The sequence below is a fragment of the Streptomyces sp. NPDC031265 genome (genome assembly GCF_055570295.1).
Genome location: NZ_JBVIHM010000010.1, coordinates 57,672 through 244,464 on the forward strand (window position 1 = coordinate 57,672; position 186,793 = coordinate 244,464).

The following is a 186,793-nucleotide window of genomic DNA, read 5'->3' on the forward strand; positions in this document are numbered from 1 at the left end:
AAGTTGGTGCCCGCCACCCCGTCCGGCCCCACCCGGAACCGGGCCCCCAGCGGGGTCGGCGCACCCGGCCAGACCGGTGGCCGCAGCCCGCCGGGGCCGCCCCGCCGGCCGTGGCCGTTCAGTTCCCGGTGCCCTTCCCCGTGCGGAGCCGGTCGCCCCACCCCCCGCTCTGCCTCCTGCTCTGCTGCGCTCGACACCCCTCGGCCTCCCGCGGCTCGGCGCCTGGACGGAGCGCGGCGTCCCGGCCGCGGCTCCCCACGCGTGTTCTCGCAGGCTTTCTTCCCGTTACCCGGCTCGTACTCACGTTTCCCCCGGCGGGGCGCGGTCGTTGAGCCGTCGTGAGATTCGTACTGAAGCGGGCAGGGGCGAGCACCGCGGCCGCCCTGACATGGGCGGGACTGACAGCGGCGCTGGTGGCCGGGCTGGCCGGATGCAGCGGGGGCCATCTGGACATCGGCGGGGTCGACGGGGTCAAGGACGTCGTCGCGGGCAAGGCGCGGTCGCCCCGGGACGTGATCCTGGTGACCCCCGACGACGGGGCCAAGGGAGTCAAGGCGGACGGGAGGATCGGAGTGCGGGTGCCCGGCGGGCGCCTGGAGCGGGTCAGGGTGATGAAGGCCGAGGACGCCCAGCCCGAGGAGGTGCCGGGCCGGATCAGCGAGGACGGACTCTCCTGGGAGCCGACCCAGGGCGCGGCGGGGCGGCTCGAACTGGCCGCCAAGTACACGGTGGACGCGGTGGCGCTCGACGGCCACGGCCACCGCCAGGCCCGGCACACCAGCTTCACCACGCTGGTGCCCGAGCACCGGTTCATCGGCTACTTCAAGCCGGAGAACCGCTCGACGGTCGGCGTCGGCATGATCGTCTCGTTCAACTTCAACCAGGCGATCCAGAACCGGGCGGCCGTGGAGCGCGCCATCAGGGTCACCTCGAAGCCGGCGGTCGAGGTGGTGGGCCACTGGTTCGGCAAGGAGCGCCTGGACTTCCGGCCCAGGAAGTACTGGAAGCCGGGCACCAAGGTCACCGTGGACATGCGGCTGCGCGACGTCCCCGGCGCCCCGGGGGTGTACGGCATCCAGGAGAAGCGGATCGGCTTCACCATCGGGCGCGACCAGGAGTCCCTGGTGGACGCCGACGCGCACACGATGGAGGTGCGCCGGGGCGGCGGGCTGGTCAGTACGGTCCCGATCTCGGCGGGGGCGCCGAAGAACACCACGTACAACGGCAAGATGGTCGTCACCGAGATGTTCGACGTGACAAGGATGAACAGCCGTACGGTCGGCTTCGGCGGGGAGTACGACATCCCCGACGTGCCGCACGCCATCCGGCTGACCGCCTCCGGGACCTTCCTGCACGGCAACTACTGGGCGACGTCGGGCACCTTCGGCTCCAGCAACACCAGCCACGGCTGTGTGGGCCTGCGCGATGTGAAGGGCGGCAGCCCGGACACCCCGGCGGGCTGGTTCTTCGACCGCACGCTCGTCGGGGACGTGGTGGAAGTCATCAACTCCCGCGACAAAACGGTCGCGCCCGACAACGGTCTCGGCGGCTGGAACCTCGGCTGGGCGAAGTGGAGGGCGGGCTCGGCCCTCTGACCCTCCCTCGCCGGCCGGCCCGGCCCGTACACACCCCCGGTGACGTCGTGATGTCGCCACAGCGAACGCACGGGACCATTGGCACCGAACGGTGACATTCGCGTGGCGGTGCGTGTGCGTCCGGTGTGATTACCTAGGCAATCGTGTGCGCGCGAGGATGCGCGCGGGGGTGTTTTCACAGTGCGGGCCGTGGCTTGATCCAGGCCGTGCGAGGGGAGAGAACTGTCGTGAACGGGCAGCACATATCGGGGGCTCCGAAGAGAGCGGCGGGGCGGCGGCGCGGCACGCCGGGTCTGCTGGCTCTGCTGCTGGGGGCGCTGCTTCTGCTGGTCTCCGCGTGCGGGGGCGGCGACGACTCCGCCGGCGGCGGTGACGGCAAGGGCAAGGGCGGCGCCGGCAAGGCGGCCGAGGACACCAAGGCCTCGGCCGCGGTCGTGACCGTCGCGCCCAAGGACGGCGCCGGCGACGTGGCGACGAGCGGCGCGCTGAAGATATCCGCGGCCCAGGGCAAGCTCACCGCCGTCGCGGTCGCGGACACCAAGGGCAACGCGGTGGCCGGGAAGATCTCCGCCGACGGAGCCGCCTGGGCCCCGGACCAGCACCTCGCCTCCGCCACCAAGTACAAGGTCCACGCGGTCGCCAAGGACGACCAGGGCCGCGAGTCCGCCAAGGACACGACCTTCACCACGCTCGTCCCCAAGAACACCTTCATCGGCACCTACGCCCCCGAGGACGGCGACACCGTCGGCGTCGGCATGCCGGTGTCGATCAACTTCAGCCGCGGCATCACCAACCCGCAGGCCGTCGAGAAGGCCATCAAGGTGACGGCCGAGCCGTCGGTGCCGGTCGAGGGCCACTGGTTCGGCAACGACCGCCTGGACTTCCGCCCGGAGAAGTACTGGGCGGCGGGCACCAAGGTGACCGTCAAGTTCAACCTCGACGGCGTCGAGGGCCGGCCCGGCGTCTACGGCAAGCAGACCCGTACGGTGAAGTTCACCGTCGGCCGCTCGCAGGTCGCCACGGTGGACGCGGCCGCCCACACCATGACCGTCGTGCGTGACGGCAAGACCCTCAAGACCATCCCGATCAGCGCGGGTTCCCCGGCGAACACCACGTACAACGGCCAGATGGTGATCAGCGAGAAGTACCAGGTGACCCGGATGAACGGCGCCACCGTGGGCTTCGGCGGCGAGTACGACATCAAGGACGTGCCGCACGCGATGCGGCTGTCCAGCTCGGGCACCTTCATCCACGGCAACTACTGGGGCGACCCGTCGGTGTTCGGCAACACCAACACCAGCCACGGCTGTGTGGGCCTGCGGGACGCGCGCGGCGCGGGCGACTCCTCGACCCCGGCGGCCTGGTTCTACGACCGCTCGCTCATCGGTGACGTGGTCATCGTGAAGAACTCCAAGGACAAGCAGATCCAGCCGGACAACGGCCTCAACGGCTGGAACATGTCCTGGGCGGAGTGGACGAAGTAGGACGCGCCTGAAGAGATCTCAAGAGATCCGAAGGGAACGGACCCGGTCGCTGTGACGCACAGCACCGGGTCCGTCGCCGTTGACGGCAACCAGGGCCTGTCCGGCGGATCTTGTCCGGGACGCGGGGTCCTGGCACGCCCTCCCCCAAGGCCTCAAGGGCCAGGGGGGACCTGGGACCCCCAGCGGCGTTGTCGTCGGTTGCCGACTTTTCCAAGGGAAGCACCAGGACCCCGCTCACCGGGACCGAAAGGCGCAGGCACCTCGCGGGCGACCAGATCCGCCGGACAGGCCCTAACCTGCTGCCATGACTGTGACCCTCGAAGTCTCCGAAGGCGTCGGTACCCTCCGCCTGGACCGCCCCCCGATGAACGCCCTGGACATCGCGATCCAGGACCGGCTGCGCGAGCTCGCCGAGGAGGCGACCCGCCGCGACGACGTACGGGCCGTGGTGATCTACGGCGGCGAGAAGGTGTTCGCGGCGGGCGCGGACATCAAGGAGATGCAGGCGATGGACCACACCGCGATGGTGGTGCGGTCCCGGGCGCTCCAGGAGTCGTTCACCGCCGTCGCGCGCATCCCCAAGCCCGTCGTCGCCGCCGTCACCGGATACGCGCTCGGCGGCGGCTGCGAGCTCGCGCTCTGTGCCGACATCCGGATCGCCGCCGACAACGCCAAGCTGGGCCAGCCCGAGATCCTGCTCGGCCTGATCCCGGGCGCGGGCGGCACCCAGCGGTTGTCCCGGCTGATCGGCCCGGCCAAGGCCAAGGACCTCATCTTCACCGGCCGGATGGTCAGGGCCGACGAGGCGCTGACGCTCGGTCTGGTGGACCGGGTGGTCGCGGCGGAGAAGGTGTACGAGGAGGCGCACGCCTGGGCGGCGAAGCTCGCCCAGGGCCCGGCGCTCGCGCTGCGCGCCGCCAAGGAGTCCATCGACGCGGGTCTGGAGACGGACATCGAGACCGGGCTCGCCATCGAACGGAACTGGTTCGCGGGCCTGTTCGCGACCGAGGACCGCGAGCGCGGGATGCGCAGCTTCGTCGAGGAGGGCCCGGGCAAGGCCAAGTTCCTCTGAGTCGCGCGCGGTTGAAGGCCGGTCGTACACCCTGAGGGTGGATTAGCCTGGCCTTAACGGAGCCTTAAGTACGACGGGATCCGAACGCTTGGTGATCGGCTGGTCGCGGTCCGTCATCGCAGCTCGTGGGCGGTACGGGAGTGATCCGCCGCCCTCGGTACATGTTGAACGAGCTCCCCGGAACCTCTGGTTCCGGGGGCCGTTTTCCCCGGGAACGGCCCCGGAGTCCGTCCCGGGCGGCCATGATGGGGGCATGGCGGGGCTGGAGGGTGTGGAGCAACCGCGGCAGCGCGGTAGCGCGACCGCGGCTCGGTGGACGCCGGCCGTCGAGGACGAACGGGCGCTCAAGGCGCTGGAGTTGTTCGGCAACCCGACGGAGGAAGAGGTACGGCTGCCGTCCCGGCCCGAGTCCGCGGCGACCGCGCGCCGGCTCGCCCAGTGCGTGATACTGCGCCAGTGGGCGCTCTCCCCGGCCCTCGCCGAGCACGCGATCCTGCTCGTCTCCGAACTGGTCGGCAACGCGGTGCGGCATACCGGTGCCCGCGCCTTCGGGCTGCGGATGATGCGGCGCCGGGGCTGGATCAGGATCGAGGTGCGCGACCCTTCGCGCGGGCTGCCCTGTCTGATGCCGGTCCACGAGATGGACACCAGCGGGCGCGGGCTCTTCCTCGTCGACAAGCTCTCCGACCGCTGGGGCGTGGACCTGTTGCCGCGCGGCAAGACCACCTGGTTCGAGATGCGGGTCGCCGACCGCTGACCCCAGCCCGTGCCGAGCTCCCCGGGGCGGCCCCCGGATGCGCCGAAGCCCCCGTGCGTGCCGGATGCGGCCTGCCTGCGGGGGCTTCTGCGGAGCGCCGCCGTGGACCGGAGGGGGTGTGATCCACGGCGACTGAAGACGACCGAGCTCGGGTCAATGAGGGGTCGTGTCCCCGACTATGGCAGACGGGGGGCCTTCACGCCAAAAGTCCTTACTCGGACAAATATCCTCATATCCCCATAGTTTAGCTATGAATCGTAGGTGAGTTAGAGCACCCACCTTGTAAATGGTGAATAAGTATGGGTATCGCTGAGTGATTCAGCGAACCGGCCCGTCCGGCGAATGGCGCGTCCCGGCGACCCGCAAAGGTCCTGAAATGGGTCAATCATTACCTTCCGCCCGTCGGCGCACTTAAATGTCCATGTGCTCAATCCATCTCCCCGTGGGGTCGACCGCCGCAGCGCACTGCGTGCCGGGGCGGGGGCGGCCGTCGCGGGGGCCTTCGCGGCCGGCTGCACGGACGACGAGGGTGGCGCCGGACCGCCGCCCGCCGCAGCCACGCCCACCGCCTCCGCCGCCTCCGCCCGCCCCGGGACCACGCGCGCCGCCCCGGCCCCCCGCGCCTTCCCGGCGCAGCCGGCCCAGATCGTGAACGGACCCCGCGACCGGCCGAAGGTCGCGCTCACCTTCCACGGCCAGGGCGACCCCAAGGTGGCCACCGCCGTCCTCGCCGAGGCCGAGCGGGCCGGTGCCAAGGTCACCGTCCTGGCCGTCGGAACCTGGCTCGACGAACACCCGCAGATGGCCCGCCGCATCCTCGACGGCGGCCACGACCTCGGCAACCACACCCAGCGCCACATCGACATCTCCGCGCTCGCGGAGAGGGACGCGTACGCCGAGATCACCGGCTGCGCGGACCGGCTGCGCCGGATCACCGGCTCCGTCGGGACCTGGTTCCGGCCCTCCCGTACCCAGTACGCGACGCCGCTCGTTCAAAGACTGGCGCGGCGGGCGGGGTACCCGCACGTCCTCTCGTACGACGTCGACTCGCTCGACTTCACCTCGCCCGGCGCCTCGGCCGTGACGCGCAATGTCACCGGGCGGATCCGCAACGGATCCGTGGTGAGTCTGCACTTCGGCTACGCGGACACGGTCGCCGCGCTGCCGGTCCTCCTCGCCGACCTCGACCGCCGCGGACTGCGCGCGGTGACCACCACGGAGTTGCTGACCTGATGCCGACCCCCACCAAGAGGACCGCCGCGCTGCTGTGCGGCCTCCTGCTCGCCGCGCTCGCCGGATGCGGCTCGTCCGCGGACAAGGGAGGGAGCGAGGCCCTGGGCACCAAAGGCGCCGCGCAGCCCGTGCCGAAGAAGGCCGCGCCGCAGGGCCTGCCCGGGATGCCGCCGGTCCTGGACCCCAAGGACGCCTACGCCGCGGACCGCCCGGGCGCGCTCCAGCCGGCCGTGAAGAACTTCCTCGAACGCGTCTATGTGCCCAACACCAACTCCAACACCGTGTCGGTGATCGACCCCAAGACGTACAAGGTCATCGAGACCATCCCGGTCGGGCACCAGCCCCAGCACGTCGTCCCCTCCTGGGACATGAAGACCCTGTGGGTCAACAACGACCTGGGGGACAGCCTCACCGCCATCGACCCGGCGACCGGCAAGACGGGCCGCACGGTCAAGGTCTCCGACCCGTACAACCTCTACTTCACGCCCGACGGCAAGTACGCGGTCGTGATGGCGTCGATGGACCGCGAGCTGGTGTTCCGTGAGCCCGTCAACATGAACCGGGTCAAGACCGTCCCGGTCCACTGTGCGGGCGTCAACCACGCCGACTTCTCGATGGACGGCCGCTATTTCATCGTCACCTGCGAGTTCTCCGGCGAGCTGCTCAAGGTCGACACGGAGAAGATGCAGGTCATCGCCCATCAGAAGCTGCCGTTCGAGGGGGCGATGCCGCAGGACGTGAAGATGTCCCCGGACGGCAAGACCTTCTACATCGCCGACATGATGGCCCACGGCATGTGGATCCTGGACGGCGACCGGTTCAGCACGCCGACGCTGCTGCCCACCGGCAAGGGCTGCCACGGCCTGTACGTCAGCCGCGACTCCAAGGAGATGTACATCTCCAACCGGGGCGAGGGCACGATCTCCATCTTCGACTTCGCCCAGAACAAGCTGACCAAGAAGTGGCAGCTGCCGGACGGCGGCAGCCCCGACATGGGCGGGGTCTCGGCGGACGGCAAGGTCCTGTGGCTGTCCGGCCGTTACGACGCCGAGGTGTACGCGATCGACACCACCACCGGCCGTGAGCTCGCCCGCATCCCGGTCGGCTCGGGCCCGCACGGCCTCGCGGTCTACCCGCAGCCGGGCCGCTACTCGCTGGGCCACACCGGCATCTTCCGCTGAGCCCGTAGGCGCCGCTGCCCCCGGGGAGGACATCCCCGGGGGCAGCCGCGTCTCACCAGAGGACCGGCAGCCGTTCCGGCAGGCGCTTGATGAAACCGGTGCGCCACACCAGCTGTTGCGGCGGGACCGCCAGACGCAGCCCCGGGAGCCGCTCCACCAGCGCGCTGAGGGCGATCTCCGCGTGCGCCCGGCCCAGGCCCGTGGCCGGGCAGAAGTGACGGCCCGCGCCGAACGAGAGGTGCGGGTTGACCTCGCGGTCCAGGTCGAGCCGCTCGGGGTCGGTGAAGACCTCCGGGTCGAAGTTGGCGCCCTCGACCAGGACGAGCACCAACTCGCCCTTCCTGACCAGGACGTCACCGACCCGGGCGTCCTCGGTGGCCAGCCTCGGCAGGCCGTCCCCGATGGAGAGGTTCCAGCGCAGCAGCTCGTCCACCGCCCGGCCCATCCGGTCCGGGTGCGCCCGCAAGTACTCGATCAGCTCCGGGTGCTGGAGCAGCGCGAGCACCGCGAGGACCAGGAACGCGGACGTGGAGACGGCGCCCGCGCCGAAGAGCGAGACCGCGACCGTCGCCAGCATCTCGTCGGTGAGGTGCGCGGACTCCTCCTCCGTACGCAGCTCCGCGAGGCGGCCGAGCAGACCCGCGCGCCGGTCCTCCGGCGCGTTGAGCCGGTCGACCATGTACCCGAGGTCCTTGTACCAGTTCAGGCGGGAGCCGTCGAAGGCGTTCGGGCTGGTCATGAACGCGATGTCCAGACCGCTCATCAGCCGCCGCCAGTCCGCGAACGGCACCCCGACCACCTTGCAGTGCAGAGCCGCCGAGAAGGGGTCGGCGAACCCCGCCCGGAAGTCCGCCGGCGGTCCCTCGGCGAGCAGCCCGTCGATGAACTCGTCCGCCCGCTCCCGCAGCCACTCCCGCAGGCCGTCGGTGCGCGGGTTGAGCGCCTTCATCACGGCGCCGCGCAGCCCGGCGCTGTTGATGTTCCCCATGTTGTTGACGACCTCGGGCGGGATCGTCAGCGCGTACTGGCGCGGGGCGTCCGGGGCCGCGGTGTCCTTGAGACTGAACCGGTCGTCCTCCAGGACGCGTTTGGCCAGCGCGTAACTGCTCACCAGCCAGGCGGTGTCGCCGGTCATGGTGCGCACCCGGGCCACCGGCTCCTTGGCGCGCAGGACGGCGCACTCCTCGGGGAGCACGTCACCGCGCCGGCCGAGCGGGAAGTGGAGCAGCCGGTCGGTGCTGCTGGTGGTCGTGCTGGTGGTGTTGGTGGTCGTACTGGTGGTGGTCGTGCGGCTCATGCGGCGACTCCTTCCGGGCGGACGGCCTGCGGGCGTACGACCGCGTACGCCTGGTTGCGGGAGGCGCGCAGACCGCCGCCCTTGGCGTAGAGGAGTTCGGTGAGCGGGATCAGCACGTGATAGCTGGACACCGAGGACGGGACCTGGAGGATTCCCGGGGTGTCGAGGAAGAACGGGAGCTCCGCGGCGATGTAGTCGAGGCAGGCGGCGGTCTGCGCCGGGCTCACCGGGGCGCCGTCGGCCTTCCCGGCCAGGAACGCGGCGGCCATCTCCTCGCAGCCGGTGCGGAATTCGCGGTCGGTCGCGAGGAAGTGCCGCACCCGGCGGTGCAACAGGTCGTACACCGGGTTCCCCTCGAACTCCGAGAGCGCGTGCACGCCGACCGGGAGCCCGGGGCGGCCGGCCTCCTCGACGCCCCGCACGATCCTTCTGCGGACCGCCTTCAGCTCCTTGGCGGCCCGCCTGCGCGCGTGCTCGTCGTCATGGCCGAGCGTCGCGAACATCCGGTCCACATGGCGGTCGGCGTAGACGAGGTCGACCCGGTCGAAGCGGGTGGAGGCCCAGCGGACGAGACCGGCGATGCGGTCGGCGCTGAAATAGCTGTTTCCCGGACTCACCCCGATGAGGACGTGGTCCCCCTCGTCCCAGATGAACCGACAGGTCCGGGTGAACGGCTGGAAGGTAAAGGTGGTGGTTGCTTCAGTGGTGGCAGTCACTCCTGAATCGCCCCAGCGCCGCGAGTCCCTGGGAGCCCTGTGCTCCCGGTGTGGCGGCGACGACAAGAAGTTATCGTCCGGTGGCGGAGTGTAGGGAAGAGGGTCCCGGACTTCTGGCGGGAATTCGCCCCCGCGAAATGCCGTGGCCGATGTTTGCGCCCGCCCCCCGGCGGTCGGGCGGCTCAGTGCGCGACGAGCAGCGCTTCCGAGCCGACGGGGCGGTACCCCGCCGCCTGGAACGTCCGTACGCTGCGGGCGTTGCCCGGCGACTGCTGCGCCCAGATCACCGGCTCCGGCGCCAGATGCCGCGCCGCCAGCGCGAGCTGTACGCCCAGACCGCGCCCCCGCGCGCCCTCGTCCACCTCGATCGCCGCCTCCCAGCGGCCCGCCACGCCCCGCCCGAGGACCAGCACCCCGCCGTACGTCGCCCACACCCGGACCTCGTCGCGGAACTTCAGTGCCCGCGCCACCCGGGGGTGGTCGGGGTCCGCCAGCTCGGTCAGCGCGAGCGGCGGCTCACCGGGCAGGGCGGGCGCGCAGGTGAGGAGGTCGACGCAGTTCATCCGACGGCCGGTACGGGCCATCAGCGCGGCCAGGAATCCCGGATTCATCGAGGCGCCCAGCGGATCGGCGTCGGTGGCGGCCAGGGTGGCGCGGATCCACTCCGGGTCCTCGTCCAGGAAGACCACCGAGTGCGCGGTGAAGGCGAGCACGCCCGCGTCACGCGGGTTCGGCTGGGGAACGACGGTCGTCGCCCCGTCCGCCGGCGGGAAGTGCCCGCGCGCGGCGGCGGCCAGTATGTCGCCCAGTTCCTGCCCCATGCCCCTGCCACCTCTCCTGACCATCTGTGCTGCCCCCCATGATCGCCCACGGGCGGGGCCGGGCGCCGTACGGGGAGGGCGCCGGGCCGGTTAGTCTGACCCCCGTCAAAAACGCACCAAGATAGGGGTGGACCCAGTGGCGGACATCGAAGAGGCCCGCAAGGCGTTCGCGCGACTCGACGTCGACGGCAACGGCGAGGTGACGGCGACCGAGTACAAGCAGGTCATGGCCCAGCTGGGCGACTTCCACGTCACCGAGACCGTGGCCCAGGCCATCATCAGGGCCAAGGACGCCAACAGCGACGGCAAGCTCTCCTTCGAGGAGTTCTGGGCGTCCCTCAACAAGTGACCCCGAGCCCGTCCGCCGGCCCGCGGTGACGCGGCCCGGCGGACGGAGCCGTCAGCACTCGATGATGTTGACGGCCAGACCGCCGCGCGCGGTCTCCTTGTACTTCACGGACATGTCGGCGCCGGTCTCCTTCATGGTCTTGATGACCTTGTCCAGGGACACCTTGTGGCTGCCGTCGCCGCGCATCGCCATCTTCGCGGCGGTCACGGCCTTCACGGCCGCCATGCCGTTGCGCTCGATGCACGGGATCTGGACCAGACCGCCGACCGGGTCGCAGGTCAGTCCCAGGTTGTGCTCCATGCCGATCTCCGCGGCGTTCTCGACCTGCTCGGGGGTGCCGCCGAGGACCTCGGCAAGCGCGCCCGCGGCCATCGAGCAGGCGGAGCCGACCTCGCCCTGGCAGCCGACCTCGGCGCCGGAGATCGAGGCGTTCTCCTTGAACAGCATGCCGATGGCGCCGGCGGCCAGCAGGAAGCGGACCACGCCCTCGTCGTCCGCGCCGGGCACGAAGTTCATGTAGTAGTGCAGCACGGCCGGGATGATGCCCGCGGCGCCGTTGGTGGGCGCGGTGACCACGCGGCCGCCCGCCGCGTTCTCCTCGTTCACCGCCATCGCGTACAGCGTCGCCCACTCCATCGCGTGCGCGTCCGGGTTGCCCTCGGCGCGCAGCTGGCGGGCGGTGGTCGCGGCCCGTCGGCGGACCTTGAGGCCGCCCGGCAGGATGCCCTCGCGGGACATGCCGCGCGAGACGCACGCCTGCATCACGCGCCAGATCTCCAGGAGACCGGTACGGATCTCGTCCTCGGTGCGCCAGGCCTTCTCGTTCTCCAGCATCATCGCGGAGATCGACAGGCCCGTCTCCTTGGCGAGCCGCAGCAGCTCGTCACCGGTGCGGAAGGGGTACTTCAGGACCGTGTCGTCGGGCACGATCGGGTTCTCGCCCGCCACCGCGTCCTCGTCGACGACGAACCCGCCGCCCACCGAGTAGTACGTCTTCTCCAGGACCAGGGCGCCCTCGCGGTCGTACGCGAAGATCGTCATGCCGTTGGCGTGGTACGGCAGCGCCTTGCGGCGGTGCAGGATCAGATCCTCGTCGAAGTCGAAGGGGATCTCGTGGGCGCCGAGCAGGTTGATCCGGCCCGCCGACTTGATCAGCTCCACCTGCTCGTCGGCGCTCTCCACGTCGACCGTGCGCGGCGAGTTGCCCTCCAGGCCGAGCAGCACGGCCTTGGGGGTGCCGTGGCCGTGGCCGGTGGCGCCGAGCGAGCCGTACAGCTCGGCGCGTATCGAGGCCGTGTGGGCCAGCAGACCCTCGTTCTTCAGCCGCCGCGCGAACATCCGGGCAGCGCGCATCGGGCCGACCGTGTGGGAGCTGGACGGGCCGATGCCGATCGAGAACAGGTCGAAGACCGAGATGGCCACGGGAGGACTCCTTGTGGGTTGGTAGACGCCGTTGTCTGCCGGGGTGGTGCGGAACGAGCAGGAAAACGGGCGGTGCAAGGGTTCGGGGCACCGCACTCACTGTCCAGTGTGCGCGGTGCCCCGAAGGTTCGTACGAATAAAAGGGTACGAAATTACTTCAGGCCGGGGTACAGGGGGTGCTTCGCGGCCAGGGCGGAGACCCGGGCGGCGAGAGCGTCCTTGTCGAAGTCCGGCTTCAGGGTCTCGGCGATGATGTCGGCGACCTCGCGGAAGTCGTCGGCGCCGAAACCGCGGGTGGCCAGTGCCGGCGTGCCGATCCGCAGGCCCGAGGTGACCATCGGGGGGCGCGGGTCGTTCGGGATGGCGTTCCGGTTGACCGTGATGCCGACCTCGTGGAGGCGGTCCTCGGCCTGCTGGCCGTCGAGCTCGGAGTTCCGCAGGTCCACGAGGACCAGGTGGACGTCCGTGCCGCCGGACAGGACCGAGACGCCGACCTCGGTCACGTCGTCCTGGATCAGGCGCTCGGCGATGATCCTGGCGCCCTCCAGGGTGCGCTCCTGGCGCTCCTTGAACTCGGGCGAGGCCGCCACCTTGAAGGAGACCGCCTTGGCCGCGATCACGTGCTCAAGCGGGCCGCCCTGCTGACCGGGGAAGACCGCCGAGTTGATCTTCTTGGCGAGCTCCTGCGTCGACAGGATGACACCGCCGCGCGGACCGCCGAGGGTCTTGTGCGTGGTGGTGGTCACGACGTGGGCGTGCGGCACCGGGTTGGGGTGCAGGCCCGCGGCGACCAGGCCCGCGAAGTGGGCCATGTCGACCATCAGGTACGCGCCGACCTCGTCCGCGATGCGGCGGAACGCGGCGAAGTCCAGCTGGCGCGGGTACGCGGACCAGCCGGCCACGATCAGCTGCGGCTTGGACTCCTTGGCCAGGCGCTCGACCTCGGCCATGTCGACCTGTCCGGTCTCGTCGACGTGGTACGGGACCACGTTGTAGAGCTTGCCGGAGAAGTTGATCTTCATGCCGTGGGTCAGGTGACCGCCGTGGGCCAGGTTCAGGCCCATGATCGTGTCGCCCGGCTTGAGCAGCGCGAACATCGCGGCCGCGTTCGCCTGCGCGCCCGAGTGCGGCTGCACGTTGGCGTGCTCGGCGCCGAAGAGCGCCTTGATGCGGTCGATCGCGATCTGCTCGACCACGTCGACGTGCTCGCAGCCGCCGTAGTAGCGGCGCCCCGGGTAGCCCTCGGCGTACTTGTTGGTGAGGACCGAGCCCTGGGCCTCCATGACCGCGACCGGAGCGAAGTTCTCCGAGGCGATCATTTCGAGGGTGGACTGCTGACGGTGGAGCTCGGCGTCGACGGCGGCGGCGACGTCCGGGTCCAGCTCATGGAGGGACTGGTTCAGAAGCGACATCAGAAGATCCCTGGAGTGGTAGGTCAGCTGGCGAAGTCGGTGTACTCGTCGGCGGAGAGCAGGTCGCCCGGCTCGTCCGTGACGCGCACCTTGAACAGCCAGCCGCCCTCGAACGGGGCGGAGTTCACCAGCGACGGGTCGTCGACGACGTCCTGGTTGGCGGCGACGACCTCGCCCGTGACCGGGGAGTAGAGGTCGCTGACCGACTTGGTCGACTCCAGCTCGCCGCAGGTCTCGCCCGCGGTCACCGTGTCACCGACCTCCGGGAGCTGGACGAACACCACGTCACCGAGCGCGTTGGCCGCGTGCTCCGTGATGCCGACCGTCGAGACGCCGTCCTCGGCGCCCGACAGCCACTCGTGCTCCTTGCTGTAGCGCAGCTGCTGGGGGTTGCTCATGGCCTGAATTCTCCTGTACGAGGGGGAGTGGTGGTGAACAGATGAGTCGTGCGGTGCGTGTGCGAGGGGTCACTTCTGGCGCTTGTAGAACGGCAGCGCCACGACCTCGTACGGCTCATGCGTACCGCGAATGTCGACGCCGACGCCGGAGGTGCCCGGTGCGGCGTGCGCGGCGTCCACGTACGCCATGGCGATCGGCTTGCCCAGCGTCGGCGACGGGGCGCCCGAGGTGACCTCGCCGACCACCTCGCCGCCCGCCACCACGGAGAATCCGGCGCGCGGCACCCGGCGGCCCTCGGCGATCAGCCCGACCAGCTTGCGCGGGGCCTTGGCGGCGGCGCGCTCGGCGGCGGCCTCCAGGGCCTCGCGGCCCACGAAGTCGCCCTCCTTCTCGAACTTCACGACCCGGCCGAGCCCCGCGTCGAACGGGGTGAGCGCGGTGGTCAGCTCGTGCCCGTACAGCGGCATGCCCGCCTCCAGGCGCAGCGTGTCGCGGCAGGACAGACCGCACGGCACCAGGCCCGCGTCCTTGCCCGCGTCGGTGAGCGCGCGCCACAGCTGCTCGGCGTCGGCCGGGGCCACGAAGAGCTCGAAACCGTCCTCGCCGGTGTAGCCCGTACGGGCGATCAGCGCCGGGACACCGGCCACGGTGCCGGGCAGGCCCGCGTAGTACTTCAGGCCGTCCAGGTCGGCGTCGGTAAGCGACTTCAGGATGCCGGGGGACTCGGGGCCCTGGATGGCCAGCAGCGCGTACGCGTCGCGGTCGTCGCGGACCTCGGCGTCGAAGGCGGCCGCGCGCTCGGTGATCGCGTCCAGCACGACCTGGGCGTTGCCGGCGTTGGCGACGACCATGTACTCGTCCTCGCCGAGGCGGTAGACGATCAGGTCGTCGACGATGCCGCCGTCCTCCTGGCAGATCATCGTGTAGCGGGCGCGGCCCACGCCGATGGTGCTCATGTTGCCGACCAGCGCGTAGTCCAGCGCCTTGACGGCGTCCGGGCCGGTGACGGTGATCTCGCCCATGTGGGAGAGGTCGAAGAGACCGGCCCGGGTACGGACGGCGTTGTGCTCGTCGCGCTCGCTGCCGTACCGCAGCGGCATGTCCCAGCCGGCGAAGTCGGTCATGGTCGCGCCCAGCGAACGGTGAGTTGCGTCAAGGGCGGTGAGACGGGGATTGCTCATGAGGGTGTGGCTCCCAGGGCATGACGGCGAGGACGATCCTCCCCATCTGTCATCGGAACCTGAGAGGTTCGCCGGGAGACCCGGCTTGCACCTTGGGTGGAGCCGCTCCGTCTGAGAACGTGCGGCCCGCTTTTCAGATCTGCCTCATCCACGCGGTACGGGGCCTGAGAGATTCAAGGGAGGGACTTGCTCCTTCGGCGCCCCGCGATCCTCCCGGCCTTCTGGGGCCTTGGGGGAACTGCCGGGGACTCTCCCGCGTGGATTCAAGCGGCCGGTATGCAGTTTGGCGCGCACATCATTGCACGCCTCCCACGGGCATCACATCACCTGAGTCTCATTACCATCCTTTTACGCGCATGGGGAAAGGGTCGTCCGACCCGGCAGGGGGGAGCACCGATGACGGTTCACACGGCGGCGGCGCAGGCGGAGGCCCCGGTTCCGGCGGTACGGGACCTGCGCGGCCGGGACGGTCGCTCACCGCACACGCTCCGGTTCGCCGAGGGGGACGTGGTGGTGGTCTCCGGCCTGCCCGGCAGCGGCAAGACGACCCTGCTGCGCCGGGCCGTCACCGGCGTCGGCATCGACTCGCAGGACACCCGCCGCGCCTGGGAGGCCAGGATGGGCGGCGTGCCGTACGCGCTGTACCGCCCGGTGGTGCGGGTCGCCCACTTCCTGCGGATGCACCGGGCGCTGCGGTCGGGCGGGGGCCTGGCCGTCCACGACTGCGGCACCCACGCCTGGGTGCGCTGGTCGCTGGCGAAGGGTGCGGCGCGGGAAGGCCGCTCGCTGCACCTCGTGCTCCTCGACGTCACCCCGGAGACCGCCCTGGCGGGCCAGGTGGCCCGCGGCCGCAAGGTCTCCTCGTACGCCTTCGCCCGCCACGCGAGGGCGGTGCCCCGCCTGATAGCGGCGGTGGCGGAGGGCCGCCTGCCCCGGGGGGTCGCATCGGCGGTCCTGCTGGACAGGCCGGCGGCGGAAACGGTGATCCGGATCGCTTTCGGGGAGAGGGCCGCCCGCCGCTAAGGTTCAGATGGCGGGGACCCGCACCCCCTGATCTTCAGGGGCGAGGGGAACTGCGCGACCAGCCACGCACGGCCCGCAGTCGAACCGGGGGAGAAGGACGGCACATGGACTACCCGCAGCATGCGGTTCCGCACCCCCAGGGCGGCGGAGGCTGGCCGGGCAACGAGCTGGAGGAGGCACTGTCCGCCTCGCTCGGCGTCCCGGGCGCGGGCCCCCGCCTGATAGAGGTCCTGGGACGCAACCCCGTCTGGATCCCCCTCCCCAACGGCGGCAGCCGGGACAGCGCCGACCTCGACCTCCCCACCATGGAGATCGCCGGCTCCCCCTACGTCCCCGTCTACAGCTCCGAGCAGCAGTTCCTCCAGTGCGTCGGCCCGCACATGTCGTTCGCCGTCGCGCCCGCCGTGGAGTTCGCCCGCGGGCTGCCGCCGCAGCTGGGCATCGCGCTGAACCCGGAGGGCGCGGTCGGCGTACCGCTGCCGCCGCCCGCCGTGGCCGAGCTGTGCCGCACCGGGCGCACCGCCCTGGACGGGCCCGCCTCCGGCGCCCGGGTACGGCTCTTCGAGCCGGACTGGCAGGAGGACCCGGTCGACTTCCTGACCGCCGCGGCCGAGGAGTTCGACGCCACCGGCGTGGTGCGCACCGCCCGCCGCGCGCTCGCCTCCATCGAGGGCGACGACCCGACGCTCTTCATCGGCGTGGAGTTCTCCACCTGGGACGGGGCCGGGCGCAACGCCCCCATGGAGGCGCTGGGCCGCGCGCTGGGCCGGGCCCCGGTCGGCTGGCCGGTGAACCTGGTGCTGCTCGACGTGGCCCAGGACCCGGTGGGCGAGTGGATGCGGGAGCGCGTGCGCCCCTTCTACACGCGGGCCACCCCCTAGTCCTCCCGCATAAGCTGGTTTCATAATCCGTAGATCCCCACGGCCGCACGCCTGTGCACCGGCGGCGCGGGGGAACGAAGAGGGGCGGGACCCAGGGTGAGTGCGTCAGGCACCGCGGCGGCCGGGCAGGTCGAGCACATGCTGCGCCAGGTGACCCCCGGACGCTACGACGCGTACGAGGCGCTGCTGCACGCCCTCGCCGACCCCTCGTCCGGCCGGTTGTGGATGCTGCTCTGGCACGGCCGGCCCGGCGCCTCCGACGCGCAGTACGGGAACATGGAGGTCGACGGGGTGGCGTACGCACCCTGTGTGACCTCCGCGCAGGAGCTCTCCGCCAGTGGCTGGAACCGGGACCACGAGATGGTCACCGGCCGTGACGTCGCCCGCGCCCTCTACCCCGACCGGTACGGGATCTGGCTCAACCCGCACGCCCCCGGCGGCGGGGTCGGCATCCCCTGGCCGGATCTGCGCCGGATCGCCACCGGCCTCGACCGGATGCCCGCAGGCCCGCTGCGGATCACCGAACCGGCCGTGGAGATCCCGCAGTTCTACGCCCTGCTCACCCAGCACGCGCACCGCACCCCGGCCGTCCGGGCGCTGCGCCGCGCCTGGGTGCAGCCCGCGCTCGGCACGCCGTATCTGGCCATCGGCCTCGACCTCTACGACACCGGGCCGCAGTCCGTCGACGCGGTGCGCGCGATGATGCAGCAGGCCGTCTCCGCCGTGCCCGAGGGGCTGCCGGTCTCCACGGTCGCCCTGTCCGACGAGTACGACCCGGTCGGGATGTGGCTGCGCGCCAACGGGCGCCCCTTCTACGACCGCGAGGCGCACGCCGCCCCGGCAGCCCCCGCGGGCGGGTACGGATACCCCCCGGCGGCCCCGCGCGCATATTGACGTCACACGCGTCACCTACGCAACACGGATCAAATCCCTCCTCATCGGTCACGCCATGTCCCGGTTGCCCGGACTTCTTCACCCAATTCGGCAGCTCATAAAGGCAGTTGGGTGACATGACCGATCTGGTCGGTTAGTGCACGACTGATCCGCTCAGACGATCACGACGTCCGGATAACGGAAGACACCTGACCGCATCACGTTTAGGCAACCATTCACCGTCAGGTCTGGCGGGTGATCGCGAACGCGTTGAAGACTCCCGGCTAACAAGGGCCGGTTGGCCCGTCGCAGATCACCGCACCACCTGATGGAACAAGCCGCCACAGCGGCTGGTACGGGCCGGCCATCCGCCGGCCGGGAGGGGTCAGAGGCACTGTGACCGCACCGCTCGAGACCACCGGATCGGCTGCCGAGGTGCCGCCGGAGGCAGTACTCACGGGGGCCAAGCAGAGCCAGATCGAGGGCCGTTCGCTCGGACAGATCGCCTGGACGCGCTTCAAGCGCGACAAACTCGCGGTCGCCGGTGGCGTCGTCGTCGTCCTGCTCGTCCTGCTCGCCGTTCTTTCCAAGCCCATCCAGTGGGCGTTCGGGATGGACCCGAACGAGTTCCACCAGGACCTGATCGACCCGGCCCTGCTGGCACCCAAGGGAGCTTGGGGCGGCATGAGTTGGGAGCACCCACTGGGTGTCGACCCGCAGTACGGGCGCGACATCCTGTCCCGGATCATCGAGGGCTCCTGGGTGTCGCTGCTCGTCGCGGGCGGCGCCACCATGCTCTCCGTGGTCATCGGCGTGATCATGGGCGTTACGGCAGGCTTCTACGGAGGCTGGGCGGACACCTTGATCAGCCGGGCGATGGACGTCTTCCTGGCGTTCCCGCTGCTGCTCTTCGCCATCTCGATCTCCGCGTCCCTCCAGGACGGGGCGTTCGGACTGACCGGGCTGCCACTGAGGATCAGCGTGCTGATCTTCGTGATCGGCTTCTTCAGCTGGCCGTACATGGGGCGTATCGTCCGGGCCCAGACGCTCAGCCTGCGCGAACGCGAGTTCGTCGAGGCCGCCAAGAGCCTCGGCGCCCGCGGTCCGTTCATCCTGATCCGGGAGCTGCTGCCGAACCTGGTCGCACCGATCCTGGTCTACGCGACGCTCCTGATCCCCACGAACATCCTGTTCGAGGCAGGACTCAGCTTCCTCGGCGTCGGCATCTCGCCGCCGCAGGCATCGTGGGGCGGAATGCTCTCCACTGCGACCGACCTCTACGAGGCGGACCCGCAGTACATGATCGTGCCGGGCCTGGCGATCTTCGTCACCGTCCTGGCGTTCAACCTGCTGGGCGACGGGCTGCGAGACGCCCTCGACCCGCGAGGAAAGTAAGCACGCGGCACCTGCCACACAACGACACATCTGCCGCAACCATCCATAGAGGGGGCATTCCTCAGGTGAAGACGAGAAAAGCGACCATTCTGATCGCTACCGCCGTGGCGCTGACACTGGGGGCCACCGCGTGCAACGACTCCAAGGACGACAAGGGTGGCAGCAGCGGCGGCAAGTCCGTCACTGACGCCGGGCTCAGCCAGATCGTGAACAAGTCCGACAAGAAGGGTGGCACCGCCACCTACGCCATGTCGGACGTGCCGGACTCGCTGGACCCGGGCAACACGTACTACGGCTGGGTGCAGAACTTCTCCCGCCTGTACGGCCGTACGCTCACCACGTTCAAGCCGGCCGCCGGCAAGGACGGCCTGACCGTGGTCCCGGACCTCGCGGAGTCGCTCGGCAAGCCCAGCGCCGACGCGAAGACCTGGACGTACACCCTGCGCAAGGGCCTGAAGTTCGAGGACGGCACGCCGATCACCTCGAAGGACGTCAAGTACGCCGTCGAGCGGTCGAACTTCGCCCCCGAGGCCCTGTCCAACGGCCCGACGTACTTCAAGTCGCACCTGGTCGACGGTGACAAGTACGAGGGTCCGTACAAGAACAAGGACCCCAAGGGCATCGCGTCGATCGAGACGCCGGACGACAACACCATCGTCTTCAAGCTGAAGGACGCCTTCGCGGACTTCGACTACCTGGCGACGTTCTCGCAGACGGCCCCCGTGCCGGCGGCGAAGGACAAGGGTGCGACCTACGTCCAGCACATCGTCTCCTCCGGCCCGTACAAGTTCGAGTCGTACGAGGAGGGCAAGGGCGCGACCCTCGTCCGCAACCCGCAGTGGGACCAGAAGACCGACCCGGTCCGCCCGGCCCTGCCGGACAAGATCAGCATCCGCTTCAAGGTCAACGCGGTCACGGTCGACAACGACCTGCTCGCCGACAACCTGACCGTCGACGCGGCCGGCACCGGTGTCTCCCCGCAGACCCAGCCGAAGGTCCTCACCAGCCCGAAGTACAAGTCGCAGACGGACGGTTCGTACGCCGGCGCCACCTCGTACATCGGTCTGAGCACGAAGGTCGCCCCCTTCGACAACGTCCACTGCCGCAAGGCCGTCCAGTGGGGCATCGACAAGGCGTCGATCCAGGCCGCCGCGGGTGGCGCGCCCAAGGGTGACGTCGCCTCGACGCTGCTGCCGCCGTCGGTCAACGGCTACGCCAAGTTCAACCTGTACGAGACCCCGGGCGACAAGGGCGACGAGGCCAAGGCCAAGGACGAGCTCAAGCAGTGCGGTCAGCCGAACGGCTTCTCGACCAACCTGACGGCCCGCTCCGACCGCCCGTCCGAGATGGCGATGGCCACCGCGGTCCAGGCGTCGCTGAAGAAGCTCAACATCAACGCCGAGATCAAGTCCTTCCCCGCGGGCAAGTACTTCCAGAACTTCGCCGGCAACCCGCAGTACGTGCACGACCACAAGCTCGGCATGATCATGACCGCGTGGGGTGCCGACTGGCCGACCGGCTTCGGCTTCCTGGACCAGATCATCAACGGCTCGGCCATCAAGCCGTCCGGTGGCAACAACGTCCAGGAGCTGAACGACCCGGCGATCAACAAGGCGCTCAACGACGCCATCGCCAACACGGACAAGGCCGCCCGTGAGAAGGCCTGGGGTGACATCGACAAGATGGTCGCCGACAACGCCTCCGCCGTGCCGCTGATCTACCGCAAGAACCTGCTGTTCCGCCCGGCGTCGGCCACCAACGTCACGGTCACCCAGGCGTACCTCGGTATGTACGACTACCTGCTGATGGGTTCCTCCAAGTAAGCGGCTGAGCCCCCGAGTTCTTTGAAAGGCAGGTGAAGGCTCCGGTGCCCGCCGGGTCGGGAAACCCCCGGCCTGGCGGGCACCGGCTGCCGGACAGCTGTGGCTGCGTACATCATCCGACGCGCTTTCGGCGCGGTGGTCCTGCTGCTGATCGTCAGCGCGGTCACCTTCGCGATTTACTTCCTGGTGCCCCGGCTGGCCGGCCAGACGATGGATCAGCTGGCCGCCCAGTACGTGGGCAAGGACGCCAATGCCGGTGCGATTGCCGCGGTGAAGAAGAACCTCGGGTTCGATCAACCGCTCTACACCCAGTACTGGCACTTCATCAAGCAGATCTTCGTCGGCGCGACCTACAAGTTCGGTCCCGACGCCTCGGTCTGCAACGCCCCCTGCTTCGGCTACTCGTTCAAGAACCACGTCGAGGTCTGGCCGCAGCTGACCCAGCGCATCCCGGTCACCTTCTCGCTCGCCATCGGTGCGGCCGTCATCTGGCTGATCTCCGGTGTCGCGGTCGGTGTCGTCTCCGCCCTGAAGCGGGGATCCTTCCTGGACCGCTTCTTCATGGGTGTCGCCCTCGCCGGCGTCTCCCTCCCGATCTTCTTCACGGGCATGCTCTTCCTGGGGCTCTTCACCGTCCAATGGCCCATCTGGTCGGGCGTGAACTATGTGGCGTTCACGGACAACCCGGCCGACTGGGCGTGGAACCTGCTGATCCCCTGGTGCAGCCTCGCCTTCCTCTACTCCGCGCTCTACGCCCGGCTCACCCGGGCCGGAATGCTGGAGACCATGGGTGAGGACTACATCCGCACCGCCCGCGCCAAGGGCCTGCGGGAGCGGACCGTCGTCGGCAAGCACGGCCTGCGCGCCGCGCTCACCCCGATCGTCACCATCTTCGGCATGGACTTCGGTCTGCTGATCGGCGGCGCGGTCATCACCGAACAGGTCTTCTCCTTCCCGGGCCTCGGCTTCTACGCGGTGGACGGCGTCCGTAACAACGACCTCCCGGTCGTCATGGGCGTGACCCTGGTCGCCGCCTTCTTCATCGTTCTCTGCAATCTGCTGGTGGACCTGGTGTACGCCGCGATCGACCCCAGGGTGAGGCTCTCGTGAGCGACCTGAACAAGACCGGCGCGGCCGTCGGCGAGCCGGTGGCCGACCGCCCCGACGCCGGGGAGGCGTTCCTCTCCGTACGGGACCTGCGCATCCACTTCGACACCGACGACGGCCTGGTCAAGTCCGTCGACGGGGTCAGCTTCGACATCAAGCCCGGCCAGACCCTCGGCATCGTGGGCGAGTCCGGCTCGGGCAAGTCCGTCACCTCGCTCGGTCTGATGGGGCTGCACCGCAGCACCAACGCCAAGATCTCCGGCGAGGTGTGGCTGGACGGCGAGGAGCTGATCGGCGCCGACCCCGAGCACGTACGGCGGCTGCGCGGCCGGAAGATGGCGATGATCTTCCAGGACCCGCTCTCCGCGATGCACCCGTACTACTCGGTCGGCGCGCAGATCGTGGAGGCCTACCGGGTCCACAACCCGGTCAGCAAGAAGGTCGCCCGCACGCGTGCGATCGAGATGCTCGACCGGGTCGGCATCCCCGAGCCGGGCAAGCGCGTGGACTCCTATCCGCACGAGTTCTCCGGCGGTATGCGCCAGCGCGCGATGATCGCGATGGCGCTGGTCAACAACCCCGAACTGCTGATCGCGGACGAGCCGACCACCGCCCTGGACGTCACCGTCCAGGCGCAGATCCTGGACCTGATCCGCGATCTGCAGAAGGAGTTCGGCTCCGCCGTCATCATGATCACGCACGATCTTGGCGTGGTCGCCGAGATGGCGGACGACCTCCTGGTGATGTACGGCGGCCGGTGCATCGAGCGCGGCCCGGCCGAGAAGGTCTTCTACGAGCCCCAGCACCCGTACACCTGGGGTCTGCTGGGGTCCATGCCGCGCATCGACCGCGAGGAGACGGACCGGCTGATCCCGGTCAAGGGCCAGCCGCCGTCGCTGATCAACGTGCCGTCCGGCTGCGCCTTCAACCCGCGCTGCCCGTACGCGGACCTCCCCAAGGACAACGTCACGCGCACCGTGCGTCCCGAGCTCAAGCAGTGGGACGACGCCGAAGGGCACTTCTCGGCCTGCCACATGTCGCAGGAGGAGCGGGCCCGTATCTGGACCGAAGAGATTGCGCCGAAGCTGTGAGCGACAACAAGCCCACGCAGGGCACCGAGAAGGCGATCCCGGAGCAGTCGGCCGCTTCGCCCGAGCCGCTTCTCAAGGTGGAGGGGCTCGTCAAGCACTTCCCCATCAAGAAGGGCCTGTTCGGGCGGCAGAGCGGCGCGGTCAAGGCGGTCGACGGCATCTCCTTCGACGTCCGGGCGGGTGAGACCCTCGGCGTGGTGGGCGAGTCGGGCTGCGGCAAGTCGACGATGGGCCGGCTGATCACCCGGCTGCTCGAACCGACGGGCGGCAAGGTCGAGTTCGAGGGCCACGACATCACGCACATGTCGGCCGGGCGGATGCGTCCGCTCCGCCGCGACATGCAGATGATCTTCCAGGACCCGTACGGCTCGCTGAACCCGCGCCACACCATCGGCGGGATCGTCTCCACCCCCTTCCGGCTCCAGGGCGTCACGCCCGAGGGCGGGGTGAAGAAGGAGGTCCAGCGGCTGATGGAGCTGGTGGGCCTCAACCCCGAGCACTACAACCGCTATCCGCACGAGTTCTCCGGCGGCCAGCGCCAGCGCATCGGCATCGCCCGCGCGCTCGCGCTCAACCCGAAGCTGGTCGTGGCGGACGAGCCGGTCTCGGCGCTCGACGTGTCGATCCAGGCGCAGGTGGTCAACCTTCTCGACGACCTCCAGAGCGAGCTGGGCCTCACGTACGTGATCATCGCCCACGACCTGTCGGTCATCCGGCACGTCTCGGACCGGATCGCGGTGATGTACCTCGGCAAGATCGTGGAGCTCGCCGACCGCAAGTCGCTGTACTCGGCGCCCATGCACCCGTACACCAAGGCGCTCCTTTCGGCCGTGCCGGTGCCGGACCCCAAGCGCAAGGGCGCCAAGAGCGAGCGGATCCTGCTCAAGGGCGATGTGCCGTCGCCCATCTCGCCGCCGAGCGGCTGCCGCTTCCACACCCGGTGCTGGAAGGCGACGGAGATCTGCAAGACGCAGGAGCCGCCGCTGATCGCCCTGAAGACCGGCCACCAGGTGGCTTGCCACCACCCGGAGAACGCGCCGGACCAGGCCCCGGGCGAGGCGGTGCTGCCCGAGGCGCGGGAGTCGGTGGAGGTGGTCTCGATCGCGAAGGGTGAGCCCGCGGCGGAGGAGACGGCCCCCGAGGCCGCCGAGGTCGCCGAGACGCCCGCCGACGCGGAAACGCCGGACGCCGCCGAGGCCGAGCCGGAGTCCGCGACCGGACCGGACTCCACCGTTCAGGAGTCAACCGACAAGTAACGCATGACGGTTCGGCAAAGTCATGTTCACGTCGAAACGGGAGAGTGCAGAGTCTGCCTGTCCGTACGCACGGAAACGCGTTCGAAGGGCAGACCCATGGCACTCTCCCGTTCGGCACGCCGTACCTCACGGCTGCTCGCCCTCGCCACCGCGGCGGCATCGGCTTTCACCATCGCCGCCGCACCCGGCGGCGGCTCGCCAGGCGCCGCCGGCATCGGCGACCCCTACTTCCCCGACCTCGGCAACGGCGGCTTCGACGCCCTCCACTACGACCTCGGCGTCAGCTACCACCCGGACTCCGGGCGGCTCGACGGGCGTACCACGATCACCGCCCGCGCCACCCAGACCCTCGCCAGCTTCGACCTCGACCTCCAGAAGCTCACGGTCGACGCGATACGGGTGAACGGCAGAACTGCCGACTTCACCCGCAACGGCGACGAGATAGTGGTGACGCCCCGCCACAAGCTGCGAAAGGGGCAGGAGTTCGAGGTCACCGTCGCCTACGGCGGAGTGCCCGTCGCGCTCAACGGGCCCATCGTCTTCGGCTCCGACTACGGCTGGATGAAGACCAAGGACGGCGTCTTCGTGGCCTGCGAGCCGAACGCCGCCTCCACCTGGTTCCCCTCCAGTGACCACCCCGCCGACAAGGCCACCTACGACATCCGCATCGACGCCCCCAAGGGCCTGACCGGCGTCTCCAACGGCCGGCTGGTCGCCTCGTACGACCGGGGCGACCGCTCGTACGCCCACTGGCGCGAGAACAGGCCGATGGCGACCTACCTGGCCACGGCGACCATCGGAAAGTTCGACGTGACGACCGGGAAGACCCCGGCCGGGACGCCGATCTACGTGGCGATCGACCCGGTGCTCAAGGGGCAGAACCAGGTCGACGTGTACGCGGTCACCGCCGAGGCCACCGACTACTGGTCCAAGGTCTTCGGCCCGTACCCGTTCGAGGAGACGGGCGCGATCGTCGACGACATGCCCCAGGCGGGCTTCTCGCTCGAAGTGCAGTCCAAGCCCGCGTACTCGGCGGTCCGCAACGAGACCACGATCGTCCACGAACTCGCCCACCAGTGGTTCGGCGACTCGGTCTCGGTGGCGCAGTGGAAGGACATCTGGCTCAACGAGGGCTTCGCGAGCTACTCGCAGTGGCTGTGGGAGGAGCACAAGGGGCGGGGGACCGCGCACGACCTGGCCCGCGCCTTCTACAACCGGGTCCCGGCCGGGGACGCGTTCTGGCAGACGAAGGTCGCGGACCCGCAGCGTGACACCATGTTCGCCAATGCCGTCTACCGGCGCGGTGCGCTGACGCTCCAGGCGCTGCGCGAGCGCATCGGCGACGGGGCGTTCTTCAAGCTGCTGCCCGCATGGACGAAGCTGCACCGGTACCAGAACGCGAACACGTCCGACTTCATCAAGCTGGCCGAGAAGGTCTCCGGGCAGCAGCTGGACGACCTCTTCCAGACGTGGATCTACTCGACCGGCAAGCCGACCTGGTAGGAGAGCCCGAATACCCGACACGTTCGAGCGGGAAACCGTATCGGGGTAAGAATATCGGGTGCTCCACGAACTGTTCACCCCCTCCGTCCAGCATGCGCTCGACCTCGTCGGAATCTTCGTCTTCGCGATCTCCGGCGCGCTGCTCGCCGTACGCAAGAACTTCGACGTGTTCGGCATCGCGGTCCTGGCCGAGGTCACCGCGCTGGGCGGAGGGCTGTTCCGGGATCTGATCATCGGCGCGGTGCCGCCCGCCGCGTTCAGCGATCTCGGGTACTTCATCACTCCGCTGCTCGCCGCCGTCCTGGTCTTCTTCCTCCACCCGGAGGTCGAACGCACCCAGAACGCGGTCAACGTGTTCGACGCGGCGGGCCTCGGCCTGTTCTGCGTCACGGGCACGACGAAGGCGTACGACTACGGGCTCGGCCTCACGTCGTCCGCGGCCCTCGGCCTCGCCACGGCGGTCGGCGGCGGCGTCCTGCGCGACGTCCTGGCCAACGAGGTACCGTCCCTGCTCCGCTGGGACCGCGACCTGTACGCGGTCCCGGCGATCGTGGGCGCCGCGATCGTGGCCCTCTGCATCCGCTTCGACACCCTGAACGCGGTCACGAGCGGTTTCGCCATCGTCACCGCGTTCCTGCTGCGGCTGGCGGCGATGCGCTACCACTGGCGCGCGCCGAGGGCGTGGAACCGGAGGAGCGCGACGGCGGAGGAGGGGTAGGGGGCGAAGCCCCATGGCGGGGTGCAGGGGAGGCAGCCACGCCGGGGTTCTGGGGCGGAGCCTCCGGGTAATCCCTTCCTCCACCACCACCCCCGGAGGGTCCAGGGAAGGGGGCGGGAGTCTCAGAAGAAAAGCTACCGCTCAGTAACGTGTCGGTGTACCTTTGCCGCATGGCACAGGCAACGATCGGGGACAGCGAGTTCGACCGGGACACCGCCGTCACCCCTCGCGAAAACGAAGACGGCGTCTACGACGCCCACCTCTCGGCGGGGTGGACGATCATCCACGCCGTCAACGGCGGATATCTCCTCGCCCTCCTCGGCCGCACGCTCGGCCGCGCCCTCCCGCACGCCGACCCGTTCAGCGTGACGGCCCACTACCTCACGCCCTCGGCCCCCGGCCCGGCCGTCGTCCGCACCCAGCGCGTCCGCACCGGCCGTACGCTCTCCACCGGCCAGGCCTCGCTCTTCCAGTACGACGAGAACGGCGCCGAGGTCGAGCGCATCCGCGTCCTCGCCTCGTACGGCGACCTGGACGCGCTCCCGGACGACGTGCGCACCACCGCCAAGCCGCCCGTGATCCCGCCGATCGAGCACTGCCTCGGCCCGGCCGACGGCCCGGCCCCGATCCCGGGCAGCTCGGCCATCACCGAGCGGCTGATGCTGAAGCTCGACCCGACCACCCTCGGCTGGGCGGTCGGCGCCCCCTCCGGCAAGGGCGAGATGCGCGGCTGGTTCGGCCTGGCCGACGGCCGCGACGCCGACCCGTACTCGCTGCTGCTGGCCGTCGACGCGCTCCCGCCGACCGCGTTCGAGATGGGCCTGACGGGCTGGACCCCCACGGTCGAGCTGACCGCGCACATCCGCTGCCGCCCGGCGCCCGGCCCGCTGCGGGTCTCCATCACCACCCGCAACCTGGCCGGCGGCTTCCTGGAGGAGGACGCCGAGGTCTGGGACAGCGCCGACCGCCTCGTGGCCCAGTCCCGCCAGCTCGCCCGCGCCCTGCGCACGCCGTAGCCCGTAGCCCGTACCTTTCGCCGGGCCGCCGCCGGGCCGTCGCCGCCTCAGTCCAGCCAGTGGCGGCGGCCCAGCGTGACCAGCCTCAACTGACGCCGCGCGGTGGCCAGTACGGTCTCCTCGGCGCGCCGTGCGGCCTTTTCGTCGCCCTCCGCGCCCGCGCCCGCCTCCAGGATCGCCGAGGCCGTCATCACCATGTGGTCGACGTAGACCCCGGCCAGCATCCGCAGATCCGCCGCGCTCCACCCCTGCGACTCGGGGTCCGCGCCCAGCGCCTCGGCCACCTCGTCGGCGAACCGCCGCAGCTGGACGCCTATGGCCTCGCGCACCGGCGCCACCCCGCCATGCCGCTCCCGCGCGATGAAGCGGACGTGCGCCGGGTGCGCCCGTACATGGGAGGCGATCAGATCAACGGCCCGGTCGATGCGCTCGTCGCTCCCGCCGGTCGTCACGATCGCCGCCCGGATCGTCTCGTGCAGACTCCCCAGCGCCCCCTCGACCAGGGCCACCCCCAGGTCGGCGGTGTCCTTGAAGTGCCGGTAGAACGCGGCGGGGGCGACCCCCACGGCCCGGGTGACCTCACGGAGCCCCAGGCTGCTGAGGCTCTGGTGCTCCAACAGCCCGAGCGCCGCGTCCAGGAGGGCCTGACGCGTCTTCTGCTTCTGGGCCTGCCGGATCCCGAGAGTGTGGCTCATACCACTCAGTAAACAGCTGTTCGCTGAATTTGGGAAGGCTAGACTGGGTAGTCAGTGAACAGTCGTACTCCGAATACGACTCGATCTGAAACCTGATCCGAAGCCTGATCCGAAAACGAGTCAGAGAGGCACCTCATGCTTTTCCTCGTCGCAGCCCTCCTCCTGCTGGGGGTCGTGCTGGGCTCAGCGGCGCACCTTCCGCTCCCGGTCACCCTGGCCGTCGCCGGCGCCATCGGGCTCTGGCTGATCGTCTTCGCCGTACGTGAACGCATCTCCTCGCACCGGAGGGCCTGACCATGGAACTCGTCCTGAACCGCCGCCGTGTCCGCGACAAGGACGCCGACGGCATGGCCGTCGCCGCCTTCGTCCTCGGCCTGCTCGGCCTGCTGGTCATGAACGTCGTACTCGGCCCGATGGCCATCGTGCTCGCCGGACTCGCCCTGCGGTACCGCACCACCCGGCCCGCCCGCGCCTGGCTCGGACTCGCCCTCGGCATCGCCGACCTCGCGGTGCTCGCGGGCCTGGTCATGGCCGACGGAACCGTCTCCTGGGGGCTCGGCGCCTGAGGCCGGTCCCGGTGGCTCGTAGAATCGGGCCCACCATGGCTTACCTCGACCACGCCGCGACCACCCCGATGCTCCCGGAGGCGGTCCAGGCGATGACCGCCCAGCTCACCGCCACCGGCAACGCGTCCTCTCTGCACGCCGCCGGACGCCGGGCCCGCCGTACCGCCGAGGAGGCCCGCGAGGAGCTCGCCGAGGCACTCGGCGCGCGGCCCAGCGAGGTCGTCTTCACGGCCGGCGGCACCGAGGCCGACAACCTCGCCGTCAAGGGCCTGTACTGGGCCCGCCGCGACGCCGACCCGCGCCGGGTCCGGGTCCTGGCCAGCCCCGTCGAGCACCACGCCGTGCTCGACGCGGTCCACTGGCTCGCCGAGCACGAGGGCGCGACGGTCGAGTACCTGCCCGTCGACCGGTATGGGCGGGTGCACCCGGAAGCCCTGCGCGAGGCGATCGCGCGCGACCCCTCCGACGTGGCCCTGGCCACCGTCATGTGGGCCAACAACGAGATCGGCACGGTCCTGCCGGTGACGGAACTCGCCGCCGTGGCCCGGGAGTTCGACGTCCCGATGCACGCCGACGCGGTCCAGGCCGTGGGCCAGCTCGACGTCGGCTTCGCCGCGTCGGGCCTGGCCGCGATGACGGTGTCGGGCCACAAGATCGGCGGCCCGTACGGCATCGGGGCGCTGCTGCTCGGCCGTGAGTACACCCCCGTGCCCGTGCTGCACGGCGGCGGCCAGGAGCGCCACGTCCGCTCCGGCACGCTGGACGTCCCGGCGATCGCCGCCTTCGCGGTGGCGGGCCGGCTGGCCGCCGAGCGCCGCGCCGACTTCGCCCGCGAGGTCGGAGGCCTGCGCGACCAGCTGGTCGACGCAGTCCGCAAGGCGGTCCCGGAGGCGATCCTCGGCGGCGACCCGGCCCCGGGCGGACGCCTCCCGGCGAACGCGCACTTCACCTTCCCCGGCTGCGAGGGCGACTCGCTGCTGCTGCTCCTGGACGCCCAGGGCATCGAGTGCTCCACCGGCTCCGCCTGCACGGCGGGCGTGGCCCAGCCCAGCCATGTCCTGCTCGCCACCGGCACCCCGCCCGACCTGGCTCGCGGCACCCTCCGCTTCTCCCTCGGCCACACCTCCACGGCAGCCGACGTCCAGGCGGTGGCGGCGGCGATCGGCCCGGCGGTGGAGCGGGCGAGGACGGCGGGGCTGAGCTGACCCCGGCGGGGTGCGGCGCGGCCCGCACCCCGCGCCGGGGATACTCGCGAGCTGTCCGCCCCTCACGCCACGTACCCTTATGGGTGCTATGACGAAGACACCCCCGCGCCCCCTCCGTGTGCTCGCCGCCATGTCCGGCGGCGTCGACTCGGCCGTCGCCGCCGCCCGCGCCGCCGAGGCGGGCCACGACGTCACCGGCGTCCACCTCGCCCTGTCCGCGAACCCGCAGTCCTTCCGCACCGGCGCCCGTGGCTGCTGCACCATCGAGGACTCCCGCGACGCCCGCCGCGCAGCCGATGTCATCGGCATTCCCTTCTACGTCTGGGACCTCGCGGAACGCTTCCGCGAGGACGTCGTCGAGGACTTCGTCGCCGAGTACGAGGCGGGCCGCACTCCCAACCCGTGCCTGCGCTGCAACGAGAAGATCAAGTTCGCCGCGCTGCTCGACAAGGCCCTCGCCCTCGGCTTCGACGCCGTCTGCACCGGCCACTACGCCACCGTCGTCCTCAACGAGGACGGCAGCCGCGAGCTGCACCGCGCCAGCGACATGGCCAAGGACCAGTCCTACGTCCTCGGCGTCCTCGACGAGAAGCAGCTCGCCCACGCGATGTTCCCGCTCGGCGACACCCTCACCACCAAGGACGAGATCCGGGCCGAGGCCGAGCGCCGGGGCCTGGCCGTCGCCAAGAAGCCTGACAGCCACGACATCTGCTTCATCGCCGACGGCGACACCCAGGGCTTCCTGGCCAACCGGCTCGGCAAGGCCGAGGGCGACATCGTCGACGAGTCCGGCACGAAGGTCGGCTCCCACGAGGGCGCGTACGGCTTCACCATCGGCCAGCGCAAGGGTCTGCGCATCGGCCACCCGGCCGCCGACGGCAAGCCCCGCTACGTCCTGGACATCTCCCCGGTGAACAACACGGTCACCGTCGGCCCCGTCGAGGCCCTGGACGTCACCGGCCTGACCGCGATCAAGCCCCGCTGGTGCGGCGAGGCCCCGGCCGGTCCCGGCACGTACACCGCCCAGCTGCGCGCCCACGGCGGCGAGACGGCGGTGACGGCGGAGCTGGTGGCCGACGAGCTGGTGGTGACCTTCGCCGAACCGGTGCGCGGCGTCGCGCCCGGCCAGGCGATCGTGCTCTACGACGGCACGCGCGTGGTGGGATCGGCGACGATCGCGACCACCACGCGGCGTACCGAGGCGCTGGCCTAGTTCACCGCGAGGGCCTCGCCGGATTCGGTGCCGGGTTCGGTGTCGGACTCCGTGCCTATGAAGCACAGGTGGTCCTTTATCAACGTCACGGCCGCCAGCGGCTCGTGGTAGGACCACGCTATGTCCGGCGCGTCCGGCAGTGACCAGTACGAGGCGACTCCCTTGTACGGGCACATCGTTCGCGTGCCGGACGGCGTCAGCAGGTCGAGGCGCACGTCCTGCGCGGGCAGGTAGTAGCGGACCGGGAGGCCCGTCTCGCGGACCAGCAGCGGGCGGGTGCTGTCGGCGAGCAACTGCCCGTCCCACAGGACCCGCACGCGCACCGAGCCCTCCTCGGCGGTCACGGCATGGTCGGGATCCATCGGCGGCGGCGGGCCCGGCGGGGGTGTGGAGGCGCCGGTGGGCTCGGCGAGAACGGTGTGAATCGTCGTAGTCATGCCCGCTCAACGGCCCATCGCCCGCCGGTTGTTCCCCCGATTCGCCGTTCGGGACACTGTTCACCCGTTCGAGTGGCGGAGGTGTCCGGGCGTACGGTTGAGCCATGAACATCTGTGTCTTCCTCTCCGCCGCCGACCTCGACGACCGCTACACGGGCCCCGCCCGCGAGTTCGCCGAACTGCTCGGCAAGGGCGGCCACACCCTCGTGTGGGGCGGCTCGGAGAGCGGGCTGATGAAGGTCGTCGCGGACGGGGTGCAGGAGGCGGGTGGACGGCTGGTCGGTGTCTCCGTCGAGTTCCTGGCGGTCAGCGCCCGCGCGAACGCCGACGAGATGGTCATCGCCAAGGACCTCGCGGAGCGCAAGGCGCTGCTCCTGGACCGGGCCGACGCCGTGGTCATCATGGTCGGCGGCACCGGCACCCTCGACGAGGCCACCGAGATCCTGGAGCTGAAGAAGCACGGCAAGCACACCAAGCCGGTGGTGCTGCTGAACACCGAGGGGTTCTACGACGGCCTCAAGGAGCAGTTCCGCCGCATGGACGACGAGGGCTTCCTGCCGGTGCCCCTCACTGACCTGGTCTTCTTCGCTGAGGACGCGGTCGCCGCCCTCGCCTACCTGGAGGAGTCCGCCGGCATCCAGTAGTGCGAGCATGTCGGGTATGGCTACACACTTGATCACTGGGGCAGGCTCCGGCATCGGCGCGGCGGTGGCGCGGCGGCTGCACGAGCGCGGCGACGAGCTCCTGCTGCTCGCGCGCGACGCCGGGCGCGCCAAGGAACTCGCGGGGCGCTTCCCCGGCGCCCGTACCCTCGTCGCGGACCTCGCCGACCCGGACCGCATCTCCAAGTCGCTCGGCATGCAGCCGATGCCGGACCACCTCGACTCCCTCCTGCACATCGCGGGCGTCGTCGACCTCGGCCCCATCGGTGACCTTCGCCCCAAGACCTGGCACCAGCAGCTCAACGCGAACCTGATCTCGCCCGCCGAGCTCACCCGGCTCTTCCTGCCCCAGCTGCGCGCGGCCCGCGGACACGTCCTCTTCGTGAACTCCGGCGCCGGGCTCAACGCGCACGCCGAGTGGGGCGCGTACGCCGCCTCCAAGCACGGCCTGAAGGCGCTCGCGGACTCGCTGCGCCAGGAGGAGCACGCCAACGGGGTGCGCGTCACCTCCGTCTACCCGGGGCGCACCGCCAGCCCCATGCAGGCCAAGGTGCACTCGCAGGAGGGCAAGGAGTACGACCCCGCGAAGTTCATCGACCCCGAGTCGGTGGCGACCACGATCGTCATGGCGATCGATCTGCCGCGCGACGCCGAGGTCAACGACCTGACGGTGCGGCCGGGCCGATGAGCGACGCCGTCAGCGACTTCCCCTGGGGCTCGGCCACCGGCGTCGGCTCCATGCCCGGCGGCGACGCGCGCGAGGCCGCCAGGACCGCCACCGGTTCCCTCATCGGGGCCGACGGATCGGCCGGCGACTTCCCGTTCCTGCCCGAACTGCCCGCGCGCGGCCCCGGCGCCGACATGATCGGGCGCACCGCCGGGATGCTCGTCGAGATGTACGCGCGCGTGGAGCCCAGCGGCTGGCGGCTCGGCGACCGGCCGGGCCGCGACACCCGGCGGGCCCACTCCTGGCTGGGCGAGGACCTGGACGCCCTGGAGGAGTTCACCCAGGGGTACGAGGGTCCGCTCAAGGTCCAGGCGGTCGGGCCGTGGACGCTCGCCGCCGCCCTTGAACTGCGCGGCGGCGAGGCCGCGCTCGGCGACCCGGGCGCCTCCCGCGACCTGGCCGGGTCGCTCGCCGAGGGCCTGCGCGCCCACCTCGCGGACGTGCGCCGCCGGGTGCCGGGCGCGCGGATCCTGCTCCAGCTCGACGAGCCGTCCCTCACCGCCGTGCTGCGCGGGCAGATCAGGACCGCCAGCGGCTACCGCACCCACCGGGCGGTCGACCGGCAGGTCGTCGAGTCGGCGCTGCGGGACGTCGTCGCGGTGCACGACGGCCCCGTCGTCGTCCATTCCTGCGCGCCCGACGTGCCGTTCGCCCTGCTGCGCCGCTCCGGCGCCGCCGCCGTCTCGTTCGACTTCTCCCTGCTCACCGAGCGTGACGACGAGGTGATCGGTGAGGCGGTGGAGAGCGGCACCCGGCTGTTCGCCGGAGTGGTCGGCGGCACCGACGGCCCGTTGTCAGACCCTGCCGGTAGCGTCATGGGTGTCAGGACGTTGTGGCGCAGGTTGGGGCTGCATCCGGGGACTCTCGCCGAGTCCGTGGTGGTCACCCCGTCGTGCGGACTCGCGGGCGCCTCGCCGGCGTATGCCCGTGCGGCCCTCGCCCACTGCGTCCGGGCGGCGAGATCGCTCGCGGACAACCCTGAGTGACGGGGAAGACGGGAAACGGGAGGACATGACAGTGGCTGGCGAACAGAACGACGTGGTGCCCGCGGACGCACGGGAGAAGCACGCGCTCCTCGCCGAGCAGGTCGAGGAGCACCGCTTCCGGTACTACGTGAAGGACCAGCCGGTCGTCAGCGACAGCGAGTTCGACAAGCTGCTGCGCGGCCTGGAGGCTCTGGAGGAGGAGTATCCGGAGCTGCGCACCCCGGACTCCCCGACCCAGAAGGTCGCGGGGGCGTACGAGACGGACTTCGCCTCGGTGGAGCACCGCGAGCGGATGCTGTCCCTGGACAACGCGTTCGACGACGAGGAACTGGGCGCCTGGGCCGAGCGCGTCGCCAGGGACGTCGGCACCGCCGCGTACCACTACCTCTGCGAGCTGAAGGTCGACGGCCTCGCGGTCAACCTGACGTACGAGCACGGGCGGCTGACCCGAGCCGCCACCCGCGGCGACGGCCGCACCGGCGAGGACATCACGCCCAACGTCCGTACGATCGCGGACATCCCCGACCGCCTCAAGGGCGACCGCGTCCCCGACCTGGTCGAGATCCGGGGCGAGGTCTACTTCCCGATGGAGGCGTTCGAGGGGCTGAACGCGCGTCTGGTGGAGGCGGGCGACAAGCCGTTCGCCAATCCCCGCAACGCGGCGGCCGGTTCCCTGCGCCAGAAGGACCCCAAGGTCACCGCCACCCGCCCGCTCCACATGGTGGTGCACGGCATCGGCGCGCGCGACGGCTTCACCATCGACTGCCTCTCGCACGCGTACGAGCTGCTGCACGAGTGGGGCCTGCCCACCGCCCAGCACAACAAGGTGGTCGGCTCCCTGGACGAGGTGCGGGAGTTCATCACGTACTTCGGAGAGAACCGCCACTCGGTCGAGCACGAGATCGACGGCGTCGTCGTCAAGCTCGACGAGATCCCCCTCCAGGGCCGCCTGGGTTCCACCGCGCGCGCCCCGCGCTGGGCGATCGCCTGGAAGTACGCGCCGGAGGAGGTCAACACCAAGCTGGTCAACATCCGCGTCGGCGTCGGCCGCACCGGCCGCGTCACGCCGTACGCGCAGGTGGAGCCGGTGACCGTGGCGGGCTCCGAGGTCGAGTTCGCCACCCTGCACAACCAGGACGTGGTCAAGGCCAAGGGTGTCCTCATCGGGGACACGGTGGTGCTGCGCAAGGCCGGTGACGTCATCCCGGAGATCCTGGGCCCCGTCGCGGACCTGCGGGACGGCACCGAGCGGGAGTTCGTGATGCCCGCCGAGTGCCCCGAGTGCGGCACCGGGCTGCGGCCCATGAAGGAGGGCGATATCGATCTGCGCTGCCCCAACGCGCAGTCGTGCCCCGCCCAGTTGCGTGAGCGGCTGTTCTATCTGGCGGGCCGCAAGTGCCTGGACATCGAGAACTTCGGCTATGTCGCCGCCGCGGCCCTCACCAAGCCGCTGGAGCCGTCCGAGCCGCCGCTGCTCGACGAGGGCGACCTGTTCGACCTGACCATGGACCGGCTGCTGCCCATCAAGGCGTACGTCCTGGACCAGGACAGCGGGCTGCCCAAGCGCGACCCCAAGACCGGCGAGGAGAAGGTCGCCCTGGTCTTCGCCAACATGAACGGCGAGCCGCGCAAGAACGCGGTCTCGATGCTGGAGAACATCGCGGCCGCCAAGGAGCGCCCGCTGGCCCGGATCCTCACCGGTCTGTCGATCCGTCATGTCGGCCCGGTCGCCGCCGAGGCGCTGGCCCGCGAGTTCCGCTCGGTCGAGCGCATCGAACAGGCCACCGAGGAGGAGCTGGCCGCGGTCGAGGGCGTCGGCCCGACCATCGCGGCCTCGCTCAAGCAGTGGTTCGAGGAGGAGTGGCACCGCGAGATCCTGCGCAAGTGGAAGGCCGCGGGCGTCCGCATGGAGGAGGAGGGCTCCGGCGAGGACGTGGGGCCGCGTCCGCTGGAGGGGCTGACCGTCGTGGTGACCGGGACCCTGGTCAACCACACCAGAGATGGCGCGAAAGAGGCGCTCCAGAGCCGTGGAGCCAAGGTCACCGGTTCCGTTTCCAAGAAGACGTCGTTCGTCGTCGTCGGAGACAGCCCTGGTTCGAAGTACGACAAGGCGATGCAGCTGAAGGTTCCGGTTCTCGACGAGGACGGGTTCGCTGTCCTGCTGGAACACGGTCCCGAAGCGGCTCGCGAAGCAGCTGTGCCGAGCGCGGAAGAGGGGGAATAACAGGAGTGGAGGGCTCCTCTCGGACGGCGTTCGGTCACCCGTTCAGCGCATAGCAGACGGATCACGGTGGCCAGGTGGCATTCGGGCAAGAGCTGTAGACCGCTGCCCGTCAGAGCCCTCCGCGGCCTACTGTTGTGATGAGCGCCAGTCGTGCACGGCTGAAACGGGGAGCTTGGGGGAGTTCCCGGTCGTGGTGGCATGACTAAGGGGCCATCGCGTGGCATCGGCACCGCCGGCTGTGAGAGGGACGGGAATGAAACCGACCGAGAGCGCCGCCCCGGCCGCACGGCTGCGCGGGTTCGCGGGATTCTCCTCCAGGCTGACCGCAGGAGTCCTCGGGACCGCCGCCCTCGCCCTGGCCGTGGGGTTCTACCGGGCCCTCGACACGGGCGACGCCCTCTTCCCCGGCTCCACCACGGGCTGGGCGCTGGCCGTCCTCACCGGGATCATCGTGGGCCATCTGGTCGCGCTCGGGCGCGACCGCTGGTGGGGCGGCACCGGTTCCGGCGCCGCCCTCACCCTGGCGGTACTGCTCCTGTACGGCTGGGTGCCGGCCGGGCTCGTCTCCATGGCGGTGGTGGTGCTCGTCGGCGCCGCCCGCCGCCACCGCTGGCGCCAGGGCGTGCTGCACGGCGCGGTCGACGTCCTCGGCATCGGCGCGGCCGCGCTGGTGCTCGCCGTGTTCGGCCACCATCCCAGCGTCCGCTCACCCTGGTGGCCCACCGACTGGACGGTCTCCTCGGCTCCGGTGGTGGTCCTGGCCGCCGGAACGTATCTGGTGGTCACCCGGATACTGCTCTGGTACGCGCTGGCGCCGCGCGGCGGCGGGCTGCCCACGGTCGCCCGGACGGCCCTGCTGCGGCAGGGCCTCGTCGCGGTCGCCCTGCTCGGCATCGCCCCGCTGATCTGCGTGGTCGCGATGGCCCTGCCGGTCCTGCTGCCGCTCTTCGCGGTCCCGCTGATCGCCCTCGACTCCACCCTGTGGATCGCCCGCGCCCGCGCCGAGGAGCAGCTGCGCGACCCGCTCACCGGACTGCCCAACCGCCAGTGGCTCCTGGAGCGCACCTGGGCGGCCCTGGAGGAGGCCGAGGGCCCCGGCAACCGGGCCGCCCTCGTCCTGATCGACATGGACCGGTTCCGCTCGGTCAACGACACCCTCGGACACCTCGCCGGAGACCGGCTGCTCCTCCAGATAGCCGAACGGCTGCGGCTCGCCCTGCCGCGCGGCGCCGAGGCGGCCCGGCTCGGCGGCGACGAGTTCGCCGTGCTGCTGCCCGTGGCGGACTCCGCGACCAGCACCATGCGGATAGCCCGCGGCCTGGTCGCCGAGCTCTCCTCGCCGCTCGACCTCGACGGACTCACTCTCGTCCTGGAGGCCAGCGCGGGCGTCTCGGTCTACCCCGACCACGCGCTGGACGCGGAGGGGCTGCTGCGCCGGGCGGACGTGGCGATGTACCAGGCCAAGCGGGACCGCACGGGCGTGGAGGTGTACGAGTCGAAGCGCGACTCCAACACCCCCGACCGGCTGGGCCTGTTGGGTGATCTGCGGCGCGCGCTCGACGCGGGCGACGTGGAGCTCCACTACCAGCCGAAGGTCCGCTTCGACGGCCAGGTGGCCGGGCTTGAGGCGCTGGTGCGCTGGGTGCACCCGGAGCGCGGCCGGGTACCTCCCGACGAGTTCATCGCCATCGCGGAGTCCTCGGGGCTGATGCCGCACCTGACCGAGTACGTCCTGGAGACGGCGCTCGCCCAGGTCGCCCGGTGGCGGGCGCAGGGGCTCGACGTCCCGGTCGCGGTGAACGTGTCACCGCGCGACGTCCACACCCCGGGCTTCGCGGGCGCGGTGGCGGCCCGGCTGGCCCGGCACGGGGTCCCGGCGGGCTCCCTCCAGCTGGAGATAACCGAGCACGTCCTCCTGGAGGACCCGCAGCGGGCCGCCGACACCCTGGCGGGCCTGACCAGCCACGGCGTGAAGATGTCCCTGGACGACTTCGGCACGGGGTACTCGTCGCTGGTGCATCTGCGCCGGCTGCCCGTCAGCGAACTCAAGATCGACCGCTCCTTCGTGGCCCGGCTCGCCATCGACAACGAGGACGCCGAGATCGTCCGCTGCACCCTCGACCTCGCCCACTCCCTGGGCCTGCTCGTCGTCGCCGAGGGCGTCGAGGACGACGAGACCTGGGAGCGGCTGCGCGACCTTGGGTGCGACGCCGTCCAGGGCTGGCTGGTCGCCGCCGCGATGCCGCCCGCCGAGGCCACCGCCTGGCTGCTCGCCCGCGGCTCGCGCGGCTGGCAGCGCCCCGCCGACCTGGAGGCGGCGGCCAACTTGGCCGCGGCCGAGGAGCCGTCGGGCACGCCGGTCCAGTGACCCGGCGTGCCCGTCCTCGCGGTGCTCAGCCCGCGTGGACCGTGCCCGCGTACCGCTGGACGAACCGGGTGCCCGCGTCCGACGTCACCGTAACGTCGTAGCGGCCTTCCAGGACACGCCAGTTGAGCGAGCCGTGGCCGTGCGGGCCCACCCAGACCGTGCGCCCGCCGCGCACGTCGTCGTCGGCCGTGACCGTGAACGCGGTCGCCGTGTCACCGGAGTTGGCGAACCGCAGTTCCACCGTGGCGCGCTCCGGCCGGGCGCCGCGCAGCATCGCCGTCGCCGACGGCGTGGCCGCTCCCGCCTCGCGGCCCGCCCGTACGACCGTGCCCGAGAAGCGCCGCAGGAAGCCGTCGGCGCCGTGCACGGCGAAGTCGTAGCGGCCGTCCGTCTCGGCGGTGTCCCAGACGTACGTGGCGCGGGCCCCCGGGGCCACCGTGAACGGCGTACCGGTGAACGGCTTGAGGAGGTTCGGCAGGACCAGGAAGTGGAAGGTCTCGCTCCCATGGTTGGCGAGCGTGCAGGTGACCTTGCCGGAGACCCGGTCCACCGAGACGTCCGCCCATGGGCGGTACGGCAGCGGGCGGTGCGGGCGGGAGCCAGGCTCCTGGGTGGCCATGGACTGGGCGCCGTTGCCGGGGAGCTTCACCGCGGGCAGCGCGTTGCCCGCGTCCGCCTTCGCCATCAGCGCCGTGGTGTCGGGCAGCCGCGGAATCGAGTAGTCCGGCTTGCTGAAGTCGAAGCAGCTGGTCAGATCGCCGCAGACGGCTCGGCGCCAGTCCGAGATGTTGGGCTCCCGCACCCCGGTGACCACCTCAAGGAAGCGCAGGACCGAGGTGTGGTCGAACACCTGGGAGTTGACCCAGCCGCCGCGCGACCAGGGCGATATCGCCCACAGCGGCACCCGGTTGCCGAGCCCGATCGGCCGCCCGCCGGCGAACTCGTCGGGCGTGCCGGGCTCGGGGAACGGCGGCGGCACATGGTCGAAGTAGCCGTCGTTCTCGTCGTACATCAGCAGGAAGACCGTGTGCTTCCACACCTCGGGGTTGGCGAACAGCGACTGAAGGGCGGTGTTCACCCAGTGCGCCCCGTAGTCGGGGCTCGCGGCCGGGTGTTCGCAGAACAGGTACGGCGCCACCAGCCACGACACGGTCGGCAGCGTGCCGTCCTTGCAGTGCCGGTCGAACGCGGTGAGGTCGAACTTGGTCATCGCGTTGACGTACCGGGGGTCGTCCTTGGGGAAGGCGTGGAACTGCTTGAAGTACGACAGCCCGTTGTCGTCGTAGTCGCCGGTCCGGTCGTCCTTGCCGGGGTTGTGGTAGACGCGCCAGCTGACCCCGGCCGTCTCCAGGCGTTCGGCGTACGTCGTCCAGTCCGCGACGGGGTTGTCGGTGACCGGGGTGTTGTCCGTCCACGGGCCGGTCGTGCCGTCCTTGCCGGGGCCGCAGGTGCCCGACCACAGATACAGCCGGTTGGGGTCGGTGGGCCCGGCCTGCGAGCAGAAGTAGCCGTCGCAGAGCGTGAACGCGTCGGCGAGGGCGTACTGGTAGGGGATGTCCTCGCGGGTGAAGTAGCCCATGGTGCGCTCGCCCTTGGCGGCGACCCACTTGTTCATCGCGCCGCCGTTGATCGCGGTGTGCCCGGTGCCCCAGTCGTGCGGCAGCCCGCCCGCGTTCTGCGCGTTGTACTTGGTGGTGTCCATCCGGAACGGCAGGACGAAGCCGTCGGCGCGGCCCGGGCTCGGCTGGCGGAAGACGGAGTCGCCGCCGGGGAGGGTCAGCGCCTGGCGGTCGTCGAAGCCGCGGGCGCCGGAGAGGGTGCCGAAGTAGTGGTCGAAGCTGCGGTTCTCCTGCATCAGGATCACTACGTGCTTCACGTCCTCGACGCTGCCCTCGGCGCGCGCCCCGGTGACGGCGGCGGCGGTCTCGGGCAGGCCGACGGCTGCGGCGGCGGCGGTCGCGGCGGACGCGCCCACGAAGGCGCGGCGGCTCAGCGGAGTCATGTCAGCGATGTCCTTCGAAAGCTCAGGCTCAGGGGAATGCTCGGTCGGAAGCTCAGTGGAGGGTGAAGGTGACGGCGGGGGCGGCGTGGTCGGACGGCCAGCCGTTGGCGGCGGTGTCCGGTACCGGCCGGGGCCAGCCGGTGCAGAGCGTGTGCGCGGCCTCGACCCGGAGCGGCCCGGCGTACTGGACCTGGTCGATCCGGTCCTGCGGCTCGTCCGGGCGCGCCGGCGACCAGGTGGCCCCCGGTTCGCGCGCCGGACGCGGGTGCGCCTCGCGGTGGGCGTCGCGCAGCCCGGCGGCGGCCAGCGTCACGGTGACCGGCCAGCGCACCCGGGCGCCCCGGTCGAGGTGTGAGGGTGAGGCGAGCCCGGCGGCCAGCACGAGCGGGGTCCGCCGGGACGCCAGGTCGCCCTTCATCGCGGCCAGCAGCGCCTTGGCCTGCCGGTAGCGCGCGCTCTTGAGCTCGGCCGCCTCGACCTCGGCGGGGGAGCGCCCGTCGCGCAGCGCGTACGGGCCGTACCCGGCCTCGTCGAGCTGCGCGGCCCACAGCCGTACCGCCCGGCCGCCGGGCAGTCGCAGGGTCGCGGCCACCGCGGGGACGTCCGCGACCGGCGCCGAGACGTCGTCGAGCGGGAAGCGGCTGAGCAGCCCGACCCCGGCCGCCGTGTCATGGGCGTGCCACCCGAGGGCACGCGCGAGCGCCTCGGCCGAGGACGCGGCGGACTCCTGAAGCGCCACCACGTCGAGCCGCTGCCCGAGGACGAGCCGCAGCAGCTTCTCGTGCGCGTCGGCGGTGTGCGCCCCCGCGTCCCACAGGTTCAGCGACGCCACCGTGAGCGTCGGCCGGGCCCCGGGGCGGCGCACCGGCACCTGGACCGTGACCGTGTCGGAGCCGCCCGCGCTGTCCCTCACCGCGACCGTCATCCGGCCGGGGTGCGGGCCGGGCCGGGCGGGTGCGGTGCCGGTGACCGTCCCGTCGGGTCCCATGTTCAGCCAGGCGTCGCCGGACAGCCGGCGGAAGGACGGGGTGCCGGACGGGTTGCCCGCCGGGCGGATCCACAGCGGGGCCAGCGCCACCGAGACGCGCTCGCCCGGCCCGTACGCGCCGGTCGTGAAGGCGTCGGTGACCGCGTGCGGCCGGACGACGGGCGGCCGGGCGGCGACGGTGACGGGCGGTGTCCGGGCGAGGATCCCGTACCCGTCCTTGGCCAGCAGGTACGCGGTGTAGACGCCCTCGCCGAGGCCGGAGGTGTCGAGCGTGACGTCACCGGACGCGGCCGTGACGTACGACCAGACCAGGGCGGAGCCGGTGCCGGGGCGGCGGTCGCCGTCGTAGATCCCGATCCAGTTCTTCGGGTCGGGCGCGTCGGTGGCCCAGTGGAAGGCGAGCCGGTCGCCCTCGCGGGGAGCGGTGGGCGCGGTGAGGGTCAGGGTGGCGGCGGGGGCCGCTGCCGTTCTGAGGGGGGACACGGAGGGTCTGGTCCTCTCGGGCTGAGTTGGCTGGACAACTTCGCCCAGTCAGCCAGGACTTCCCTCCCGTGACGTGAACGGGACATGACCGGCGGCCGCAGATCCGGGGACGCGTCGGCGGGGCACGCGCGCGTGGCCGGGGGTGCGGTGGGGGGTGCGGCGGGTGGCGGCGGGTGGGGCCGCGCGGGCCGTGATCGGGGGGTGCCGCACAAACCGTTTAGTCGAGTGGTGGCCCCGCCCCATAGGATTGGGGCCAAACCACACTCACTCACCCCTGAGGATCGCTGCATGCCTGGCATTACGCGCGAGGAGGTCGCCCACCTCGCCCGGCTGGCGCGTCTGGAGCTGAAGAGCGAAGAGCTGGACCACTTCGCCGGACAGCTCGACGACATCATCGGCGCGGTCGCCCGCGTCTCCGAGGTCGCCGACCAAGACGTGCCCCCGACCTCCCACCCGCTGCCGCTGACCAATGTCATGCGCGCGGACGAGGTCCGTCCGTCGCTCACCCCCGCGCAGGCGCTCTCCGGCGCCCCGGCCCAGGAGCAGCAGCGTTTCAAGGTGCCGCAGATCCTGGGGGAGGACTAATCACATGACGGACATCATCAAGCTCACCGCCGCCGAGATCGCCTCGAAGATCGCGTCCGGCGAGCTCACGGCCGTCGAGGTCACCGAGGCCCACCTGGCCCGGATCGACGCCGTCGACGAGAAGGTGCACGCCTTCCTGCACGTCGACCGCGAGGGCGCGCTCGCCCAGGCCCGCGCCGTCGACGCCAAGCGCGCGGCGGGCGAGAAGCTGGGCCCGCTCGCCGGTGTCCCGCTGGCGCTGAAGGACATCTTCACCACCGAGGGCATCCCGACCACGGTCGGCTCGAAGATCCTCGAAGGCTGGATCCCGCCGTACGACGCCACGCTCACCAAGCGTCTGAAGGCCGCCGACGTCGTCATCCTCGGCAAGACCAACATGGACGAGTTCGCCATGGGGTCCTCGACGGAGAACAGCGCGTACGGCCCGACCGGCAACCCGTGGGACCTCACCCGGATCCCCGGCGGCTCCGGCGGCGGCTCCTCCGCGGCGCTCGCCTCGTACGAGGCCCCGCTCGCCATCGGCACGGACACCGGCGGCTCCATCCGCCAGCCCGCCGCCGTCACCGGCACCGTCGGCGTCAAGCCGACCTACGGCGCGGTCTCCCGCTACGGCATGGTCGCCTTCTCGTCCTCCCTCGACCAGGGCGGGCCCTGCGCCCGTACGGTCCTGGACGCGGCGCTGCTGCACGAGGTCATCGCCGGGCACGACCCGCTCGACTCGACCTCCATCGACGCGCCGGTCCCGCCGGTCGTCGAGGCCGCGCGCAACGGCTCGGTGGCCGGGATGCGCGTCGGCGTCGTCAAGCAGTTCGGCGGCGAGGGCTACCAGGCCGGCGTCGTCCAGCGCTTCAACGAGTCGGTCGAGCTGCTCAAGTCGCTCGGCGCCGAGATCGTCGAGCTGGACTGCCCGTCCTTCGACCTGGCGCTCTCCGCTTACTACCTGATCGCGCCGAGCGAGTGCTCGTCCAACCTGGCCCGCTTCGACGCCATGCGCTACGGCCTGCGGGTCGGCGACGACGGCACGAGGTCGGCCGAGGACGTCACCGCGCTCACCCGTGAGGCGGGCTTCGGCGACGAGGTCAAGCGCCGCATCATCCTCGGTACGTACGCGCTGAGCTCCGGCTACTACGACGCGTACTACGGCAGCGCCCAGAAGGTCCGCACGCTCATCACGCGGGACTTCGAGAAGGCCTTCGAGCAGGTCGACGTGATCGTCTCGCCGACGACCCCGACCACCGCCTTCCCGATCGGCGAGCGCGCCGACGACCCGATGGCGATGTACCTCGCGGACCTGTGCACCATCCCGACCAACATGGCGGGCAACGCCGCCATGTCGCTGCCCTGCGGCCTGGCGCCGGAGGACGGCCTGCCGGTCGGCCTGCAGATCATCGCCCCCGCCCTGAAGGACGACCGTCTTTACAAGGTCGGCGCCGCCGTCGAGGCCGCCTTCGTGGAAAAGTGGGGCCACCCGCTGCTTGAGGAGGCACCGTCGCTGTGAGTGCACTGACCAAGGCCAAGGGCTTCAAGAAGTCCAAGACCGGTACGTACCTGTCCATCGGCACCACCGCGTTCGGCGTCATCAGCGTGGTCAAGCAGGCCAAGAAGGCCCGCACCGAGCACGACACGCTGAAGCTGCTCGACGCCGTCGTCTCCGCCGCCGCCATCGCCACCGGCGTCGCCATCCTGCTGCGCGAGCTCAAGCGCATCGGTGACGACGACGTCCTGCTGGGCTGAGAGGGAAGTTTTTCACCGTGACCGTCATTGACCTGGTCTCGTACGAGGACGCCCTCGCGTCGTACGACCCCGTCATGGGCCTTGAGGTCCATGTCGAACTCGGCACCAAGACCAAGATGTTCTGCGGCTGTTCTACCGAGCTGGGCGCCGAGCCCAACTCGCAGACCTGCCCCACCTGCCTCGGCCTGCCCGGCTCGCTCCCGGTCGTCAACGCGATCGGCGTCGAGTCGGCCGTCAAGATCGGCCTCGCGCTCAACTGCGAGATCGCCGAGTGGTGCCGCTTCGCCCGGAAGAACTACTTCTATCCGGACATGCCGAAGAACTTCCAGACCTCCCAGTACGACGAGCCGATCGCCTTCAACGGCTATCTGGACGTCCAGCTGGAGGACGGCGAGATCTTCCGCGTGGAGATCGAGCGCGCCCACATGGAGGAGGACACCGGCAAGTCGACGCACGTCGGCGGCGCCACCGGCCGCATCCACGGCGCCTCGCACTCGCTGCTCGACTACAACCGGGCCGGCATCCCGCTCATCGAGATCGTCACCAAGCCGATCGAGGGCGCGGGCGAGCGGGCCCCCGAGGTCGCCAAGGCGTACGTCGCCGAGCTGCGCGAGCTCATCAAGGCGCTCGACGTCTCCGAGGCCCGGATGGACAAGGGCCAGATGCGCTGCGACGTGAACCTGTCGCTGCGCCCCAACGGGACCGAGAAGTTCGGCACCCGCAGCGAGACGAAGAACGTCAACTCGCTGCGGTCGGTCGAGCGCGCGGCCCGCTTCGAGATCCAGCGCCACGCGGCGGTCCTCTCGTCCGGCGGCACGATCGTGCAGGAGACCCGTCACTTCCACGAGGAGGACGGCTCCACCACCTCCGGCCGCATCAAGGACAACGCCGAGGACTACCGGTACTTCCCGGAGCCCGACCTCGTCCCGGTCGCCCCGGCCCGCGAGTGGGTCGAGGAGCTCCGCAAGGGGCTGCCCGAGCTGCCCCGGGTGCGCCGCAACCGGCTCCGCGAGGAGTGGGGCGTCTCCGAGCACGACATGCAGTCGATTCTGAACGCGGGCGCGGTCGACCCGATCGTCGCCACCATCGAGGCGGGCGCGGACGCCGCGGCCGCCCGCAAGTGGTGGATGGGCGAGCTGGCGCGCAACGCCAACGAGCAGGGCAAGGCCCTGGACGAGCTGTCCATCACCCCGGCCCAGGTGGCCCGCCTGGCGGCCCTCGTGGCCTCCGGCGACCTCAACGACAAGCTGGCACGCCAGGTCATCGAGGGTGTCCTCGCGGGCGAGGGCGACCCGGACGCGGTCGTCGAGAAGCGCGGCCTCAAGGTCGTCTCGGACGAGGGCGCGCTCGGCGCGGCCGTGGACGAGGCCATCGCGGGCAACGCGGCGATCGCGGACAAGATCCGCGGCGGCAAGGTGCAGGCCGTCGGCGCGCTGGTCGGCGCGGTCATGAAGACCACTCGCGGCCAGGCGGACGCGGCCCGCGTCAAGGAGCTCATCCTGGAGAAGCTGGGCGTCGAGGGCTGAGCCCCTGATCCCGGAGCACGTTCTCCCGCGTACGCAGTACGTGTACGAGCCGGCCCCCGCATCCATGGGATGCGGGGGCCGGGTCTTATGACACGGCTGGGCGGAATCAAACCCTCCTGTCGGGTGACCTCGTTACAGAACGTCTATAGGGTTCCGAGCGTGGACGGGCGAGAAGCGGTGAGAGTGCTCGGGCGGCGTACGGCGCTGCGGTATCTGGCGCTGGGGACGGCGGCCAGTGCCGTGTCGGCCTGCACCGGCGCGGGGGCGGCGGAGGGGCCCCGCATGCAGGCGCTGAAGGCGTTCGTGAAGGGCGAGTGGGCCTACCGCTCGAACCAGAACCATCAGGGCGTTCTGAAGGTCAATGCCGACGGACACTGGTCTGTCACTCAATGGGGTGGAATGTCCGGTCAGTGGATGCTCGACGGCGCCGTCCTCTCGGTGAGCACCGACGCCCCCGCCGGTGACGCGGAGTCCGAGGAGCAGGAAGCCTTCACGTTGACGAGCATGCCCGAGAAGGTCACCCGGTCGTTCTCCGAGCTCTTCATGCTCTCCGGCGGCTGGTCGAGCATCGGCACCGCCGTCGAGGCCCGCTACAGCAAGGGCGTCCTCGCACTCGCCTTCCGGGGCGACGGCGCCGAGGACCTGCTCGTCACCTGCACCCGCCGCAAGTGACGCAGGGGCCGCTGGGGCCCCTGTCCGCAGTGTCCGGTGAGTAATCCCGCACTGCCCTGTGAGTAAACCCACAAAACGGGCAAACGATCACTATTCGCTGTCAGAGTTGCAGCGCGTAGAGGTCATGCGTTCTTTGCGGGCTGTTCAAGTCGTACCGGCTGTTCCCGGGCAAAGATCCACGAACCATCCCAGGGAGCACATTCGTTGGCAGCCATCGCACGGTGGTGCATCAGGCACCGCCTCGTCGCCGTCCTGCTCTGGCTCCTCGCGTTCGGCGGCGCCACGGCCGCCACCGCCGTCGCAGGCTCCGCGTACTCCAACGACTACGAAGTCCCGGGCACCGAGTCCGGCCGCACCACCGCCCTGCTCGACGCCGGATTCCACGGCGGCCTCGGCGGCGACACCGACACGGTCGTCTGGCGCACCGACACCGGATCCGTACGCGCCCCCGACGTACAGCAGCGCATGTCCAAGGCCCTCGGCGCGGTCGCGAAACTCCCCGGCGTCGCCTCCGTGACCGGCCCGTACGTCCGCGACGGCGGCGCGCAGATCAGCGCCGACGGGCGCACCGCCTACGCCTCCGTCACCTTCGACCATGCCGCCGACGAGATACCCGAGGCCCAGGCGCGGGCCGTCGTCGACACCGCGAAGGCCGCCTCCGCCGACGGCCTCCACGTCGCGGTCGGCGGCAGCGCCGCCGCGCTCACCGAGACCAGCTCCGCGCACCTCAGCGAGATCGTCGGCGTGGTCGTCGCGGCCGTCGTCCTCTTCCTCGCCTTCGGTTCGCTCGCCGCCAGCATCCTGCCGATCGTCACCGCGGTGATCTCCGTCGGCACCGCGTACGCGGGCATCGGGCTGCTCGGCCACGCCATGACCGTCGCGGACTTCGCGCCCATGCTCGGCCTGCTCATCGGGCTCGGCGTCGGCATCGACTACGCCCTGTTCATCGTCACCCGGCACCGCCGGGGCCTGCGCCAGGGGCTCTCCGTCGACGAGGCGGCGACCCGGGCCGTGGCGACCACCGGGCGGGCCGTGGTCTTCGCGGGTGCGACCGTCTGCATCGCGCTGCTCGGCATGTTCATCCTGCGGCTCGGCTTCCTCAACGGGGTCGCCGTCGCGGCGTCGCTGACCGTCGTGCTCACCGTCGCCGCGTCCGTGACGCTGCTGCCCGCGCTGCTCTCCCTCATCGGGACGCGGGCGCTCAGCCGCCGCGAGCGGCGCCGGCTCGCCGAGCGCGGGCCGCAGCCGGAGCTGCCCACCGGCTTCGCGGCCCGCTGGTCCGCCTTCGTCGAGCGCCGCCCCAAGCTGCTCGGCGCGGTCGCCGCCGTGGTGATGCTGGTGCTCGCCCTGCCCACGCTCTCGCTCCGTCTGGGCACCTCCGACCAGGGCAACAACCCGGCGAAGTCGACCACCCGGACCGCCTACGACCTGCTCGCCGACGGGTTCGGGCCCGGCGTCAACGGGCCGCTCACCCTCGCCGGCAAGCTCGACGGCGCCGACGACCGGCTCGCCATGGAGCGGCTGCCCGGGCTGCTGCGGTCCAGCGAGGGCGTCGCCTCGGTGAGTCCGGTGACGTACAACGCCAGCGGCGACACGGCCGTCCTCACCGTGGTGCCGGACTCGGCGCCGCAGTCCCAGGACACCAGCGCCCTCGTCGACCGGCTGCGCCACGAGGTGCTGCCGGGCGCCGAGAAGGGCACCTCGCTCGACGTCCACGTGGGCGGCGTGACCGCGAGCTACGACGACTTCGCGGGCGTGATCATCGGGAAGCTGCCGCTCTTCGTCGGCGTGGTGATCACCCTCGGCTGCGTCCTGCTGCTCCTCGCCTTCCGCTCGCTCGGCATCCCGCTCAAGGCCGCCGCGATGAACGTGGCGGCGGTGGCCTCCGCTTTCGGCATCGTCGTCGCCGTCTTCCAGTGGGGGTGGGGGAGCGAGCTGCTGGGCCTGGGCCGGTCCGGCCCGATCGAGCCGTTCCTTCCTGTGATCATGGTCTCGGTGCTCTTCGGGCTCTCCATGGACTACCAGGTGTTCCTGGTCAGCCGGATGTACGAGGAGTGGCTGGAGACCGGCGACAACCGGCGCGCGGTCCGGGTCGGCCTCGCCGAGACAAGCCGGGTGATCAACTCGGCCGCCGTGATCATGATTTCGGTCTTCCTGGCGTTCGTGCTCAGCGGCGAGCGGGTGATCGCGATGTTCGGCATCGCCCTCGCGGCGGCCGTCGCCCTCGACGCGTTCGTGCTGCGCACCCTGCTCGTACCGGCCCTGATGCACCTGCTCGGCGGCGCCAACTGGTGGCTGCCCGGCTGGCTGGACCGGCGGCTCCCCAGGATCAGCATCGAACCGCCCGAGTGCCGCCGTGCGACGATTCCGGTGCAGCGCGCGAGCGAGCCGGTGGACGAGCTCGTGGGCTAGCAGTACGGGAACGACGCACGACATGTGAGGGAGCAGCGGGATGTTCGCGATATCGCTGGGGGACGACGGCGCCGAGCTGCGGCCGCTGGAGCCGCACCACGCCGAGGAGTACCTCGCGCACATCGACCGGGGGCGTGACTTCATCGGGCAGTTCATCCTGCTCGCCGAGGTGAGCCGGGACCTCGAATCGTCGCGGGCGTTCCTCCAGGGGTACGCGGACAAGGCGGCCGCCGACACCGGGCGCCTCTACGGCATCTGGTCCGACGGCACGCTCGTCGGCGGTGTCCTCTTCCGTACGTTCGACGCCCGGCTCGGCACCGCCGAGGCCGGCTGCTGGCTGGAGGAGTCGGCGGTCGGGCGCGGGCTCGTCACGCGCGCGGTGCGGGTGCTGATCGACTGGGCCGTCGAGGAGCGCGGAATCCACCGCGTGGAGTGGCTCGCCGCCTCCGGCAACACCGCCAGCATCAACGTCGCCAAGCGTCTCGGGATGTCGCGGGACGGGGTGCTGCGGGAGAACTACCCGTACCGGGGCGTACGCCAGGACACCGAGGTGTGGGCGGTGCTGGCCCCGGAGTGGCGGGCGGCCCGGGAGGCACAGCCCGTCCGTTAAGGCGCCTCTCAGAAAGGCCGCCTACCGTCCCCGGCATGACTGCCACCCCCGCCACCACCAAGACCGACAACGAAGCCGACGCCGAGGCGACGGCTGCCGAGGAGTCCGGGGCCACCGCCGGTGACACCGCCGCGCAGGCCCCGGACGGCTCGAAGGACCACGCCGAGAAGGCGCCGCTTTCGAAGGAACCGCTCACCGACGAGGCCGAGGACGGCGACGGCGACGAGCTCGATGACGACGTTCCGCCCGTCGCGCCCGTCCGCACCGGGATCGGCGCCGGCGCCGCCGCCGTCGTCTCCGGGGCGCTCGGCCTCGCCTCGCTCACCGGCACCTGGACGGGCAAGGTCCTCTCCGAGCGCGAGACCCTGCTCGGCCAGATCAAGACCGCCCAGGGCGGCTCGGCCTCCGCGCAGATCCACGAGATCTACGGCGACTCCTGGCACACCACCGCCGCCGTGAACGGCGGCTTCGCGCTGCTCGCCCTGCTCGTCGGCGCGTTCGTCCTGGCCCGCCCGGCGTTCGGCGCCCCCGACGCCCCGCCGCAGCCCGTCTGGGTGCGGGCGGTCGCGCTCGGTGGCCTCGTCCTCGGCGCGATCGGCCTGCTGCTCTCCGTCGGGATGTACTTCGACCTGTTCGCGACCCTGCCCTCGACCGGCTCCTGACGCCTCAGAGCGCCGGGGGCGCCATCGTGAAGCGGGCCAGGACGGCGGCGCGCACGGTCTGGCGCTGAGGCTCCAGATCGAGCTCCGGGACGGCTTCCGGCGCGCCGCCGCCGTATCCCGCCGCCCGCATCGTCCCGGGCGCCGCCACCGGATACGGCCGCGCGTCCTCGGCGCCCTCGTCGGCCAGTTCGAGCAGCGCCACCAGCTCGCTGCCGAGCGCCGTCGCGTACTCGCGGGCGCGCTCCACCGCCTGCTCGACGGCCCGGCGGCGGGCCTTCCCGTACGCGGGCGAGGCCGGGCGCAGGCCCCACCAGGGGCCGTCCACCCGGGTCAGTTCGAGGGAGGCCAGGCGCGAGACGAGTTCGCCGAGCGCCGTGAAGTCGCCGAGCTCCACCGTCACCCGCACCTGCCCGTGGTACGCGCGCACCCGCTCGCCCCGGCCGTGCCTGCCCAGTTCGGGGCTGACCGAGAACGAGCCCGTCTCCAGCTGCTCCACCGACTCCCCGTACGACTTGGCGAGGTCGAGGACGGCCGCGTTGCGGCGGGTGAGGTCCTCCAGCGCGGTACGGCGGTCGGTGCCGCGCGCGGTGACCGTCACACCGAGCCGGGCGATCTCCGGGTCGACGTCGAGCACGGCCTCGCCCCGGACCGCGATCCGGGGGGCGTCGGGGGTGCCGTACGGCAGGTGCGGGGACGGCTGGGTCATCTCGGCTCCCTGGGGTGGCTGGGTGCGGCCCACTCTTCCACCGGCCCTGCCCCCAAGGCATCCACCGGACGTCTGAGTCCCCCTGCCCGACGTCTAAGTCGCTCGCCGGGCGCCTAAGCCCCCAGCCCGGCCGCCCGCCGCGCGTCTAAGGCCCCGCCGCCGTGCGGATGCGGCACTCTCCCGATGTGCCAGGACCCCCTGGGAGACGAGAGTTGAGGCATCGCAGGAAGCGATGAACCACCCACTCAAGCCCCTCACCCGGGGCACCAGGGAGCCGAAGATGTTCGCGTACGAGATGCACAAGGTGAACCAGGCCGAGCTGCTCCGCGAGGCCGCCGCCCAGCGGCTGCTCCACCAGGCCCGCGCGGCCCGCCGGGCCCGCCGGAACGCCGATCACGAAGCCGAAGGGCGGGTGAGCCACCTCCGGGACCTGCGCGACCGTTTCGCGCACGCCGCCTGAGCGCCCGCGAGAACCGCGATGACCTTGATCGTCACAACGGGTGCCGCAGGACCGGACGGCTGTGCGATGCTCGGCGACGTGGAGACCAGGTCTTTCAGCCCCGTGTTCGTCGGCCGCGCCGGTGAACTGACCGCCTTGAACGAAGCGCTCGCCCGCGCCACCGCGGGCGAGCCGCAGGCGTTGCTGGTGGGCGGTGAGGCCGGAGTGGGCAAGACCCGGCTCATCGAGGAGTTCACCAACGCCGCCTGCGACGCGGGAGCCGTGGTCGCGGTCGGCGGCTGCGTCGAAATCGGCGCCGACGGCCTGCCGTTCGCCCCGTTCTCCACCGCCCTGCGCACCCTGCGCCGCCGGCTGCCCGACGAGCTCGCCGCGGCCGCCGAAGGCCAGGAGGAGGAGCTGGCCCGGCTGCTGCCGGAGCTCGGCGAGGCCAGCCGGGAGAGCGGCGAGGACGGCACCGCCCGCCTCTTCGAACTCACCGTACGGCTCCTGGAGCGGACCGCCGCCGACCGCACGGTCGTCCTGGTGCTCGAAGACCTGCACTGGGCGGACGCCTCCACCCGCCATCTGCTCGCCTATCTGCTGCGCACCCTGCGGCGCGGCCGGCTCGTCGTCGTCGCCACCTATCGCGCCGACGACATCCACCGCCGCCACCCGCTGCGCCCCCTGCTCGCCGAACTCGACCGGCTGCGCACGGTCCGGCGCATCGAGCTGTCCCGCTTCAACCGGGGCGAGGTCCACCACCAGCTCACCGGGATCCTTGCCGCCGAGCCCGAACAGGCGCTGGTGGACGAGATCTTCGCGCGCTCCGACGGCAACGCCTTCTTCGTGGAGGAGCTGAGCGTGTGCCACGAGTCGGGGTGCGTCCCCGGCGGCGGCCTCAGCGAGACCCTGCGCGACCTGCTGCTCGTACGGGTCGAGACGCTGTCCGAGGACGCCCAGGTCGTCGTGCGCATCCTCGCCGAAGGCGGCTCCACCGTGGAGCACCCGCTGCTCGCCGCGGTGTGCCGGCTCGCCGAGGACGACCTCAACGCGGCGCTGCGGGCGGCCGTCGGCGCCAACATCCTGCTGCCGACGGAGGACGGCGACGGCTACCGGTTCCGGCACTCGCTGGTCCGCGAGGCCGTCAGCGACGACCTGCTGCCGGGCGAGCGCTCCCGCCTCAACCGCCGTTACGCCCAGGCCCTGGAGGCCGAGCCCTCGCTGGTCCGCGCCGACGAGCGCGCCACCCGCCTGGCCAGCTACTGGTACTCCGCGCACGACGCCGCCAAGGCGCTGCCCGTGGTGCTGCGCGCCGCCGTCGAGGCCCGCAAGCGGCACGCCTACTCCGAGCAGCTGCGCCTGCTCGAACGCGGCATGGAGCTGTGGGACTCGGTGCCCGCCGAAGTCCGCGCCGACCTGCGCCCGCTGGACTACGCGGGCGCCTACCCCTCGTGCGGCGGCTGCGACCCCGCCACCACCCCGCTCGGCTATCTCGACCTGCTCGCCGAGGCGGCCGTCGCGGCCCGCTTCTGCGGTGAGCGCGAGCGCGCCGTGAAGATAGCCAAGCGCGCGCTGCGGCTCATCGAGGCCGATGAGGCGGACGCCCCGCCCGGCACCCCCCACGGCGACCCGCTGCGGGCCGCCTGGTTCTGGACCGAGCTCTCCAAGCTGGTGCAGAACCTCGGGCGCGGTGACGGCTGGGACGAGATCGCCACCGCCCAGGAGCTGGTGCGCGGACTGCCGCCGTCCGCCGTGCACGCGGCGGTCCTGGCCACCGCCGCGGGCTGGGGCATGCTGCACCGCCCCGGGCCCGAGTCGCTCGCCGCCGCCGAACGGGCCGTGGAGTACGCCAAGCTGGTCGACGCCGAGGAGACCGAGCTCAACGCCCGGCTCACCCTCGGCGGCCTGATGGTCGACGCGGGCGACATCGAGGGCGGTCTCGCCATGATGCGCGGGGTCGTCGATCGCTCGCTGGAGCTCGGTCTCGTCGGTGAGGCGGGCCGCGGCCATGTGAACCTCTCCTCCAGTCTCGAATCGGTCGGCCGCTCCCAGGAGGCCGCGCGGACCGCGGCCCAGGGCGTACGGGTGTCGCGCAAGTACGGCCTCCTCGACAACGAGGCCTGGGCCGCGACCAACGAGTCCGACGCCCTGCTCAGCCTCGGCCGCTGGGACGAGGCCACCGAGCGCGTCGAGTGGGTCCAGCGCTCCGGGGTGAGCGGCAAACCCAGGGGCTACGCCGCACTCCGCCTCGCCCAACTGTCCTTGGTGCGCGGCGATTTGGAGCTCGCCGCCGCCCGTCTCGCCGACGCCGTCGGCTACTTCGGCGCCCGCGACCCGCTCCCGCAGAACGCGTTGCAGGTGGCCAGGGCCGAACTGGCCGTCGCGGCCGGGCAGGGCCGGTTCGCCGACGCGCGCGCCGGGCTCGCCCGTGCGGTCGAGGCCGGCTTCCCGCCCGGCACCCAGCGGTACGGCTGGCCGCTGCTGATCGACGCCGCCGCCGTGGAGGCCGATCTGCGCGGGCTCCCCGCCGCCGGGCCCGGCCGGACGGAGGCCCTCGTCCTGATCCGCTCGGCGGCCCGGACGATGCCCACCCCCAGCCCGCTCGCCAAGGCGTACGCCCAGTGCGTCGAGGCGGAACTGGCCCGCGCCGAGGGCCGGGACGACGCCGCCCGCTGGGAGGCGGCCGCCGCCGCGCTCCAGCCGCTTGAGCGCCCGTACGAACTCGCCCGGGTCTGCCATCGGTGGGCCGCCGCGCTGCTCGCCGAGGGCAACCAGCGCGACACCGTCGGCACGCTGCTGCGGCAGTCGTACTCCGCCGCCGTACGCCTCGGGGCCCGGCCGCTCGTGGAGGAGCTGGAGCTGCTGGCCCGCCGGGCCCGGCTGCCGCTCACCGCGCCGGAGCCCGCCGTCCCGGACGAGGCCGCCGACCCGGCCGGGGCGCTCGGGCTGACCAGCCGCGAGCAGGACGTACTGCGTCTGGTCGCCGTGGGGCACAGCAACCGCCAGATCGCCGAGGAGCTGTACATCTCCCCGAAGACGGCCAGCGTGCACGTCTCCAACATCCTGGCCAAGCTGGGCGTCTCGGGCCGGGGCGAGGCCGCCGCGCTGGCCCACCGGCTCAACCTCTTCACGGAGCGGGCGGCCTGAGCGGGGGCGCGGTTCGGCGCGCCCCGTCCCGTACGCCTACGTCACCTCCAGTTCGAGGATCTTGTCGTCGCCCGGCTTGGGGGTGCCCCGGCCGTCGGTCGCGCTGGTGACCAGGAGCAGGGTGTGCGGCCCCGTCGCTGTCACCGTGCGCAGCCGTCCGTACGTGGACGTCAGGAACGCCTCGGGCCGCGCGAGCGGCTTGGTGCCGTCGAGCGGGACGCGCCACAGCCGCTCGCCGCGCAGGGACGCCATCCAGATGCTGCCCGCCGCGTACGCGATACCGCTCGGTGAGGCGTCCGCGGTCTTCCACTGCTCCACCGGGTCCACGAACCCCGGCTTGCTCCCCTTGCCCTCGACCACCGGCCAGCCGTCGTTCTCACCCGGCCCGATCACGTTCAGCTCGTCCCAGGTGTCCTGGCCGAACTCCGAGGCCCACAGCCGGTTCGCGCCGTCCCAGGCGAGGCCCTGCACATTGCGGTGGCCGTACGAGTACACCACCGAGTCCGCGTCCGGGTTGCCGTGCACCGGCTGCCCGTCCGGCGTCATCCGCAGGATCTTGCCGCCCAGCGACTTCTTGTCCTGCGCCAGACCCCGGTCGCCCGTCTCGCCCGTGCCCGCGTACAGCATCTTGTCCGGGCCGAAGGCGATCCGGCCGCCGTTGTGGATGGTGCCCTTGGGGATGCCCCGCAGAATGGTGTCGGGTGCGCCCAGCTGCTCGCCCGCCGGGCGCTTCTCGTCGTAGATCATGCGGGCGATGCGGTTGTCGGACTCGGTGGTGAAGTACGCGTACACCTGGTGGTCCGAGGCGTACGCGGGGGAGAGCGCGAGGCCGAGGAGGCCGCCCTCGCCGCCCGGCTCGACCCCCGGCACGCTGCCGATCACGGTCTGTTTGCCGGCCGGGTCGATCCGGCTGACCGTGCCCTCGTCGCGCGAGGCGACCAGCAGGCCGCCGTCGGGCAGCGGGGCCACGCCCCAGGGCGACTTCAGGCCCTGGGCCACGATTCTGGTGACCTTGACCGAGCCCTTCGGCGGTGGGAGGTCGGCGGCGGGCGTGGAGGCCGAGGCCGCAGGGGAGCTGGGCGGGGGCGTCGAGCGGGCGCCGCCGTCGGGCCGCGGGGCGGTCCCGGACGAGCACCCGGCCGCGAGCACCAGCACGGCAGCGGCCAACAGGGCCGTCACAGCAGGACGTTGCACGGTTCGCTTCCTTTCGAGCGGCTGCGGTCTCTACCGTACTTACACCGCCCGAGCCGCTCAGGTTCCCGATCGCGTTTCCGGCGCTCCGGGAGATCGCTGGCTTCCGTGGAAATCCGGCCGCCGCCCGGCCGCGCCCCGGCCGCACCCGGGTCACCTCCAGCCCCACCCGCCCCTCAGTCCCAGGACCCCCGCGGACCCGGCAGCCGTTCGATCTCCGCCTCGTCCCGGGCCGTCAGCGCGAGCCCGGCCGCCGCGGCGTTCTCGCGGGCCCACTCCTCGCGCTTGGTGCCCGGGACCGGGACCACGTGCGGGCCCCGGCCGAGCAGCCAGGCCAGGGCGACCTGGGCCGGGGTCACCTCGTCCCCGTGGCGTGCCGCGACCCGGCGCAGCCCCACCACCACGGGCTGGTTGGCCGCCATCATCTCGGCGGTGAAGCGGGGGTGCCGGGCCCGTACGTCGTCCGGCTCGAAGCCCTGGCCCGGGGTGAGCGTGCCGGTGAGGAAGCCGTTGCCGAGCGGCATCGCGGCCAGGAAGCCCACGCCCCGCGCCGCACACCACGGCAGCAGCGCGTCCAGCGCCTCGCGCGACCACACCGACAGCTCCGCCTGGACGGCGCTGACCGGGAAGACCTGCTGTACGCGCTCCAGTTGACGAATCGTCACTTCATAAGGGGCGCCGGACCGGCGGGCCCTCGGCGCGCCGCCCGTCGCGCACACCCCGAGCGCCCGCACCTTGCCCGCCTTCACCAGCTCCGCCATCGCGCCCCAGGTCTCCTCGACCGGCACCTCGGGGTCCGCCCGGTGCAGCTGGTAGAGGTCGATCACATCCGTCTGGAGCCGCCGCAGCGAGGCGTCGCAGGCGCGCTTCACATAGCCGGGCCGCCCATTGGCCACGACGTGCGCATCGCCGCCAACGAGCAGCCCGCACTTGGTGGCGACGAAAGCCTCGGCCCGCCGCTCCTTCAGGGCCCGGCCCACCAGCAGCTCATTCTTGAACGGGCCGTACATGTCCGCCGTGTCGAGCAGGGTGGACCCGGCGTCGAGCGCGGCGTGCACGGCGCGCAGCGAGCGGTCCCCGCGCTGCTGCGACGTGGTGTACCCCCAGCTCATCGGCATACAGCCGAGGCCGATCGCGCCCACCTCCAGGGCCGCCGCACCGATAGTCCTGCGCTCCAACTCCCCGTACCCCTCCGTACCGCCCTGGGTGTGCCCCCCAAACTAACCTCTGGCCGCCACCGGTCCTGACATAGCCTCCCGGCATGACTGCAGACGTATGGCTCCCCCTCCCGGCCGACGAGATCCCGGGCCTCCCCGACGGCTTCTCCTACCGCTTCTGGGACGGCGGTCCGGACTACCCCGCCGATCCCGCCGCCTGTGCCTTCTACGTGGTCCCGTACATGAAGGGCACCGCCACCGCGGTGCGGCCGCTCGCCGCGATGACCGGTGTACGGGTCGTGCAGACCCTGTCGGCGGGCATCGACCACGTACAGCCGGGCCTGGGCGCGCTGCCGGCGGGCGTACGGCTCTGCAACGCGCGCGGTGTGCACGAGGCGTCCACCGCCGAGCTCACCCTCGCGCTGATCCTCGCCTCGCTGCGGGGCATTCCCTCGTTCGTCGCGGGGCAGGAGAAGGAGGAGTGGCGGTCCGGGTTCTATCCGGCCCTCGCCGACAAGTCGGTGCTGATCGTCGGGTACGGATCGATCGGCGCGGCCATCGAGGACCGGCTCGCGCCATTTGAATGCGCCCGGGTGGCGCGCGTGGCGCGCTCCTGGCGCACGACTGCGCGCGGCCCAGTGCATCCCCTCACCGAATTGCCCGCACTCCTCCCGGAAGCCGACGTGGTGGTCCTCTCCACGCCGCTCACCGAGCAGACGAAAGGCCTGGCGGGCGCAGAGTTCCTGGGCCGCATGAAGGACGGGGCGCTCCTGGTGAACGTGGCCCGGGGCCCGGTGGTGGACACCAAGGCGCTCCTCGCCGAGCTGGAGAGCGGCCGCATCCGCGCCGCCCTCGACGTCACCGACCCCGAGCCGCTGCCCGCCGGACACCCGCTGTGGCATGCGCCGAACGTTCTGATCAGCCCTCATGTCGGTGGCTCCACTTCGGCGTTCCTGCCGCGCGCGAAGGCGTTGATCACCCGTCAGCTGACCAAGTACGCGGCCGGGCGGCCGCTGGACAACATCGTCCTGACCACCGAGTAGGGCCCCGCCGCCTTCGATTGGAAACCCTGCGCACCGGCCTGAATGCGATCCGTGTCCACAACTCCCTTGGCCGTCACGGAGCGTAGAGGAACTATGTCCCTGAGTGACGAGACTGGTGTATCGTCCCGACCGGGGGGTGCGCCGCGTGTCTGGCGGCGCGGGGGAGCGGAAGTCACAGCGAGGGGGGCGACGGGCGATGCACTGCCAATGGACCAGCGATCCGACGCGGCGGAGCCGTCGACGGCTACCCCGAGGTGCACGGGCGGGGCTCCCGAGGGGTCGCAGCCGGCCCAGGATCCGCAGCCGGGCCCGCACCCGGATGCCGGCCCGGACCCGGCCGCCGGCCCGGGCGGCCCGTCCGCCCTCCCCGACCGCCCGCCCGGCGGCCGCGAGGGTCCACCCGCCGGGCCGGGGGAGCGGCCCCGGGTCGCCCCGCACCCGTACCGCGTCCGGCCCCGGAGGGGCCCGGTGAGCGCCCCGGGAGTGGCGCTGCCCCACCGGCCCGCCCCCGGTGGCGGGACGGGCCTGGTGCTCCAGCTCGTCCTCGCGGTGATCTGCGCGGGGTACGCGACGGGAGCGGCGCTCGGCTGGGGATCCCCGGAAGTCGCCGATGTGATGGGGGACTTCGGGCTCAGCGCCGCGGCGACGGCGGCCTCGGTCTCCTGCTTCCTCTACGCGCGCGGAAGCGCCGGGGAGGTGGAGAGCCGCTTTCGGCCCGCGTGGCTGCTCTTCTCTTTCTCTTCCGCCATGTTGGCAAGCGGCAACGGAGTCTGGGGGTGGTACCAAGTGGTCCTCGGGCAACCGGTCCCTTCGCCCTCGCTGGCCGACCTGTTCTTCCTCCTCTTCGCGCCGCCCGCGATCGTCGGGCTGCTGGTGCTGGCCAAGCGTCCGGTCACCCGGGCGGGCTGGGTCTGCCTGGCCCTCGACTCCTGGCTGATCGGCGGCTCGCTGCTGACCCTCTCCTGGAGCCTGGCCCTCGCGCACACCGCGCACTTCGAGGGCGAGAGCGTCGCCCGGGCCGCGCAGGCGCTCGCGTACCCGCTGCTCGACATCGCGCTCGTGAGCATGGTGCTCGCACTGCACTTCCGGCGCTCCTGCACCAACCGGTCGGCGATCAACACGGCCATCGCGGCGCTCGCCCTGACCGTGCTGTGCGACGCGCTGTACACCTCACCGCTGCTGCGCGAGCACTACCACTCCGGCCAGTTCCTCGACGCGGGCTGGTTCGCCGCGTCGCTGCTGCTCGCCTACGCGCCGTGGGGCGCCCGCAAGCTCGACCCGGGCCGCGGGTTCGCACCGCCACCGCCGCCCCGGCGGCCCGGCGCGCTGCCGGCCAGCAGGCCGATCGCGGGCTCGCTGGGGGCGCTCACGCCGTACCTCGCGGCCGCCGTGTGCACCCTGGGGATCCTCTACAACGTCATCGAGGGCCGCCGGGTCGACCGCGTGGTGGTCTTCACCGGGTGCACGGTGGTGCTCGCGCTGGTCGTACGCCAGGGGATCATGCTCGTCGACAACATCGCGCTGACCCATGAACTGGCCCAGAAGGAGAACCACTTCCGCTCCCTGGTGCAGGGCTCCAGCGACGTCATCATGATCGCCGCGCCCACCGGGATACTGCGCTACGTCAGCCCCGCCGCCGCGGGCGTCTACGGACGGGACGCGGAGGACCTGGTCGGTTCCGAGCTGGCCTCCCTCATCCACCCCGAGGACCTGGGCCGGGTCGTGCACGAGGTGCGGCGCTTCCTTGCCGCGCCCTCGCAGGACGAGCCGGCGGGCCGGATCGAGTGCCGCTTCAGGTCGGGCACCGGCGAGTGGCTGAACGTGGAGTCGACCATCAACCGCCACCAGGGCGGCCTCATCCTCAACAGCCGGGATGTCACCGAACGGGTGCGCCTGCAGGCCCAGTTGCAGCACAACGCCGAGCACGACCCGCTCACCGACCTGCCCAACCGCGCCCTGTTCACCGAGCGCGTCCGCCAAGCGCTGAGCGGGCGCCGCGCCTCCGACCCCGGCACGGCGGTGCTCTTCATCGACCTCGACGGCTTCAAGCAGGTCAACGACACGATCGGCCACCAAGCCGGCGACGAGCTGCTGATCCAGGCGGCCCGCCGCCTCCAGGACTCGGTGCGCGCCGGGGACACCGCGGCCCGCCTCGGCGGCGACGAGTTCGCCGCCCTGATCCTCGGCGACGGCGGCCGCGACCGGGCGGCCCGCCAGCGCCAGGTGTACGAGATCGCCGACCGCCTGCGCCTGAAGCTCTCGCAGCCGTACCAGATCGACGGCAACGAGGTACGGGTCGCCGCCTCCATCGGCGTCGCCTTCGCCGAGAGCGACGTCAGCGCCCGCGAACTGATGCGCAACGCCGACCTCGCGATGTACCGGGCCAAGTCCGGCGGCAAGAACCGCGTCGAGATGTACGCGCCGCAGATGCAGGCCGAGGTCGTCCGCAAGACCGAGCTGGCCGCCCGGCTGCGCACCGCGCTGCACGAGGGCGAGTTCGCGCTGCTGCACCAGCCGGTGGTCAACCTCACCACCGGGCGGGTGGCCGCCGTGGCCGCGCAGGCGCGCTGGAGATCCGCCCAGGGGATCCTGTTCACCCCGGCCGAATTCCTACGGGTCGCCGACGACAGCGAGCGCACCGCGGAGCTGGGCCGCTGGCTCCTCGAAGAGGCCGTCGAGCAGGCCGCCGAGCGCGGCCGGGCCGGGCACCACACCCCGGTCGCGGTCCGCCTCCCGGCCCGCCGGCTGCTCGACAAGTCGATGCCGCTTGGCTCCGTGGAAGCCCTGCTGACCAGGCACGGGCTGCCATCGGGCGCCCTGGTGATCGAGCTGGCCGACAGCGATCCCAGGATCTCCTTCGACGAGCTGGAGCGACGTCTGGTGGCCCTGCGCCGGCTCGGCGTAAGGATCGCCCTTGACGGCTTCGGCAGTGGGTACGCGGCGATCAACGCCCTGCGCCGGCTCCCTATAGACGTACTGAAACTGGACAGGGGACTGGTCGAGGGCGTGGTCGAGTCCGCCAGGCTGCACAAGATCACCAGCGGGCTGCTGCGGATCGCCTGCGACCTCGGGATGCAGTCCGTGGCCGACGGCGTGGACGTGCCGGAGCAGGTCCTGGCGCTGCGGGGCATGGGATGCACCCACGGGCAGGGCATGGCCTTCTCCGGGCCGCTGGACGAGTACCGGCTGCGCCGGGCCCTGGTGCGGGGCACCTTCCCGGTGCCGGGCGGGGCCGCGCTGCCCGTGCTCAGCGGCCGGGCGCTGCCCTCCGTCCGGGTCAACCACTCAAATAGTGAGACACCCGTCCCACCCACTTGACACTACCGGGGCGCCGGGGGGAGGGTCATTGCCATGCGCACCCGAATTCTCGTACTTGGAAAGCGCGTCGGCTGAAGCCGGGCCCCCACGCGGGCCCAGTGGACCACACCCCGACGCGCTCCCCTCGCTTGCCTCACGGCACGAGGGGTTTTTTGTTGCACTGGCACCCCTGAAGCACGACAGCGATCTCGACCAAACCCCTGCAAAAACCCTCAGCTTCGAGAAGAGAATGCCGATGACCGAGCAGGCCACCGGGGCCCACCACCCGCAGCCGCGGGCCCGTAACGGCGGACACCACGCCGCCACCGTTGAGCACGTCACGGGCGCGCAGTCCCTCATCCGCTCTCTTGAGGAAGTCGGGGCCGAGACCGTTTTCGGTATTCCGGGCGGCGCCATCCTCCCGGCGTACGACCCGATGATGGACTCCACCCGGGTCCGCCACGTCCTGGTCCGCCACGAGCAGGGCGCCGGTCACGCCGCCACCGGCTACGCGCAGGCCACCGGCAAGGTCGGCGTCTGCATGGCGACCTCCGGCCCCGGCGCCACCAACCTGGTCACGCCGATCGCGGACGCCCACATGGACTCCGTCCCGCTGGTCGCGATCACCGGCCAGGTCTCCTCCAAGGCCATCGGTACCGACGCCTTCCAGGAGGCGGACATCGTCGGCATCACCATGCCGATCACCAAGCACAACTTCCTGGTCACCAAGGCCGAGGACATCCCGCGCACCATCGCGGAGGCCTTCCACATCGCCTCCACCGGCCGCCCGGGTCCCGTCCTGGTCGACATCGCCAAGGACGCCCTCCAGGCGCGCACCACCTTCTCCTGGCCGCCGCACATGGACCTGCCGGGCTACCGCCCGGTCACCAAGCCGCACGCCAAGCAGATCCGCGAGGCGGCCAAGCTGATCGTCCAGGCCAAGCGCCCGGTCCTGTACGTCGGCGGCGGCGTCCTGAAGGCCGGCGCGACCGCCGAGCTGAAGGTCCTCGCGGAGCTCACCGGAGCGCCCGTCACCACCACCCTGATGGCGCTCGGCGCCTTCCCCGACAGCCACCCGCTGCACGTGGGAATGCCCGGCATGCACGGTGCGGTCACCGCCGTCACCGCGCTGCAGAAGGCGGACCTGCTGGTCGCGCTCGGCACCCGCTTCGACGACCGGGTCACCGGCAAGCTGGACAGCTTCGCCCCGTACGCGAAGATCATCCACGCGGACGTCGACCCGGCCGAGATCGGCAAGAACCGCGAGGTCGACGTGCCGATCGTGGGCGACGCCCGCGAGGTCATCGCCGATCTGGTGCAGGCCGTCCAGGCCGAGCACACCGAGGGCCACACCGGTGACTACACCGCCTGGTGGAACGACCTCAACCGGTGGCGCGAGACCTATCCGCTCGGCTACGACCAGCCGGACGACGGCACCCTCTCGCCGCAGCAGGTCATCCAGCGCATCGGCGAGCTCTCCCCCGCCGACACCATCTACGCGGCCGGCGTCGGCCAGCACCAGATGTGGGCCGCCCACTTCATCAACTACGAGCGCCCCGCCACCTGGCTGAACTCCGGCGGCGCCGGAACGATGGGGTACGCGGTCCCGGCGGCCATGGGCGCCAAGGCCGGAATGCCCGACCGCCCGGTCTGGGCGATCGACGGTGACGGCTGCTTCCAGATGACCAACCAGGAGCTCACCACCTGTGCGCTCAACAACATCCCGATCAAGGTCGCCATCATCAACAACGGCGCCCTCGGGATGGTCCGCCAGTGGCAGACCCTCTTCTACAACCAGCGCTACTCCAACACCGTGCTGCACAGCGGCCCGGAGGACGGCATCGCCGAACAGGGCAAGCCCAGCGGCGGCACCCGCGTCCCGGACTTCGTGAAGCTGTCGGAGGCCATGGGCTGCTACGCGATCCGCTGCGAGCGCCCGGAGGACCTGGACAAGGCCATCGAAGAGGCCAACTCCATCAACGACCGCCCGGTCGTCATCGACTTCATCGTCCACGAGGACGCCCAGGTGTGGCCGATGGTCGCCGCCGGCACCTCCAACGACGAGGTCATGGCCGCCCGGGGCGTCCGTCCCGACTTCGGCGACAACGAAGACGACTGAGAGAGCAGAGAGAGACCGTCACCATGTCTACCAAGCACACGCTCTCCGTCCTGGTGGAGAACACCCCCGGCATCCTCGCCCGGATCGCCGCGCTCTTCTCCCGTCGCGGCTTCAACATCGACTCGCTCGCGGTCGGTGTCACCGAACACCCCGACATCTCCCGCATCACCATTGTGGTCAATGTCGAGGACCTGCCCCTGGAGCAGGTGACGAAGCAGCTCAACAAGCTGGTCAACGTCCTGAAGATCGTCGAACTCGAGCCCAGCGCTGCGATCCAGCGTGAACTCGTTCTGGTGAAGGTGCGTGCCGACAACGAAACGCGCTCCCAGATCGTCGAGATCGTCCAGTTGTTCCGTGCCAAGACCGTCGACGTCTCGCCCGAGGCCGTGACCATCGAGGCCACCGGCGGCGCCGACAAGCTGGAGGCGATGCTCAAGATGCTGGAGCAGTTCGGCATCAAGGAGCTCGTCCAGTCCGGGACGATCGCCATAGGGCGCGGCTCGCGGTCCATCACCGACCGCAGCCTGCGGGCCCTGGACCGCACGGCCTGAACCCGCCCCCTCGCGGTGTTCGTATCGCGAGACTCAAAACTTCCCGACGCATCCCCGCCGTACGGTGGGACGCAACACCAGCACACCAAGGAGATATCCCAGTGGCCGAGCTGTTCTACGAGGACGACGCCGACCTGTCCATCATCCAGGGCCGCAAGGTCGCGGTGATCGGTTACGGCAGCCAGGGCCACGCCCACGCGCTGTCGCTCCGTGACTCGGGTGTCGACGTCCGCGTCGGTCTGCACGAGGGCTCCAAGTCCAAGGCCAAGGCCGAGGAGCAGGGCCTGCGCGTGGTCACGCCCGCCGAGGCCGCCGCCGAGGCCGACGTCATCATGATCCTGGTCCCGGACCCGATCCAGGCCCAGGTCTACGAGGAGTCCATCAAGGACAACCTGAAGGACGGCGACGCGCTGTTCTTCGGCCACGGCCTCAACATCCGCTTCGGCTTCATCAAGGCCCCCGAGGGCGTCGACGTCTGCATGGTCGCCCCCAAGGGCCCGGGCCACCTGGTCCGCCGCCAGTACGAGGAGGGCCGCGGCGTCCCGTGTATCGCGGCCGTCGAGCAGGACGCGACCGGCAACGGCTTCGCGCTCGCGCTCTCGTACGCCAAGGGCATCGGCGGCACCCGGGCCGGCGTCATCAAGACGACCTTCACCGAGGAGACCGAGACCGACCTCTTCGGCGAGCAGGCCGTGCTCTGCGGCGGTACGTCCGCGCTGGTCAAGGCGGGCTTCGAGACCCTCGTCGAGGCGGGCTACCAGCCGGAGATCGCCTACTTCGAGTGCCTCCACGAGCTGAAGCTCATCGTCGACCTGATGTACGAGGGCGGCCTGGAGAAGATGCGCTGGTCGGTCTCCGAGACCGCCGAGTGGGGCGACTACGTCACCGGCCCCCGCATCATCACCGCCGACACCAAGGCCGAGATGAAGAAGGTCCTCACGGAGATCCAGGACGGCACGTTCGCCAAGAACTGGATGGACGAGTACCACGGCGGTCTGAAGAAGTACAACGAGTACAAGACCCAGGATGAGAACCACCTCCTGGAGACCACCGGCAAGGAGCTGCGCAAGCTCATGAGCTGGGTGGACAACGAGGAGGCGTAGGCCTCCGCGCCGACGGGGCCGGACATCGCGTCCGGCCCCGTCGCCGCCATGGACAACCAGTCCAACCCCATCGGGTGATCCTTCCTCCACGGCGGAGAACCCCGACTTGAGCACCACTACACTGCTGCTCAATACATCGCGTCAGGCCCACAGCGTCGTGCGTCTTCCACGCGGCCAGTACCCTCCACCGCCTGCGGCCGTCGGGACGGCCGTCCGCACTGGACTTGTGAGGACTCACGTGAGCTCGAAACCTGTCGTACTCATCGCTGAAGAGCTGTCGCCCGCCACCGTCGACGCCCTCGGTCCGGACTTCGAGATCCGGCACTGCAACGGAGCGGACCGCGCCGAACTGCTGCCCGCCATCGCCGACGTGGACGCGATCCTGATCCGCTCCGCGACGAAGGTCGACGCGGAGGCCGTCGCCGTCGCGAAGAAGCTGAGGGTCGTCGCCCGCGCGGGCGTCGGCCTCGACAACGTCGACGTCTCCGCCGCCACCAAGGCCGGCGTGATGGTCGTCAACGCCCCGACCTCCAACATCGTCACCGCCGCCGAGCTCGCCTGCGGTCTGCTGGTGGCCACCGCGCGCAACATCCCGCAGGCCAACACCGCGCTGAAGAACGGCGAGTGGAAGCGGAACAAGTACACCGGCGTCGAGCTGAGCGAGAAGACCCTCGGCGTCGTCGGCCTCGGCCGCATCGGCGTCCTGGTCGCCCAGCGCATGTCGGCCTTCGGCATGAAGATCGTCGCGTACGACCCCTATGTGCAGCCCGCGCGCGCCGCGCAGATGGGCGTCAAGCTCCTCACCCTCGACGAGCTGCTCCAGGTCGCGGACTTCATCACCGTGCACCTGCCGAAGACCCCGGAGACCCTCGGCCTCATCGGCGACGAGGCGCTCCACAAGGTCCAGCCGCACGTCCGGATCGTGAACGCGGCGCGCGGCGGCATCGTCGACGAGGCCGCGCTGTACTCGGCGCTCAAGGAGGGCCGCGTCGCGGGCGCGGGCCTCGACGTGTACGCGAAGGAGCCCTGCACGGACTCCCCGCTCTTCGAGCTCGACCAGGTCGTCTGCACCCCGCACCTGGGCGCCTCCACCGACGAGGCCCAGGAGAAGGCGGGCGTCGCGGTCGCCCGCTCGGTGCGCCTGGCCCTCGCCGGCGAGCTGGTGCCGGACGCGGTCAACGTCCAGGGCGGCGTCATCGCCGAGGACGTCAAGCCGGGTCTGCCGCTCGCGGAGCGCCTGGGCCGGATCTTCACCGCGCTCGCGGGCGAGGTGGCGGTCCGCCTTGACGTCGAGGTGTACGGCGAGATCACCCAGCACGATGTGAAGGTGCTCGAACTCAGCGCGCTCAAGGGCGTGTTCGAGGACGTGGTGGACGAGACCGTCAGCTACGTCAACGCCCCCCTGTTCGCGCAGGAGCGCGGCGTCGAGGTCCGCCTCACCACCAGCAGCGAGTCGCCGGACCATCGCAACGTGGTCACCGTGCGCGGCACGCTCTCGGGCGGTGAGGAGGTGGCGGTCTCCGGCACGCTGGCGGGCCCCAAGCACCTCCAGAAGATCGTGGCGATCGGTGAGTACGACGTGGACCTGGCGCTCGCCGACCACATGGTCGTCCTGCGCTACGAGGACCGCCCGGGCGTCGTCGGCACGGTCGGCCAGATCCTCGGCGAGGCCGGGCTGAACATCGCGGGTATGCAGGTCGCGCGCGCGGAGGAGGGCGGCGAGGCGCTCGCGGTCCTGACCGTGGACGACACCGTGCCGCAGCCGGTGCTCACCGAGCTCGCGGAGGCGATCGGCGCGACGTCGGCCCGCTCCGTGAATCTGGTCTGAGACGGTCGCCCGCGCCCCTGGGTGGCCAGGGGCGCGGGCAACCGCGTGGGCAACCCAGCACGGTCCGCGGCCGAGAGACCGTCCTCGGTGCAGCGCACCCGTCCCGCCATACGCGCGTATTACACATACGTATAAAACCAGGTAGGCTCCCTGCATGGGACACCGTGAGGATCTGCTCGAAGGCGCCAAGCGCTGCCTGCTGGAGAAGGGCTTCGCGCGCACGACCGCGCGGGACATCGTCAAGGAGTCGGGGACGAATCTGGCGTCCATCGGCTACCACTACGGATCCAAGGACGCGCTGCTCGCGCAGGCCTACATCGCCCTGGTGGAAGGGGTTTCGGTCGCCTTCGAGGGCCCCTCGCAGGTGACGGCCACCGAGCCCGGCTCCCTGGAGCGCTTCCAGGAGGTCTGGTCGAACATCATCGCCACCATGGAGCAGCCCGGCTCGATGTGGCACCTCAGCATGGAGATCATCGTCATGGGCGACCAGCTGCCGGGGGTGCGCGACCATCTGGCGCAGGCCCAGCGCGAGGGCGCGCGCGGCATCATCCCCATGTTCATGGGGGGCGAGGAGTCCGAGGTCGGCGAGGAAGACGTCGACACGCTCGGCAAGCTCTATATGACGATGATGATGGGGCTCATCGCCCAGTGGACCTTCGACCCGGGCACCGCGTCGAGCGCGGCCGAGCTGACCGAGGGAATGCGGCGGCTCATCGCGTCGGCCGGACCCCAGAAGCCGTCACAGGCCTGAGCTGCCCCGGGGGCGACCGTCACAGACGTGACGCCTTCAGTGCCATGTGCAGCAGCAGCCGGTCCTCGCCCTCGTCGAGGTCGAGGCCGGTGAGCTGCTCGACCCGGGAGAGCCGGTAGTAGAGGGTCTGGCGGTGGATACCGAGCGCCGCCGCCGTACGGCCCGCCTGGCCCGCGCAGTCGAGGAACACCTCGGCGGTGCGGGCCAGTTCGGTGTGGGCCGGGGTGAGCAGGGAGCGGACCGCCACGTCGTGGGGCGCGGTGTCGGGGAGCGCGGTCAGCAGCCGGTACGGGCCGATCTCCGCCCACTGGGCGACCGGGCCGAATCCCGGTTCGGCCCGGGCCGCCCGGGCCGCCGAGGCCGCCTCGTGCCAGGAGGCGGGCAGCTCGCCGAGGCCCCGGCGGGGCAGCGCGACCCCGGCGGCGGCGTCCGGCCCCACCGTGGCGCGCAGCCGCTCGGCGGCGGTCAGCGCGGGCGCGAGCGCGTCGGGCGAGCGGAGCCGGACGAGCGCGCCGAGCACCTGGGCGCGCGGGGCGTCCGAGGGCTCGTCGGCCCCCTCCTCGCCGTGCGCCCCCCACGGCACCGCGCACAGCGCCGCCGTCCCCGGAACGGTCCGTACGGACGGCGTCTCCTGGGGCCAGGGACTGACGCAGACCACCGCGTGCAACCCGTCCGCGTCCGGGCCGAGGGCCGCGCGCAGGGCCGCCGTCGCCATGTCGCGCTGCCAGCCCCGCCCGGCGGTCAGGGCCGCCCGGAACTCCCGGGAGAGATCGGTGCCCGCCTGGGCCTCGTCCGCCAGCAGGCCGCCGATGCGGGCGGCCACCTCCATCGCGGCGGCGAGGCGGTCCTCGGCCGGGCCCGGGTCGGCGTCCAGGAGCCACACGTAACCGAGCACCACGCCACGGTGGCGGACCGGCAGGCAGATCCGGGCGCGCAAGACGCCCGCCTCGGGGGCGGCCGGGATGCGGACCGGGCCGGTCGCGCGGGTGATGCCGAACCCCTCGAACCAGGCGCGGACCGCCGGGGTGGAGCGGCGGGTGAGGATCGAGCGGGTGCGCACGGGGTCCATGGCCGAGTCGTCCTCGGAGTCGTGCGCGCCGAAGGCGATCAGCCCGAAGTCCCGGTCTTCCAGGGTCGCGGGGGCGCCGAGCAGCGCCGAGATCTCATCGACCAGGTCCTGGTAGTCGCCCTTCACACAAGCCATTCTCGCGCATACCGGCGCCGCCTTCAGACATATGTCTGAGATGCGGGGCACGGATGCGTGACAGGTGTCGATGGCAGAGGATCGGAAGGATCCTTAGGTTTCACGGTGGTTCTCCGTGCCGTACCCGGATCGTCGGGTTTCGGCCTCCTGCTACCCCTTTCCATGGAGGTGCCCCGTGCTGGGTCCCGTGATCCTCGCCGCGTCGCGCAGCGACAAGATGCGCCGTTTCATCTCGGCCGCACCCGGTACCAAGCAGGTCGTCGACCGGTTCATCGCCGGGGAGACGGTCGAGCAGGTCGTGCCGATCGTCAAGGACGCCGCGGGCCGGGGCCTGGAGGTCACCCTGGACGTGGTGGGCGAGGACATCACCACCGCGGAGCAGTCGTACGCCGCGCGCGACGCCTACCTGCAGCTGATCGAGCGCCTCAAGGACCTGGACCTCGGCACCCGCGCCGAGATGTCCGTGAAGCTCTCCATGTTCGGACAGTCCCTCCCGTCGCCCACCACCGCCCTCAACGGAGAGCCCTCCGGGCTCGCTGCCGAATTCCCGGGCGGCCACGAGCTCGCCCTCGCCAACGTCCGCCCGGTCGTCGAGGCCGCCGCGGCCATCGGCACCACGGTCACCCTGGACGCCGAGGACCACACCACCCTCGACTCGATGTTCGCCATCCACGAGGAGCTGCGGAAGGACTTCCCGCAGACCGGCTGCGTCATCCAGGCGTACCTCTTCCGCACCGAGGACGACGCCCGCCGCCTGGCCGCCGCCGGCAGCCGCGTCCGGATCGTGAAGGGCGCCTACAAGGAGCCCGCCTCGGTCGCGTACCAGGACAAGGGCGAGATCGACAAGGCGTACGTCCGCATCCTGAAGATCCTGATGGACGGCGAGGGCTACCCGATGATCGGGTCGCACGACCCGCGCCTGATAGCCATCACCCAGGAGCTCGCGCGGCGCGCCGGGCGCAAACTGGACGAGTACGAGTTCCAGATGCTGTACGGCATCCGCAGCGATGAGCACGTGCGGCTCGCGGCCGAGGGCCACCGGATGCGCGTCTACACGGCGTACGGCACCGACTGGTACGGCTACTTCATGCGCCGCCTGGCGGAGAAGCCCGCCAACCTGCTCTTCTTCGCCCGCTCCATCCTCACCAAGGGCTGAGCCCACCACCCCTCATCAAGGAGTTCAGAGACTCATGGACGCTGTAACCCAGGTCCCCGCTCCCGTCAACGAGCCGGTGCACGGCTACGCCCCGGGTTCGCCCGAGCGCGCGCGCCTGGAGGCCAAGCTCAAGGAGCTGGCCGAGAACCCGATCGAGCTGCCGATGACCATCGGCGGCGAGAAGCGGATGGGCGGCGGCGAGCGCTTCGACGTCGTGCAGCCGCACAACCACAAGGCCGTCATCGGCACGTTCGCCAACGCCACGACGCAGGACGCACAGGACGCGGTGGACGCCGCGCTCGCCGCCGCCCCGGCGTGGCGTGCGATGTCGTTCGACGACCGCGCCGCGATCATCCTGCGTGCGGCGGAGCTGCTGGCCGGCCCGTGGCGCGAGACGCTGGCCGCGTCCACGATGCTCGGCCAGTCGAAGACCGCCCAGCAGGCCGAGATCGACACCCCGTGCGAGCTCGTCGACTTCTGGCGCTTCAACGTCCACTACGCCCGCAACCTGCTCGCCGAGCAGCCCCCGGCGAACTCCCCGGGCGTGTGGAACCGTATGGACCACCGTCCGCTGGAAGGTTTCGTCTACGCGATCACGCCGTTCAACTTCACGGCCATCGCGGGCAACCTGCCGACCGCCCCGGCCCTGATGGGCAACGTGGTCGTGTGGAAGCCGTCCCCGACGCAGACCCACGCCGCCGTGCTGCTGATGCAGCTCCTGGAGGAGGCCGGTCTGCCCAAGGGCGTCATCAACCTGGTCACCGGTGACGGCCTGGCCGTCTCCGAGATCGCGCTGAACCACCGCGACCTGGCGGGCATCCACTTCACGGGTTCCACCCGGACCTTCCAGCACCTGTGGAAGACGGTCGGCACCAACATCGAGAAGTACCGCACCTACCCGCGCCTGGTCGGCGAGACCGGCGGCAAGGACTTCGTCGTCGCGCACCCCAGCGCCGACCGCGCCGTCCTGAAGACGGCCCTGACCCGTGGCTCCTTCGAGTACCAGGGCCAGAAGTGCTCCGCGTCCTCGCGTGCGTACGTCCCGGCGTCGATCTGGAACGACGGCTTCAAGGAGGAGTTCGCGGCCGAGGTCGACGGCATCACCATGGGTGACGTCACCGACCTGTCGAACTTCATCGGCGCCGTCATCGACGAGCGCTCCTTCGCCAAGAACAAGGCCGCGATCGACCGCGCGAAGGCCGACGCCTCCTGCACGATCGTCGCCGGCGGCACCTACGACGACTCGGTCGGCTACTTCGTCCGCCCGACCGTCATCGAGTGCAGCGACCCCGGGAACGAGGTCTTCACGACCGAGTACTTCGGCCCGATCCTGGCGATCCACGTCTACGAGGACGCCGAGTACGACGCGATGCTGGAGCAGATGGAGTCGGTCTCCGACTACGCCCTGACCGGCGCCGTCATCTCCAACGACCGCGCGGCGGCCGCGTACACGATGGACAAGCTCCGCTACGCGGCGGGCAACTTCTACATCAACGACAAGTCGACCGGCGCCGTCGTCGGCCAGCAGCCCTTCGGCGGCGGCCGCGCCTCGGGCACCAACGACAAGGCGGGCGCCCCCCAGAACCTGATGCGCTGGACGCTGACCCGCGCCATCAAGGAGACCCTGGTCCCGCCGACCGACTACACGTACCCCCACATGGGCTGACGCGCGGTCACCTTTGAACCCCGCCCCCGTCCTTGGTCCCCCAACCGAGGACGGGGGCGGTTTCCATTTCCCGCTCTCGGGCCCCTCACAGCTTCCGTACGAGGAAGTCGTCGATCAGTGACGCGATCTGGGCCGCGTGCGTCTCCAGGGCGAAGTGGCCGGTGGGCAGGAGGTGGATCTCCGCCTCGGGCAGGTCGCGCAGGAAGGCGAGCGCTCCGGCCGGGACGAAGATCTCGTCGTGGGCGCCCCAGGCCGCCAGGAGCGGCACCCCGCTGGTGCGGAAGTACTCCTGGAAGGCCGGGTAGAGGTCGAAGTTGGAGCCGTAGTCGGCCATCAGGTCGAGCTGGATGGCGTCCTGGCCCTCGCGCGCCATCAGGGCCGCGTCGTAGTGGTACGCGTCCGGGCTGACCAGCGACGGGTCCGGGAGGCCGTGCAGATACTGCCACTTGATGCCCTCCAGGGAGCGGATCTCCCGTACGGGCGCCTCGGTCTCGGGTGTGCGCCCGGCGATCAGGGCGAGCGGCGCGTCCCAGGCCTCGCCCAGGCCCTCGGTGTACGCGTTGCCGCTCTGCGTGACGATCGCCGTGATGCGCTCGGGGTGCGCGAGGGCGAGCCGCAGCCCGATGGGGGCGCCGTAGTCCTGGATGTAGAGCGCGAACCGGGTGAGGCCGAGCTGCTCGGTGAACTCCTGTGTCAGGGCGGCCAGGTTGGCGAAGGTGTACGCGAACTCGTCGGCCGGCGGCGCCGAGGAGTAGCCGAATCCGAGGTGGTCCGGGGCGATCACGTGGTAGCGCGCGGCCAGCCGGGGGATCAGGCCGCGGAACATGTGGGAGCTGGCGGGGAAGCCGTGCAGGAGCAGCAGGGTCGGGGCGTCGGGCGACCCCGCCTCCCGGTAGAAGATCTCCTGGCCGCCGACGGCCGCCGTCCGGTAGTGGATCTGCTCCGCACTCATGCCTAACCCCTCATGCCTACTTGACTGGTTGTGTTGCCGCGTGAGCAGCCAACCATGGGTCGCGCTAACCAGTCAAGTGCATTAGAGGGGTTAGGGATTGGGGGTGAGGGGTCAGAACTCCACCAGCACCTGCTCCAGTGACTTCCGTACGAGATCGGGAACTTCGCAGCCCTCGGCCGGATAGCCGACCGGGATCACCGCGAACGCCTTCTCGTTCACGGGGCGGCCGAGCGCCTCGCGCAGGAACCGCATCGGGCTCGGTGTGTGGACGAGGGCGGCCAGACCGCTCTGGTGGAGGGCGCTCAGGAGCATCCCGACCGCGATCCCCACCGACTCGTCCACGTAGTAGTGCTTGTGCTTGGTGCCGTCCTCGGCCAGCCAGTACCGCTGCTGGAAGACCACGATCAGGGCCGGGGCGTCGGTCAGGTGGCTCTTCACGGCGTCCGTGCCCAGCGGGCGCAGCGCCGCCAGCCACTCCTCGCCGAGGCGCCCGTCGTAGGAGACGCGCTCCTCGTGCTCGGCAGCCTCCCGTATCCGCCGCCGCACTTCCGGGTCGCGTACGAGCACGAAGGTCCAGGGCTGCTGGTGCGCGCCCGAGGGGGCGGTCGCCGCACAGGCGACGGCGTCCCGGACCGCCTGCTCAGGGACCGGGTCGGGGGAGAACTGCCGTACCGTACGGCGCCGGCGCATCGTGTCGCGCAGCGCCGCCGCGCGCTCCAGGGACTCGGCGGCGGGCAGCCGGGCGGGGTTGTAGGGGACCGGGCGGTAGGGCTCCCCGTGGGTCGGGGTCCACTGCTGCGGTGTCGACGGTGACATGAGAGCGAGTCTGGAGCAGTCGCGCCCGGCGCGGAAGGACGCGAAGCGGCCTGCCACAGTGGGCGCATGACTGAGTCTCAGCACACCGCGCACACCTCGCAGCTCGGCCCGGACGGCCTGCCGAGAATCCGCGAACTGCTCGACACCGCCTTCGGCGGGGACTTCAGCGACGAGGACTGGGACCACGGGCTCGGCGGGGTCCACTCGTTCCTGGACGACGAGAAGGGGATCGCCGCGCACGGCAGCGTGATCATGCGCCGGGTGCTGCACGGCGGCCGGTCCTACCGCGTCGGCTACGTGGAGGCCGTCGCCGTGCGCGAGGACCGGCGCCGCCAGGGGCTCGGCGGGCGGGTGATGGCCGCACTGGAGCATGTGATCGACCAGGCGTACGAGTTCGGCGCGCTCTCCGCCTCCGACGAGGGCGCCGCGCTCTACCGGGCGCGCGGCTGGCAGGTCTGGCCCGGGCGGATCGAGGTGCTGAGCCCGGACGGGGTGGTGCGCCTCGCCGAGGAGGAGGGCACCACCTACCTCCGCCCGGCCGCGGGCGGTCCGCTGCCCGACCCCGCGCAGCCGCTGGTCTTCGACTGGCGCGACGGCGACGTCCTGTGACGCGGTCCTGTAACGCCGTTACAGACCAGCCGTCACAGGACTACAGGACGCCCGCGTCCCGTGCCGTCCACACCGACGGGTACAGCGGGCGGAAGCCCAGCTCGTCCCGGATCCGCAGGGTCGACACGATCGTGTAGAACGGGTCCGGGTCGGTGCGCTGCGCCAGCTCCGGCGGCACCTCGACCCCGTTGAGCTGGTGCAGCTCGACCGCCGTCACCGGGCTGTCGTCCGCGATGTTGTACTTGCGGCCCGCCACCCCCGGCGCGTACAGCAGCCGCATCAGGCCCTGCGCCACGTCCGCGTGGTGCACCATCGGCAGCCGCTGGTGCGCGGCCCACTGGCCCGCCCAGTACACCGACTGCTCCAGGTGCGGGTCGCCCTCGCCGTAGACGAAGGCGAGCGCGCCCACGCGCACGTCCAGACCGTGCTCGCGGTGGAGGGTGAACAGGCCCTCCTCGGCGGCCGCCTTGGACTCCGCGTACGTCCCCCACAGCGGGCCGCCGGGCAGCGGCTCGTCGTCCTCGGTCAGCGGCCGCCCGCGCCCCAGGCCGTACGCCAGGTTCGACGACACCTGCACGAACCGGCTCACCCCGGCCTCCAGCGCCGCCCGGCCCAGCGCGAGCGCCGCGTCGAGGTTGACCGCGCGGTTCTCCTCGTCCGTCACATCGCGGTACGCCACCGCGAGGTTCACCACCGCGTCCACCCCGGCCAGCGCCTTGGCCACGGACTCCCCGTTCCGTACGTCGCCGACCATCACCTCATGGGCGCCGAGGGCGGCACCGCGCGCCTCGTCGCGCACCAGGACCCGCACCACGTCGGCCCGCTGGACCAGCCTCGGCACGAACCTACGGCCGACCTGGCCCGTCGCCCCCGTCACCAGAATCCGCATCATCCGCTCCTCTCGGTTGCCTGGCCCAAGCCTGGCGCCAAGTGGCCGACGGCGGGAGGGACGTCTCCATCCAGGGAGCGGGACTCCCTGGATACCCGCCGTGGTCACCGTCATGCTGAGGGCGTGGACAGAGAAGAACTCGCGGACTTCCTGCGGCACTGCCGGGCCCGTCTCGAACCGTCGGACGTCGGCCTCGCGGCCGGGCCCCGGCGGCGGACGGCCGGGCTGCGCAGGGAAGAGGTCGCCCAGCTCACCGGGATGTCGGCGGACTACTACACCCGACTGGAGCAGGCCCGCGGCTCGCGCCCGTCCCGGCAGATGCTGACCGCGCTGGCGCGGGCGCTGAGGCTCAGCCGGGACGGGCGCGATCACCTCTTCCACCTCGCCGGCGAGGAGCCCCCGCGCGAGCGGCACGGCTCGGTCCATGTGCGCCCCGGCCTGATGCTGATCCTCGACCGGCTGCACGACGCGCCCGCACAGGTGATGAGCGACTGGGGCGAGGTGCTCGCCCAGAACGCGATGGCGGCCGCCCTGGTCGGCGAGTCCGCACCCGGCCGGAACATCATCCGCGGCTACTTCACCGAGGCGTCGCTGCGCCGCCTCTTCCCGCCCGAGGACCAGGCCGAGCACGCGCGCAGCCACGTCGCCCAGCTGCGGGCGGTGCTCGCGGCCCGCCCGGACGACCCGGAGCCGGCGGCGCTGGTGGCCGAACTGCGCGCGGTGAGCGAGGAGTTCTCGGCGCTCTGGGACGAGCACGAGGTGGAGACGCGGCACGCCAAGGTGAAGCGGTTCGTCCACCCGGTGGTCGGCCTCCTGGAGCTGGACTGCGAGGTGCTGCTGAGCTCCGGCGAGGGCCAGTTCCTGGTGGTGCACTCGGCCCGCCCGGGCACGGAGGCCCACCAGCGCCTGGAACTGCTGCGGGTGGTGGGCCTCCAGGACCTGACGGTCGGCCGCTGACGGACGACACCTGTCAGGTATCGGATATCAGCCGCTGACCGACGCCGAGCCGGTCTCGATGTGGCCGGTGCAGCGCCACGACCACGTCGGGTCGACGACCGTGATCGTGTAGCCGTACCGGCCGTTCTGGTACGCCACCGCGTTGAAGTGGCCCCGGGTCGAGCCGCCCGCCGGGCTCGACGCGCACATTGCGCTCCCCTGCCGCTCACGCGTCCTCGAACGCGCACACTGCGCTCGCCCTGCCGCTCACGCGTCCTCGACGCCCTGCGCGACCTCCCGCTTGACCCGCTGCCAGCCGAGGGCCAGGCCCACCGGGGCGGCGACCGCCGCGCCGATCAGCGCCGGGTAGATCACGGGTTCGCCCCCGTAGTGGACCGCGGCGGCGGTCACCGTCCCCGAGACGAGCCCCGCGGCCACCATCTGCTTGAGCTTTCCCCGGTACCTGTTGCTGAGGAAGAGCTGCTTGGCGGGCGGCGCCACCAGCTCGTCGAGCCTGGCCGCGGGCCCGGCGCTCGCGGCCTTGGGGCGCTTGAAGTACATGAAGAACATCCAGTGCCCGCACGGCTCCCAGCCGTCCGGGGCGAGCCCGGCCGTGACCGACTCGCGCTCGGCCGCGTTGTTCGCGCTCTCGCGCCGGTACTCCCACCGCATCGCCGCCGCCGGGTCGCGGCGGCAGACGAACCGGCCGAGCCGGTCCAGGCCCTCGACCTCCCAGCCCTGGTCGCCGTAGTGGTTGAGGTGCTTGCGGTCGGTGTAGATGTCGGCGGTCCACTTCCAGGTCTCCGCCTCCGCGCCCGGCTCCTCGGCCGCCCGGCCCCCCGTGAGCCGGGCCGCGAAGTCCTCCGGCGCGCCGAACTCCTCGTAGGGGTCGGCGGATCCGGACTCCGCCAGATAGCCGGTGAGCTCGGCGACGGTCGCCGACACCTCGCTCCGCGGCATCCCTGAGGCGCGCAGCTTCCCGGCGAGATCCCCGAAGTAGTCGTTCTGCTCGCTCATGACGCTCGTCCCCCTGGTGTCGCGTTGGTCAGCATGGTCTGTACGGCGGTGTGGAACTCCAGCCAGGACGCGCCCTGTTCGGCGAGCGCCCGGTGTCCCTCGTCGGTGAGCCGGTAGTACCGGCGGCCCGGCCCGCGCTCGGCGGCGCGGAACTCCCCGACGGCGAGCCCGGCCTCTTCGAGCCGGTTCAGGACGGGGTAGAGCGTCCCGCCCTTGATCTCTCCGAGCCCGGCCGCGGCCAGGGTCTTGGAGATCTCGTACCCGTAGCTCTCGCCCCCGGTGAGACAGGTGAGGACGAGGAGGTCGAGGACGCCTTTGAGCCAACTGGATCTGCGGTCTGCGGCCATACGTGTATTCCAGCACTAGCTAGGTAGGAATGCAAACTAGGTGGCAATGTTTGGATAGGTTGCAGTGCCGACAAGGTGGGCCGGAGAGGTGCTGGGGGGCGCGCGGGCTCGGCCGCGAGCCGGCCCGCGCCGAGCAGCCGCGCGATCCGGCCCGCCGCCGTGCCGACGCCGCCCGCGGCCGCCGAGACGAACAGGTCCTGGCCGGGCAGCAGTTCGAGGGTGCGGGTGAGTGCCACGTACGCGGTCGGGGCGCGCGGACCTCGGCATCGCGACGATCGGCACGAGCTCGCCGGTGCCGCCGGGGCTGGTCGGTGACGTCCTCCTGGAGGAGGGGTATTCGCTGGTCCCCTCCTCGGGGCAGCCGGCGCCGCGCTCGCTGCCGCTGGTCGACTGGATGGAGAACTGCTCCTCGTACACCCGGGAGTGGTGGGCCGAGCAGGACTGGATCCCGGCGGCCACGGTGCAGGCCGAGGATGACTGAGCGGTGCTCTCGATGGTGAGCAGTGGTTTCGGTATGGCGATCATGCCGGAGCTGTCGCCGATCGGAGCACCGCACACGGTCGAGATCACTGATCTCGGTTCGGAGCGCCCGACGCGGTCCGTGGGCTATGTGACCACGCCCGAGCTGGCCGGGACGGCCGCGGTCCGTGCCCTCATCCGGGAGCCGCGCGCTGCGCCGCTGAAGCCGCCGTCTCAGATAGTAGGAAGTCCGAGTAATCGTGGAGACAGAAGCGGAGTCCTCCCTTAGCTTTGTAGAAGCCGAACGTCTCGCTAGATCCAGCGAATGGCGGTCGCGAGCGCGGTGCCCCTTGGCAGGCAACCCCTGCGGCAGCGCTCCCCGCCCCTTCCGGCGCCTCGATATCTCCGTGATCTCAAGGAGTCGATCCCTCATGTCCGAGACGACGACCGTCCGCCGTGTCCGCCACGCTTCCCGTACGAGTGATGCCGACCGCAAGAACGCCGCCGCCGCGCTTCAGCGCGCGCTTGACCGCCGTGACAATGGTGGGGCCACCGGCCACGTGACCGGGTAGATCGGCGCGCTTGCGGGTGCGGGCCCGCTGTGGCTGGTCGCGCCCGCGCGGCGGAGCCGCACCATGTCACAGCCCCGCGCCCCTTGGTGGTCCGGGGTGCGGGGGTTGCCCGGCTTCGCCGCTCACTTGCCGCGCTTGATCTCGAAGTAGTCGACTCTCGCGCCCGACTCGGCCAGGGCCGTCACCGTCATGCGGGCGTGGCGGCCCGCCTCCACCCGCACCGCGAGGAACGAGTAGCCGGTGAAGCGCACCCGGGACCACTCCACGGTCTCGGTCGCCTTCTCGCGGCCCTTCACCCAGTGGTAGCTCGCGACGCTCTCCTGGTCCTTGACGTGGCCCTCGTAACTGTCGGGGGCCGGGAAGTCGTAGAGCCCGCGGCCCGCGCCGCCGGCCGTGACGTACACGATGCCGTCCCGCGTCGGGTCGGTGCGCTCGCCGATCGGGACCCTGCGGCCCACCGCGTTGCGCAGGATCGCGTCGGTGCGCTCGTACACGTGGTTGTGGCCGTTGATGACCAGGTCCACCTGGTGCTTCTCGAAGAGCGGTACCCAGGCCTCGCGCACCCCGCCCTCGGAGGCGTGCGCGTTGGTGGTCGAGAAGGCGCAGTGGTGGAAGAAGACCACGATGAAGTCGATGTGGCGGTCGGCGCGCAGCTCGGCAAGACGCTTGTCGAGCCACTGCGTCTGCTTGCCGCCGCTGATCCCGTAGTTGGCGGGGATCTCGTACGAGACGTCGTTGGCGTCCAGTGCGACCACGCCCACGTTGCCGTGCACGAACGAGTACACGCCGGGCTGGTTGACCGGGTCCGGGCCGTTGTCCGGCAGCGACCAGCGGGCGTTCTGGCCGCCGTAGCCGTCCGGCGAGTACCAGGCCTCCATGTCGTGGTTGCCGGTGGTCACCATCCACGGCACGGTCTTGGCGACCGACTCCGTCTGGGCCAGGAACTGGTCCCAGGTGCGCGCGTCGTAGCTGTCGCCCGACGTGCCCGAGCCGGACGGGTCGGCGTAGCAGATGTCGCCCGCGTGCAGATGGAACGCCGGGTTCTGACCGAGGATCAGCTGGTCGTTGCCGAGCGCGTGGTAGCTGACGCCCTGGTCGCCGAAGGCGGTGAAGGTGAACGGCTCGGCGCGCTCGGGCGCGGTGGTGAAGGTGCCGAGCGTGCCCAGGTTGCGCGGGTCGGCCGGGTCGAAGCCGTCGTGGCCGACGCCGTAGTAGTACGTGGTGCCCGGCCGCAGCCGCTCCAGGCCCGCGTGCACGTAGTACTGCTCGGCCGCGGCGATCTTGCCGCCGTTCAGGACGGGCGTGGTGAGGTGGCGCACCTCGGCACCGATCCGGTGGCTGAGCGCCCACGGCTTGAGCCCGATCCGGATGTACGGCCGCCGCACCGCGAAGGGGACCTGCCAGGAGACCGTCATCCGGGTCCTGGCGTCCGCGCCGTACGCGAGGTGCCGCCCGAACGGGGCCACCAGAGAACCGTCGACCTCGGTGCCCGGGCCCCGCGAGATGAACACGGTCGGTGCGGCGTGGGCGGGCGACGACGTGGCGAGTCCGGTGCCCGCCCCGGCACCGGCGATCGCGGCGGTCGCCACGGAAGTACGCAGCACACCGCGCCGCGTCAGCCGCGTACGCAGGTACTCGTGCTGCTCGGCCATGCTCATGCGGCCGGCGAGCTTCTCGGGAATGCCGAAACGAGGGATGTCCATGGCCGGAAACGTCCTCTCCTGAGACGACGCGAATCCCACCGCTGGGTGAACGGGGCGCGCACAGCTCCCCATGCAACTCCCCGGAATCTCCCCGCACATCACCCCTGCCAGCCATTCGGCGGCAGCCCGGAGGGACTAGGAGCATGGCCCGCCCGTGCGCCCCGCCCGGCCGGGCGGGAAACCGCGCTGTCCGTATGGTGGACTCGACATGTCAACGCATGGGACGCGGAGTACGGTGCATTCATGTCTCGCAGCATCGATCTCGCAGTGATCCCCGGTGACGGCATCGGCCAGGAAGTGGTGGCCCAGGGCCTCAAGGTCCTCAATGCCGTCCTTCCAGCGGACGTGAAGCTGGAGACCAAGGAGTACGACCTCGGCGCCCGGCGCTGGCACCGCACCGGCGAAACCCTGCCGGACGCGGAGCTCGAAGCGCTCAGGACCCACGACGCGATCCTGCTCGGCGCCATCGGCGACCCGAGCGTCCCGTCCGGCGTCCTGGAGCGCGGTCTGCTGCTGAAGCTGCGCTTCGCCTTCGACCACTTCATCAACCTGCGCCCGTCGAAGCTGTTCCCCAACACCGCGACCCCGCTGGCCGGCCGCCCCGACATCGACTTCGTGGTGGTCCGCGAGGGCACCGAGGGCCCCTACACGGGCAACGGCGGCTCGCTGCGCACCGGCACCCCGGCCGAGGTCGCCACCGAGGTCAGCGTGAACACGGCGTACGGCGTGGAGCGCGTGGTGCGCGACGCGTTCGCCCGCGCCCAGGCGCGGCCGCGCAAGAAGCTGACCCTTGTCCACAAGAACAACGTGCTGGTCTTCGCCGGACACCTGTGGAAGAACATCTTCGACACGGTGGCGAAGGAGTACCCGGACGTCACCACCGACTATCTGCACGTCGACGCCGCGACGATCTTCTTCGTCACCCAGCCCGAGCGGTTCGACGTGATCGTCACCGACAACCTCTTCGGCGACATCCTCACCGACCTCGCCGCGGCCGTCACCGGCGGCATCGGCCTGGCCGCGTCCGGCAACATCAACCCGACCGGCGCGTTCCCCTCGATGTTCGAGCCGGTCCACGGCTCCGCGCCGGACATCGCGGGCCAGGGCAAGGCCGACCCGACAGCCACGGTCCTCTCCGTCGCCCTGCTCCTGCGCCACCTCGGTTACGAGGCCGAGGCGGCCCGGATCGAGGACGCCGTCCAGGCCGACCTGGCCGCACGGGACGGCTCCGCCCGTACCACCGACGAGATCGGCGACGCGCTCGCCGTACGCGTATCGGGCTGACCCGAGCGCTCTTCCTAGAAAGCCGCCGGGTCGCACCAGCACCCGGCGGCTTTTCCTGTACGGCCCCGGGGTGCCACCATCAGTCCCTGGGCCGCAATCACACCGTTTCTGTCATGGTCCCGCACGAGCGATAATCGAACGTGGGACCGCGGCATGCGGAAAAGCTCGGACGTCCTGGCTGAAGCTCCTGGCGGAAGCGAAGACGGCGTGAGCGCGGTCCGACCCACACAACCGGTGAAGGACACGCAACCATGACGACGCCCACGATCGAGCTCAAGCCCTCCGCGAACCCGCTGTCCGACGCGGAGCGTGACGCGATCCTGGAAAGCCCCGGATTCGGCCGCCACTTCACCGACCACATGGTGACGGTCAAGTGGACCGAGGGCCGCGGGTGGCACGACGCGGAGCTCACTCCGTACGCGCCGCTGTCGATGGACCCGGCGAACATGACGCTGCACTACGCGCAGACGATCTTCGAGGGTCTGAAGGCCTACCGTCAGCCCGACGGCACGGTGGCGACCTTCCGCCCCGAGGCCAACGCGGAGCGCTTCCGCTCCTCGGCCCGCCGTATGGCGATGCCCGAGGTGCCGACCGACCTGTTCATCGCCGCCTGCGACGCGCTGATCCAGCAGGACAAGGGCTGGGTCCCCTCCTCCGGCGAGGCCTCCCTCTACCTGCGCCCGTTCATGATCGCGAGCGAGGTCGGCCTTGGTGTTCGCCCCGCCAACGAATACCTCTTCATCGTCATCGCGTCCCCCGCCGGGGCCTACTTCCCCGGTGGCGTGAAGCCGGTCTCGGTGTGGCTCTCCGAGGAGTACGTGCGCGCGGTCAAGGGCGGTACGGGCGCGGCCAAGACCGGCGGCAACTACGCCGCGTCCCTGGTCGCCCAGGCCGAGGCGGCCGAGCACGGCTGCGACCAGGTGGTCTGGCTGGACGCGGTGGAGCACCGGTGGATCGAGGAGATGGGCGGGATGAACCTGTACTTCGTGTACGGGGACCGCATCGTGACCCCCGAGCTGACGGGCTCGCTGCTGCCGGGCATCACCCGCGACTCCCTTCTGAAGATCGCCCGGGACCTCGGCTACACGGCGGAGGAGGGGCGGATCTCCACGGAGGACTGGAAGCGGGACAACGAGGCGGGGACGCTGACCGAGGTGTTCGCGTGCGGCACGGCTGCGGTGATCACGCCGGTGGGGTCGGTGAAGTCCGCTCGGGCGAACTGGACGCAGGGGGATGGGGAGCCGGGGTCTGTGACGATGCGCCTGCGCAAGGCGCTCCTCGACCTCCAGACGGGCCGGACGCCGGATACGCATGGCTGGATGCACCCCCTGGGCTGACCCCGGTTTTGCCCCACCCCGCCCCTTCACCTAGACCCTCCGGGGGTGGGGGAGGGGTCGGGGTGGGTGGGCTTACCCGGGGGCGCCCCCGGACCCCGGGCGGGGCCTGCGGCCCCTGCACCCCGCTCACGGGGGGCTGCGCCCCTGATATCCCCGCTGGGGCTGCGTCCCCGATACCCCCGCTGGGGCTGCGCCCCCGCCCCCGCTGCGTCCCCGATACCCCCGCTGGGGCTGCGCCCCCGCCCCCGCTGCGTCCCCGATACCCCCGCCGGGGCTGCGTCCCCGCCCCCGCTTCGGGGCTCCGCCCCGGACCCCGCTCCTCAAACTCCCCCAAGGACTTCGTCCAGGGGACCCCCAGGGGCTGAATTCGCGCCGCCGGGGCTGGATTTGGCCGGACCCCCTTCTGCCTTGAGGGGCGCGGGGAACTGCGCGAGCAACCACAACCGAACCCGCAGACGAACACCGGGCCGAAAAGGGGCGCGGGGAACTGCGCGACCAGCCCCCACCGCTCCGCCTCCGGGATGGTGTCGACTCCGCGCTGTTCTATCGGCATGGGCTGCCCCTGACCTTCGGGTGGATGGGATGCGCCTCGATGGCTCAACGGACCGGCTCAGCGACTGACTCAATGGCTGGAATTCGGCGTTCTGCTGTTTGAGTGACGTTCAATGTGTGGCATCGTGGCGCAGCCGTCAATCCCCTGGACCCATGACAGACCTCAATATGTGTGGTTAGAGTGGTGTTCAAACAGGAGGTGTGGTGGCGTGCGACTGACCCCCACGGAACGCGACCGGCTGCTGCTCTTCGGCGCCGCCGAGCTCGCGCGGGCCCGCCGGGCCCGAGGGCTGAGACTGAATGTCCCCGAGGCGACCGCGCTGATCGCGGACACCGTCTGCGAGGCGGCCAGGGACGGGCGCAGGCTCGCCGAGGCGATCGAGGCGGCCCGCGCGGTGCTCGGCCCCGACGACGTCCTGCCGGGCGTCGCGGACGTGGTCGCCGAGGTGCACGTCGAGGCCGTCTTCGACGACGGTTCGCGGCTCGCCGTGGTCCCGGCGCCCATCCGGGGCGCCGCCGGGCTCGGCGAGGACGCGCCCGGCGCCGTGCTGCCCGGGCCCGACGGCCCCGGGCCGGAGCCCGCCGTCCGGCTCACCGTGCGCAACACGGCGGCCGTCCCGGTCAGCGTGACCTCGCACTTCCACTTCTTCGAGGCCAACCCGCGCCTCGACTTCGACCGGGCCGCCGCGTACGGGATGCGGCTGTGCGTCCCCGCCGGGTCCTCGGTCCGGTTCGACCCGGGCGGCGAGGGCGAGGTCGGGCTCGTGCCGATCGGCGGCGCCCGGATCGCCATCGGCTTCGCCGGGCTCGTCGACGGGCCCCTCGACGCGCCCGGCGCCAAGGAGGAGGCCCTGCGCAGGGCCGCCGCCTGCGGCTATCTGGGCACGGGCGCCGCCCCCGGACCCGCTCACCCGGAAGGGGCCACCGCATGAGCAAGCAGACCCGGCACAGCGGCCACTGCGCGCCCGGCAGCCGGCACATCGACCCGCAGGAGTACGCGGCCGTCTTCGGGCCCCGTGCGGGCGACCGGATCCGGCTCGGCGACTCGGGCCTGACCGTCCGCGTCGAGTCGGACGCCCAGCGGCCCGGCGACGAGTTCCTCGCCGGGTTCGGCAAGACCGCCCGGGACGGGCTGCACCTGAAGGCCGCCGCCGTCCGCGACACCTGTGACCTCGTGATCAGCAACGTCGTGGTGATCGACGCCGTGCAGGGCATCCGCAAGGTGTCCATCGGTATCCGCGAGGGCCGTATCCACGCCGTCGGGCGGGCCGGGAACCCGGACACCCTCGACGCCGTGGACGTCGTCGTCGGCACTGGGACCAGCATCGTCTCCGGCGAGGGGCTCATCGCCACCGCCGGCGCCGTGGACACCCACGTCCATCTGCTGTCGCCGCGCATCATGGAGGCCTCGCTCTCCTCCGGCGTCACCACGATCATCGGCCAGGAGTTCGGCCCGGTGTGGGGCGTCGGCGTCAACTCGCCCTGGGCGCTGCGCAACGCCTTCGCCGCCTTCGACGCCTGGCCCGTCAACATCGGCTTCCTGGGCCGGGGTTCGTCCTCCGACGGCGCCCCGCTGGTGGAGGCGCTCGCCGAGGGCGGCGCCTGCGGCTTCAAGGTGCACGAGGACATGGGCGCGCACACCCGCGCCCTGGACACGGCGCTGCGCGTCGCCGAGGAGCACGACGTACAGGTGGCGCTGCACAGCGACGGCCTGAACGAGTGCCTGTCCGTCGAGGACACCCTGCGCGTCCTCGACGGCCGTACGATCCACGCCTTCCACATCGAGGGCTGCGGCGGCGGCCACGTCCCCAACGTGCTGAAGATGGCGGGCGTGCCCAACGTCATCGGCTCGTCCACCAACCCGACCCTGCCGTTCGGCCGGGACGCGGTCGCCGAGCACTACGGGATGATCGTCTCCGTACACGGCCTCAAGCCGGACCTGCCCGGCGACGCCGCCATGGCGCGCGACCGCATCCGGGCCGGGACGATGGGCGCCGAGGACGTACTGCACGACCTGGGCGCGATCGGCATCACCTCGTCCGACGCCCAGGGCATGGGCCGCGCGGGCGAGACCGTACGGCGCACCTTCGCCATGGCCGGGAAGATGAAGGCCGAGCTCGGGCCCCTGGAGGGCGACGGGGACGGCGACGACAACGCGCGCGTGCTGCGCTACATCGCCAAGCTGACCATCAACCCGGCCCTCGCCCACGGCCTGGCGCACGAGATCGGCTCCATCGAGGTCGGCAAGATGGCCGACATCGTGCTGTGGCGGCCCGCCTACTTCGACGCCAAGCCGCAGTTGGTGCTCAAGTCCGGCTTCCCCGCCTGGGGCGTCACGGGCGATCCGAACGCGGCCACCGAGACCTGCGAACCGCTGCTCCTCGGCCCGCTCTTCGGCGCCCACGGCGCGACCCCCGCAGAGCTCTCCGTCGCCTTCGTGGCCCGCGCCGCCCTCGACCAGGGAAGCGATCTGATGCCCACCCGCCGGCGCCGGGTCGCCGTGCGCGGCACCCGGGGCATCGGCCCCGCCGACCTGGTGTTCAACTCCCGCACCGGAGCCGTGGACGTGGACGGCCGCACCGGTCTGGTCACCCTGGACGGCGACCCGCTGCGCTCCGGGCCCGCCGACTCCGTCTCCCTGAACCGCCTCTACTTCCTGTAAGGACCCGCCTGATGTCCGCTTCCGCCGACGGCTTCCGCATGCCCCCCGAATGGGCCCCGCACGAGCGCACCTGGATGGCGTGGCCCGGCCCCAACGTCACCTTCCCCAACGAGGCCGAGCTCGCCGGATCCCGGGCCGCCTGGGCGTCCGTCGCCCGCGCCGTGCGCCGCTTCGAGCCGGTCACCGTCGTCTGCGGCCCCGGCCAGAGCGCGGCGGCGGCCGCCCTGCTCGGCCCGGACATCGACCTCGTGGAGCGCGAGCTCGACGACGCCTGGATGCGCGACATCGGCCCCACCTTCCTGACCGACGGCACCGAACTCGCCGCGGTGGACTGGACGTTCAACGGCTGGGGTGCCCAGGACTGGGCCCGCTGGGAGCACGACGCCAAGATCGGCGCGTACGTCTCGGACCTGGCCGGGGCGCGTACGTACACCTCGCGCCTGGTCAACGAGGGCGGGGCGGTCCACGTCGACGGCGAGGGCACGGTCCTGCTCACCGAGTCCGTGCAGCTCGGGCCCGAGCGCAACCCCGGCTGGACCCGTGAGCAGGTCGAGGCGGAGGTCCACGGGATGCTCGGCACCCGCAAGGCGATATGGCTGCCGCGCGGCCTGACCGCCGACTATCCCCCGCACGGCTACGGCACGCTGGGCCACGTCGACATCGTCGCCGCGTTCGCCCGTCCCGGAGTGGTCGTCGCCCACACGCAGCCGGACCCGGCCCACCCCGACCACGAGGTGTGCAGGGAGAACGTGGCGCTGCTGCGGAGCCAGACCGACGCCAGGGGCCGCGGCATCGAGGTCGTGGAGATCCCCGCCCCGACCGTCCTCACCGACGACCACGGCTGGGTCGACTACTCCTACATCAACCACTACCTCTGCAACGGCGGCGTCGTCCTGTGCGGCTTCGACGACCCGAGGGACGAGAACGCGGCGGGCATCTTCCGCCGTCTCTTCCCCGAGCGGACCGTGACCCTCGTCGACGCACGTACGATCTTCGCGGGGGGCGGTGGCATCCACTGCATCACCCAGCAGCAGCCCAGGGTGCGATCCGCCGGGGTGTGATCCGGGGGGAACCAGGAGGAGTGACATGGCCGGTCCGGCCCGCGCGCGGAAGAACGCGCCGCCGCGCGAGGAGGTGCTGGCCGCCGCCATGGCCACGATCGCGGACCGCGGTCTGGACGGTCTGACCATGGCCGGGCTGGGCCGCGAGGTCGGCATGTCCAGCGGCCACCTCCTCTACTACTTCCGCAGCAAGGACGAACTGCTCCTTGAGACCCTGGAGTGGAGCGAGGGCCGGCTCGGCGGCGAGCGCCGGGCCCTCCTCTCCCGGCCGGGCACGGTCCGCGAACGCCTCGACGCCTACGTCGACCTGTACGTGCCGGACGGCCCCCGCGATCCGCACTGGATCCTGTGGCTGGAGGTCTGGAACCGCTCGCAGAACGCCGACGGCGACGCCCGTGCCCGCCAGGCCGCCATCGAGGGCGCCTGGCACCGCGACCTGGTCGCGATCATCGCCGAGGGCGTCTCGCGCGGCGAGTTCCGCCCGGTCGACGCCGACCGCTTCGCGGCCCGCCTGCGGGCGCTGCTCGACGGCTTCAGTGTGCATGTGGCGGTCGGCATGCCCGGCACGGGACGGCCCCAAGTCCTCGACCACGTACGGGAGTTCGTGGGCGAGTCGCTCGCCCGACCGCTGACGGACGGTTGACCGGGCGCTGACCGGGGTCTGAACACAACGTACGCAAGTACGCCTTATCGTTGCGTCCGCAACCCTTGTCGGCCGCATCGGCCTGGGCCACCGTGATCGTCCATGGGACGAGAGCAGTGGAAGAAGATCTGGGTCGGCTCGGCAGGGAACATGGTCGAGTGGTTCGACTGGTTCGTGTACGCCACCTTCGCGGTGTACTTCGCGGACGCGTTCTTCCCGAAGGGGAACGAGACCGCCAACCTCATGAACACGATGGGGATCTTCGCCGTCGGCTTCTTCATGCGGCCGGTGGGCGGCTGGCTGCTGGGCCGCATCGGCGACCGGCGCGGCCGCAAGGCGGCGCTGACCCTGACCGTCACCCTGATGTCCGCCTCGGCGATCCTGATCGCGGTGGCGCCGACGTACGGGGTGGCCGGTTACGGGGGAGTGGCGGTCCTGCTGGTCGCCCGGCTCCTGCAAGGCCTTTCGGTGGGCGGCGAGTACGCGGCGAGCGCCACCTATCTGACCGAGGCGTCCGACCCCCGCCGCCGGGGCTTCGCCTCCAGCTTCCAGTACGTGTCGATGACCGCGGGCCAGCTCGTCGGGCTCGGCCTCCTGATCATCCTGCAGCGCACGATGTCCGAGGACGCGCTGCACAGCTGGGGCTGGCGGATCCCCTTCATCGTGGGCGCGCTCGGCGCGGCGGTCGTCTTCTACCTCCGGCGCAACATGCTGGAGACCGAGGTGTACGAGGAGTCCGGCGCGGCGCGGGACGAGGACCGGGGCACGCTGAAGGCCCTGTGGCGCCACCGCAGGGAGGCGTTCCTGGTCATGGCTCTGACGATGGGCGGCACGGTCGCGTACTACACGTACACCACGTATCTGACGAAGTTCCTCTCCAAGAGCGCGGGCATGCCGAAGCCGACGGCGTCGCTGGTGTCGTTCTGCGCCCTGTTCGTGTTCATGTGCCTTCAGCCGCTGGCGGGCATGCTCTCCGACCGGATCGGCCGCCGTCCGCTGCTGATCACGTTCGCGGTCGGCTCGACGTTCCTGACCGTGCCGATCATGACGATGCTCAAGCACGCGGGCACGTTCTGGCCGGCCTTCGGCCTGTCGCTGCTCGCCCTGGTGGTGGTGACCGGCTACACCTCCATCAACGCGTGCGTGAAGGCGGAGCTGTTCCCGACCGGCATCCGCGCCCTGGGAGTGGCCCTCCCGTACGCCATCGCCAACGCCCTGTTCGGCGGTACGGCGGAATACGTGGCGCTCTGGTTCAAGAAGGCGGACATGGAGTCCGGCTTCTACTGGTACGTGGCGGGCTGCGCGGCGGTGTCGCTGGTGGTGTATCTGACGATGAGGGAGACGCGCACGATCGACCTGAACCGCGTCGGCCCGGTTCCTCCGGGTGGCGGGCAGCCGTCGCGGACGGCGGGACTGGCGGACGGCGTGCCCGCATCCTGAGACCACGCCACGCCCGCCGCGCGGTATATGGCAGACTGCGGACCGTGCTCGCTTTCATGATGATTATGGACAGCAGCGCGCCGGTCCGCAGTGACCGCTGAACCCGCGGCAAACCCCGCGGCAGCGGACATCGTGCCCCAGACCCGCGCGCAGACCCTTCGCACCCGCGAGGGGTTTTTTCGTTTCCCGGCCCACCACGGCCGGACGCGAGCCGCACGCGATGACGGGGGCAAGTGGAGCCAGAGAATCCGGAGCCACTCATCCGACAGGAGTCACCCCAGCATGACGGCCAACGAGGCACCTGAAGAGAGCCATCGCGTCGACGACACGTTCCACGTCTTCGACACCACGCTGCGCGACGGCGCCCAGCGCGAGGGCATCAACCTCACCGTCGCGGACAAGCTGACGATCGCCCGGCACCTGGACGACTTCGGGGTGGGGTTCATCGAGGGCGGCTGGCCCGGCGCCAACCCCCGCGACACGGAGTTCTTCGCCCGCGCCAAGCAGGAGATCGACTTCAAGAACGCCCAGCTGGTGGCGTTCGGGGCCACCCGCCGTCCGGGTGGCAGCGCGGCCACGGACCCGCAGGTCAAGGCGCTGCTCGCGTCCGGTGCGCCGGTGATCACGCTGGTCGCCAAGTCCCACGACCGCCATGTCGAGCTCGCCCTGCGCACCACGCTGGACGAGAACCTGGAGATGGTCCGGGACACGGTCTCCTACCTGCGGGAACAGGGCCGCCGGGTCTTCGTCGACTGCGAGCACTTCTTCGACGGGTACCGGGCCAACCCCGAGTACGCCAAGTCGGTCGTCCGGGCCGCGAGCGACTCCGGCGCCGACGTCGTGATCCTCTGCGACACCAACGGCGGCATGCTGCCCGCCCAGATCCAGGCCGTGGTCGCCACCGTCCTCGCCGACACCGGCACCCGGCTCGGCATCCACGCCCAGGACGACACGGGCTGCGCGGTCGCCAACACGCTCGCGGCCGTGGACGCGGGCGCGACGCACGTGCAGTGCACGGCCAACGGGTACGGCGAGCGGGTCGGCAACGCGAACCTGTTCCCGGTAGTCGCGGCCCTGGAGCTCAAGTACGGCATGAAGGTGCTGCCGGAGGGCGCGCTGCCCGAGATGACGCGCATCTCGCACGCGATCGCGGAGGTCGTGAACCTCACGCCCTCGACGCACCAGCCGTACGTAGGGGTCTCCGCCTTCGCCCACAAGGCGGGCCTGCACGCCTCGGCGATCAAGGTCGACCCGGACCTCTACCAGCACATCGACCCGGGCCTCGTCGGCAACCGCATCCGGATGCTGGTCTCCGACATGGCGGGCCGCGCCTCCATCGAGCTCAAGGGCAAGGAACTCGGCGTCGAACTCGGCGGCGACCGCGAGCTGGTCGGCCGGGTCGTCGCCCGGGTCAAGGAGCGCGAGCTCAAGGGCTACACGTACGAGGCGGCGGACGCCTCCTTCGAGCTCCTCCTGCGCGCCGAGGCCGAGGGCCGGGCCCGCAAGTACTTCCGCGTCGAGTCCTGGCGCGCCATCGTCGAGGACCGCCCCGACGGCACCCACGCCAACGAGGCGACGGTGAAGCTGTGGGCCAAGGGCGAGCGGATCGTGGCGACGGCGGAGGGCAACGGCCCCGTCAACGCGCTCGACCGGGCCCTGCGGGTCGGCCTGGAACGCATCTACCCCCAGCTGGCCAAGCTGGAACTGGTCGACTACAAGGTCCGCATCCTGGAGGGCCGCCACGGCTCGGACTCCACGACGCGGGTCCTGATCACGACGACGGACGGGGCGGGGGAGTGGGCCACGGTCGGAGTCGCGACGAACATCATCGGGGCGTCCTGGGGGGCGCTGGAGGATGCGTATACGTATGGGCTGCTCAGGGCTGGGGTGGAGCCGACGGAGTAACCCGGCCGGGCATTTCCCCCACCCCGCCCGTTCCCTGCTGTGACATCGTGCGGCTCCGCCGCGTGGCCCTCCGGCGGGCGGCCGGGTGGGGGTGAGGCGTGCTTGCTGGGGGCTGCGCCCCCAGACCCCGTTGCGGGGCTGCGCCCCGGGACCCCTTGCTCGTCTGCGAGCCGGTGGGGGCTGGTCGCGCAGTTCCCCGCGCCCCTTAGAAGCGGGGAACCGGAAGGTCCGCCCCTGACCCCGTCCCCCTAAGGGCGCGGGCAACTGCGCGGCCAGTCAGGGGCGGCCTGCAGAAGAACGTGTCCGGGGCGCGGCGCCGAAGCGGGGGCGGGGGCGCAGCCCAGGTAACCCGCCCGTCCTCGTGCCGGGGGCCGGGGTGGAGCGCGGAAGCGGGGGCGGGGGCGTAGCCCCAGCGGGGTACCGGGGGCGGAGCCCCCGCAAGCGGGGTGCAGGGGGCCGCAGGCCCCGCAATGGGGGTCCGGGGGCGTGGCCCCGGGAGAGCCGCCTCAGCCCCCACCCACCCCCGGAGGGTTCAGGGAACGGGCGGGGTGGGGGCCAAGGGAGGTTTGTCCGGTTCGTGGGGGACTCCGGTAGCGTCGGAGTCATGAGGTCCCGGGTTTTGTTCGCGCTCTCCGCCGCCGCACTCACCGCGCTGGCCACCGCCACCCCCATGGCGACGGCCGCCGCCCCCACCGCGTCCGGCGTCGCAGAAGTCGCCACCGCACTCAAGAAGGCGCCGGTGTACGTCGACCCCGGCGCCGCCGGGCAGCTGTCGGCCGCCCAGGCCGACGCGCTGGCCAAGAAGATCAAGGACGCCGACAAGCCGCTCTTCGTCGCCGTGCTGCCCGCGATCGCCGCGTTCCCGAAGGACACCCTCCTGCGGAACCTGCGCACGGACACCGGCGTCACCGGCCTGTACGCCGTCCGCCTCGGCGACGCCTTCAACGCCGGAGCCGACCGCAAGGTCATGTCGGCGCAGGCCGTCGACAACCTGAAGACCGCCGTACGCGCTCCCGGCACCGCCGCGGACGCGTCGACCCAGCTCAACGCGTTCGTCGACCAGGCCCTGCCCACGATGCGCGGCCACGCCCCTGCCTCCTGGGGCGGTGGCTCCGGCGACAGCAGCGGTGTCTCCGGCACCGCGCTCATCGTCACCGGCGCGGTCGTCGTCGCGGGCGGCGCCGGTGCGTACGCCCTGGTCCGGCGCAGCCGCAAGAAGAAGACCGAGGAGGAGCGGGCCGCGCTCCAGCGGCTCCAGGTGGTGGTCGACGAGGACATCACCGCGTTCGGCGAGGAGCTCGACCGGCTCGACTTCCACCCCGCCGAGGCGGGCGCCGACGATGCCATGCGCGCCGACTACGAGCGCGCCCTCGACTCGTACGAGACCGCGAAGACCCTGATGGCGGCGGCCCGGCACCCCGGTGACGTACGCGGGGTGACCCAGGCCCTGGAGGACGGGCGGTTCTCGCTCGCCACCCTTGCCGCCCGCCGCGAGCACCGGCCGCTGCCCGAGCGCCGCGCCCCCTGCTTCTTCGACCCGCGCCACGGCCCTTCGGTCGAGGACGCCGCCTGGTCCCCGGCCGGCGGCGCCCCGCGCCAGGTCCCGGTCTGCCCGGCGGACGCGACGCGCCTGCGGGACGGGCAGGACCCGCTGGTGCGCGAGGTCGACACGGACGGGGGCCGCCGTCCGTACTACGACGCGGGCCCGGCGTACGGCCCCTGGGCCGGCGGCTACTTCGGCGGCGGCATCCTCCCCGGCCTGCTCATGGGCACGATGCTCGGCTCGATGCTCTCCACACCGGCCTACGCGGCCGACTACGGCGGCGCCGACTTCGCGGGCCAGAGCTACGACGGCGGCGACGTCTCGGGCTCCGACTTCAACCCGTCCGACTTCGGCGGCGGCTGGGGCGGCGGTGGCGGTGACGGCGGCGGGTTCGACGGGGGTGGCGGCTGGTAGGGGCGGCGGGGGGCCGCGGTTACGCGGCCTTGATCGCCGAGATGTCGAAGGTCAGCTTGACCTTGTCGCTGACGACGACGCCACCGGTCTCCAGTGCGGCGTTCCAGGTCAGGCCCCACTCGGAGCGCAGGATGTCGGCGCTGCCCTCGAAGCCGACGCGCTGGTTGCCGTAGGGGTCGGTGGCCGAGCCGTTGAACTCCAGGTCGATGGCGAGCGGCTTGGTGACGTCCTTGATGGTGAGGTCGCCGACGATCCGGTACTTGTCGCCGCCGAGCTGCTGGGCCTCGGTGGAGCGGAAGGTCATCAGCGGGAACTGCTCGGCGTCGAAGAAGTCGCCGCTGCGCAGGTGGTTGTCGCGGTCGCCGATGCCGGTGTCGACGGAGGCGATCTTCACGTCGATGACGGCGGCGGAGGCGGCGGGGTCGGTGCCGTCGAGGGTGAGGGTGCCCTCGTGCTCGGCGAACGAGCCGCGGACGTTGGTGACCATGGCGTGGCGCACGGTGAAGCCGATGCTGCTGTGGGCAGGGTCGATGCTGTACGTGCCGGTCAGGGCTGCGAGGGCGGGGTCGACGGGGGTGGTGGTGGTCGTGCTGTCGCTCTTGCGGGCGAAGATTCCCATGGCTGCTGCTCCTTCGAGGCGATCGGTTGAATGTTCAACAAGGGCAACCCTAGACCTATTCCGTTCAAGTTTCAACAACTAGTTTCGGGCGTGCCGGGGGGCGGCCCACGGCCCGAGGTCTGCGGCGAAGCTCCCGGGAAAACCCCTCCCTCCCGCCTCAGCCCACTCCCACCCCGGAGGGTTCAAGGAAAGGGGCAGGCCTGATGCCCGTCTTTCCTGCGCCTGCCCCTGACCGGAGTCAGGGTGCGGCTGCAGCCGCTCGGGACGTCCTGAGGGAACTGGAGCAGGAACCGCGCCGCCGGGCGAAGGTCCTCAAGTCGCTTCCGCGCACCGTCTGCCCTGAGTCGGGGGCGACGACCCGCGCATCGCCTCCTCCGCGTTCGCCGGCTCGGCCGGCGCCGAACGGGTTGCCGCAGGCGCCCGGGTGATGCGAGAGGAGTACGTGAACATCACCGGCCCCGCCGTCGGCGAAGGCCCGAACCAGGCTGTCGGAGTGGACATCTTCGGCGAGATCCTCAAAGTGGTCGGCGCGGACGAGGGCCAGGCGTGGAACGAGCGGATCGCCACCCGCTTCGCCGAGCTGCGGCCCGACATCTACGGCGAATGGAAGGTCGAGAACACCACGTCCGTGTTCAAGCCGCAGGGCGTCGAGACGACCAGGTGCGGGCACCCCCGACGAGGGCGAGGGCAGGAGCCCGGCGTGGCGTCGAGCGGGCCGACGTCGTCGCAGCCGTCACCTGCCGTGACGCCAAGACGGCCGCGACCTGAGCCAGCACGCCTGCTAGGCCCAGCGCCTGCCCCGGATGCGAACACGTGCTTCAGGCGCCCGCTAGCACCGGACGCGCCTCATGAGGCATCTGTGGAATCCGGATCTCCGCTGTGTGCGGGGCGCTCGCTGAGCGGCACGCTTCGAACGCTACGCGCCAGAAGCGTCACAACCCCCGTTAAGCACCACGCACTGAGCTCCAATGCATCCACATGCGCAAGCCTCTTGGGAGAAGCCATGAGTAATCCGTACCAGCCCACCGGCCAAAGCCCGTTCATCAACTCTCCACTGCCTGGACATCGACCCAGGATGTTCAGCTCCACCCTCGCCAAGGTCATCTGGACTCTGGTGCCTGTCGTGACCGTCGGCCTCGGGGCGGCGATTCCGTTCGTCGTTGCGGCCGTCAAAGGGTTGGTCAGGCCTTGGATTGCGATCGCCTACGTCGCGGTCGAGGTGGTCCTCTTCGGTATCAGCACAGTCGTCGTGGGACCCGACCAGGAGAGCCCGTTCGTGGGGTTCCTCCTTGTGCTTCTGATGGCCACGTCAGCGACTCACACTTCCCTGCTCGACAACGACAGGGTCACCCTGGGCAAGTAGCCGCGCCAGACAGCCGAGACGGGCTCCGGCGCTCGCGCCTCCACGACGCGTAGCGCTTCGCCCGCGTTGACGGTGCTCGATGGCAACGAGGCGCCCTATGTCCATCAGGTTGGGGCGCTGCCGTCCCATGGCTACGGCAGGTTCTTGGCGGCGGTCTCGTACTCCCCGGCTTGTGCGGGTGTCAGGTAGTGGCTGACGCGGATGATGGCGGTGTCGTAGTCGTATTCGGCGAGGGCCGCCATGCCTTCGGTGACGGCCAGGGTGGTTCGCGAGCCAGGATGGTCCGTAACCCCGTCGCTGTAGCGAGGTCTCTCGTGCCTACGGGATGCCGTAGCCAATTCAAGCTGAGTTCAAGACCCAACCCGACTCCTAGGAGGTCGTTTACTCGGCGTCCGGTCTGTCGGCTGCACTGGGCAGCCGTAGGCTCGTACTTGGCATGCGACGGGGCGTCGGTCCGTAACCAGTCTGGCCGCAGATTTCGCAATCAGAGGCGATCACGCCTTACAACTGCTCTACGGAAATCTGGCGGCTGGTGATCGACCGGAGATCACGGAGGCGTCTCTGCCCACCCCAGGCGGGGAGAGACGCTATCCCATGTCAGAGTCAGCTGTTCATCTCCCCGAGCGCCGTGCGTAGCCAGTCGAGGGAGTTCTGGTTCAGTAGCTCGTCCGCCAGGCGGATCGCCGTGTCGGTGACGAGGCGGCCGCGGCTGTTGTCGATCCAGCGCTGGGCGTGCTCGTAGCCCTGCGCCCGGTATTCGATGCCCTGGAGCATGCACTCCAGCTTGTCGGCGTCGCGGGCGCAGACCGCTTCGGGGGACTCCTTCGCCTCGTACTCGTTGACGAGCTCGCGTACCGCTGTGGCCAGCACCTCGGGCATGCCTGCTGTCTGGTCAACCGTCACCGCCCGAGGATCTGCGGCGCCTGCCGAGTACTTCTTGCCGAGATAGTTGACGTCCCCGGTGCGCGTCTCCTGCGTGTCATGCCACACCGCCAGGAATGCCGCGCGCGCCGGGTCGGCGCCTTCCAGCTTCGCAATGATCGTGGCGATGAGGGAGGTGCGCCAGGAGTGCTCGGCGACGCTCTCCGGGTCACGGACGCCGGCCATCCACCATCCCGTGCGCCGCGCCTGCTTGAGCGTGCCCGCCTCGTACAGGAAGTGCGCCACCGCGGACAGGTCATCAGCCACGTCCGTCTCCTCTCACGCCTCTGCCAGGCGGATCGCGTACCGGATGCTCTCCAGCTCTCGGCGTGTACGGACCGAAAGCCCGGAACTATCCAACATCACTGGCAGGCGGTCGCGTAGAGCCCGTAGGGCCGCGCTGTCCCGCAACAGGGCGGGGCGGGCAGCGATCAGCGCCCAGAGGGTGTGGACGTTGAGGGCGAAGAAGCCGTGGAGCGGGGTGAGTCCACGCACGAGATGGCCCATGAGCCGGTCGCCCTGCCATGGGCCGACGTGGTCGGCAATGAAGTCGTCGGAGAGCTGGACGTGGGGTGCCTCACCCAGCCAGTACGCCCAGTAGTTGAGGTTCGCGGCCTCGCCCGCGTCGTCAGCCAGGGTGCGGCTGACGAAGTGCTCCATGCGGTCCCCGTCTCCTTGGCGCGCGGCAACAGCGGCGACGGAGCGGCTGTTGAGCCAGCAGCGGAGCCAGTCGTCTGGGCGTTCGGTCTGCTGCTGTCGGGTCAGCCACTCGGCGGTGTCGGACTGGTCGTCGTAGCCGGCGAGATAGAGGGCCTGGCGGCGGAGGAGGAAGTTGCGGGGTCCTCGGGCCCGTTCGGCCGCCTCACGCATCCGGTCGAAGAACAGCGTGCGTTCGATCGTACTGAGGACGGGACCGCTGGGTACCGGCCCGCGCCTCGGGCGTTTGGGCTCTGGCATGTTACGGAGCGGTTCGGGGGCCACGCCGTTGAGCGGCCAGGCCAGGACTTCGACGAGGTCACGTTGCATCACCCAGGCGCCGAGCGGATTGACTTCCACCGGGGTGGCGCGGTCGTCCAGGGCGCTGGCCAGGAGGACGTCGGCTTCCATGGCCCGCTCAAGCGCCAGCATCAGGGCCGGGGTTGCTCCCCGCCTCATGAGGCGATGCCGGTGGCCGAGCATCTGCCCGACCGGCAGGGCAGTCAGCGGACGGCGCGCGGATTCCCATCCGGCGATGGTGTCGAGGGAGACCCCGAATTCCTCGGCGAGGGCTTCCTGGGTACAGCTGAGGGACTCGCGGATCGTGCGAAATACATAGCCGGAGATGATGCCGCCCCGCGCTCGGGGCGCGCTGCCCTTACTGCCGGTCGTGGTTGTGACCGGGGTGTCTCTCATGACGACCCCTTCTACCGGTCTCAGAGGCCGCTTACCCGTACTCGGAGTCACTTCTGGCACCCCCCTTGGGCTCCATACCGTCGGTGGTGCAGCGATGACCAGGCAACTCAGCGTAGTAGGAAGGGTGTTGCCATGAACGGCGGATCACCGACCCGGGTGAGTATCGAGGAACGGACCGTCACCGATGCAGGGCCCGAGGGCCAGGTGCGGTACCGACAATCCGAGGTCTGCAAGGAGTCGAATGCTGAGGGGCCGGACGGTAGGGCGTGGGTGTCCGCGCAGTTCGCCCGAGCCCACGTGGCTATGGGCGGCGGCTATCTCGGCCTGTACGCCTGCGTCTCCGACAGTCGCAAACCGGACGCCGTGCTCGATAAGCTACGCAAGTATGCCACTGCCCAGCAGGGGACCGTGACGGTTGTGGTGTACGACGTGGGACCGCTGGACCGTGCGAAGGACAAGCGGATCCGCCTCCCCCGCGCCCTGCGGCTGCTGGAGGACGGGAGGATCCAGGGTCTGTGGACCCCCTCAGCGGCACACCTCGCCGTTGCCGCCCCGCTCCGCGAGCCCGCCGCCGTTGTGTTCATCCGCTTCGTCCAGCTGGCTGAGGCGGTATCGCCGTGATCAAGCAAACCGCCTACAGCAGGGCCGTCTCCGACTGGCTCGCCGAGGCTCACCCCAACCCCGCGCAGGCGAAGGCTGAGTGGGGCGACCCCCGCAGGGGACACCTCGCCCTCATCCCCACCGGGCGGACGTTCGACACCGTCCGCGTCTCCGCGGGGATCGTCCATGCGACCGTCGACGCCGAGGATGAAGCGAGCGTGGCCGCGTTCCTCAGCGCCCTCGTAGACGGGCCCGTCATCCACGACGCATACTCCAGCGCCGGCGCGTACTACTTCCTCGTACCGCTCGGTTCCTGCGCCCACCACCTTGCCGACGCCGCTCAGCTCCTTGCCCCAGGCACCACCTGGCTCGGCGTCCCGGAGCCGACCCGCACCGCCCGGCCCGGCGCCTACTGGGTCCTTCCGCCCCGCCAGCGCGACGACCTGTGCATCCCCGGCTACGTGGACCAGCTCATCCAGGCCGGCCGCAGGAAGCTTGCCGAGCCTCCAGTAGCCGGACCGGGCATGGAGGGGGGCGTGCAGGAATGCCGCGAGCCCCAGGAAGGCGGCATCCATTGAGGTCCGCCTCGCTCGGCGTGTCTGCCGGGACGGGCCTGGAGATGCCGCTGCCCCGGCTCATCGCGCTCGACGAGACCATCTCCCCCGCCCAGCTGGTCATCGTGATGGACGGCGGGTTCGTCGGTGTCGACAAAGCCGCCCACACCGACCTGCCCCTGCCGGTCCTCGTCGGCGGCATGTCCGACCTGGAGCGCTGGCACATTCCCATGCCGTCCACCCCGACGGCCCCCCTGACGCCCCGCCCCGGCCGGACTCCCTGGCAGGACCGCGGCCGGGGCGGGGGCCCTGTACCTCCACTCGACGAACGGAGGCACCACCCATGACTACCCTGATCGACGCCCGCGAACTGCTCGGTGGCGACGTCCACAGCAGCGTTATGCGCACCATCCTCGATGCCAACCCGGACATGGATCCGGGCATGGCCGAACGCATCACCGGCCAGGCCGTCGGCTTCGTCGTCGCCTGCGCCCAGAATCCCGACGAGCCGATGGCCCCCTCGCGGGTCGTCGACGAGGGCCGGCACGCCTTACTGCTCCACTCGTTCGCGTACATGGAGCTGTGCGGCCGGTTCGGGCAGTTCGTGCACCACTTCCCCGGGTACGACCCCACTCACTACGACCCGCAGATCCTGGACCGCACCCGCGGCCTGATGGAAGAGGTCGGCGCCGTCGTCGAAGCGGACCTGTGGCGCGGACCGGACGACGAACTCGTGGACGTGATGGCGAAGTGCCAGCATGCACCTGACTGCGCGATCCGCCCCATGCCGAAACCGGAATGGCCCTAACCTGATCCGTCAGGAGGCAGCCATGGCAGAGGAACCACGCCGGGAATGGACTGACCCGAGGTACGCGGAGCTCGTCGCCATCTGGGAGCGGGCTCGGGAGGAACCTCTGGCCACCCAACCCACTCGCGGCTTCATCACCCCGGAGGCCAAGCAGCAGTGACACAGGGTCCCCGGACGTATTCGCATGCCGGCGGCCGGGGACCCTGCGCGTCAGGTGTGTCACCAGAGGCCCGGACGTCCGGAACAGCGGTGAGCGTCCTCGATCAAGTCGGGGCCGTAAGGATAGCGTTCGCGCCCGTCGTCGTGGTGGCGTAGCCGTCCGTTGTGGTGCCCGCAGAGCGGCCCTCGGAGGAAGCCGTGGATGTGGCAGTGGTCCCACACCATCGCGTTGACTGTCAGGTGCATGCTGCCGTCGCACTTATTAGTGCAGCGCCCCGGTGCCCCCACCCTTCGAAGGCGCACGGGTACAACGCGCGTTGCTTCCGTCGGCTGAGCTCGGAGGCGCGGCGGCGGACGCGTACCCGCGCAGCACCATGCGGGCCGCCGTCGTCTCGGGCGAGGTGTGCCTTGCGAGTCGATGGGCGGTCCGGACCGCGGCCAGGGCGCGCTCGATGGCCCTAATACCGCGGCGGTACCGGCGCGGGCCCCAGCGTCGTGGTCCCCGGCGCCGCCCGGTGCCCCAGGCCCGTGCGGTACGCGTCCAGCGCCGCCTCGGTGCGCCCCGTACGGCGCAGCAGGTCGCCGAGGAGGCGGCACAGGTCCGCCAGGTCGCCCGTCGCGCCGCTGCGCTCCAGCAGGCCGAGGGCCGTGACGTAGTGCTCCTCCGCTGCCTCCAGGTCGCCGCTCTCCTCGCGGATCAGGCCGAGGAGGCGGTGTGCGCCGCCCGCGTGGACCGCGCCGTGCCGGTCGCCCAGCTCCGGCGCCGGGTCGACGAGCGGGGTGAGCAGCGAGGCCGCCTCGGTGTGGCGGCCCAGGCGGCGCAGGACGTCGGCCAGTTCGACCTCGACCTGGCAGGTGAAGAGCGCGGCCCGCTTGGCGGCCAGCATGTCGCGGGCCGTACGCAACTCCCGTTCGGCCGCGATCAGTTCGCCGTCCTGGGCGTATACGTAACCCCGCATCCAGTGGCAGTGCGCCAGGTCGGTGCGCAGGCGCAGCTGGCGGTAGACCGACTGGGCCTTGGCGAGTGACGCGTCGGCGTCGGCCGTGCGGCCCTCGGCCAGGAAGGTGCGGGCGACCTGGCGGTGCATGCCCGCCACCAGCGCCGGGTCGGAGACCTGTGGCGCGAGGGCCAGCGCCAGTTCGGCGGCGTGCGCGGCGCGCGCCTGGGCGCCCATGTCCAGGTACGGGCCGATGACCGCCGAGTAGAGCAGGACCAGTGACTCCGGGTCGTTGAGGCCGCTCGTGCCGAGTTCGTCGATGGTCGATTCGAGGAGGTAGCAGGCGTAGCGGAGCTCGCCCGCCAGGACGTGGGCGATCGCCCGGCCCCGGATCGCGCGCGTCCGGCGCGGCAGCGGCTCGCCCACCTGCTGGCGCTCCGACGCCTCGAAGTGCCGTATGGCGTCGGCCAGTTCGCCGGTCTCCAGGGCGCAGTCACCCAGGCCCAGGAGGGCCTCCGCCTGTTCGGGGAGCAGGTCGTGCAGCTCGGCCTCGGTCAGCAGCTGGCGGTAGCGTACGGCCGCCTCCTCGGCGTCGCCGGTCGCCAGGAGCTGCTGGGCGTCGGTGAGTCCCAGGCGCAGCTCGGTCGCCAGGTGAGCGGGGCGCCCGGTGGCCAGTTCCTCGTACGTGGTGCCCAGGCGCTCGGCGAGGTGGCGCAGCGCCGCCTCGGAGGGCCTGACCTTGCCGGACTCCAGGGTCGACACATAGGCCGGGGTGTAGGCGGGCTCGGCCAACTGACGCTGGGTGAGTCCCCGTTCGGCGCGCAGCCGCTGCACCCGGCGGCCGATCACGGCAGGTTCGTCCATCGTGTCTCCCTCGTCCCAGGGCATTGCGCATGCCCCGTGCGCCCCCTAACTTAAGCGAGCCGTTCAACATATTTATCCGACTGCTTAACTTCCGTTACTGGGGGAGGAATCCATGCGCTCAGCCTTGCGTCTGCGCAGAACCATAGCGGCGGCCGGACTCACCGCGTCCGTCGTTGCCGCGCTCCTGTCCGTGCCCGCCTCGGCCGCCGACGCCCCGGCTCCCCGGCCGCGCGTCGAGGTCGAGATACCCGGGCCCGAGGAGGGCGGCGAGGCCGGGTCCGGGCACGTGCGCGTTCCGGCCGCGGGCGTGAGCCGCCCCGCTGCCCGGCTCTTCGGGCGGGCCGCGGACGCCGACGGCGACGTCAGCGAGATCGTCGACAACGGCCCCAGCGCCGACCGCCTCGACGTCGTCATCGTCGGGGACGGGTACACCGTCGACCAGTTGGCGAAGTTCCACGCCGACGCCAAGGAGAAGTGGGGCGAGGTGACCGGCGTCGAGCCGTACACCACGTACCAGAACCTCTTCAACGTATGGACCGTCGACGCCGTCTCGGCGCAGTCGGGCGTCTCCGGCGACCCCGCCCAGGGCGATGTCAAGAACACCGCGCTCGGCGCCTACTTCTGGTGCGACGGCATCGAGCGGCTGCTCTGCATCGACCAGGACAAGGTCGACTCCTACGTCGCCAAGGCCCCGCAGGCCGACCTGGTGATCGTGCTGGCCAACAGCACCAAGTACGGCGGCGCCGGATACAACGAGCCCAGCCAGAAGCTCGGTTACGAGGGGATCTCCACCGCGTCGGCCGGCAACGCCAAGTCCGGCCAGGTCGCCATCCACGAGACCGGCCACTCGCTGGGCAAGCTCGCGGACGAGTACTTCTACCCGGGCACGCCCGGCTACGAGCACTACTCCGGGCCCGAGGCCGCCCAGTCCAACATCTCGGTGCTGAGCGCCGACCAGATGGCCGCGCAGCGGACCAAGTGGTACCGGTGGCTGGGGGAGACCTCGCCCGACGGCGGCACGGTGGGTGCGTACGAAGGCGGCGGCTACTACGTCACCGGGCTCTTCCGCCCCACCGACAACTCGATCATGCGCATCCTCGGCAAGCCCTTCAGCCTGCCCGGGCGCGAGGCGATGATCGCCGGGTTCTACCGGCACGCCTCGATCGCCACGGCCGGCGTGCCGACCGCGCAGACCCTGCGCGCCCACGACCGGGCGCGGGTGACCGTGCCCCGGCTGGCGGGCGCGGACGTCAGGCAGCCGAGGATCCGCTGGTACCTGGACGGCCGCGAGCTCACCCGGTTCGAGGGGCGCACCTGGGTCGGTGTCGCGCAGGCCATCATCTCGCCGTGGGACCGGCGGACGCATCAGCTGAAGGTGACGGTGACCGACCCGACGAAGTCGGTGCGGGATCCGCAGATCGCGGCCGGGCTCAGCGACTCTGTCACGTGGAGCGTGCGGCGTTGAGTGAGTAACCAGATCGTGTAAGCGCTTTCTGTTCGGCGTGCCCAGGGCATTGAACGCCCCGGGCACGCCGTGCTACACCAACGGCAGCGGTCTACACCACTTCCCTCCGGGAGTTCCCTGTGTCCTTGCTGCCCCCGTGGTCCCGTCGCACGTTCCTCACCGTCGTGGGGGCAAACGCTCTCGCCCTGGCCGCGGTTCCCGAAGCGTCCGCCGCCGATGAGTCCGCCGCCGATGAGTTCGCCGTGCTGCGCGGGCGCTGGCGCGACCTCTCGCTCGGCACCGGCTTCGACCCGGGCGCCGAGCCGTACGCCTCCCGGCTCAAGGAGACCGGCGACCGCGCCCGGGCCTTCCGGGCCTCGATGGCCCCGGCCGACCGCTCGCTCTGGCCGGACTGCCCGTTCGACCCGCCCGCCGGGATCACCCAGAGCTACGACCGGCTGTGGACCATGGCCCAGGCCTTCCTCCAGCCCGCCACCGGCCTCACCGGCGACACGGGCCTACTCGGCGCTGTCGTCGCCGGTCTCGACCACCTGGCGGCGAAGGTCTACAACCCGTCCACCACACGCTACGGCAACTGGTGGGAGTGGCAGATCGGCAGCCCCCGGCTGCTCACCGACCTGGTCAACGCGCTCTACGAGCACCTGGACGAGGACCGGATCCAGGCCGCCTGCGCCGCCGTCGACCACTTCGTTCCCGACTCCGCGCTCGCCGACTACTCGGGCACCTCCACCGGCGCCAACCGCGTCGACCTGTGCCGCTCGGTCGCGGTGCGCGGGGCCCTCGGCCGCACCCCCGCCAAGCTCGCGCTCGCCCGCGACGCCCTGTCGCCGGTCTTCCCGTACGTCACCAAGGGCGACGGCCTCTACGCCGACGGATCGTTCATCCAGCACACGTCCATCGCCTACTCCGGTACGTACGGACAGGTCATGCTCGACGGGCTCGGGCGGCTCTTCACGCTGCTCGCCGGGACGAGCTGGGCCGTCACCGACCCCGGCCGGCAGATCATCCTCGACAGCGTGGAGCGCGCGTACGCACCGCTGATCCACAACGGGCTGGTCATGGACAGCGTCAACGGGCGTGCGGTGAGCCGGGGTTATCTGCTGTCGGACGATCTGCACGTGATGCGCGGTGACCACTTCCACGGGCAGGGGATCATCGCCGCCGTCGCGGTCCTCGCGGGCGGCGCCTCCGAGGCCGAGCGGACCCGGTGGCAGGGCATGATCAAGGGCTGGATCGAGCGGGATCCGACCCATCCCGCCCTGACCGCCCGCCAATTCGGGGTCGCGGACCTGGCCCGGCTCCAGGCGGTCGTCGAGTCACCCGTGGCCGCCGCGCCCGAGCCGGTCGGGCACACCCTCTTCGCCGCCATGGACCGCGCCGTCCACCGCCGCCCCTCCTGGACCGCCAACATCGCCATGGCCTCGGAGCGGATCGCGTACTACGAGTGCGGCAACGGCGAGAACCCGCGCGGCTGGCACACCGGCGCCGGAATGCTCTACTGGTGGCCGGGGGAGCAGGGCAACGACCAGTACACGGACTGGTTCTGGCCGACCGTGGACCCGTACCGGCTGCCGGGGACCACCGTGTCCACCAAGCGGCTGGCGGACCGGGCGGGCGGCGAGTGGGGCGAGGCCAAGCCCGCCGTCAAGTGGGTGGGCGGGGCGAGCGACGGGGAGTTCGGGGCCGTCGGCCAGCACGTGAAGGGGCTCGGCTCGACCCTGGAGGCCCGCAAGTCCTGGTTCTGCACGGCCGGGACCGTCATCTGCCTCGGCGCCGGGATCACCGCCGTCGACGGCGTCCGGGTAGAGACGGTCGTCGACAACCGCAACCTCGGCGGGGCCGGAACCGGCCGGTTCACCCTCGACACCGCCGCCCGCCCCCGCTGGGCGCACCTGGAAGGCCACGGCGGCTGGGTCTTCCCCGGCGGCACCACCGCGCTGCACACCCTGCGCGAGGCCAGGACCGGGGCGTGGAGCGACATCAACACCACGAGCTCGACCGAGCGGCGCACCCGCGCCTATCAGACGCTGTGGCTGGACCACGGGACCGACCCGGTGGGCGCCTCGTACAGCTACCAGCTGATGCCGGGCGCCTCGCGGCAGACGGTCGCGGCCCGTGCCGCCGACGCCGGCTGGCTGTCGGTCCTCGCCGACACGGCCGCCTGCCAGGCCGTGTCCGTGCCCTCCCTCGACCTGCTGTGCGCCAACTTCTGGCAGGCCGGCAGCGCGGGCCCGCTGGCGGTCTCCGCGTCGGCGAGCGTCCTCGTACGGAGTAAAGGGGCGACGGCCACGCTCCGGGTCAGCGAGCCGCCGCGCACCGGACAGCCTTTCGAGGTGACCTGGAACCGTCCCGTACGACGGGTGACCAGCGCCGATTCCGCGGTCGAGGTCCTTGCCGCCGGCAAGGCGCTGCGGCTGCGGATCACACCGGGCACGGCGGGCGCGAGCCACCGCTGTGACGTGGCTCTCATCTGATGGCGTTGTTGGACCTCCACAAAGCGGGATGGCCTTGAGCTGGTACTTCGCCTGCATCGTGAGATTGTTCTGTTCAGGGCCACCAGGAAAACGGTCCGGACACTGTACGGAGTCGACGGCGGGAAATTCTTGGTCGACTTCGTAGGGTCGATGCATGACCGTTGTGGACGAAACCCCGGGTGAGCCGAGTGACGCGCGTGGCCGCGTGGCCGAGCTGCTGGCCCTGCGCGAGCAGGCCCGGCGCGGGCCGAGCGAGCGCGCGACCGAGGCGCAGCACGCCAAGGGCAAGCTGACCGCACGCGAGCGGATCGAGCTGCTCCTCGACCCGGGTTCGTTCCGCGAGGTCGAGCAGCTGCGGCGGCACCGGGCGACCGGCTTCGGCCTGGAGGCCAAGAAGCCGTACACGGACGGTGTCATCACCGGCTGGGGCACGGTCGAGGGCCGTACGGTCTTCGTCTACGCGCATGACTTCCGGATCTTCGGCGGCGCCCTGGGCGAGGCCCACGCCACCAAGATCCACAAGATCATGGACATGGCCATCGCGGCCGGAGCGCCGCTGGTGTCCCTGAACGACGGCGCCGGCGCCCGTATCCAGGAAGGCGTCAGCGCCCTCGCGGGCTACGGCGGCATCTTCCAGCGCAACACGCGCGCCTCGGGCGTCATCCCGCAGATCAGCGTGATGCTCGGCCCGTGCGCGGGCGGCGCCGCCTACAGCCCGGCGCTCACGGACTTCGTGTTCATGGTCCGCGAGACCTCGCAGATGTTCATCACCGGCCCGGACGTCGTCCGCGCGGTGACCGGCGAGGAGATCACCCAGAACGGGCTCGGCGGCGCGGACGTGCACGCCGAGACGTCGGGCGTGGCGCACTTCGCGTACGACGACGAGGAGACCTGCCTCGCCGAGGTCCGCTACCTCCTGTCGATGCTCCCGGCCAACAACCGCGAGAACCCGCCGACGCACCCCAGCGAGGACCCGGCGAACCGGCGCGGCGAGGTGCTGCTCGACCTGGTGCCCGCCGACGGCAACCGCCCGTACGACATGCACAAGGTGATCGAGGAGCTCGTCGACGACGGCGACTACCTGGAGATCCACGAGCGCTGGGCCCGCAACATCATCTGCGCCCTCGCCCGGCTCGACGGCCAGGTCGTGGGCATCGTGGCCAACCAGCCGCAGTCGCTCGCCGGCGTACTGGACATCGAGGCGTCGGAAAAGGCCGCCCGTTTCGTCCAGATGTGCGATGCTTTTAATATCCCGATCGTCACCCTTTTGGACGTGCCCGGCTTCCTGCCCGGTGTCGATCAGGAGCACGGTGGAATCATCAGGCACGGCGCGAAGCTGCTGTACGCGTACTGCAACGCCACCGTGCCCCGGATCTCGCTGATCCTGCGCAAGGCGTACGGCGGGGCGTACATCGTCATGGACTCCCAGTCCATCGGCGCCGACCTCACCTACGCCTGGCCGACCAACGAGATCGCGGTGATGGGCGCCGAAGGTGCCGCCAACGTCATCTTCCGCAAGCAGATCGCGGAGGCCGAGGACCCCGAGGCGATGCGCGTGCGCATGGTCAAGGAGTACAAGGCCGAGCTGATGCACCCGTACTACGCGGCCGAGCGGGGTCTCGTCGACGACGTCATCGACCCCGCCGAGACCCGCGAGGTGCTGATCGCCTCCCTCGCGATGCTGCGCACCAAGCACGCCGACCTGCCGTCCCGCAAGCACGGCAATCCGCCTCAGTAACGAGGAGCCCCGTTGACCACCCCGACCTCTTCCTCTCCTTCCGTCCTCCGCGTAGAGAAGGGCGAAGCCGCGCCCGAGGAGCTGGCGGCCATCACGGCCGTCCTGCTCGCCCGCGCGGCCGCCCGGTCCGCCCCGTCCCCGTCGCGAGGCCGCGACACGGCGGGCTGGCGCCGCCTGGAGCGCACGCCCGGTTTCCGGGCGGCGCATTCTTGGCAGGGCTAGGCCCACACGCCGCGAAGGGCCCCGCCGCTCCACTTGGAGCGGCGGGGCCCTTCGCGTTGCCCGCCGGTGTCCGCACGGGCGCGGGAACCACAGACGCCGGGACCCGTTTGACGGGTCCCGGCGTCGGGAGGTGCGGCGTGGCGTGCGGCTAGCGCAGGCGGGCCATCAGCGCGTGCTCGACCAGGGTGATCAGGCCGCTCTTCGCGTCCGCGCGGTGGCGGGCGTCGGTGGTGATGATCGGGGTGTCCGGGCCGATCTGCAGGGCCTCGCGGACCTCGTCCGGGGTGTACGGCTGGTGGCCGTCGAAGCCGTTCAGCGCGATGACGAACGGCAGGCCGCTGTTCTCGAAGTAGTCGACGGCCGGGAAGCAGTCGGCGAGGCGGCGGGTGTCCACCAGGACGACGGCGCCGATCGCGCCGCGGACCAGGTCGTCCCACATGAACCAGAAGCGGTCCTGGCCGGGGGTGCCGAACAGGTACAGGATCAGGTCCTGGTCGAGCGTGATGCGGCCGAAGTCCATCGCGACCGTGGTGGTGGTCTTGTCCCCGGTGTGGGTGAGGTCGTCGATGCCCGCGGAAGCGGACGTCATGACGGCCTCGGTACGCAGGGGGTTGATCTCCGAGACCGCGCCGACGAACGTGGTCTTGCCCACGCCGAAGCCGCCCGCCACCACGATCTTCGCGGAAGTAGTGGAGCGGGCAGCACCGCCGCTAGAGCTTGCGAAGTCCACTGAGCACCCTTTCGAGCAGTGTCACATCTGGCTGGCCGCCGGCGGACTCGTCGCCGCCGGGCTGGTGGATGGCGACAAGTCCGGCCTCCGCCAGGTCGGCGACGAGGATCCGGGCAACGCCGAGGGGGATGGAGAGGAGTGCCGAGATCTCGGCGACCGACTTGATCTCACGGCACAGATGGCAGATCCGCTGGTGCTCGGGCAACTGCCCTTGCAGCCTGGCGGGTTCCGCCGTGGTGTGCACCAGCGCCTCGATGGCGAGCTGGTAGCGCGGCCGGGTGCGGCCGCCGGTCATGGCGTACGGACGCACAAGGGGGTTGTGCGTGCCGCCCGCCGGGGAAGGCGGAGGGGTCTGCCGCGGCTGCACCGGCTCGATGCGGGGCTGCGGCGGCTGGTCGTACGGACCCGGCTGACGGTGGGGCTGCTGGTACGGGTGCTGGCCCTGGCCGCTTCTGCTGGGGGCGGAGGGAAAGTTGAACCGGTTCTGCCCGTGCTCACCCTGAGACTGCTGGCCACCGTTGTATGGGTGTCCGCCTGGGGGTGTTGTCACGTTTCCTCCTCCGACTGCCGGTCGCCCGTTCCTGTGGGACCGCGCCACCGCACTTTATGGCGCGGTGGCGAGAAACGCACTGCCTGTCTGGTAGTTGAGAACGGGAAGTTCACAACTAATTAAGGAGACTGCCCTGTAGTTCCGCGCGCAGGTCCGGGGTGAGGACGGAGCCCGCGCGGTCGACAAGGAGAGCCATCTCATAGCCCACGAGACCGATGTCGGCCTCGGGGTGGGCGAGTACGGCCAACGAGGACCCGTCCGAAACGGACATGATGAAGAGGAAGCCGCGCTCCATCTCCACGACCGTCTGGTTGACGGCGCCGCCCTCGAAGATCCGGGAGGCTCCCGCGGTCAGGGACGTCAGTCCGGAGGCAACTGCCGCCAGCTGATCGGCCCGGTCCCGGGGGAAGCCTTCGGACATCGCCAGCAGGAGTCCGTCGGCGGAGACCACCACCGTGTGGGACACCCCGGGGGTGTTGTCCACGAAGTTGGTGATCAACCAGTTCAGATTCTGCGCCGCCTGGCTCATCGGGCTCACACTAACGCTCCTGGTTGTAGGTGTTACTTGTGTCCGACCCCGCGCTGCGGCCCTGCTGTACGCCGCGGCGCAGGTTGCTCAACCTGCCGCGGACGTCCTCGGGAGCGCGGGAGACCTGTGGGCCGCCCTGCGGGGTCTGCTCCGCCGCACCCTCGACCAGATTGGCCTTGGGTACCCGCCGGGGAAGCCCGGAGGGTGTGACCCCGCCGGCCTTCGGCTCACGCAGCTTCTCGGCCCGCGTCCAGCGCTCGTCGTTGGTCGAACGCCAGTCGCCGGTGGGCTTGTCGGTGCCGGATGCGGCGCCGTTCGCGGTTCCGGTTCCGGTTCCGTTCACGGTTCCGTTCGAGGATCCGTTCACGGTCGCGGGGTCGGTGCCGTTGACGGGCTGCTGCTGCTCGGGCCGCTGCGGCTCGGACTTCTGCTGCGGTTCCTGGGCGGCGGGCTGCCAGTTCTGCTGGCCGCCGCCGCGCCTCGGCAGACCGGCGCCAGTCAGCTCGTGGGAGGAGGCCGGGGTGGGGCCCGGACGGTCGAAGCCTACGCGGTCGCGGCCGCCGGCGGGAACGTCGGGAGCGGATTCCGCTTCCTCGTTCGCCTGCTGGTAGTCGGACGTGTAGGAATCCTGGTACGGGGCGTTCTGCTGCCACTCGCCCTGGTGGGGCGCGTCGCCGTAGCCGCCGTCGTACTGCGGACCGTCGGCCGCGGGCGCCTGGTAGGCGGCCTCCGCATAGCCCTGGTCCGGATAGCCGTTCTGCTGCTGTCCGTAGGACTCCTGCGGGTACGCGCCGGGGTAGTCCTGCGCGTACTGCCGCTGCCCCTGCTGCCCGTCGAACTGGTTGCTGTCGTACGAGGCCTGCCGGCCGTCGTACGACTCGTCGTACCCGTTCTCGTAGGACTGCTGCTGCCCGTACTGCTCGTCGTACGCGCCGCGCTGCTGCACACCGTCGACCTCGTCGCGGTAGAGCGGGCGGTCGCCGCCCTGCGCCTGCGCCTCAAGGGCCGCACGGCGCTCCTCGCGCATCAGCGAGCGGTTCACCGGGTCGAGCTGGAGGGGGTCGTCCCCGTCCTGCCCGCCCTGCTCGTAGCGGGAGTCGTCGAAGCCGAGCTCGGCGGCGGTGCGCAGCGCAGGGGCCGGGGCCTCGAAGCTCTGCTGCTCCGGGATGATCTGCGAGACCGTGAAGTCGTCGCCGGGCAGCGCCTCGCCGCCACCACCGTGGGTGATCGCGTCCGGGAGCATGACCAGCGAGGTGGTGCCCGCCTGCTCGCCGGAGGGGCGCAGCTGGACGCGGATGCCGTGCCGGTCGGAGAGCCGGCCGACCACGAACAGGCCCATGCGCTGCGAGACGGCGGCGTCCACGGTCGGCGGGTTCGCCAGCTTGTGGTTGATGTCCGCGAAGTCCTCGGCGGTCAGGCCGATGCCCTTGTCGTGGATCTCGACCATGACGCGGCCGTCGGGAAGACGGGTGGCGGTGACGCGGACCTTGGTCTGCGGCGAGGAGAACGTGGTGGCGTTCTCCAGGAGCTCGGCGAGCAGGTGCACGAGGTCGGTCACGGCCTGGCCGTGGATCTCGCTCTCCGGCACACCGGTCAGCTCGATGCGCTCGTACGACTCCACCTCGGAGGAGGCGGCGCGCAGCACGTCGACCAGCGGGACCGGCTGGTTCCAGCGGCGGCCCGGCTCCTCGCCGGCGAGGACCAGGAGGTTCTCGCCGTTGCGGCGCATACGGGTCGCGAGGTGGTCCAGCTTGAAGAGGCTCTCCAGCTGGTCCGGGTCGGCCTCGTTGTTCTCCAGGTCGGTGATGAGGGTCAGCTGGCCCTCGATCAGGGACTGGTTGCGGCGCGACAGGTTGGTGAAGATCGCGTTGACGTTCCCTCGCAGGAGCGCCTGCTCGGCGGCGAGCCGGACGGCCTCACGGTGGACCTGGTCGAAGGCGCGGGCGACCTCGCCGATCTCGTCCGTGGAGGTGATCGGGATGGGCTCGACCCGGGTGTCGACCCGGCCGGGCTCGGTGCGCGAGAGCTGGTCGACGAGCATGGGCAGCCGCGTTTGGGCCACCTCGAAGGCCGCGGAGCGCAGCCGGCGCATCGAGCGGCTCATCTGGCGGGCCACCATGCCGGCCAGGATGAAGGCGGCGAGCAGGGAGACCACGACGATCGCGCCGTTGATGTACGCGGAGGTCTTGGCGTCGTCCGCGATCTGACCGGCCTCGGTCACGGCCCGGTTGACCAGGTCCTGCTCGATCTCGGTGTAGCCGTCGAACTTGGCGGTGGAGGCGGCCATCCAGGCGTCGGGCGTGATGCCCTGGGCCTTGAGCTGCTTGGCGCTCTGTCCCTCGCCGATCGCGGCGGCCATGCTGTTGAAGGGCGAGCCGTCGCGGGCCGGGGCGGCACCGATGCGCGGGCCGTCGTCGGCCTGCTGGCGCGTCGCGGGGAGGTCCCTGGCGGCCTGGGCGGCCTTGGCCTCCATGACCTGCTTCAGATGGGCGCTGTCCGCGTCCGTACCACCCGCGTCGAACTCGCCGAGGGCGATGAACTCCAGGTAGTTGTACGAGTTGAACGCCTTGACCTGCATCTGGAAGGTCTTGGGGTCCTCGCTCGGCCGGAGGATGAGGTGCAGACCAATGGAACGCTGCAGCGACTCGGCGGCCTTGGCGAGGTCGACCGCGTAGACCATGCGGCCGTAGCTGGTGATGTTGCCGGTGCCGAGGCCGAGCTCGTTGGAGAACGTGCTCAGGTAGTGGGGGACCGAGGTGTAGCCCTCTTCGGTCAGCACCGGGTTCTTCGCCTCGACGCCCTTGGCGTAGGCGGTCTTGCGCAGTACGTCGAGGCTCTTCTCGGCCTCGCGGACCTTGGTCAGACGGCGCTGGAGGCTCGCCGTGTCCGGCATGCCCTTGACCTCGTCGTCGAACTTGGCGCGGGCCGCGTCCGAGGCGGCGTACGCCTTGTTGATGACGTCGCTGTCGCGCTTGTTCTGCAGCAGGGGCTGAGCGGTCAGGTCACGCTCGTTGAGCAGGGCCTGGCCGTACGCCGACGCGGCGCTCACGATGTGCGCCGTCTTCTCGGCGTCACGCGCGTCGCGCCAGGTGGATATGGACCCCTTGACCTCGAAGCCGCCCATGACCAGGCCGACGAGGACGGGGATGAGGAGGATGGCGTTCAGACGGGTGGCCACCCGCCAGTTGCGCGGCGAGAACTTGCTCTGACTGCCGGTGTCGGGGCCCGCGGGCTTCCCCCCGGAGGGTTTCGGCAGCTCGTCCGGCGTCGCCGCATTGCGCTGCGGCGGGGTGAAGTTGCCCCGCGCCTGCTGCGTCGCGGAGCTCGTCGTGCTTCGCCTCACTCGACCAACAACCTCTCGGCGCCGGCACCTCTCGCGGTGTGCCTATAAATGTTCTGAGCCGTACTACTCGGGAGTTCGTCGAATTCCAGCACGCCAGGGGGGTCCGTTCCAAACAGCTGGAATGAGGGGTTCCGAGTGGCACACGCCTCAGATAAAACGGGCATAAAGAGCGAGCCCCGCCAAAAGGCGGGGCCAATGTGAGCGCAGCGACACCGCGTGAACGCGGCGGGTTGCCGTGACGTGGGAATTCTCTGTCGAAACGTTATGAACACAGGGGCGGATCGTGTCAAAGGACACAGTCCGCCCCTGTTCGTCTACGACAACTGCCGTATACCCCTGACTACTTGAGTCGTGCCATCAACGCGTGTTCCACCAACGTGATCAGCGCGCTCTTCGCATCGCCGCGGTGGCGGGCGTCGGTGGTGATGATCGGGGCGTCCGGACCGATCTGCAGGGCCTCGCGGACCTCGTCCGGGGTGTACGGCTGGTGGCCGTCGAAGCCGTTCAGCGCGATGACGAACGGCAGGCCGCTGTTCTCGAAGTAGTCGACGGCCGGGAAGCAGTCGGCGAGGCGGCGGGTGTCCACCAGGACGACGGCGCCGATCGCGCCGCGGACCAGGTCGTCCCACATGAACCAGAAGCGGTCCTGGCCCGGCGTACCGAAGAGGTACAGGATCAGGTCCTGGTCCAGGGTGATGCGGCCGAAGTCCATGGCCACCGTGGTGGTGGTCTTGTCCCCGGTGTGGGTGAGGTCGTCGATGCCCGCGGAAGCGGACGTCATGACGGCCTCGGTACGCAGGGGGTTGATCTCCGAGACCGCGCCGACGAACGTGGTCTTGCCCACGCCGAAGCCGCCCGCCACCACGATCTTCGCGGAGGTGGTAGAGCGGGCAGCACCGCCGCTAGAGCTTGCGAAGTCCACTGAGCACCCTTTCGAGCAGCGTCACATCCGGCGTGCCGCCGGCCTCTCCATTGCCCGGCTGGTGGATGGCCACCATGCCGGCCTCCGCCAGGTCGGCGACAAGAATCCGGGCCACGCCGAGCGGCATCTGCAGCAGCGCCGAGACCTCCGCCACCGACTTGACCTCGCGGCACAGGTGGCAGATCCGCTGGTGCTCCGGGAGCAGCGTGGCCAGGTTCGCCGGGTCCGCGGTCGTGCTGACCAGGGCCTCGATGGCGAGCTGGTAACGCGGCCGGGTCCGGCCGCCCGTCATGGCGTACGGGCGGACCAGCGGCTGGTCGCCTTCACTGTCGTAGTGCGCGTGCAGAGCGCCGTACGAATCGTGTGAGGCGGGTGGCGGGGTCATTGATCCTCCGGGCGGGACAGCAGGGACAGCGAGTGTCTTCGAGCCGTCGGATGTGGCCGGTGGGGGGCGTTGTGCGGCCGGACGGTGGGTTCTGACTGAGTGGGGGGCCTCAGTGGAGCAGGCTTCCCTGGAGCTCCGCTCGCAGGTCCGGGGTGAGGACGGAGCCCGCGCGGTCGACCAGGAGGGCCATCTCGTAACCGACCAGGCCGATGTCGCACTCGGGGTGTGCGAGCACGGCCAGCGAGGAGCCGTCGGAGACGGACATGAGGAAGAGGAAGCCGCGCTCCATCTCCACCACGGTCTGGGCGACGGTGCCGCCCTCGAAGATCCGGGACGCACCCGCGGTCAGCGAGGTGAGGCCGGACGCCACGGCCGCGAGCTGGTCGGCCCGGTCCCGCGGAAATCCTTCGGACATGGCAAGCAGCAGGCCGTCGGCGGAGACCACCACCGTGTGGGACACCCCGGGGGTGTTGTCCACGAAGTTGGTGATCAACCAGTTCAGATTCTGCGCCGCCTGGCTCATCTGACTCAACTATCGCTCCTGCTGGTGAGTGGGGTCCATCGAGAAACTGCCGGTCGACGGGCCGTTTCCGGCCTGCCGCCCCTGCTGGATACCCCGGCGGAGATTGGTCAGGCGGCCGCGCACGTCGTCGGGCGCACGCGAGACCTGGGGGCCTGCCTGGTTCTGCTGCTGCTGTGCGGTGCCCGCGACCAGATTGGCACGCGGGACCCGCTTGGGCAGACCGGAAGTGGTGACACCGCCGGCGGCGGGCTTGCGGGCCCGCTCGGCCTGGCGGACGAGTTCGTCGTTGGGCGAGGGGCGCCAGGAGCCGTTGCCGGGCGCGCCGTTGCCGGGGGCGCCGTTGGCGTCGCCCTGGACGGGCGCCGGGCGGCGCTCGGCGCTCTGCGGCGCCGCGGCGGGGGGCTGCGCCGGACGCAGACCCTGGGGTCCGCCCTGGCCGGCCTGGCCCTGGTTGCCCTGGCCCGGGGCGCCCGGTGCGGGCTGCCCCGGCTGCTGGCCGTTCTGACCGCCCTGACCGTGGAACCAGTTGGTCTCCAGGGTGTCGTACAGCGGTGTACGGCCGTCACCGGCGTTCGGAGCCGGCGGCAGTGCCTCGGGCTGCGACTGCTGCGGCAGGTTCCCGGCGTCCGGACGCGGCCCCTGGTTCTGGCGGGGCTGCTGCTGCGGCGCCTGGTACTGCTGCGGCTGCGGCTGCTGCGGGGCACGCGGCGCGTCGAAGTCCGGCCGGGCGAACTCCGAGGTGGCCCCGGGTCCCTGGCGGTCGTCCATCGGCGGCCGGGCGTACTGGCCGGTGTTCTGGGCGTTGCCCTGGCCCGTGTTCCGGCCGCTGTTCTGGCCGTACGTGCCGGGGCGCTCGAACTGGCCATTCGCCTGCGGCGACAGAGGTGAGGGGTCCTGGGCGCCCTGCGGCGCGCCGAAGACGTCCGGGCGGACGAACTGGCCGGTCGACGAAGTGTCCTGGCGGCCGGGCGGCGGCCCGTCGAAGTCCGGGCGGGCGAACTCGGCCGTGGAGCCGGGGCCCTGGCGGTCGTCGAGCTGCGGCCGGGGGTACTGGCCGGTGTGCTGCTCGATCTCCTCGTGGCCGCGCGGGCCGTCCGGCGACGCCTGCTCGTTGCCCCAGCTCGCGGCCTGCGGGCGCTGCGGGGCGCCGCCGCCGGGCAGCTCGGCGCGCGGGGCGCCGGGCTGCGGGGTCAGCGGGCGGTCGCCGCGGCGCGGGGCCGGGGGCTGCTGGGCCGGGGTGCCGGTGCCGAAGGCGCCGCCCTGGCCGAAGCCGCCCTGGTTCTGGCCCTGGCGGGGCTGCTGGGCGCTGCCGTCGCGCGGGGGCAGCGCGGCACGGGGACCGGCGCCGCCGGCCACCGCTCCGCGCGGGGCGCCCGCGCCGAGCCGTCCGCCGCCACCGGGGCCGCCGGCCGGGCCGCTGCCGAGCGCACCGGCGAGACCGGCGCGGGCACCGGGGCCCGGGGTCACGCCGGGACGGCCGGCACCGGGGCCCGCCGGGCCCTGCGCCTGGGGGCCGCCGGGCTTGCCCGGGGCCTTCTTGCCGCCCTGGGCGACGTCGACGGGCAGCATGACGAGCGCCGTCGTACCGCCGGAGTCGGAGGGCCGCAGCTGGATGCGGATGCCGTGTCGCAGGGACAGGCGGCCGACCACGAACAGACCCATGCGGCGCGAGACCGAGACGTCCACGGTGGGCGGCGAGGCGAGCCGCTCGTTGATCGCGGCGAGGTCCTCGGGGGAGAGGCCGATGCCGGTGTCGTGGATCTCGACCAGGACGCGGCCGTCGGGCAGCGCGTGACCGGTGACGCGGACCTTGGTCTGCGGCGAGGAGAACGAGGTGGCGTTCTCAAGGAGCTCGGCGAGCAGGTGCACGAGGTCGTTGACCACGCGGCCGGCGACATCGGTGGCGGGCACGGCGGCCAGCTCGATGCGCTCGTACTGCTCCACCTCGGAGGCGGCGGCGCGGAGCACGTCGACCAGCGGGACGGGCCGGGTCCAACGGCGACCGGGCTCTTCACCGGCCAGAACGAGGAGGTTTTCACCGTTACGGCGCATACGGGTCGCGAGGTGGTCGAGCTTGAAGAGCGAGGAGAGCTGGTCCGGGTCGGCCTCGCGGGACTCCAGTTCGGAGATGAGCGAGAGCTGACGCTGGATGAGGCCCTGCGAGCGGCGCGAGAGGTTGGTGAACATCGCGTTGACGTTGCCTCGCAGAAGTGCCTGCTCGGCGGCGAGACGCACGGCCTCGCGGTGCACGTCGTCGAAGGCCGCGGCCACCTGGCCGATCTCGTCCCGGGAGTGCACACCGACCGACTCCACGGACGTGTCGACGTCCTGCGGGTCGGACTCGGAGAGCTGCTTGACGAGCTCGGGCAGCCGGTCCTGGGCGACCCGGGTCGCGGTGTCCTGGAGGCGCCGCAGCGAGCGGATCATGGACCGGGCCACGACGAACGCGCCGACCAGCGAGACACCGAGGACGATGAGGATCAGGGCACCGTTGAGGATCGCGTCCCGCTGCGACTGGTCGCGCAGCTCGCGGGCCTTCTGCTCCATCTCGCCGAGCAGGGTCTGCTCGATCGTCTTCATCTGGTTGATCTTGTTGGAGTCCTGGTCGTACCAGTCGAGGTACGAGCGCTTGGTCTCCGTGGCGAGGCCGCCCTTGAGGACGCGCTGGGAGTACGCGTTGGCCGCGGTGATCTCCGAGTTGCCCTTGTCGAGCGGGGCCATCAGCTCTTCGGGGTTGCCGTGGTTGCTCTCGTAGACGATCGAGAACGACGACAGCTCCTGGCGCTCGCCGTCCGCCGCGGACTTGGCGTAGAGGCGGTCGGACTCGGCCAGCGTGCCGGTCTTGTCCTTGGTCGCGGGGAGCGCGGCGGCGATGATCGCGCGCTGGATGGAGGCGTACTCCTTGGCGGAGGAGAACGCGGCCAGCGCACGGGTGCGCTTGATCATCTCCGGGTTGGAGGTGGCCTGCGCCATGTCCTGGGAGAGGCTGAGGAGGCCGCGGATGAGGCGGCTGTAGCCCTCGACGGTCTGGGAGTCCGAGACGTCGCCGTGGTAGGCGCTCTTACGGATGTTGTCGAGGTCCTGGAGCTGGATCGCGATGGCCGTGACGTTACGGCGGATCGACTCCAGGGCGTCGTCGTTGTCCGGGTTGTCGACGTCCTGGGTGGCCGTCATGAACGACTGCTTGACCCGGTCGGTGGTGCCCCGCGCCGTCTGGACCATGTCCGCGCCGGTGTCGGTGGCCAGCGGGCCCGCCGACTTGTCGCGCTCCTCCTGGAGCGCGGCGGCCAGCTCGGTGGCCTGCTTGGTCATGTCGGTGAGCAGCTGCATGTGGTCGAGCTGCTTCATGTCGTTCATCGACTGGTTGATGCGCAGCCCGCCGAGGGTGGTCGCGGCGACCACGGGCAGGGTCAGCAGCGCGACCAGTCGGGTGGAGATGCGCCAGTTGCGCAGGGCTATTCGCGACCCCGTGTCCACGGCCGGCTTCGGCTTGGGCGCGGCGGGCTTCTCACCGCCCGCGGCGGAGCGACCGGTCGGGCCGGAGGGGCCGCCGTTCTCGTCGCCGCCCGGCGAAGGAGCCGATGGATTCTGGGTGGCCCGGGGGTTCTGGGCGTGCTGGGGCGAGGAACTGACTGATGTGGAGCCAGTCCCGCCGTGCGGCTCCTGCTCCGCCGCAGCGCTGCCATTCCTCTTGAAACGTCCCTGCACTAGCGTCGCAACCTCTGGACCAGGCGTCCCCCCGCTCTGAACGGAAGGGACGGTGTCGGCGTCGTGGGGCAAGTGTGTGCCCCATGTGTTGGTCGTGAGTGACCGGCGCTTGTTGGACTCCCCCTCCCCGCCGCCACTCGGCGCTGCGTTGCGCCCTGCGCGCCGGTCAGTGACCCGCGGCGGTGCGTGGAATTCCAGCACAGTGCCGGATCTCCAACAAGGCCCGCGTACCGGGCTGTGACCTGAGTGACACATTGTGATGGCCGGGTAACGAGCCGTAGAAACCATGCCCGGATGAATCGGACTTTTACCCACGAGTCGCTTACATGGGAGGAGTGACCCAGTCGCCATGATCAAGAGCGGAATGGAGGGTTCAGTGGTGCAATGTCCGTTTCGGCGGCCGGAATTGACTGGCCGTAATGCCCGAATTGTTTACCAACTCGTGAGCAAACTCACATGATGATCGTCGGCTCTACAGCCGTTTGCCGGGAATTCGAATGTTTAGCCTGACGCTTTACAGGGATGGTCAATCCGACAACCGGCGCCGCCGCGCGCCCCGCAACCGACAGGGTCCGAACGGCAGATGAAGACGACGATGATGATCCGCACCATAGCCAACCCCCGCCGCACCACCCTGGCGCACCTCGCGGACGCCGAGGAGATGCAGACGGAGCTCCTGCCCGAGCACGCTGTCGACCTGCCCACCCAGACGGCCAACCCGCGCCGCACCGTCCTGATGGACGCCCCGGTCGCCGCCGCCCGGTAGATAGCGCAGGTCGCCCCCTCACCCGCGTTAGCCTGGAGCGTCAGTCTCCAGCCAGCGACCAAGTGAGGGGCGACAGCATCCCGTGCGCATCGCCAGATTCTCCATCGACGGCAATGTCGCCTTCGGCGCGGTCGAGGACACCCCGCAGGGGCTCGTGCTCGACATCATCAAGGGCATTCCGTACGCCGACTTCGAGCTCTCCGGAACCAAGGTCCCGCTGAGCAAGGTCCGGCTGCTGCCGCCGGTGCTGCCCAACAAGGTCGTGGCCATCGGCCGCAACTACGCGGAGCACGCCAAGGAGCTCGGCAACGCCATTTTTGACGATCAGGGGCGTCCCGAGGTGCCCGTCGCCTTCTTCAAGCCCACCACCTCGGTGATCGGCTCCGGCGACGCGATCGAGTACCCCTCCTTCTCCAACGAGCTGCACCACGAGGCCGAGCTGGCCGTGGTCATCGGCCGGATGTGCCGCGAGGTCCCGCGCGAGCGCGTCAAGGACGTCATCTTCGGCTACACCTGCGCCAACGACGTCACCGCGCGCGACGCCCAGCAGCGCGAGAAGCAGTGGGCCCGGGCCAAGGGCTTCGACACCTCGTGCCCGCTCGGCCCCTGGGTGGAGACCGACCTCGACCCCGCGGATCTCACGATCCAGGCGACGGTCAACGGCGAACAGCGCCAGCTGGGCCGCACGAGCGACATGATCCGCTCCATCGAGGACCTGGTCGTCCACATCACCGAGGCCATGACGCTGCTCCCGGGCGACGTCATCCTCACCGGCACCCCCGCCGGGGTCGGCCCCCTCAACGTCGGCGACGAGGTCGCCGTCACCATCGAAGGCATCGGCACTCTCACCAACAAGGTTGTCAAGCGTGGCTAGCGCACCCGGCTCCCCCGTACGCGTACGTTTCTGTCCCTCCCCGACCGGCAACCCGCACGTCGGCCTGGTCCGCACCGCCCTGTTCAACTGGGCGTTCGCCCGGCACAACCAGGGCACCATGGTCTTCCGCATCGAGGACACCGACGCGGCCCGCGACTCCGAGGAGTCGTACAACCAGCTGCTCGACTCGCTGCGCTGGCTGGGCCTCGACTGGGACGAGGGCCCCGAGGTGGGCGGCCCGCACGCGCCCTACCGCCAGTCCCAGCGGATGGACATCTACAAGGACGTGGCCGAGAAGCTGCTCGCGGGCGGCTACGCGTACCACTGCTACTGCACCACCGAGGAGCTCGACGAGCGCCGCGACGCGGCCCGCGCCGCCGGCAAGCCGTCCGGCTACGACGGCCACTGCCGCGAGCTGAGCGCGGAGCAGAAGGCGGCGTACGAGGCGGAGGGCCGCACGGCCATCGTCCGCTTCCGGATGCCCGACGAGCCGATCACCTTCACGGACCTGGTCCGCGGCGAGCTGACCTTCACCCCGGACAACGTGCCGGACTACGGCATCGTCCGCGCCAACGGCGCCCCGCTGTACACACTGGTCAACCCGGTCGACGACGCCCTGATGGCGATCACCCACGTCCTGCGCGGCGAGGACCTGCTCTCCTCCACCCCGCGCCAGATCGCGCTCTACAAGGCGCTGATCGAGCTGGGCGTGGCCAAGGAGACCCCGGCCTTCGGCCACCTCCCGTACGTCATGGGCGAGGGCAACAAGAAGCTCTCCAAGCGCGACCCGCAGGCGTCCCTGAACATCTACCGGGAGCGCGGCTTCCTCCCGGAGGGCCTGCTCAACTACCTCTCGCTCCTCGGCTGGTCCTTCTCGGCCGACCAGGACGTCTTCTCGATCTCCGACATGGTCGCGAAGTTCGACGTCGCGGACGTCAACGCCAACCCCGCCCGCTTCGACCTGAAGAAGGCCGAGTCGATCAACGCGGACCACATCCGCCTGCTCGACGTGAAGGCGTTCACGGCGGCCTGCGAGCCGTGGCTGACCGCCCCGCACGCCAACTGGGCGCCCGAGGACTTCGACCGCGCCGCCTGGGAGGCCATCGCGCCGCACGCCCAGACCCGCGTGACCGTCCTCTCGGACATCACGGCCAACGTCGACTTCCTCTTCCTGAAGGAGCCGGTCGAGGACGAGGCGTCCTGGGCGAAGGCGATGAAGGAGGGCTCGGACGGGCTGCTGCGCACGGCCCGCGAGAAGCTGGAGGCGGCCGACTGGTCCTCCCCGGAGTCCCTCAAGGAGGCCGTCCTGGCCGCCGGCGAGGCGCACGGCCTCAAGCTCGGCAAGGCCCAGGCCCCGGTCCGCGTCGCCGTCACCGGCCGCACGGTCGGTCTGCCGCTCTTCGAGTCCCTGGAGATCCTGGGCAAGGAGAAGACCCTGGCCCGCATCGACGCGGCGCTGACGAAGCTGACCGCGTGAGCGCTCCGCTGGAAGTGCGGTGGCTTCGGCTGCGGGTCCGCGGGGGCCTGTCGCGCAGTTCCCCGCGCCCCTGAGGGGCGCGGGGCGCCGCAGCGGACCTCCCACGGGTCCGGCCAGGTATGACGTACGACCCGAAGGGGCGGCAGCCGGACCGGCTGCCGCCCCTTCGGCGTACCGTCGAGGCATGACCGTCCGAGCCGTCCTGCGGGACATCGGTACTGCATTTTCCGGGGAATAACCCCCGAACCCCCAGCCGGGGAGCGGCGCCGGGGTACCGTCGGGGCATGGCGACCCGCGCCGTCCTCTGGGACATCGACGACACGATCTTCGACTACGCCTCGGCCGCCCGCAGGGGCATGCACGTGCATCTGGAGGCCGAGGGGCTGCCCGCCGCGTACGCGTCGATGGACCAGGCGCTCACGACCTGGGACGAGCTCACCGCGTACCACTGGGCGCGGTTCGCGGCGGGGGAGACCGACTGGCAGGGGCAGCGGCGCGACCGGGTGCGCGCCTTCCTCGGCGCCGAGCCGGCCGACCCCGAGGCGGAGGCCTGGTTCGAGCGGCACCTGGCCCACTACGAGGCCGCCTGGTCGCTCTTCCCGGACACCGTGCCCGTCCTCGATCTGCTCGCCGACGGCTACCGGCACGCCGTCCTCTCCAACTCCTCCCTCCACCACCAGGAGCGCAAGCTGAGGGTCCTGGGCGTACGGGACCGGTTCGAGGCCGTGGTGTGCGCGGCCGAGCTGGGGGTCTCCAAGCCCGATGCCGGCGCCTTCCACGCGGCCTGCAAGGAGCTGGGCCTGGCGCCGGGGGAGGTCGCGTACGTGGGAGACCAGCCGGACATCGACGCGCGCGGGGCCGTCGAGGCGGGGCTCCTGGGGATCTGGCTGGACCGCAACGGAGTGGGCGGGCGGCCCGACCTGATCCGGATCACGGGCCTGGAGGAGCTCCCCGGCCTGCTGCGCCGCGATACCCGTTTTGGAGCGCCGGACACCTTCGGGTAATGTTCTTCCTGCGCCGAGGGGAGCGGGAAGAAAAGCCCGGAACCGAAAGCGCAAGCCGAGCAAAACCTCCTGCGGAGGTTGCGCTTTGGTGGCCTATGGTGTAATTGGCAGCACGACGGTTTCTGGTTCCGTTAGTCTAGGTTCGAGTCCTGGTAGGCCAGCTCGCAGAGCTTATCTGCACCGCGGATTCCAGATCCGCAAAGCCCCCGTTGTGTAGCGGCCTAGCACGCTGCCCTCTCACGGCAGTAGCGCCGGTTCGAATCCGGTCGGGGGTACAGATCCTTCCCAGGGAGGCAGTCCGGGTCGCACCCGCTGACTCTCATGCAGGATCGCTAGGGCCCCCGTTGTGTAGCGGCCTAGCACGCCGCCCTCTCAAGGCGGTAGCGCCGGTTCGAATCCGGTCGGGGGTACTGGTCTAAACCACCATGGGCTATGGTGTAATTGGCAACACTACGGTTTCTGGTACCGTCATTCTAGGTTCGAGTCCTGGTAGCCCAGCGGATCGCAAGGTCGAAGATCTTGTGGTTCATCGATCCCTCGGGATCCACGCCCCCGTTGTGTAGCGGCCTAGCACGCCGCCCTCTCAAGGCGGTAGCGCCGGTTCGAATCCGGTCGGGGGTACGTGAAGGAGGGGCCCGGCACACACTGTGTGCCGGGCCCCTTCCGCATGCCCGGGGGCGGTCCGCCCCCGGGCGGCGCTCACGGCCGGACGAACCGCCGTGCCGACTCCTGCGCCTGGGCCAGCCGCCGCAGACTCAGCAGCACCGGCTCGTACAGGACGGTCAACGCCACCGCCGCCTCGACCTGTTCGGCGGGGGCGGCGTAGCGCTCCACCAAGTCCAGGTCGGTGATCGCGACTTGGGCGGCGGCCGCCGCGTACGGGGCCAACTCCTCGGCGGCGCAGGGGTATCCGAGCCGGGTGAGCGCGGTCACCGCCGCCAGCAGCGTCAGATACGCCCCCGAGCTGCCCTGCGGGTCCGAGCCGCCGTACTGCCAGCCGAGTCCGTCGATCAGCGCGTCCACCGACTCGCGCGCGGCCCGCGCGTACGGGTCGGCGGGGTCGGGCTCCGGCGCGTTCGGCAGGGCCTCGACGGCGACGCCAAGGCGGGAGTGGTGGTCCAGGGAGTCGTCCTCCAGGGCCGCGAGCACCTCCTTGGCGGCGGCCACCGGCACCCGGCCCACCTGGATCAGCGCGCGCACCAGCTTGAGCCGCTGGAGGTGGGTGGTGTCGTAGTCGGCCTGGGTGGCGGTGACCCGGTGGCCGGGCGGCAGCAGCCCCTCGCGCAGGTAGTACTTGATCGTCGCCGGGGCGACCCCGCTCCGCTCGCTCAGCTCCGCCAGTCTCATTCCTCTTGCGCCTTCCCTTGGAGAGTGCCACTATCTAACCACCGGATAGCGGAACTATCCAATGCGCGCCAAGCAGCTGTCACTGGTCACTGGGGGAACGTCATGAGTGAGAAGCCGACCGAAGGACGCATGACCGCCGCCGCCGAGGGGGACGTCGTGGTCTTCCTCATCGGGATGCGCATCAACCGCTTCCGCGCGCTGCGCAGTTGGCTGCCGGTCACCTCCGCGATGCCCCGGATGCTGAAGGAGCTCGTCAAGGAGGAGGGCAGCGGGCTGCTCGGCTTCCAGCCCGTCCTGGCCGGGCCGCGCACGCTGGCGGTGGTGCAGTACTGGGAGTCCAAGGAGAAGCTCCTGGCGTACGCGTCGGCGCAGGACAAGGAGCACCGCCCGGCCTGGGCGGCCTTCAACCGCCGGGCGCGCGGGGCCAAGGGGGCCGTGGGGGTCTGGCACGAGACGTATGTGGTCCCGGCGGGCTCGTACGAGTCGGTCTACTTCTCGATGCCGGGGTTCGGCCTGGGCAAGGCGACGGGCGTGGTCCCGGTCGGCCGCCGGGGCGACCGTGCGGCGGACCGCCTGAAGGCGGCGTAGCGCTCCGCCGGGGAGGACGGGTTCTTCGTCCGCGGGCCGGTGGGGGCCGGTCGCGCCCACGCGGTGGAGCCGCGAATGCCGCAGCCCCGCGCCCCTCAGGGGTGCGGGGCTGCGGCATCTGCTCCCGCACGGTCACTCCGCGCCCGCGGACGCGCCCCCGGACACGCCTCCGGCCCACCGCTGCGGCGTTGAAGCGGTGGGCCGGAGGCGGACGTGGGGCGGGCTAGCCGTTGCGGCGCAGGGCCTCGGAGAGGCGGGCGGCGGCGTCGATGACCGCCTGGGCGTGCATCCGGCCCGGATGGCGGGTCAGGCGCTCGATCGGTCCGGAGACCGAGACGGCCGCCACCACGCGGTTGGACGGGCCGCGCACCGGCGCCGAGACCGAGGCCACGCCCGGCTCGCGCTCGCCAATCGACTGGGCCCAGCCCCGGCGTCGTACGCCCGACAGGGCCGTCGCCGTGAAGCGGGCGCCCTGCAGGCCCCGGTGCAGGCGCTCGGGCTCCTCCCACGCCATCAGGATCTGGGCGGAGGAGCCCGCCTTCATCGTCAGGGTCGAGCCGACCGGCACGGTGTCCCGCAGTCCGGACAGCCGCTCGGCCGCCGCCACGCAGATCCGCATGTCGCCCTGACGGCGATAGAGCTGCGCGCTCTCGCCGGTCACATCGCGCAGATGCGTGAGCACCGGCCCGGCCGTGGCCAGCAGACGGTCCTCGCCGGCCGCTGCCGCGAGCTCCGCGAGCCGCGGGCCGAGGATGAACCGGCCCTGCATGTCCCTCGCCACCATGCGGTGGTGTTCCAGTGCCACGGCAAGGCGGTGTGCCGTGGGTCGTGCGAGCCCGGTGGCCGCGACCAGAGCCGCGAGGGTGGCCGGACCGGACTCCAGGGCGCTCAGGACGAGAGCCGCCTTGTCGAGAACGCCGACGCCGCTAGAGTTGTCCATGAAACGATACTCGCGTCTCACTCTGTGAAACGCAAGTTCAATTTTCTCCGGAACTTGCGAACCTGTACTGGCGGTCCGCACAACGGTCCGCAGCCACCGTCCGGTCCCGGGGGCCCGGGCGGAGCACCCGGTCTCTAGTTGGGCCGGCGACGACGCCGGCCGGAGGGAAAGCGATGGGTAGGACACTCGCGGAGAAGGTCTGGGACGACCATGTCGTCAGGCGCGCCGAGGGCGAGCCCGACCTCCTCTTCATCGATCTGCACCTGCTGCACGAGGTGACCAGCCCGCAGGCCTTCGACGGTCTGCGCGCCAACGGCCGCCCGGTCCGGCGCCTCGACCTCACCATCGCCACCGAGGACCACAACACCCCGACCATCGACATCGACAAGCCCATCGCCGACCCGGTCTCCCGGGTCCAGCTGGAGACGCTGCGCAAGAACTGCGCCGAGTTCGGCGTGCGGCTGCACCCGCTCGGCGACGTCGAGCAGGGCGTCGTCCACGTGGTGGGACCGCAGCTGGGCCTGACCCAGCCCGGCACCACCGTGGTCTGCGGCGACTCGCACACCTCCACGCACGGTGCCTTCGGTGCCCTGGCGTTCGGGATCGGCACCTCACAGGTAGAGCATGTGCTCGCCACCCAGACCCTGCCACTGGCGCCCTTCAAGACCATGGCCATCACCGTCGAGGGCGAACTGCCCGACGCCGTCACCGCCAAGGACCTGATCCTGGCCATCATCGCCCGGATCGGCACCGGCGGCGGCCAGGGCTACGTCCTGGAGTACCGCGGCCCGGCCATCGAGAAGCTCTCGATGGAGGCCCGGATGACCATCTGCAACATGTCGATCGAGGCCGGTGCCCGGGCGGGCATGATCGCCCCCGACCGGACCACGTTCGACTACCTCAAGGGCCGCGCGCACGCCCCCGAGGGCGCGGACTGGGACGCGGCGGTCGCGTACTGGCAGACCCTCAAGACGGACGAGGACGCGGTCTTCGACGCCGAGGTGGTCATCGACGCCACCGAGCTCTCGCCGTTCGTCACCTGGGGCACCAACCCGGGCCAGGGCGCACCGCTTTCGGCGTCCGTCCCCGACCCGGCTTCGTACGAAGACGCTTCGGAGCGCCTGGCCGCCGAAAAGGCCCTGGAGTACATGGGGTTGACCGCCGGGCAGCCGCTGCGCACCATCGACGTCGACACCGTCTTCGTAGGTTCGTGCACCAACGGCCGCATCGAGGACCTGCGCTCGGCCGCCTCCATCCTGGAGGGCCGCAAAGTCGCCGACGGCGTACGGATGCTGGTCGTCCCGGGCTCGGTGCGGGTCGCCCTGCAGGCCGTCGAGGAGGGCCTGGACAAGGTCTTCACCGCCGCCGGCGCCGAATGGCGGCACGCGGGCTGCTCGATGTGCCTGGGCATGAACCCGGACCAGCTGGCCCCCGGCGAGCGCTCCGCCTCCACCTCCAACCGCAACTTCGAGGGCAGGCAGGGCAAGGGCGGCCGCACCCACCTGGTCTCGCCGCAGGTCGCGGCCGCGACAGCGGTTCTCGGCCATCTGGCCTCGCCCGCCGACCTCACCGACGCCCGTACGCCCGCTGGAGTCTGATCAGCCATGGAAGCTTTCACCACGCACACCGGCCGGGCCGTCCCGCTGCGCCGCTCCAACGTCGACACCGACCAGATCATCCCGGCCCACTGGCTGAAGAAGGTCACCCGGGACGGCTTCGAGGACGGGCTGTTCGAGGCCTGGCGCAAGGACCCGTCCTTCATCCTGAACCAGCCCGAGCGCCAGGGGGCGTCGGTGCTGGTCGCGGGCCCCGACTTCGGTACGGGATCCTCCCGCGAGCACGCGGTCTGGGCGCTGCAGAACTACGGCTTCAAAACCGTGGTCTCGTCCCGGTTCGCCGATATCTTCCGGGGCAACTCGCTGAAGAACGGGCTGCTCACGGTGGTTCTCGACCAGAAAGTCGTGGACGCGCTCTGGGAGCTGACGGAAAGCGACCCGAACGCCGAGATCACGGTGGACCTCCAGGACCGCCAGGTCCGCGCGAAGGGCCTCACGGCGGACTTCGAGCTCGACGAAAACGCCCGCTGGCGGCTGCTGAACGGCCTGGACGACATCAGCATCACCCTGCAGAACGAGGCGGACATCGCCGCGTACGAGGCGAAGCGGCCCTCCTACAAGCCCAGCACCTCGCAGGTCTGACGGCCGGACGCCGCCTCTCCGGCGGGCCTTCGGCAGTCTTTCGGCCCAACACGCCCCCTGTCTTTCGGGACAGGGGGCGTGTTGCGTTGCGGGGTGTCAGGGTGGCGTCAACTAGCCTAGGCTGCACAGCAGATGGCCGGATTGGGACTTGCGCGACCGGTGGCCGTTGGGGAACCGGAAACCACCCGGAATCCCTCAGTTGCCCCCGCCGGAGGCGACAACTCGCCCCAGATGGCACAATCGGCGCATGGAACGCGACAGCCAACTCGAGCTCTACCGGGTCGTCGCGGACCGACTGAAAGAAGCGCACACAGTGGTGCGCGAACTGCAAGTCCCGGAGGGCGTACGGATGGCGCTGTCCCGGAAGCTGCTGGTCATCACAGCGGCTGCCAAACACGATCTCGCCGATGCGGCAAGGCGTCTGGACCGGTTGATGAAGGACCTCGACGAGGGCCGATTCCCCGAAGGCGACTGAGTCACAAGGAGTTCGGCGAAGGCCGACTTCGTTGCGGCACTAGGGTGATTAGCCCGTTTCGTGTTTGATTTGCGGTATATATCTGCCTAACGTGCGAAAAAGCCAGAACAGATTCGTTCCGGCCAATGTCTCCGAAGGGGAAGACGTGAACAAGGCGCAGCTCGTAGAAGCGATTGCCGACAAGCTCGGCGGCCGTCAGCAGGCCGCGGACGCCGTGGACGCGGTGCTGGACGCGGTCGTCCGGGCCGTCGTCGCCGGCGACCGTGTCTCGGTCACCGGTTTCGGTTCGTTCGAGAAGGTCGACCGTCCGGCCCGTTACGCCCGCAACCCGCAGACGGGTGAGCGTGTGCGGGTCAAGAAGACCTCGGTTCCGCGCTTCCGTGCGGGTCAGGGCTTCAAGGACCTGGTCAGCGGCTCGAAGAAGCTCCCCAAGGGCGACGAGGTCGCCGTGAAGAAGGCACCCAAGGGCAGCCTCTCCGGTGGCACGTCCAGCCGGAGCACGGTCAAGAAGGCCGCGGCCAAGAAGGCCACCACCGCCAAGAAGGCCACCGCCGCCAAGAAGACCACGGCGAAGAAGACGACCGCCAAGAAGACCACGGCGGCCGTGAAGAAGACCACGGCGGCGGCCAAGAAGGCCACCACCGCCAAGAAGGCCACCCCGGCCGCGAAGAAGACCACCACGGCGAAGAAGGCCACCACGGCCAAGAAGGCCACGGCGAAGACCGCGCCCGCGAAGAAGGCCGTCGCGAAGAAGGCGCCCGCCAAGAAGGTCACCGCGCGAAAGACCACCGCCAAGAAGACGACTGCCCGCAAGAAGTAGGCACCGCCGGACGGCTCACCGCCGGGCCGGGCCCCCCTCGGGGAGCCCGGCCCGCGGCGTGTCCGGCCCGCCCTCAGAAGGTCTGCGCCCCCGGAAGGTCTGCGCCCTCAGAAGGTCTGCGCCCCCGGAAGGTCTGCGCCCTCAGAAGGTCTGCAGCGTCACCAGCGTGATGCGCAGGGACGTGCCCGCGCCCTCCGTCTCGATACGGACGCGCTGGCCCACCCGCAGCAGCCGCAGCCCGCCCGCGTCGAACGCCTCGGCCCCGAAGTCCACCGGGGTGCCGTCGTCGAGCAGCACACTGCCGCTGCGGGTCTCGAAGTCGTATGTGTACGCGGTCGCCTGCATACCGGAAAGCCTAGTGCCCCGGTACGACATCCACCGCTGCCCGCAGCGCCGCCGTCGCCGGGCCCGGGCCCAGGGTCAGGGCGGCCAGCAGGTCCACCCCGGTGTCCACGTCCTGGCGTACCGAGTCCACCCCGTCCAGCAGGATTTCCGCAGCCCCCGAGGCCGAATGCGCGGCGCGCGAGGGGCCACCGAAAAGCGGGGCCAAATCCACCCCGGCCCTGGCGGAAAGGAATGTCGTCCCGATTCCGGCCGCATCGGCCAGAAATGCGCGCGGAAATGTGGAGGCGGCATCCAGGACCCGGCCCAATTCCGCCGGCCGCAGTGCGGGCAGATCCGCGTTCAGGGCCGCGACCGCCGCCCCGGGGCGCAGCGCCCGTACCGCGTACGCCCCGTGCACGAGGGCCGCGTTGAGGCCCGCGCCCGGGCGGTCCTCGACGATCCGGGCGCCCAGTGCGGCCAGCTCCGCGCCCGCCAGCGGATCGTCCGTGACTACTGCCACATCCCGTACCTCCGGGCAGGTGAGCGCCGCCCCCACGGTGTCCAGGGCGAACGCCAGGGCGAGCCGGGGCCGCAGCGCCGCGCCGACGGCGGCGGCGAGCCTGCTCTTCGCCAGTGCCAACGGCTTCAGCGGCACGACCAGGGACCAGCGGCCCGGTGATGCGGTGTTCGTGGCGTCCCCCTCGCTCTTGTCTCTCCCCGCCCCGTCGAACGGATAGGCGCTGGACAGGGCGGGGATCATTGTCACCCGGCCAGGAGGAGTCGCCCCACGGCCGGGGCGTACGGTGTTCTCGACAGACCGGAGGGCCGGGGCGACACTTGCTCCCTGCGCCGGTCGCGCAGTGGTCGACAGTGGTCTGTCCTAGAGGAAGGTGCTCCGAGTGTCCCGCCGCAGAATCGGCTTCTGGTACCGCCTGGCGGCGGTCATCGCCAAACCTCCACTGGTGGTGCTTTTCAAGCGGGACTGGCACGGAATGGAGAACATTCCGGCGGAGGGCGGTTTTATCACCGCCATCAATCACAACTCGTATCTCGACATGTTCTCCTACGGGCACTTCCAGTACAACACCGGACGGGTCCCCCGATTCCTCGCCAAGGCGGCGCTCTTCAAGGCGCCCGGCGTGGGACTGCTGCTGCGCGGCACGGGCCAGATCCCCGTCTACCGCGAGTCCTCCAACGCCTTCGGCGCCTTCCGGGCCGCCGTCGAGGCGATCGAGGGCGGCGAATGCGTCGCGTTCTACCCCGAGGGCACCCTCACCCGCGACCCCGACATGTGGCCGATGACCGCCAAGACCGGTGTCGCGCGTGCCGCGCTGCAGACGAGGGCCCCGGTCATCCCGGTCGCCCAGTGGGGCGCCAACTTGGCGATGCCGCCCTACGCCAAGGAGAAGAAGGTCCGCTTCTTCCCCCGCAAGACCCTCCAGGTGCAGGCCGGTCCGCCGGTCGACCTCGCGCGCTTCTACGACAAGGAGCCCACCCCCGAGGTGCTGCGCGAGGCGACCGAGGTCATCATGGCCGCGATCACCCGCCAGCTGGAGGAGATCCGGGGCGAGAGCGCCCCCGCGAAGCCGTACGATCCGCGCGAAGTCCGCGCACAGCTGCGCCGCAAGGCGGCCGGGGAGGGCACCAAGTGACGCACGCCGCCACCAAGGCAGCAGTATTCGGCACCGGCTCCTGGGGCACGGCGTTCGCCATGGTCCTCGCCGACGCGGGCTGCGAGGTGACCCTCTGGGGCCGCCGCCCCGAACTCGCCGAGGCGATCAACACCACCCGCACCAACCCCGACTACCTGCCGGGCATCGAACTGCCCGCTGCGGTACGGGCGACCACCGACCCCGCCGAGGCCGCCGAGGGCGCCGACTTCACCGTCCTGGCCGTGCCCTCGCAGACGCTGCGCGGCAACCTCGCCGCCTGGACACCGCTGCTCGCGCCCGACACCGTGCTCGTGTCCCTGATGAAGGGCGTCGAACTCGGCACCGCCAAGCGGATGAGCGAGGTGATCGAGGAGGTCGCCAAGGTCTCCGCCGACCGCGTCGCCGTGGTCACCGGACCCAACCTCGCCAAGGAGATCGCCCAGCGCCGGCCCGCCGCCGCCGTGGTCGCCTGCCGCGACGAGGCCGTCGCCCAGCGCCTCCAGGCCGCCTGTCACACCCCGTACTTCCGCCCGTACACCAACACCGACGTCGTCGGCTGCGAGCTCGGCGGCGCCGTCAAGAACGTCATCGGGCTCGCCGTCGGCATCGCCGACGGCATGGGCCTGGGCGACAACGCCAAGGGCTCGCTCATCACCCGGGGCCTCGCCGAAACCACCCGGCTCGGCCTCGCGATGGGCGCCGACCCGCTGACCTTCTCCGGTCTCGCGGGCCTCGGCGACCTCGTCGCCACCTGCTCCTCGCCGCTCTCGCGCAACCACACTTTCGGCACCAACCTCGGCCGGGGCATGACGCTCCAGGAGACCATCGAGGTCACCAAGCAGACCGCCGAGGGCGTCAAGTCCTGCGAGTCCGTACTGGATCTGGCCCGCCGCCACGGCGTCGACATGCCCATCACCGAGACCGTCGTCGGCATCGTCCACGAGGGCAAGCCCCCGGTGGTCGCCCTCAAGGAGCTGATGTCGCGCAGCGCCAAGTCCGAGCGGCGCTGAAGGCGGCGGACCGAACGGGTACGCTCAACGCGATATGAGCAGCGAGAACCTCCCCCAGAGCCCTGAGAGCACCCAGCAGCCGCGCAAGCCGCGGGTGGCCGTCGTGTTCGGCGGCCGCAGCTCCGAGCACGGCATCTCGGTCGTCACCGCCGGTGCCGTACTGCGCGCCATCGACCGTACGAAGTACGACGTGCTGCCCATCGGCATCACGACGGACGGCCGCTGGGCGCTCACCGCCGACGAGCCGGAGCGGATGGCCATCGCCGACCGCAAGGTGCCCACCGTGGCGGAGCTCGCCGAGTCCGCCGAGGGCGGCGTCGTGCTTCCCGTGGACCCGGGCAACCGTGAGGTCGTCTACACGGAGCCCGGCGCGGTCCCCAAGGCGCTCGGCGAGGTCGACGTCGTCTTCCCGGTGCTCCACGGCCCGTACGGCGAGGACGGCACCCTCCAGGGCCTCCTGGAACTCTCCGGCGTCCCCTACGTCGGCTCGGGCGTGCTCGCCTCGGCCGTCGGCCAGGACAAGGACTACATGAAGCGGGTGTTCACCTCGTTCGGGCTGTCCGTCGGCCCCTACCTGGTGGTCCGGCCGCGCGAGTGGGAGCAGGACGAGCAGGGCGCCCGCAAGCGGATCGCCGCCTTCGCGGGCGAGCACGGCTGGCCGCTGTTCATCAAGCCCGCCCGGGCCGGGTCCTCCTTCGGCATCACCAAGGTCGACTCCTTCGACGGCCTGGACGAGGCCATCGAGGAGGCGCGGCGCCACGACCCCAAGTTCCTGGTCGAGTCGCTGCTGCGCGGCCGTGAGATCGAGTGCGGCGTCCTGGAGTTCGAGGACGGGCCGCGCGCGAGCGTGCCGGCCGAGATCCCGCCGGTCAGCGACCACGCTTTCTACGACTTCGAGGCCAAGTACATCGACTCGGCCGACGGGATCGTGCCCGCGCCGATCGGCGCCGAGGCCACCGCCGAGGTGCGCCGGCTCGCCGTGGAGGCGTTCGAGGCCGCGTCCTGCGAGGGGCTGGTCCGGGCGGACTTCTTCCTCCAGGAGAACGGCGAGTTCGTGATCAACGAGATCAACACGATGCCGGGGTTCACGCCGATCTCGATGTACCCGCGGATGTGGGAGGCGACGGGCGTGGACTACGCGGAGCTGGTGGACCGGCTGATCGACGCGGCGCTGCGCCGTTCGACGGGCCTGCGCTAGACCGTCTTCGGGATGGCCTTGCGGACGGGGACGCCGAACGGCTGGAGCACGGACGCGTCGTTCGCGTACCGCTTCCCCGTTCGCAGCTCGACGTAGGGGTCCCGGTACTGAGTGATGAAGCGGGGCCCCTCGTCGCGCTGCTGCACGGTCCAGTCGACGCCCTCCACGCCGACGCCCGGGAGCTTCGGATCCGACATCTCCTCGGGTCGCGGAATGCCGCAGCGCAGTACGATCTCCGCGTCCCCGTCCCCCCATCGGGCCGTCAGCGGTGAGTCAGGGGTGGGGTCGTGCCGCTTCTGCCCGGCCACGGTGTCCGGCAGCGCCTTGTCCAGCGCCGCGCAGGCGGCCGCCTCCTTCGCCGTCGGCGAGGGAACCGCGACCCCCGCGCCGGCGTCGGACGAGGAAGAACAGCCCGCGGCCGCCATGAGCATGGCGACCGCGGGCAGGACGAGCAGCGGACGGCGGCGCGGAGAAGTCACCGGTCAAGGGTAAGCGGGGGCTACAGATGAACCACCGGGCAGGTCAGGGTGCGGGTGATCCCGTCCACTTGCTGGACCTTGGCGACCACCATGCGGCCCAGCTCGTCGACCGTGTCCGCCTGGGCGCGCACGATCACGTCGTACGGCCCGGTGACGTCCTCGGCCTGGATCACTCCCGGAATCTTTGCGATGGTCTCGGCGACGGTCGACGCCTTGCCCACCTCGGTCTGGATGAGGATGTACGCCTGTACCACGGAACCTCCAGGGCGGCCACGAGGATCATGTCCCCTCCCTACGGCGGGGAGGCCCAAGGGGGGAAGAAAGAGACGCCACGGTATCGCGTCGCCGTGCGCCCGGGGGAGTACCGCGCAGGCGCGGGCGCTCGCATATCCGCGTGCGCGCAGCAGAAGTTGACGTATGTGTCGACGGTACCCACCGAGGTGACCGCTCGCGACCGCGAGCGCGCCGGGTGCCATGGGGCAAGAGGATGAGAGGTGGCACGGTGAAAGGCACTGTGGGCGAGTTGGGGGAGTTCGGGCTCATCAGGGAGCTGACCTCCCGGCTCACCTCGACCCCCGCGGTACGGATCGGCCCCGGCGACGACGCCGCGGTCGTGACCGCACCCGACCGCAGGGTGGTGGCGAGCACGGACATCCTTCTGGAGGGCCGCCACTTCCGGCGCGACTGGTCGACCGCGTACGACGTGGGCCGCAAGGCCGCCGCACAGAATCTGGCCGATATCGCCGCCATGGGCGCGGTCCCGACCGCGCTGCTGCTCGGCCTGGTCGTCCCAGCCGAGCTCCCGGCCACCTGGCCGGTCGAGCTGATGGACGGGATCCGCGACGAGTGCCAGGTCGCGGGGGCGGCCGTGGTCGGCGGCGACGTGGTCCGCGGCGACACCATCACCGTCGCCATCACCGCCCTCGGCGACCTGCGCAACCACGAGCCGGTGACCCGCGGCGGCGCGCAGCCCGGCGACGTGGTCGCGGTGACCGGCTGGCTGGGCTGGTCGGCGGCGGGTTACGCGGTCCTCTCGCGCGGCTTCCGCTCGCCGCGCGCCTTCGTGGAGGCCCACCGCCGCCCGGAGCCGCCGTACCACGCGGGCCCCGCGGCCGCCGGGCTCGGCGCCACCGCCATGACGGACGTCAGCGACGGCCTGGTGGCGGACCTCGGGCACATCGCGGAGGCGAGCAAGGTCCGTATCGACCTGCGCTCGGGCCTGATCGACATCCCGACGCAGATGAACGACATCGGCCAGGCGGTCGGCGTCGACCCGCTCCAGTGGGTGCTGACCGGGGGCGAGGACCACGCGATCGTGGCGACCTTCCCGCCGGACGTGAAGCTGCCCGCCCGCTGGAAGGTCATCGGGGAGGTGCTCAACCCCTCGGCGCTGCCCCAGGTCACCGTCGACGGCGCGCCCTGGACCGCCAAGGGCGGCTGGGACCACTTCGGGGACGAGGAGTGAGCGCCGCGCCGCCCCGGGTGCTGACCGTCGCCGGTTCCGACTCCGGCGGCGGCGCGGGCGTCCAGGCCGACCTCAAGACGATGCTGGCCCTGGGCGTCCACGGGATGAGCGTGATCACCGCGGTGACCGCGCAGAACTCGCTGGGCGTCCAGGGCGCCTGGGAGCTGCCCGCCGAGGCGGTCCGGGCGCAGTACCGCTCGGTCGTCGACGACATCGGCGTCCAGGCGGTGAAGACGGGGATGCTCTCGTCCGCCGCCCTGGTGGAGACCGTGGCGGAACTCCTGTCGGGCACGGACGCGCCGGTGGTCGTGGACCCCGTGGGCGTCTCCAAGCACGGCGACGCCCTGCTCGCGGCCGAGGCGCTGGAGTCCGTACGGAAGAGGCTGCTGCCGACCGCGACCGTGGCCACACCCAACCTGGACGAAGTGGCGCAGCTCACGGGCGTACGGGTCGAGGACGAGGACGGGATGCGGCGGGCGGCCGGGGCGATCCTCGCCTTCGGCCCCCGCTGGGCCCTGATCAAGGGCGGCCACTTCCCGGGCGACGCGATCGACCTGCTCACCGACGGCACGGAGGAGCACTGGCTCCGAGCCCCTCGCCACGACAACCGCCACACCCACGGCACGGGCTGCACCCTGGCATCGGCGGTGGCGTCGGGCTTGGCGAAGGGACTGACGGTCCCGGAGGCGGTGAGGCAGGCGAAGGAGTACGTGACGGGGGCGATCGCGCAGGGCTTCGCGCTGGGGGCGGGGATCGGCCCGGTGGATCATGGGTGGCGGTTCCGTACGCCCTAGGGAGCGCGGGGATCGGCCCGGTGGAACATGGCCGGCGAACCCCGCACCCCCTCGGGGGCGCGGGGCTGTGGCATGTGCGGCTCCGCCGCGACGGGGGTCCCCCCTGTTCGAGCGAAGCCGAGACTTGGGGGAGCGACGACCAGCCCCCACCGGCCCGCAGCCGAAACGGACACGGCAAAAAGCCGGCCCACCGAGGTGGACCGGCTTTTTAAGGCAACCGCAGGGGCTGCGCTACGACGAAACGTCGCGTGTTAGCGCGAGACCTTGCCGGCCTTGATGCACGAGGTGCAGACGTTGAGCCGCTTCGGCGTCCGACCGACCACGGCACGCACACGCTGGATGTTCGGGTTCCAGCGACGAGACGTACGGCGGTGCGAGTGCGAAATGTTGTTGCCGAAGCTCGGCCCCTTGCCGCAAACGTCGCAGTTGGCAGCCACGGGTCACTCCAAAGACTTCAGATGCACTTACAGTGAAATCCGGCGCACCGGAATCAGAGATCTGAAGTGGCTTGCCGGGGGAATGGCCCGACTCTCGCCGGGCAACCGGAGCAGCATACAACGGCTGCTCCCGAGATACGAAACTACCACGACCGCCGCCGCACCCCACCCCGGGCCCGAGCCCCTCCCCGGGTCTACCCTGCTGCTGGCCCGCAGCTCACCGGCCGCCCAAGGAGGACACCAGGTGCCGCAGACTTTCGACGCCGTCGCGGTGCGCACCTGGTGCTCGCTGGCCCTGGACGGGCTCGGCCGGGACCGCGAGGAGATCGACGCGGTCAACGTCTACCCCGTCGCGGACGGGGACACCGGCACCAACCTCTATCTGACCGTGGAGTCCGCCCACCAGGCGGTCGAGGCGGTCTTCGCCGCGTACACCGAGGTGCCGGAGACGCCCGACGTCATACGGGCCATGGCGCACGGCGCCCTCGTCGGCGCCCGCGGCAACTCCGGCACGATCCTCTCCCAGCTGCTGCGCGGCATGGCCGAGGTGCTCGCCGAGCGCGGCACGGATCTGTCCGGGGCCCTGCGCCGGGCCGCCGAGTCGGCGTACGAGGCGGTCGCGCACCCGGTCGAGGGCACGGTCCTGACGGTGGCGAGGGCCGCAGCCGAGGCGGCCCGCGGGGTGGACGGAGATGCGGCGGCCGTGGCCACCGCGGCCTACGGCGGCGCCCGGCGGGCCCTGGAGGAGACGCCCGGGCAGCTCGCGGTCCTCGGCCGTGCCGGGGTCGTGGACGCGGGCGGCTGGGGTCTTGTGACGGTCCTGGGGGCACTGGCGCAGGCGCTCACCGGCGAGGCCGCGCCCGTACGGCACGAGGCGCATCCGCCGCTCGACCCGCACTCCTGCCCCGCCGACCCCGCCGAGAGCGCCGGGCCGGCCTTCGAGGTGATCTACCTCCTGGAGGCCGGGGACGAGGCCGTGGCCCGGCTGCGGGGCCGCCTGGACGCGCTCGGGGACTCCCTGGTGGTCGTCGGCGGCGACGGGCTGTGGAACGTCCACGTACACGTGGACGACGCGGGCGCGGCCGTCGAGGCGGGCGTGGAGGCCGGGCGGCCGTACCGGATCCGCATCACCCACTTCGGGGCCCGCCCCGAGCCGCGCGAGCAGGTCCAGCGGGCCGTCGTCGCGGTCGTGCCCGGTGAGGGCCTGGCCGGGCTGTGCGCCGAGGCCGGGGCGACCGCCGTCCTGGTCCGGCCCGGCGAGCCCCCTGCCAGTGGCGAGCTCGTCGACGCGATCCGCCGCGCCCACGCGCGCGAGGTCGTCCTGCTGCCCAACGACGCCGAGCTGCGCCACACCGCCGCCGCGGCCGTGGAGCAGGCGCGCACCGAGGGCGTACGGGTCGCGCTCATCCCCACCCGGTCCGCCGTCCAGGGCCTCGCCGCGCTCGCGGTGCACGCCCCCGACCGCCGCTTCGACGAGGACGTGGTCGCGATGACCGCGGCGGCCGGCGCCACCCGGTACGCCGAACTGGCCGTCGCCGAGCGGCAGTCGTGGACCACGGCCGGCATCTGCCAGGCCGGGGACGTGCTCGGCCTCATCGACGGCGACGTGGCCGTGATCGGGCAGGACCTGGCCCGTACGGCCAAGGCGGTACTGGACCGGATGCTGGCGGCGGGCGGCGAGCTGGTCACCCTGGTGCTGGCCGCCGACGCCCCGGCGGACCTGGCGCCCGGCATCGAGGCCCATGTACGCGAGGCCCATCTGGCGGTCGACACCGTCGTCTACGACGGCGGCAACCAGAGCGCCCCGCTGCTGATCGGCGTCGAGTAGCCGGTAGAGGGGCCGGCCGAGTGGCCGCCGTACGCGGCGAGTTGTCCACAGGGGCCGGGGGATCCTGCGGGATGTCAGTGGTGTGGTGTGCAATGGATCGCGTGCCTGCGCTCGATGAACCCCTCAAGAAGCTGCTCGGCGGACCCACCGCGAAGGTGATGGCCGAGCATCTCGACCTGCACACGGTCGGCGACCTCCTCCACCACTACCCGCGGCGGTACGAGGAGCGCGGCCAGCTGACGAAGCTGGCCGAGCTGCCCCTCGACGAGGACGTCACGGTCGTCGCCCAGGTGGCCGACGCGCGCGTGCACACGTTCAACGGCGGCCGCGGCCAGCGCCTGGAGATCACCATCACCGACGGCAGCGGCCGCCTCCAGCTGGTCTTCTTCGGCCGCGGCATCCACAAGCCGCACAAGGAGCTGCTGCCCGGCAGCCGCGCGATGTTCGCGGGCAAGGTGTCGATGTTCAACCGCCGCCTCCAGCTCGCCCACCCCACGTACGCGAAGCTGAGCGCCGAGGGCGACGACTCCGCCGACGCGGTGGACTCCTGGGCGGGCGCGCTCATCCCGATCTACCCCGCCTGCAAGGGCCTGGAGTCGTGGAAGATCGCCAAGGCGGTCGACGCGGTGCTGCCCAGCGCCCAGGAGGCCGCAGACCCGCTGCCCCCCTCCCTGCGGGAGGGCCGTGGCTTCGTCCCGCTGCCCGAGGCGCTGCTCAAGGTCCACCGCCCGCACAGCAAGGACGACGTGGAGCAGGCCCGCCAGCGGCTGAAGTGGGACGAGGCGTTCGTCCTCCAGGTGGCACTGGCCCGGCGGCGGTTCGCGGACACGCAACTGCCCGCCGTGGCGCGCAGGCCCGCCCCCGACAGCCTGCTCGACGCCTTCGACGCCAAACTGCCCTTCACCCTCACCGACGGCCAGCGCAAGGTCTCCAAGGAGATCTTCGACGACCTGGCCACCGAACACCCGATGCACCGGCTGCTCCAGGGCGAGGTGGGGTCGGGGAAGACCATGGTGGCCCTGCGCGCCATGCTCGCCGTGGTCGACAGCGGCGGCCAGGCCGCCATGCTCGCCCCGACCGAGGTCCTGGCCCAGCAGCACCACCGGTCCATCACCGAGATGATGGGCGAGCTGGCCGAGGGCGGGATGCTGGGCGGGTCCGACCTCGGCACCAAGGTCGTCCTGCTCACCGGCTCGATGGGCACGGCCGCCCGCCGCCAGGCGCTGCTCGACCTGGTCACCGGCGAGGCGGGGGTCGTGATCGGCACGCACGCGCTGATCGAGGACAAGGTGCAGTTCCACGATCTGGGACTGGTCGTGGTGGACGAGCAGCACCGCTTCGGTGTCGAGCAGCGCGACGCCCTGCGCGGCAAGGGCAAGCAGCCGCCGCACCTCCTGGTGATGACGGCCACGCCGATTCCGCGCACGGTCGCGATGACCGTCTTCGGTGATCTGGAGACCTCGGTCCTGGACCAGCTCCCGGCGGGGCGTTCGCCCATCGCCAGCCATGTCGTCCCCGCCCAGGACAAGCCGCACTTCCTGGCGCGCGCCTGGGAGCGGGTCCGCGAGGAGGTCACCAAGGGCCACCAGGCGTACGTGGTGTGTCCTCGCATCGGCGACGACGAAGAGGAGAAGAAGGCGGGCAAGAAGAAGTCCGCCGAGGACGAGGCGGAGAAGCGCCCGCCGCTCGCCGTCCTCGACATCGCCGAGCAGCTGCGGAAAGGCCCGCTCCAGGGGCTGCGCGTCGAGGTGCTGCACGGCCGGATGCAGCCCGATGACAAGGACGACGTGATGCGCCGGTTCGCGGCCGGCGACGTGGACACGCTGGTCGCGACCACGGTCATCGAGGTCGGGGTGAACGTGCCGAACGCCACCGCGATGGTGATCATGGACGCGGACCGGTTCGGCGTCTCGCAGCTGCACCAGCTGCGCGGCCGCGTCGGCCGTGGCTCGGCCCCGGGCCTGTGCCTGCTGGTCACCGAGATGCCGGAGGCGAGCGCGGCCAGGGCCCGGCTGAACGCGGTGGCCGCCACCCTGGACGGCTTCGAGCTCTCCCGGATCGACCTGGAGCAGCGCCGCGAGGGCGATGTGCTGGGCCAGGCCCAGTCGGGTGTGCGCTCGTCGCTGCGGATGCTCGCGGTCATCGAGGACGAGGAGGTGATCGCGGCGGCTCGCGAGGAGGCGGTGGCGGTGGTGGGCCAGGACCCGGATCTGGAACGGCTGCCCGCTCTGCGGACGGCGCTGGACGCCCTGCTCGACAAGGACCGCGAGCAGTTCCTCGACAAGGGCTGACGGGAAGCGGCCCGGCCGGGGCGCGGCGTCCGCGTCAGGTTCTGAGAAACTGGGGGACACCAGTGACGTACGTACACCGACAAGGACTCAGATGACCCGCGTGATCGCCGGCCGGGCCGGCGGACGCCGCCTGGCCGTACCGCCGGGCAACGGCACCCGCCCCACCTCCGACCGCGCGCGCGAGGGCCTCTTCTCCACCTGGGAGGCCCTGCTCGGCACGCTGGAGGGGATCCGGGTCGCGGATCTGTACGCCGGGTCGGGCGCGGTCGGCCTGGAGGCGCTCTCCCGGGGCGCCTCGCACGCGCTGCTCGTCGAGGCCGACGCCCGGGCCGTGAAGACCGTCCGCGACAACGTGCGCGTACTGGGCCTTCCGGGCGCGGAGGTACGTAACGGAAAAGCGGAACAGATCGTTGCGGGCCCGGCCCCCGAAACCCCCTTTGACGTGGTGTTTCTCGACCCGCCGTACGCCGTGACCGATGACGATCTTCGCGAGATCCTCCTCACACTCCGCACTCAGGGCTGGCTCGCCGACGAGTGCCTGGTCACCGTGGAGCGCAGCACCAGAGGCGGAGAATTCGGCTGGCCGCAGGGGTTCGAGCCACTGCGGGCCCGTCGTTACGGCGAGGGCACGCTTTGGTACGGTCGCGCCGCCTCTACGTGCGAAGAAGCACCATGACCGGGAGCGAGGGACTTCAGTTGCGCCGAGCCGTCTGTCCGGGGTCGTTCGACCCCATCACCAATGGACATCTCGACATCATCGCCCGCGCCTCCAAGCTGTACGACGTGGTGCACGTCGCGGTGATGATCAACCAGTCGAAGAAGGGCCTGTTCACCATCGAGGAGCGGATCGGGATGATCCGTGAGGTGACCGCCGACCTCGGCAACGTGGAGGTCGAGTCCTTCCACGGCCTGCTGGTCGACTTCTGCAAGCAGCGCGACATCCCCGCCATCGTGAAGGGCCTGCGCGCGGTCAGCGACTTCGACTACGAGCTCCAGATGGCCCAGATGAACAACGGGCTCTCGGGCGTCGAGACCCTGTTCGTGCCCACCAACCCGACGTACAGCTTCCTGTCGTCCTCGCTGGTCAAGGAGGTCGCGGCCTGGGGCGGAGACGTCTCCCACCTGCTGCCTCCCACCGTCCATGACGCACTGGTCGCGCGGATCGCCGAGCAGCGCTGAGCTGACAGCCCGTCAGCTGGTGTCGTGCGGGACCCGACTGGCCTTACAGTCGTCCCGTCCGTCTCCCAACCAGTCGTAGAGAGTGGCGAGCACACGGTGGACGTGCAGAAGAAGCTGGACGAGATCGTCGGTGTGGTCTCCGGCGCCCGCTCCATGCCCATGTCGGCCTCGTGCGTGGTCAACCGCGCCGAGCTGCTCGCGCTCCTGGAAGAGGTGCGCCAGGCCCTGCCCGGCTCCCTCGCCCAGGCCCAGGAGCTGATCGGCGGCCGCGAGCAGATGGTCGAGCAGGCCCGCCAGGAGGCCGAGCGGATCATCGAGTCCGCGCACGCCCAGCGGGGCACGCTGATCTCCGACACTGCGGTCGCCCGGCAGTCGCAGGACGAGGCCGACCGCATCCTCGCCGACGCCAAGCGCGAGGCCGACGAGATCCGTGCCGAGGCCGACGACTACGTCGACTCCAAGCTGGCCAACTTCGAGGTCGTCCTCACCAAGACCATCGGCTCGGTGGACCGCGGCCGCGAGAAGCTGCTCGGCCGCGGCCCAGGTCTGGACGAGCAGGGGCAGGCCGACGCGGACGCCCCCGAGTACAGCCCCGACCCGCAGACCCTGATCCGGCGTGCCGACGAGTACATCGACACCAAGCTCGGCGCCTTCGAGGCCGTCCTCGCCAAGACCCTCGAAGCGGTCGGCCGCGGCCGCGAGACCCTGCACGGCCGGATCGCCAGCGACGAGCTGGGCGCGCACATGGCCGCCCAGGACGCCGCGGGGGCCTTCGGGGGCCACACCAGCGACGCGGACTACCTCGCGGGCCTGGCCGACCTTGCGGACCCCCAGCCGCAGGCCGCCTCCCAGCCCCAGCAGGCCCAGGTCCCGGAGCAGGTCTACGACCCGTACGGCTACGGGCAGGCCCAGGCCCAGCAGGACCCGTACGCCTACCAGCAGCAGCCCCAGCAGCAGTACGCCCAGTACGGCTACGACCAGCAGCAGCCGCAGCAGGACCCGTACGGCTACGACCCGCAGGCATACGGACATCATCAGCAGCAGGCCGTCCCGCAGCCCGCGCACCCGCCGCAGGGCGCTCTGGACGAGACCAGCCTCTTCGACACGAGCATGATCGACCTGGAACAGCTGCGTCAGTACGAGCAGGGGCGCTAGCGCCGCTTCGCGGAGCCCGGATTGGGTCAATCGCGGCCCGTCCAGTATCCTGGCTCTTCGGTCGCGCGTACGTCCGCGATCAACGCTGCCCGCGCGTCGCCGCACCCACGGCGACGCATGGCGGCCACCCTCCACGATCCGAAAGCAGGAAGAACCCTGAGTACGCACCTCGACCACCGCAACCCTCTCGTGTTCGACACACACGAGCTGGGGCGGCGTCCCGGTGCCCTCCAGCGGATCTCCCGCACGGTCGAGGCGCCCGCCGATCTCGGGATCGACGGCGTCATCGGAGTGCCCCAGGGCGCGCCGGTGGAGATCGAGCTCCGCCTGGAGTCGGTCATGGAAGGGGTGCTTGTCACAGGCACCTCCCGTGCATCGGCCGAGGGCGAGTGCGTAAGGTGTCTGGAGCCGCTTGAGCTCGCGCTCGATGCGGACTTCCAGGAGATGTTCTCGTACCCTGACGCCGACGACCGGAGCCGCAGCAAGCAGGCGGAGCCGGCCGACGACGCCGAGGACGAGGACACCATCCCGCTTGAGGACGGACTTTTCGACCTTGAGCCAGTGCTGCGTGATGCGGTGGTGCTCGCACTGCCGATGCAGCCGGTGTGCCGGGAGACCTGCCTCGGCCTGTGTTCCACCTGTGGATTCAGGCTCGAGGACGACCCCGACCACCACCACGATGCCGTCGACATCCGTTGGGCGGCACTGCAAGGACTCGCCGGGACCATCCAGGACGGCGAGAAGGACAACATGAGCGGCACTGCCTCTGACGTGCAGCGCGCCGCCGAGAAGCAGGAGAAGTAGCCGTGGCTGTTCCGAAGCGGAAGATGTCGCGCAGCAACACGCGCCACCGCCGGTCGCAGTGGAAGGCTGCGGTCCCCACCCTGGTTTCGTGTGAGCGTTGCCAGGAGCCGAAGCTCCAGCACATCGCGTGCCCGAGCTGCGGCACCTACAACAAGCGCCAGGTCCTCGAGGTCTGAGCGGCTGGTGAGAGGCCCGATGTCTGATCTGTCGAATGCCGGCGCCAAGAAGGCGGGCAGTAGCGACAACAACTCGGCCTCGTCCCACACGCTTCTGGAAGGGCGGCTCGGGTATCACCTTGAGTCCGCCCTTCTGGTGCGTGCACTGACCCATCGTTCGTTCGCGTACGAGAACGGCGGTCTGCCGACCAACGAACGGCTCGAGTTCCTCGGGGACTCGGTGCTCGGTCTTGTCGTCACCGACACGCTGTACCGCACCCACCCCGATCTCCCGGAAGGCCAGCTGGCCAAGCTCCGGGCCGCGGTGGTCAACTCTCGTGCGCTGGCGCAGGTGGGCCGTGGGCTCGACCTCGGCTCCTTCATCCGGCTCGGCCGGGGCGAAGAGGGCACGGGCGGCCGGGACAAGGCTTCCATCCTCGCCGACACGCTTGAAGCGGTGATCGGCGCGGTCTATCTGGACCAGGGTCTTGGGGCGGCTTCCGAGCTCGTCCACCGGCTCTTCGACCCCCTGATCGAGAAGTCCTCGAACCTCGGGGCCGGCCTGGACTGGAAGACCAGTCTCCAGGAGCTCACCGCGGCCGAAGGCCTCGGCGTTCCGGAGTACCTGGTCTCCGAGACGGGTCCCGACCACGAGAAGACCTTTACTGCTGCCGCCCGCGTCGGTGGTGTCTCGTACGGCACCGGCACCGGCCGCAGCAAGAAGGAAGCGGAGCAGCAGGCCGCGGAATCGGCATGGCGCGCGATCAGCGCGTCCGCCGACGAGCGGCTCGCGAAGGCCAAGGCGGAGGCCGAGGCCGCCGTCGCCGAGCCGGAGGGCGGGACGCCGACCCCCGCCGCCGACCCGGCAGCCTGACCGTTTCCTGAACCCCTGCCCGTACGGATTCCGTACGGGCAGGGGTTTTTCCGTACCCGGGCCGGGGGCCGCCCGCCGCCGGGGATACGCTGCGCTCATCCCCGCGTCCACCCGCCCCTCCGGAGGAACCCGTGCCCGAACTGCCCGAGGTCGAAGTCGTGCGGCGGGGTCTGGAGCGCTGGGTGGCCGGGCGGACCGTGGACCATGTGGACGTGCTGCACCCCCGGGCCGTGCGCCGCCACCCGGCCGGCGCGGCGGACTTCGCGGCCCGGCTCAAGGGGCACCGCATCGGGGTGGCCCGGCGGCGCGGAAAGTATCTGTGGCTGCCCCTGGCGGACACCGGTCAGTCGGTGCTCGGGCACCTCGGGATGAGCGGGCAGCTCCTGGTGCAGCCCGAGAGCGCGCCCGACGAGAAGCACCTGCGGATCCGGCTGCGCTTCCAGGACGAGGCCGGCACCGAGCTGCGCTTCGTGGACCAGCGGACCTTCGGCGGTCTCTCGCTCCACGACAACACCCCGGACGGGCTGCCCGATGTGATCGCCCACATCGCGCGCGACCCGCTCGACGAACTCTTCGACGACGCCGCCTTCTTCACCGCGCTGCGGCTGCGGCGCACGACCGTCAAGCGCGCTCTGCTCGACCAGTCGCTCATCAGCGGGGTCGGCAACATCTACGCGGACGAGGCGCTGTGGCGTGCCAAGTTGCACTACGAGCGCCCCACTTCGACGCTCACGCGCCCCAAGTGCGCCGAACTCCTCGGCCACGTACGGGACGTGATGAACGCGGCGCTCGCCGTCGGCGGCACCAGCTTCGACAGCCTCTACGTCAATGTGAACGGCGAGTCGGGGTACTTCGACCGCTCGCTCGACGCGTACGGGCGCGAGGGCGAGCCCTGCCGCCGGTGCGGCACTCCGATGCGCCGGCGCCCCTGGATGAACCGGTCCAGCTACTTCTGCCCGCGCTGTCAGCGCGCGCCGCGCACCGTGTCGTAACGCTCGCGGGCTTCGAGGACCGACGGCATCCGGTCCTCCATCAGGTGGATCAGACCGAGGAGCCGTTCGGCGACCTCGTACCCCAGAGGGGTCAGGGTGTAGTCGACGCGTGGCGGGTTGGTCGGCTGGGCCTCGCGGTGGACGAGCCCGTCGCGCTCCAGCGCGTGCAGCGTCTGGGAGAGCATCTTCTCGCTCACCCCGTCGACCCGCCGCCGCAGCTCGTTGAAGCGGAAACTTCCCTCGTGGAGCGCGCCCAGGGTGAGGCTGCCCCAGCGGCCGGTGACGTGCTCAAGGGTGCCGCGGGAGGGGCACGCCTTGGAGAAGACGTCGAACGGCAGGTCCGCGGGGTCGGCGGTGGCGGTCTCTTCCATACCTCTCACCATACGACGACACAGCGCTAACCAGAAGTTAGCGCTGTGTCGATGAGGTGTGTGAGCGGCGGGGTCCGGCGGCTCAGAAGCCGAAGTCCTGCGTCCACCACGGGCCGCCCTCGCCGAAGTGCACGCCGACGCCGAGCGTCTTGTAGTCGCAGTTCAGGATGTTCGCCCGGTGGCCCGGGCTGTTCATCCAGGACTCCATGACCGCCTTGGCGTCCGCCTGGCCGCGGGCGATGTTCTCGCCGCCCAGATTGCCGACGCCCGCCTTCGCGGCCCGGTCCCAGGGACTCTTGCCGTCCGGGTCGGTGTGGTCGAAGAAGCCGCGCGCCGCCATGGCGTCACTGAACTCGGTGGCCAGCGCCGCCAGCGAGGCATCGGCCTTCACCGGGCTGCAGCCGGCCTGCGCGCGCTGCTGGTTGACCAGCGAGACGATGGTGGCAGCGGCCGCCTGCTCGGCGCTGGGCGCCTTGATCTGCCGCTGCTCCGGAATGACCTTCGCCTTGGACGGCTGGGCGGACGGCTTGGCCGTCTTCGGCGCGGCCGCCGGGGCGGACGTCTTCTCCCGCGTCGGAGTCGGCGCGGGAGACGACGGCTTCTGGGAGGGCGTGGCGGAGGGAGAGGTGAGCGGTGCGTGGGTGCTCGGCGAGGTGATCGGTGCCGAGGGGGCCGCGCTGGTCGGCTTCACGGCCTCGCCGCCCTGCTGGCGCAGATCGGAGGAGGAGGTGCCGCCGGCCTGGACGTGCTCGCCCGTGGGCCCGCCGTTGAGCTCGAAGGACGAGCCGCCCGGCAGCAGGCCGGAGGCTATGGCTACGGCGCCCACCGCCACGGCGGCGGACGCGCCGAGCAGCCCGGTGCGCACGGGCACGATGGGCCGCTTCCTGGCGGGTGCGGCGGAGCGACGATGGCGTCCCATCAGCGGGTCTCCCTCATTGCTTCGGTGCTGTGGTCCCTGGGCCCCAGGCCCCGTACGGGGCGACGGATGCTACTCCGAACGGGTGAGGCTCATTGCGTCGGGACTGTACGCCATGACGCAAGAGGGCGAAGTGCTCCGTGAGGTATTGGCCGGTTAGCGTGCACCCATGAACGAAGACGCACGGCTCACCGCCTGGGTACGCGGCCGAGTACAGGGAGTGGGCTTCCGCTGGTTCACCAGGGCAAACGCTTTGGAGATCGGCGGCCTCGTCGGGTTCGCGCTCAACCTCGACGACGGCAGGGTGCAGGTCGTGGCCGAGGGGCCGCGTGATAAATGCCACCGTCTGCTGGAGTGGCTGAGGGACGGCGACACACCCGGCAGGGTCGACGGAGTCACCGAGATCTGGGCCACGCCCCGCGGCGGCTACGACAGCTTCGCGATCCGCTAGGACGGCCCGGCCGCCCGCATCGCGGCCCGGGGGCCGCGTACCAGTCGGTCGGTCCGGGTCCGGGCCCCTGACCTCGTACGACTTCGTTGTTGCCAATCGCCCTCCGGCGTGCAAGGCTGCCGCTAGAAGGATGATCTCCACGCCCCCAGGGCTCCGAGGAGAGGCCTCGCCGGGTGCGTCCCGGCCGGACGGCCCCCGGACTGCCCGCCGATACGGGGCGTGATCGTGTTGACCGTCAAACTTTTTGGTGAGACGCTGGAAGCCCCGCGCACCTTAGCTGTTTGGCATGAAGAACACAGTCAAGTCCAAGCACCGCGGGTGCGATTCCCTCACGACCCAACCGCTTCGGTCGGTCACTCATTGTGGAGGACCATCCATCATGGCAAAGGCGCTTCTCGGTTACGTCGGCGGTTCCGACCCGCGACTCCTCGCCGAGATGCGACGGCTCCAGCAGCGTGTCCAGGACCTAGAGTCCGAGCTCGTACGGATCCAGTCCGAGAAGGACGCGCTGTCCGCTGCCGTTGCTTCGCATCGCGGAGACTCGCTGCTCGAAGGCATCGACATCGACGTACCCCAGGCGGAGCCTGCGCTCACCTGATCCGGGGCCGCACCCGAAGGCCCGTAGGTGAGATCCACTCTCCAGAGATAGATATGCAAGGGACGCCTCGGCGTCCCTTCTTTCTTGCCCGGACCGTCTTTGCCACCGGTCTTTGCCGCCCGCCCGCACCACCCCTCCGCTCCGTGCGGTCTTTCTCATCCGATGTGCCCTGCGTGGCCAGAGGTGAAACCGCCGGGGTGCGCCTTCCCGGGGCGGCACGGGGCGCGGAGAGTAAAGTCCGACGGCGTGCACCTCAAGGCCCTCACCCTGCGCGGGTTCAAATCATTTGCTTCCGCGACGACACTGAAGTTCGAGCCCGGCATCACCTGTGTGGTGGGCCCCAATGGCTCCGGCAAGTCCAATGTGGTGGACGCGCTGTCCTGGGTCATGGGCGAGCAGGGCGCCAAGTCGCTGCGCGGCGGCAAGATGGAGGACGTCATCTTCGCCGGGACGACCGGCCGCCCGCCGCTGGGCCGCGCCGAGGTCTCCCTCACCATCGACAACTCCGACGGCGCCCTGCCCATCGACTACGCCGAGGTCACCATCACCCGGATCATGTTCCGGGGCGGCAGCAGCGAGTACCAGATCAACGGCGACACCTGCCGTCTGCTCGACATCCAGGAGCTGCTCTCCGACTCCGGCATCGGGCGCGAGATGCATGTGATCGTCGGGCAGGGCCAGCTCGACTCGGTGCTGCACGCCGACCCGATGGGCCGCCGGGCCTTCATCGAGGAGGCGGCCGGCGTCCTCAAGCACCGCAAGCGCAAGGAGAAGGCGCTGCGCAAGCTGGACGCGATGCAGGCCAACCTCGCGCGCGTGCAGGACCTCACCGACGAGCTGCGGCGCCAGCTCAAGCCGCTGGGCCGGCAGGCGGCCGTCGCCCGCCGGGCCGCCGTCATCCAGGCCGATCTGCGCGACGCCCGGCTGCGTCTGCTCGCCGACGACCTGGTGCGGATGCGCCAGGCGCTGCGGGCCGAGATCGAGGACGAGGCGGCGCTCAAGCAGCGCAAGGACAGCGCCGAGGCCGAGCTGAAGGCCGCCCTCGCGCGCGAGGGGGAGCTGGAGGACGAGGTCCGCAGGCTCACGCCCCGCCTCCGGAGCGCCCAGCAGACCTGGTACGAGCTGTCGCAGCTGGCCGAGCGGGTGCGGGGCACCGTCTCGCTCGCGGACGCGCGCGTGAAGAGCGCCACCGCCCAGCCGCCGGAGGAGCGGCGCGGGCGCGACCCGGAGGACATGGAGCGTGAGGCCGCCCGGATCCGGGAGCAGGAGGCGGAGCTGGAGGCGGCCCGCGAGGCGGCCGAGCGCGCCCTGGAGGACACCGCGTCCCACCGTGCCGAGCTGGAGCGGGAACTCGCGCTGGAAGAGCGTCGTTTGAAGGATGTGGCCCGGGCCATCGCGGACCGGCGCGAGGGCCTGGCGCGGCTGCACGGGCAGGTCAACGCGGCGCGGAGCAGGGCGGGTTCGGCGCAGGCGGAGATCGACCGGCTGGCGGCGGCGCGCGACGAGGCGGGCGAGCGCGCGGCGCTGGCCCAGGAGGAGTACGAACAGCTGAAGGCCGAGGTCGACGGCCTGGACGCGGACGACCACGAGCTCGGCGAGGAGCACGAGCGCGCCAAGCGCGAGCTCGCCGAGGCCGAGGCGGCCCTGGGCGCCGCCCGGGAGGCGGCCACGGCCGCCGAGAGGAAACGTGCCGCGGTGGCCGCCCGCCACGACGCGCTCGCCCTGGGCCTGCGCCGCAAGGACGGCACGGGCGCGCTGCTCGCCGCCCAGGACTCGCTCGCCGGGCTGCTCGGCCCCGCCGCCGCGCTGCTCACCGTCGTGCCCGGCCACGAGGTGGCGGTGGCCGCCGCCCTGGGCGCCGCCGCCGACGCGCTCGCGGTGTCGGGACCCGCCACCGCCGCCCAGGCGATCCGGCTGCTGCGCAAGCAGGACGCCGGGCGGGCCGCGCTCCTGGTGGGCGGGCTGCCGGGCCCCCAGGAGCCCGATCCCGTACGGCAGGGCGGGCCGCCGTACGCGGCGGACCTGGTGCGCGGCCCTGAGGAACTGCTGCCCGCCGTGCGGAAGTTGCTGCGCGGGGTCGTGGTCGTGGGCACCCTGGAGGACGCCGAGGACCTGGTCTACGCGCAGCCGGGCCTGACCGCCGTCACCGCCGAGGGCGATCTGCTCGGGGCGTACTTCGCGCACGGAGGATCCGCCGGGGCGCCCAGCCTGCTGGAGGTGCAGGCGTCGGTCGACGAGGCCGCCGCCGAACTCGCCGAGCTCGCGGTGCGCTGCGAGGAGCTCGCCGAGGTCCAGCGGACGGCGGGGGAGCGGCGGGCCCAGTGCGCCGAGCGCGTCGAGGAGCTGGGGGAGCGGCGCCGGGCCGCCGACCGGGAGAAGTCGTCCGTCGCCCAGCAGCTCGGGCGGCTCGCCGGGCAGGCGCGCGGCGCCGCCGGCGAGGCCGAGCGCACGGCGGCGGCCGCGGCCCGCGCCCAGGAGGCCCTGGAGAAGGCCCTTGAGGAGGCCGAGGAGCTGACCGAGCGGCTCTTGGTGGCCGAGGAGAATCGCCCCTCCGGGGAGGAAGGGGCGGAGGAGCCGGACACCTCCGTACGGGACCGGCTCGCCGCCGACGGGGCCAACGCCCGTCAGACCGAGATGGAGGCCCGCCTCCAGCTGCGTACGCACGAGGAGCGGGTGAAGGGCCTGGCCGGGCGGGCCGACGCGCTCGACCGGGGCGCCCGCGCCGAGCGTGAGGCCCGCGCCCGGGCCGAGGAGCGGCGCGAGAGGCTGCGCCACGAGGCCCGGGTGGCGGCGGCCGTGGCGGCGGGCGCGCGGACCCTGCTCGCACACGTCGAGGTCTCGGTGGTGCGGGCCGAGCGGGAGCGGGCCGAGGCCGAGGCCGCGAAGGCCGCGCGCGAGCAGGACCTGGCGGGCGCCCGGGCCACCGGCCGCGACCTCAAGGGCGAGCTCGACAAGCTGACGGATTCGGTGCACCGCGGCGAGGTACTCGGTGCCGAGAAGCGCATGCGGATCGAGCAGTTGGAGACGAAGGCGCTGGAGGAGCTGGGGGTGGAGCCGGCCGGGCTGGTCGCGGAGTACGGCCCCGACCAGCCGGTGCCGCCGTCCCCGCTCGCCGAGGGAGAGGAGCTTCCCGAGGCTGAGTCCCCTAGCGGCTTCGCCGCGGGGGACCACCCGCGCAACCGGCCCATGGGTTTCGACCGCGCGGATCAGGAAAAGCGACTGAGGTCAGCCGAACGGGCGTACCAGCAGTTGGGAAAGGTCAACCCGCTCGCGCTGGAGGAGTTCGCGGCGCTGGAGGAGCGGCACAAGTTCCTCTCGGAGCAGCTGGAGGACCTGAAGAAGACCCGGGCCGACCTTCTTCAGGTGGTGAAGGAGGTGGACGAGCGCGTCGAGCAGGTCTTCACGGAGGCGTACCGGGACACGGCCAGGGAGTTCGAGGGCGTCTTCTCGCGGCTCTTCCCGGGCGGCGAGGGGCGGCTGATCCTGACCGACCCGTCCAACATGCTCGCCACCGGTGTGGACGTGGAGGCGCGGCCGCCGGGCAAGAAGGTGAAGCGGCTCTCGCTGCTCTCGGGCGGTGAGCGGTCGCTGACGGCCGTTGCGCTGCTGGTGTCGATCTTCAAGGCACGGCCGAGCCCGTTCTATGTGATGGACGAGGTCGAGGCGGCGCTCGACGACACCAATCTGCAGCGGCTCATCCGGATCATGCAGGAGCTCCAGGAGTCCTCGCAGCTGATCGTGATCACGCACCAGAAGCGGACGATGGAGGTCGCGGACGCGCTGTACGGCGTGTCCATGCAGGGTGACGGCGTCTCCAAGGTCATCAGCCAGCGCCTTCGCTAACCCATCTTCAATACTTGAACAAGTGAGACAACTCAGGGTTGCTCAACTCACAGGTCTGCCCCTATTGACTTCGAAACTTGAAGGCATAGTCTCTGCAACGTTGCTTTTACCTTCAAGTGGTGGGTGACCTGAAGTTGTGTACCACTTGAAGTGCCCCCAACGCCCGGCGACGCTGCCGGGCGGCCCCAGGAGTTCACGTGACCAGCACTACGCAGCCACAGGCCTCGGGAGCCCGCGCGGCGCACCCCGACCACCTCGGCCATGTCATCTTCATCGCGGCGGCGGCCGCGATGGGCGGCTTCCTCTTCGGCTACGACAGCGCCGTGATCAACGGCGCCGTCGAGGCCATCAGGGGCCGTTATGACATCGGCTCAGCGGCGCTCGCCCAGGTCATCGCGATCGCCCTGATCGGCTGCGCGATCGGCGCCGCCACCGCGGGCCGGATCGCCGACCGCATCGGCCGCATCCGCTGTATGCAGATCGCCTCCGTGCTCTTCACCATCAGCGCCGTCGGCTCCGCGCTCCCCTTCGCCCTGTGGGACCTGGCCTTCTGGCGCATCATCGGCGGCTTCGCCATTGGCATGGCCTCGGTCATCGGCCCCGCCTACATCGCCGAGGTCGCCCCCGCCGCGTACCGCGGGCGGCTCGGCTCCTTCCAGCAGGCCGCCATCGTTATCGGCATCGCGATCTCGCAGCTGGTCAACTGGGGCATCCTCAACGCCGCGGGCGGGGACCAGCGCGGACACCTGATGGGCCTGGAGGCCTGGCAGGTCATGCTCGGCGTGATGGTCGTCCCGGCCGTCCTGTACGGCCTGCTCTCCTTCGCCATCCCCGAGTCGCCGCGCTTCCTGATCTCGGCCGGCCGCGACGCGCGCGCCCGTGAGGTGCTCAAGGAGGTCGAGGGCGAGCACATCGACCTGGACGCCCGCGTCGCCGAGATCGAGCACGCCATGAAGAGCGAGCACAAGTCGGCCTTCAAGGACCTGCTCGGCGGCTCGTTCTTCTTCAAGCCGATCGTCTGGGTCGGCATCGGCCTGTCGGTATTCCAGCAGTTCGTCGGCATCAACGTCGCGTTCTACTACTCCTCGACGCTGTGGCAGTCGGTCGGCGTCGACCCGACGCAGTCGTTCTTCTACTCGTTCACCACGTCGATCATCAACATCATCGGCACCGTGATCGCGATGATCTTCGTCGACCGGATCGGCCGCCGTCCGCTGGCGCTCATCGGCTCGGTCGGCATGGCCGTCGGCCTCGCCCTGGAGGCCTGGGCCTTCTCGTACGACCTCGTCGACGGCAAGCTGCCCGCCACCCAGGGCTGGATCGCCCTGGTCGCCGCGCACATCTTCGTGCTCTTCTTCGCCCTGTCCTGGGGCGTGGTGGTCTGGGTCTTCCTCGGCGAGATGTTCCCGAACCGGATCCGCGCCGCCGCCCTCGGCGTCGCCGCCTCCGCGCAGTGGATCGCCAACTGGGCCATCACCGCGAGCTTCCCGTCGCTGGCCGAATGGAACCTCTCCGCGACCTATGTGATCTACACGATCTTCGCCGCCCTCTCGATCCCCTTCGTACTGAAGTACGTGAAGGAGACCAAGGGCAAGGCGTTGGAGGAGATGGGCTAATCCCCGCTGCCCCTCTCTCCTCGAACGCGTACTGCCCCGGCTCACCCATGGAGCCGGGGCAGTACGTCGTCCGTGAACAGGCGCAGACTGCGCCACCCCTCCTCCAGCGGCATCCCGCCGCACAGCGGGTGCAGGACCAGGCTCTCGGCGCCGAGCGCGGCGCACTCCTCGGGCGTCACGATCCGGTAGACGCCCTCGGCGCGCAGCTCCTCCACCGTGGACGCGGCCGACCGCACGGCCGAGCGGATGTCCTTGGACTGCCATGACGCGTACATCCGCGCCTCGTGCAGGAAGTGCTGCCCGTACAGCGCCCAGGCCCGGTCCGGGTCCTCGCTCAGGTGCAGCAGGGGCGTCTTCTCGGCGGGCATCATCGTCCAGCCCTCGGTGCCGTGCAGGGCCAGCTGCTCGCGGTAGTACGCCTCCAGGTCCGGCAGATGCGCGCTCGGGAAGAACGGCAGCCCGAGCCGGGCCGCCCGCCGGGCCGCCGCCTTCGAGGAGCCGCCGACGAGCAGCATCGGGTGCGGCTGTGTGAACGGGCGCGGAGTGACCCGTACCGTCCGGCCCTCGTAGGTGAACGGCTCGCCGGTCCACGCCTTGAGCAGTGTCTCCAGGAGCAGGTCCTGGAGCTTGCCGCGCCGGCCCCACTCGACGCCCGCCTGCTCGTACTCCTCGGGCCGGTAGCCGATCCCCGCGACCGTCACCAGGCGCCCGCCGCTGAGCAGGTCGAGCACGGCGATGTCCTCGGCGAGCCGCAGCGGGTCGTAGAGCGGGCCGATGATCGCGGACACCGTGACCGCGATCCGCCCACCCGTCGCCCGACCACCACCCCTCAACGAGGCGCTGCGCGCCGCCGAATCTCCTTGCGTGGCGCCGAAGACCGCGCCCGCGAAGGCGAACGGGGAGGGCAGCCAGCCGTTGCCGGTGCCGTGGTGCTCCTCGGTCTGGACGGTGTCGACGCCGTGCGCGTCGGCGTACGCGGCCATCTCCACCGCGGCGCGGTAGCGGGCCGACAGGGTCTCGGGCGGCTCGTGCGGGGCCACCAGGTTCATGCGTACGACCGTGAACGGCATGGGAAAGTCCCCCTCCGCCGGGCTGGATCCGGTGGAGGGGGACGGTAGCTGACGAAGCGTCAGACGGCCAGGGGTGCGCGCTCCCCGGCCGCCTCGTCCGCCTCTGCCGGGGCCGGCACGGCGGGCTTCGGCAGCACCACGTACAGCAGGCCCGAGATCACGATGGTGGCCACCCAGCCCAGGCCGTACTCGCCGACCGGGTTGTTCGAGGCGAGCGGGCCGGTGAACCAGTCCGAGGTGGTGAAGAGCAGCCCCGAGCCGAGGCCCAGCGCCCAGGCGGCGACGGCGGCGGGGGAGAAGCCGCCCGTGTACCAGTAGGCGCTGGTGGGCGTGGTGTCGAGCAGCGCCTTCGCGTCGTACTCCGTGCGCCGCAGCATGTCCGCGCCGAAGACGCCGACCCAGGCCGAGAAGGCGACGGCGAGCAGCGAGAGGAAGGCGATGAAGGAGCCCATGAAGCTCTTGGCGACCAGCATCAGCACGCCGCCGAAGGCCAGCGAGATCACGGCGTTGACCGAGACCGCCCAGTGGCGCGGGATCTTGAAGCCGAGGGTCTGCGCGGTGAAGCCGGCCGAGTACATCGACATCGAGTTGATCAGCACCATGCCGACCAGGGCGATCAGCAGATACGGCACCGCGATCCACAGCGGCAGGATCTCACCGAGGAAGGAGACCGGGTCCGCGGCCGAGGCGAGGTCCGGCGTGGAGACCGCCATGACCGCGCCCATCAGGACCATCGGCAGCACGACGATCCCCGCGCCGCCCACGGAGCTGGCGACCATGGCCTTGGGCGAGGCCGTGCGCGGCAGATAGCGGGTGAAGTCCGGGGCGGACGGGATCCAGCTGACGCCGCCCGCGGCGATCAGGCCGGTGCCCGCGACCATCAGCGAGACCTTGCCCGCCGGGCGGTCGAAGACCGCGCTCCAGTCGGTGTTCAGGGCCAGATAGACGAGCACGAGCACGGAGAACGCGCCGAACAGATAGGTCGCGTACTTGTTGCACTTCTGTACGACGTTGATGCCGAGGCCCGAGATCGCGAAGGTCGTCACCACGAAGACCAGCAGCGTCACGATGATCAGGAAGGTGTTGCTCTTCACGCCGAGGAGGATGTCCAGGACGGTCAGCATCGCATAGGCGCCGGTGACCGCGTTGATCGTCTCCCAGCCCCAGCGGGCGACCCAGATCAGCGCGCCCGGCAGCAGGTTGCCGCGCTGCCCGAAGACCGCGCGCGACAGCGCCATGCCGGGTGCGCCACCGCGCTTGCCGGCGATCGAGATGAGCCCCACGAGGCCGTAGCTGACGACCGGAGCGGCGGTCCCGACGACGATCGCCTGCCAGAAGTTCAGCTTGTACGTCACGACGAGGCTCGCGCCCATCGTGAGCAGCAGCACGCTGATGTTGGCGGCGACCCAGGTCGGGAAGAGCTCCCGCGTTCTGGCGGTGCGCTCGCTGTCGGGGACGGGCTCCAGGCCACGGGTTTCCAGTGCGCCTTCGGACTGGGAAGTGGTGCTCATGGGGGTGCGGTTGCCTCTCGCTCGGCTCCGCAGGGAGCCGGTGGGGGTCATCTCGGGGGACTCTACGCGCGTTGACGCCTCCCCCTCCATCGTAACTTAATACGACGATTGCCCCATAATTCCCTTTGATCTTCATGCGAAGACACGACCGGGGCGGGCGGGTTGGAGCCAAGCAGTGGGCGGCTCGGCCGACTCGACAGGCCGAGCCGCCCACTGGATGCGCGCTTCGCGCGCCGGACGCCCCTCTGATGCCGGGGACTTCGTGACTCCTCCCCTCAGGGGCTTCCCGCCGACGCGAGGCCGAGCGGCGGACCAGCCCGGCCCGCAGGGAAGCGACCCCCTGTCCGTACTACGAACCGCGGTGGCGGCGGTCACGCATACTGAGGGAGTTATGGAATTCGTCATCCTTGCCGTAGTCATCGCCCTGGTCGCGGTCGGCGCGATCAGCGGGCTCGTGGTCAGCAGCCGCAAGAAGAAGCAGCTGCCCCCCACGGCCCCGCCGTCCACGCCGACCATCACTGCCCCGCCCGCCGAGCCTCACGTCGGCGAAGACGCCGCGGAGACGGCCGAGGAGCAACGCCGCACCATCGAGGAGGTCGCCCTCCCCGAGGCTCCGGCGAGCCCCGTCGTCGTCGAGGAGGCGCTTCCCGAGGCGCCCGCCGCGCCCGGGATCGAGGTGCCCGAGCCGACGGCCGGCCGCCTCGTGCGGCTGCGCGCCCGGCTCGCCCGCTCCCAGAACTCGCTGGGCAAGGGGCTGCTCACGCTGCTCTCCCGGGACAACCTCGACGAGGACACCTGGGAGGAGATCGAGGACACCCTGCTCACCGCGGACGTCGGAGTCGCCCCGACCCAGGAGCTGGTCGAGCGGCTGCGCGAGCGCGTCCGCGTGCTCGGCACCCGCACCCCCGCCGAGCTGCGCACCCTGCTGCGCGAGGAGCTCGTGGCGCTGCTCGGCCCGGACCTCGACCGCACGGTGAAGACCGAGGGCGGCCTGGAGAGCCCCGGCGTCGTCATGGTCGTCGGGGTCAACGGCACCGGCAAGACCACCACCACCGGCAAGCTCGCGCGCGTCCTCGTCGCCGACGGCAAGTCGGTCGTCCTGGGCGCGGCGGACACCTTCCGCGCGGCCGCCGCCGACCAGCTGCAGACCTGGGGCGAGCGCGTCGGCGCCCGCACCGTGCGCGGCCCCGAGGGCGGCGACCCGGCGTCGATCGCCTTCGACGCGGTCAAGGAGGGCATCGCGGAGGGCGCGGACGTCGTCCTCATCGACACCGCGGGCCGGCTGCACACCAAGACCGGGCTCATGGACGAGCTCGGCAAGGTCAAGCGCGTCGTGGAGAAGCACGGCCCGCTCGACGAGATCCTGCTGGTCCTCGACGCCACCACCGGGCAGAACGGGCTGGTCCAGGCCCGCGTCTTCGCCGAGGTCGTCGACATCACCGGCATCGTCCTCACCAAGCTCGACGGCACCGCCAAGGGCGGCATCGTCATCGCCGTCCAGCGCGAGCTCGGCGTCCCGGTCAAGCTCATCGGCCTCGGCGAGGGCGCGGACGACCTGGCGCCGTTCGAGCCCGGCGCGTTCGTGGACGCGCTGATCGGGGACTGAGCGCGTTAACCGGGTGCCCGGCGCCTGCCGTCGGGGTGCGGTCTGCCGCGTGGCGGCTGCGGGGCGTCGTGGGCTGGTCGCGCCCACGCGGCGCAGCCGCACAACGACACAGCCCCGCGCCCCTTGGGTACGACGGGCTTCTCCATCAGTGAAAGGGCCTCGCATATGTGCGGGGCCCTTTCGCCTCGTTGCCCGTCAGAACGGGGCCCGGTGGCAGATGTACGCCAGCGTGCCCAGCAGCAGCCGGGCCTCCGGCGGGCGGGTCGCGGTGTCCAGGGACGGCGGGCGCAGCCAGTGGACGTCCGCAGACGGGGGCGCGGGCACATAAGCCCCGGGACCCGGGCAGACCAGGTCCAGGTCGGCGTCGTCCCAGCCCATCCGGTAGAGCAGGCGCGGCAGTTCGGCCGCGGCCCCCGGGGCGACGAAGAAGTGCGTGCGGCCCGCCGGGGTGGTCGAGACCGGGCCGAGCGGCAGCCCCATCCGCTCCAGGCGCACCAGCGCCCGCCGCCCCGCGGGCGCCGCCACGTCCAGGATGTCGAAGGTGCGGCCCACCGGCAGCAGCACCGCGGCCCCCGGGCACTCCGCCCACGCCTTGCCGACCTCGTCCAGGGTCGCGCCCGCGGGCACCTCCGGCGCGAAGTCCAGCGGATGCGCTCCCGGCGCCGGACAGCCCGCCTCGCCGCACGAGCACTGACCCGAGAGCTCCCGGGCCCCCGGGGCGACGTCCCAGCCCCACAGGCCCGTGTACTCCGCCACCGCGGTGACCTCGGTCGCGCGACCGCGGCGCCGCGATCCGGGTCGGCTTTCGCGGATCCCCCGGCTGCCACCGATCGTGAACCCCATGCCCCCTCCAACGGATCTGACTCGACGGTGGTTACGATCCGGAGTTCCCCGATTGCGCACTGCTCACCCGGCGGCTCGCGGCGGAAGGGGAGGTAGCGCGAGCCGGTCCGCGCGCCCCGGCGTGCATCGCTCCACCGACTCCTGATCGACCTGTGTCAAGTGAATCGCGCACAGCGCCAAGGGAGTTCATTCGAAGGGGTGGCGAATGGTGGCGTTTCTGGAATCGCCCTCGCGGGAGCAGTGATCGTAGGATTACGTTCAGTACATGGACCCTTGAGACCCACGCGCTCGTGGGTATGCCAAAGGCAAGGAGCCGTACCGTCCGAAGGCCCGCGTCCTGAGGACAACAGGCCCCGGCTCGCGGCATTCTGATAGGGGTTCGCATGGCAGGGAAGACGCACATGGCTTTAGCTGAATGGGGGCGTTCCAGTGGGCGGCAGTGGGGCTAGCGGTACGAGCGCCGGCAAGCGCCCCAACGAACAGCTGAGTTCGTGGTTCGTGCGGAGCGGCTGGTCGAAGGGCGAGCTCGCGCGGCAGGTCAACCGGCGGGCGCGCCAGCTCGGCGCGCATCACATCAGCACGGACACCTCCCGAGTGCGCCGCTGGCTCGACGGCGAGATGCCGCGCGAGCCGATCCCGCGCATCCTCTCCGAGCTGTTCTCCGAGCGGTTCGGCAGCGTCGTGGCCGTCGAGGACCTCGGGTTGCGCACCGCACACCAGTCCCCGTCGGTCTCCGGCGTCGACCTGCCCTGGGCTGGCCCCCAGACGGTCTCCCTGCTCAGCGAGTACTCGCGCAGCGACCTGATGCTGGCCCGGCGCGGCTTCCTCGGCACCTCACTGATGCTGTCGGCCGGGCCCGCCCTGATCGAGCCCATGCAGCGCTGGCTGGTGCCCGCGCCGCCCGGCGAGTCCATCAACGTGGAGACGCCCGCCAACGCCCGGCGCCCCTCCCGGCTCTCCAAACCGGAGCTCGACCTCCTGGAGACCACCACCGAGATGTTCCGCCAGTGGGACGCCCAGTGCGGCGGCGGACTGCGCCGCAAGGCCGTCGTCGGCCAGCTCCACGAGGTCACCGACCTCCTCCAGGAGCCGCAGCCCGAGGCCACCGCCCGGCGCCTGTTCCGGGTCGCGGCCGAACTCGCGGAACTGGCCGGGTGGATGAGCTACGACGTGGGCCTGCAGCCCACCGCCCAGAAGTACTTCGTCCTCGCCCTGCACGCCGCCAAGGAGTGCGGCGACAAGCCTCTCGGGTCCTACATCCTGTCCTCGATGAGCCGCCAGATGATCCACCTGGGCCGCCCCGACGACGCCCTGGAACTCATCCACCTCGCCCAGTACGGCAGCCGCGACTGCGCCACCCCTCGCACCCAGGCGATGCTGTATGCGATGGAGGCACGCGCGTACGCGAACATGGGCCAGCCCAGCAAGTGCAAGCGGGCCGTCAGAATGTCCGAGGACACCTTCGGTGACGCCGGACTCGACGGCGAGCCGGAGCCCGACTGGATCCAGTTCTTCTCCGAGGCCGAGCTCAACGGGGAGAACGCGCACTCGTTCCGCGACCTGGCCTATGTGGCCGGGCGCAGCCCCACGTACGCCACGCTCGCCGAACCGGTGATGGAGAAGGCGGTCGCGCTCTTCGGCAAGGACGAGGTCCACCAGCGGTCGTACGCACTGAACCTGATCGGCATGGCCACCGTCCACCTCCTCAAGCGCGAGCCCGAGCAGTCGACCGTGCTGGCCGGAGAGGCCCTGAAGATCGCCAAGACGGTCCGCTCCGAGCGGGTCAACACTCGGCTGCGCAAGACCGTCGACACCGCCGTGCGGGACTTCGGGGACGTGGCCGAGGTCGTCCGGTTCACCGATCTGCTCGGCCGGGAGCTGCCCGAGACGGCCGAGGCCGTCTGAGACACCCTGGGGAGCCGCCACGGCGGCATACAGGACGCCGGCCGCGACGCCCACCCCGTACAGCCCGACTCGGCTCCCCCGCGCCAGGTCAACCGGGGGACGTCGCGGCCGGTCACCCGTCCACGTGTACGCGGATGGTAGCCGCGCCCAGGGCCGTGATCCGGCAGTTCATGCCGGTGTAACACGCCCGACCTCTTCGTCACGGTGGCGAAACATCGTGCGGCATCGACGGAAACCGCGCTGCGCCAACCTCATGGCGCATAACGGCCCACCCCTTCGCAGCCACTCGTTCGCCCCGCACGGGCCGCCGTACCGACGACGAGGAGACGCCGATGCCCCCAGGCATCACGCTCGCAGCTGACGCTCCGCAGCTGTCCAGCGCCAACACCGGATTCATGCTGATCTGCTCAGCGCTGGTAATGATCATGACCCCCGGCCTGGCCTTCTTCTACGGAGGCATGGTCCGAGTCAAGAGCACGCTCAACATGCTGATGATGAGCTTCATCAGCCTCGGGATCGTCACGATCCTGTGGGTGCTCTACGGCTTCAGCCTCAGCTTCGGCGAGTCCAACGGCTTCATCGGCTGGTCCAAGGACTACTTCGGGCTCAGCGGCATCGGCATCGTCCAGCTCTGGCCCGGATACACCGTCCCGATCTACGTCTTCGCCGTGTTCCAGCTGATGTTCGCGGTCATCACCCCGGCGCTGATAAGCGGCGCACTCGCCGACCGCGTCAAGTTCAGCGCCTGGGCGCTGTTCATCACCCTGTGGGTCAGCGTCGTCTACTTCCCGGTCGCGCACTGGGTCTGGGCCTCCGACGGCTGGCTCTTCAAGAAGGGCGTCATCGACTTCGCGGGCGGCACCGCCGTCCACATCAACGCCGGTGCGGCCGCCCTCGGCGTCATCCTCGTCATCGGCAAGCGCGTCGGCTTCAAGAAGGACCCGATGCGGCCGCACAGCCTGCCGCTGGTCATGCTCGGCGCAGGGCTGCTGTGGTTCGGCTGGTTCGGCTTCAACGCCGGCTCCTGGCTCGGCAACGACGACGGCGTCGGCGCGGTGATGTTCGTCAACACCCAGGTCGCCACCGCCGCCGCCATGCTCGCCTGGCTCGGCTACGAGAAACTGCGCCACGGCTCCTTCACCACCCTCGGCGCCGCCTCCGGCGCGGTCGCGGGCCTCGTCGCCATCACCCCGTCCGGCGGCTGCGTCAGCCCCCTCGGCGCGATCGCGGTCGGCGTCATCGCCGGTGTGCTGTGCGCCATGGCCGTCGGCCTCAAGTACCGCTTCGGCTTCGACGACTCCCTCGACGTCGTCGGCGTCCACATGGTCGGCGGCATCGCCGGCTCCCTCCTCGTCGGCCTCTTCGCCACCGGCGGCGTACAGTCCGACGCCAAGGGCCTCTTCTACGGCGGCGGCCTCGACCAGCTCGGCAAGCAGGCCATCGGCGTCGGCGCGGTCCTCGGCTACTCGCTGGTGGCCTCCGCCGTCCTCGCCTTCCTGCTCGACAAGACGATCGGGATGCGGGTCCCCGAGGACGACGAGGTCTCGGGCATCGACCAGGTCGAGCACGCCGAGACGGCGTACGACTTCAGCGGCGCGGGCGGCGGCACCGCCACCCGCACGCCCGCCCCGGCCCCGAGCGAGAAGGCAGCGCAGAACAAGAAGGTGGACGCATGAAGCTGATCACCGCGGTCGTCAAGCCGCACCGCCTGGACGAGATCAAGGAGGCCCTGCAGGCCTTCGGGGTCCAGGGCCTCACGGTCACCGAGGCCAGCGGGTACGGGCGCCAGCGCGGCCACACCGAGGTCTACCGCGGCGCCGAGTACACCGTCGACCTCGTCCCCAAGATCCGCATTGAGGTCCTGGTCGAGGACGACGACGCCGAGCAGCTGATCGACGTCGTGGTCAAGGCGGCCAGGACCGGGAAGATCGGCGACGGCAAGGTGTGGAGCGTGCCGGTCGAGACGGCGGTCCGGGTCCGCACCGGCGAGCGCGGCCCCGACGCCCTCTGATTTGGTCCCCCGATTCGGTACGGACAGGAGCTGCCGGTGACGCGTGTGGAAGTCAGCACAGAGACAGAGGACTCCGGATCCGGCGGCTATGCGGCGGCCCGGCTGCGCCTTCTCCAGGAGGAGGCGCAGTCCGGGCCGCCGCGCCGTGCCGCCCTGGCCAGGCTCACCGACGACTGGCTGGCCCAGCTCTTCACCGGAGCCGCCCGGGCGGCCGGGGTGCGCGGGGCCGCCCTGATGGCCGTCGGCGGCTACGGACGCGGCGAACTGTCGCCCCGCAGCGACCTCGACCTCGTCCTCGTGCACGACGGCAGCGCGAACGCGAGCGCCGTCTCCGCGCTCGCCGACAGCCTCTGGTACCCCGTGTGGGACCTGGGTCTGGCCCTCGACCACTCGGTCCGCACCCCCGCCGAGGCCCGCAGGACCGCGGGCGCCGACCTCAAGGCGCACCTCGGCCTCCTGGACGCCCGCCATCTGGCGGGCGAGCAGAGCCTGACGGCCTCTCTGCGCACCGCCGTCCTCGCCGACTGGCGCAACCTCGCGCCCAAGCGGCTGCCCGAACTCGACGCGCTGTGCCGCGAACGGGCCGAGCGCCAGGGCGAGTTGCAGTTCCTGCTCGAACCCGACCTCAAGGAGGCGCGCGGCGGGCTGCGGGACGCCACCGCCCTGCGCGCGGTCGCCGCGTCCTGGCTCGCCGACGCGCCCCGCGAGGGCCTGGGGGAGGCCCGGCGGCGGCTCCTGGACGTCCGCGACGCGCTCCATCTGGCCACCGGCCGGGCCACCGACCGCCTCGCCCTCCAGGAACAGGACGCCGTCGCCGCCGCGCTGGGCGTGCTGGACGCGGACGTACTGCTGCGCCAGGTGTACGAGGCCGCGCGGACCATCGCGTACGCCAGCGACGTCACCTGGCGCGAGGTCGGCCGGGTCCTGCGGGCCCGCTCGGCGCGGCCCCGGCTGCGCGGTCTGCTCGGTGGCCGGACGGCGGCCCCCGAGCGGACCCCGCTCGCCGAAGGGGTGGTCGAACAGGACGGCGAGGTGGTGCTGGCGCTCGCCGCGAAACCCGAGCGCGACCCGGTGCTGCCGCTGCGGGCCGCCGCGGCCGCCGCCCGCTCCGGGCTGCCCGTCTCGCTGCACGCCGTGCGCCGCCTCGCCGCCGCGGTCCGGCCGCTGCCGGTGCCCTGGCCCGCCGAGGCCCGCGAGGAGCTGGTGACGCTGCTGGGCGCGGGCGAGTCCACCGTGCCCGTCTGGGAGGCGCTGGAGGCCGAGGGCCTGATCACCCGGCTGCTGCCCGACTGGGAGCGGGTGCGCTGCCGCCCGCAGCGCAACGCCGTGCACACCTGGACCGTCGACCGCCACCTGGTGGAGACGGCCGTACGGGCCTCCTCGCTCACCCGCCGCGTCGGCCGCCCCGACCTGCTCCTGGTCGCGGCCCTGCTCCACGACATCGGCAAGGGGTGGCCCGGCGACCACAGCGTGGCGGGCGAGGTCATCGCGCGCGACGTGGCCACCCGGATCGGCTTCGACAAGGACGACGTGGCCGTGGTCGCCGTACTCGTACGCCACCACCTGCTGCTCGTCGAGACGGCGACCCGGCGCGACCTGGACGACCCCGCGACGGTACGGGCGGTGGCCGAAGCGGTCGGTACGGTCTCCACGCTCGAACTGCTCCACGCCCTCACCGAGGCGGACGCGCTGGCGACCGGACCGGCCGCCTGGTCCTCGTGGCGGGGCTCGCTCGTGGCGGACCTGGTGAAGCGGGCGGGGGCGGTGCTGGCGGGGGAGCCGGTGGATCCGGAGCCGTCGCTCACCACGGCCGAGCAGGAGCGCCTCGCGATGGAGGCCCACCGCACGCGCGGCCCGGTCCTCGCGCTGCGCGCCCAGACGGACGCGCCTGCGGACGAGGGGGCCCGCGAACCGCTCGGCGTGGAACTCCTGATCGCGGTCCCGGACCAGGCCGGGGTGCTGCCGGCGGTGGCGGGCGTGCTGGCGATGCACCGCCTCACGGTGCGGACGGCGGAGCTGCGGGCGATCGAACTGCCCGACCCCGTGGGCGGGGAGATCCTCCTGCTGGACTGGCGGGTGGCGGCGGAGTACGGCTCGCTCCCGCAGGCGGCCCGGCTCCGCGCCGACCTGGTCCGGGCCCTGGACGGCTCCCTGGACCTCCCCTCCCGCCTGGCCGAACGCGAGGCGGCCCGCCGCCGGGGTCCGGCCGCGCCCCCGCCCCGCGTCACGGTCGCCCCGGCGGCGTCCCGCCTGGCCACGGTGATCGAGGTCCGCGCCCAGGACGCCCCCGGCCTCCTGCACCGCATCGGCCGCGAACTGGACCGGGCGGGGGTACGGGTGCGCAGCGCGCACGTCTCGACGCTGGGGGGGAACGCGGTGGACGCGTTCTATGTGACGGACGGGGAGGGGGAGCCGCTGGGGGCGGAGGTGGCGGTGGGGGTTGCGCGGGGGGTGGAGCGGGCGCTGGGTTCTGGGGGTGGCTGATCCCCCGCCCCGCCCCGTTCCCTTGACTTCCGAGGGCGGGTGGGGGTGGATGTGGCTCTCCCAGGGACTAGGCCCCCGGACCCCCGGGCGGGGCTGCGCCCCGGGGGCCTCGCCTTTTGCCTGCGGGTGGGTGGGGGCTGGTCACGCAGTCCCCCGCGCCCCTTTTTGGCCCGGTGTTTGTCTGCGGGTGGGCTGTGGTTGCTCGCGTGGTTCCCCGCGCCTCTTTTTGGGCCGGGGTTTGTCTGCGGGTGGGCCGTGGTTGCTCGCGCAGTTCCCCGCGCCCCTGAAGGCAGAACGGGCCCTGGCCACATTTCAGCCCCTCGGGCGTGCGAGGAACGGGGCCCGCGCATGCAGCCCCCCGGCGCTTGAGGAGCGGGGCAGGGGTCGTAGGCCCCGCCCCTTCAGGGGCGCGGGGAACTGCGCGACCAGCCCAAGACGGCCCGCAGACGAACGGGGCCCGGGGCGCAGCCCCGAAAGCAGGATGCAGGGGCCGCAGGCCCCGCCTGGGGTGCAGGGGGGGCAGAGCCCCCCGCCCGGGGGTCTGGGGGCGCAGCCCCCAGTAGCGCGCCCCACCCCCGCCGCCCACCCACCCCCGGAGGGTTAAGGGAACGGGGCGGGGTGGGGAAAACGTCCGCCGGGATACCCTGGGGGGCGTTCACCCGACCGCCCTACGAGCCGAGGATCCGCGACCACCGTGTTCGACACCCTCTCCGACCGCCTCAGCGCGACATTCAAGAACCTCCGGGGCAAGGGCCGCCTGTCCGAGGCGGACATCGACGCCACGGCACGCGAGATCCGTATCGCCCTGCTCGAAGCCGACGTCGCCCTGCCCGTCGTGCGTGCCTTCATCAAGCAGGTCAAGGAGCGCGCGTCCGGCGTCGAGGTCTCCCAGGCGCTCAACCCCGCCCAGCAGGTCGTCAAGATCGTCAACGAGGAGCTCATCACCATCCTCGGTGGTGAGACCCGCCGGCTGCGGTTCGCCAAGACCGCCCCGACGGTGATCATGCTCGCCGGTCTCCAGGGCGCCGGTAAGACCACCCTCGCCGGAAAGCTCGGCCAGTGGCTCAAGGGCCAGGGCCACGCGCCCCTGCTCGTCGCCTGCGACCTGCAGCGGCCGAACGCCGTCAACCAGCTCTCCGTCGTCGCCGGGCGCGCCGGCGTCGCGGTCTACGCGCCGGAGCCCGGCAACGGCGTCGGCGACCCGGTCAAGGTCGCCCAGGACTCCATCGAGTACGCCCGGTCGAAGCAGTACGACGTGGTCGTCGTCGACACCGCCGGCCGCCTCGGCATCGACTCCGAGATGATGCAGCAGGCCGCGGACATCCGCGACGCGGTCCGCCCGGACGAGATCCTCTTCGTCGTCGACGCCATGATCGGCCAGGACGCGGTCAACACCGCGGAGGCCTTCCGTGACGGCGTCGGCTTCGACGGCGTGGTGCTCTCCAAGCTCGACGGCGACGCCCGGGGCGGCGCCGCGCTCTCCATCGCGCACGTCACCGGCAAGCAGATCATGTTCGCCTCCAACGGCGAGAAGCTCGACGAGTTCGACGCGTTCCACCCGGACCGCATGGCCTCGCGCATCCTCGACATGGGTGACCTGCTCACCCTGATCGAGCAGGCGGAGAAGACGTTCAGCCAAGAAGAGGCCGAGAAGATGGCCTCCAAGCTGGCGTCGAAGAAGGGCCAGGACTTCACGCTCGACGACTTCCTGGCGCAGATGGAGCAGGTCCGCAAGATGGGCTCCATCTCCAAGCTGCTCGGCATGCTCCCGGGCATGGGGCAGATCAAGGACCAGATCAACAACATCGACGAGCGCGACGTGGACCGCACCGCCGCGATCATCAAGTCGATGACCCCGGGCGAGCGCCAGGACCCGCACCTCATCAACGGCTCGCGCCGCGCCCGTATCGCCAAGGGCTCCGGCGTCGAGGTCAGCGCGGTCAAGAACCTGGTCGAGCGGTTCTTCGAGGCCCGCAAGATGATGTCGCGGATGGCCCAGGGCGGCGGGATGCCCGGTATGCCGGGGATGCCGGGCATGGGTGGCGGCCCCGGCCGTCAGAAGAAGCAGGTCAAGCAGGCCAAGGGCAAGCGCAAGAGCGGCAACCCGATGAAGCGCAAGGCCGAGGAGCAGGCGGCCGCCGAGCGCCGCGAGCAGGGCCCCGCGGGTCTGCCCGCCGCCGCGCAGGTCCCCGAGGACTTCGAACTGCCGGACGCGTTCAAGAAGTTCATGGGCTGACGTCCGTTCGGGTACGTACTACGTACTTCGTACGTACGAGACGTTCGACGCAGCACCGGAAGGGCCCGCGAGCCGTACAGGCCGCGGGCCCTTCCGCGTATCCGGGGGCGGGCCCCCGGACGGCCCCTTCGGCCCACCCGGAATGCCCCGCTCCGCCCACTCTCCGATAATCGCCGTACAGGCCAGAGGAGAGCAGCGTGCCCACTCCCGTCCCCCCACGAGATCGCACCGACCAGCCGTGGCGCTCCGAGGGCGCGCCTCCGCCGCCCCCGCCGAAGCGGAAGATGCCCGGGGGCTGGGGCAGCCTGATCCTCGCCGCGCTCGTCGTCTACCTGATCACCAATCTGATCCTGTCGTTCTTCGACGAGGGCAACGAGCCGACGCTGTCGTACACCGAGTTCAGCAAGCAGGTCGCCGCCGGCAACGTGGAGAAGATCTACTCCAAGGGCGACGCCATCCAGGGCCAGCTCAAGAGCTCGCAGACGGTGCCCGGGGGCAGCGACAAGTACACCAAGTTCACCACCCAGCGGCCGACGTTCGCCGACGACGACCTGTGGTCGCAGCTGACCAGACAGAGCGTCACGGTCACCGCCCAGCCGGTCGTCGAACACCGCAGCTTCCTTGCCAACCTGCTGATCTCGCTCGCGCCGATGCTCCTGCTGGTCGTCCTGTGGCTGTTCATCGCGCGCCGGATGAGCGCCCGTCTCGGCGGCGGGATGCTGGGGCGCAAGGCGCCGCCCAAGCCGGTCGAGCTGACCGAGGACAAGCGGACCACGTTCGAGGACGTGGCGGGCATCGACGAGGTCGAGGGCGAACTCAACGACGTCGTGGACTTCCTCAAGAACCCCGCCGCGTACCGGAAGATGGGCGCCCGGATGCCCGGCGGCGTACTGCTCGCGGGCCCGCCCGGCACCGGCAAGACCCTGCTCGCACGGGCCGTGGCGGGTGAGGCGGGGGTGCCGTTCTTCTCCGCGTCGGCCTCCGAGTTCATCGAGATGATCGTGGGCGTGGGCGCCTCGCGGGTACGCGAACTCTTCGCCGAGGCACGGAAGGTGGCCCCCGCCATCATCTTCATCGACGAGATCGACACCATCGGCCGGGTGCGCGGCGGCGGCGCCGGGATGGGCGGGCACGACGAGCGCGAACAGACGCTCAACCAGATCCTCACCGAGATGGACGGCTTCTCCGGATCCGAGGGCGTCGTCGTCATCGCCGCCACCAACCGGGCCGACGTCCTGGACCCGGCACTCACCCGGCCAGGCAGGTTCGACCGGATCGTGCAGGTCAGCCCGCCCGACCGGGGCGGCCGCGAATCCATCCTGAAGATCCACACCCGTGAGATCCCGATGGCCCACGACGTCGACCTCGCCCAGATGGCCCGCACCACCCCCGGCATGACCGGCGCCGAACTCGCCAACCTGGCCAACGAGGCGGCCCTGCTCGCCGTCAAGCGCCGCCAGAGCGAGGTCACCCAGTCGGATCTCTCCGACGCCCTGGAGAAGGTCCAACTCGGCGCCGAGCGGCCGCTGGTGATGCCGGAGGAGGAACGCCGCCGCACCGCCTACCACGAGAGCGGCCACGCCCTGCTCGGCATGCTCCAGCCCGGCGCCGACCCCGTCCGCAAGATCACCATCGTGCCCCGGGGGCGGGCGCTCGGCGTGACGCTCTCCACCCCGGACGCTGACAAGTACGCGTACACCGAGGACTATCTGCGCGGCCGCATCATCGGCGCGCTCGGCGGCATGGCGGCCGAGCACGTCGTCTTCGACGTGGTCACCACGGGCGCCGAGAACGACCTCGAACAGGTCACCAACCTGGCCCGGGGCATGGTGGCCCGCTGGGGCATGAGCAAGAAGATCGGCCCCCTCACCGCCCTGCCGAGCGACGCCCAGCAGGCGTACGGGCTCGCCGCGGCCCCCGAGACCCTGGACGCCATCGCCACCGAGATGCGCCGCATCGTCGACGAGTGCTACGCCGAGGCGTGCCGCCTGCTGCGCGAGCACCGCCCCAAGCTCGACGCCCTCGCCGAGGCGCTGCTCCAGAACGAGACGCTGGAGGAGGAGGCCGCGTACCGCGCGGCGGGCATCCCGCGCCTGGCGAAGACGGAGCCCTGAGCGGCGCGGGGCCGTGAGCCCCTACGCGCGCGTAGGTGAAGAGTCCGCGAGCCCCGGAGCCCTACGGCGTACGCGCGATGAGGTAGCGGAACACGTTCGGCATCCACACCGTGCCGTCCCGGCGCAGATGCGGATGCAGCGCCTCCGCCACCTCCTTCTCGACCTGGCCCTGGTCGGTGGCCCTGGCCGCCGCGTCGAACAGGCCCGTCGAGAGCAGCCCGCGCACCGCGCTGTCCGTGTTCGCGTAGCCGAACGGGCACGCCACCCGCCCCGACCCGTCGGGCCTCAGACCCGCCCGCGACGCCAGGTCCTCCAGGTCGTCGCGCAGGCTCGGCCGCCAGCGGGGCGCGTCGGTGAGCCGGGCCGCGACCCGCAGCACACCCGAGGTGGCACACCGCTCCGGCGGACCCCAGCCGGCCAGCACCACCGCGGCGCCGCGCTCGGCGAGCCGCACCGCGGCCTCCAGGGCCGGGACGAGACCGTCCGCGTCGCCCGCCGCGCAGCCGACCGGCTCGAAGGCGGTCACCAGGCCGTAGCGGGCCCCGGACGGATCGGCAGCCGCGCGCGGACCGCCCTCCAGGACCCGGGCGTCGCGATCCCCGGCGCGCCCCCACACCCCCTCCGGCAGCAGCCGCCCACGGGCCAGCGCGAGCCGCTCCGGCCGGGTGTCGACACCCGTCACGCGCGCGCCGCGCGAGGCCGCCATCAACAGGGCGAGCCCGGAGCCGCAGCCCAGGCCGAGCAGCCGGGTGCCGGGTCCCACCTCCAGCCGCTCGTACACCGCTTCGTAGAGCGGTACCAGCATCCGCTCCTGGATCTCCGCCCAGTCACGCGCGCGTGCACACGCCTGCGCGGGTGGGGCGGAGGCCGAGGGGGACTGGTGCCGGACGAGCGTAGGTGTCATGGAAAGCGCCCCAATCCGCAGAAGAGGTCAGCCGTGCGCTGATGGAAAGCCCCCGTAGACGTGCGGTCGCGCTCCCCCCGTATGCCAGGGAACTCCGCATCCGCCATCGCGTCCAGAGGGAGGGCGATTCACGTTCGGGGCCGCCGGGCCCGTACCATTCGCGCCATGGCAAAGGCACCCGTTCTCACGCCCCAGGCGGAAGACTTCCCCCGCTGGTACCAGGATCTGATCAACAAGGCCGAGCTCGCGGACAACGGTCCGGTGCGCGGCACCATGGTGATCCGACCGTACGGCTACGGCCTGTGGGAGCGGATGCAGCAGGAGATGGATGCACGCATCAAGGACGCGGGCGCCCAGAACGCGTACTTCCCGTTGTTCATCCCCCAGTCTTACCTGACCCGCGAGGCCGAGCACGTCGAGGGCTTCGCGCCCGAGCTCGCGGTGGTGACCCACGGTGGCGGCAAGGAGCTCGAAGAGCCCGTCGTGGTGCGCCCCACCTCCGAGACGATCATCAACGACTACTTCTCGAAGTGGGTGCAGAGCTACCGCGACCTGCCCCTGCTCATCAACCAGTGGGCCAACGTGGTCCGTTGGGAGATGCGGCCGCGCGTGTTCCTCCGTACGAGTGAGTTCCTCTGGCAGGAGGGCCACACCGCGCACGCCACCTACGAGGACGCCCGCGACTACGCGGCGCGCATCCACAAGGACGTCTACGCCGACTTCATGGTCAACGTCCTGGGCATCGACGTGGTCCTGGGCCGCAAGACGCCCAAGGAGCGGTTCGCCGGCGCCATCAACACCCTCACGCTCGAAGGCATGATGGGCGACGGCAAGGCCCTCCAGATGGGCACCAGCCACGAGCTGGGCACCAACTTCGCCAAGGCCTTCAACACCCAGTACCTGTCCAAGGACGGCAAGCAGGAGCTGGTCTGGCAGACCTCGTGGGGCGTCTCCACCCGCATGGTCGGCGGTCTGATCATGTCGCACGGCGACGACAACGGCCTGCGCGTGCCGCCGCGGCTCGCCGCCGTCCAGGTCGTCGTCATGGCGATCAAGGGCGACGAGGCCGTCGCGAAGGTCCGCGAGCTCGGCGACCGCCTGAAGGCGCTGGGCATCCGCGTCCAGGTCGACGACCGGGTGGACACCCCCTTCGGCCGCCGCGCGGTGGACTGGGAGCTCAAGGGCGTTCCGGTCCGCATCGAGATCGGCCCGCGCGACCTGGAGGCCGGCACCGCGATGCTGGCCCGCCGCATCCCCGGCGGCAAGGAGCCCGTCTCCATCGACGCGCTCGGCGAACTGCTGCCCAAGGTCCTCGAAGAGGACCAGGCGCAGTTGCTGCGTGAGTCCCGCGAGCGCCGCGAGTCCCGTACGAGCGAGGTCACCACCATCGAGGACGCCGCCGAGGCGGCCACCGCCGGCGGCTGGGCGCGCATCCCGTGGGCCACCCTCGGCCCCGAGGGCGAGGCCAAGCTCGCCGAGCAGGCCGTGTCCGTACGGTGTCTGGTCGCCGAGGACGGGTCCGTCCCGCAGGCCGACGACGCCCCCGGTACGGTCGCCATCGTGGCCCGCTCCTACTGAGCGGCCGGCGGCCTGTTCCGGTCGGCCGAAAACGCCTCTTGCGTACCGGCTGATTTCTGGAACCCCGGCGTGTTGACATCATCTACGCGCCGGGGCGTACGCGCCGCTACGTACTACCTTGGTGTGAGCTGTGAGGCTTCTCCGCAGATCAGCGCACCCGCCCTCGTCCGGACGCATCAACGGCAACTGACGGGTACGTGCAAATTATTTGGGATGCCCCGGAATAGGAACACCGGGGCACTCCGGCTCGTTGTCACGACGTGAGCACGACACCACCTGTTCTCGCCGCAGAGCTGGCGCAGGCGTGGGCCGATATTCAGCGGTACCACCCCGAGCTGCCTGACCTTGCCGCGCCCGAGTCCCTGATCGGAGAGTCCTCGTCCGCCTGCGGCGCCGAGCTCTCCTTCGAGCGACTGCTCCACGAGGCAGTCCACGGCATTGCCGCCGCCCGGGGTGTCCGCGACACATCCCGGGCCGGGCGGTACCACAACCGCAGATTCCTGGCCATCGCCGAGGAGCTCGGCCTCGACCATCCCGAGGAGCCGCATCCCAGCAGCGGCTTCTCACTGGTCGCGCTGAACCCCGAGGCGAGGCGTCGCTACCGGCCGACGATCGAGCGGCTGCAGCGCGCCCTCAAAGCACACACCGTGGCCACCGCCGCCGACACCAAGCGCTCCTTCCGGGGCCCGGCGGCACGGCACGGCTCCTCCGGCGGCGGCGTCCGCGTCAAGGCCGTCTGCGACTGCGGCCGCAACGTGCGCGTCGTCCCGTCCGTGCTCGCCCAGGCGCCGATCGTCTGCGGCGGCTGCGGCAAGCCCTTCCGCATCCCCGAGGTCGTGGCCGCGGCGAGCTGATGCCGGGCCGGTCGCCGGACGGGGGCGGCGCGGGCCGGGAGGCGGACACAGTGCTGGTGCGCCGCCCGGGGGTGCCCCACGGACCCCCGGCGTGCCCGGCGCCGGCATGTGGCACAATGGCTAGCTGTACTCGACAGCCGCACAGGAACCCTCTCGCCTCCGGCTGACGCGTCCATCGGGCACCCCGAGTACCGCAACCCCACGTGGCATCCCGTTGTGCCCAACCACGTCAAGACCAGGAGACACCACTCCAGTGGCAGTCAAGATCAAGCTCAAGCGCCTCGGCAAGATTCGCCAGCCGCACTACCGCATCGTCGTCGCCGACGCCCGCACCCGCCGTGACGGTCGCGCGATCGAAGAGATCGGTATCTACCACCCGACGTACAACCCGTCGCGCATCGAGGTCAACGCCGAGCGTGCGCAGTACTGGCTGTCCGTCGGCGCCCAGCCCACCGAGGCTGTGCTCGCCATCCTGAAGCTGACCGGTGACTGGCAGGCGCACAAGGGCCTCCCCGCCCCCGCGCCGCTGCTGCAGCCGGAGACGAAGGAGAGCAAGCGCCGCTCCTTCGACGAGTTCGCCAAGGCTCTCGAGGGCGACGACGCCAAGGGTGAGGCCATCACCCCCAAGGCCAAGAAGGCTGACAAGAAGGCGGACGAGGCTGCGGCCGACGCCGCCGAGTCGACCGAGGCCTGAGCATGCTCGAGGAGGCTCTTGAGCACCTCGTGAAGGGCATCGTCGACAACCCCGACGACGTGCAGGTCGCCTCGCGCACCCTGCGCCGGGGGCGCGTGCTGGAGGTCCGGGTCCACCCCGAAGACCTCGGCAAGGTGATCGGCCGCAACGGCCGCACCGCCCGCGCCCTGCGTACCGTCGTGGGCGCCATCGGTGGCCGTGGTATCCGCGTCGACCTCGTCGACGTGGACCAGGCCCACTGACAAAGTTGGTTGTTTTACCAGATGCGCCGGCTCGGGCCGGGGAGGGCCATAGCGCCCGCCCCGGCCCGCAGTCGTCTGCGGAGCCCCCGCAGCCGCCTGTGAAGCCGTAGCCACCGAGAAGCCGCAGGCCCCGACAGGAAAGTTGAACGACGTGCAGCTGGTAGTCGCGCGGATCGGCCGCGCCCACGGCATCAAGGGCGAGGTCACCGTCGAGGTGCGCACCGACGAGCCGGAGCTGCGGCTCGGCCCCGGCGCCGTACTGGCCACCGACCCGGCCTCCACCGGGCCGCTCACCATCGAGACCGGCCGCGTCCACAGCGGCCGTCTGCTGCTGCGCTTCGAGGGCGTACGCGACCGGACCGCCGCCGAGGCCCTGCGCAACACCCTGCTCATCGCCGACGTGAACCCGGACGAGCGCCCCGAAGAGGACGACGAGTACTACGACCACCAGCTCATCGACCTCGACGTGGTCCTCACCGACGGCACCGAGGTCGGCCGGATCACCGAGATCTCGCACCTGCCGTCCCAGGACCTCTTCATCGTCGAGCGGCCCGACGGCACCGAGGTCATGATCCCCTTCGTCGGGGAGATCGTCACCGAGATCGACCTGGACGAGCAGCGCGCCGTCATCGACCCGCCGCCCGGTCTGATCGACGACCAGGCCGAGATCGCCTCCGCGCGCGACGAGGACGAGAGCGGCGCCGAGGACAGCCGGGGCGAGAGCTGATGCGCCTCGACGTCGTCACGATCTTCCCCGAGTACCTGGAGCCCCTGAACGTCTCCCTCGTCGGCAAGGCACGCGCGCGTGGGCAGCTCGACGTCCACGTACACGACCTGCGGCAGTGGACCTACGACCGGCACAACACGGTCGACGACACCCCCTACGGCGGCGGCCCCGGCATGGTCATGAAGACCGAGCCCTGGGGCGCCTGCCTCGACGACGCGCTGGCCGACGGATACGAGGCGGGGGCGCACGGCCCCGTCATGGTCGTGCCCACGCCCAGCGGACGGCCCTTCACCCAGGAACTCGCCGTCGAGCTCTCCCAGAAGCCGTGGCTGATCTTCACGCCCGCGCGCTACGAGGGCATCGACCGCCGCGTCATGGACGAGTACGCCACGCGGATACCGGTCTACGAGGTGTCCATCGGCGACTACGTCCTCGCGGGCGGGGAGGCCGCCGTCCTGGTGATCACCGAGGCCGTGGCCCGGCTGCTGCCCGGCGTCCTCGGCAACGCAGAGTCCCACCGCGACGACTCCTTCGCCCCCGGCGCCATGGCCAACCTCCTCGAAGGGCCGGTGTACACCAAGCCCGCCGAGTGGCGCGGCCACGGCATCCCGGACGTCCTGCTCAGCGGACACCACGGCAAGATCGCCCGCTGGCGGCGGGACGAGGCGTTCCGCCGTACCGCCCTGAACCGGCCCGATCTGATCGAGCGCTGCGACCCCGCCGCCTTCGACAAGAAGGACCGCGAGGTGCTGTCCATCCTCGGCTGGGCCCCGGAGCCCGGCGGCCGATTTTGGCGCAGGCCCCAGGACGTGGAAGAATAAGCCGCTGCTGTACGCCCGGCCCACGCCCCTGCCACAGGGGGAAGGGCAAAGCGTTCCCCGCGCACGCGGGAGTCGCCCCACGGCGGTCCGGTGCGAACGGCATCCTGAACCCCATCACGATATTCCGCTGATGACCTGTGGCATCGGCGAGGAAGCAGAAGAACATGGCCAGCCTGCTCGACTCCGTCAACGCCGCGGCGATCCGCAGCGACGTCCCGGCCTTCCGCCCGGGTGACACCGTCAACGTCCACGTGCGCGTGATCGAGGGCAACCGCTCCCGTATCCAGCAGTTCAAGGGCGTTGTCATCCGCCGCCAGGGCGCCGGCGTCTCCGAGACCTTCACGGTCCGCAAGGTCTCCTTCTCCGTCGGCGTCGAGCGCACCTTCCCGGTGAACTCCCCGATCTTCGAGAAGATCGAGCTCGTCACCCGCGGTGACGTCCGCCGCGCGAAGCTGTACTTCCTGCGCGAGCTCCGCGGCAAGGCCGCGAAGATCAAGGAGAAGCGCGACAACTGAGCTCCGGCTCGGCGGTGAGCTGCGGCCCACCACACTCGCGCACGGTTCCACAGCACGGGCGGATAGGCTCTGCCCCCGATGGACACCGAAGCACAGCACACGGAGCGCGACCTCCCCTCCACCCCCCAGCCGGGGCCGGAGCGGGGGTCGCGTTCCGCGCGTTTTCCCGCCGTCGCCGCCCACCTGGAAGGGCCCTGGCGCAAGACCGCGGCCCTGTTCGCCGTGTGCCTGCTCTTCCTGCTGCTGCTCAGCCACTTCGTCCTGCAGCCCTTCCTGATTCCCAGCGGCTCCATGGAACCCACCCTGAAAGTGGGCGACCGGGTCCTGGTCAACAAGCTGGCGTACCGCTTCGGCAGCCATCCGGCCCGCGGTGACGTCGTCGTCTTCGACGGCCGGGGCTCTTTCACGGACGAGGCGCCCGAGGGGAACCCGGTGGGCAGGGCCCTTCGTTCAGCCGTTGCGGCCCTGGGGCTGACGGAGTCCGCCGGGAACGTCTACGTGAAACGGGTCGTCGGCGTCGGCGGCGACCGGATCGTGTGCTGCGACAAGGGCGGGAGGGTCCAGGTGAACGGAACACCGGTGGCCGAGGAGTACGTGCACCCGGGCGACACCCCCTCCGAGGTGCCGTTCGACATCGTGGTGCCCGACGGCACCCTCTTCGTCCTGGGCGACCACCGCTCGCACTCCAGCGACTCCCGCGACCACCTCGGCTCCCCGGGCGGCGGCATGGTGCCCGTGGACCACGTGGTGGGGCGGGCCGACTGGATCGGCTGGCCCTTCGGCCGCTGGTCGGGGATCGGCGGCTCCGGCGCCTTCGCGCGCGTGCCCGCACCGGGCGGCGCCCATGGGTAACCGCGGACGCCCGCGCTCGGCACCCCGCCCGGCCGACGAGCAGCCGCTGCCCACCGGCACCCGGCCGACGTCGCGTGCGGCGACGCGGGGAGCGAGAGCGGCCGCCCGGTCCACCCCGCAGCCCGGCGCGTTCGCGTCTCCCGAGGCGCCCACGGCCGAACCGGCCGGCCCCGACGGCCCTTCGGAACGGTCCGGGCCCGCCTCGCCTCCCACGGAGGCAGCCGCCGCCGGGCGCCCGCCCGGCCGCCGGGCCCAGCAGGGCCGGGCCGACCGGCGCAGGCTCGCCCGGAAGGTGAAGCGCCGCCGGCGCAGGTCGGCGGTGAAGGAGATACCCCTACTCGTCGGGGTGGCGGTGCTCATCGCCCTCGTACTGAAGACGTTCCTCGTCCAGGCCTTCGTGATCCCGTCCGGGTCGATGCAGCAGACGATCACCATCGGCGACCGGGTGCTCGTCGACAAGCTCACGCCCTGGTTCGGCTCGAAGCCGCAGCGCGGCGACGTGGTGGTCTTCAAGGACCCCGGCGGCTGGCTCAAGGACGAGAAGAAGACGACCGGCGGCAGCGACCCGGTGGTCGTCAAACAGGTCAAGCAGGCCCTCACCTTCATCGGGCTGCTGCCCTCCGACAACGAGCAGGACCTCATCAAGCGGGTCATCGCGGTCGGCGGCGACACCGTGAAGTGCTGCGACGCCAACGGCAAGGTCACCGTCAACGGCGTACCCCTGGACGAGCCCTATGTGAACCCGGGCAACCCGCCCTCGGAGATCAACTTCGAGGTGAAGGTGCCCGAGGGACGACTGTTCATGATGGGCGACCACCGCTCGAATTCGGCCGATTCCCGCTTCCACCTCAACGAGGCGTACCACGGGACCGTCTCCGAGGGCGGGGTCATCGGGCGGGCCGTCGTCATCGGCTGGCCCTTCGACCGCTGGAAGTGGCTGGAGGAGCCAGGGACATTCGGCTCGGTGCCGGACGCGCCCGGCAGGTCGGACAACGCGCTCGGTGCGTCGCATAGGGTGTCCTCCCGGGATCCGGCTGCGGATCCCGGCAGATCACGTGAAGTAGCAGTAAATAAATCGATATCGGATGACCCGAAATCGAACGAAGCAATCCTGCCCCCGAGCCCTGCGGAACTCCCGCTCGTTATGGGAGTGGTGGGCCTGCGCCTGGCACGGCGCGGGCGGTGGCACGGAGTGAGGAGTGGATGTGGGGGATTTGGCGGTCGGCGCACGATCCGGACACGACGAGCCCGAGGAGCGGCCGGACCGGCACGCCGGCTCTCCCGCACAGGCTCAGGCCGACAGCGGTGGTGGCGGCACGGCCGACGGCGGCTCGGGAGATGACGGCGAGCCGGGCGGAGGCTCGGACCCCATCCCCAGGAAGCAGCGCTCCTTCTGGAAGGAGCTGCCGCTGCTCATCGGCATCGCGCTGATCCTCGCGCTGCTGATCAAGACGTTCCTGGTGCAGGCGTTCTCGATCCCCTCGGACTCGATGCAGGACACCCTCCAGCGCGGTGACCGCGTCCTGGTCGACAAGCTGACGCCGTGGTTCGGCTCCACGCCCGAGCGCGGCGAGGTCGTCGTCTTCCACGACCCGGGCGGCTGGCTGGAGGACCAGAAGCCGGCCGAGCCCAACGTGGCGCAGAAGTTCCTCAGCTTCATCGGCCTGATGCCGTCCGCCGAGGAGAAGGACCTGATCAAGCGGGTCATCGCGACCGGCGGCGACACCGTGGAGTGCAAGAAGGGCGGCCCGGTCAAGGTCAACGGCCACGCCCTGAACGAGCCGTACATCTTCCCCGGCGACAGCGCCTGCGACGATATGCCGTTCGGCCCGATCAAGGTCCCCAAGGGCCGGATCTGGGTGATGGGCGACCACCGCCAGAACTCGCTGGACTCCCGCTACCACCAGGAGCTGCCGGGCGGCGGCACCGTCTCCGACGACAAGGTCGTGGGCCGCGCCTTCACCATCGCGTGGCCGCTCAACCGCCTCGACTGGCTCGGCATCCCGGGCACCTTCGACCAGAAGGGCCTCAACGGCATGGGCTCGGCGGCCCCGGTGGCCGCGGGGCTCGCGGGCGCGGTGCCGCTCGTGCTGTGGCGCCGCCGCCGGCTCACCCGGCCGAGTGACGCGATCGAGGGCACCGACCTCACCTGGAAGGGCTGACCGCGCGGGATACCGCCGGGTAGGGTGCCGTCCCAGATCGTCGATCTCCGGGGCCCGCGCAGGACGCGGGCGACCGGGGGAGGAGCACTGGGATGAGCGGAACAGGACGTACGGACGACGGCCGCGGCCGAGGTCTCGGCCATCTGCTGTCGGGACTGGCCGTGGCCGTCGGCTGTGTGCTCTTCCTCGGCGGGTTCGCCTGGGGCGCCGTCGAGTACAAGCCGTACACGGTGCCGACCCAGTCCATGAACCCGACGGTCAAGGCGGGCGACCGGGTCCTCGCCCAGCGCATCGACGGCGCTGACGTCAAGCGCGGCGACGTGGTGATCTTCAAGGACAAGGTCTGGGGCGACGTCCCCATGGTCAAGCGCGTCGTCGGCATCGGCGGCGACACCGTCAAGTGCTGCGACCAGGGCGGCAAGCTGACCGTCAACGGCCAGGCGGTCGACGAACCGTATCTGCACGGCACGGCCCCCTCCACGACCAAGTTCAGCGCCACCGTCCCCAAGGACCAGCTCTTCCTCCTCGGCGACGAGCGCGACGTCTCGCTGGACTCCCGGGTGCACTTGGAGGATGCGGCGAACGGCTCGGTGCCGCGCTCGGCCGTCAGCGCGCGCGTGGACGCCGTGGCGTGGCCGCTGGACGGCATGCTGAAGCGTCCGACGGGCTTCAAGGCGCTCCCGGGCGGCATCTCCCAGCCCGGCCCGCTCACGCTGGTCGTGGGCGCGGTGGTCGCCGGAGCCGCCCTGATCGTGGTCGGCGCGGCCTACGGACCGCTGGCGCGACGCCTTGGCCGGCGCGGGACGGCGGGGCGGGAGGTGCCGGTTGGGGGGCAGTGAGGCGGGTGGGGCCGGTGGGCAGCCCGGCAACGAGGCGGCGGGGTTTCGCAAGGTGGCCCGGGTCGTGCTGCTCGATCCGCAGGACCGCATTCTGCTGATGCACGGATACGAACCGGACAATCCCGACGACACCTGGTGGTTCACCCCCGGCGGCGGCCTGGAGGGTGACGAGACCCGGGCCGAGGCGGCGCTGCGCGAGCTGGCCGAGGAGACGGGAATCACGGACGTGCAGCTGGGGCCGGTGCTGTGGCGCCGGAGGTGCTCGTTCCCCTTCGACGGCCGCCGCTGGGACCAGGACGAGTGGTACTTCCTGGCCCGTACCGCCCAGACCGAGGCCGCGCCGACCGCCCTCACCGAGCTGGAACAACGCAGTACCACGGGGCTGAGGTGGTGGACCTCCGCCGAACTGTCGGCGGCCCGTGAGACGGTGTACCCGACCAGACTCGCCGAGCTGCTGCGCACGCTGCTCGACGAAGGTCCTCCGGGTGCGCCGGTGGTCCTGGCTCCGGAAATCGTCCAGGGGTCCGGGGGGCTGACGCACAATAGGGGGACGCACGGCTGAAGGGGAACATGCCATGAGCGCCGAGGACCTCGAAAAGTACGAGACCGAGATGGAGCTGAAGCTCTACCGGGAGTACCGCGACGTCGTCGGTCTGTTCAAATACGTGATCGAGACCGAGCGGCGTTTCTACCTCACCAACGACTACGAGATGCAGGTGCACTCGGTCCAGGGTGAGGTGTTCTTCGAGGTGTCGATGGCGGATGCCTGGGTCTGGGACATGTATAGGCCGGCCCGGTTCGTCAAGCAGGTCCGCGTCCTGACATTCAAGGACGTGAACATCGAGGAGCTCAACAAGAGCGACTTGGAGCTTCCGGGGGGCTGATCCTCCGCGTCCAAGGCACTCGCGGTGTTCACGGCCTCTGCGGCGTTCGGGGCGTCCACCGATTTCGCCGCGTCCACCGTGCGGGTGACCGGGTTATCCACAATGGCCCGGCTGTCCACCAAGATCCACTCGATGGCGGCGGGTGCGTGACAGTCGGTGCCGGAGGTGGTGCCGAAATGAACGCACGAGGAGCACTCGGGCAGTACGGCGAAGACGTGGCGGCCAGACTGCTGGCCGACGCCGGAATGACAGTGGTCGCCCGCAACTGGCGGAGCGGCAGGACCGGAGAGATCGACATCGTCGCCCGTGACGGCGACGTGCTGGTGGTCTGCGAGGTCAAGACACGCAGAGCGGGCCCGTTCGAACACCCCATGGCGGCCGTCACCCCCGCCAAGGCCGAGCGGCTCAGACACCTCGCCGAGCGATGGCTGGCCGACCACGGAGGACCGCCACTCGGCGGCGTCCGCATCGACCTCGTCGGCGTCGTCCTGCCCCAGCGCGGCGCCCCCCGCGCCGAACACGTGCGGGGGGTGGCGTAGATGGGATTCGCCCGCACCTGCTCCGTGGCGCTCGTCGGCGTCGAGGGCGTCGTCGTGGAAGTCCAGGCCGACCTGGAACCAGGCGTCGCCGCCTTCACCCTCGTCGGCCTGCCCGACAAGAGCCTCAGCGAAAGCCGCGACCGCGTCAGAGCCGCCGTCGTCAACTCCGGTGGCGACTGGCCCCAGAAGAAACTCACCGTCGGCCTCAGCCCCGCCTCCGTCCCCAAGGGCGGCAGCGGCTTCGACCTTGCCGTGGCCTGCGCGGTCCTCGGCGCCGCCGAGCGCATCGACCCAAGAGAGCTCGCCGACCTGGTGATGATCGGCGAACTCGGCCTCGACGGCCGGGTGCGCCCCGTGCGCGGCATCCTGCCCGCCGTCCTCGCCGCCGCAGAGGCCGGATACGAACAGGTCGTCGTCCCCGAACAGACCGCAGCCGAAGCGTCCCTGGTCCCCGGCATCTCCGTCCTCGGCGTACGGAGCCTGCGCCAGCTCATCGCCGTCCTCACCGACGAACCCGTGCCCGAGGAGGAACCCGACCAGCAGGGCAGACCGGACGCCATGCTCGCCGGACTCGTCGTCCCCGGCGCCGGAGTAGGCACCGGCCTCTCCATCGACGCCGCCGGCAGCCAGCCCGACCTCGCCGACGTCGCCGGTCAGCGCACCGCCCGCATTGCCCTGGAAGTCGCCGCGGCCGGCGGCCACCACCTGATGCTGTACGGACCGCCCGGCGCCGGCAAAACCATGCTGGCCGAACGGCTCCCCGGCATCCTGCCGCCACTCACCCGCCAGGAATCCCTCGAAGTCACCGCGATCCACTCGGTCGCCGGAATCCTGCCCCCGGGCAAACCCCTCGTCCACAAAGCCCCCTACTGCGCACCCCACCACTCGGCGACCATGCAGTCCCTCGTCGGCGGAGGCAACGGCCTGCCACGGCCCGGAGCCGTCTCCCTCGCCCACCGGGGCGTCCTGTTCCTCGACGAGGCCCCCGAGTTCAGCGGCAAGGCCCTCGACTCGCTGCGCCAGCCCCTGGAAGCCGGACACGTCATCGTCGCCCGCAGCGCGGGCGTCGTCCGCCTCCCCGCCCGCTTCCTCATGGTCCTCGCCGCCAACCCCTGCCCCTGCGGCCGCCACACGCTGCACGGCGCGGGCTGCGAATGCCCCCCGTCCGTCATCCGCCGCTACCAGGCCCGGCTCTCCGGACCGCTCCTCGACCGCGTCGACCTGCGCGTGGAGGCCGAGCCGGTCCGGCGCGAGGACCTGCTCGCCCAAGGCGGACGCGGCGAAACCACGGCGCTGGTCGCCGAACGCGTCCTGGCTGCCAGGGAACGGGCCGTCGCCCGCCTCCAGGGCACGCCTTGGACCACCAACAGTGAAGTCCCCGGACACGAGCTGCGCACCCGCTGGGTCACGGCCCCCGGAGCCCTCGCCGCGGCCGAACGGGACATGGAACGCGGCCTGCTGACCGCCAGAGGCCTCGACCGCGTCCTACGCGTCGCCTGGACCCTCGCCGACCTCTGCGGCGACGACCGCCCGGACGAGACCCACATCGGGCTCGCCCTGGAGCTCAGAACGGGCATCTCCAGGGGTGCGCCGCTGCCGGTGGGGGGTGCGGGGTGAGGAGGGCTGCGCCTGGGGCTGGGGCTGGAGTTGGGGATGGGCTTGGCCGTGGCCCCGGGGCTGGGGAGGGTTCCGGTTCCGGGGCTGTTGCCGGCCCCGGGCCTGGCCTCGGTTCCGGACCTGCTCATGGCGTTGGGGCCCTGTCCGGCTCCGGGCTCGTCCCCGACCCTCTTCCCGGCCGAGCAGGGGGACTGCCCACCGGGGCGGCTGATGGGCCGGTCGGCGAGGAGCGTCTGGTCGGGGAGGGACTGGCCGGTGGCGTCGGCGGCGATGGCGGCAGTGTCGGCGCGGGCGAGGGCGGCCAGGCCCGGGGCTGCCCCGGCGGCGACGACCGTGAGCGGCTGGCGCGGGCCGCGCTGACCAGGGTCATCGAGCCGGGGGACGAGCGGGGCGGCCGATGGCTGCGCACGTACGGGGCGGTGGAGCTGATGCGGCGCCTCACCTCGCCCGAGGATGCCGACGGCCCGCTCACCGGAGTGAGCGCCGCGCGGCTCGCCGGGTACCGCAGACGCGCGGCGGGCGCCGAGCCCGAGCGGGACCTGGACACGCTGGCCGCGCTCGGTGGGCGGTTCGTCTGCCCCGGAGACCACGAATGGCCAGGACAGCTCGACGACCTGGGCGACACCCGCCCGGTCGGGCTCTGGCTGCGAGGCCCGGCCGACCTGCGGTTATGGGCACTGAGGTCCGTCGCCGTGGTCGGCGCCCGAGCCTGTACGCCCTACGGCGCCCACATGGGCGCCACCCTCGGCGCCGGGCTCGCCGAAAAAGGCTGGGTGGTCGTCTCCGGCGCCGCCGCGGGCGTGGACGGCGCCACCCATCGCGGCGCCCTCGCGGCAGGAGGCGCCACCATCGCCGTCCTCGCCAGTGGGGTCGACGTCGTCTACCCGCGCGCCCACGCCGGGTTGATCCGCCGCATCGCCGAACAGGGCGTACTCGTAGCGGAGTTGCCGCCGGGCGACCACCCAACCCCCAGCCGGTTCGTCCAGCGCAACCGCTTGATCGCGGCCCTCACCCGGGGCACCGTCGTGGTCGAAGCCGAGTACCGCAGTGGCTCCCTCGTCACCGCGCGCAACGCCCAACGGCTCGGCCGCCACACCATGGGCGTACCAGGACCCGCCACCAGCGGACTCTCCGCCGGAGTCCACGAACTGCTGCGCGGCGATGCCGCCCTGGTCACCGATGCCGCCGAAATCGTCGAACTTGTGGGGGAGATGGGCGAACTGGCCCCGGCACGCCGGGGCCCCGTCCTGCCCAGGGACCTCCTCGCCCCCGCCACCGCGCGCGTACTCGACGCTCTGCCCGGCCATGGCGAATCCCGCGTACGGGACATCGCCCGTGAGGCGGCGACCACGCCCGAGGAAGCCCTCGGCAGGCTGTACGAACTGCACTCGCTGGGGTTCGTCGAACGCGAAGAGGACGGCTGGCGGTTGACGTCTGGTCCGCTCCGTACGCCCGGCACGCGGCGAGGCGGTGCTTGACCTGGAGCATTCGGGTGAAAAGGTAAGGCCGATGACCACCGAGGGCCGCACGCCAGCGCTTTCGGGGCCGACGCACCCCGCGACGGCCCCCGCCCCCGCGCGCGACCGGCCGCCCGCACCGGGCAAGCCCGATCCCCCGACGTTTGCGCACCGCAACAGCCCGGTCACGCTACGCTCACGAGAACCCCGCAGCAGAGACAGCTCCCCGCTCACGTCACAGCAGAACGGCTCAAGGCAACGAATGCCCCAGCACACCTCCGGGTCTGATCGCACGGCAGCTCCCCCCGCTGCCCGCGCCGGCGGCACCGTGCGACCACCGGCGCCCTCGTCCGTCGACGAACTGTGGCGCTCGTACAAGAACAGCGGCGACGAGCGCCTGCGCGAACAGCTGATCCTGCACTACTCGCCGCTGGTCAAATACGTCGCGGGCCGGGTCAGTGTCGGGCTGCCGCCCAACGTCGAACAGGCCGACTTCGTCTCCTCCGGAGTCTTCGGACTCATCGACGCCATCGAGAAGTTCGACATCGAGCGGGCCATCAAGTTCGAGACGTACGCCATCACGCGCATCCGGGGCGCGATGATCGACGAACTCCGCGCCCTCGACTGGATCCCGCGCTCCGTACGGCAGAAGGCCCGCGCCGTCGAGCGCGCCTACGCGACCCTCGAAGCACAGTTGCGCCGTACGCCCTCGGAGAACGAAGTCGCGACCGAGATGGGCATCGCGGTCGAGGAACTGCACGCCGTATTCAGCCAGTTGTCGCTCGCCAATGTGGTCGCGCTCGAAGAGCTGCTGCACGGCGGCGGCGAGGGCGGCGACCGGCTCAGCCTCATGGACACCCTGGAGGACACCGCCGCCGACGACCCGGTCGAGGTCGCCGAGGGCCGCGAGCTGCGCAGACTGCTCGCCCGCGCCATCAACACGCTGCCCGAGCGCGAGAAGACGGTCGTCACCCTCTACTACTACGAAGGCCTCACCCTCGCCGAGATCGGCAACGTCCTCGGCGTCACCGAGAGCCGCGTCAGCCAGATCCACACGAAGTCCGTCCTCCAGCTGCGGGCCAAACTGGCCGACGTGGGCCGCTGAGCACCACCCCGGAAAATCGCCCCTCCGCGGATCCCGCCCCAGCCTTACAGTGGAGCGGTGCCAAGGATTCGAGCGGCCTCAGTGGCCGAGCACCGCGCCATGCAGCGCGCCGCCCTGCTGGACGCCGCACGCTCCCTGCTGTCCCAGGGCGGCACCGACGCCCTGACCTTCCCCGCCCTGGCCGAGCGCACCGGGCTCGCCCGGTCCTCCGTGTACGAGTACTTCCGCTCCAGGGCCGCCGTCGTCGAAGAGCTCTGCTCCGTCGACTTCCCGCAGTGGGCGGCCGACATCGAAGCCGCCATGCAGCAGGCCGCCGGGCCGGAGGAGAAGGTCGAGGCGTACGTACGCCGCCAGCTGGAGCTCGTCGGCGACCAGCGCCACCGCGCCGTCGTCGCCATCTCCGCCAGCGAGCTCGACGCCGGCGCCCGCGAGAAGATCCGCGCCGCCCACGGCGGCCTCATCGCCATGATCGTGGAAGCCCTCGGCGACCTGGGCCACACCCAGCCACGCCTCGCCGCGATGCTCCTCCAGGGCGTGGTCGACGCCGCAGTCCGCCGCATCGAACTCGGCGCGGCGGAAGACCCGGCGGCGATCACGGACGCGGCGGTAGGAATGGCCTTGCGAGGCGTGGTCGGCTGACCCCCGGGGGGCCTCCCCCTCCCCCCCGCCCCCTCCCTCCCCCCCCCCGGCCCTAACCCCCCACCACCGGCAGCAGCCGCGAATGCCCCCCACGTACCAGAGCCAGCGGGTTCACATAGGCATCCCCCCGTTTCAGCCCCCAGTGCAGGCACCCCTCCTCCCCGCAATGCGGCGGTTCCGCGTCCAGAACCGCCACCCGCTGACCCGCCGACACGCGCTCGCCCGGGCGGACGAGGGTGTGGACCGGCTCGTACGTCGTCCGGAGTGGTGGACTTCCGGAGCCGTCCAGGGTGATCGTCAGGACGCCCTGGCCCGCGACGGGGCCGGCGAAGGTCACCCGGCCCGCCGCGACCGCACGGATCTCCCCTCCCGGTGGCGCCGCCAGGTCGACGCCTCGGTGGCCGGGGCCGTACGGCGTGGCCGGGGGGTCCCAGCCCCGTACGACCACCGGTGGACCGGGGACGGGCCATGCCCTGCCGACGGCCAAGCCCCGGGCCCCCACGGTCCTGGCCAAGGCCACCGGCGCAGGCGCGACTCCTCCCCGCGCCCCCACCGGCCCGCCCGCCGTCAGGGATGCCCCCGCCAGCCCCGTCGCCCCCAGGGCGAGCAGGGCGCGGCGTAAGCAGCGGCGGCCTGGTGTGCGGTGCGTGCGGTCCGTGCGGTTCATGAAGGAAGCATCGCGAAGTACGGCGTTTCGCGGTGATCATGGGCCGGGGCTGTGGACAACCAGCCGGTTGTGGACAGTGGCGTCACCCGGCACGGTGAGGGTCCCGTACACTTCTTGTGGCGATCCGGGTCACCGGGTCGACTTCGCACGCCCCGCTGGTGGTCCAGACCACTGGCCGCGCCTCTCGGTCCTTCACCTGTCACACGGTGCGGGGCACGGCGCATCGGGGCGTCAGGCGCGGCAGCCGCCCGGCAGCCGCGATAACCGAGTACCTCAAGGAGTACGGCCATGGCCGTCGTCACGATGCGGGAGCTGCTGGAAAGCGGCGTCCACTTCGGTCACCAGACCCGTCGCTGGAACCCGAAGATGAAGCGCTTCATCTTCACCGAGCGCAACGGCATCTACATCATCGACCTGCTCCAGTCGCTGTCGTACATCGACCGCGCCTACGAGTTCGTCAAGGAGACCGTCGCGCACGGCGGCTCCATCATGTTCGTCGGTACGAAGAAGCAGGCTCAGGAAGCCATCGCGGAGCAGGCGACTCGCGTGGGCATGCCCTACGTGAACCAGCGCTGGCTCGGCGGCATGCTGACCAACTTCTCCACCGTCTACAAGCGTCTGCAGCGCCTCAAGGAGCTCGAGCAGATCGACTTCGAGGACGTCGCGGCCTCGGGTCTCACCAAGAAGGAGCTCCTGGTCCTCTCGCGCGAGAAGGCCAAGCTGGAGAAGACCCTCGGTGGTATCCGCGAGATGTCGAAGGTTCCCAGCGCCGTCTGGATCGTCGACACCAAGAAGGAGCACATCGCCGTCGGTGAGGCGCGCAAGCTCCACATCCCGGTCGTCGCGATCCTCGACACGAACTGCGACCCCGACGAGGTCGACTACAAGATCCCGGGCAACGACGACGCGATCCGCTCCGTCACCCTGCTCACCCGCGTGATCGCCGACGCCGTCGCCGAGGGCCTCATCGCCCGTTCCGGCGCGGCCACCGGTGACTCGAAGCCGGGCGAGAAGGCCGCCGGCGAGCCGCTCGCCGAGTGGGAGCGCGACCTGCTCGAGGGCGACAAGAAGGCCGACGACGCCGAGGCCCCCGCGGCTGAGGCCCCCGCCGCTGAGGCCCCCGCGGCCGAGGCCGCTGTCGAGGCTCCGGCCGCCGACGCCGAGAAGCCGGCCGAGGCCGCTGCTGAGGCTCCGGCCGACGAGGCTCCGGCCGCGGACGCCGAGCAGGCCTGACCTTCACGGTCTTCGCTTCGGCGGTGGGGGGGGGGGGGGGGGGGGGGGGGGGGCCCCCCCCCCCCCGCCCCAGTGAGCTTTCTTGGTTCTTTGTT

173 protein-coding genes, 5 tRNA genes, 2 pseudogenes and 1 riboswitch (1 of these 181 running past the window's edge) are annotated in these 186,793 nt (G+C 71.2%); of the genes and pseudogenes, 128 read left to right on the plus strand and 52 right to left on the minus strand.

Translation table 11 applies throughout. From position 1 onward, the window contains the following. Nucleotides 1–197, minus strand: partial view of a glycogen debranching protein GlgX gene (gene glgX, locus ACZ499_RS17390; RefSeq protein ID WP_468675879.1) — the start only. Its footprint begins 2,065 nt before the window's first position; only the first 197 of its 2,262 coding nucleotides appear in the window; it begins with the start codon at nt 195–197; its stop codon lies beyond the left edge, outside the window. Nucleotides 198–338: 141 nt separating this feature from the next. Between glgX and ACZ499_RS17395 the strand changes: the two genes are divergently transcribed. The 6 genes from ACZ499_RS17395 (at nt 339) to ACZ499_RS17420 (ending at nt 7,322) form a co-directional block, all read left to right on the plus strand. Then, on the plus strand, nt 339–1,595 hold the full coding sequence (locus ACZ499_RS17395) for a L,D-transpeptidase (RefSeq protein ID WP_468675880.1): 1,257 nt from the start codon (nt 339–341) through the stop codon (nt 1,593–1,595). A 227-nt stretch (nt 1,596–1,822) separates the two neighbouring features. Beyond that, on the plus strand, nt 1,823–3,079 hold the full coding sequence (locus ACZ499_RS17400; RefSeq protein WP_468675883.1) for a L,D-transpeptidase: 1,257 nt from the start codon (nt 1,823–1,825) through the stop codon (nt 3,077–3,079). Between the two features lie 304 nt (nt 3,080–3,383). Next, the gene (locus ACZ499_RS17405) at nt 3,384–4,151 is read left to right on the plus strand and encodes an enoyl-CoA hydratase/isomerase family protein (RefSeq protein ID WP_371654851.1); all 768 of its coding nucleotides are present in this window, start codon (nt 3,384–3,386) and stop codon (nt 4,149–4,151) included. A gap of 115 nt (nt 4,152–4,266) precedes the next feature. Continuing rightward, a complete protein-coding gene (locus ACZ499_RS17410; RefSeq protein ID WP_468676123.1) occupies nt 4,267–4,908 on the plus strand; it encodes an ATP-binding protein in 642 nt (213 codons plus the stop codon). A 423-nt stretch (nt 4,909–5,331) separates the two neighbouring features. Further along, entirely contained in the window at nt 5,332–6,141 is an 810-nt protein-coding gene (locus ACZ499_RS17415; protein ID WP_468675885.1) for a polysaccharide deacetylase family protein, read from the plus strand. After that, the gene (locus ACZ499_RS17420) at nt 6,141–7,322 is read left to right on the plus strand and encodes a YncE family protein (protein WP_468675887.1); all 1,182 of its coding nucleotides are present in this window, start codon (nt 6,141–6,143) and stop codon (nt 7,320–7,322) included. The genes ACZ499_RS17415 and ACZ499_RS17420 overlap by 1 nt, the downstream gene beginning before the upstream one ends. Nucleotides 7,323–7,374: 52 nt before the next feature. Here the strand turns inward: ACZ499_RS17420 and ACZ499_RS17425 are convergent, their stop codons facing one another. The 3 genes from ACZ499_RS17425 to ACZ499_RS17435 all read right to left on the minus strand — a co-directional run bounded on the left by ACZ499_RS17425 (nt 7,375) and on the right by ACZ499_RS17435 (nt 10,156). Next, a complete protein-coding gene (locus ACZ499_RS17425) occupies nt 7,375–8,619 on the minus strand; it encodes a cytochrome P450 (RefSeq protein WP_468675888.1) in 1,245 nt (414 codons plus the stop codon). Further along, the gene (locus tag ACZ499_RS17430; RefSeq protein ID WP_468675890.1) at nt 8,616–9,335 is read right to left on the minus strand and encodes a tRNA-dependent cyclodipeptide synthase; all 720 of its coding nucleotides are present in this window, start codon (nt 9,333–9,335) and stop codon (nt 8,616–8,618) included. Before ACZ499_RS17430 ends, ACZ499_RS17425 begins: the two co-directional genes overlap by 4 nt. A 182-nt stretch (nt 9,336–9,517) precedes the next feature. After that, nucleotides 9,518–10,156, minus strand: coding sequence for a GNAT family N-acetyltransferase (locus ACZ499_RS17435; RefSeq protein WP_468406054.1), 639 nt, complete (start codon nt 10,154–10,156; stop codon nt 9,518–9,520). A 136-nt stretch (nt 10,157–10,292) separates the two neighbouring features. On the opposite strand from ACZ499_RS17435, the gene ACZ499_RS17440 reads away from it, so the two are divergent. Further along, nucleotides 10,293–10,505, plus strand: coding sequence for an EF-hand domain-containing protein (locus tag ACZ499_RS17440; protein WP_385536542.1), 213 nt, complete (start codon nt 10,293–10,295; stop codon nt 10,503–10,505). A gap of 51 nt (nt 10,506–10,556) precedes the next feature. Here ACZ499_RS17440 and ACZ499_RS17445 read toward each other — a convergent pair whose 3' ends face one another. From ACZ499_RS17445 to gcvT, 4 genes are all read right to left on the minus strand, one after another. Further along, complete coding sequence (locus ACZ499_RS17445) at nt 10,557–11,927, minus strand: L-serine ammonia-lyase (protein WP_468675891.1); 1,371 nt, start codon at nt 11,925–11,927, stop codon at nt 10,557–10,559. 152 nt (nt 11,928–12,079) lie between these two features. Continuing rightward, nucleotides 12,080–13,339 (minus strand): serine hydroxymethyltransferase, encoded by a 1,260-nt coding sequence (gene glyA / locus ACZ499_RS17450; RefSeq protein ID WP_385536538.1) that lies wholly within the window; start codon nt 13,337–13,339, stop codon nt 12,080–12,082. Nucleotides 13,340–13,362: 23 nt separating this feature from the next. Beyond that, on the minus strand, nt 13,363–13,737 hold the full coding sequence (gene gcvH, locus ACZ499_RS17455; protein WP_385536536.1) for a glycine cleavage system protein GcvH: 375 nt from the start codon (nt 13,735–13,737) through the stop codon (nt 13,363–13,365). 69 nt (nt 13,738–13,806) lie between these two features. Then, a complete protein-coding gene (gene gcvT, locus ACZ499_RS17460) occupies nt 13,807–14,919 on the minus strand; it encodes a glycine cleavage system aminomethyltransferase GcvT (RefSeq protein ID WP_468675894.1) in 1,113 nt (370 codons plus the stop codon). 143 nt (nt 14,920–15,062) lie between these two features. Next, nucleotides 15,063–15,185: riboswitch (glycine riboswitch) on the minus strand. A 130-nt stretch (nt 15,186–15,315) separates the two neighbouring features. Here gcvT and ACZ499_RS17465 point away from each other — a divergent pair. The 11 genes from ACZ499_RS17465 (at nt 15,316) to ACZ499_RS17515 (ending at nt 27,605) form a co-directional block, all read left to right on the plus strand. Then, a complete protein-coding gene (locus tag ACZ499_RS17465; RefSeq protein WP_468406046.1) occupies nt 15,316–15,942 on the plus strand; it encodes an AAA family ATPase in 627 nt (208 codons plus the stop codon). Between the two features lie 104 nt (nt 15,943–16,046). Beyond that, on the plus strand, nt 16,047–16,823 hold the full coding sequence (locus ACZ499_RS17470; protein ID WP_468406044.1) for an enhanced serine sensitivity protein SseB: 777 nt from the start codon (nt 16,047–16,049) through the stop codon (nt 16,821–16,823). A 96-nt stretch (nt 16,824–16,919) separates the two neighbouring features. Then, nucleotides 16,920–17,717, plus strand: coding sequence for an enhanced serine sensitivity protein SseB C-terminal domain-containing protein (locus ACZ499_RS17475; RefSeq protein WP_468675895.1), 798 nt, complete (start codon nt 16,920–16,922; stop codon nt 17,715–17,717). A gap of 375 nt (nt 17,718–18,092) precedes the next feature. Further along, nucleotides 18,093–19,091 (plus strand): ABC transporter permease, encoded by a 999-nt coding sequence (locus ACZ499_RS17480; RefSeq protein ID WP_468675897.1) that lies wholly within the window; start codon nt 18,093–18,095, stop codon nt 19,089–19,091. A gap of 65 nt (nt 19,092–19,156) precedes the next feature. Next, nucleotides 19,157–20,914, plus strand: a complete 1,758-nt coding sequence (locus ACZ499_RS17485; protein WP_468675900.1) for an ABC transporter substrate-binding protein — start codon at nt 19,157–19,159, stop codon at nt 20,912–20,914. A 99-nt stretch (nt 20,915–21,013) separates the two neighbouring features. Continuing rightward, a complete protein-coding gene (locus ACZ499_RS17490) occupies nt 21,014–22,024 on the plus strand; it encodes an ABC transporter permease (protein WP_468675902.1) in 1,011 nt (336 codons plus the stop codon). Continuing rightward, nucleotides 22,021–23,112, plus strand: coding sequence for an ABC transporter ATP-binding protein (locus tag ACZ499_RS17495; RefSeq protein WP_468675903.1), 1,092 nt, complete (start codon nt 22,021–22,023; stop codon nt 23,110–23,112). Before ACZ499_RS17490 ends, ACZ499_RS17495 begins: the two co-directional genes overlap by 4 nt. Then, complete coding sequence (locus ACZ499_RS17500) at nt 23,109–24,368, plus strand: ABC transporter ATP-binding protein (protein WP_468675905.1); 1,260 nt, start codon at nt 23,109–23,111, stop codon at nt 24,366–24,368. Before ACZ499_RS17495 ends, ACZ499_RS17500 begins: the two co-directional genes overlap by 4 nt. A 96-nt stretch (nt 24,369–24,464) precedes the next feature. Beyond that, nucleotides 24,465–25,871, plus strand: a complete 1,407-nt coding sequence (locus ACZ499_RS17505) for a M1 family metallopeptidase (RefSeq protein WP_468675906.1) — start codon at nt 24,465–24,467, stop codon at nt 25,869–25,871. A gap of 58 nt (nt 25,872–25,929) precedes the next feature. After that, the gene (locus ACZ499_RS17510; RefSeq protein ID WP_468675908.1) at nt 25,930–26,589 is read left to right on the plus strand and encodes a trimeric intracellular cation channel family protein; all 660 of its coding nucleotides are present in this window, start codon (nt 25,930–25,932) and stop codon (nt 26,587–26,589) included. A gap of 170 nt (nt 26,590–26,759) precedes the next feature. After that, nucleotides 26,760–27,605 (plus strand): thioesterase family protein, encoded by an 846-nt coding sequence (locus ACZ499_RS17515; protein WP_468406026.1) that lies wholly within the window; start codon nt 26,760–26,762, stop codon nt 27,603–27,605. Nucleotides 27,606–27,652: 47 nt separating this feature from the next. Here the strand turns inward: ACZ499_RS17515 and ACZ499_RS17520 are convergent, their stop codons facing one another. Beyond that, nucleotides 27,653–28,300, minus strand: coding sequence for a TetR family transcriptional regulator (locus tag ACZ499_RS17520; RefSeq protein WP_468675912.1), 648 nt, complete (start codon nt 28,298–28,300; stop codon nt 27,653–27,655). A gap of 135 nt (nt 28,301–28,435) precedes the next feature. Between ACZ499_RS17520 and ACZ499_RS17525 the strand changes: the two genes are divergently transcribed. The 4 genes from ACZ499_RS17525 (at nt 28,436) to mnmA (ending at nt 31,284) form a co-directional block, all read left to right on the plus strand. After that, entirely contained in the window at nt 28,436–28,594 is a 159-nt protein-coding gene (locus ACZ499_RS17525) for a hypothetical protein (protein WP_329401865.1), read from the plus strand. Between the two features lie 2 nt (nt 28,595–28,596). Then, nucleotides 28,597–28,866 carry a DUF4190 domain-containing protein gene (locus ACZ499_RS17530; protein WP_468675915.1) on the plus strand — a complete coding sequence of 90 codons (270 nt, stop codon included), beginning with the start codon at nt 28,597–28,599 and terminating at the stop codon, nt 28,864–28,866. Nucleotides 28,867–28,901: 35 nt separating this feature from the next. Then, the gene (locus ACZ499_RS17535; protein ID WP_468675916.1) at nt 28,902–30,071 is read left to right on the plus strand and encodes a cysteine desulfurase family protein; all 1,170 of its coding nucleotides are present in this window, start codon (nt 28,902–28,904) and stop codon (nt 30,069–30,071) included. An 88-nt stretch (nt 30,072–30,159) separates the two neighbouring features. Further along, complete coding sequence (mnmA, locus tag ACZ499_RS17540) at nt 30,160–31,284, plus strand: tRNA 2-thiouridine(34) synthase MnmA (RefSeq protein ID WP_468675918.1); 1,125 nt, start codon at nt 30,160–30,162, stop codon at nt 31,282–31,284. Here mnmA and ACZ499_RS17545 read toward each other — a convergent pair. After that, nucleotides 31,281–31,646 carry a DUF427 domain-containing protein gene (locus ACZ499_RS17545; RefSeq protein WP_468676125.1) on the minus strand — a complete coding sequence of 122 codons (366 nt, stop codon included), beginning with the start codon at nt 31,644–31,646 and terminating at the stop codon, nt 31,281–31,283. The two genes, mnmA and ACZ499_RS17545, sit on opposite strands and share 4 nt — an antisense overlap. A 179-nt stretch (nt 31,647–31,825) precedes the next feature. Here ACZ499_RS17545 and ACZ499_RS17550 point away from each other — a divergent pair, with 179 nt between their 5' ends. The 5 genes from ACZ499_RS17550 (at nt 31,826) to ACZ499_RS17570 (ending at nt 38,688) form a co-directional block, all read left to right on the plus strand. Beyond that, entirely contained in the window at nt 31,826–32,365 is a 540-nt protein-coding gene (locus ACZ499_RS17550; RefSeq protein WP_468675920.1) for an LOG family protein, read from the plus strand. A gap of 7 nt (nt 32,366–32,372) precedes the next feature. Continuing rightward, nucleotides 32,373–33,071 carry an SDR family oxidoreductase gene (locus ACZ499_RS17555; RefSeq protein ID WP_468406014.1) on the plus strand — a complete coding sequence of 233 codons (699 nt, stop codon included), beginning with the start codon at nt 32,373–32,375 and terminating at the stop codon, nt 33,069–33,071. Further along, a complete protein-coding gene (locus tag ACZ499_RS17560) occupies nt 33,068–34,096 on the plus strand; it encodes a methionine synthase (RefSeq protein WP_468675923.1) in 1,029 nt (342 codons plus the stop codon). The genes ACZ499_RS17555 and ACZ499_RS17560 overlap by 4 nt, the downstream gene beginning before the upstream one ends. A gap of 25 nt (nt 34,097–34,121) precedes the next feature. Further along, nucleotides 34,122–36,320 carry an NAD-dependent DNA ligase LigA gene (gene ligA, locus ACZ499_RS17565; protein ID WP_468675925.1) on the plus strand — a complete coding sequence of 733 codons (2,199 nt, stop codon included), beginning with the start codon at nt 34,122–34,124 and terminating at the stop codon, nt 36,318–36,320. A 253-nt stretch (nt 36,321–36,573) separates the two neighbouring features. Continuing rightward, nucleotides 36,574–38,688 carry a putative bifunctional diguanylate cyclase/phosphodiesterase gene (locus ACZ499_RS17570; protein WP_468675927.1) on the plus strand — a complete coding sequence of 705 codons (2,115 nt, stop codon included), beginning with the start codon at nt 36,574–36,576 and terminating at the stop codon, nt 38,686–38,688. 25 nt (nt 38,689–38,713) lie between these two features. Here the strand turns inward: ACZ499_RS17570 and ACZ499_RS17575 are convergent, their stop codons facing one another. Both ACZ499_RS17575 and ACZ499_RS17580 read right to left on the minus strand, forming a co-directional pair. Beyond that, nucleotides 38,714–40,690 (minus strand): phosphocholine-specific phospholipase C, encoded by a 1,977-nt coding sequence (locus tag ACZ499_RS17575; RefSeq protein WP_468675929.1) that lies wholly within the window; start codon nt 40,688–40,690, stop codon nt 38,714–38,716. Between the two features lie 52 nt (nt 40,691–40,742). Then, nucleotides 40,743–42,161, minus strand: coding sequence for an endonuclease/exonuclease/phosphatase family protein (locus ACZ499_RS17580; protein WP_468675931.1), 1,419 nt, complete (start codon nt 42,159–42,161; stop codon nt 40,743–40,745). 288 nt (nt 42,162–42,449) lie between these two features. On the opposite strand from ACZ499_RS17580, the gene gatC reads away from it, so the two are divergent. The 8 genes from gatC to ACZ499_RS17620 all read left to right on the plus strand — a co-directional run bounded on the left by gatC (nt 42,450) and on the right by ACZ499_RS17620 (nt 50,362). After that, nucleotides 42,450–42,746: an Asp-tRNA(Asn)/Glu-tRNA(Gln) amidotransferase subunit GatC gene (gene gatC, locus ACZ499_RS17585; RefSeq protein ID WP_073772988.1), complete on the plus strand. Its 297-nt coding sequence runs from the start codon at nt 42,450–42,452 to the stop codon at nt 42,744–42,746. Between the two features lie 4 nt (nt 42,747–42,750). After that, entirely contained in the window at nt 42,751–44,244 is a 1,494-nt protein-coding gene (gene gatA, locus ACZ499_RS17590; protein WP_385536487.1) for an Asp-tRNA(Asn)/Glu-tRNA(Gln) amidotransferase subunit GatA, read from the plus strand. Then, complete coding sequence (locus tag ACZ499_RS17595) at nt 44,241–44,480, plus strand: hypothetical protein (protein ID WP_385536485.1); 240 nt, start codon at nt 44,241–44,243, stop codon at nt 44,478–44,480. The genes gatA and ACZ499_RS17595 overlap by 4 nt, the downstream gene beginning before the upstream one ends. 17 nt (nt 44,481–44,497) lie before the next feature. Further along, a complete protein-coding gene (gene gatB / locus ACZ499_RS17600) occupies nt 44,498–46,006 on the plus strand; it encodes an Asp-tRNA(Asn)/Glu-tRNA(Gln) amidotransferase subunit GatB (RefSeq protein ID WP_468675935.1) in 1,509 nt (502 codons plus the stop codon). A gap of 159 nt (nt 46,007–46,165) precedes the next feature. After that, nucleotides 46,166–46,678 (plus strand): hypothetical protein, encoded by a 513-nt coding sequence (locus ACZ499_RS17605; RefSeq protein WP_468675937.1) that lies wholly within the window; start codon nt 46,166–46,168, stop codon nt 46,676–46,678. Between the two features lie 204 nt (nt 46,679–46,882). Beyond that, nucleotides 46,883–49,090, plus strand: a complete 2,208-nt coding sequence (locus tag ACZ499_RS17610) for an MMPL family transporter (RefSeq protein WP_468675938.1) — start codon at nt 46,883–46,885, stop codon at nt 49,088–49,090. Nucleotides 49,091–49,130: 40 nt separating this feature from the next. Further along, complete coding sequence (locus ACZ499_RS17615; RefSeq protein ID WP_468675940.1) at nt 49,131–49,700, plus strand: GNAT family N-acetyltransferase; 570 nt, start codon at nt 49,131–49,133, stop codon at nt 49,698–49,700. A 35-nt stretch (nt 49,701–49,735) separates the two neighbouring features. Continuing rightward, complete coding sequence (locus tag ACZ499_RS17620) at nt 49,736–50,362, plus strand: hypothetical protein (protein WP_468675942.1); 627 nt, start codon at nt 49,736–49,738, stop codon at nt 50,360–50,362. A 4-nt stretch (nt 50,363–50,366) separates the two neighbouring features. Here ACZ499_RS17620 and ACZ499_RS17625 read toward each other — a convergent pair whose 3' ends face one another. Next, a complete protein-coding gene (locus ACZ499_RS17625; protein WP_468675943.1) occupies nt 50,367–51,068 on the minus strand; it encodes an SIMPL domain-containing protein in 702 nt (233 codons plus the stop codon). Nucleotides 51,069–51,300: 232 nt separating this feature from the next. Here ACZ499_RS17625 and ACZ499_RS17630 point away from each other — a divergent pair, with 232 nt between their 5' ends. Together ACZ499_RS17630 and ACZ499_RS17635 are read left to right on the plus strand one after the other, a co-directional pair. After that, on the plus strand, nt 51,301–51,528 hold the full coding sequence (locus ACZ499_RS17630; RefSeq protein WP_468405992.1) for a hypothetical protein: 228 nt from the start codon (nt 51,301–51,303) through the stop codon (nt 51,526–51,528). Nucleotides 51,529–51,594: 66 nt separating this feature from the next. After that, nucleotides 51,595–54,654, plus strand: coding sequence for a helix-turn-helix transcriptional regulator (locus ACZ499_RS17635; RefSeq protein WP_468676127.1), 3,060 nt, complete (start codon nt 51,595–51,597; stop codon nt 54,652–54,654). Between the two features lie 36 nt (nt 54,655–54,690). Here ACZ499_RS17635 and ACZ499_RS17640 read toward each other — a convergent pair whose 3' ends face one another. Beyond that, entirely contained in the window at nt 54,691–55,848 is a 1,158-nt protein-coding gene (locus ACZ499_RS17640; RefSeq protein WP_468675946.1) for a PQQ-dependent sugar dehydrogenase, read from the minus strand. A 173-nt stretch (nt 55,849–56,021) separates the two neighbouring features. Then, on the minus strand, nt 56,022–57,023 hold the full coding sequence (locus tag ACZ499_RS17645; protein WP_468675948.1) for an aldo/keto reductase: 1,002 nt from the start codon (nt 57,021–57,023) through the stop codon (nt 56,022–56,024). A gap of 83 nt (nt 57,024–57,106) precedes the next feature. Here ACZ499_RS17645 and ACZ499_RS17650 point away from each other — a divergent pair, with 83 nt between their 5' ends. The 7 genes from ACZ499_RS17650 (at nt 57,107) to ACZ499_RS17680 (ending at nt 67,694) form a co-directional block, all read left to right on the plus strand. Further along, entirely contained in the window at nt 57,107–58,045 is a 939-nt protein-coding gene (locus tag ACZ499_RS17650; RefSeq protein WP_468675950.1) for a 2-hydroxyacid dehydrogenase, read from the plus strand. 468 nt (nt 58,046–58,513) lie between these two features. Further along, entirely contained in the window at nt 58,514–61,363 is a 2,850-nt protein-coding gene (locus ACZ499_RS17655) for a putative bifunctional diguanylate cyclase/phosphodiesterase (RefSeq protein ID WP_468675951.1), read from the plus strand. Between the two features lie 229 nt (nt 61,364–61,592). Continuing rightward, nucleotides 61,593–63,461, plus strand: coding sequence for an acetolactate synthase large subunit (locus ACZ499_RS17660; protein WP_468675953.1), 1,869 nt, complete (start codon nt 61,593–61,595; stop codon nt 63,459–63,461). A gap of 23 nt (nt 63,462–63,484) precedes the next feature. Continuing rightward, entirely contained in the window at nt 63,485–64,012 is a 528-nt protein-coding gene (gene ilvN, locus ACZ499_RS17665) for an acetolactate synthase small subunit (RefSeq protein ID WP_067164603.1), read from the plus strand. A gap of 101 nt (nt 64,013–64,113) precedes the next feature. Further along, entirely contained in the window at nt 64,114–65,115 is a 1,002-nt protein-coding gene (gene ilvC / locus ACZ499_RS17670; RefSeq protein ID WP_385536461.1) for a ketol-acid reductoisomerase, read from the plus strand. Between the two features lie 238 nt (nt 65,116–65,353). Further along, entirely contained in the window at nt 65,354–66,943 is a 1,590-nt protein-coding gene (gene serA / locus ACZ499_RS17675; RefSeq protein WP_468405980.1) for a phosphoglycerate dehydrogenase, read from the plus strand. 154 nt (nt 66,944–67,097) lie between these two features. Further along, nucleotides 67,098–67,694 carry a TetR/AcrR family transcriptional regulator gene (locus ACZ499_RS17680; RefSeq protein WP_468675955.1) on the plus strand — a complete coding sequence of 199 codons (597 nt, stop codon included), beginning with the start codon at nt 67,098–67,100 and terminating at the stop codon, nt 67,692–67,694. Nucleotides 67,695–67,713: 19 nt separating this feature from the next. Here the strand turns inward: ACZ499_RS17680 and ACZ499_RS17685 are convergent, their stop codons facing one another. After that, complete coding sequence (locus ACZ499_RS17685) at nt 67,714–68,889, minus strand: PucR family transcriptional regulator (RefSeq protein ID WP_468675959.1); 1,176 nt, start codon at nt 68,887–68,889, stop codon at nt 67,714–67,716. A gap of 184 nt (nt 68,890–69,073) precedes the next feature. On the opposite strand from ACZ499_RS17685, the gene ACZ499_RS17690 reads away from it, so the two are divergent. Further along, nucleotides 69,074–70,054 carry a proline dehydrogenase family protein gene (locus ACZ499_RS17690; protein WP_468675961.1) on the plus strand — a complete coding sequence of 327 codons (981 nt, stop codon included), beginning with the start codon at nt 69,074–69,076 and terminating at the stop codon, nt 70,052–70,054. 34 nt (nt 70,055–70,088) lie between these two features. Next, the gene (gene pruA / locus ACZ499_RS17695; protein ID WP_468675963.1) at nt 70,089–71,720 is read left to right on the plus strand and encodes an L-glutamate gamma-semialdehyde dehydrogenase; all 1,632 of its coding nucleotides are present in this window, start codon (nt 70,089–70,091) and stop codon (nt 71,718–71,720) included. 85 nt (nt 71,721–71,805) lie between these two features. Here the strand turns inward: pruA and ACZ499_RS17700 are convergent, their stop codons facing one another. Continuing rightward, nucleotides 71,806–72,672 carry an alpha/beta fold hydrolase gene (locus ACZ499_RS17700; RefSeq protein ID WP_468675964.1) on the minus strand — a complete coding sequence of 289 codons (867 nt, stop codon included), beginning with the start codon at nt 72,670–72,672 and terminating at the stop codon, nt 71,806–71,808. Nucleotides 72,673–72,783: 111 nt separating this feature from the next. After that, a complete protein-coding gene (locus ACZ499_RS17705) occupies nt 72,784–73,488 on the minus strand; it encodes a nitroreductase family protein (protein ID WP_468675965.1) in 705 nt (234 codons plus the stop codon). Nucleotides 73,489–73,554: 66 nt separating this feature from the next. Between ACZ499_RS17705 and ACZ499_RS17710 the strand changes: the two genes are divergently transcribed. Then, complete coding sequence (locus ACZ499_RS17710; RefSeq protein WP_468675967.1) at nt 73,555–74,097, plus strand: GNAT family N-acetyltransferase; 543 nt, start codon at nt 73,555–73,557, stop codon at nt 74,095–74,097. A 40-nt stretch (nt 74,098–74,137) separates the two neighbouring features. On the opposite strand, the gene ACZ499_RS17715 is transcribed toward ACZ499_RS17710, so the two are convergent. After that, a complete protein-coding gene (locus ACZ499_RS17715; RefSeq protein WP_468675968.1) occupies nt 74,138–74,986 on the minus strand; it encodes an NAD-dependent epimerase/dehydratase family protein in 849 nt (282 codons plus the stop codon). 123 nt (nt 74,987–75,109) lie between these two features. Here ACZ499_RS17715 and ACZ499_RS17720 point away from each other — a divergent pair, with 123 nt between their 5' ends. Beyond that, entirely contained in the window at nt 75,110–75,943 is an 834-nt protein-coding gene (locus ACZ499_RS17720) for a helix-turn-helix transcriptional regulator (RefSeq protein WP_468405962.1), read from the plus strand. 27 nt (nt 75,944–75,970) lie between these two features. Here ACZ499_RS17720 and ACZ499_RS17725 read toward each other — a convergent pair whose 3' ends face one another. The 4 genes and pseudogenes from ACZ499_RS17725 to ACZ499_RS17740 form a co-directional block, all read right to left on the minus strand. Further along, complete coding sequence (locus tag ACZ499_RS17725) at nt 75,971–76,132, minus strand: hypothetical protein (protein ID WP_468675969.1); 162 nt, start codon at nt 76,130–76,132, stop codon at nt 75,971–75,973. A gap of 57 nt (nt 76,133–76,189) precedes the next feature. Continuing rightward, the gene (locus tag ACZ499_RS17730) at nt 76,190–76,939 is read right to left on the minus strand and encodes a hypothetical protein (RefSeq protein WP_468675970.1); all 750 of its coding nucleotides are present in this window, start codon (nt 76,937–76,939) and stop codon (nt 76,190–76,192) included. Beyond that, on the minus strand, nt 76,936–77,286 hold the full coding sequence (locus tag ACZ499_RS17735; protein ID WP_468675973.1) for a PadR family transcriptional regulator: 351 nt from the start codon (nt 77,284–77,286) through the stop codon (nt 76,936–76,938). The genes ACZ499_RS17730 and ACZ499_RS17735 overlap by 4 nt, the downstream gene beginning before the upstream one ends. A 116-nt stretch (nt 77,287–77,402) precedes the next feature. After that, nucleotides 77,403–77,531 (minus strand): annotated as a pseudogene (locus ACZ499_RS17740) (NADP-dependent oxidoreductase); the annotation flags it as partial. A 2-nt stretch (nt 77,532–77,533) separates the two neighbouring features. Between ACZ499_RS17740 and ACZ499_RS17745 the strand changes: the two are divergent. Both ACZ499_RS17745 and ACZ499_RS17750 read left to right on the plus strand, forming a co-directional pair. Next, nucleotides 77,534–78,034: pseudogene (locus ACZ499_RS17745) on the plus strand (LysR substrate-binding domain-containing protein); the annotation flags it as partial. A gap of 142 nt (nt 78,035–78,176) precedes the next feature. Then, entirely contained in the window at nt 78,177–78,317 is a 141-nt protein-coding gene (locus tag ACZ499_RS17750) for a hypothetical protein (protein ID WP_385544293.1), read from the plus strand. A 122-nt stretch (nt 78,318–78,439) separates the two neighbouring features. Here ACZ499_RS17750 and ACZ499_RS17755 read toward each other — a convergent pair whose 3' ends face one another. Continuing rightward, nucleotides 78,440–80,020: a purple acid phosphatase family protein gene (locus ACZ499_RS17755; protein ID WP_468675975.1), complete on the minus strand. Its 1,581-nt coding sequence runs from the start codon at nt 80,018–80,020 to the stop codon at nt 78,440–78,442. 243 nt (nt 80,021–80,263) lie between these two features. Between ACZ499_RS17755 and ACZ499_RS17760 the strand changes: the two genes are divergently transcribed. From ACZ499_RS17760 to ACZ499_RS17800, 9 genes are all read left to right on the plus strand, one after another. Continuing rightward, nucleotides 80,264–81,304 carry a 3-isopropylmalate dehydrogenase gene (locus tag ACZ499_RS17760; protein ID WP_067161675.1) on the plus strand — a complete coding sequence of 347 codons (1,041 nt, stop codon included), beginning with the start codon at nt 80,264–80,266 and terminating at the stop codon, nt 81,302–81,304. Nucleotides 81,305–81,555: 251 nt separating this feature from the next. Beyond that, entirely contained in the window at nt 81,556–82,641 is a 1,086-nt protein-coding gene (locus ACZ499_RS17765; RefSeq protein ID WP_385544285.1) for a branched-chain amino acid aminotransferase, read from the plus strand. Nucleotides 82,642–83,402: 761 nt separating this feature from the next. After that, a complete protein-coding gene (gene ureA / locus ACZ499_RS17770; RefSeq protein ID WP_468675978.1) occupies nt 83,403–84,125 on the plus strand; it encodes an urease subunit gamma in 723 nt (240 codons plus the stop codon). Then, the gene (locus ACZ499_RS17775; protein ID WP_468675980.1) at nt 84,122–85,855 is read left to right on the plus strand and encodes an urease subunit alpha; all 1,734 of its coding nucleotides are present in this window, start codon (nt 84,122–84,124) and stop codon (nt 85,853–85,855) included. The genes ureA and ACZ499_RS17775 overlap by 4 nt, the downstream gene beginning before the upstream one ends. An 11-nt stretch (nt 85,856–85,866) precedes the next feature. Continuing rightward, a complete protein-coding gene (locus tag ACZ499_RS17780) occupies nt 85,867–86,916 on the plus strand; it encodes an agmatine deiminase family protein (protein ID WP_468675982.1) in 1,050 nt (349 codons plus the stop codon). A 25-nt stretch (nt 86,917–86,941) separates the two neighbouring features. Beyond that, on the plus strand, nt 86,942–87,559 hold the full coding sequence (locus ACZ499_RS17785) for a TetR/AcrR family transcriptional regulator (protein WP_468675984.1): 618 nt from the start codon (nt 86,942–86,944) through the stop codon (nt 87,557–87,559). Nucleotides 87,560–87,661: 102 nt separating this feature from the next. Continuing rightward, on the plus strand, nt 87,662–88,999 hold the full coding sequence (locus ACZ499_RS17790; protein ID WP_468675986.1) for an MFS transporter: 1,338 nt from the start codon (nt 87,662–87,664) through the stop codon (nt 88,997–88,999). A gap of 282 nt (nt 89,000–89,281) precedes the next feature. Beyond that, a complete protein-coding gene (gene cimA, locus ACZ499_RS17795) occupies nt 89,282–90,904 on the plus strand; it encodes a citramalate synthase (protein ID WP_468675988.1) in 1,623 nt (540 codons plus the stop codon). Nucleotides 90,905–91,508: 604 nt separating this feature from the next. Further along, the gene (locus ACZ499_RS17800) at nt 91,509–92,861 is read left to right on the plus strand and encodes a hypothetical protein (RefSeq protein ID WP_468675990.1); all 1,353 of its coding nucleotides are present in this window, start codon (nt 91,509–91,511) and stop codon (nt 92,859–92,861) included. A gap of 19 nt (nt 92,862–92,880) precedes the next feature. Here ACZ499_RS17800 and ACZ499_RS17805 read toward each other — a convergent pair whose 3' ends face one another. Then, nucleotides 92,881–93,480: a YceI family protein gene (locus ACZ499_RS17805; RefSeq protein WP_468675991.1), complete on the minus strand. Its 600-nt coding sequence runs from the start codon at nt 93,478–93,480 to the stop codon at nt 92,881–92,883. A 1,075-nt stretch (nt 93,481–94,555) separates the two neighbouring features. Here ACZ499_RS17805 and ACZ499_RS17810 point away from each other — a divergent pair. Further along, nucleotides 94,556–94,843 carry a hypothetical protein gene (locus tag ACZ499_RS17810; RefSeq protein WP_468675993.1) on the plus strand — a complete coding sequence of 96 codons (288 nt, stop codon included), beginning with the start codon at nt 94,556–94,558 and terminating at the stop codon, nt 94,841–94,843. Nucleotides 94,844–94,974: 131 nt separating this feature from the next. Here the strand turns inward: ACZ499_RS17810 and ACZ499_RS17815 are convergent, their stop codons facing one another. The 3 genes from ACZ499_RS17815 to ACZ499_RS17825 all read right to left on the minus strand — a co-directional run bounded on the left by ACZ499_RS17815 (nt 94,975) and on the right by ACZ499_RS17825 (nt 97,156). Then, a complete protein-coding gene (locus ACZ499_RS17815) occupies nt 94,975–95,181 on the minus strand; it encodes a hypothetical protein (RefSeq protein ID WP_468675995.1) in 207 nt (68 codons plus the stop codon). A 265-nt stretch (nt 95,182–95,446) separates the two neighbouring features. Next, a complete protein-coding gene (locus ACZ499_RS17820) occupies nt 95,447–96,031 on the minus strand; it encodes an HD domain-containing protein (protein WP_468675998.1) in 585 nt (194 codons plus the stop codon). A 12-nt stretch (nt 96,032–96,043) separates the two neighbouring features. Next, nucleotides 96,044–97,156 (minus strand): helix-turn-helix domain-containing protein, encoded by a 1,113-nt coding sequence (locus ACZ499_RS17825; RefSeq protein WP_468675999.1) that lies wholly within the window; start codon nt 97,154–97,156, stop codon nt 96,044–96,046. Between the two features lie 156 nt (nt 97,157–97,312). Between ACZ499_RS17825 and ACZ499_RS17830 the strand changes: the two genes are divergently transcribed. From ACZ499_RS17830 to ACZ499_RS17850, 5 genes are read left to right on the plus strand one after another with little or no spacing between them, the layout of a single operon-like run. Continuing rightward, nucleotides 97,313–97,777, plus strand: a complete 465-nt coding sequence (locus ACZ499_RS17830) for a hypothetical protein (RefSeq protein WP_468676001.1) — start codon at nt 97,313–97,315, stop codon at nt 97,775–97,777. Then, on the plus strand, nt 97,774–98,334 hold the full coding sequence (locus tag ACZ499_RS17835; RefSeq protein ID WP_468676003.1) for a hypothetical protein: 561 nt from the start codon (nt 97,774–97,776) through the stop codon (nt 98,332–98,334). Before ACZ499_RS17830 ends, ACZ499_RS17835 begins: the two co-directional genes overlap by 4 nt. A gap of 17 nt (nt 98,335–98,351) precedes the next feature. Next, complete coding sequence (locus ACZ499_RS17840) at nt 98,352–98,657, plus strand: hypothetical protein (protein WP_468676005.1); 306 nt, start codon at nt 98,352–98,354, stop codon at nt 98,655–98,657. Then, nucleotides 98,654–99,118, plus strand: a complete 465-nt coding sequence (locus ACZ499_RS17845) for a glycine-rich domain-containing protein (RefSeq protein WP_468676007.1) — start codon at nt 98,654–98,656, stop codon at nt 99,116–99,118. The genes ACZ499_RS17840 and ACZ499_RS17845 overlap by 4 nt, the downstream gene beginning before the upstream one ends. 22 nt (nt 99,119–99,140) lie before the next feature. Beyond that, the gene (locus tag ACZ499_RS17850) at nt 99,141–99,278 is read left to right on the plus strand and encodes a hypothetical protein (RefSeq protein WP_468676011.1); all 138 of its coding nucleotides are present in this window, start codon (nt 99,141–99,143) and stop codon (nt 99,276–99,278) included. 59 nt (nt 99,279–99,337) lie between these two features. Here the strand turns inward: ACZ499_RS17850 and ACZ499_RS17855 are convergent, their stop codons facing one another. Both ACZ499_RS17855 and ACZ499_RS17860 read right to left on the minus strand, forming a co-directional pair. Next, nucleotides 99,338–99,580: an endonuclease domain-containing protein gene (locus ACZ499_RS17855; RefSeq protein ID WP_468676013.1), complete on the minus strand. Its 243-nt coding sequence runs from the start codon at nt 99,578–99,580 to the stop codon at nt 99,338–99,340. A gap of 155 nt (nt 99,581–99,735) precedes the next feature. Next, on the minus strand, nt 99,736–101,079 hold the full coding sequence (locus ACZ499_RS17860) for a helix-turn-helix domain-containing protein (RefSeq protein ID WP_468676015.1): 1,344 nt from the start codon (nt 101,077–101,079) through the stop codon (nt 99,736–99,738). Nucleotides 101,080–101,191: 112 nt separating this feature from the next. Here ACZ499_RS17860 and ACZ499_RS17865 point away from each other — a divergent pair, with 112 nt between their 5' ends. The 4 genes from ACZ499_RS17865 (at nt 101,192) to ACZ499_RS17880 (ending at nt 106,978) form a co-directional block, all read left to right on the plus strand. Beyond that, a complete protein-coding gene (locus ACZ499_RS17865) occupies nt 101,192–102,544 on the plus strand; it encodes a M64 family metallopeptidase (RefSeq protein ID WP_468676017.1) in 1,353 nt (450 codons plus the stop codon). Nucleotides 102,545–102,708: 164 nt separating this feature from the next. Continuing rightward, complete coding sequence (locus tag ACZ499_RS17870; RefSeq protein ID WP_468676018.1) at nt 102,709–105,018, plus strand: polysaccharide lyase 8 family protein; 2,310 nt, start codon at nt 102,709–102,711, stop codon at nt 105,016–105,018. 154 nt (nt 105,019–105,172) lie between these two features. After that, nucleotides 105,173–106,756: an acyl-CoA carboxylase subunit beta gene (locus ACZ499_RS17875; protein ID WP_468676019.1), complete on the plus strand. Its 1,584-nt coding sequence runs from the start codon at nt 105,173–105,175 to the stop codon at nt 106,754–106,756. A gap of 12 nt (nt 106,757–106,768) precedes the next feature. Next, the gene (locus ACZ499_RS17880) at nt 106,769–106,978 is read left to right on the plus strand and encodes an acyl-CoA carboxylase subunit epsilon (RefSeq protein WP_468676020.1); all 210 of its coding nucleotides are present in this window, start codon (nt 106,769–106,771) and stop codon (nt 106,976–106,978) included. A 148-nt stretch (nt 106,979–107,126) separates the two neighbouring features. Here ACZ499_RS17880 and ACZ499_RS17885 read toward each other — a convergent pair whose 3' ends face one another. The 8 genes from ACZ499_RS17885 to ACZ499_RS17920 all read right to left on the minus strand — a co-directional run bounded on the left by ACZ499_RS17885 (nt 107,127) and on the right by ACZ499_RS17920 (nt 117,668). After that, complete coding sequence (locus ACZ499_RS17885; RefSeq protein ID WP_031229389.1) at nt 107,127–107,708, minus strand: GTP-binding protein; 582 nt, start codon at nt 107,706–107,708, stop codon at nt 107,127–107,129. Further along, the gene (locus ACZ499_RS17890; RefSeq protein WP_385550053.1) at nt 107,689–108,258 is read right to left on the minus strand and encodes a DUF742 domain-containing protein; all 570 of its coding nucleotides are present in this window, start codon (nt 108,256–108,258) and stop codon (nt 107,689–107,691) included. The genes ACZ499_RS17885 and ACZ499_RS17890 overlap by 20 nt, the downstream gene beginning before the upstream one ends. 115 nt (nt 108,259–108,373) lie before the next feature. Next, nucleotides 108,374–108,787, minus strand: a complete 414-nt coding sequence (locus ACZ499_RS17895) for a roadblock/LC7 domain-containing protein (RefSeq protein WP_053725133.1) — start codon at nt 108,785–108,787, stop codon at nt 108,374–108,376. 10 nt (nt 108,788–108,797) lie between these two features. After that, nucleotides 108,798–112,130, minus strand: coding sequence for a sensor histidine kinase (locus tag ACZ499_RS17900; protein WP_468676025.1), 3,333 nt, complete (start codon nt 112,128–112,130; stop codon nt 108,798–108,800). A gap of 340 nt (nt 112,131–112,470) precedes the next feature. Then, nucleotides 112,471–113,052, minus strand: coding sequence for a GTP-binding protein (locus tag ACZ499_RS17905; RefSeq protein WP_067164660.1), 582 nt, complete (start codon nt 113,050–113,052; stop codon nt 112,471–112,473). Further along, a complete protein-coding gene (locus tag ACZ499_RS17910) occupies nt 113,033–113,437 on the minus strand; it encodes a DUF742 domain-containing protein (protein ID WP_468405922.1) in 405 nt (134 codons plus the stop codon). Before ACZ499_RS17910 ends, ACZ499_RS17905 begins: the two co-directional genes overlap by 20 nt. Nucleotides 113,438–113,546: 109 nt before the next feature. Next, nucleotides 113,547–113,960, minus strand: a complete 414-nt coding sequence (locus ACZ499_RS17915) for a roadblock/LC7 domain-containing protein (protein WP_067164664.1) — start codon at nt 113,958–113,960, stop codon at nt 113,547–113,549. A gap of 9 nt (nt 113,961–113,969) precedes the next feature. Beyond that, nucleotides 113,970–117,668: a sensor histidine kinase gene (locus tag ACZ499_RS17920; protein WP_468676028.1), complete on the minus strand. Its 3,699-nt coding sequence runs from the start codon at nt 117,666–117,668 to the stop codon at nt 113,970–113,972. Nucleotides 117,669–118,251: 583 nt separating this feature from the next. On the opposite strand from ACZ499_RS17920, the gene ACZ499_RS17925 reads away from it, so the two are divergent. The 9 genes from ACZ499_RS17925 (at nt 118,252) to ACZ499_RS17965 (ending at nt 122,410) form a co-directional block, all read left to right on the plus strand. Next, complete coding sequence (locus ACZ499_RS17925) at nt 118,252–118,434, plus strand: hypothetical protein (protein WP_371654931.1); 183 nt, start codon at nt 118,252–118,254, stop codon at nt 118,432–118,434. An 82-nt stretch (nt 118,435–118,516) separates the two neighbouring features. Then, a complete protein-coding gene (locus tag ACZ499_RS17930; protein ID WP_468405918.1) occupies nt 118,517–119,308 on the plus strand; it encodes a fumarylacetoacetate hydrolase family protein in 792 nt (263 codons plus the stop codon). Then, the gene (gltX, locus tag ACZ499_RS17935) at nt 119,301–120,785 is read left to right on the plus strand and encodes a glutamate--tRNA ligase (protein WP_468676031.1); all 1,485 of its coding nucleotides are present in this window, start codon (nt 119,301–119,303) and stop codon (nt 120,783–120,785) included. Before ACZ499_RS17930 ends, gltX begins: the two co-directional genes overlap by 8 nt. A gap of 284 nt (nt 120,786–121,069) precedes the next feature. Next, entirely contained in the window at nt 121,070–121,789 is a 720-nt protein-coding gene (locus ACZ499_RS17940) for an HAD family hydrolase (protein WP_468676033.1), read from the plus strand. Between the two features lie 89 nt (nt 121,790–121,878). Continuing rightward, a tRNA-Gln gene (locus ACZ499_RS17945) sits at nt 121,879–121,950 on the plus strand. A gap of 41 nt (nt 121,951–121,991) precedes the next feature. Then, nucleotides 121,992–122,064, plus strand: a tRNA-Glu gene (locus tag ACZ499_RS17950). Between the two features lie 62 nt (nt 122,065–122,126). Beyond that, a tRNA-Glu gene (locus ACZ499_RS17955) sits at nt 122,127–122,199 on the plus strand. A gap of 16 nt (nt 122,200–122,215) precedes the next feature. Further along, nucleotides 122,216–122,287 (plus strand) — tRNA-Gln (locus tag ACZ499_RS17960). A 50-nt stretch (nt 122,288–122,337) separates the two neighbouring features. Next, nucleotides 122,338–122,410, plus strand: a tRNA-Glu gene (locus tag ACZ499_RS17965). Between the two features lie 78 nt (nt 122,411–122,488). Here the strand turns inward: ACZ499_RS17965 and ACZ499_RS17970 are convergent. Next, the gene (locus tag ACZ499_RS17970; protein WP_468676035.1) at nt 122,489–123,136 is read right to left on the minus strand and encodes a MerR family transcriptional regulator; all 648 of its coding nucleotides are present in this window, start codon (nt 123,134–123,136) and stop codon (nt 122,489–122,491) included. Nucleotides 123,137–123,238: 102 nt separating this feature from the next. On the opposite strand from ACZ499_RS17970, the gene ACZ499_RS17975 reads away from it, so the two are divergent. Further along, nucleotides 123,239–123,724, plus strand: a complete 486-nt coding sequence (locus tag ACZ499_RS17975; protein ID WP_468676037.1) for a DUF4188 domain-containing protein — start codon at nt 123,239–123,241, stop codon at nt 123,722–123,724. A gap of 223 nt (nt 123,725–123,947) precedes the next feature. Here ACZ499_RS17975 and ndgR read toward each other — a convergent pair whose 3' ends face one another. Continuing rightward, a complete protein-coding gene (gene ndgR / locus ACZ499_RS17980) occupies nt 123,948–124,664 on the minus strand; it encodes an IclR family transcriptional regulator NdgR (RefSeq protein WP_371654937.1) in 717 nt (238 codons plus the stop codon). Nucleotides 124,665–124,837: 173 nt separating this feature from the next. Between ndgR and leuC the strand changes: the two genes are divergently transcribed. The 4 genes from leuC to ACZ499_RS18000 all read left to right on the plus strand — a co-directional run bounded on the left by leuC (nt 124,838) and on the right by ACZ499_RS18000 (nt 128,157). Then, a complete protein-coding gene (gene leuC, locus ACZ499_RS17985) occupies nt 124,838–126,262 on the plus strand; it encodes a 3-isopropylmalate dehydratase large subunit (protein ID WP_468405908.1) in 1,425 nt (474 codons plus the stop codon). 6 nt (nt 126,263–126,268) lie between these two features. Continuing rightward, on the plus strand, nt 126,269–126,862 hold the full coding sequence (leuD, locus tag ACZ499_RS17990; RefSeq protein WP_468405906.1) for a 3-isopropylmalate dehydratase small subunit: 594 nt from the start codon (nt 126,269–126,271) through the stop codon (nt 126,860–126,862). A gap of 247 nt (nt 126,863–127,109) precedes the next feature. Further along, complete coding sequence (locus ACZ499_RS17995) at nt 127,110–127,337, plus strand: SCO5555 family protein (protein ID WP_067164676.1); 228 nt, start codon at nt 127,110–127,112, stop codon at nt 127,335–127,337. 145 nt (nt 127,338–127,482) lie between these two features. Beyond that, nucleotides 127,483–128,157 carry an HU family DNA-binding protein gene (locus ACZ499_RS18000; RefSeq protein ID WP_468676041.1) on the plus strand — a complete coding sequence of 225 codons (675 nt, stop codon included), beginning with the start codon at nt 127,483–127,485 and terminating at the stop codon, nt 128,155–128,157. A gap of 141 nt (nt 128,158–128,298) precedes the next feature. Here ACZ499_RS18000 and ACZ499_RS18005 read toward each other — a convergent pair whose 3' ends face one another. Then, complete coding sequence (locus ACZ499_RS18005) at nt 128,299–128,502, minus strand: hypothetical protein (RefSeq protein WP_371654942.1); 204 nt, start codon at nt 128,500–128,502, stop codon at nt 128,299–128,301. 10 nt (nt 128,503–128,512) lie between these two features. Further along, nucleotides 128,513–129,241 (minus strand): 2-phospho-L-lactate guanylyltransferase, encoded by a 729-nt coding sequence (gene cofC, locus ACZ499_RS18010; RefSeq protein ID WP_468676131.1) that lies wholly within the window; start codon nt 129,239–129,241, stop codon nt 128,513–128,515. A gap of 139 nt (nt 129,242–129,380) precedes the next feature. Between cofC and ACZ499_RS18015 the strand changes: the two genes are divergently transcribed. From ACZ499_RS18015 to ACZ499_RS18025, 3 genes are read left to right on the plus strand one after another with little or no spacing between them, the layout of a single operon-like run. After that, entirely contained in the window at nt 129,381–130,133 is a 753-nt protein-coding gene (locus ACZ499_RS18015; protein WP_468405898.1) for a lysophospholipid acyltransferase family protein, read from the plus strand. Then, nucleotides 130,130–131,143 carry an NAD(P)H-dependent glycerol-3-phosphate dehydrogenase gene (locus ACZ499_RS18020; protein WP_468676045.1) on the plus strand — a complete coding sequence of 338 codons (1,014 nt, stop codon included), beginning with the start codon at nt 130,130–130,132 and terminating at the stop codon, nt 131,141–131,143. Before ACZ499_RS18015 ends, ACZ499_RS18020 begins: the two co-directional genes overlap by 4 nt. A 34-nt stretch (nt 131,144–131,177) precedes the next feature. Next, nucleotides 131,178–132,341 (plus strand): D-alanine--D-alanine ligase family protein, encoded by a 1,164-nt coding sequence (locus ACZ499_RS18025; protein WP_468405894.1) that lies wholly within the window; start codon nt 131,178–131,180, stop codon nt 132,339–132,341. Here ACZ499_RS18025 and ACZ499_RS18030 read toward each other — a convergent pair. Together ACZ499_RS18030 and ACZ499_RS18035 are read right to left on the minus strand one after the other, a co-directional pair. Continuing rightward, a complete protein-coding gene (locus tag ACZ499_RS18030; RefSeq protein ID WP_468676048.1) occupies nt 132,338–132,820 on the minus strand; it encodes a DUF3515 family protein in 483 nt (160 codons plus the stop codon). The two genes, ACZ499_RS18025 and ACZ499_RS18030, sit on opposite strands and share 4 nt — an antisense overlap. A 20-nt stretch (nt 132,821–132,840) precedes the next feature. Further along, nucleotides 132,841–133,074 (minus strand): Lrp/AsnC family transcriptional regulator, encoded by a 234-nt coding sequence (locus tag ACZ499_RS18035; RefSeq protein ID WP_064070330.1) that lies wholly within the window; start codon nt 133,072–133,074, stop codon nt 132,841–132,843. A gap of 248 nt (nt 133,075–133,322) precedes the next feature. Between ACZ499_RS18035 and ACZ499_RS18040 the strand changes: the two genes are divergently transcribed. After that, nucleotides 133,323–134,285 carry a thiamine-phosphate kinase gene (locus ACZ499_RS18040; protein ID WP_385542617.1) on the plus strand — a complete coding sequence of 321 codons (963 nt, stop codon included), beginning with the start codon at nt 133,323–133,325 and terminating at the stop codon, nt 134,283–134,285. Next, on the plus strand, nt 134,282–135,079 hold the full coding sequence (gene thiD, locus ACZ499_RS18045; protein WP_468676050.1) for a bifunctional hydroxymethylpyrimidine kinase/phosphomethylpyrimidine kinase: 798 nt from the start codon (nt 134,282–134,284) through the stop codon (nt 135,077–135,079). Before ACZ499_RS18040 ends, thiD begins: the two co-directional genes overlap by 4 nt. 251 nt (nt 135,080–135,330) lie before the next feature. On the opposite strand, the gene rpmB is transcribed toward thiD, so the two are convergent. Then, a complete protein-coding gene (gene rpmB / locus ACZ499_RS18050; protein ID WP_003951095.1) occupies nt 135,331–135,516 on the minus strand; it encodes a 50S ribosomal protein L28 in 186 nt (61 codons plus the stop codon). 244 nt (nt 135,517–135,760) lie between these two features. On the opposite strand from rpmB, the gene ACZ499_RS18055 reads away from it, so the two are divergent. The 9 genes from ACZ499_RS18055 to mutM all read left to right on the plus strand — a co-directional run bounded on the left by ACZ499_RS18055 (nt 135,761) and on the right by mutM (nt 144,794). Continuing rightward, nucleotides 135,761–137,344, plus strand: a complete 1,584-nt coding sequence (locus tag ACZ499_RS18055) for a DAK2 domain-containing protein (protein ID WP_468676053.1) — start codon at nt 135,761–135,763, stop codon at nt 137,342–137,344. Between the two features lie 92 nt (nt 137,345–137,436). Then, nucleotides 137,437–139,635 (plus strand): ATP-dependent DNA helicase RecG, encoded by a 2,199-nt coding sequence (gene recG / locus ACZ499_RS18060; RefSeq protein WP_468676055.1) that lies wholly within the window; start codon nt 137,437–137,439, stop codon nt 139,633–139,635. A 91-nt stretch (nt 139,636–139,726) separates the two neighbouring features. Further along, entirely contained in the window at nt 139,727–140,311 is a 585-nt protein-coding gene (gene rsmD / locus ACZ499_RS18065) for a 16S rRNA (guanine(966)-N(2))-methyltransferase RsmD (RefSeq protein ID WP_468676057.1), read from the plus strand. Nucleotides 140,312–140,331: 20 nt separating this feature from the next. Next, entirely contained in the window at nt 140,332–140,814 is a 483-nt protein-coding gene (gene coaD / locus ACZ499_RS18070) for a pantetheine-phosphate adenylyltransferase (RefSeq protein WP_468676134.1), read from the plus strand. Nucleotides 140,815–140,910: 96 nt separating this feature from the next. Then, entirely contained in the window at nt 140,911–141,969 is a 1,059-nt protein-coding gene (locus ACZ499_RS18075) for a DivIVA domain-containing protein (RefSeq protein WP_468676059.1), read from the plus strand. 117 nt (nt 141,970–142,086) lie between these two features. Continuing rightward, nucleotides 142,087–142,773: a YceD family protein gene (locus ACZ499_RS18080; protein ID WP_468676061.1), complete on the plus strand. Its 687-nt coding sequence runs from the start codon at nt 142,087–142,089 to the stop codon at nt 142,771–142,773. 2 nt (nt 142,774–142,775) lie between these two features. Next, a complete protein-coding gene (rpmF, locus tag ACZ499_RS18085; RefSeq protein ID WP_003965982.1) occupies nt 142,776–142,949 on the plus strand; it encodes a 50S ribosomal protein L32 in 174 nt (57 codons plus the stop codon). Nucleotides 142,950–142,968: 19 nt separating this feature from the next. Beyond that, nucleotides 142,969–143,802 carry a ribonuclease III gene (rnc, locus tag ACZ499_RS18090; protein ID WP_385542634.1) on the plus strand — a complete coding sequence of 278 codons (834 nt, stop codon included), beginning with the start codon at nt 142,969–142,971 and terminating at the stop codon, nt 143,800–143,802. Between the two features lie 131 nt (nt 143,803–143,933). Further along, the gene (gene mutM / locus ACZ499_RS18095; protein WP_468405880.1) at nt 143,934–144,794 is read left to right on the plus strand and encodes a bifunctional DNA-formamidopyrimidine glycosylase/DNA-(apurinic or apyrimidinic site) lyase; all 861 of its coding nucleotides are present in this window, start codon (nt 143,934–143,936) and stop codon (nt 144,792–144,794) included. Here the strand turns inward: mutM and ACZ499_RS18100 are convergent. Continuing rightward, nucleotides 144,767–145,165: a winged helix-turn-helix transcriptional regulator gene (locus ACZ499_RS18100; RefSeq protein WP_385542640.1), complete on the minus strand. Its 399-nt coding sequence runs from the start codon at nt 145,163–145,165 to the stop codon at nt 144,767–144,769. The two genes, mutM and ACZ499_RS18100, sit on opposite strands and share 28 nt — an antisense overlap. An 82-nt stretch (nt 145,166–145,247) precedes the next feature. Then, complete coding sequence (locus ACZ499_RS18105; RefSeq protein WP_468676063.1) at nt 145,248–146,084, minus strand: CAP domain-containing protein; 837 nt, start codon at nt 146,082–146,084, stop codon at nt 145,248–145,250. A 166-nt stretch (nt 146,085–146,250) separates the two neighbouring features. Between ACZ499_RS18105 and ACZ499_RS18110 the strand changes: the two genes are divergently transcribed. The 4 genes from ACZ499_RS18110 (at nt 146,251) to ACZ499_RS18125 (ending at nt 152,589) form a co-directional block, all read left to right on the plus strand. Continuing rightward, complete coding sequence (locus tag ACZ499_RS18110; RefSeq protein WP_385542646.1) at nt 146,251–146,532, plus strand: acylphosphatase; 282 nt, start codon at nt 146,251–146,253, stop codon at nt 146,530–146,532. 379 nt (nt 146,533–146,911) lie between these two features. Further along, a complete protein-coding gene (locus ACZ499_RS18115) occupies nt 146,912–147,130 on the plus strand; it encodes a hypothetical protein (RefSeq protein WP_067164723.1) in 219 nt (72 codons plus the stop codon). A 246-nt stretch (nt 147,131–147,376) separates the two neighbouring features. Next, entirely contained in the window at nt 147,377–150,973 is a 3,597-nt protein-coding gene (gene smc / locus ACZ499_RS18120; protein WP_468676066.1) for a chromosome segregation protein SMC, read from the plus strand. Nucleotides 150,974–151,170: 197 nt separating this feature from the next. Then, complete coding sequence (locus ACZ499_RS18125; protein ID WP_468676068.1) at nt 151,171–152,589, plus strand: sugar porter family MFS transporter; 1,419 nt, start codon at nt 151,171–151,173, stop codon at nt 152,587–152,589. 41 nt (nt 152,590–152,630) lie between these two features. Here ACZ499_RS18125 and ACZ499_RS18130 read toward each other — a convergent pair whose 3' ends face one another. Both ACZ499_RS18130 and ACZ499_RS18135 read right to left on the minus strand, forming a co-directional pair. Then, nucleotides 152,631–153,659 carry an LLM class flavin-dependent oxidoreductase gene (locus tag ACZ499_RS18130; RefSeq protein ID WP_468676070.1) on the minus strand — a complete coding sequence of 343 codons (1,029 nt, stop codon included), beginning with the start codon at nt 153,657–153,659 and terminating at the stop codon, nt 152,631–152,633. A 59-nt stretch (nt 153,660–153,718) separates the two neighbouring features. Next, on the minus strand, nt 153,719–155,170 hold the full coding sequence (locus ACZ499_RS18135) for a cytosine permease (protein ID WP_468676073.1): 1,452 nt from the start codon (nt 155,168–155,170) through the stop codon (nt 153,719–153,721). A 391-nt stretch (nt 155,171–155,561) separates the two neighbouring features. On the opposite strand from ACZ499_RS18135, the gene ftsY reads away from it, so the two are divergent. Then, on the plus strand, nt 155,562–156,776 hold the full coding sequence (ftsY, locus tag ACZ499_RS18140; RefSeq protein ID WP_468676075.1) for a signal recognition particle-docking protein FtsY: 1,215 nt from the start codon (nt 155,562–155,564) through the stop codon (nt 156,774–156,776). A 195-nt stretch (nt 156,777–156,971) separates the two neighbouring features. Here ftsY and ACZ499_RS18145 read toward each other — a convergent pair whose 3' ends face one another. Continuing rightward, entirely contained in the window at nt 156,972–157,619 is a 648-nt protein-coding gene (locus ACZ499_RS18145) for a bifunctional DNA primase/polymerase (protein ID WP_385542664.1), read from the minus strand. A gap of 429 nt (nt 157,620–158,048) precedes the next feature. Here ACZ499_RS18145 and nsdA point away from each other — a divergent pair, with 429 nt between their 5' ends. From nsdA to ftsH, 6 genes are all read left to right on the plus strand, one after another. Then, nucleotides 158,049–159,524 (plus strand): transcriptional repressor NsdA, encoded by a 1,476-nt coding sequence (gene nsdA, locus ACZ499_RS18150; protein WP_468676077.1) that lies wholly within the window; start codon nt 158,049–158,051, stop codon nt 159,522–159,524. Between the two features lie 332 nt (nt 159,525–159,856). Beyond that, nucleotides 159,857–161,200 carry an ammonium transporter gene (locus tag ACZ499_RS18155; protein WP_468676079.1) on the plus strand — a complete coding sequence of 448 codons (1,344 nt, stop codon included), beginning with the start codon at nt 159,857–159,859 and terminating at the stop codon, nt 161,198–161,200. Beyond that, the gene (locus tag ACZ499_RS18160; protein WP_101390346.1) at nt 161,197–161,535 is read left to right on the plus strand and encodes a P-II family nitrogen regulator; all 339 of its coding nucleotides are present in this window, start codon (nt 161,197–161,199) and stop codon (nt 161,533–161,535) included. Before ACZ499_RS18155 ends, ACZ499_RS18160 begins: the two co-directional genes overlap by 4 nt. Nucleotides 161,536–161,571: 36 nt before the next feature. Next, the gene (locus tag ACZ499_RS18165; RefSeq protein ID WP_468676081.1) at nt 161,572–164,019 is read left to right on the plus strand and encodes a [protein-PII] uridylyltransferase; all 2,448 of its coding nucleotides are present in this window, start codon (nt 161,572–161,574) and stop codon (nt 164,017–164,019) included. A 694-nt stretch (nt 164,020–164,713) separates the two neighbouring features. Beyond that, a complete protein-coding gene (ffh, locus tag ACZ499_RS18170) occupies nt 164,714–166,255 on the plus strand; it encodes a signal recognition particle protein (protein ID WP_385546426.1) in 1,542 nt (513 codons plus the stop codon). Between the two features lie 197 nt (nt 166,256–166,452). Continuing rightward, on the plus strand, nt 166,453–168,369 hold the full coding sequence (gene ftsH, locus ACZ499_RS18175) for an ATP-dependent zinc metalloprotease FtsH (RefSeq protein ID WP_468676083.1): 1,917 nt from the start codon (nt 166,453–166,455) through the stop codon (nt 168,367–168,369). Nucleotides 168,370–168,430: 61 nt separating this feature from the next. Here ftsH and ACZ499_RS18180 read toward each other — a convergent pair whose 3' ends face one another. Then, the gene (locus ACZ499_RS18180; RefSeq protein WP_468676085.1) at nt 168,431–169,273 is read right to left on the minus strand and encodes a methyltransferase domain-containing protein; all 843 of its coding nucleotides are present in this window, start codon (nt 169,271–169,273) and stop codon (nt 168,431–168,433) included. Between the two features lie 165 nt (nt 169,274–169,438). On the opposite strand from ACZ499_RS18180, the gene proS reads away from it, so the two are divergent. The 19 genes from proS (at nt 169,439) to ACZ499_RS18275 (ending at nt 184,798) form a co-directional block, all read left to right on the plus strand. Further along, entirely contained in the window at nt 169,439–170,851 is a 1,413-nt protein-coding gene (gene proS / locus ACZ499_RS18185; RefSeq protein WP_468676087.1) for a proline--tRNA ligase, read from the plus strand. Nucleotides 170,852–171,111: 260 nt separating this feature from the next. Beyond that, on the plus strand, nt 171,112–171,705 hold the full coding sequence (locus ACZ499_RS18190) for a hypothetical protein (RefSeq protein WP_101390352.1): 594 nt from the start codon (nt 171,112–171,114) through the stop codon (nt 171,703–171,705). 253 nt (nt 171,706–171,958) lie between these two features. Continuing rightward, nucleotides 171,959–172,399, plus strand: a complete 441-nt coding sequence (gene rpsP, locus ACZ499_RS18195; protein WP_266984282.1) for a 30S ribosomal protein S16 — start codon at nt 171,959–171,961, stop codon at nt 172,397–172,399. A gap of 2 nt (nt 172,400–172,401) precedes the next feature. Further along, on the plus strand, nt 172,402–172,641 hold the full coding sequence (locus ACZ499_RS18200; RefSeq protein WP_468676090.1) for an RNA-binding protein: 240 nt from the start codon (nt 172,402–172,404) through the stop codon (nt 172,639–172,641). Nucleotides 172,642–172,792: 151 nt separating this feature from the next. Continuing rightward, nucleotides 172,793–173,368 carry a ribosome maturation factor RimM gene (gene rimM / locus ACZ499_RS18205; RefSeq protein WP_468676091.1) on the plus strand — a complete coding sequence of 192 codons (576 nt, stop codon included), beginning with the start codon at nt 172,793–172,795 and terminating at the stop codon, nt 173,366–173,368. Beyond that, nucleotides 173,368–174,189 carry a tRNA (guanosine(37)-N1)-methyltransferase TrmD gene (gene trmD / locus ACZ499_RS18210; RefSeq protein WP_468676093.1) on the plus strand — a complete coding sequence of 274 codons (822 nt, stop codon included), beginning with the start codon at nt 173,368–173,370 and terminating at the stop codon, nt 174,187–174,189. The genes rimM and trmD overlap by 1 nt, the downstream gene beginning before the upstream one ends. Nucleotides 174,190–174,353: 164 nt before the next feature. Beyond that, the gene (gene rplS / locus ACZ499_RS18215; RefSeq protein ID WP_385546403.1) at nt 174,354–174,704 is read left to right on the plus strand and encodes a 50S ribosomal protein L19; all 351 of its coding nucleotides are present in this window, start codon (nt 174,354–174,356) and stop codon (nt 174,702–174,704) included. A gap of 78 nt (nt 174,705–174,782) precedes the next feature. Beyond that, the gene (gene lepB, locus ACZ499_RS18220) at nt 174,783–175,556 is read left to right on the plus strand and encodes a signal peptidase I (RefSeq protein WP_468676095.1); all 774 of its coding nucleotides are present in this window, start codon (nt 174,783–174,785) and stop codon (nt 175,554–175,556) included. Further along, entirely contained in the window at nt 175,549–176,898 is a 1,350-nt protein-coding gene (gene lepB / locus ACZ499_RS18225) for a signal peptidase I (RefSeq protein ID WP_468676097.1), read from the plus strand. The genes lepB (ACZ499_RS18220) and lepB (ACZ499_RS18225) overlap by 8 nt, the downstream gene beginning before the upstream one ends. Nucleotides 176,899–177,013: 115 nt before the next feature. Beyond that, a complete protein-coding gene (gene lepB, locus ACZ499_RS18230) occupies nt 177,014–177,718 on the plus strand; it encodes a signal peptidase I (protein ID WP_468676136.1) in 705 nt (234 codons plus the stop codon). A 92-nt stretch (nt 177,719–177,810) separates the two neighbouring features. Next, nucleotides 177,811–178,557, plus strand: coding sequence for a signal peptidase I (gene lepB / locus ACZ499_RS18235; protein WP_468405842.1), 747 nt, complete (start codon nt 177,811–177,813; stop codon nt 178,555–178,557). A gap of 97 nt (nt 178,558–178,654) precedes the next feature. Further along, nucleotides 178,655–179,119 carry an NUDIX hydrolase gene (locus tag ACZ499_RS18240; RefSeq protein WP_468676138.1) on the plus strand — a complete coding sequence of 155 codons (465 nt, stop codon included), beginning with the start codon at nt 178,655–178,657 and terminating at the stop codon, nt 179,117–179,119. A 13-nt stretch (nt 179,120–179,132) separates the two neighbouring features. After that, on the plus strand, nt 179,133–179,441 hold the full coding sequence (locus ACZ499_RS18245; protein WP_003965949.1) for a DUF2469 domain-containing protein: 309 nt from the start codon (nt 179,133–179,135) through the stop codon (nt 179,439–179,441). Nucleotides 179,442–179,465: 24 nt separating this feature from the next. Continuing rightward, the gene (locus tag ACZ499_RS18250; protein ID WP_468676099.1) at nt 179,466–179,591 is read left to right on the plus strand and encodes a hypothetical protein; all 126 of its coding nucleotides are present in this window, start codon (nt 179,466–179,468) and stop codon (nt 179,589–179,591) included. After that, entirely contained in the window at nt 179,588–179,980 is a 393-nt protein-coding gene (locus tag ACZ499_RS18255) for a YraN family protein (protein WP_468405840.1), read from the plus strand. The genes ACZ499_RS18250 and ACZ499_RS18255 overlap by 4 nt, the downstream gene beginning before the upstream one ends. Continuing rightward, complete coding sequence (locus tag ACZ499_RS18260) at nt 179,981–181,597, plus strand: YifB family Mg chelatase-like AAA ATPase (protein ID WP_468676101.1); 1,617 nt, start codon at nt 179,981–179,983, stop codon at nt 181,595–181,597. 341 nt (nt 181,598–181,938) lie between these two features. Beyond that, a complete protein-coding gene (dprA, locus tag ACZ499_RS18265) occupies nt 181,939–183,075 on the plus strand; it encodes a DNA-processing protein DprA (RefSeq protein ID WP_468676141.1) in 1,137 nt (378 codons plus the stop codon). 241 nt (nt 183,076–183,316) lie between these two features. Continuing rightward, nucleotides 183,317–184,159: an RNA polymerase sigma factor WhiG gene (gene whiG, locus ACZ499_RS18270; RefSeq protein WP_361391881.1), complete on the plus strand. Its 843-nt coding sequence runs from the start codon at nt 183,317–183,319 to the stop codon at nt 184,157–184,159. Between the two features lie 81 nt (nt 184,160–184,240). Then, nucleotides 184,241–184,798 carry a TetR/AcrR family transcriptional regulator gene (locus ACZ499_RS18275; RefSeq protein ID WP_406347094.1) on the plus strand — a complete coding sequence of 186 codons (558 nt, stop codon included), beginning with the start codon at nt 184,241–184,243 and terminating at the stop codon, nt 184,796–184,798. Between the two features lie 52 nt (nt 184,799–184,850). Here the strand turns inward: ACZ499_RS18275 and ACZ499_RS18280 are convergent, their stop codons facing one another. Further along, the gene (locus tag ACZ499_RS18280; RefSeq protein ID WP_468676103.1) at nt 184,851–185,465 is read right to left on the minus strand and encodes a murein hydrolase activator EnvC family protein; all 615 of its coding nucleotides are present in this window, start codon (nt 185,463–185,465) and stop codon (nt 184,851–184,853) included. A gap of 288 nt (nt 185,466–185,753) precedes the next feature. Between ACZ499_RS18280 and rpsB the strand changes: the two genes are divergently transcribed. Continuing rightward, nucleotides 185,754–186,698: a 30S ribosomal protein S2 gene (rpsB, locus tag ACZ499_RS18285; RefSeq protein ID WP_468405833.1), complete on the plus strand. Its 945-nt coding sequence runs from the start codon at nt 185,754–185,756 to the stop codon at nt 186,696–186,698. The last annotated feature ends 95 nt before the right edge of the window (nt 186,699–186,793 follow it).

What these genes read in the sequence shown, in the direction of transcription:
- ACZ499_RS17405 (WP_371654851.1), top strand. Translation starts at nt 3,384, where the DNA reads ATGACTGTGACCCTCGAAGTCTCCGAAGGCGTCGGTACCCTCCGCCTG.
- ACZ499_RS17420 (WP_468675887.1), top strand. Translation starts at nt 6,141, where the DNA reads ATGCCGACCCCCACCAAGAGGACCGCCGCGCTGCTGTGCGGCCTCCTG.
- ACZ499_RS17425 (WP_468675888.1), bottom strand. Translation starts at nt 8,619, where the DNA reads ATGAGCCGCACGACCACCACCAGTACGACCACCAACACCACCAGCACG.
- ACZ499_RS17435 (WP_468406054.1), bottom strand. Translation starts at nt 10,156, where the DNA reads ATGGGGCAGGAACTGGGCGACATACTGGCCGCCGCCGCGCGCGGGCAC.
- glyA (WP_385536538.1), bottom strand. Translation starts at nt 13,339, where the DNA reads ATGTCGCTTCTGAACCAGTCCCTCCATGAGCTGGACCCGGACGTCGCC.
- gcvH (WP_385536536.1), bottom strand. Translation starts at nt 13,737, where the DNA reads ATGAGCAACCCCCAGCAGCTGCGCTACAGCAAGGAGCACGAGTGGCTG.
- gcvT (WP_468675894.1), bottom strand. Translation starts at nt 14,919, where the DNA reads ATGAGCAATCCCCGTCTCACCGCCCTTGACGCAACTCACCGTTCGCTG.
- ACZ499_RS17465 (WP_468406046.1), top strand. Translation starts at nt 15,316, where the DNA reads ATGACGGTTCACACGGCGGCGGCGCAGGCGGAGGCCCCGGTTCCGGCG.
- ACZ499_RS17470 (WP_468406044.1), top strand. Translation starts at nt 16,047, where the DNA reads ATGGACTACCCGCAGCATGCGGTTCCGCACCCCCAGGGCGGCGGAGGC.
- ACZ499_RS17505 (WP_468675906.1), top strand. Translation starts at nt 24,465, where the DNA reads ATGGCACTCTCCCGTTCGGCACGCCGTACCTCACGGCTGCTCGCCCTC.
- ACZ499_RS17515 (WP_468406026.1), top strand. Translation starts at nt 26,760, where the DNA reads ATGGCACAGGCAACGATCGGGGACAGCGAGTTCGACCGGGACACCGCC.
- ACZ499_RS17520 (WP_468675912.1), bottom strand. Translation starts at nt 28,300, where the DNA reads ATGAGCCACACTCTCGGGATCCGGCAGGCCCAGAAGCAGAAGACGCGT.
- ACZ499_RS17525 (WP_329401865.1), top strand. Translation starts at nt 28,436, where the DNA reads ATGCTTTTCCTCGTCGCAGCCCTCCTCCTGCTGGGGGTCGTGCTGGGC.
- ACZ499_RS17530 (WP_468675915.1), top strand. Translation starts at nt 28,597, where the DNA reads ATGGAACTCGTCCTGAACCGCCGCCGTGTCCGCGACAAGGACGCCGAC.
- ACZ499_RS17535 (WP_468675916.1), top strand. Translation starts at nt 28,902, where the DNA reads ATGGCTTACCTCGACCACGCCGCGACCACCCCGATGCTCCCGGAGGCG.
- mnmA (WP_468675918.1), top strand. Translation starts at nt 30,160, where the DNA reads ATGACGAAGACACCCCCGCGCCCCCTCCGTGTGCTCGCCGCCATGTCC.
- ACZ499_RS17545 (WP_468676125.1), bottom strand. Translation starts at nt 31,646, where the DNA reads ATGGATCCCGACCATGCCGTGACCGCCGAGGAGGGCTCGGTGCGCGTG.
- ACZ499_RS17550 (WP_468675920.1), top strand. Translation starts at nt 31,826, where the DNA reads ATGAACATCTGTGTCTTCCTCTCCGCCGCCGACCTCGACGACCGCTAC.
- ACZ499_RS17555 (WP_468406014.1), top strand. Translation starts at nt 32,373, where the DNA reads ATGTCGGGTATGGCTACACACTTGATCACTGGGGCAGGCTCCGGCATC.
- ACZ499_RS17560 (WP_468675923.1), top strand. Translation starts at nt 33,068, where the DNA reads ATGAGCGACGCCGTCAGCGACTTCCCCTGGGGCTCGGCCACCGGCGTC.
- ligA (WP_468675925.1), top strand. Translation starts at nt 34,122, where the DNA reads ATGACAGTGGCTGGCGAACAGAACGACGTGGTGCCCGCGGACGCACGG.
- ACZ499_RS17570 (WP_468675927.1), top strand. Translation starts at nt 36,574, where the DNA reads ATGAAACCGACCGAGAGCGCCGCCCCGGCCGCACGGCTGCGCGGGTTC.
- ACZ499_RS17575 (WP_468675929.1), bottom strand. Translation starts at nt 40,690, where the DNA reads ATGACTCCGCTGAGCCGCCGCGCCTTCGTGGGCGCGTCCGCCGCGACC.
- gatC (WP_073772988.1), top strand. Translation starts at nt 42,450, where the DNA reads ATGCCTGGCATTACGCGCGAGGAGGTCGCCCACCTCGCCCGGCTGGCG.
- gatA (WP_385536487.1), top strand. Translation starts at nt 42,751, where the DNA reads ATGACGGACATCATCAAGCTCACCGCCGCCGAGATCGCCTCGAAGATC.
- ACZ499_RS17615 (WP_468675940.1), top strand. Translation starts at nt 49,131, where the DNA reads ATGTTCGCGATATCGCTGGGGGACGACGGCGCCGAGCTGCGGCCGCTG.
- ACZ499_RS17620 (WP_468675942.1), top strand. Translation starts at nt 49,736, where the DNA reads ATGACTGCCACCCCCGCCACCACCAAGACCGACAACGAAGCCGACGCC.
- ACZ499_RS17625 (WP_468675943.1), bottom strand. Translation starts at nt 51,068, where the DNA reads ATGACCCAGCCGTCCCCGCACCTGCCGTACGGCACCCCCGACGCCCCC.
- ACZ499_RS17630 (WP_468405992.1), top strand. Translation starts at nt 51,301, where the DNA reads ATGAACCACCCACTCAAGCCCCTCACCCGGGGCACCAGGGAGCCGAAG.
- ACZ499_RS17635 (WP_468676127.1), top strand. Translation starts at nt 51,595, where the DNA reads ATGCTCGGCGACGTGGAGACCAGGTCTTTCAGCCCCGTGTTCGTCGGC.
- ACZ499_RS17650 (WP_468675950.1), top strand. Translation starts at nt 57,107, where the DNA reads ATGACTGCAGACGTATGGCTCCCCCTCCCGGCCGACGAGATCCCGGGC.
- ACZ499_RS17660 (WP_468675953.1), top strand. Translation starts at nt 61,593, where the DNA reads ATGCCGATGACCGAGCAGGCCACCGGGGCCCACCACCCGCAGCCGCGG.
- ilvN (WP_067164603.1), top strand. Translation starts at nt 63,485, where the DNA reads ATGTCTACCAAGCACACGCTCTCCGTCCTGGTGGAGAACACCCCCGGC.
- ACZ499_RS17680 (WP_468675955.1), top strand. Translation starts at nt 67,098, where the DNA reads ATGGGACACCGTGAGGATCTGCTCGAAGGCGCCAAGCGCTGCCTGCTG.
- pruA (WP_468675963.1), top strand. Translation starts at nt 70,089, where the DNA reads ATGGACGCTGTAACCCAGGTCCCCGCTCCCGTCAACGAGCCGGTGCAC.
- ACZ499_RS17700 (WP_468675964.1), bottom strand. Translation starts at nt 72,672, where the DNA reads ATGAGTGCGGAGCAGATCCACTACCGGACGGCGGCCGTCGGCGGCCAG.
- ACZ499_RS17705 (WP_468675965.1), bottom strand. Translation starts at nt 73,488, where the DNA reads ATGTCACCGTCGACACCGCAGCAGTGGACCCCGACCCACGGGGAGCCC.
- ACZ499_RS17710 (WP_468675967.1), top strand. Translation starts at nt 73,555, where the DNA reads ATGACTGAGTCTCAGCACACCGCGCACACCTCGCAGCTCGGCCCGGAC.
- ACZ499_RS17715 (WP_468675968.1), bottom strand. Translation starts at nt 74,986, where the DNA reads ATGCGGATTCTGGTGACGGGGGCGACGGGCCAGGTCGGCCGTAGGTTC.
- ACZ499_RS17725 (WP_468675969.1), bottom strand. Translation starts at nt 76,132, where the DNA reads ATGTGCGCGTCGAGCCCGGCGGGCGGCTCGACCCGGGGCCACTTCAAC.
- ACZ499_RS17730 (WP_468675970.1), bottom strand. Translation starts at nt 76,939, where the DNA reads ATGAGCGAGCAGAACGACTACTTCGGGGATCTCGCCGGGAAGCTGCGC.
- ACZ499_RS17735 (WP_468675973.1), bottom strand. Translation starts at nt 77,286, where the DNA reads ATGGCCGCAGACCGCAGATCCAGTTGGCTCAAAGGCGTCCTCGACCTC.
- ACZ499_RS17750 (WP_385544293.1), top strand. Translation starts at nt 78,177, where the DNA reads ATGTCCGAGACGACGACCGTCCGCCGTGTCCGCCACGCTTCCCGTACG.
- ACZ499_RS17755 (WP_468675975.1), bottom strand. Translation starts at nt 80,020, where the DNA reads ATGGACATCCCTCGTTTCGGCATTCCCGAGAAGCTCGCCGGCCGCATG.
- ACZ499_RS17760 (WP_067161675.1), top strand. Translation starts at nt 80,264, where the DNA reads ATGTCTCGCAGCATCGATCTCGCAGTGATCCCCGGTGACGGCATCGGC.
- ACZ499_RS17765 (WP_385544285.1), top strand. Translation starts at nt 81,556, where the DNA reads ATGACGACGCCCACGATCGAGCTCAAGCCCTCCGCGAACCCGCTGTCC.
- ACZ499_RS17775 (WP_468675980.1), top strand. Translation starts at nt 84,122, where the DNA reads ATGAGCAAGCAGACCCGGCACAGCGGCCACTGCGCGCCCGGCAGCCGG.
- ACZ499_RS17780 (WP_468675982.1), top strand. Translation starts at nt 85,867, where the DNA reads ATGTCCGCTTCCGCCGACGGCTTCCGCATGCCCCCCGAATGGGCCCCG.
- ACZ499_RS17785 (WP_468675984.1), top strand. Translation starts at nt 86,942, where the DNA reads ATGGCCGGTCCGGCCCGCGCGCGGAAGAACGCGCCGCCGCGCGAGGAG.
- ACZ499_RS17790 (WP_468675986.1), top strand. Translation starts at nt 87,662, where the DNA reads ATGGGACGAGAGCAGTGGAAGAAGATCTGGGTCGGCTCGGCAGGGAAC.
- cimA (WP_468675988.1), top strand. Translation starts at nt 89,282, where the DNA reads ATGACGGCCAACGAGGCACCTGAAGAGAGCCATCGCGTCGACGACACG.
- ACZ499_RS17800 (WP_468675990.1), top strand. Translation starts at nt 91,509, where the DNA reads ATGAGGTCCCGGGTTTTGTTCGCGCTCTCCGCCGCCGCACTCACCGCG.
- ACZ499_RS17805 (WP_468675991.1), bottom strand. Translation starts at nt 93,480, where the DNA reads ATGGGAATCTTCGCCCGCAAGAGCGACAGCACGACCACCACCACCCCC.
- ACZ499_RS17810 (WP_468675993.1), top strand. Translation starts at nt 94,556, where the DNA reads ATGTTCAGCTCCACCCTCGCCAAGGTCATCTGGACTCTGGTGCCTGTC.
- ACZ499_RS17825 (WP_468675999.1), bottom strand. Translation starts at nt 97,156, where the DNA reads ATGAGAGACACCCCGGTCACAACCACGACCGGCAGTAAGGGCAGCGCG.
- ACZ499_RS17845 (WP_468676007.1), top strand. Translation starts at nt 98,654, where the DNA reads ATGACTACCCTGATCGACGCCCGCGAACTGCTCGGTGGCGACGTCCAC.
- ACZ499_RS17850 (WP_468676011.1), top strand. Translation starts at nt 99,141, where the DNA reads ATGGCAGAGGAACCACGCCGGGAATGGACTGACCCGAGGTACGCGGAG.
- ACZ499_RS17860 (WP_468676015.1), bottom strand. Translation starts at nt 101,079, where the DNA reads ATGGACGAACCTGCCGTGATCGGCCGCCGGGTGCAGCGGCTGCGCGCC.
- ACZ499_RS17865 (WP_468676017.1), top strand. Translation starts at nt 101,192, where the DNA reads ATGCGCTCAGCCTTGCGTCTGCGCAGAACCATAGCGGCGGCCGGACTC.
- ACZ499_RS17875 (WP_468676019.1), top strand. Translation starts at nt 105,173, where the DNA reads ATGACCGTTGTGGACGAAACCCCGGGTGAGCCGAGTGACGCGCGTGGC.
- ACZ499_RS17895 (WP_053725133.1), bottom strand. Translation starts at nt 108,787, where the DNA reads ATGAGCCAGGCGGCGCAGAATCTGAACTGGTTGATCACCAACTTCGTG.
- ACZ499_RS17910 (WP_468405922.1), bottom strand. Translation starts at nt 113,437, where the DNA reads ATGACCCCGCCACCCGCCTCACACGATTCGTACGGCGCTCTGCACGCG.
- ACZ499_RS17915 (WP_067164664.1), bottom strand. Translation starts at nt 113,960, where the DNA reads ATGAGCCAGGCGGCGCAGAATCTGAACTGGTTGATCACCAACTTCGTG.
- ACZ499_RS17925 (WP_371654931.1), top strand. Translation starts at nt 118,252, where the DNA reads ATGAAGACGACGATGATGATCCGCACCATAGCCAACCCCCGCCGCACC.
- ACZ499_RS17940 (WP_468676033.1), top strand. Translation starts at nt 121,070, where the DNA reads ATGGCGACCCGCGCCGTCCTCTGGGACATCGACGACACGATCTTCGAC.
- ACZ499_RS17970 (WP_468676035.1), bottom strand. Translation starts at nt 123,136, where the DNA reads ATGAGACTGGCGGAGCTGAGCGAGCGGAGCGGGGTCGCCCCGGCGACG.
- ACZ499_RS17975 (WP_468676037.1), top strand. Translation starts at nt 123,239, where the DNA reads ATGAGTGAGAAGCCGACCGAAGGACGCATGACCGCCGCCGCCGAGGGG.
- ndgR (WP_371654937.1), bottom strand. Translation starts at nt 124,664, where the DNA reads ATGGACAACTCTAGCGGCGTCGGCGTTCTCGACAAGGCGGCTCTCGTC.
- leuC (WP_468405908.1), top strand. Translation starts at nt 124,838, where the DNA reads ATGGGTAGGACACTCGCGGAGAAGGTCTGGGACGACCATGTCGTCAGG.
- leuD (WP_468405906.1), top strand. Translation starts at nt 126,269, where the DNA reads ATGGAAGCTTTCACCACGCACACCGGCCGGGCCGTCCCGCTGCGCCGC.
- ACZ499_RS17995 (WP_067164676.1), top strand. Translation starts at nt 127,110, where the DNA reads ATGGAACGCGACAGCCAACTCGAGCTCTACCGGGTCGTCGCGGACCGA.
- ACZ499_RS18005 (WP_371654942.1), bottom strand. Translation starts at nt 128,502, where the DNA reads ATGCAGGCGACCGCGTACACATACGACTTCGAGACCCGCAGCGGCAGT.
- cofC (WP_468676131.1), bottom strand. Translation starts at nt 129,241, where the DNA reads ATGATCCCCGCCCTGTCCAGCGCCTATCCGTTCGACGGGGCGGGGAGA.
- ACZ499_RS18025 (WP_468405894.1), top strand. Translation starts at nt 131,178, where the DNA reads ATGAGCAGCGAGAACCTCCCCCAGAGCCCTGAGAGCACCCAGCAGCCG.
- recG (WP_468676055.1), top strand. Translation starts at nt 137,437, where the DNA reads ATGGATCGCGTGCCTGCGCTCGATGAACCCCTCAAGAAGCTGCTCGGC.
- rsmD (WP_468676057.1), top strand. Translation starts at nt 139,727, where the DNA reads ATGACCCGCGTGATCGCCGGCCGGGCCGGCGGACGCCGCCTGGCCGTA.
- ACZ499_RS18080 (WP_468676061.1), top strand. Translation starts at nt 142,087, where the DNA reads ATGGCGGCCACCCTCCACGATCCGAAAGCAGGAAGAACCCTGAGTACG.
- rnc (WP_385542634.1), top strand. Translation starts at nt 142,969, where the DNA reads ATGTCTGATCTGTCGAATGCCGGCGCCAAGAAGGCGGGCAGTAGCGAC.
- ACZ499_RS18100 (WP_385542640.1), bottom strand. Translation starts at nt 145,165, where the DNA reads ATGGAAGAGACCGCCACCGCCGACCCCGCGGACCTGCCGTTCGACGTC.
- ACZ499_RS18105 (WP_468676063.1), bottom strand. Translation starts at nt 146,084, where the DNA reads ATGGGACGCCATCGTCGCTCCGCCGCACCCGCCAGGAAGCGGCCCATC.
- ACZ499_RS18110 (WP_385542646.1), top strand. Translation starts at nt 146,251, where the DNA reads ATGAACGAAGACGCACGGCTCACCGCCTGGGTACGCGGCCGAGTACAG.
- ACZ499_RS18115 (WP_067164723.1), top strand. Translation starts at nt 146,912, where the DNA reads ATGGCAAAGGCGCTTCTCGGTTACGTCGGCGGTTCCGACCCGCGACTC.
- ACZ499_RS18130 (WP_468676070.1), bottom strand. Translation starts at nt 153,659, where the DNA reads ATGCCGTTCACGGTCGTACGCATGAACCTGGTGGCCCCGCACGAGCCG.
- ACZ499_RS18135 (WP_468676073.1), bottom strand. Translation starts at nt 155,170, where the DNA reads ATGAGCACCACTTCCCAGTCCGAAGGCGCACTGGAAACCCGTGGCCTG.
- ftsY (WP_468676075.1), top strand. Translation starts at nt 155,562, where the DNA reads ATGGAATTCGTCATCCTTGCCGTAGTCATCGCCCTGGTCGCGGTCGGC.
- ACZ499_RS18145 (WP_385542664.1), bottom strand. Translation starts at nt 157,619, where the DNA reads ATGGGGTTCACGATCGGTGGCAGCCGGGGGATCCGCGAAAGCCGACCC.
- ACZ499_RS18155 (WP_468676079.1), top strand. Translation starts at nt 159,857, where the DNA reads ATGCCCCCAGGCATCACGCTCGCAGCTGACGCTCCGCAGCTGTCCAGC.
- ACZ499_RS18160 (WP_101390346.1), top strand. Translation starts at nt 161,197, where the DNA reads ATGAAGCTGATCACCGCGGTCGTCAAGCCGCACCGCCTGGACGAGATC.
- ACZ499_RS18180 (WP_468676085.1), bottom strand. Translation starts at nt 169,273, where the DNA reads ATGACACCTACGCTCGTCCGGCACCAGTCCCCCTCGGCCTCCGCCCCA.
- proS (WP_468676087.1), top strand. Translation starts at nt 169,439, where the DNA reads ATGGCAAAGGCACCCGTTCTCACGCCCCAGGCGGAAGACTTCCCCCGC.
- ACZ499_RS18200 (WP_468676090.1), top strand. Translation starts at nt 172,402, where the DNA reads ATGCTCGAGGAGGCTCTTGAGCACCTCGTGAAGGGCATCGTCGACAAC.
- trmD (WP_468676093.1), top strand. Translation starts at nt 173,368, where the DNA reads ATGCGCCTCGACGTCGTCACGATCTTCCCCGAGTACCTGGAGCCCCTG.
- rplS (WP_385546403.1), top strand. Translation starts at nt 174,354, where the DNA reads ATGGCCAGCCTGCTCGACTCCGTCAACGCCGCGGCGATCCGCAGCGAC.
- lepB (WP_468676095.1), top strand. Translation starts at nt 174,783, where the DNA reads ATGGACACCGAAGCACAGCACACGGAGCGCGACCTCCCCTCCACCCCC.
- lepB (WP_468676097.1), top strand. Translation starts at nt 175,549, where the DNA reads ATGGGTAACCGCGGACGCCCGCGCTCGGCACCCCGCCCGGCCGACGAG.
- lepB (WP_468405842.1), top strand. Translation starts at nt 177,811, where the DNA reads ATGAGCGGAACAGGACGTACGGACGACGGCCGCGGCCGAGGTCTCGGC.
- ACZ499_RS18240 (WP_468676138.1), top strand. Translation starts at nt 178,655, where the DNA reads ATGCACGGATACGAACCGGACAATCCCGACGACACCTGGTGGTTCACC.
- ACZ499_RS18245 (WP_003965949.1), top strand. Translation starts at nt 179,133, where the DNA reads ATGAGCGCCGAGGACCTCGAAAAGTACGAGACCGAGATGGAGCTGAAG.
- ACZ499_RS18260 (WP_468676101.1), top strand. Translation starts at nt 179,981, where the DNA reads ATGGGATTCGCCCGCACCTGCTCCGTGGCGCTCGTCGGCGTCGAGGGC.
- whiG (WP_361391881.1), top strand. Translation starts at nt 183,317, where the DNA reads ATGCCCCAGCACACCTCCGGGTCTGATCGCACGGCAGCTCCCCCCGCT.
- ACZ499_RS18280 (WP_468676103.1), bottom strand. Translation starts at nt 185,465, where the DNA reads ATGAACCGCACGGACCGCACGCACCGCACACCAGGCCGCCGCTGCTTA.
- rpsB (WP_468405833.1), top strand. Translation starts at nt 185,754, where the DNA reads ATGGCCGTCGTCACGATGCGGGAGCTGCTGGAAAGCGGCGTCCACTTC.